This window comes from Aureimonas sp. AU20 (assembly GCF_001442755.1).
Taxonomy (GTDB): Bacteria; Pseudomonadota; Alphaproteobacteria; order Rhizobiales; family Rhizobiaceae; genus Aureimonas.
In genome coordinates, this window is the sequence record NZ_CP006367.1 from 342,961 (window position 1) to 570,417 (window position 227,457).

At 68.1% G+C, this 227,457-nt stretch carries 193 protein-coding genes, 2 tRNA genes and 3 pseudogenes (2 of these 198 cut by a window edge); 107 read left to right on the forward strand and 91 right to left on the reverse strand.

The annotated features are described in order from the left end of the window. The 6 genes from M673_RS01570 to M673_RS01595 all read left to right on the forward strand — a co-directional run. Positions 1-214, forward strand: partial view of an extracellular solute-binding protein gene (locus M673_RS01570; RefSeq protein WP_061973063.1) — the 3' portion only. The gene continues 1,121 nt to the left of window position 1, outside the view; 214 of the gene's 1,335 nt are visible here — the last part of the coding sequence; the start codon falls outside the window, past its left edge; the stop codon is at positions 212-214. Then, positions 214-1,140 carry a carbohydrate ABC transporter permease gene (locus M673_RS01575; RefSeq protein ID WP_061973065.1) on the forward strand — a complete coding sequence of 309 codons (927 nt, stop codon included), beginning with the start codon at positions 214-216 and terminating at the stop codon, positions 1,138-1,140. The genes M673_RS01570 and M673_RS01575 overlap by 1 nt, the downstream gene beginning before the upstream one ends. An 8-nt stretch (positions 1,141-1,148) precedes the next feature. After that, positions 1,149-1,967 (forward strand): carbohydrate ABC transporter permease, encoded by an 819-nt coding sequence (locus tag M673_RS01580; RefSeq protein WP_061973067.1) that lies wholly within the window; start codon positions 1,149-1,151, stop codon positions 1,965-1,967. 21 nt (positions 1,968-1,988) lie between these two features. After that, a complete protein-coding gene (locus M673_RS01585; protein ID WP_061973068.1) occupies positions 1,989-3,065 on the forward strand; it encodes an ABC transporter ATP-binding protein in 1,077 nt (358 codons plus the stop codon). A 589-nt stretch (positions 3,066-3,654) separates the two neighbouring features. Then, a tRNA-Ser gene (locus tag M673_RS01590) sits at positions 3,655-3,744 on the forward strand. 660 nt (positions 3,745-4,404) lie between these two features. Then, positions 4,405-5,511 (forward strand): acyltransferase family protein, encoded by a 1,107-nt coding sequence (locus M673_RS01595; protein ID WP_187301286.1) that lies wholly within the window; start codon positions 4,405-4,407, stop codon positions 5,509-5,511. A gap of 116 nt (positions 5,512-5,627) precedes the next feature. On the opposite strand, the gene M673_RS01600 is transcribed toward M673_RS01595, so the two are convergent. Then, entirely contained in the window at positions 5,628-7,637 is a 2,010-nt protein-coding gene (locus M673_RS01600) for a HAMP domain-containing methyl-accepting chemotaxis protein (RefSeq protein ID WP_244493186.1), read from the reverse strand. Positions 7,638-8,138: 501 nt separating this feature from the next. Here M673_RS01600 and M673_RS01605 point away from each other — a divergent pair. The 7 genes from M673_RS01605 to M673_RS01635 all read left to right on the forward strand — a co-directional run bounded on the left by M673_RS01605 (position 8,139) and on the right by M673_RS01635 (position 18,599). After that, a complete protein-coding gene (locus tag M673_RS01605) occupies positions 8,139-9,515 on the forward strand; it encodes an alpha-glucosidase/alpha-galactosidase (protein ID WP_061973073.1) in 1,377 nt (458 codons plus the stop codon). Between the two features lie 21 nt (positions 9,516-9,536). Further along, the gene (locus tag M673_RS01610; protein WP_061977556.1) at positions 9,537-10,445 is read left to right on the forward strand and encodes an AraC family transcriptional regulator; all 909 of its coding nucleotides are present in this window, start codon (positions 9,537-9,539) and stop codon (positions 10,443-10,445) included. Between the two features lie 530 nt (positions 10,446-10,975). Next, positions 10,976-12,463 (forward strand): alpha-glucosidase/alpha-galactosidase, encoded by a 1,488-nt coding sequence (locus M673_RS01615; RefSeq protein WP_061973075.1) that lies wholly within the window; start codon positions 10,976-10,978, stop codon positions 12,461-12,463. A 121-nt stretch (positions 12,464-12,584) separates the two neighbouring features. Beyond that, positions 12,585-14,642 carry an ABC transporter substrate-binding protein gene (locus tag M673_RS01620; protein WP_061973076.1) on the forward strand — a complete coding sequence of 686 codons (2,058 nt, stop codon included), beginning with the start codon at positions 12,585-12,587 and terminating at the stop codon, positions 14,640-14,642. Positions 14,643-14,797: 155 nt separating this feature from the next. Further along, the gene (locus tag M673_RS01625) at positions 14,798-15,805 is read left to right on the forward strand and encodes an ABC transporter permease (RefSeq protein ID WP_061973078.1); all 1,008 of its coding nucleotides are present in this window, start codon (positions 14,798-14,800) and stop codon (positions 15,803-15,805) included. After that, the gene (locus tag M673_RS01630) at positions 15,802-16,986 is read left to right on the forward strand and encodes an ABC transporter permease (RefSeq protein ID WP_082639117.1); all 1,185 of its coding nucleotides are present in this window, start codon (positions 15,802-15,804) and stop codon (positions 16,984-16,986) included. Before M673_RS01625 ends, M673_RS01630 begins: the two co-directional genes overlap by 4 nt. A gap of 11 nt (positions 16,987-16,997) precedes the next feature. Further along, entirely contained in the window at positions 16,998-18,599 is a 1,602-nt protein-coding gene (locus tag M673_RS01635; protein WP_082639118.1) for an ABC transporter ATP-binding protein, read from the forward strand. 7 nt (positions 18,600-18,606) lie between these two features. Here M673_RS01635 and M673_RS01640 read toward each other — a convergent pair whose 3' ends face one another. After that, positions 18,607-20,415, reverse strand: coding sequence for a hypothetical protein (locus M673_RS01640; RefSeq protein WP_061973080.1), 1,809 nt, complete (start codon positions 20,413-20,415; stop codon positions 18,607-18,609). Between the two features lie 150 nt (positions 20,416-20,565). On the opposite strand from M673_RS01640, the gene M673_RS01645 reads away from it, so the two are divergent. The 5 genes from M673_RS01645 (at position 20,566) to M673_RS01665 (ending at position 25,727) form a co-directional block, all read left to right on the forward strand. Then, positions 20,566-21,555, forward strand: coding sequence for a glycosyltransferase (locus M673_RS01645; protein ID WP_061973081.1), 990 nt, complete (start codon positions 20,566-20,568; stop codon positions 21,553-21,555). Then, positions 21,552-21,926 carry a GtrA family protein gene (locus M673_RS01650; protein WP_061973083.1) on the forward strand — a complete coding sequence of 125 codons (375 nt, stop codon included), beginning with the start codon at positions 21,552-21,554 and terminating at the stop codon, positions 21,924-21,926. Before M673_RS01645 ends, M673_RS01650 begins: the two co-directional genes overlap by 4 nt. Positions 21,927-21,997: 71 nt before the next feature. Continuing rightward, positions 21,998-22,630 (forward strand): glutathione S-transferase family protein, encoded by a 633-nt coding sequence (locus M673_RS01655; protein WP_061973084.1) that lies wholly within the window; start codon positions 21,998-22,000, stop codon positions 22,628-22,630. 107 nt (positions 22,631-22,737) lie between these two features. After that, positions 22,738-23,439 carry an SDR family oxidoreductase gene (locus tag M673_RS01660; RefSeq protein WP_061973086.1) on the forward strand — a complete coding sequence of 234 codons (702 nt, stop codon included), beginning with the start codon at positions 22,738-22,740 and terminating at the stop codon, positions 23,437-23,439. 182 nt (positions 23,440-23,621) lie between these two features. Beyond that, positions 23,622-25,727 (forward strand): HAMP domain-containing methyl-accepting chemotaxis protein, encoded by a 2,106-nt coding sequence (locus tag M673_RS01665; RefSeq protein WP_061973088.1) that lies wholly within the window; start codon positions 23,622-23,624, stop codon positions 25,725-25,727. Positions 25,728-26,005: 278 nt separating this feature from the next. On the opposite strand, the gene M673_RS01670 is transcribed toward M673_RS01665, so the two are convergent. From M673_RS01670 to M673_RS01685, 4 genes are all read right to left on the reverse strand, one after another. Beyond that, positions 26,006-27,013 (reverse strand): FecCD family ABC transporter permease, encoded by a 1,008-nt coding sequence (locus tag M673_RS01670; RefSeq protein WP_061973089.1) that lies wholly within the window; start codon positions 27,011-27,013, stop codon positions 26,006-26,008. Continuing rightward, positions 27,010-27,975, reverse strand: a complete 966-nt coding sequence (locus M673_RS01675) for an ABC transporter substrate-binding protein (RefSeq protein WP_061973091.1) — start codon at positions 27,973-27,975, stop codon at positions 27,010-27,012. Before M673_RS01675 ends, M673_RS01670 begins: the two co-directional genes overlap by 4 nt. After that, entirely contained in the window at positions 27,972-28,790 is an 819-nt protein-coding gene (locus M673_RS01680) for an ABC transporter ATP-binding protein (protein ID WP_061973093.1), read from the reverse strand. Before M673_RS01680 ends, M673_RS01675 begins: the two co-directional genes overlap by 4 nt. A 200-nt stretch (positions 28,791-28,990) precedes the next feature. Further along, entirely contained in the window at positions 28,991-30,808 is a 1,818-nt protein-coding gene (locus tag M673_RS01685; RefSeq protein ID WP_061973094.1) for a GGDEF domain-containing protein, read from the reverse strand. Between the two features lie 208 nt (positions 30,809-31,016). On the opposite strand from M673_RS01685, the gene htpG reads away from it, so the two are divergent. The 3 genes from htpG (at position 31,017) to M673_RS01700 (ending at position 36,537) form a co-directional block, all read left to right on the forward strand. Beyond that, positions 31,017-32,900 carry a molecular chaperone HtpG gene (gene htpG, locus M673_RS01690; RefSeq protein ID WP_061977560.1) on the forward strand — a complete coding sequence of 628 codons (1,884 nt, stop codon included), beginning with the start codon at positions 31,017-31,019 and terminating at the stop codon, positions 32,898-32,900. A gap of 311 nt (positions 32,901-33,211) precedes the next feature. Further along, positions 33,212-34,216, forward strand: coding sequence for a LacI family DNA-binding transcriptional regulator (locus tag M673_RS01695; protein ID WP_061973096.1), 1,005 nt, complete (start codon positions 33,212-33,214; stop codon positions 34,214-34,216). A gap of 113 nt (positions 34,217-34,329) precedes the next feature. Next, entirely contained in the window at positions 34,330-36,537 is a 2,208-nt protein-coding gene (locus M673_RS01700) for a TonB-dependent siderophore receptor (protein ID WP_244493185.1), read from the forward strand. A 79-nt stretch (positions 36,538-36,616) separates the two neighbouring features. Here the strand turns inward: M673_RS01700 and M673_RS01705 are convergent, their stop codons facing one another. The 5 genes from M673_RS01705 to M673_RS01725 are packed head-to-tail and all read right to left on the reverse strand — an operon-like array spanning position 36,617 to position 41,785. Next, entirely contained in the window at positions 36,617-37,882 is a 1,266-nt protein-coding gene (locus M673_RS01705; protein ID WP_061973098.1) for an ABC transporter substrate-binding protein, read from the reverse strand. Positions 37,883-37,931: 49 nt separating this feature from the next. Further along, a complete protein-coding gene (locus M673_RS01710; protein WP_061973099.1) occupies positions 37,932-38,768 on the reverse strand; it encodes a carbohydrate ABC transporter permease in 837 nt (278 codons plus the stop codon). Then, positions 38,768-39,703, reverse strand: coding sequence for a carbohydrate ABC transporter permease (locus M673_RS01715; RefSeq protein ID WP_061973101.1), 936 nt, complete (start codon positions 39,701-39,703; stop codon positions 38,768-38,770). The genes M673_RS01710 and M673_RS01715 overlap by 1 nt, the downstream gene beginning before the upstream one ends. Then, positions 39,696-40,850: an ABC transporter ATP-binding protein gene (locus tag M673_RS01720; protein ID WP_061977564.1), complete on the reverse strand. Its 1,155-nt coding sequence runs from the start codon at positions 40,848-40,850 to the stop codon at positions 39,696-39,698. Before M673_RS01720 ends, M673_RS01715 begins: the two co-directional genes overlap by 8 nt. Positions 40,851-40,879: 29 nt before the next feature. Next, entirely contained in the window at positions 40,880-41,785 is a 906-nt protein-coding gene (locus tag M673_RS01725) for a metallophosphoesterase family protein (protein WP_061973103.1), read from the reverse strand. 298 nt (positions 41,786-42,083) lie between these two features. Between M673_RS01725 and M673_RS01730 the strand changes: the two genes are divergently transcribed. Beyond that, entirely contained in the window at positions 42,084-42,284 is a 201-nt protein-coding gene (locus M673_RS01730; protein ID WP_061973104.1) for a hypothetical protein, read from the forward strand. Positions 42,285-42,391: 107 nt separating this feature from the next. Here M673_RS01730 and ilvD read toward each other — a convergent pair whose 3' ends face one another. Continuing rightward, a complete protein-coding gene (ilvD, locus tag M673_RS01735; RefSeq protein ID WP_061973106.1) occupies positions 42,392-44,239 on the reverse strand; it encodes a dihydroxy-acid dehydratase in 1,848 nt (615 codons plus the stop codon). 330 nt (positions 44,240-44,569) lie between these two features. On the opposite strand from ilvD, the gene M673_RS01740 reads away from it, so the two are divergent. Together M673_RS01740 and M673_RS01745 are read left to right on the forward strand one after the other, a co-directional pair. Beyond that, positions 44,570-45,550, forward strand: coding sequence for an ABC transporter substrate-binding protein (locus M673_RS01740; protein ID WP_374755560.1), 981 nt, complete (start codon positions 44,570-44,572; stop codon positions 45,548-45,550). Between the two features lie 903 nt (positions 45,551-46,453). Continuing rightward, complete coding sequence (locus M673_RS01745) at positions 46,454-48,142, forward strand: ABC transporter permease (protein WP_061973109.1); 1,689 nt, start codon at positions 46,454-46,456, stop codon at positions 48,140-48,142. A gap of 26 nt (positions 48,143-48,168) precedes the next feature. Here M673_RS01745 and M673_RS01750 read toward each other — a convergent pair whose 3' ends face one another. Next, positions 48,169-49,290, reverse strand: a complete 1,122-nt coding sequence (locus tag M673_RS01750; RefSeq protein WP_061973110.1) for an ABC transporter ATP-binding protein — start codon at positions 49,288-49,290, stop codon at positions 48,169-48,171. A gap of 238 nt (positions 49,291-49,528) precedes the next feature. Here M673_RS01750 and M673_RS01755 point away from each other — a divergent pair, with 238 nt between their 5' ends. Then, entirely contained in the window at positions 49,529-49,918 is a 390-nt protein-coding gene (locus tag M673_RS01755) for a hypothetical protein (RefSeq protein ID WP_061973112.1), read from the forward strand. 456 nt (positions 49,919-50,374) lie between these two features. Here the strand turns inward: M673_RS01755 and M673_RS01760 are convergent, their stop codons facing one another. The 3 genes from M673_RS01760 to M673_RS01770 form a co-directional block, all read right to left on the reverse strand. After that, on the reverse strand, positions 50,375-52,384 hold the full coding sequence (locus M673_RS01760; RefSeq protein WP_187301287.1) for a HAMP domain-containing methyl-accepting chemotaxis protein: 2,010 nt from the start codon (positions 52,382-52,384) through the stop codon (positions 50,375-50,377). 812 nt (positions 52,385-53,196) lie between these two features. Then, positions 53,197-53,272 (reverse strand) — tRNA-Ala (locus M673_RS01765). A 439-nt stretch (positions 53,273-53,711) separates the two neighbouring features. After that, positions 53,712-54,134, reverse strand: a complete 423-nt coding sequence (locus tag M673_RS01770) for a TIGR02300 family protein (protein ID WP_061973115.1) — start codon at positions 54,132-54,134, stop codon at positions 53,712-53,714. Positions 54,135-54,640: 506 nt separating this feature from the next. On the opposite strand from M673_RS01770, the gene aroA reads away from it, so the two are divergent. The 9 genes and pseudogenes from aroA to M673_RS01815 all read left to right on the forward strand — a co-directional run bounded on the left by aroA (position 54,641) and on the right by M673_RS01815 (position 64,014). Then, positions 54,641-55,996 (forward strand): 3-phosphoshikimate 1-carboxyvinyltransferase, encoded by a 1,356-nt coding sequence (gene aroA / locus M673_RS01775; protein ID WP_061973116.1) that lies wholly within the window; start codon positions 54,641-54,643, stop codon positions 55,994-55,996. 607 nt (positions 55,997-56,603) lie between these two features. Beyond that, a complete protein-coding gene (gene cmk, locus M673_RS01780) occupies positions 56,604-57,233 on the forward strand; it encodes a (d)CMP kinase (protein WP_061977566.1) in 630 nt (209 codons plus the stop codon). Between the two features lie 244 nt (positions 57,234-57,477). Then, the gene (rpsA, locus tag M673_RS01785; RefSeq protein WP_061973118.1) at positions 57,478-59,175 is read left to right on the forward strand and encodes a 30S ribosomal protein S1; all 1,698 of its coding nucleotides are present in this window, start codon (positions 57,478-57,480) and stop codon (positions 59,173-59,175) included. 376 nt (positions 59,176-59,551) lie between these two features. Further along, positions 59,552-60,700: a helix-turn-helix transcriptional regulator gene (locus M673_RS01790; protein ID WP_061973119.1), complete on the forward strand. Its 1,149-nt coding sequence runs from the start codon at positions 59,552-59,554 to the stop codon at positions 60,698-60,700. A gap of 208 nt (positions 60,701-60,908) precedes the next feature. Next, positions 60,909-61,151, forward strand: coding sequence for a helix-turn-helix transcriptional regulator (locus M673_RS01795; RefSeq protein ID WP_061973121.1), 243 nt, complete (start codon positions 60,909-60,911; stop codon positions 61,149-61,151). 247 nt (positions 61,152-61,398) lie between these two features. Next, positions 61,399-61,707 (forward strand): hypothetical protein, encoded by a 309-nt coding sequence (locus M673_RS01800; RefSeq protein ID WP_148639946.1) that lies wholly within the window; start codon positions 61,399-61,401, stop codon positions 61,705-61,707. Between the two features lie 94 nt (positions 61,708-61,801). Further along, positions 61,802-62,389: a GNAT family N-acetyltransferase gene (locus M673_RS01805; protein ID WP_061973124.1), complete on the forward strand. Its 588-nt coding sequence runs from the start codon at positions 61,802-61,804 to the stop codon at positions 62,387-62,389. Between the two features lie 27 nt (positions 62,390-62,416). Continuing rightward, positions 62,417-63,169: pseudogene (locus M673_RS01810) on the forward strand (DMT family transporter); the annotation flags it as partial. A 182-nt stretch (positions 63,170-63,351) separates the two neighbouring features. Continuing rightward, positions 63,352-64,014, forward strand: coding sequence for an OmpA family protein (locus tag M673_RS01815; RefSeq protein ID WP_148639947.1), 663 nt, complete (start codon positions 63,352-63,354; stop codon positions 64,012-64,014). A gap of 75 nt (positions 64,015-64,089) precedes the next feature. Here M673_RS01815 and M673_RS01820 read toward each other — a convergent pair whose 3' ends face one another. Together M673_RS01820 and M673_RS01825 are read right to left on the reverse strand one after the other, a co-directional pair. Then, positions 64,090-64,494 carry a gamma-glutamylcyclotransferase family protein gene (locus M673_RS01820; protein WP_061973128.1) on the reverse strand — a complete coding sequence of 135 codons (405 nt, stop codon included), beginning with the start codon at positions 64,492-64,494 and terminating at the stop codon, positions 64,090-64,092. A gap of 130 nt (positions 64,495-64,624) precedes the next feature. After that, positions 64,625-65,845, reverse strand: coding sequence for an MFS transporter (locus M673_RS01825; RefSeq protein WP_082639121.1), 1,221 nt, complete (start codon positions 65,843-65,845; stop codon positions 64,625-64,627). Between the two features lie 346 nt (positions 65,846-66,191). Here M673_RS01825 and M673_RS01830 point away from each other — a divergent pair, with 346 nt between their 5' ends. Next, the gene (locus M673_RS01830) at positions 66,192-67,847 is read left to right on the forward strand and encodes an acyl-CoA dehydrogenase family protein (protein ID WP_061973130.1); all 1,656 of its coding nucleotides are present in this window, start codon (positions 66,192-66,194) and stop codon (positions 67,845-67,847) included. A 115-nt stretch (positions 67,848-67,962) separates the two neighbouring features. Here M673_RS01830 and M673_RS01835 read toward each other — a convergent pair whose 3' ends face one another. From M673_RS01835 to M673_RS01870, 8 genes are all read right to left on the reverse strand, one after another. Next, positions 67,963-68,991: a trans-3-hydroxy-L-proline dehydratase gene (locus tag M673_RS01835; protein ID WP_061973132.1), complete on the reverse strand. Its 1,029-nt coding sequence runs from the start codon at positions 68,989-68,991 to the stop codon at positions 67,963-67,965. 15 nt (positions 68,992-69,006) lie between these two features. Continuing rightward, positions 69,007-70,707 (reverse strand): cis-3-hydroxy-L-proline dehydratase, encoded by a 1,701-nt coding sequence (gene lhpI, locus M673_RS01840; protein WP_061973134.1) that lies wholly within the window; start codon positions 70,705-70,707, stop codon positions 69,007-69,009. Further along, positions 70,704-71,705, reverse strand: a complete 1,002-nt coding sequence (locus tag M673_RS01845; protein ID WP_061973136.1) for a 4-hydroxyproline epimerase — start codon at positions 71,703-71,705, stop codon at positions 70,704-70,706. The genes lhpI and M673_RS01845 overlap by 4 nt, the downstream gene beginning before the upstream one ends. Before the next feature lie 62 nt (positions 71,706-71,767). Continuing rightward, positions 71,768-73,021: an NAD(P)/FAD-dependent oxidoreductase gene (locus M673_RS01850; protein ID WP_061973138.1), complete on the reverse strand. Its 1,254-nt coding sequence runs from the start codon at positions 73,019-73,021 to the stop codon at positions 71,768-71,770. A 1-nt stretch (position 73,022) separates the two neighbouring features. After that, on the reverse strand, positions 73,023-73,745 hold the full coding sequence (locus tag M673_RS01855; protein ID WP_061973139.1) for an amino acid ABC transporter ATP-binding protein: 723 nt from the start codon (positions 73,743-73,745) through the stop codon (positions 73,023-73,025). Beyond that, positions 73,738-74,391 (reverse strand): amino acid ABC transporter permease, encoded by a 654-nt coding sequence (locus M673_RS01860; RefSeq protein ID WP_061973141.1) that lies wholly within the window; start codon positions 74,389-74,391, stop codon positions 73,738-73,740. Before M673_RS01860 ends, M673_RS01855 begins: the two co-directional genes overlap by 8 nt. 11 nt (positions 74,392-74,402) lie before the next feature. Further along, complete coding sequence (locus tag M673_RS01865; protein ID WP_061973142.1) at positions 74,403-75,068, reverse strand: amino acid ABC transporter permease; 666 nt, start codon at positions 75,066-75,068, stop codon at positions 74,403-74,405. 77 nt (positions 75,069-75,145) lie between these two features. Then, a complete protein-coding gene (locus M673_RS01870) occupies positions 75,146-75,952 on the reverse strand; it encodes an ABC transporter substrate-binding protein (protein ID WP_061973144.1) in 807 nt (268 codons plus the stop codon). Between the two features lie 242 nt (positions 75,953-76,194). Between M673_RS01870 and M673_RS01875 the strand changes: the two genes are divergently transcribed. Continuing rightward, positions 76,195-77,238: an Ldh family oxidoreductase gene (locus M673_RS01875; protein WP_061973145.1), complete on the forward strand. Its 1,044-nt coding sequence runs from the start codon at positions 76,195-76,197 to the stop codon at positions 77,236-77,238. An 81-nt stretch (positions 77,239-77,319) separates the two neighbouring features. On the opposite strand, the gene M673_RS01880 is transcribed toward M673_RS01875, so the two are convergent. The 4 genes from M673_RS01880 to M673_RS01895 form a co-directional block, all read right to left on the reverse strand. Continuing rightward, positions 77,320-78,270, reverse strand: coding sequence for a dihydrodipicolinate synthase family protein (locus tag M673_RS01880; protein ID WP_061973147.1), 951 nt, complete (start codon positions 78,268-78,270; stop codon positions 77,320-77,322). 196 nt (positions 78,271-78,466) lie between these two features. Then, positions 78,467-79,171 carry a GntR family transcriptional regulator gene (locus tag M673_RS01885; protein ID WP_061973149.1) on the reverse strand — a complete coding sequence of 235 codons (705 nt, stop codon included), beginning with the start codon at positions 79,169-79,171 and terminating at the stop codon, positions 78,467-78,469. Positions 79,172-79,312: 141 nt separating this feature from the next. Continuing rightward, entirely contained in the window at positions 79,313-79,621 is a 309-nt protein-coding gene (locus M673_RS01890; protein WP_061973150.1) for a Dabb family protein, read from the reverse strand. A 106-nt stretch (positions 79,622-79,727) separates the two neighbouring features. Beyond that, a complete protein-coding gene (locus tag M673_RS01895) occupies positions 79,728-81,398 on the reverse strand; it encodes an AMP-binding protein (RefSeq protein WP_061973152.1) in 1,671 nt (556 codons plus the stop codon). A 201-nt stretch (positions 81,399-81,599) separates the two neighbouring features. Between M673_RS01895 and M673_RS01900 the strand changes: the two genes are divergently transcribed. Together M673_RS01900 and M673_RS01905 are read left to right on the forward strand one after the other, a co-directional pair. Continuing rightward, positions 81,600-82,790, forward strand: a complete 1,191-nt coding sequence (locus M673_RS01900) for a M20 metallopeptidase family protein (protein WP_061973154.1) — start codon at positions 81,600-81,602, stop codon at positions 82,788-82,790. Positions 82,791-83,587: 797 nt separating this feature from the next. Then, positions 83,588-84,115 carry a gamma carbonic anhydrase family protein gene (locus tag M673_RS01905; protein WP_061973156.1) on the forward strand — a complete coding sequence of 176 codons (528 nt, stop codon included), beginning with the start codon at positions 83,588-83,590 and terminating at the stop codon, positions 84,113-84,115. A 60-nt stretch (positions 84,116-84,175) separates the two neighbouring features. Here M673_RS01905 and M673_RS01910 read toward each other — a convergent pair whose 3' ends face one another. Further along, positions 84,176-84,376, reverse strand: coding sequence for a heavy-metal-associated domain-containing protein (locus tag M673_RS01910; protein ID WP_061973157.1), 201 nt, complete (start codon positions 84,374-84,376; stop codon positions 84,176-84,178). A gap of 322 nt (positions 84,377-84,698) precedes the next feature. Here M673_RS01910 and M673_RS01915 point away from each other — a divergent pair, with 322 nt between their 5' ends. Then, the gene (locus tag M673_RS01915; RefSeq protein WP_061973159.1) at positions 84,699-87,176 is read left to right on the forward strand and encodes a heavy metal translocating P-type ATPase; all 2,478 of its coding nucleotides are present in this window, start codon (positions 84,699-84,701) and stop codon (positions 87,174-87,176) included. A gap of 24 nt (positions 87,177-87,200) precedes the next feature. Here the strand turns inward: M673_RS01915 and M673_RS01920 are convergent, their stop codons facing one another. After that, positions 87,201-88,019 (reverse strand): potassium channel family protein, encoded by an 819-nt coding sequence (locus tag M673_RS01920; RefSeq protein WP_061973161.1) that lies wholly within the window; start codon positions 88,017-88,019, stop codon positions 87,201-87,203. A gap of 286 nt (positions 88,020-88,305) precedes the next feature. Between M673_RS01920 and M673_RS01925 the strand changes: the two genes are divergently transcribed. After that, on the forward strand, positions 88,306-88,986 hold the full coding sequence (locus M673_RS01925) for an HAD family hydrolase (protein WP_061973162.1): 681 nt from the start codon (positions 88,306-88,308) through the stop codon (positions 88,984-88,986). Between the two features lie 164 nt (positions 88,987-89,150). Here M673_RS01925 and M673_RS01930 read toward each other — a convergent pair whose 3' ends face one another. Together M673_RS01930 and M673_RS01935 are read right to left on the reverse strand one after the other, a co-directional pair. Further along, positions 89,151-89,870: an SDR family NAD(P)-dependent oxidoreductase gene (locus M673_RS01930; RefSeq protein WP_061973164.1), complete on the reverse strand. Its 720-nt coding sequence runs from the start codon at positions 89,868-89,870 to the stop codon at positions 89,151-89,153. 202 nt (positions 89,871-90,072) lie between these two features. Continuing rightward, a complete protein-coding gene (locus M673_RS01935) occupies positions 90,073-91,104 on the reverse strand; it encodes an aldo/keto reductase (RefSeq protein WP_061973165.1) in 1,032 nt (343 codons plus the stop codon). A gap of 574 nt (positions 91,105-91,678) precedes the next feature. On the opposite strand from M673_RS01935, the gene M673_RS01940 reads away from it, so the two are divergent. After that, on the forward strand, positions 91,679-92,020 hold the full coding sequence (locus M673_RS01940; RefSeq protein ID WP_061973167.1) for a hypothetical protein: 342 nt from the start codon (positions 91,679-91,681) through the stop codon (positions 92,018-92,020). 55 nt (positions 92,021-92,075) lie between these two features. Further along, the gene (locus tag M673_RS01945; RefSeq protein WP_061973168.1) at positions 92,076-92,435 is read left to right on the forward strand and encodes a hypothetical protein; all 360 of its coding nucleotides are present in this window, start codon (positions 92,076-92,078) and stop codon (positions 92,433-92,435) included. A 147-nt stretch (positions 92,436-92,582) separates the two neighbouring features. On the opposite strand, the gene hslV is transcribed toward M673_RS01945, so the two are convergent. Next, positions 92,583-93,143 (reverse strand): ATP-dependent protease subunit HslV, encoded by a 561-nt coding sequence (hslV, locus tag M673_RS01950; protein ID WP_061977570.1) that lies wholly within the window; start codon positions 93,141-93,143, stop codon positions 92,583-92,585. Between the two features lie 356 nt (positions 93,144-93,499). Between hslV and hisB the strand changes: the two genes are divergently transcribed. Genes hisB through hisA form a run of 4 tightly spaced genes read left to right on the forward strand, consistent with a single transcriptional unit; the run spans position 93,500 to position 96,000 of the window. After that, positions 93,500-94,108: an imidazoleglycerol-phosphate dehydratase HisB gene (gene hisB / locus M673_RS01955; RefSeq protein WP_061973170.1), complete on the forward strand. Its 609-nt coding sequence runs from the start codon at positions 93,500-93,502 to the stop codon at positions 94,106-94,108. Between the two features lie 25 nt (positions 94,109-94,133). Further along, positions 94,134-94,613 carry a DUF2628 domain-containing protein gene (locus M673_RS01960; RefSeq protein ID WP_061973172.1) on the forward strand — a complete coding sequence of 160 codons (480 nt, stop codon included), beginning with the start codon at positions 94,134-94,136 and terminating at the stop codon, positions 94,611-94,613. After that, positions 94,613-95,266: an imidazole glycerol phosphate synthase subunit HisH gene (hisH, locus tag M673_RS01965; protein WP_061973174.1), complete on the forward strand. Its 654-nt coding sequence runs from the start codon at positions 94,613-94,615 to the stop codon at positions 95,264-95,266. Before M673_RS01960 ends, hisH begins: the two co-directional genes overlap by 1 nt. Continuing rightward, complete coding sequence (gene hisA, locus M673_RS01970) at positions 95,266-96,000, forward strand: 1-(5-phosphoribosyl)-5-[(5-phosphoribosylamino)methylideneamino]imidazole-4-carboxamide isomerase (protein WP_061973176.1); 735 nt, start codon at positions 95,266-95,268, stop codon at positions 95,998-96,000. The genes hisH and hisA overlap by 1 nt, the downstream gene beginning before the upstream one ends. Positions 96,001-96,067: 67 nt before the next feature. On the opposite strand, the gene M673_RS01975 is transcribed toward hisA, so the two are convergent. Next, on the reverse strand, positions 96,068-96,610 hold the full coding sequence (locus M673_RS01975; protein ID WP_061973178.1) for a DUF4142 domain-containing protein: 543 nt from the start codon (positions 96,608-96,610) through the stop codon (positions 96,068-96,070). A 446-nt stretch (positions 96,611-97,056) separates the two neighbouring features. On the opposite strand from M673_RS01975, the gene hisF reads away from it, so the two are divergent. From hisF to M673_RS01995, 4 genes and pseudogenes are all read left to right on the forward strand, one after another. Then, the gene (gene hisF / locus M673_RS01980; RefSeq protein WP_061973180.1) at positions 97,057-97,860 is read left to right on the forward strand and encodes an imidazole glycerol phosphate synthase subunit HisF; all 804 of its coding nucleotides are present in this window, start codon (positions 97,057-97,059) and stop codon (positions 97,858-97,860) included. A gap of 81 nt (positions 97,861-97,941) precedes the next feature. Then, positions 97,942-98,256 (forward strand): annotated as a pseudogene (locus M673_RS01985) (phosphoribosyl-ATP diphosphatase); the annotation flags it as partial. Between the two features lie 77 nt (positions 98,257-98,333). Then, entirely contained in the window at positions 98,334-99,293 is a 960-nt protein-coding gene (gene coaA / locus M673_RS01990; RefSeq protein WP_061973183.1) for a type I pantothenate kinase, read from the forward strand. A 114-nt stretch (positions 99,294-99,407) separates the two neighbouring features. Next, a complete protein-coding gene (locus M673_RS01995; RefSeq protein WP_061973185.1) occupies positions 99,408-99,731 on the forward strand; it encodes a PilZ domain-containing protein in 324 nt (107 codons plus the stop codon). Between the two features lie 33 nt (positions 99,732-99,764). Here the strand turns inward: M673_RS01995 and M673_RS02000 are convergent, their stop codons facing one another. Then, positions 99,765-100,904, reverse strand: coding sequence for an epoxide hydrolase family protein (locus M673_RS02000; RefSeq protein ID WP_148639948.1), 1,140 nt, complete (start codon positions 100,902-100,904; stop codon positions 99,765-99,767). Between the two features lie 260 nt (positions 100,905-101,164). On the opposite strand from M673_RS02000, the gene M673_RS02005 reads away from it, so the two are divergent. The 3 genes from M673_RS02005 (at position 101,165) to M673_RS02015 (ending at position 104,795) form a co-directional block, all read left to right on the forward strand. Then, positions 101,165-102,724: a glucan biosynthesis protein gene (locus M673_RS02005; protein WP_061973189.1), complete on the forward strand. Its 1,560-nt coding sequence runs from the start codon at positions 101,165-101,167 to the stop codon at positions 102,722-102,724. Between the two features lie 325 nt (positions 102,725-103,049). Continuing rightward, complete coding sequence (locus M673_RS02010) at positions 103,050-103,967, forward strand: sensor domain-containing diguanylate cyclase (protein ID WP_244493184.1); 918 nt, start codon at positions 103,050-103,052, stop codon at positions 103,965-103,967. 150 nt (positions 103,968-104,117) lie between these two features. Then, positions 104,118-104,795 (forward strand): hypothetical protein, encoded by a 678-nt coding sequence (locus tag M673_RS02015; RefSeq protein ID WP_061973190.1) that lies wholly within the window; start codon positions 104,118-104,120, stop codon positions 104,793-104,795. Here the strand turns inward: M673_RS02015 and M673_RS02020 are convergent. Together M673_RS02020 and M673_RS02025 are read right to left on the reverse strand one after the other, a co-directional pair. After that, positions 104,767-105,375 carry an alpha-ketoglutarate-dependent dioxygenase AlkB family protein gene (locus M673_RS02020; RefSeq protein ID WP_061973192.1) on the reverse strand — a complete coding sequence of 203 codons (609 nt, stop codon included), beginning with the start codon at positions 105,373-105,375 and terminating at the stop codon, positions 104,767-104,769. The genes M673_RS02015 and M673_RS02020 overlap by 29 nt on opposite strands. A 4-nt stretch (positions 105,376-105,379) precedes the next feature. Beyond that, positions 105,380-106,099 carry a helix-turn-helix transcriptional regulator gene (locus M673_RS02025; RefSeq protein ID WP_061973194.1) on the reverse strand — a complete coding sequence of 240 codons (720 nt, stop codon included), beginning with the start codon at positions 106,097-106,099 and terminating at the stop codon, positions 105,380-105,382. Between the two features lie 498 nt (positions 106,100-106,597). On the opposite strand from M673_RS02025, the gene hslU reads away from it, so the two are divergent. After that, a complete protein-coding gene (gene hslU / locus M673_RS02030) occupies positions 106,598-107,908 on the forward strand; it encodes an ATP-dependent protease ATPase subunit HslU (RefSeq protein WP_061973196.1) in 1,311 nt (436 codons plus the stop codon). A gap of 353 nt (positions 107,909-108,261) precedes the next feature. Further along, positions 108,262-109,572, forward strand: coding sequence for an MFS transporter (locus tag M673_RS02035; protein ID WP_061973198.1), 1,311 nt, complete (start codon positions 108,262-108,264; stop codon positions 109,570-109,572). 19 nt (positions 109,573-109,591) lie between these two features. On the opposite strand, the gene M673_RS02040 is transcribed toward M673_RS02035, so the two are convergent. After that, entirely contained in the window at positions 109,592-110,395 is an 804-nt protein-coding gene (locus tag M673_RS02040) for a class II glutamine amidotransferase (RefSeq protein ID WP_061973200.1), read from the reverse strand. A 120-nt stretch (positions 110,396-110,515) separates the two neighbouring features. Next, on the reverse strand, positions 110,516-111,268 hold the full coding sequence (locus tag M673_RS02045) for an aspartate/glutamate racemase family protein (RefSeq protein WP_061973202.1): 753 nt from the start codon (positions 111,266-111,268) through the stop codon (positions 110,516-110,518). Between the two features lie 164 nt (positions 111,269-111,432). Between M673_RS02045 and M673_RS02050 the strand changes: the two genes are divergently transcribed. Together M673_RS02050 and M673_RS02055 are read left to right on the forward strand one after the other, a co-directional pair. After that, positions 111,433-111,894 (forward strand): Lrp/AsnC family transcriptional regulator, encoded by a 462-nt coding sequence (locus M673_RS02050; RefSeq protein WP_061977575.1) that lies wholly within the window; start codon positions 111,433-111,435, stop codon positions 111,892-111,894. Between the two features lie 167 nt (positions 111,895-112,061). Next, positions 112,062-113,030, forward strand: coding sequence for a DUF1402 family protein (locus tag M673_RS02055; RefSeq protein WP_061973204.1), 969 nt, complete (start codon positions 112,062-112,064; stop codon positions 113,028-113,030). A 107-nt stretch (positions 113,031-113,137) separates the two neighbouring features. Here the strand turns inward: M673_RS02055 and M673_RS02060 are convergent, their stop codons facing one another. The 7 genes from M673_RS02060 to M673_RS02090 all read right to left on the reverse strand — a co-directional run bounded on the left by M673_RS02060 (position 113,138) and on the right by M673_RS02090 (position 122,003). After that, the gene (locus tag M673_RS02060; protein WP_061973206.1) at positions 113,138-113,902 is read right to left on the reverse strand and encodes a glycosyltransferase family 29 protein; all 765 of its coding nucleotides are present in this window, start codon (positions 113,900-113,902) and stop codon (positions 113,138-113,140) included. A 70-nt stretch (positions 113,903-113,972) separates the two neighbouring features. Beyond that, positions 113,973-117,176 carry an efflux RND transporter permease subunit gene (locus M673_RS02065; protein WP_061973208.1) on the reverse strand — a complete coding sequence of 1,068 codons (3,204 nt, stop codon included), beginning with the start codon at positions 117,174-117,176 and terminating at the stop codon, positions 113,973-113,975. Then, the gene (locus M673_RS02070) at positions 117,173-118,948 is read right to left on the reverse strand and encodes an efflux RND transporter periplasmic adaptor subunit (RefSeq protein WP_061973209.1); all 1,776 of its coding nucleotides are present in this window, start codon (positions 118,946-118,948) and stop codon (positions 117,173-117,175) included. The genes M673_RS02065 and M673_RS02070 overlap by 4 nt, the downstream gene beginning before the upstream one ends. A gap of 225 nt (positions 118,949-119,173) precedes the next feature. After that, positions 119,174-119,572, reverse strand: coding sequence for a helix-turn-helix domain-containing protein (locus M673_RS02075; RefSeq protein WP_061973211.1), 399 nt, complete (start codon positions 119,570-119,572; stop codon positions 119,174-119,176). Then, a complete protein-coding gene (locus tag M673_RS02080; RefSeq protein WP_061973213.1) occupies positions 119,569-120,174 on the reverse strand; it encodes a Smr/MutS family protein in 606 nt (201 codons plus the stop codon). The genes M673_RS02075 and M673_RS02080 overlap by 4 nt, the downstream gene beginning before the upstream one ends. Beyond that, the gene (mltA, locus tag M673_RS02085) at positions 120,171-121,265 is read right to left on the reverse strand and encodes a murein transglycosylase A (protein ID WP_082639586.1); all 1,095 of its coding nucleotides are present in this window, start codon (positions 121,263-121,265) and stop codon (positions 120,171-120,173) included. Before mltA ends, M673_RS02080 begins: the two co-directional genes overlap by 4 nt. A 42-nt stretch (positions 121,266-121,307) precedes the next feature. Continuing rightward, complete coding sequence (locus M673_RS02090; protein WP_061973215.1) at positions 121,308-122,003, reverse strand: Tim44/TimA family putative adaptor protein; 696 nt, start codon at positions 122,001-122,003, stop codon at positions 121,308-121,310. Positions 122,004-122,179: 176 nt separating this feature from the next. On the opposite strand from M673_RS02090, the gene M673_RS02095 reads away from it, so the two are divergent. Both M673_RS02095 and secB read left to right on the forward strand, forming a co-directional pair. Next, on the forward strand, positions 122,180-122,719 hold the full coding sequence (locus M673_RS02095; protein ID WP_082639123.1) for an FxsA family protein: 540 nt from the start codon (positions 122,180-122,182) through the stop codon (positions 122,717-122,719). A gap of 135 nt (positions 122,720-122,854) precedes the next feature. Next, on the forward strand, positions 122,855-123,352 hold the full coding sequence (secB, locus tag M673_RS02100) for a protein-export chaperone SecB (RefSeq protein ID WP_061973216.1): 498 nt from the start codon (positions 122,855-122,857) through the stop codon (positions 123,350-123,352). A gap of 79 nt (positions 123,353-123,431) precedes the next feature. Here the strand turns inward: secB and M673_RS24820 are convergent, their stop codons facing one another. The 7 genes from M673_RS24820 to M673_RS02130 all read right to left on the reverse strand — a co-directional run bounded on the left by M673_RS24820 (position 123,432) and on the right by M673_RS02130 (position 127,307). After that, positions 123,432-123,566, reverse strand: a complete 135-nt coding sequence (locus M673_RS24820; protein ID WP_148639949.1) for a GNAT family N-acetyltransferase — start codon at positions 123,564-123,566, stop codon at positions 123,432-123,434. Next, on the reverse strand, positions 123,563-123,874 hold the full coding sequence (locus M673_RS02105; RefSeq protein ID WP_061973218.1) for a GNAT family N-acetyltransferase: 312 nt from the start codon (positions 123,872-123,874) through the stop codon (positions 123,563-123,565). The genes M673_RS24820 and M673_RS02105 overlap by 4 nt, the downstream gene beginning before the upstream one ends. 7 nt (positions 123,875-123,881) lie before the next feature. After that, a complete protein-coding gene (dnaQ, locus tag M673_RS02110) occupies positions 123,882-124,592 on the reverse strand; it encodes a DNA polymerase III subunit epsilon (protein WP_061973220.1) in 711 nt (236 codons plus the stop codon). Between the two features lie 75 nt (positions 124,593-124,667). Then, positions 124,668-125,258 (reverse strand): dephospho-CoA kinase, encoded by a 591-nt coding sequence (gene coaE, locus M673_RS02115; protein WP_061973222.1) that lies wholly within the window; start codon positions 125,256-125,258, stop codon positions 124,668-124,670. Between the two features lie 7 nt (positions 125,259-125,265). Continuing rightward, a complete protein-coding gene (locus M673_RS02120) occupies positions 125,266-125,754 on the reverse strand; it encodes a nuclear transport factor 2 family protein (protein WP_244493183.1) in 489 nt (162 codons plus the stop codon). A gap of 118 nt (positions 125,755-125,872) precedes the next feature. Further along, the gene (locus M673_RS02125) at positions 125,873-126,715 is read right to left on the reverse strand and encodes a shikimate dehydrogenase (protein ID WP_082639125.1); all 843 of its coding nucleotides are present in this window, start codon (positions 126,713-126,715) and stop codon (positions 125,873-125,875) included. Continuing rightward, positions 126,708-127,307, reverse strand: a complete 600-nt coding sequence (locus tag M673_RS02130) for a Maf-like protein (protein ID WP_061973225.1) — start codon at positions 127,305-127,307, stop codon at positions 126,708-126,710. Before M673_RS02130 ends, M673_RS02125 begins: the two co-directional genes overlap by 8 nt. A gap of 1,075 nt (positions 127,308-128,382) precedes the next feature. Between M673_RS02130 and hemE the strand changes: the two genes are divergently transcribed. Further along, positions 128,383-129,405 (forward strand): uroporphyrinogen decarboxylase, encoded by a 1,023-nt coding sequence (gene hemE / locus M673_RS02135; protein ID WP_061977581.1) that lies wholly within the window; start codon positions 128,383-128,385, stop codon positions 129,403-129,405. Here hemE and M673_RS02140 read toward each other — a convergent pair. Beyond that, positions 129,402-129,953: an AAA family ATPase gene (locus tag M673_RS02140; RefSeq protein WP_061973227.1), complete on the reverse strand. Its 552-nt coding sequence runs from the start codon at positions 129,951-129,953 to the stop codon at positions 129,402-129,404. The two genes, hemE and M673_RS02140, sit on opposite strands and share 4 nt — an antisense overlap. Positions 129,954-130,139: 186 nt before the next feature. Between M673_RS02140 and hemJ the strand changes: the two genes are divergently transcribed. The 5 genes from hemJ to M673_RS02165 all read left to right on the forward strand — a co-directional run bounded on the left by hemJ (position 130,140) and on the right by M673_RS02165 (position 134,562). Beyond that, positions 130,140-130,661 (forward strand): protoporphyrinogen oxidase HemJ, encoded by a 522-nt coding sequence (gene hemJ / locus M673_RS02145; protein WP_061973228.1) that lies wholly within the window; start codon positions 130,140-130,142, stop codon positions 130,659-130,661. Positions 130,662-131,006: 345 nt separating this feature from the next. Then, the gene (locus tag M673_RS02150; protein WP_306302818.1) at positions 131,007-131,555 is read left to right on the forward strand and encodes a gluconokinase; all 549 of its coding nucleotides are present in this window, start codon (positions 131,007-131,009) and stop codon (positions 131,553-131,555) included. Between the two features lie 327 nt (positions 131,556-131,882). Further along, positions 131,883-133,148, forward strand: coding sequence for a transcription termination factor Rho (gene rho / locus M673_RS02155; protein ID WP_061973232.1), 1,266 nt, complete (start codon positions 131,883-131,885; stop codon positions 133,146-133,148). A gap of 194 nt (positions 133,149-133,342) precedes the next feature. Continuing rightward, complete coding sequence (locus M673_RS02160; protein WP_061973233.1) at positions 133,343-133,843, forward strand: YbaK/EbsC family protein; 501 nt, start codon at positions 133,343-133,345, stop codon at positions 133,841-133,843. A gap of 152 nt (positions 133,844-133,995) precedes the next feature. Next, on the forward strand, positions 133,996-134,562 hold the full coding sequence (locus tag M673_RS02165) for a GNAT family N-acetyltransferase (protein WP_061973235.1): 567 nt from the start codon (positions 133,996-133,998) through the stop codon (positions 134,560-134,562). Between the two features lie 457 nt (positions 134,563-135,019). On the opposite strand, the gene M673_RS02170 is transcribed toward M673_RS02165, so the two are convergent. Further along, positions 135,020-137,077: a thioredoxin domain-containing protein gene (locus M673_RS02170; protein WP_061973236.1), complete on the reverse strand. Its 2,058-nt coding sequence runs from the start codon at positions 137,075-137,077 to the stop codon at positions 135,020-135,022. A 121-nt stretch (positions 137,078-137,198) separates the two neighbouring features. Between M673_RS02170 and M673_RS02175 the strand changes: the two genes are divergently transcribed. Then, positions 137,199-137,570: a hypothetical protein gene (locus M673_RS02175; RefSeq protein ID WP_061973237.1), complete on the forward strand. Its 372-nt coding sequence runs from the start codon at positions 137,199-137,201 to the stop codon at positions 137,568-137,570. Positions 137,571-138,028: 458 nt separating this feature from the next. On the opposite strand, the gene M673_RS02180 is transcribed toward M673_RS02175, so the two are convergent. Then, entirely contained in the window at positions 138,029-138,718 is a 690-nt protein-coding gene (locus M673_RS02180) for a PadR family transcriptional regulator (RefSeq protein ID WP_244493182.1), read from the reverse strand. A gap of 249 nt (positions 138,719-138,967) precedes the next feature. Between M673_RS02180 and mnmE the strand changes: the two genes are divergently transcribed. Together mnmE and M673_RS02190 are read left to right on the forward strand one after the other, a co-directional pair. Beyond that, entirely contained in the window at positions 138,968-140,290 is a 1,323-nt protein-coding gene (gene mnmE / locus M673_RS02185) for a tRNA uridine-5-carboxymethylaminomethyl(34) synthesis GTPase MnmE (protein WP_082639126.1), read from the forward strand. 2 nt (positions 140,291-140,292) lie between these two features. Continuing rightward, a complete protein-coding gene (locus M673_RS02190; RefSeq protein ID WP_061973239.1) occupies positions 140,293-140,805 on the forward strand; it encodes a GNAT family N-acetyltransferase in 513 nt (170 codons plus the stop codon). Here the strand turns inward: M673_RS02190 and M673_RS02195 are convergent. Beyond that, positions 140,802-141,365, reverse strand: coding sequence for a Uma2 family endonuclease (locus M673_RS02195; protein ID WP_061973240.1), 564 nt, complete (start codon positions 141,363-141,365; stop codon positions 140,802-140,804). The two genes, M673_RS02190 and M673_RS02195, sit on opposite strands and share 4 nt — an antisense overlap. Positions 141,366-141,492: 127 nt before the next feature. Here M673_RS02195 and mnmG point away from each other — a divergent pair, with 127 nt between their 5' ends. The 4 genes from mnmG (at position 141,493) to M673_RS02215 (ending at position 146,055) form a co-directional block, all read left to right on the forward strand. After that, a complete protein-coding gene (gene mnmG, locus M673_RS02200) occupies positions 141,493-143,376 on the forward strand; it encodes a tRNA uridine-5-carboxymethylaminomethyl(34) synthesis enzyme MnmG (RefSeq protein WP_061973241.1) in 1,884 nt (627 codons plus the stop codon). After that, the gene (gene rsmG, locus M673_RS02205) at positions 143,360-144,097 is read left to right on the forward strand and encodes a 16S rRNA (guanine(527)-N(7))-methyltransferase RsmG (protein WP_061973242.1); all 738 of its coding nucleotides are present in this window, start codon (positions 143,360-143,362) and stop codon (positions 144,095-144,097) included. The genes mnmG and rsmG overlap by 17 nt, the downstream gene beginning before the upstream one ends. Positions 144,098-144,170: 73 nt before the next feature. Beyond that, the gene (locus M673_RS02210) at positions 144,171-144,983 is read left to right on the forward strand and encodes a ParA family protein (protein WP_061973243.1); all 813 of its coding nucleotides are present in this window, start codon (positions 144,171-144,173) and stop codon (positions 144,981-144,983) included. An 88-nt stretch (positions 144,984-145,071) separates the two neighbouring features. Beyond that, positions 145,072-146,055 (forward strand): ParB/RepB/Spo0J family partition protein, encoded by a 984-nt coding sequence (locus tag M673_RS02215; RefSeq protein ID WP_061973245.1) that lies wholly within the window; start codon positions 145,072-145,074, stop codon positions 146,053-146,055. A 201-nt stretch (positions 146,056-146,256) separates the two neighbouring features. Here the strand turns inward: M673_RS02215 and M673_RS02220 are convergent, their stop codons facing one another. The 5 genes from M673_RS02220 to leuS form a co-directional block, all read right to left on the reverse strand. After that, positions 146,257-147,168: a LysR family transcriptional regulator gene (locus tag M673_RS02220; protein WP_061973246.1), complete on the reverse strand. Its 912-nt coding sequence runs from the start codon at positions 147,166-147,168 to the stop codon at positions 146,257-146,259. Between the two features lie 24 nt (positions 147,169-147,192). Continuing rightward, complete coding sequence (locus tag M673_RS02225) at positions 147,193-147,633, reverse strand: lysozyme inhibitor LprI family protein (RefSeq protein ID WP_148639950.1); 441 nt, start codon at positions 147,631-147,633, stop codon at positions 147,193-147,195. A gap of 233 nt (positions 147,634-147,866) precedes the next feature. Continuing rightward, complete coding sequence (holA, locus tag M673_RS02230; RefSeq protein WP_061973248.1) at positions 147,867-148,913, reverse strand: DNA polymerase III subunit delta; 1,047 nt, start codon at positions 148,911-148,913, stop codon at positions 147,867-147,869. A 28-nt stretch (positions 148,914-148,941) separates the two neighbouring features. After that, entirely contained in the window at positions 148,942-149,511 is a 570-nt protein-coding gene (locus M673_RS02235) for a hypothetical protein (RefSeq protein WP_061973250.1), read from the reverse strand. Next, entirely contained in the window at positions 149,498-152,131 is a 2,634-nt protein-coding gene (leuS, locus tag M673_RS02240; RefSeq protein ID WP_061973251.1) for a leucine--tRNA ligase, read from the reverse strand. Before leuS ends, M673_RS02235 begins: the two co-directional genes overlap by 14 nt. Positions 152,132-152,547: 416 nt before the next feature. Here leuS and M673_RS02245 point away from each other — a divergent pair, with 416 nt between their 5' ends. Then, positions 152,548-153,216 carry a YggS family pyridoxal phosphate-dependent enzyme gene (locus tag M673_RS02245; protein WP_061973253.1) on the forward strand — a complete coding sequence of 223 codons (669 nt, stop codon included), beginning with the start codon at positions 152,548-152,550 and terminating at the stop codon, positions 153,214-153,216. Between the two features lie 28 nt (positions 153,217-153,244). On the opposite strand, the gene M673_RS02250 is transcribed toward M673_RS02245, so the two are convergent. Next, on the reverse strand, positions 153,245-153,865 hold the full coding sequence (locus tag M673_RS02250) for a DedA family protein (protein WP_061973255.1): 621 nt from the start codon (positions 153,863-153,865) through the stop codon (positions 153,245-153,247). Positions 153,866-154,093: 228 nt separating this feature from the next. Here M673_RS02250 and M673_RS02255 point away from each other — a divergent pair, with 228 nt between their 5' ends. From M673_RS02255 to M673_RS02290, 6 genes are all read left to right on the forward strand, one after another. Next, positions 154,094-155,176 (forward strand): AI-2E family transporter, encoded by a 1,083-nt coding sequence (locus M673_RS02255; protein ID WP_061973256.1) that lies wholly within the window; start codon positions 154,094-154,096, stop codon positions 155,174-155,176. Positions 155,177-155,283: 107 nt separating this feature from the next. Beyond that, the gene (gene acs, locus M673_RS02260) at positions 155,284-157,242 is read left to right on the forward strand and encodes an acetate--CoA ligase (RefSeq protein ID WP_061973258.1); all 1,959 of its coding nucleotides are present in this window, start codon (positions 155,284-155,286) and stop codon (positions 157,240-157,242) included. A 307-nt stretch (positions 157,243-157,549) separates the two neighbouring features. After that, positions 157,550-158,992 (forward strand): PTS galactitol transporter subunit IIC, encoded by a 1,443-nt coding sequence (locus M673_RS02265; RefSeq protein ID WP_061973259.1) that lies wholly within the window; start codon positions 157,550-157,552, stop codon positions 158,990-158,992. 25 nt (positions 158,993-159,017) lie between these two features. Further along, positions 159,018-159,470, forward strand: a complete 453-nt coding sequence (locus M673_RS02270; protein WP_061973261.1) for a PTS sugar transporter subunit IIA — start codon at positions 159,018-159,020, stop codon at positions 159,468-159,470. A gap of 29 nt (positions 159,471-159,499) precedes the next feature. Next, positions 159,500-159,784, forward strand: coding sequence for a PTS sugar transporter subunit IIB (locus tag M673_RS02275; RefSeq protein WP_061973263.1), 285 nt, complete (start codon positions 159,500-159,502; stop codon positions 159,782-159,784). Between the two features lie 964 nt (positions 159,785-160,748). Beyond that, the gene (locus tag M673_RS02290; RefSeq protein WP_061973265.1) at positions 160,749-161,267 is read left to right on the forward strand and encodes a DUF1003 domain-containing protein; all 519 of its coding nucleotides are present in this window, start codon (positions 160,749-160,751) and stop codon (positions 161,265-161,267) included. 63 nt (positions 161,268-161,330) lie between these two features. Here M673_RS02290 and M673_RS02295 read toward each other — a convergent pair whose 3' ends face one another. From M673_RS02295 to M673_RS02320, 6 genes are all read right to left on the reverse strand, one after another. Further along, entirely contained in the window at positions 161,331-162,923 is a 1,593-nt protein-coding gene (locus tag M673_RS02295; protein ID WP_061973267.1) for a DHA2 family efflux MFS transporter permease subunit, read from the reverse strand. Between the two features lie 4 nt (positions 162,924-162,927). Continuing rightward, positions 162,928-164,169, reverse strand: coding sequence for an HlyD family secretion protein (locus M673_RS02300; RefSeq protein WP_061973268.1), 1,242 nt, complete (start codon positions 164,167-164,169; stop codon positions 162,928-162,930). A gap of 136 nt (positions 164,170-164,305) precedes the next feature. Continuing rightward, a complete protein-coding gene (locus M673_RS02305) occupies positions 164,306-165,604 on the reverse strand; it encodes an SAM-dependent methyltransferase (protein WP_061973270.1) in 1,299 nt (432 codons plus the stop codon). A 70-nt stretch (positions 165,605-165,674) separates the two neighbouring features. Continuing rightward, positions 165,675-165,995: a DMT family transporter gene (locus tag M673_RS02310; protein ID WP_061973272.1), complete on the reverse strand. Its 321-nt coding sequence runs from the start codon at positions 165,993-165,995 to the stop codon at positions 165,675-165,677. 1,100 nt (positions 165,996-167,095) lie between these two features. Beyond that, the gene (locus M673_RS02315; protein ID WP_061973273.1) at positions 167,096-167,575 is read right to left on the reverse strand and encodes a thermonuclease family protein; all 480 of its coding nucleotides are present in this window, start codon (positions 167,573-167,575) and stop codon (positions 167,096-167,098) included. Positions 167,576-168,199: 624 nt separating this feature from the next. Further along, positions 168,200-168,406, reverse strand: coding sequence for a DUF1674 domain-containing protein (locus M673_RS02320; RefSeq protein ID WP_061973275.1), 207 nt, complete (start codon positions 168,404-168,406; stop codon positions 168,200-168,202). Positions 168,407-168,576: 170 nt separating this feature from the next. Here M673_RS02320 and htpX point away from each other — a divergent pair, with 170 nt between their 5' ends. Then, the gene (gene htpX, locus M673_RS02325) at positions 168,577-169,554 is read left to right on the forward strand and encodes a zinc metalloprotease HtpX (protein ID WP_061973276.1); all 978 of its coding nucleotides are present in this window, start codon (positions 168,577-168,579) and stop codon (positions 169,552-169,554) included. Between the two features lie 9 nt (positions 169,555-169,563). Here the strand turns inward: htpX and nhaA are convergent, their stop codons facing one another. The 3 genes from nhaA to M673_RS02340 all read right to left on the reverse strand — a co-directional run bounded on the left by nhaA (position 169,564) and on the right by M673_RS02340 (position 171,952). Next, positions 169,564-170,778 carry a Na+/H+ antiporter NhaA gene (nhaA, locus tag M673_RS02330; protein WP_082639127.1) on the reverse strand — a complete coding sequence of 405 codons (1,215 nt, stop codon included), beginning with the start codon at positions 170,776-170,778 and terminating at the stop codon, positions 169,564-169,566. Between the two features lie 158 nt (positions 170,779-170,936). After that, the gene (locus tag M673_RS02335; protein WP_082639128.1) at positions 170,937-171,419 is read right to left on the reverse strand and encodes a DinB family protein; all 483 of its coding nucleotides are present in this window, start codon (positions 171,417-171,419) and stop codon (positions 170,937-170,939) included. Between the two features lie 23 nt (positions 171,420-171,442). Beyond that, positions 171,443-171,952, reverse strand: coding sequence for an ankyrin repeat domain-containing protein (locus M673_RS02340; RefSeq protein WP_061973281.1), 510 nt, complete (start codon positions 171,950-171,952; stop codon positions 171,443-171,445). Between the two features lie 538 nt (positions 171,953-172,490). On the opposite strand from M673_RS02340, the gene M673_RS02345 reads away from it, so the two are divergent. The 3 genes from M673_RS02345 to M673_RS24475 all read left to right on the forward strand — a co-directional run bounded on the left by M673_RS02345 (position 172,491) and on the right by M673_RS24475 (position 177,121). Continuing rightward, a complete protein-coding gene (locus M673_RS02345; RefSeq protein WP_061977587.1) occupies positions 172,491-173,915 on the forward strand; it encodes an RsmB/NOP family class I SAM-dependent RNA methyltransferase in 1,425 nt (474 codons plus the stop codon). A gap of 1,030 nt (positions 173,916-174,945) precedes the next feature. After that, entirely contained in the window at positions 174,946-176,631 is a 1,686-nt protein-coding gene (locus tag M673_RS02350; protein WP_061973283.1) for a heparinase II/III family protein, read from the forward strand. Between the two features lie 316 nt (positions 176,632-176,947). Then, entirely contained in the window at positions 176,948-177,121 is a 174-nt protein-coding gene (locus M673_RS24475) for a hypothetical protein (protein ID WP_156421143.1), read from the forward strand. A gap of 482 nt (positions 177,122-177,603) precedes the next feature. On the opposite strand, the gene M673_RS02355 is transcribed toward M673_RS24475, so the two are convergent. Further along, the gene (locus M673_RS02355) at positions 177,604-177,999 is read right to left on the reverse strand and encodes an NUDIX domain-containing protein (RefSeq protein WP_061973285.1); all 396 of its coding nucleotides are present in this window, start codon (positions 177,997-177,999) and stop codon (positions 177,604-177,606) included. A 377-nt stretch (positions 178,000-178,376) separates the two neighbouring features. Between M673_RS02355 and purH the strand changes: the two genes are divergently transcribed. Then, positions 178,377-179,990 (forward strand): bifunctional phosphoribosylaminoimidazolecarboxamide formyltransferase/IMP cyclohydrolase, encoded by a 1,614-nt coding sequence (purH, locus tag M673_RS02360; RefSeq protein WP_061973287.1) that lies wholly within the window; start codon positions 178,377-178,379, stop codon positions 179,988-179,990. Positions 179,991-180,074: 84 nt separating this feature from the next. On the opposite strand, the gene M673_RS02365 is transcribed toward purH, so the two are convergent. Continuing rightward, positions 180,075-181,622: an MFS transporter gene (locus tag M673_RS02365; RefSeq protein WP_082639129.1), complete on the reverse strand. Its 1,548-nt coding sequence runs from the start codon at positions 181,620-181,622 to the stop codon at positions 180,075-180,077. A 403-nt stretch (positions 181,623-182,025) separates the two neighbouring features. Between M673_RS02365 and M673_RS25075 the strand changes: the two genes are divergently transcribed. After that, entirely contained in the window at positions 182,026-182,157 is a 132-nt protein-coding gene (locus M673_RS25075; protein ID WP_274534671.1) for a hypothetical protein, read from the forward strand. 103 nt (positions 182,158-182,260) lie between these two features. Here the strand turns inward: M673_RS25075 and M673_RS02370 are convergent, their stop codons facing one another. The 5 genes from M673_RS02370 to M673_RS02390 all read right to left on the reverse strand — a co-directional run bounded on the left by M673_RS02370 (position 182,261) and on the right by M673_RS02390 (position 191,084). Beyond that, a complete protein-coding gene (locus M673_RS02370) occupies positions 182,261-183,340 on the reverse strand; it encodes an acyltransferase family protein (protein ID WP_061973289.1) in 1,080 nt (359 codons plus the stop codon). A gap of 475 nt (positions 183,341-183,815) precedes the next feature. Further along, a complete protein-coding gene (locus M673_RS02375; protein WP_061973291.1) occupies positions 183,816-188,693 on the reverse strand; it encodes an NAD-glutamate dehydrogenase in 4,878 nt (1,625 codons plus the stop codon). A gap of 192 nt (positions 188,694-188,885) precedes the next feature. Next, positions 188,886-189,518, reverse strand: coding sequence for a TPM domain-containing protein (locus M673_RS02380; protein WP_061973293.1), 633 nt, complete (start codon positions 189,516-189,518; stop codon positions 188,886-188,888). A gap of 8 nt (positions 189,519-189,526) precedes the next feature. After that, positions 189,527-190,441 (reverse strand): TPM domain-containing protein, encoded by a 915-nt coding sequence (locus M673_RS02385; RefSeq protein WP_061973295.1) that lies wholly within the window; start codon positions 190,439-190,441, stop codon positions 189,527-189,529. A gap of 13 nt (positions 190,442-190,454) precedes the next feature. After that, complete coding sequence (locus M673_RS02390; RefSeq protein WP_061973297.1) at positions 190,455-191,084, reverse strand: LemA family protein; 630 nt, start codon at positions 191,082-191,084, stop codon at positions 190,455-190,457. Positions 191,085-191,243: 159 nt separating this feature from the next. Here M673_RS02390 and M673_RS02395 point away from each other — a divergent pair, with 159 nt between their 5' ends. The 3 genes from M673_RS02395 to M673_RS02405 all read left to right on the forward strand — a co-directional run bounded on the left by M673_RS02395 (position 191,244) and on the right by M673_RS02405 (position 193,423). Continuing rightward, the gene (locus M673_RS02395) at positions 191,244-191,501 is read left to right on the forward strand and encodes a hypothetical protein (RefSeq protein WP_061977591.1); all 258 of its coding nucleotides are present in this window, start codon (positions 191,244-191,246) and stop codon (positions 191,499-191,501) included. Between the two features lie 11 nt (positions 191,502-191,512). Continuing rightward, positions 191,513-192,412, forward strand: a complete 900-nt coding sequence (gene pdxY / locus M673_RS02400; RefSeq protein ID WP_061973299.1) for a pyridoxal kinase PdxY — start codon at positions 191,513-191,515, stop codon at positions 192,410-192,412. A 240-nt stretch (positions 192,413-192,652) separates the two neighbouring features. Further along, positions 192,653-193,423: a DUF429 domain-containing protein gene (locus tag M673_RS02405; RefSeq protein ID WP_061973300.1), complete on the forward strand. Its 771-nt coding sequence runs from the start codon at positions 192,653-192,655 to the stop codon at positions 193,421-193,423. Positions 193,424-193,621: 198 nt separating this feature from the next. On the opposite strand, the gene M673_RS24480 is transcribed toward M673_RS02405, so the two are convergent. Beyond that, on the reverse strand, positions 193,622-193,768 hold the full coding sequence (locus M673_RS24480; protein ID WP_156421142.1) for a hypothetical protein: 147 nt from the start codon (positions 193,766-193,768) through the stop codon (positions 193,622-193,624). 204 nt (positions 193,769-193,972) lie between these two features. On the opposite strand from M673_RS24480, the pseudogene M673_RS02410 reads away from it, so the two are divergent. From M673_RS02410 to M673_RS02460, 11 genes and pseudogenes are all read left to right on the forward strand, one after another. Further along, positions 193,973-194,614, forward strand: a pseudogene (locus M673_RS02410) (carbonic anhydrase); the annotation flags it as partial. A 425-nt stretch (positions 194,615-195,039) separates the two neighbouring features. Continuing rightward, positions 195,040-195,597 carry a protease inhibitor Inh/omp19 family protein gene (locus tag M673_RS02415; RefSeq protein ID WP_061977595.1) on the forward strand — a complete coding sequence of 186 codons (558 nt, stop codon included), beginning with the start codon at positions 195,040-195,042 and terminating at the stop codon, positions 195,595-195,597. Positions 195,598-195,838: 241 nt separating this feature from the next. Then, positions 195,839-197,011 (forward strand): cell division protein ZapE, encoded by a 1,173-nt coding sequence (gene zapE, locus M673_RS02420; RefSeq protein WP_274534672.1) that lies wholly within the window; start codon positions 195,839-195,841, stop codon positions 197,009-197,011. Between the two features lie 572 nt (positions 197,012-197,583). Next, positions 197,584-198,774, forward strand: coding sequence for an ADP-forming succinate--CoA ligase subunit beta (gene sucC, locus M673_RS02425; protein ID WP_061973302.1), 1,191 nt, complete (start codon positions 197,584-197,586; stop codon positions 198,772-198,774). 238 nt (positions 198,775-199,012) lie between these two features. Continuing rightward, the gene (gene sucD, locus M673_RS02430; protein WP_061973304.1) at positions 199,013-199,915 is read left to right on the forward strand and encodes a succinate--CoA ligase subunit alpha; all 903 of its coding nucleotides are present in this window, start codon (positions 199,013-199,015) and stop codon (positions 199,913-199,915) included. Between the two features lie 287 nt (positions 199,916-200,202). Next, on the forward strand, positions 200,203-203,217 hold the full coding sequence (locus M673_RS02435; protein WP_061973305.1) for a 2-oxoglutarate dehydrogenase E1 component: 3,015 nt from the start codon (positions 200,203-200,205) through the stop codon (positions 203,215-203,217). A gap of 55 nt (positions 203,218-203,272) precedes the next feature. Further along, positions 203,273-204,562 (forward strand): 2-oxoglutarate dehydrogenase complex dihydrolipoyllysine-residue succinyltransferase, encoded by a 1,290-nt coding sequence (gene odhB, locus M673_RS02440; protein ID WP_061973307.1) that lies wholly within the window; start codon positions 203,273-203,275, stop codon positions 204,560-204,562. A gap of 75 nt (positions 204,563-204,637) precedes the next feature. After that, positions 204,638-205,216, forward strand: coding sequence for a hypothetical protein (locus tag M673_RS02445; RefSeq protein WP_148639952.1), 579 nt, complete (start codon positions 204,638-204,640; stop codon positions 205,214-205,216). Between the two features lie 148 nt (positions 205,217-205,364). Beyond that, positions 205,365-205,766 (forward strand): MAPEG family protein, encoded by a 402-nt coding sequence (locus M673_RS02450; protein ID WP_061973310.1) that lies wholly within the window; start codon positions 205,365-205,367, stop codon positions 205,764-205,766. 20 nt (positions 205,767-205,786) lie between these two features. Beyond that, positions 205,787-207,205 carry a dihydrolipoyl dehydrogenase gene (lpdA, locus tag M673_RS02455; protein WP_061973311.1) on the forward strand — a complete coding sequence of 473 codons (1,419 nt, stop codon included), beginning with the start codon at positions 205,787-205,789 and terminating at the stop codon, positions 207,203-207,205. Positions 207,206-207,662: 457 nt separating this feature from the next. Further along, positions 207,663-209,048 (forward strand): GGDEF domain-containing protein, encoded by a 1,386-nt coding sequence (locus tag M673_RS02460; RefSeq protein WP_061973313.1) that lies wholly within the window; start codon positions 207,663-207,665, stop codon positions 209,046-209,048. A gap of 300 nt (positions 209,049-209,348) precedes the next feature. Here the strand turns inward: M673_RS02460 and M673_RS02465 are convergent, their stop codons facing one another. The 3 genes from M673_RS02465 to M673_RS02475 all read right to left on the reverse strand — a co-directional run bounded on the left by M673_RS02465 (position 209,349) and on the right by M673_RS02475 (position 212,444). Further along, entirely contained in the window at positions 209,349-209,606 is a 258-nt protein-coding gene (locus M673_RS02465) for a hypothetical protein (protein WP_061973314.1), read from the reverse strand. A gap of 261 nt (positions 209,607-209,867) precedes the next feature. After that, the gene (locus M673_RS02470; protein WP_061973315.1) at positions 209,868-210,917 is read right to left on the reverse strand and encodes a TraB/GumN family protein; all 1,050 of its coding nucleotides are present in this window, start codon (positions 210,915-210,917) and stop codon (positions 209,868-209,870) included. Between the two features lie 570 nt (positions 210,918-211,487). Then, positions 211,488-212,444 (reverse strand): tyrosine recombinase XerC, encoded by a 957-nt coding sequence (locus tag M673_RS02475; protein WP_061973316.1) that lies wholly within the window; start codon positions 212,442-212,444, stop codon positions 211,488-211,490. 318 nt (positions 212,445-212,762) lie between these two features. Between M673_RS02475 and M673_RS02480 the strand changes: the two genes are divergently transcribed. After that, a complete protein-coding gene (locus M673_RS02480; RefSeq protein ID WP_061977598.1) occupies positions 212,763-213,200 on the forward strand; it encodes an OsmC family protein in 438 nt (145 codons plus the stop codon). A 211-nt stretch (positions 213,201-213,411) separates the two neighbouring features. Here M673_RS02480 and M673_RS02485 read toward each other — a convergent pair whose 3' ends face one another. Next, positions 213,412-213,837, reverse strand: a complete 426-nt coding sequence (locus tag M673_RS02485; protein WP_061973317.1) for a Fur family transcriptional regulator — start codon at positions 213,835-213,837, stop codon at positions 213,412-213,414. Between the two features lie 241 nt (positions 213,838-214,078). Between M673_RS02485 and M673_RS02490 the strand changes: the two genes are divergently transcribed. Next, positions 214,079-215,461 (forward strand): Nramp family divalent metal transporter, encoded by a 1,383-nt coding sequence (locus M673_RS02490; RefSeq protein WP_061973318.1) that lies wholly within the window; start codon positions 214,079-214,081, stop codon positions 215,459-215,461. Positions 215,462-215,541: 80 nt separating this feature from the next. Here the strand turns inward: M673_RS02490 and M673_RS02495 are convergent, their stop codons facing one another. Continuing rightward, positions 215,542-216,576, reverse strand: a complete 1,035-nt coding sequence (locus M673_RS02495) for an aspartate-semialdehyde dehydrogenase (protein ID WP_061973319.1) — start codon at positions 216,574-216,576, stop codon at positions 215,542-215,544. Positions 216,577-216,806: 230 nt separating this feature from the next. On the opposite strand from M673_RS02495, the gene M673_RS02500 reads away from it, so the two are divergent. Further along, positions 216,807-218,039, forward strand: coding sequence for a GTP-binding protein (locus M673_RS02500; RefSeq protein WP_061973320.1), 1,233 nt, complete (start codon positions 216,807-216,809; stop codon positions 218,037-218,039). A gap of 142 nt (positions 218,040-218,181) precedes the next feature. Here the strand turns inward: M673_RS02500 and M673_RS24485 are convergent, their stop codons facing one another. Further along, positions 218,182-218,358: a hypothetical protein gene (locus tag M673_RS24485; RefSeq protein ID WP_156421141.1), complete on the reverse strand. Its 177-nt coding sequence runs from the start codon at positions 218,356-218,358 to the stop codon at positions 218,182-218,184. 190 nt (positions 218,359-218,548) lie between these two features. On the opposite strand from M673_RS24485, the gene M673_RS02505 reads away from it, so the two are divergent. Then, complete coding sequence (locus tag M673_RS02505) at positions 218,549-220,204, forward strand: MFS transporter (RefSeq protein ID WP_061973321.1); 1,656 nt, start codon at positions 218,549-218,551, stop codon at positions 220,202-220,204. A gap of 88 nt (positions 220,205-220,292) precedes the next feature. Here the strand turns inward: M673_RS02505 and leuB are convergent, their stop codons facing one another. Continuing rightward, positions 220,293-221,408, reverse strand: a complete 1,116-nt coding sequence (gene leuB, locus M673_RS02510; RefSeq protein WP_061977602.1) for a 3-isopropylmalate dehydrogenase — start codon at positions 221,406-221,408, stop codon at positions 220,293-220,295. A 456-nt stretch (positions 221,409-221,864) separates the two neighbouring features. Between leuB and M673_RS02515 the strand changes: the two genes are divergently transcribed. Next, complete coding sequence (locus M673_RS02515; protein ID WP_061973322.1) at positions 221,865-224,141, forward strand: HAMP domain-containing methyl-accepting chemotaxis protein; 2,277 nt, start codon at positions 221,865-221,867, stop codon at positions 224,139-224,141. Between the two features lie 449 nt (positions 224,142-224,590). Here M673_RS02515 and M673_RS02520 read toward each other — a convergent pair whose 3' ends face one another. Further along, complete coding sequence (locus tag M673_RS02520) at positions 224,591-224,983, reverse strand: RidA family protein (RefSeq protein WP_061973323.1); 393 nt, start codon at positions 224,981-224,983, stop codon at positions 224,591-224,593. After that, the gene (gene leuD / locus M673_RS02525; RefSeq protein WP_061977604.1) at positions 224,980-225,585 is read right to left on the reverse strand and encodes a 3-isopropylmalate dehydratase small subunit; all 606 of its coding nucleotides are present in this window, start codon (positions 225,583-225,585) and stop codon (positions 224,980-224,982) included. Before leuD ends, M673_RS02520 begins: the two co-directional genes overlap by 4 nt. A gap of 198 nt (positions 225,586-225,783) precedes the next feature. On the opposite strand from leuD, the gene M673_RS02530 reads away from it, so the two are divergent. The 3 genes from M673_RS02530 to M673_RS02540 form a co-directional block, all read left to right on the forward strand. Then, positions 225,784-226,248 carry a MarR family winged helix-turn-helix transcriptional regulator gene (locus M673_RS02530; protein WP_061973325.1) on the forward strand — a complete coding sequence of 155 codons (465 nt, stop codon included), beginning with the start codon at positions 225,784-225,786 and terminating at the stop codon, positions 226,246-226,248. Between the two features lie 168 nt (positions 226,249-226,416). Further along, positions 226,417-226,845 (forward strand): organic hydroperoxide resistance protein, encoded by a 429-nt coding sequence (locus tag M673_RS02535; protein ID WP_061973327.1) that lies wholly within the window; start codon positions 226,417-226,419, stop codon positions 226,843-226,845. 123 nt (positions 226,846-226,968) lie between these two features. Continuing rightward, positions 226,969-227,457: the 5' portion of an HpcH/HpaI aldolase/citrate lyase family protein gene (locus M673_RS02540; protein ID WP_082639593.1), read on the forward strand. 396 nt of this gene lie beyond the right edge of the window; the window shows 489 of its 885 coding nt (coding positions 1-489); its start codon is at positions 226,969-226,971; the stop codon falls past the right edge of the window.

Genomic DNA, 227,457 nt, shown 5'->3' on the forward strand with positions numbered 1-227,457 from the left:
CAAGGGCGTCACCATGCCGGCCGAGTGGGCCGATGCGGTGGCTGGCTCGGCCAAGGTCAGCCAGATCGCCCTGCCCGTGGTCATCCCGATCACCGAGTTCCGTGACGTCTACGGCGTGGCGCTCACCAATCTCCTGGGCGGCGCCGATCCGGCGGCCGAGCTGAAGAAGGCCTCCGAGCAGTTCAAGCCGATCCTGGAGCGGAGCGAGGCCTGATGAGCGCACTGGTCTCCGAGGCCGGCGACAGCGGGGCGGCACCGGCCGCCTCGCGCAAGCGCGCGCGCCTGCGCCCGCACTACTGGCCCTTCGTCATCCCCGCGCTCGCCGTCACCGTGGCGGTGATCGTCTTTCCTTGGGTCTTCACGCTCTGGATGAGCGCCCATGCCTGGCGGCTCGGCGGCGAGACCAGCTTCGTCGGCTGGGAGAACTACGCAAGGCTCGCGACCGATGCCCGCTTCTGGGAATCGATGGGCCACACGCTGTTCTACACCCTGCTCTCGGTGGTCGCGCCGCTCGTGCTCGGCACGCTGGCGGCCGTCCTGTTCGATTCCAAGATGCCGCTGCGCGGCGTGCTGCGCGCCATCTTCGTCATGCCGATGATGGCGACGCCCGTCGCCATCGCCCTGGTCTGGACCATGATGTTCAACCCCTCGCTCGGCGTCCTCAACTATCTCCTGTCAGTGGTCGGCCTGCCCGAGCAGTCCTGGATCTACGACCAGGCGACCGTTATCCCCTCGCTGGTGCTTGTGGAAACCTGGCAATGGACGCCGCTCGTCATGCTGATCGTGCTGGGCGGCCTCGCCTCGCTGCCGCGCGAGCCCTACGAGGGCGCCGAAATCGACGGGGCGAGCGGCTGGCAGAAATTCCGCTACATCACCCTGCCCCTGATCGCGCCCTTCATGATGGTGGCCGTCATCATCCGCTCCATCGACGCACTGAAGAGCTTCGACATCATCTACGCGATGACGCAGGGCGGCCCGGGCACGGCCTCGGAGACGATCAACATCTATCTCTACAACGTCGCCTTCTCCTATTACGACATCGGCTATGGCTCGGCGATCGCCGTGATCTTCTTCGTCATCATCGTCGCCATGTCGCTCGTCATGCTGCACCTGAAGCAGCGGGCGAAGTGGAACGATTGAGGTTCGCCATGAAGCTCCGCCGTCTCTTCAACCGTCTCGCGCTGCTCTTCTGCGGCCTCGTCATCGTCTCGCCGGCCGTGTTCTTCTTCGTCTGGATGCTGTCGCTCTCCTTGAAGTTCGAGATCGACAACGGTGCCTATCCGCCCATCCTGATCCCGGAGCGCCTCGCTTGGGGCAACTACACCCGCATCTTCGCCGAGAACGACTTCCTCCTTTATTTCTGGAACTCGGTTCTGGTGACGGGCACGGCGACGCTGCTCGCCCTTCTCGTCGGCGTTCCCGCCGGCTACGGCATCGCCCGGCTGCGCGCCAACAAGGCCGCGATCGTCATCATGATCGCGCGCATGACGCCGGGCCTCTCCTTCCTCATTCCGCTCTTCCTCCTGTTCCAGAATGTCGGCCTGCTCGGCACGCTTTGGCCGCAGATCATCATCCATCTCGTGGTCACCGTGCCGATCGTCATCTGGGTGATGATCGGCTATTTCGAGACGACGCCGATGGAGCTGGAGGAGGCCGCGCGCATCGACGGCGCCACGAGCTGGCAGGTCTTCGCCCGCGTCGCCCTGCCGATCGCCCGGCCCGGCATCGTCGTATCGCTGATTCTCGCCGTCATCTTCTCCTGGAACAATTTCGTCTTCGGCATCGTGCTCGCCAGCCGCGAAACGCGCACCCTGCCGGTCGCCGTCTACAACATGCTCTCCTTCGAGCAGGTGAGCTGGGGGCCGCTCGCCGCCGCCGCCCTGGTCGTCACCCTGCCCGTCCTCGTGCTCACTCTCGTTGCCCAGCGCCAGATCGTCGCCGGCCTGACGGCGGGCGCGGTGAAATAGCGCTGAAGAAAGGACCCACCCATGGCCTCCGTCACCATTCGGAACGTGAAGAAGAGCTTCGGCAGCGTCGCCACCATCCACGGCGTGTCGATCGACATCGCGGATGGCGAGTTCGTCGTTCTGGTCGGCCCGTCCGGCTGCGGCAAGTCCACCCTGCTGCGCATGCTGGCAGGCCTGGAGGAGATCTCCGGCGGCGAGATCCTGATCGGCAGCCGCGTCGTCAACGACCTGCCCGCCAAGGAACGGGACATCGCCATGGTGTTCCAGAACTACGCGCTCTATCCCCACATGTCGGTGGCCGAGAACATGGGCTTCGCCCTGAAGCTCAAGAACGTCGCCAAGGCCGAGATCGAGAAGCGCGTGCGCCCGGCGGCCGACATCCTCGGCCTGTCGACCCTCCTCGACCGCTTCCCGCGCCAGCTTTCGGGCGGCCAGCGCCAGCGCGTCGCCATGGGCCGCGCCATCGTGCGCGATCCGCAGGTTTTCCTGTTCGACGAGCCGCTGTCCAACCTCGACGCCAAGCTGCGCGTGTCCATGCGCGCCGAGATCAAGAACCTGCACGGCCGGCTCGGCACCACCACGGTCTATGTCACGCACGACCAGATCGAGGCCATGACCATGGCCGACAAGATCGTCGTGATGCGAGACGGACGGGTGGAGCAGGTCGGCGCGCCGCTCGATCTCTACGACCGCCCGGCCAACACCTTCGTCGCCGGCTTCATCGGCTCGCCCGCCATGAACTTCGTGCAAGGCCGCGTCGAAGCGGACGGTTTCGTCACCGGCGACGGCCACCGCCTCCCCCTACCCACGAGCCTCGGTCCCGTGCGCCCGGGCGAGGCGACCTACGGCGTGCGCCCCGAACATATCCGGATCGGCGAAGGCGGCGTTCCCATCCGCATCGACGTGGTGGAGCCGACCGGCTCCGAGGTCATGGTGGCGGGCCGGCTCGGCGACCAACCCATCTCCTGCCTCTTCCGCGAGCGCCTCTCCTTGCGCCCCGGCGAAACCGTCCCCATCCACATCGAGCCCCGCTCCAGCCATCTCTTCGACCAAGCCGACGGACGGCGCATCGGCGCGGACGCGGCGGCGCGGCACTGAGGCGCTTCGACCGCTCGGCGGAGTGGATGTCGTCGGGCGGCGATATTGCACTGTGCAGGGACATCGCAACGTAGCTGCCTTTCCGCCGATCGCGCTCGCCTCGGACGCTGTTTGACGCGATCCAGGCAGGATGGCTGGGCGGGCGGAGCCCAGTCCTCCTGCCGCCGAGCGCACCGCAGTTGGGTTAAAGTTGCTCCTCCTGCGAGAAAGTTTTGCCAGGGTGCCAGGGTGCCAGGGTGCCAGGGTGCCAGGGTGCCAGGGTGCCAGGGTGCCAGGAGCAGGCCCAACGCCGGCCAATCGACAAGCCCTCTTCGTTGTATGTTGATGGGTGCGCCAACTCGGCCACCCATTCGTCCATCGTCAGCCGGCAGGCGTCGCCTCTTCTTCACCTCCAAGGCTTCACTCCAGCCTCGAACCAGCCTCGGACACCGCATTTCCCCATGGCTCCGCCGAAGATCGCAGATTTGCGACAAGCGCCCAAATTGGCCCTTGTCACGCCGCCGAGAGTTGGTTAAGCACCCTCCCAGCGCCACCGGCGCCGACCACACCAAGCGCATGCGCTAGCGGCTCCTCGGAGCCGACCTCAAACGGAGAGGTGGCAGAGTGGTTGAATGCACCGCACTCGAAATGCGGCATGCCTGCAAGGGCATCGGGGGTTCAAATCCCTCCCTCTCCGCCATTTGACCGAGTAGATAGGTGTAATTGAGAAGAAATCCGTTCGATTGGTTTCGCTCGAACCCTTTTCGATTTCCGTCGCTATGCGGCGGACCGTATTCTCATCCATTCGCCAGAGACAGACAGAGCGGAAGGCTTGGGCTGAAAAATGAGTTGTTATGAGACTCATCTATCAAGCGGCTGAGAGGAATGGGGATTCGGGCCTGTGATGTCTATTTTCCCAAGATGAATACTACGCCCTCGTTCGATTAGCTCCTGCTCCGTTCTTGGGAAACGGTCGGCGGGATCGGCAAAACCTCTGGCCCGTCAGGAAACACCCAAAGCGTGCGGCGCACGCATGCCGATCGAGCGACCAAAAGCGCGGTCGGAACCGAACCGTTGATGGCGTCCCTCGCTCGCGCGATAGCCGTTACTGAATCTCGCCTCTTCTGAAATGAGCAGAGTTCGAGGCAAAAAGGATACACTTGATTTGTCAAAACCGAACCTTGCGTAAGCCGAACGGGTTCGCTCGAATTTCGTCTTTCCATTAGGCGGCTTGCTGATACACGCGCTTGCGCGACGATCTCTCGATGGCAGAGCATTTCGGGCGCCTGTCTCATGCCACCGAGGTTCGATGATGCTTCCCGTATCTGGCCAGGCGCCATCCGAGTTGCAGCCCCCGCCTGTGGAGCGGGCCATGGAGCTCGATGGATTGCGGGGTTGGGCTGCCTTATCGGTCACCGTTTATCACGGTTTCTACATGGCGTTCGCAGATGCGATCCCGGGCCTGAAGAACATCGTTACGGCATCCTTGTTCAACGGCGCGCTCGCCGTCATGATCTTTTTCGTCCTGTCAGGAGACGCACTCACGATTTCGGTTTGGCGCAGCCGCAGCTATCTCGCCATCCAGCGGTCCGCGGTGAAACGCTATCCTCGGCTGACGCTTCCCATTTTGGCGACGACGGCTCTGACCATGATGGTCGTCAACGCGGGGTGGAACAACGTCACGGCCGCGTCCGACATCATGAACACCCGCTTTCTCCGCCCGGCCCCTAGCGAGGCAATCTCGCTGGGCGACTGGTTGTCCTACGCGTTGGCGACCGTCTATGTCCGCCCGTCGAGCGGCGAGTTCGCGACGTTCCTTTGGACGATGAAGTCGGAAATGATGGGATCGTTTCTGCTCTTCGCCTTACTATCGGCGACGCTCAAGCTTCGGTTCACGAAAACGGCCCTCGCATTGGCCTTTCTGGGTTTGTTTGTGGTCAACGCGTTGGTCTGCTGCTTCTTCGCCGGAGCGCTGATCGGCCACGTCCGACACGAAGGGGGTTGGGCAAGGCTCGGTCGGACCTTCAGCTTCGATCTCGGCCTGCCGCTTCTGGCGGCGGCCATCTTTGCTGGCGGCACTCTTGCGTTGACCGATCCGTCCAACAGGCAATCGATGATCCTGCTCGCGATCGCCGTCGTCGTGGGCGTCAATCTATCGGGCGCCGCAAAGTCGTTCCTGTCAAACCGACTTTCCCAGTTTCTGGGCCGGATCTCGTTCCTGATGTATCTCACGCATTACAGCGTGATAGTCTCGCTCACCTGTGGTCTTGCCGTTCTGGCCGCGAAGACTGGTTTGGATACGCCGCTCGCCTTCGCGATCATCGGCACCGTGTCCGTTGGGGTCTCCGTTCTTCTAGCTTGGGCGATCATGCCCATCGAGACTCTGACGATCTCGGTTTGCGACCGACTATGGGCCGCCGTGAAGCCCCGCCTTTCGGCCTCGACGGCAGTTCCCTTCTCCCCCTGAAAGGGATGACGGGACAACGAACAGCAAGGCGGCTTCCACCCCGCGCCACCTCTCATCCCAGCGCGGCAAGCGCTCTCGCCCCTGATGGGAGCGAGAGCCGCGGGTCGATGCTTTACTCAGGCGCTCATTCGGTCGAAGACATCGTCGTTCGGCGCGGGGAGATCGAGCACGATGCCGCTTTTCGAGCTGGACGACGGGGCCTTGGCCCGTGCGGCGGGCCGTTTGGGAGCGGGCGCGCTGGCGGGCTCGGGCATGGCGCGCCCGGCGTCGGGCGCGATCTTGAAGAACCGCGCGGCTTCCTGCAGGCGCTGCGCCTCGGCCGAAAGCTGGCCGGCCGTCGCCGACATCTCGTTGGCCGCGCCGGCATTGGCCTGCGTGACCTGATCGAGCTGCTGGATCGCCTGGTTGATCTGATCGACACCGATCGACTGCTCGCGGCAGGCGGCCGAGATTTCAGACACGAGGTCCGAGGTCTTCTGGATGTCCGGCACCAGCGCGTCCAGCATCTGGCCCGCCTCTTCCGAGGTCAGGAGCGACTGCGTCGACAGGACGCCGATCTCGGCGGCTGCCGCCTGGGACCGCTCGGCCAGCTTGCGAACTTCCGAGGCGACCACGGCGAAGCCCTTGCCGTGCTGCCCGGCGCGGGCGGCTTCGATCGCCGCGTTGAGGGCGAGAAGGTCGGTCTGACGGGCGATTTCCTGCACGACGGAGATCTTCTCCGCGATCGTGCGCATGGCGGCGACGGAGGCATTGACGGCCTCGCCCGTCTTCTGCGCGCTCACGGAGGCCTGAACGGCGATCCGCTCGGTGGTGGAGGCGTTCTCGGCGTTCTGCCGGATGTTGGCGCTCATCTCCTCGATGGCGGCGGAGGCCTCTTCCGAGGCGGCGGCCTGCTCCGAGGAACCGGACGAAAGCTGTTCGGCCGTCGTCGCCGAATGCATCGAACCGGTCGCCACATGCCCGGCCGAACCCGTCATGTCGGAGGCGATCCGCGACAGGTTCTGGCTCATGCGGTTCATCGCGCTCAAGAGATCGCTGATCTCGTCGGAGCCCTTCACGTCGATGCGCTGGGACAGGTCTCCCGATCCGATCTTGTCGGCGACCTTGGTCGCGAAGCCCAATCGGCGCGCGATCGAGAACGACATCCAGGCCGCCGCCGCCCCGCCGAGCACGATGGCGCCGGCGATCAGGGCGAGCAGGCTGAGGCGCGTGACGGAATAATCCGCATTGGCGTCCTTCAGGAACGTCTGCGCGGTCTCGGTCGCGGCGTCGGAAAGCTCGTTGAGCCGCTGCGCGGCGGCGATGGCCAGCGGGCTCTGCTTGGTGTCGGACAGTTCCTTGGCCCGGGTCAGCCAATTCTTGACGCCGTAGTCCGTCGCCTCCCGAAGAGGCTGGAACAAGGTCGTCCAGGCGCCCTGCAAGGCCTGCATGTCCGCTGCCGGAACGATGCCGGAGGCGGAGAGCGAGGAGAGAGAGCCGCGGATTTCGGCATCCAAGACGTTCAGCCGCTCGCTCGCCTTGCCGATGGCCGCGTCGTCGGACAAGGAAAGCGACCGGGCCATTTGGAGCTGCGCTTCGAGAACGTCCGAGATCAGGGACTGGATCGTCTCGCGCGCGGCCAGCGCCGCCATGTCGGTGGGCGCCACCGCGCCTTGAACGGCCGCCAGCTTGGCTATCAGGGCCGTCAGCGGATCGTCCGTCTTGAGGAAGGCGTTCATGGCGGCGGAGGAATCGGCGGCCTGTCCGGCCGTGAAGGTCTCGTCCGAGATGGCCTTCAACTCGGCCATCATGGGCGCGACGTCCTTGAAGCGCTCGCGCCACTCCGGCGTCATCGTCCGCATGACGTCGCTGAGCTTCGTGTCGATCGACTGCCAGTTCTGATCGTATTCAGCGACCGTCGGCTTCAGGAGCTCGGCATCGGCCGTGAAGAAGGAGGTCAGAATATTGCGCCGAACGACTTCCAGGGAGGTCTGCATGTCGTTGACTTCGTCGACCTGACGGAACGGCCGATCGACGAACTTCTGCAACATGGCATTGGTGCTGCCCAGAGACGTGACGCCGAGATAGCCGACGCCACCCATCAACGCGAGGATCGCGCCGAAGCTCGCACCGAGTTTCAGTTTCATGTTCAGACGCATCGGATGACCCAAGGTAAGAAATAACGTTCTGTTCGGATGTTCTCTCTTCCATAAGGTTCTCACGACTTGGTTATGTCTTTGCTAAACGAGAATCGAATCTCGTCGCACCGACCCCACGTTTCAGTCAAAAAAATTCTCAAGGTGGCATGAGAAATATATATTCTCGAAAAATAGAAATGATTACTTACGATATGCTGGCCCTCGGGCGCCTGCCCTCGAAAGAGCCTGGAGAGACCGCCGCCGAGGTCCGATGCGGCCAAGACCCGGCCGGCTTCGCCTTTCTCCGTCGCGCCTCTGCCTGTCCGCCGCGAGGGACGGCAATCGGACGGTTCAGGACGGGGAAGCATTCGAGCATGATATTACCCGTTCTGGCATAATATCCCCGCTAGGTTAGCGATGGAGCCATCGGCTAGGGTCCCGGTCGGAAACACAAAAACGCCGATCGGCAAGCAAACCCCTTCGGCGACCGGATCAAGGGAGCGTCCGCTCATGTCCAAGCCCAGGCTGACCTTCATCGGTGCCGGCTCCACCACCTTCATGAAGAACATCGTCGGCGACATCCTGCAGCGGCCCGCCCTCGGCGGCATCGATATCCGCCTGATGGACATCGACCGCCAGCGGCTGGACGAGAGCGAGATTGTCGCCCGCAAGCTGATCGCGACGCTGGGGGTGAAGGCCAGCGTCGCGACGTTTACCGACCGGCGCGCGGCGCTGGAGGGGGCGAACTTCGTGGTGGTCGCCTTCCAGATCGGCGGCTACGAGCCGGCGACCGTCACCGATTTCGAGGTGCCCAAGCGCTACGGCCTGCGCCAGACCATCGCCGACACGCTGGGGGTCGGCGGCATCATGCGCGGCCTGCGCACCGTGCCCCATCTCTGGGCGATCTGCGCGGACATGACCGAGGTCTGCCCGGACGCGATCCTCCTGCAATACGTCAACCCGATGGCGATCAACACCTGGGCCATCGCGGAGAAATACCCGCACATCCGACAGGTCGGCCTCTGCCATTCCGTGCAGGGCACGGCCTTCGAACTGGCGCGCGACCTCGACATTCCGCTCGGGGAAATTCGCTACCGGGCGGCCGGCATCAACCACATGGCCTTCTATCTCGAGTTCGAACATCGGCAGAAGGACGGGTCCTATATCGATCTCTACCCCGCGCTTCTGGAAGGCTACCGAGCGGGCCGCATCCCTAAGCCCTCGCACTGGAATCCGCGCTGCCCCAACAAGGTGCGCTACGAGATGCTGACGCGGCTCGGCTATTTCGTGACGGAAAGCTCGGAGCATTTCGCCGAATACACGCCCTATTTCATCAAGGAAGGGCGAGAGGATCTGATCGAACGCTACGGCATCCCGCTCGACGAATATCCCAAGCGCTGCGTCGAACAGATCGAGCGCTGGAAAAGCCAGGTCCAGACCTATCGCGCCGCCGAGCGGATCGAGGTGAAGGCCTCGCACGAATACGCCTCCTCGATCGTGAACTCGGTCTGGACCGGCGAGCCCTCGGTGATCTACGGGAACCTGCGCAACAATGGCTGCATCTCCTCGTTGCCGGATGCGGCGGCGGTCGAGGTTCCCTGCCTCGTGGATTCCAGCGGCATCCAGCCGACCCGCATCGGCCGCCTGCCGCCGCAGCTCGCCGCCCTCATGCGCACCAACATCAACGTGCAGGAACTGACGGTCGCTGCGCTGGTGGAGGAAAAGCCGGAACACATCTATCATGCGGCCATGATGGACCCGCACACCGCAGCCGAGCTCGACCTCGACCAGATCTGGCGACTGACCGAGGATTTGCTGCGCGCCCACGGGACCTTCATTCCCGAATGGGCGCGTCCGAAGCCGGACGGCCGCCGCGACGCCGCCTGACGGGTGGCGGCGGAGGCCAACATGGACGAGGCGCTTTTGCGTCGCTTCCGGGCGCAGGGCTCGGCCATGCGCATCGTGACGCTGGCGCGCAGCCGCCACCGCCTGCACACGATGCCGACCTCCACCGGCTACGATCACCTCAGTGACGACGCCGGCTATCGGTGGGACGGGCAGAAGCGCGGCAGCGCGCCCTTCACCGTGCTCCAGCACACGATCTCGGGCGCGGGGCAACTCGTGTTCGAGCGCCGCAGCTTCGAGGTCGGCCCCGGCCAGACCATGCTGGTGCTCATCCCCTCGAACCACGTCTACACCGTGCCCAAGGGCGGGCACTGGGAGTTCTTCTGGATCTCCATGTACGGGGGCGAGGCGCTGCGCGTTCACCGCGCGGTGCAGGAGCATGCCGGGCCGGTCTTCCGGCTGGCGAAGGCGACGGTGGACGCCATTGCCGGAGAATGCCTGAAGCTCACCGAGGGCGGGGGGACGACGCCTGGCGCGGCCTCCGCCCATGCCTATGCCGCGCAGATGGCGCTCTACGACGACATTCTCGGCCCTGGCCGCCCGGCGGCCGACGACGGTGCGGGCACGCGTTGCGCCATGGAGCTCGTCAAGGCGCATGTGCGCGACCATCTGACGGCGCGCCTGTCGGTAGACGATCTCGCCCATCTCGCCGGTTTCAGCCGCGCGCATTTCACCCGCCTCTTCACGGCGGCCGAGGGCATCTCGCCGGGCGAGTTCGTCCTGAACGAGCGCATGCGCCGCGCCGCGCGGCTGCTGGCCAGTGGCGAGCAGCCGGTCAAGGCCATCGCGATCGACTGCGGTTTCGACGATCCCAACTATTTCGCCAAGGCCTTTCGGCGCGCCTACGGCACCAGCCCGAGCGATTTCCGCACCAGCGGCATGTACGCGGTGAACGCGGCGTCAGCCGGCTAAGAGTCTGTTTGGAAATTCGGCGGCGGAGGCCCGGCGAGGGATTTTTGGGTGTCGCGAGGCGCCAAACTTGAGTGATGCGAGGGCGCATCGGCGAGGATTGGCGACGGTCCATGCGGACGGGCGAGACCTCTGCTGCGCTTGCGCAGCACTGCTGCGCTTGCGCAGCATGTCTCGCCCTGGGGTGACAGCGAAAAAGCACCGTCGAACCGACCCGACCGAGTTTCCAAACAGGCTCTAAGACGCCGCGCTGCTGGCGGCCGCGACGGGCAGCACGATTTTACCCGTCATCGAACATTTTGCTTCTTTCGCGGCTTCGGAGCCTGGCGATAACCTCCCCTCGAGACGAATGGGCCGATCCGTTTCGCCCCGTCGCGACAGGAGCCGAGGCCTGGAGCCTGCCCGGCCAAGGCGCGATCGCCAAGGCCTGAGGCAGGGCGAGGGGTCGGAAGACGGGAGCCGGTCCGGTGATCCGATTTTCACCGGGCGGGCCTTGGCCGGCTCAAGAGAGAAGACGCAAGGGAGGCGCAGCGATGTCCGTGACGATCGCCATCATCGGAGCCGGTTCGATCGGCTTCACCAAGAAGCTGGTATCCGACATCCTGTGCGTGCCGGAGCTCCGGGACGCGCGGATCGCGCTCACCGACATCAACCCGCGCAACCTCGCCATGGCCGAGGAGATCGTGCGCCGCATCGTCGAGGCCAACGGCCTGCCGACCACGGTCGTGGCCGAGGGCGACCGGCGCCGGGCGCTGGAGGGCGCGCGCTACGTCATCAACTGCACGCGCATCGGCGGGCTCGAAGCCTATGCCAGCGACATCCAGATCCCGCTGAAATACGGCGTCGACCAATGCGTCGGCGACACGATCTGCGCCGGCGGCATTCTCTACGGCCAGCGCAACGTGCCGGCGATCCTCGATTTCTGCCGCGACATCCGCGAGGTGGCGGAGCCGGGCGCGCGGCTCCTGAACTACGCCAACCCGATGGCCATCAACACCTGGGCGGCGATCGACCATGGCGGCGTCGACACGATCGGCCTGTGCCACGGCGTGCAGAACGGCTGGCGCCAGATCGCCAGCGCCTTGGGCGTCCCGCGCGAGGAGCTCGACTATATCTGCACCGGCATCAACCACCAGACCTGGTACGTCGATCTGCGCCACAACGGGCGGCGCATCGAAAAGGACGAGCTCGTCGCCGCCTTCGAGCGCCATCCCGTCTTCTCGCAACAGGAAAAGGTGCGCATCGACGTTCTGAAGCGCTTCGGCTTCTACTCCACCGAGTCCAACGGGCATCTGTCGGAATACCTGCCCTGGTATCGCAAGCGGCCCGACGAGATCGGCCGCTGGATCGACATGTCGGACTGGATTCACGGCGAGACCGGCGGATACCTGCGCTACTCCACCGAAAGCCGGAACTGGTTCGAGACGGATTTCCCCGCCTTCCTGGAGGAGGCCGGTCAGCGGCTCGACCCGGCGCGCCGCACCGACGAGCACGCCAGCCACATCATTGAGGCGCTGGAAACCGGGCGCACCTATCGCGGGCATTTCAACGTCAAGAACCGGGGCATCATCACCAATCTGCCGGCCGACTGCATCGTGGAATCCACCGGCTTCGTGGACCGGTTCGGCCTCAACATGGTGTCGGACCTGACGCTGCCGCTCGGCTGCGCGGCCACCTGCCAGGCCTCGGTGGACGTTCAGCGCATGGCGGTCCGGGCGGCCGTGACGGGCGATGTCGATCTCCTCAAGCTCTCCGTGCTGCACGACCCGCTGGTGGGCGCGATCTGCTCGCCCGAGGAGGTCTGGCAGATGGTGGACGAGATGCTGGTGGCCCAGGCCGCCTGGCTTCCGCAATATGCCGACGCCATTCCCGCCGCGCGCGAGCGCCTGTCGCGCGGCACCGTGCCGACGCGCCAATGGGCCGGCGCGGCGCGGCGCGAGGTGCGCTCCGTGGAGGAGGTGCGCGAGGCGACGGCGGCCCGGCGCACGATGGGCGCGCTCGGCCAGCGCCCCGGCGCCTGAACCGAACGGCCAGCGGCGCGTGACCGAATAGCCAGCGGCGGCTGAGCGAACAGACTGCGAAAAGGGCGGCAGGACCGGGCGTCAGATCCGGCCTGCGGCTCGAATTGGGAGGAACGGACGCATGACGAAGTGGTTTGCGGGCACCGCGCTGGCGGCCCTCTCGGTGGCGATGCTCGTGGACGGAGCCTCGGCGCAGGCGCTGAAGGGCCCCGAGCCGGCCCCGGTCGGGCAGAGCCTGCAGAAGGGCGAGGGCGTGCGCATCGCGCGCGACAAGCTGATGCGGGTCGAGGCGCTGGAGCGCTACGGCGAGCCCGGCTGGGTCGCCGATCTCGTCGCCGAGGGCAAGCTTCCGCCCGTCAAGGACCGCCTGCCCGAGCGGCCCATCGTGGTCGACACGTCGAGCGTCGAGGGACCGGGCGTCTATGGCGGCGTGCTGCGCCACGTATCGGGCTCGCGCCCCCAGGGCTGGAACTGGGCGGCGGGCAACGTGCTCGCCTGGGGCGGCGTCGAGGAGATCATCAGCCAGTGTCTGGTGCGCAACGCGCCGGCCTGGATGCTGACGGCCGAGAACACCGAGCCCCTGCCCCAGCTCGCCACCAGCTGGGAATGGTCGACGGACGGCCACGCCCTGACCATGCATCTCCTGAAGGGCGCCAAATGGTCGGACGGCCAGCCCTTCACGGCCGACGACGTCGTCTTCCATTGGGAAGACAACATGAACGATCCCAATGTCGCCGCCTGGGGCCGCCCGGCCGCCTATGGCGAGGGCACCAAGCTGGAGAAGGTGGACGACGCGACCATCCGCTGGGTCTTCACAGAGGCCTTCCCGGTCACGACGCTTTACCAGATGGGCTACCAGAAGATGTGCCCCGGCCCCGCGCACATCCTCAAACCCCTGCATCCCAAGTACAACAAGGACGCGACCTACGGCAGCTACGCCACCGCGCTCTCGCCCGACAAGACGCCCTGGGTGACGATGGGTCCCTGGACGGTGACGGAGTACCGGCCGAACCAGATCATGGTGATGCGCCGCAATCCGTATTTCTACGAGGTGGACGATAAGGGCAACCAGCTCCCCTATCTCGACGAGGTGCAGTACAAGCTCTCGACCTGGGAAGACCGCACGATCCAGACGGTGGCGGGCTCGGCGGACTACGCCAATCTCGAGGACCCCAGCCTTTATCTCGAATCCATGCGCCAGGCGCAGAAGCCGGACTTTCCGACCCAGGTCATCTGGGGGCCGCGCTCGATCGACTGGAGCGTGCTGCCGAACTACTCCACCGTCTGCGGCGTCGCCTCCGACCGCGACCGGGCGATCCGCGAGCTGAACCGCAACGGCGAGTTCCGCCGCATCGTCTCGCAGGGCATCGACCGGCAGGCGCTCGGCCAGTCCCTGGTGCGCGGGCCGTTCATCATTCCCTTTGCCGGCGGCCTTCATCCCGAGAGCGACTTCGGCTCGCCTGACATGACGGTCTTCTACCCCTACGACCTGCCCGGCGCCAAAGCCGCGCTCGCCAAGATGGGCTTCACCGACACGGACGGCGACGGCATCGTCAACTGGCCGGCCGACAAGGGCCCGCTCGCGGGGCGCAATCTCGACATCAACCTCGCCTATTCCACCCTCTACCCCACCGACACAAGCATCGCGCAGTCGCTCGCCACCATGCTGCGCGAACTCGGCATCAACGCCGTTCTCCAGCCCAACAACACCGAGCTGGTCAATCTGATCGACGGCTGCGCCTGGGACTGGGTGGTGCGGCGCGGCGACCGCTACGCGCAGGCGCCGATCATGAATCTCGACTATCTCGCCCCGGTGGCCGCCAACCGGCCCGAGTGGCATCGCGGAACGCCCGAGAAGCCGCAGGAGCTCCTGCCCTTCGAGACCGAGCTGGTCGCGCTCGTGCGGCGCATCCAGAGCGAGCCCGACGCCGGCCGGCGCAACGCGCTGCTGCGCGACTTCAACCGACTGCAGACCGAGAACGTCTACCAGATCGGCCTCGTCTCCGTTCCCGCCGCGCTCCTGATCGGCAAGCGGCTGCACAACGTGCCTGCCGGAACCCCAGTGCTCGCCTATGGCTGGGGCGAGGACGGAGCGATGCGCGAGCGGCTCTTCGTGCCCACCTCCCTACAGGGCACCGTTCCCGAGCTGGCGCCGCGTACCCTCCCGGGCGTGCGCTAGCGGGAACCCCGCCGCCGGAGCCGCGCGCTCCGGCGGTGCCTTGGCGCTTCGCCGGTCAGCTGGGCGAAGCAGCCCGCTTTTGCGGAGCGCCCCGGTTTCGCGAAGCAGCCCGCTTCGCCCTCGCCTTTCTTCCCAGAGCCGCAAGGGAGCCTTCCATGCTCGGCTTCGTCCTCCGCCGCTTCGTTTCCGCGCTGGGCCTCGTCTTCGCGGTGAGTCTGGTGTCCTTTGCCCTGATCCAGGCGCCGCCCGGCGACTACGGCGATACGATCAAGGCCACGGCCATGAGCCGGGGCGGCATGGGCGAAGCGGATGCCGAGCGGCTGGCGCAGCAGACGCGCGAAAGCCTCGGCCTCAACGACCCCCTGCCCGTCCAATACGCCAAGTGGATCGGCGGCATTGTCACGCGCGGCGACTTCGGCCCCTCCTTCCTGCAGAACCGGCCGGCGATCGCGGTGATCGGCGAGCGCATCTGGTGGACACTCGGCATCGCCGTGGTCTGCCACCTCCTGGCGACCTTGATCGGATGTGGCCTCGGCATCTTCGCCGCCGTCCACCAGCACCGCTGGGGCGACCGGGCGGCGACCGTGATCGCCTTTCTCGGCATGACCATCCCGCGCTTCTTCATGGCGCTGGTGATCCTCTATCTCCTGGCCTTCGTCTGGCGCTCGCCGACGATCGGCTCGCTCTTCTCGGCGCCCTACGTGCTGGCCCCCTGGAGCGTGGCGAAGTTCCTCGACCTCGTCGCCCATGTCTGGCCGCTGGTCCTGATCGCGGCCTTCGGCGGGCTCGCCTACAATCTGCGCGTCATGCGCGGCAACCTGCTCGACGTGTTGCGCCAGCCCTATGTGGAGGCGGCGCGCGCCAAGGGCCTGCCCGAGCGCAAGGTGGTGATGAAGCACGCCGTGCCGAACGCCATCCACCCGCTCATCATGAACCAGGGCCTCATCATGCCCTACATGGTCTCGGGCGAGCTGGAGGCCGCGATCATCCTCGCCATCCCCACCATCGGGCCGCTGATGCTCCAGTCGCTTCTCGTCGAGGACATCTACGTGACGGCCTCGATCTTCATGATCCTCGCGGTGATCCTCGTGATCGGCAACTTCCTGGCCGACATCGCGCTCGCCGCGCTCGACCCGCGCGTGCGGCAGGGGGCCTTCCGATGACGCTTCTGGACGCCAAAACCGCGCTGGACGAGGAGCGCCGCCTTCAGCACCCCGAAGACGCCGCCCGCGAGGAAGGGCTCCTCGCCGACGCCAAGGCGCCCGCCGACGTCAAGTCGCGCTCCTACCGCGCCTCGGTCTGGCGCCGCTTCCGGCGCAATCCGCTGGGCATGATCGGCCTCGCGCTCGTCACCCTCGTCGCGCTCGCCGCCGTCTTCGCCGACTTCCTGGCGCCCTACGATCCCAACGCGCGCAACGCGGAAGCCATCTACCAGCCGCCGCAGCGGCTGCATTTCATGGCGGAGGACGGGTTCCATCTCGTGCCCTTCACCCACCCGATGAGCTTCGAGCTGGACCCCGCGACCTTCCTGCTCGTGCCGACGATCGACACGCAAACGCGCTGCCAGCCGACCTTCCTCGGCCGTGGCTGGTCCTACCGGATGCTCGGCTTCACCTTCGACCGGCATCTTCTGGCCGCCCCGCAGGGCTGCGCCTTCAACGTCATCGGCACCGACCGCGACGGGCGCGATATGCTCTCACGCCTTCTGGTCGGCTCGCGGCTGACGCTGCTGATGGCCGGCCTCGTGGTGGCGATCTCGGTCACGGTCGGCACGCTGGTCGGCATCCTGTCGGGCTATCTCGGCGGGCGCGGCGACGAGTGGATCCAGCGCCTCGTGGAGTTCGTCCTGGCGCTTCCCGAACTGCCCCTCTACTTCGCGCTCGTGGTCGTGATCCCGCGCAACACCGATGCCTTCCTGGTCTTCATCGGACTGGCGCTGATCCTTTCGGCGCTGCGCTGGGCGCAGCTGGCGCGCGAGGTGCGCGGCAAGACGCTGCTCGTCAGCCGGCTCGACTATATCGGCGCGGCCGAGGCGATCGGGGCGAGCACCCCGCGCATCCTCCTCAAGCACATCCTGCCGAACGTGCTCGGCCATGTGATCGTCGCGACCACGCTGATGATCCCGACCATCGTGCTTCTGGAAAGCTTCCTGTCGTTCCTGGGCATCGGCGTGCGCCCGCCGCTGGTCAGCTGGGGCATGCTGCTGAACGCGGCAAGCGATCTCCAGACGCTCGGCTCCTATCCTTGGGTGCTCTCGCCCATCGGCGCGATCCTCGTCACCGTGCTCGGCTTCAACATGCTCGGCGACGCCCTGCGCGACGCGATCGACCCGACCTCGAAATAGGAGCCACGCCCATGACCCATCTCCTCGAAGTCGAGAACCTGTCCGTCACCTTCCGCCACGAGGACGGGGCGGTCGAGGCGGTGCGCAACGGCGCCTTTCATGTCGACCGGGGGGAAACGCTGGCGATCGTGGGCGAATCGGGCTCGGGCAAGTCCGTGACCTCGCGCGCGGTGATGCGGCTTCTCGCCGGCAACGCGGCCCTCTCCAAGGACAGCCGCGTCCGCTTCCTCGGCCAGGACCTGATGAAGCTCACCGACCGGCAGATGCGGGCCGTGCGCGGCGGGCGCATCGCCATGATCTTCCAGGAGCCGATGAGTTCGCTCAATCCGATCTACCGGATCGGCGACCAGATCGCCGAGGCGATCACCACGCACCGGCCCATGCCCCGCAAGGCCGCGCTCGCCGAGGCGCTGGACCTCCTGCGCCAGGTGCGAATTCCCGAGCCGGAAATGCGCCTGTCGCAATATCCCCACCAGCTTTCCGGCGGCCAGCGCCAGCGCGTCATGATCGCGATGGCGATCGCCAACGGGCCCGATCTCCTGATCGCCGACGAGCCCACCACCGCGCTCGACGTCACCGTCCAGGCCGAGATTCTCGATCTCCTCGACGCGCTGAAGCGCGAGCGCGACATGGGGCTGATCCTCATCACCCACGATCTCGGCATCGTGCGCCGCCGGTCGGACCGGGTCTGCGTCATGCGCAAGGGCGAGATCGTGGAGCGGGGCGAAACGGCGGCGGTGTTCGACGCGCCCGCCCATCCCTACACCCGAAAGCTCCTCGCCTCCGAGCCGCGCGGCCTGCCCGATCCGATCCCGGACGGCGCGCCGGTGGTCATGGAGGCGCGCAATCTCGACGTCTTCTTCGACATTCGCTGGGGCGGGCTCCTGCGCTCCAAGACCCATGCCCTGCGCGCGATCGACGACGTCACCCTGTCGATCCGGCGCGGCGAAACGCTCGGCATCGTGGGCGAATCGGGCTCGGGCAAGTCGACCCTCGGCAAGGCGATGCTGCGCCTTCTCAACGTGCGCGGCGGCGAGATCCTGTGGCGCGGCGAGCATCTGGAAGGGCGAGACAAGGCTGAGATGCGCCCCTTGCGCACGCAGCTGCAGGTCGTCTTCCAGGACCCCTTCGCCTCGCTCAACCCGCGCATGTCGGTGCGCGACCTCGTGGAGGAAGGGCTCGTCGTCAACAAGATCGGCGCATCGGGGGCCGAGCGCGAAGCGCTGGTGCGTCAAGCGCTGCGCGATGTCGATCTCGACCCCAACTGCCTCAATCGCTTCCCGCACGAGTTCTCCGGCGGCCAGCGCCAGCGCATCGCCATCGCGCGGGCCATCGTGCTTCGCCCCGAATTCGTGCTCCTCGACGAGCCGACCTCGGCGCTCGACCTCTCCGTCCAGGCACAGATCATCGAGCTTCTGCGCGGCCTTCAGCGCAGCCACGGCCTGACCTATCTCTTTATCAGCCACGACCTGAAGGTGGTGCAGGCGCTCTGCCACAATGTCGTCGTCATGAAGAGCGGCCAGATCTGCGAGCGGGGCGCGACCGCCGAGGTTCTGGCGAACCCGACCCATCCCTACACACGCCGCCTGATCGCCTCTGCCTTCCAGCCTTAGCGGTTTTTCAGCTCGCAGGCCTGACGCGGTAGAGCCGCAGCCCGTCCGCGAAGGGGAGCGGTTCGAGATAAGGGGGCACGTCGCCGGCCGCGAGCCGGGCGAAGAGGCCGTTCTCGTAGGGGCCTTTGAAGGCGCCGCGCGGCCCGTCGGCCTCGCAAAGGGCGATCACGCCGACATCGGCCTTTCGCAGCAGCGCTTCGGCCTCGGCCGGCGGTGCCAGGGCGATCCGCAGTTCGGCCAGCATGCCGGCTTGGTTGCGATGATAGGGCGCGGCGAGCACGCGGTGCGGCGTGAACCGCAGGATCCAGGTTCCGGCGTCGACATCGGCGGCGACCGTTGTCGGCTCAAGAGCCGCGAGCGGGGCCATAGCCGCCGCGCCGTAGCAGTTCGGGCTTGCCTGATCGGCAGCGTTCTCCTGGCGCGAGTCCACCGCCGCCTCCAGCTTCGCCGGCTTCTTGAGCAAGACATAGCCCGCCACCGCCCAGGGCGCCGAAGGCGCGCAGAGCGCGGCGAGCCCGAAGGCGAGCGCCGGCGCGAGCCGGCCTTTCGCCGCGAGATGGCGCGCCCGCAGATCCGCCAGAAGCAGGGAGAGCGGCACGATCGCCAGGAGATTGGAGAACATCGCCCCGCGCACCTGCACGATGGCGACGCCCAGCGAGACCAGAAGCAGAACCGCCAGCACCGCATGAGCCCGGACGCGCTCCCCCCGCCACAGGGCGAAGGCGCAGGCCGCCAAAGCGAACAGGCCGGGCGCGTAGAGACTACCGAGGAGATTGGGCTCCGTGCGCGCGAGGGCTGCGATGGAGCGCGCCTCGCTCACCTTGTCGAGCCAGAGCGTGACCAGCATCGGGTCGAGCCCCGCCAGCGGGTTGCCGAGGCAGTCCGGCGCGATCCGCACCGCCAGCGCGCCGGTCAGCGCGCCGATCGCGGCAAGGCAGGCGAACCTCGCCACCCGCCCCCGCCCGCTGGCGAGAAGGCCGGCGAGGCCGAGAAACCCGCCGCCGGCCACAGCCAGGGCATAGAAGCCGAAGGACAGCGCGTCGCAGGTCACCACCCAATAGCGGGCGGGCGGGATCGTGGCGAAAAACAAGGCCGTGACGCCGAGCGCCAGCCCCAGCGAGAAGGCGACGCAGCGACCCTGGAACGCCCGCCCTTCCAGAGCCCAGGTCACTGCGACGAGGCCGCAGACCGCAGCCACCAGAGGCGTCGTCTCCGCGCCGACGGCGAGCGCTGCCCCTGCCGCCGCCCCGGCCAGCGCATAACCCCGCCAGCCCGGCCGGGTGACGAGAACCGCCGTCATCACCGCCACCAGCGCCAGCTGCACATTGTGATGGTCGATCGCGCCCGGCAGGAAGCGGTTGGAGGTCGCGAGATAGATCGAGGACAGGATCAGCGCGACGTGGCTCGCCACCCGCCCGCCCAGCGCCTGCCCGGCAGAACCGAAGGCGGCCAGCACCGGCAGCGTCAGCGACAGGGGCCAGGCGGCGAGGGCGAGCGCCTCCGCCCGTTCGCGGTCGAAGAGCGTGGCGAAAGCGCGGATCAGCGCGGCGATCGGCGCATCCACCAGACGCGACCAGTGCATGAGGACGCCCGGCGGCAGGCCAAGGCGATATTGCATGAGATCGAACCAGCCCTGCCCGGCCAGGAAGTCGCGAACCTCCACCAGCCGCATGGCGTCGTCATTGTCGGCGCCGACATAGTCGCGCGCCTGGGGCAGGGTGATGAGGCAGATGAAGATAATGGTCGCGGCTCCGTAGAGCGCCACGCGACGGGCCTGCCGGCCGGGGGAAGCGCTGGAGCCTGTCTCGCGGGCCATCGATCCTCATGGCCGATCGGCCATTTCCTCAGGTTTCAGGGCGGGCGAAACCTAGTCTTAACCGGCCCAATAAAAGGTAAAGCCGGCCCGCCCCCTCGGACGCGGCCTTGCGGGCGCGCCTGTTCGCCTATCGCTTGGTGAATAAGAGACATGGGCCAGATCTTCGGACGCCGGATCGCCGTCCTTCTTCCCTGCTACAACGAGGCGGCGACGATCGCCGAAGTGGTGCGCGGGTTTCGCGAGGCGCTGCCCGAAGCCACCATCCACGTCTACGACAACAATTCCACCGACGGCACCGCGCTTCAGGCCATGCTGGCCGGGGCTGAGGTCGAGCGGGAGCGGCGGCAGGGCAAGGGCCACGTGGTGCGCCGCATGTTCGCCGACATCGAGGCGGACATCTACGTCATGGCCGATGGCGACGGGACCTATGCGCCGGCCGACGCCGAGCACCTGATCCGCGCGCTCCTGTCCGAGCGGGCTGACATGGTGGTGGGCACGCGGCGCGGCGTGCGGGAGGATGCGGGCCGGCAGGGCCATGCCTTGGGCAACCGGGTCTTCAACCGGCTCTACGCCTCGCTCTTCGGCCAGGGCTTTACCGACATCTTCTCCGGCTACCGCGCCTTTTCCCGACGCTTCGTCAAAAGCTTTCCCGCCATGTCGGGCGGCTTCGAGATCGAGGCGGAGATGTCGGTCCATGCCGCGCGGCTGAAACTGCCCATCGCGGAGATGGAGCTGCCCTACGGACGGCGACCGGAAGGGTCGGTCTCCAAGCTCTCGACCTTTCGCGACGGCGCCAAGATTCTCTGGATGCTCGCCGTTCTGGCCAAGGAAACCCGGCCCTTCGCGGTGTTCGGCGCCTTTTCGGCGCTCTCGCTTCTGGCGAGCCTCGCCTTCATGACGCCGGTGCTTCTGGAATATTTCACTACGGGCCTCGTCAGCCGGCTGCCGACCTGGATCTTCTCCATGGCGCTCATGATGATGGGCCTGCTTCTGCTGACGGCGGGCCTGATCCTCGATTCGCTGGCGCATGCCAGGGTCGAGCAGTTGCGCCTCCACTATATGAGCGTGCCGCAGACCGGCGTGAGCGAGGCCCCGGCGGTCCCCGTCTATCGCAAGCCCCGAGCGGCGGATGCGGCATGAAGCGGCTGATGCGCTTCGGCCTGGTCGGCTTTCTCGGCTTCCTCGTGGATTTCGGCACGCTGGCACTCCTCCTCCACCAGACTTCTCTTGGCCCGCTCGCGGCGCGCGTCATCGCCATCGCGCTGGCCCTCCTCGTCACCTGGCAGTGCAACCGGCTCTTCACATTCGGCGCGTCGAGCCGAACGGTGCTGGCGGAAGGCGTTCGATACGGGTCGGTCGGCCTTGTCTCGTCCTGCATCAACTATGCCGTCTACTCCGCGCTGATCCTCACCCTGCCAGCCGTCAATCCGCTGATCGCGCTAATCTTCGCCTCCGCCGCCGCCCTCGCCTTCAGCTTTCTCGGCTATTCCCGCTTCGTATTCCGCAACTGACGCCGGGGCTTGGGTAGGTCGCCTTTGGCAACCCTCCTCGCCGCTCGCTTGGCCTGCCCTAGAACCGGGGCATGATCAAACTCGTCCATCTCGACCGCTCCCGTTCCGAACGCGTGCTTTGGCTCCTGGAGGAGCTCGGCCTGCCCTACGAGGTCGAGGCCTTCGAGCGGCAGCCGGATCTGTTCGCGCCGGACGCGATGCGCAAGACGCACACGCTCGGCCGCGCGCCGGTGATCTACGATGGTGATGTCGTTCTGGCGGAGTCGGGCGCGATCGTCGAATATATCCTGGCGCTCTATGGTGGGGGCCGGCTGGCGGTGGCGCCGGGCGCGCCGAACTTCGCCCGCTATCTCTACTGGCTGCACTACGCGGAGGGCTCGCTGATGCTGCAGCTCCTTCGCGAATGGTCGCTCGACCGCATGCTGCCGGACGCCGACGCCCATCCCGGCATGGCGCGGGTGCGGGCGGGAACCCTGACGCATCTGCGGATGATCGAGGAAGAGCTGACGCGCTCACCCTATCTGGCGGGCGAGGCCTTCACGGCGGCCGATATCATGATGGCCTATCCGTTCACGACCTTCCGCCGCCATGTCCGCCCGCTGGATCTCGGCCCCTATCCCGCCATCTCCGCCTATGCCGCGCGCCTCGAAAGCCGCCCCGCCTTCCAGAAGGCGGTGCGGCCGGTCGGCCCGCCCGCCGCCTGACAGGGCGGGGTGGCGAGGGGACTTCGCGAAACCCGCCCCGCGAGCCATGATGGCGGCACGAGGCCGGGCTTCGCGAGCCCAAAGCCGCACAGCGGAAAGGAACCGACATGACCGAGAAGACTGCCATCGTCACCGCGGGGGGAAGCGGCATGGGCGCGGCGGCGGCGCGGCGCCTCGCGGCGGACGGCTACAAGGTCGCGATCCTGTCCTCCTCCGGCAAGGGCGAGGCGCTGGCCGGCGCGCTGGGCGGCTTCGGCGTGACGGGGTCGAACCAGTCGAACGAGGATCTGAGGCGGCTCGTGGACGGGACCATGGAGCGCTGGGGCCGGATCGACGTCCTCGTCAACAGCGCCGGCCACGGGCCGCGCGCGCCGATCGTCGAGATCACCGACGAAGACTGGCATGCCGGGCTCGACACCTATCTGCTCAACGTCATCCGCCCGACCCGCCTCGTCACGCCGATCATGCAGGCGCAGGGAAGCGGCGCGATCGTCAACGTCTCCACCGCCTGGACCTTCGAGCCGAGCGCCCTGTTTCCGACATCGGCCGTGTTTCGCGCGGGTCTCGCCGCCTACACCAAGATCTATGCCGACGGCTTTGCTGCCAGCGGCATCCGCATGAACAACGTCCTGCCCGGCTGGATCGACAGCCTGCCGGGAACCGACGAGAGGCGCGCCAGCGTGCCGATGGGCCGCTATGGCCGCATGGACGAAGTCGCCGCCACGATCGCCTTTCTGGCCTCCGAGGGGGCCGGCTACATCACCGGACAGAACATCCGCGTCGACGGCGGCGTGACCCGCTCGGTGTGAGGCGACCCGCCGGTTCGGGTTCGGCACGGAATCTGGAACGCGAGACAATCTTGTCGCAGTCAGCTTCGCGACAGGAAACGGGAAACTGGGTTAAATTCAAATCAACACTTCCGTGTGAAACCTGAGGGTACGAAAGCATCCCTTAACCATCACTGCGCGGCCAGTGCCGGAGACGAGCTCCCATGCGTCTGAACATCAAGCTCAAACTCGGCGCGAGTTTCGGGGCGACCCTCCTCTTGACGGGTGCGGTCGGTTACTTCGGTGTCTCCTCGCTGGCGAGCACGAACGCCATGCTGCAGGACTTCGCGCAAGGGCCGTTCCGGCAGGTGGACGGCACCAAGGGGATCGCGACCTCGCTGGAAGTCGTGCGCCGGGACATCCTGACTTCCTTCTTCACGTCCGATCCGGAAAAGCTCAAAGGGACTGCCGCCGAGTATCAGGAGAACTGGCAGTCGATCGAGACCACGCTGGCCGACATCCTGCGCACCATGCCCGCCGAGGACCGCAAGGCCTATGCCGATGTCGAGCCGATGATCGCCGAACTGAAGGCGGCGTCGGACGCCGCCTTCGAGGCGGGCGATAAGGCCGATGTCTCGGCCTCTCAAACCGCCTTCCTGACCACGGACCAGCCCGTGGCCGGCATGACCAGCGGTCTGAAGGCGCTGCAGAACGGATTGTCGACCACGAGCGTCGATGCGCTGACGGCGCGCGAGGCGCTTCAGGGCATCGCGACGGCGGTTCTCGATGCACGCGTCCAGATGGGACGCGCGCTCGCGCTTTCGGACGACGCCGAGATCGCGCGCTCCAGCGAACGGCTGAACGCGCTGGACGAACAGATCCGCGCGAGCCTCGCCGCGCTGGCCACGCGCCATCCCAAGCTCGCCTCCAGCGTGCCGGGCCTACGGGACGCCTGGGCCGAGAGCTTCAAGCTGATGCGCGCGGCCACCGATGTCGGCGTCGCGAACTGGCTCGCCAAGGCACAGACGCTCGCCGACACCAAGCAGGGTCCGATGGCGGTGGCGGCGGCCCAGCGGCTGGAAGAGCTGGCGGCCGGGGCCTCGAAGTCGGCCGAAGCCTATCTCGCGCGTTCCGCCAGCGCCTATGAGTCCATGCGTCTGATGCTGCTCGGCCTCGTCGCCGGCGCGGTGGTTCTGGGCGCCGGGGCTGCGGCCTGGATCGCCCTGTCCATCTCGCGGCGCCTGAGCAAGGCGGTTCGCCTTGCCAACGCCATCGGCGAAGGCGACGTGTCGCAGCGCGTCGCGGCAGGAAAGGCCGACGAGCTGGACGACCTTCTCGGCGCCATGAACGCCATGAGCGTCAAGCTGTCGGACTATGCCACCGTGGTGGCCGCCTCGTCCGACCAGGTGGCGTCGGGCTCCAGCCAGTCGGCCACGACGGCCGAGCAGCTTTCGGCGGGCTCCAGCGAACAGGCCGCCGCCTCGGAAGAGGCTTCGGCCGCGATCGAGGAAATGAGCGCCAACGTGCGCCAGAACGCCGACAACGCCTCGACCACCGAGAAGATCGCCGTTCAAGCCGCCGCCAGCGCCGAACGCTCGGGCAAGGCCGTGACGGCCTCGGTGGAGGCGATGCGCGTGATCGCCGACAAGATCCGCGTCGTTCAGGAAATCGCCCGCCAGACCGATCTTCTCGCTCTCAACGCCGCGATCGAGGCGGCGCGCGCGGGCTCGCACGGCAAGGGCTTCGCGGTGGTGGCGTCCGAAGTGCGCAAGCTCGCCGAGCGCTCGCAGTCGGCGGCGGCCGAGATCGGCACGCTATCGACGCAGTCGCTTCTGACCTCCGAGGAAGCCGGGCAGATGCTGAATGCGCTTCTGCCCGACATCCAGAAGACGGCCGAACTCGTGTCGGAAATCTCGGCCGCCTGCCGCGAGCAGTCGATCGGCATCGACCAGATCAACCAGGCGATCGGCCAGCTCGACCAAGTGACGCAGACCAATGCCGGCGCGGCCAACGAAATGTCCGCGACCGCCGAACAGCTTTCGGCCGAAGCGCGCCGTCTGCAGGAGAGCGCCCGCTTCTTCAAGCTCGCCCCCGGCGCGGACGTGCCGTCAGCTCCCGTCCAGGCGGCGGCCCCGGCCGCCCCCGCGGCTTCGCCGGCTGCCCCGCGCGTGGAGACCGTCCACGCGCTTCAGGCCAAGGCGCAGAACTTCGCCGAGACGCAGGCCCCCAAGCGCGCCGCCGCCCCCGCCAAGAGCGCCCCGCCCGTCGCGGCCAATGGCTTCGCGATGGATTTGGACGGCGATGGTGATTTCGAGAAGATGAGCGCTTGAGAGCCAATTGTCCCGGCGTTTTTGAGCGGGTCATGGTTCAGCGGCGGTGGCGTCCTCGATCGCCGAACGCGGGGAACTCTGACTTCGCCCAGCGCGACAATCAGGAACGCCCTCTCCTGTTTCACGTGAAACAGAATTGGAGCGAATTTTCTTCGCGCAGACGACGAACTACAAAGCGCTGAACGCAGACCGCTGAACGCAGACCAAAGACCCATAGTCAATCGGGGTAAGCATCGCCGCAAGGCTACCGCGTCTGCCCACTAGCGCCGGCCGCGCCCTCAGCGGCGCAGGACCAACGTCAGCACGAAGGCGGCGCCAAGCGCCGAGGTGACGATGCCGACCGGCAGTTCCTGCGGCGCGAGCACGACTCGGCTGGCGAGATCGCTGATGAGGAGAAGGATCGCGCCGATCAGCGCCGAGGCCGCGACGAGTGGCCCATGGCGCACGCCGACCAGCGCCCGCGCCAGATGCGGCACCATCAGCCCGACGAAGCCGATGACGCCCGACAGGGCCACCAGCGCGGCGGTGGCAAGCGCCGAGAGCGCGAAGACGGAGAGCCGCAGCCGGGCCACGTCGATGCCGAGCGAATGGGCGGTTTCCTCGCCGCCGAGCAGCGCGTCGAGCCCGTGCCGGAAGACGATGCCCGTGCCGATCGCCAGCCCCGCGCCGAACAGCGCGAGTGGCAAGTTGCTCCAGCCCGCAAGCCCGAGGCCGCCCGCCGTCCAGAACAGGACGGAATAGGCTGCGCGCTGGTCCCCCGCGAAGACCAGCCACGTGGTCAGCGCTCCGAACAGGAAGGACACCGCGAGGCCCGCGATCACCAGCCGCTCGGGTGCCTTGCCGCCCTCGCGCGACAGGAGCACGAGAACCGCCAGCGCCGAGAGCAGCGCGCCGGCGAAGGCGGCGGCCGGTAGGGTCCACACGCCGAGCCGGTCTCCGAACAGGGTGATGACCGACACCGCGCCGGCCGCTGCCCCGGAGGACAGGCCGAACAGGAACGGATCGGCGAGATCGTTGCGCGTCGTGGTCTGGAGCAGCGCACCGACCACGGCGAGACCGGCGCCGACCGACATGGCAAGCACGGTGCGCGGAAGGCGCAGGTCGAGGACGATGCGCGCCGCCGGGCCGGACAGACCCTCTCCCGCGTCCAGACCCGCCGCCCCGGCCAGCGTGCGCAGAATGGCGCCGAGCGGCAGCGGCGTCGATCCATAGGCGATGCCGGCCAGCGCCAGCGCCAGGAGAAGCGCCGCCCCCGCGCCCGACAGGGCCCATGCGCGGGCCGTCATTTCGCAGCTGGGCCGGCGGCCGGATGCAGCGCCTTGGCCAGGGCCTCCACGGCGTCGATATTGGCGGGGCCGGGTGTGATCTGCTCGTAGCGCAGCGGCAGAAAGCGCTCGTTCTTCACCGCGTCGGTCTCGCGCATGGCGGGGTGGTTCTTGAGGAAGTCCAGGAGCTTGCGGTAGCCCGCGCCGTCCTGGTAGTCGAGCAGCACGAGGAATTGCGGGTTCTTCAACGCCACGTCCTCCCAAGAGGTCGTGCCCCAGCTCATGTCGAGATCGCCGAGCACGTTGGTGCCGCCGGCGGCCTCGATCAGGGCGGTGGGCATAGCGAACTTGCCGGCGGTGAAGGGCTTGTCCTCGCCCGAATCGTAGAGGAAGACCGAGACCGGCGCCTCGCCTTTCACCGTATCGGCGACCTTGGCGATCCGACCCTTCCAGCCCTCCACCAGCGCCTCGGCTTCAGTGCGCTTGCCGAAGATCGTGCCGAGCGCCAGCTCGTCGGTATAGAGCAGGTCCATCGAGGCGCGCGGGCGCGCCTTGTCCACCTGGGCGCAGCTTTCGGTGAGGACATAGGTCTCGATGCCCTTGGCCTTCAGAGTGTCGGGCGTCACCTCGCCGCCGGGCTTCATGCCGTAATACCAGCCGGCGAAGAAGAAGTCGGCCTCGGCGGCGAGCAGCGTTTCCATGGTCGGATATTTCGGCGCGAGCTCGGGGAGCGCGCCCTTGGCGGCGTCGAAGGCCGGGGTCGTCTTGTACCAGCCCGAAACGCCCGTGACGCCCGCCATGTTCGGCTGAAGACCGAGCGCGAAGGCCATCTCGCTCATGTTGAGATCGTGCACCACGGCGCGGCGCGGCGCCTTGTCGAAGGTGAGCGTGCGCCCGCAATTCTCGACACTGACGGGAAAGGCCAGGGCCGGGGCGGCGCTGAGCGTTGCCGCGAAAAGAGCCAGGGGGAAAAGGGTCTTCATGGGAGAATCCTCTGGTCGCAATCAGCATGGGCCGGCGTGTCGAAGACGAGGAGCGGACGCCCCGTGGCCGGGTTGATGAAGGGGAAGCAGTCCATCGCGAAAACCTCGCGCACGATGGGGGCCGAGAGCGCCTCGGCTGGCGCCCCCCGCGCGACGACGCGGCCGCCCTGGAGCACGGCGACCCGGTCCGCGAAGGGCGTGACCAGGGCGAGATCGTGCAGCACGGCGACCACGGTGATGCCGAGCTCGCGCGCCAGCGCCAGCATGTCGGCGCGCGCACGGGGGTCGAGATGGTTGGTCGGCTCGTCCAGAACGAGAACCGCCGGCTGCTGCGCCACGGCGCGGGCGATCGCCGCGCGCTGGCGCTCGCCGCCCGACAGGCTGTCCAGCCGCCGCGCCGCGAGCGCGGACAGGCCGACGCGCGCGCAGGCGCCCGCCACCGCCGCGCGGTCCGCCTCGGGCGATGTGTGGCCGCGATGCGGGATGCGCCCGAGGGAGACATAGTCCCAAACCGTCAGGCGCCCGTCCGGCAGGTCGCTCTGGCCGACCACCGCGACGAGCCGTGCCCGCTCGATCGGGGCGATGGCCGAAAGATCGCGGCCGTCGATGCGGATGCGCCCTGCCGTGGGGCGGAGCCGGGCGAAAAGGAGGCGCAGAAGCGAGGTCTTGCCGGCCCCGTTCGGCCCGACCACCGCCAGCCGCTCGCCCGCCGCGACGCAAAGGTCGATGCCTCGAAGAATGGCCTGCCCGTCGCTTGTCGCGAAATCGACGCCGGCAAGTTCGATGCGGCCGGGCGCGGGCGGGGATGAAGGCATGGACAGGCGGTCTCGAACGCAAAGGCAACGGGAAGGCCCTTAGCGTGTTATACTATAACATTGCAAGCCTGACGTTTTCCGCACGGACGCTCGCTCTGCAGCGGCATGGGGTCAAGCTCCGTCTTGCCCTGCTTGAGGTGCACGCGGGCCAACATAAGCCGCGCGGCTCGGCCGATCGCGATGGTGCGCCTGCGGTCGGTTCAGGCCGCCGGAGGGAGCCGCCGGCGCGATGGCGTGGACGGCGCAGGCTCCGCGCCCGCCCGCCCATCGCCCGGCAGATTGTCCCGCTCCGCGGCGTTGCGCTCCTGAAACGCCGCCTCCATGCCGTCCGCATAGACGCAAAACCGATTCCGGCCCGTGGCCTTGGCCTGATAAAGCGCGATGTCGGCCTGCCGGCACAGCGTCTCGAAGGTGACGCCCTCGTCCCGCAGGACGGCGATGCCGATGCTGCTGCCGATCCGCAGCCTGCGCCCTTCGATCTCGAAGGGCTCCGACAGCACGGCCAGGATCGCCTCGGCCACGGTGCGCTGCACGGCTTCATCGAGATCGATGCAGAGGACTGCGAACTCGTCGCCGCCCAACCGCGCCAGGACGATCTGCCCCGCCACCAGCGCTTCCAAACGGCGCGCGACCTCCACCAGAACCTCGTCGCCGGCATGATGGCCGAACGTGTCGTTGACCCGCTTGAACAGGTCGAGATCGAAGTAGAGCAGGCCCATCTGCCCGGCGCGCGCGCTCTTCATCGCCTGCGTCGCCAGGGCCTCGAAGCGGCGTCGGTTGGCGAGGCCCGTCAGGCGATCCGTCTCGGCCTGCGCGCGGAACTGCTCGAGAAGGCGGCGACGCTCGCTGGTCTGCTGTGCGAGAACGGCGATGGCGGAGAACAGGGTGCGCAACTCGTTGATCGGAACCTGGCTTCCCAGGCTCCGCGCCGGACGATTGTCCGCCAGCGAGACCACCATGTCGCGCGCCGCCATGAGCGGAATGAGGATCGTGGTGCGCACCGAATAAAGAAACCGGAAGGCTAGCGCGAGAAACAGCGCCGAGCAGACCAACGTGAGGAGAAGCCGCGTCAGCGCCTCGCGGCTCTGCGCCTTGAACGTCTCGATCATATGCGACAGGGCGAAGACGCGCAGATCCTCCAGGGGTTTCAGCGTCGGCACGTAGACCGACATGATCACGGCCGGATCGGCGCCGTAGCGCCCGCCTTCCCGTCCCTTAGCGACCAGACGCCTCAGAAAGTTCAGTCCGTCCCCGAAGAAGCGTTGACGAATGTCCTGGGCAAGGCGCCGCGCCGTCTCGTCGTCCTCGAACAGCGTCTGCGTCCGCAGGAGACGCTCGATTTCCAGAAGGCGCCCTTCGGTCCGAACGAAGCGGTCGAGTTCATCGGCGCTCAGCTTCTCGCCCAGCGAAACGGCGGGGATCAAGCCGGAGGCGATCCGTCCGCCGAACTCGCGCAGGTCGCTGGCGCTTTGAGCGATCAGCGTCGCGCCGATCAGAGACGGGTCCTGATGCGCCAGCACCCGAGCGCTGATGTCCAGCACCGACTGGTAGCTGTCCGCCACCGCGATCATGCCGTCGATGGCCTGCCGTGTGTCGGCGGACTGGCGCATGGCGATCGGCAGGGCGGCGACCTCGTCCACCGCGAGGCGCGCCGTCTGAAGCAGGCGTCGCGCCTCGCCGATCCGCTCGCCCAGCGTCAGAAGCACGCTCTGGTCGGTCCAGGTGCGGGGAAGGGCGAGGATCTGTTCGAGCGAGCGGTCCGTCGCCGTGCGGAACGCGGCAAGGCGCGCGGCGGCCGCCTCGTCGGAGCCCGGCTGGATCGACATCATGACGTTGGAGGGGCCGCGCTCGGCCGAGATCCGGTTCGCCGCCGTCAGAAGCTCGCCATAGGCCTCTACGCTGCGCATGTTGCGCTCGGCACGCAAATAGTCGCCGACCAGCGGCCAGACGGCAAGGCCCAGCGCCACAAGCAGGCTGCCGGCGAATCCCGCGAAGGATACCTGCAGCCATCGCTTCAAGGAAACGGTCCTTGCGGGCGAGCCCAACCCCATCGAATTTTCCCGGCGCGCTTTTTCAGCCCGCATGCCTATACGTAAACTCTAAAGATTTCCCCCTTCGCAGCCGCCCCGCGCCGGCACCGCACGGCTTGAAAAACGGCGTGGGCGCCGCCATCTGGCGGCTCGAACCCACCCTCCAACTCCACAGGCAAGCCGTTTGGACGCGACCATGACCCTTGAACCCGCTGCGCCCGAGACCCGTCCCTTCGAGGCCGACGTCGCCAAGCTCCTGCACCTGATGGTGCACTCGGTCTATTCCGACAAGGACGTCTTCTTTCGCGAACTGATCTCCAACGCGGCGGACGCCTGCGAGAAGCTGCGCTTCGAGGCCCTGAGCGACGCCGCGCTGTCGGGCGGCGACCAGCCCTTTCGCATCGAGGTGGTGCTCGACGCCGAGGCCAAGCGACTGGTGATTGAGGACAACGGCATCGGCATGAGCGCTGCCGAACTGTCCGAGGCGCTGGGCACGATCGCCCGCTCGGGGACCAAGGCCTTCATGGAGCGCGTCGCGGGCACGAAGGAGGCCGAGGGCAGCCATTTCATCGGCCAGTTCGGCGTCGGATTCTATTCCGCCTTCATGGTGGCGGACGAGGTCGAGGTCGTCTCGCGCCGCGCCGGCTCGGAGGAGGCGACGCGCTGGCGCTCCGACGGGCTCGGCACCTATTCGATCGAGCCGGCGGAACTTGCCGAGGCGCCGGCTCGAGGCACGCGCGTCACGCTGCACCTCAAGGAAGACGCCGCGCGCTACGCCGACCCGTACACGGCGGAGTCCACCATCAAGGCGCAGTCCGGCCACGTGCCGGTGCCGATCTCGCTGCGCGAGACGCCGGAGGCCGAGCCGCGCGAGATCACCGACGGCGCCGCGCTTTGGCTGCGCCCCAAGGCCGAGCTGAAGCCGGAGGACTACACCGACTTCTACCGCTCCTTCGCCGGCCAGTACGACGAGCCGGCGCTGACGCTGCACTACCGCGCCGAAGGGTTGCACGAATATTCCGTGCTGGCCTTCGTGCCGGAGAGCAAGCCGTTCGACCTGTTCGACCCCGACCGCGCCGGGCGCATGAAGCTCTATGTCCGCCGCGTCTTCATCACCGACGAGGCGGAGATCCTGCCGCGCTATCTCCGCTTCGTGCGGGGCCTCGTGGATTCGGCCGACCTGCCGCTCAACGTCTCGCGCGAGATGATCCAGGAAAGCCCGGCGCTCGCCGCCATCAAGAAGGGCGTCACCAACCGCGTCCTGTCGGAGCTGGAGAAGATCGCGGACAAGGAGCCCGAGCGCTACCTCAAGATCTGGGAAACCTTCGGCGCCGTTCTGAAGGAGGGCATCTACGAGGATTACGGCCGGCGCGCAGCGCTGCTCTCGCTCGCCCGCTTCAAGACCACCGGCTCGGGCGAGGCCTGGCGCTCGCTGAAGGCCTATGCCGAGGCGATGAAGGAGGGACAGGACGCCATCTACTACGCCGTGGGCACCGACGCCGAGCGCCTCGGCGCCTCGCCCCAGCTCGAAGGTTTTCGCGCGCGGGGCGTCGAGGTGCTGCTTCTGCCCGACCATGTCGACAGCTTCTGGGTGACCGGCGGCGTCGAGTTCGACGGCAAGCCCTTCAAATCGGTGACGCAGGGTCTGGCGGACTTGAGCAAGATCGCCCTGCCCGAGGGTGAGGCGGACGGGGCCGAGATGTCCGACGAGGTGGGCGGCTTCATCGCCTATGTGAAGACGGCGCTGGGCGACACGGTGTCGGATGTGCGCGCCTCCGAGCGGCTGCGCGAAAGCGCGGTCTGCCTCGTGGCGCCCGACAACGCCATGGACCGCCAGTTGGAGCGGCTTCTGGCCAGCGCCGGCCGCGCCCCGGCCGCCGCCAAGCCGGTTCTGGAGATCAACCCGCGCCACGTGCTGGTGGAGCGGCTGAGCCGGCTCAGCGAGGCCGAGGCCGACCTGCGCGCGGACGCCGCCCATCTCCTGTTCGACGAGGCGCGGATCGCCGATGGCGAGGTGCCGCTCGACCCGCGCGGCTTCTCAGCGCGCCTCGCCCGCGTGCTGACGCGCGCGGCGGGCTGACCTGCCTCTCGCGCCCCGCCGGACTTGCGGTCCGGCGGGGCGCGTTCCGCAGCGGCGCGGCGAACGGCGTCTGAGTCGTTCCCCCGCTTCGCTGCGAGACGGCCGATATCCACCGACGGAACCCGTCCGGGTTGATGCCTTGGCCAGCTCGCGCGCGTTTCACACGCCTCGCTTGCGTCTAGCACCAGCGGGGGCGGCGCGGACTCGACAAAGCGGATCGGCCCCGCCAAAGCTCCCCTGAGGATGCCCTTCGGGGCATCGGCAGGGGTCGCTCTGATGATGCGGACACGGCGGCAAGACCAGACGATCGCATGGTGAGCTATCGCGAGATCGCCCGCGTCGCCGGCTGTTCGGCGGCGACAGTGAGCCGGGCCTTCAATACGCCGGGCCGCGTCGCGCCACCGCTCCTGCGCGCCATTCGCGAGGCGGAAACGCGGCTGCGCTCGGGCGCGCCGCCGGTGGACCCAACGCCCGCGCGCCAGGGGCGCCTCGTCGGCGTGCTCATTCCCAGCATGGGAAACCCGGTCTTCGCCACCATCCTCTCCGCGCTGCAGCGGCGGCTGCGGCTCGGTGGCTACGGGGTGCTGATCGCCCAGTCCAACTACGAGGCGGAGGAGGAGGGCGAAGCGGTGGAGACGCTGCTGGCCGAGCGGCCGGCCGGGCTGATCCTGACCCTTTGCGACGCCGCGCGGCCGCCGCCCAGCCTCGTCGCCTCGCACCCTCCTTGCGTCTTCCTCCATCAGCCACCGGCCGTTTCCGGCGCTTCGGCCGCCGTGACGCTGGACAACCGCGCTTGCGCCCGCCAACTCACCGATCTGGTGCTGGCGGCGGGCCATCGGCGGCTTCTCTTCCTGTCTGGCAACTTCACCGCCTCGGACCGCGCCCGCGCCCGCTACGAGGGCTTCTGCGACAGCTTGCGGGCCGCCGGCCTGCCGGTTCTGCCGGCGAGCGAGGTGTCCTTCGTCGACGACTACGCCCATGTCGATCTCACCGAAACCATGGAGCGGCATCGGCCCACCGCCATCGTCGCCTCCAACGACCTTCTGGCGCTGGGCGCCATGGGCGCGCTTCGGCGGCTGGGTCTCGCCATTCCCGAGGACGTTTCGGTGGTCGGCTTCGACGGGATCGAACTCGGCCGCCTTGCCATGCCGACGCTCGCCACGATGGAACTGCCGAACCAGGCCATGGGCGCCTGCGCGGCGTCTCTGCTGCTCGACATGGTGGAGCGCGGCGCGCCGTCGCACGGGCTCGACCTGCCCTTCGGCTACCGTCCCGGCGGCTCGCTCGGCCCGCCGCCGCCGGAAACTTCGGCGTAGCATATTTGCATCACACAGGGTCGCGCGCGAGAGATCGCGGCCGGAAGGCGCTTTTCCTAAGGCGATAATATGACTAACACGGTCATATTATCGCCTTACGTGAGTGGCTTTCCATGCGCGCTTCCCCCTCCATTCCCCCCGCCGTCCGGTCGCTTCGCCTCGCCGCCCTTATGGGCTCGACGGCCCTTCTGGCCCTCGGCACGGCGGTGCTGGCGCCAGGCGCGGCGATGGCGCAGGACACGGTGGTTCTCGACACGGTGACGGTGGAGGGCAACGGCGAAGCCGGCAACGGGCGCACCGGCCCCGGCGGCGTCAACGAGCAGGAAGGCTTCGTCGCCAAACGTAGCGCCGGTGCCACCAAGACCAACACGCCGCTGATCGAGACGCCGCAATCCATCTCGGTGGTGACCAGCGACCAGATCGAGCGGCAGGAGCAGCGCTCGATCCGCGCCACGACGCGCTATACCGCGGGCGTGACGCCGGAGATCACCGGCGGCTCCGATACGCGCTTCGGCGGCTTCAACATTCGCGGCTTCGACGCCACGGCCAATTCCAGCTTCATCGACGGGCTGCGCCTGCCCTCGACCTCGATCATCAACTTCCTCGGCCTCGATCCCTATGGTGCCGAGCGCATCGAGATCCTGAAGGGCCCCTCCTCGCCGCTCTACGGCCAGAACGGGCCGGGTGGCCTCGTGAACTACGTCACCAAGAAGCCGACGGAGACGCAGCTTCGCGAGGTGCAGGTGCTCGGCGGCTCGTTCGGCCTTCTGGAAGGGCGCTTCGACCTGTCCGGCCCGATCGCGGACGGCAGCCCCTGGAGCTATCGCCTGACGGGCGTCGCCCGCACGGCCGAGAACCAGGTGGACACGGTGGACGACGACCGGCTCTTCATCGCCCCGGTTCTCCAGTGGCAGCCCGACGCCGACACCACGCTGACGCTCACCGGCAACTACCAGCGCGACCGCGCCGGCTGGGGCCTCCAGTTCATGCCCTATTCCGGCACGGTGACCGACAATCTCGGCCGGCGCATTCCGCGCAGCCGATTCCTCGGCGAGCCCGACTTCGACAATTACGACACGGACATGGGCTCGGTCGGCTGGCAGTTCGACACCAAGCTGAACGAGGACCTGACCTTCCGCCAGAACGCGCGCTATTCCCGCCTGTCGCATTCGGAGCGCAGCGTCTATGGCGGCGGCTATCTGGACGAGGCGGCCGGCATCCTCAACCGCAATGCCGGCTCGGGCGAAGCGGATATCGACACGGTCTCGGTCGACAACCAGCTTCAGGCCGAGTTCGAGACGGGCGTTCTCCAGCACACGCTGCTCGGTGGGCTCGACTATCGCTATACCGGCTACGACGATCTCATCGACATCTACGGCGCCTCGACGCTCAACGTCTTCGCGCCGCGCTACGGCAACCCGGTCGACTACCTCTATACCTACACCGACCGGCATGTTCGGCAGAACCAGACCGGCGTCTATATCCAGGATCAGATCAAGCTCGACCGGCTGTCGCTGACCCTTTCGGGGCGGCAGGACTTTGCCGAGACGCAATCCAACAACCGCCTGACCGATGACGAAAACTCCAGGCGGAGCAACGCCTTCACCGGCCGCGCCGGGCTGATCTACAATTTCGACAATGGCCTCGCACCCTTCGTCAGCTATTCCGAATCCTTCCTGCCGCCGCTCGACACGACCGCCACTGGCGCCCTGTTCGAGCCCGAGACCGGGCGCCAGTGGGAAGGCGGCGTGAAGTACCAGCCGCCGGGCTGGAACGGCTTCGTCACCGCCACGGTGTTCGACATCGTGCGCGACAACGCCATTCGCTACGACGCGGTGGGCGGCACGTTCGAGGCGCGCCAGACCGGGCAGATCACCTCGCGCGGCGTTGAGCTGGAAGGCACGGCGAGCCTCACCGACAATCTCGACCTGCGCCTCGCCTACACCTATCTCGACGTCGAGATCACAAGCGACCCCGATGGCGGCAACGAGGGGCGCATGCCCACCACCATTCCGCACAACACGGTCTCGGCCTGGGCGGACTACACGATCCGCAACGGTTCGATGTTCGACGGGCTCGGCGCGGGGCTCGGCATCCGCTATGTCGGCTCCAGCTTCGGCGACGACGCCAACACGTTCAAGGTGCCGGGCGCGACCGTGGTGGACGCCGCGCTCAGCTACGAGCGGGACCAGTTCAAGCTCTCGGTCAACGCCAGCAACCTCTTCGACAAAGACTATGTCGCCTCCTGCGGCAACCGCGACTTCTACTGCTTCTATGGCGAGGGACGCCGCGTCACGGGCAAGCTGACAGTCGAGTGGTAGGCGCAAAGCGCCTCACCACCGGACATGAAAAAGGGGGAGCGGCCGGGCCGCTCCCCCTTTTTGCATCGATGCGAGGCGTTCAGCGGCGCGGCAGGAGGCGCTGCACTTCGCTCGCGGCGTCCTTGAGCGCGTCTTCCGGGGTGGCCTTCTGCTCCACCACTCGCGACTCGTTGTCCACGATCGCCTGGGTGATGCGCACGCCGTTGGAGCCGGGGAAGGCGAACCAGGGCACCATGATGTCCTTTTGGCGGAGAGCCGCCTGGAAGAGCGGGTTCTTGGCGTAGAAGTCGCCGAGATATTCGGGCGAGGTCGCGGCGAGCTCGTTGGTCGGCACGTAGCCGGTGCCGGGCACGACGGTGGCCGAGCCGAAGGGGCCGGTGGCGAACTTCACGAAGCGCCAGGCGGCGGCCTGCTTCTCGGCGTCGCGCGTCAGGATGACGGCGGCGTTGCCGCCGGTCGGCAGGCGGCCCTTCTCAGCGTCCACCAGCGGCAGGCGCGCGGTGCGAAGCTCGAAGCTCTCGCCGACATTCTTGATCGTGTTGCGCAGCGCGCCCGTGGTCTGGAACGCCATGCCGATCTTGCCGGCGACGAAGGCCTGCTCGCCGGCCTGCTTGGTGAGAACGGGCAGCCCGCCTTCCTTCACCATGCGCGACAGGATGGAGAAGGCCTTTTGCCCTTCCGGCCCGTCGAAGGCGACCGTCTTCATGTCCGGCGTCAGCATGTGCCCGCCGCCGCCGAAGAGCAGCGCGGAGAACATCCAGTCGTCGCTCTGCCAGCGGAAGTCGATGCCCGAGATGCCGTCGCCCAGCGCCTGAATCTTGGCGCCGAGTTGGATCACCTCGTCCCAGGTCTTGGGCGGCTGGTCCGGGTCGCCGCCGGCCCGGCGCACCAGATCGGCGTTGTAGTATAGGATCGGCGTCGAGGCGGCGAAGGCGAGGCCGACCTGCTTGCCGTCGACCTGCGCGAGCTTCAAGAGCGTCTCGGAATAGCCGAGCTTGGCCGGGTCGCCTTCCTTGGCCATGAGGGGCCCGAGATCCACCGGCACGTCGCGCTCGGTCACCATGCGCAGGCGGTTCAGCGCGATGAAGGTGATGTCGGGCGCCTCGGCCGTGCCGACTTGGCGCATGATCGTCTGCACGCCCTGCTCGTAGTTCTCGGACGGGCTGGCGAACTGGATCTTGATGTCCGGATTCTCGGCCATGAACTTCTTCGAGATCGTGTCCATCACGTCTTTGAAGAAGCCGGGCATGGGATAGTGCACGGTGAGCGTGGTCTCGGCCGAGGCCGGCACGACAAAGCTCGCCGCGAGCGCGAGAGCCGCGACCGCTGACTTGAGAGAGATCATGGGTTGAGTTCCTTGGGAGAAAGGGGAATGCGGAGTGGCTGACCGGATCTCAGCCCTTGAGGCCGGTCATGGTGATGCCCTCGACGAAGTGCTTCTGAGCCAGCAGAAACCCTGCGACGAGGGGAAGGGTGACAATGAGCGTCGCCGCCATCAGCGCGCCGTAGTCGTCGCCCGCTTCCGCCGCGCGGAAGAACAGGAGGCCGAGCGGCGGCGTGGCGTATTGCGTGTCGGAGACGACGATCAGCGGCCAGAACAGATCGTTCCAGTGGGCCACCACCGAGAAGATCGAGAAGGCGGTGACCGCCGGCCAGGCATTGGGCAGGACGACGCGCAGCAGCAGCGAGACTTCGCCCATCCCGTCCAGCCGCCCGGCATCGAGGAGATCGTCCGGCAGGCCCTTGAAGAACTGCAGGAACAGGAAGATGCCGAAGACCGAGATGGAGAAGGGCGCGACCATCGCGGTGTAGCTGTTGAGGAGCGCCGCCTTGTCGAAGGCGACATAGAGCGGCAGGGCCGTGGCGTGGATCGGCACCAGAAGGCCGAGCATGACCATGCCCATCAGGAGCTTGGCGCCCGGCAGCGGCAGCTTGGCCATGGCATAGGCGCACGGGATGGCGACCGCGACCTGGATCAGGAGGATCAGCCCGCAGACGATGACGCCGTTCAGCAGCAGCCAGCCCATGGGAACGCGAGTGAAGGCCTTGGTAAGGTTCTCAAGGAGGTGGAACTCGCTCGGCCAGAGCGAGAGCGTGGCCGAGAAGACCTCCGCCTGCCCCTTGGCCGCGACCGAGAGCATCCAGAGATAGGGTGCCAGCATGACGAAGGCGCCGAGCACGAGCAGCGAAAGGCGCAGAACCCGCGCGGGAGAGAGCGAAGCGGCGCGCATCAGTAATGGACCTTCCGGTCGAGCGCCCGATGCTGGAGCAGCATGAGGACGACGAGAACGAGGAGGAAGACCACCGTCATGGCCGAGGCGTAGCCGACGCGCAGATAGACGAAGCCTTCCTGATAGATGGAGAAGAGCAGGACCTCGCTCGCCCGGTTCGGGCCGCCTTCGGTCAGCGTCTTCACGGTCTCGAACACCTTCACCGCGTTGACGGTGGAGATGATGGCGACGAAGAGCGTGGTCGGCCCCAGCATCGGCCAGGTGACGAGGCGGAAGCGCTGCCAAGCCGAGGCCGCGCCGTCCACCTCGGCGGCCGCGTAGAGATCGCGCGGAATGCCCTGGAGGCCGGCCAGGAACAGGACCATGTTGAAGCCGACCGACTGCCAGACGCCGATCAGCGCCAGGCTCGGCAGGACCCAGGCCGAGGAGCCCAGCCAGTTCGGCCCGGCGATGCCGACGAGGCCGAGCAGCGCGTTGACCGGGCCGATCGAGGGATGGAGCAGATATTGCCAGACCGTCGCCATGGCCACCACCAGCGAGGCGACGGGCAGGAAGAACACGGTGCGGAAGAAGGCGCGGCCCCGCGTTTCCGCCTCGATCAGGAGCGCTGCGGCCAGCCCCAGCGCCACCGAGGCGGGCGTGACGATCGCGGCATAGAGCGCGGTGTTGGCGACCGAGCCGCGAAAGGCCGGGTCGCTCCAGAGATCGCGGTAATTGTCGAAGCCGACCCAGCGGAAACCGCTATAGCCGAGCTCGTAATCGGTGAAGCCGAGCACGAGAACCGCGATCGTCGGCGCGATCACGAAGAGAAGAAACAGGACCAGGGCCGGGGTGGCGAGGCCGAGGGCCGCGAGGCGCGCCCGCGCGCGGCGGGGCCTGGGACCGGCCGACGCACCGTCGCCGGCCATCGCGGGCAAGGAAAGCGCCTCAGACATGGCGCCCTCCCCCCGGTGCGCGCAGGCGCGCGCCTTCGCCGTCGAAGAACAGGAAATGGGCGGGGTCGGCGGCGAGCCGCAGCACCGCGCCAGGGGCGAGGCCGGCGGCGACGGAAGGCTCGACCTGCGCCACCACAGGCTCACCGTCGAGGCTCGCCTCGCAGTCGCAATAGACGAGAACGTCGGAGCCGAGGAATTCGAGGCGCCGCACGCGCGCCGGCAGGCCCGTGCCCTCGGTCGGGCGCAGCCGCTCGGGGCGCACGGCCACCGTGACCTCGCGCCCCGCCGGCAGGGCGAGAGCCATCGGCACGGGCAGCGGCGTGCCGTCCCGCGCCAGGACCGTCCCATCGCCTTCGACCCGCGCGGCCAGGAGGTTGATGCGCGGGCTTCCGATGAAGCGGGCGACGGTGAGATGGGCGGGATCGTCGTAGATCTCGGCGGGCGGGGCGATCTGCATAAGCCGGCCGCCCTGAAGCACGGCGACGCGATCGGCCATGGACAGGGCCTCGGCCTGATCATGCGTGACATAGAGCGTCGGCACGCCGGCCTCGCGGTGAAGGTCCACGATCTCGCCCCGCGCGTGAACGCGCAGATTGGCGTCGAGATTGCTGAGCGGTTCGTCCATCAGGAACAGCGCGGGCCGGCGCACCAGGGCGCGGGCCAGTGCCACGCGCTGGCGCTGGCCGCCCGACATGGCCGCCGGCTTGCGGTCGAGAAGATGGTCGATCTGCAGCGAGCGGGCGACGCGGCGCACCCGCTCGCCGATCTCGCGTCGCTGCGCCGACGTGCCCGGCATGAAACCGCCGACGAAGGGCAGTCGCTGCGGCCGGGACAGCTCGCGCATCATCAGCGGCACGGCGATGTTCTCGCCGGCCGTCAGATGCGGATAGAGCGCGTAGGACTGGAACACCATGGCGACGTTGCGCGCGGCGGGCGGCGCCTGCGTCACATCCGCGCCGCCGAGCCGGATGGCGCCGGCATCGGGCGTCTCCAGCCCGGCCGCGATGCGCAGAAGCGTGGACTTGCCGCAGCCGGACGGGCCGACCAGCGCTACGAACTCGCCGGGCCGGGCGGTGAAGCCGACATCGCGCAGGATCGGCTGGCCGTTGAAGCTCTTGGCGATGCCCTCGATGCTGAAGGGGGCGATGCTGAAAGGGGCGATGCTGAAGGGCGCGCTCATGCCGCGTTCTCCTTCGGCCTGTCGGCTTCACCGAGCGGGCCGGCGTCGACGCCGCCGACATCGGCCGGATAGATCTCGGCCCCGATGCGGGAGAAGTCGTATTCCTCGAGCCCGGGCACGGCGAGAAGCCGGCTATCGACAGTGCCGTCCGGCGTCAGCTCGTGCAGGACGAGGCCGAGCGAGCGCCCGCTCGCCCCTAGCCGTTCGCCCTCGCCCAGCACGAAGGCGGTCGAGGGCGCCCAGGTGATGGCGAGCCCCGCGTGCTGGCCGATCCAGGGCGAGTGGAGATGGCCGCTGGCATGGAGGCGCACGTCATGAGCCTCGCAAAGCGCCATGAAGCGCGCCCGCTCGGCCGGGCGCAGGCCCCAATAGCCGGTTTCGCCCTCGTCTATCCGCTCCACGAAAACCGGCTTGTGCGAGAAGATCGCGACCGGACGCCCGTCCCGCCCGTCCAGCGCCGCTTCCAGGAACAACCATTGCGCGGCTTCCGCTGCGCAGGCCGCCTCCTCGCCGCCGAGCGCGGCCTGGCCGAACAGAAGCGCGTTGAGGCCGACGAGCCGCCAGCCGCCCCGGTCGACGCAGAACCGGTCCGGCCCGACGAGGCGTGTCCACCGCTCCAGCCGCTCGGCGTTGACGGGCTGCGCCATGCCGGGGAAATGGCCGACATCGTGATTGCCCGGCAGGATCAGCGCGTTGTCGCCCAAGCCCGCCATGGCCGCCGCCCCATGGGCAAGCTCGGCCTCGCCGCGCGCCTCGTCCGCCCCGTCGAGCGCGAGGTCGCCGGTGTGGATCACGAGATCGGGCTGCAACTCCTTGAGAAAAGCGAGCGCTGCCTGCCAGTTGGCGTCGAAGCGCGGCTCGCGAGGCGAGAGATGGGTATCGGAAATCTGGACGATGCGCATGGCGGCCTTCGCAAGGATCGGCGGCCGCGCTCGGTCGGGCGGCCTGCTCTCATGCGAAGGTCAGTAGCCTTGCGGCGCGACGGTTTGGTGAAGGCGTCTGTTTCACTGTTTCAAAGATGCGCGCATCGAAACAGCGAAGGACGGTTCCGCGACACGGAGCCGCAAGCCGCGCCCGCAACCCCTGCGCGACGGGCTTTCTCGCCCTTCGGGTGGGCGCTCTGCGGTTTCGGAAGGGAAACGAAGCTCCTCTTTCTCGTTTCAAGCGATGAACTGGCGTATCTGTAGGAGTCTTCGAACCATGTCGTCACGAACACTTCGCATTCTTCATCGCCCGCCCAGCGTCTGGGAACTCGACCAGGACGCCGAAGGGCATCGGGCGCACCGGATTTCGGCCTATCGCGAAGTCCTGCGCGTCTTCGTCCATCCCCGCCGCGCCAAGCTCGAGGCGCCGGAGGCGATGCGGCGCGAGGGACAGGGCGAGCCGGCCGTCATGGCCTGACGCTTGGCCCCCGAGGCGCGAAGCACAAAGGCAAAAGGGCCGGTCCGCCCCGTGGCGAACCGGCCCTTTTGCTTGTTTGCGACCTAGCCCCGAACGGGGCGGGGCGGCTAGTCGAGCTGGCGCACGGCGCCCTTGGCGGCGCTGGTGGTCATGGCGGCATAGGCGCGCAGCGCCGTCGTCACCTTGCGCTTCCGGATCTCCGCCGGCTTCCAGGCGTCGCGGCCCTTGGCCTCCATCTCGGCCCGGCGGCGCGCGAGTTCCGCGTCGTCCACCGCCAGATGGATCGAGCGGTTCGGGATATCGATCTCGATCCGGTCGCCTTCGGCGGCGAGCGCGATCAAGCCGCCTTCCGCCGCTTCCGGCGAGACGTGGCCGATCGACAGGCCGGAGGAGCCGCCGGAGAAGCGCCCGTCGGTGACGAGGGCGCAGGCCTTGCCCAGGCCCTTCGACTTCAGATAGCTCGTGGGATAGAGCATTTCCTGCATGCCCGGCCCGCCGCGCGGCCCCTCGTAGCGGATCAGGACGACGTCGCCCGGCTCGATCTGGCCGGAAAGAATGGCCTTGACCGAGGCGTCCTGGCTCTCGAACACCCGCGCGCGGCCGGTGAACTTGAGGATCGACTCGTCCACGCCCGCCGTCTTCACGATGCAGCCGTCTTCGGCGAGATTGCCGTAGAGAACGGCGAGGCCCCCGTCGAGCGAGAAGGCGTGGTCGAGCGAGCGGATGACGCCGCTCTCACGGTCGTCGTCCACCGTGTCGAAGCGCCGGTCCTGGCTGAAGGCGACCTGCGTCGGCACGCCGCCGGGCGCGGCGCGGAAGAAGTCGCGCACCGTCTGGCTTTCCGTGCGCTTGATGTCCCAGCGGTCGAGCGCTGCGCCGAGATTTTCGGCATGGACCGAGCCGACCGAGGTGTCGAGCAGGCCGGCGCGGTCGAGCTCGCCCAGGATGCCCATGATGCCGCCGGCCCGGTGGACGTCCTCCATGTGGACGTTGGCGATCGAGGGCGCGACCTTGCAAAGCACGGGAACCCGGCGCGACAGGCGGTCGATGTCGGCCATGGTGAAGTCCACCTCGGCCTCGTGCGCGGCGGCGAGGAGATGCAGCACCGTGTTGGTCGAGCCGCCCATGGCGATGTCGAGCGTCATGGCGTTCTCGAAGGCCGCGAAGCTGGCGATCGAGCGCGGCAGGACGCCCGCGTCCTCCTGCTCGTAATAGCGGCGGGCGAGATCCACGATGAGATGGCCGGCCTCGACGAAGAGGCGCTTGCGCTCGGCATGGGTGGCCAGCGTCGAGCCGTTACCGGGCAGCGACAGGCCGAGCGCCTCGGTCAGGCAGTTCATGGAATTGGCGGTGAACATGCCCGAGCAGGAGCCGCAGGTCGGGCAGGCCGAGCGCTCGATGATCTTCACGTCCTCGTCCGATACGCGGTCGTCGGCGGCGGCGATCATGGCGTCGACGAGGTCGAGCTTCTTCTCGGCGCGCGCGTCCGGCCAGACGACCTTGCCCGCTTCCATCGGCCCGCCCGAGACGAAGACGGCGGGGATGTTGAGGCGCATGGCGGCCATCAGCATGCCGGGCGTGATCTTGTCGCAGTTGGAAATGCAGACCATGGCGTCGGCGCAGTGCGCGTTGACCATGTACTCGACGCTGTCGGCGATCAGCTCGCGCGAGGGCAGCGAGTAGAGCATGCCGTCATGGCCCATCGCGATGCCGTCGTCGACGGCGATCGTGTTGAACTCCTTGGCGACGCCGCCCGCCGCCTCGATCTCGCGCGCCACGAGCTGGCCGAGATCCTTGAGGTGCACATGGCCCGGCACGAACTGCGTGAAGGAGTTCACGACGGCGATGATCGGCTTGCCGAAGTCGGAATCCTTCATTCCCGTGGCGCGCCAAAGGCCACGGGCGCCGGCCATGTTGCGGCCATGGGTGGTCGTGCGGGAACGATATGCGGGCATGAAAACCTCCTCTGCCCGGGTGGGCGTACCCGCCATTACACCTAATCGCAAATCATTCCAACCACCTGCCGGGAGGAGTTTTGTCACGCCGGCCCGAACGAAGGTCTTCGCGGCCCGCCGGTCTTGGGCAGGGCACCGGTGAAACGGGAAGGTCGGGCGAGGCGAAGTCGAAGGCCGGCGCACTCAGGCATCCGACAAGCGCCAGCTCCCCTTCTCACGGTGGCGTGAAGGTCATGGCACTGTCATGATGGCTGCTTAAGCCCCGGCGTCAGGGGACTATCTCGCCTGAGCCTTCGCCCAGGCGCCCGACCTGTTGGGGAATTGCTCATGCTGCGCTCGTTCGGCCTTGCCGCTAGCCTGTCTCTCGCCGCTCTCGCGCTGCCTGCCAGCGCCCACGCGGAGGGCAAGATCACGCTCTATACGAGCCAGCCGAACGAGGACGCGCAGGCGACCGTCGACGCCTTCAAGGCCGCCCATCCCGGCACCGAGGTCGAGTGGGTGCGCGAGGGCACCACCAAGATCATGGCCAAGCTCCAGGCCGAGTTCACCGCCGGTAGCCCGCAGCCCGACGTGCTTCTGATCGCCGACAGCGTGACCATGGAGGGGCTGAAGCGCGACGACCGGCTTCTTTCCTTCCCCGAGGCCGACACGAAGGGCTTCGACGCCGCGCTGATCGATCGCGACCACACCTATTTCTCCACCAAGCTCATCACCACCGGCCTCATGGGCAACACGCAGGCCGGCGCCGCGCCGCGCGCCTGGAAGGACCTGCTGGCCCCCGACATGGCGGCCAAGACCACCATGCCGAGCCCGCTGACCTCGGGCGCCGCCCTGGTGCATGTGGCGACGCTCGCGCAGAACCCCGACTTCGGCTGGGCCTATTGGGAGGCGCTGGCCAAGGGCGGCACCACGGCGAGCGGCGGCAACGGCGCGGTGATGAAGGCGGTCGCCGGCGGCGAAAAGGCCTATGGCGTGATCGTCGACTATCTGCCGATCCGCGAGGCCGCCAAGGGCTCGCCGGTGAGCTTCAGCTTTCCCACCGAGGGCGTCTCGGCCGTGACCGAGCCGGTCGCGATCCTCAAGACCACCAAGAACCCGGACGGCGCCAAGCTTTTCGTCGACTTCCTCCTGAGCGAACAGGGCCAGGCGCTCGCCGCACGCCAGGGCTATCTGCCGGCGCGCAACGGCGTCGCCGGCCCGGCGGGCTTCCCCAAGCGCGAAGAGATCAAGCTTCTGCCCTTCGACGCGGCCAAGGCGCTGGCGGACGAAGCGGAGAACAAGAAGCGCTTCTCCGAACTGTTCGGCGGCTGAGCGCCAGCGCCTTGGCGCCGCCGCGTCGGGGCGAGACGCGCCGGAGCATTTTCAGGCAAGACCGACCCGTCTTTCCGTCGGATCATGCCGAATAAAAGCATCAGGCAGGCCCGGCGGATTGGGATTCAAAAGGCATGCTGGCGCGGCGAAGCTGCGCGAACGCCGCAGATCGTTCGCCCGTCCGCAGGGCCTTTGCCGATCCTCGCCGATACGCTCTCGCACCGGCGGCGTTCGGTGCTTCGCGAACGTCGAGGAACCGCGCGCCGTGTCTCCCTGCCGTTCTACCAACACGCACCGAGTGCGCCTCGGAAAACCTCCTGGATTGGCCGCCCCGGTCTTTTCGCCCGGGCCTCCATCGTGCAGGGTCGGGTCTCAGATCGCCTGACAAAACCTCCGGGCGGAGGATGGTCGAGGGTTTTTCGTCGGGAGCAAGGAGCGAAGCTTAAGTGATGCCGGCGGCAGGCCAAGCATTCGCGACAAACTCTACGGCGGAAAGACCCGATGAGCCGACCCCCACGAGGTTTTGTTAGGCACTCTAGGAGGCTGTTTGGAAACTCGGCGGCGAAGGGTCGGCGAGGGATTTTTCGACGTTCGCGAGGCGCCGAATGCAATCGATGTCGGCGGCATCGGCGGGAATTGGCAACGGTCCATGCGGACGGGTGAACATCTGCAGCGCTCGCGCAGCTTTGCCGTGTTTGCGCGGCAGATGTCTCGCCCTGGGAGCGGCGGGAAAGCGCCGACGAGCCGACCCGGCCGGGTTGTCGAACGGTCTCCAAGCCCTCCATCCGTCCAAGCTTCGCCCTCGTATCCGAACCCCATTCCCTCGCCTCGTCCTCCGTTCGGATGTTTGCGAGACACATTCGAAAGGCCGTCTCATGAGGGCATGTCCGTGAAGGCTCCAGCGTGAAGGCGCCTCCGGCGGAACGCGCCGCGATCGCGGCGCTGGCGTTGATCGTTGCGCTCTTCGGCATCCTGCCCATCGCGCGGCTGGCGCTGGAGGCCGTGCTGCCCGGCGGGCGGCCCGACCTCGCGCCGGCCCTCTCGGTCCTTTCGGCGCGCTCCACCTGGATCGCCACCGGCCACACGCTGGCGACCGCCTCTGTCGGCACGCTGGTCGCCGTGGCGATCGGCCTGCCGCTGGCACTGCTCGTCGGGCTCACCGACCTTCGCGGCAAGACGGCGCTCGTCTTCGCCGCGCTCCTGCCCGCCATGATCCCGCCGCAGGTGACGGCGCTGGCCTGGGCGCAGCTCTTCGGTCCGTCCAGCCCGCTTCTGGGCGCGCTGGGCTTGGCGCCGCCGATCGGCACGCGCAATCCCCTCTACAGCGCCGGCGGCATTATGCTCCTTCTCGGCGTGCAGCACGCGCCGCTCGTGTTCCTCGCGGTGCGCGCGGGCCTGCGCGCCCTGCCGCGCGATCTGGTGGAGGCGGCGCGCGCCTGCGGGGCGAGCCGGGGCCGAGTGCTTCGCACCGTCATCCTGCCGGTCATGACGCCGCCGCTGGTGGCGGGGGCGGCGATCGCCTTCGTGTCGGCGGTGGGCAATTTCGGCATTCCGGCCCTGCTCGGTATTCCCGCCGGCTACACGACGCTGCCGACCCTGATCTACCAGCGCCTTGCCGGCTTCGGCCCGGCGATCATCGGCGAAACGGCGGTTCTCTCGGTTCTGGTCGGCCTCGTTGCCTTCGCCGGCTTCGGGTGCCAAGCCCTCCTGCTGCGCGCGCGGGACTATCGCCTGAGCGGCTCGGGCGCGGCGCTTCAACCCTTCGCGCTCGGGCGCTGGCGCTTGGGGGCCGAGGCGCTGGTGGCGCTTCTCATGCTGGTGATGGTGGCCGCGCCCCTTGCGGGCCTTCTCGCCACCTCGCTCGTCTCGGCCTATGGCGTGCCGCTCGGCCCCGGCACGGCGACGCTCGGCAATTATGCCGAGGTCCTGTTCCGGCAGGACGTGACGATCCGCGCCTTTCGCAACTCCGCCGCACTCTCGTTCGGGGCCGCGATCGTGCTGGCCTTCGTCGCCGTGCCGCTCGGCGTTCTCCTGGTCTGGCGCGGGAGCCGGCTTTTGCGCGCGGTCTCGGCGGCGGCCGACATTCCCTACGCCCTGCCCGGCATCGTGCTCGGCATCGCCTCGATCCTCCTGTTCCTCAAGCCGCTGCCGGTCCTCGGCTTCAGCCTCTACAACACGATCTGGATCATCTTCCTCGCCTATCTCGCGCGCTTTCTGGTTCTGGAACTGCGCCCGGTCGTGGCGGGGCTGCGCCAGTTGGACCCGGCTCTGGACGAGGCGGCTCGCATGACAGGAGCCGGCTTCGGGCTGCGGCTGCGCAGCGTCGTCCTGCCGCTCGTGGCGCCCATGGCGGCGGCGGGCGCCATCCTCGTCTTCATGACCGCCTTCAACGAGCTTACCGTTTCCGCGCTGCTCTGGTCGGCGGGCAACGAGACGCTGGGCGTCGCCGTGTTCAATCTCGACGATGCCGGCCGCGCGCCGCTCGCCTCGGCGCTCGCCATGGTAACGGTGGTGGTGATCCTCGCCCTGATGGCGCTGGGCTCGCTGCTCCAGCCGCTCCTGCCCAAGGGCGCCCTGCCCTGGACACGGTGAGACGCAGCGCCCTCGGGGTTTAAAGCTCAGACAGCTTCCACCGCCAAGCTCTTGCGCGGCGCCGGCTGCGCGTCGCCCACCGTGTCGGGCAGGAGCCAGCCGTCGCGAATGCCGATCCGAACGCTTTCGCCCTCCGCCCGCCCGGAGGGCGCGTGCAGCGAAAGGCGCGTGCCGGGCGCGGCCAGGGGCTCCACCACGAGGCGCGAATGCGAGCCCTTGAAGGTCGAGGACAGGACGCGCGCGGCAAAGCCGTCGGCGCGATCGATCTCCAGATCCTCCGCCCGAAGGCACACGCGCCCCCGGCGGCCGGAGGGCAGGCGCAGGCCCGCAGGGCAGCGGATGTCCGCCTCCACGCCGAACAGGCGGACGCGCGCCCGACCGTCGCCGGGCGAAAGGAGAAGGTCCGCGTCCGCCACATGGCCGTGGCCGACGAAGCGCGCCACGGCCTCGCTCGCCGGCTCGGCATAGAGAGTTTCGGGCGTGGAGAGTTGCAGGATGCGCCCGCGCTCCATCACGGCGATCCGGTCCGCCAGCGCCATGGCCTCGGCTTGGTCGTGCGTGACATAGACCAGCGTCGCGCCGGTGCGCCGGTGGAAAGCGCGGAACGTCTCCTCCATCGAGGCGCGAAGATGCACGTCGAGATTGGCGAGCGGCTCGTCGAGAAGCACGATGCCCGGCTCCATGGCAAGGCAACGGGCGAGCGCCACGCGCTGCCGCTGGCCGCCGGATAGATCGGCGGGGCGCCGGTTCTCGAAGCCCGACAGATCCACCGCCGCCAGCGCCTCGGCCACCTTCTGAGCCTGCGCCGAGCCGCGCACGCCCTTCACGCGAAGGGGATAGCCGACATTCTCCCCCACACTCATATGCGGCCAGAGGGCATAGGACTGGAAGACGATCGCGACATTGCGCGCCTCGGGCTGCACGAAAGCGCTCTCGCTGGCGACGATCCGGTCCCCGAAGGCAAGGCTTCCCGCGCTCGGCGCCTCGAAGCCGGCGATGAGGCGAAGCAGCGTCGTCTTGCCGCAGCCAGACGGTCCGAGCAGGGCCAGAAACTCGCCGGGGCGGATGTCGAGCGACACCTCGTCCAGCGCCGCCGGCCCCCGGTCGAAGCGCCGGGTGAGCTTGCGAAGGTGGATCGATACGGCCATGCCTTACCTCAAGCGCTTGTCTTGCCTCGACTTTCGCTCCGCTTGCCACAACCGGGTGACACGGGGATGACGCCGTTCGGTGCGCTGGCCTGGCGGCCAAGCACGGCCGCTCATAGCATCGGAAATTCCTTTGCGAGAGACCAAGTGGCGATGGAACATTTCGCCGGCTGAACGCTTCTCATCTCGAAGATTGTGTCGGTGCAATGACACCGATGCCTCAAGAACGGATGGAAGCCCCATGAAGACCTTCGCAATCGCTTTTACGGCCCTGGCTCTGATGGGCGGCGTCGCCTCGGCCCAGCCGGCTCCTGCCGCCGGCACGCCGGAGTCCACCAGCAAGGTGCCGGTTCCCGGCAACTCGTCCGGCATCGACAGCACCATGCCGGCCGACGCGGCATCGACCATCACCACGACGCGCGACGCGCCGTCCGTGACCGATCCGACCAGCACGAGCTCGGTCCCGGTCCCGGGCAATTCGTCGGGCATCGACAGCACCATGCCGGCGGACGCCGCTTCGCGGGTCGTTGTGCCGCGTGACGCGGTGAAGACCGACACGATGCAGTCCGGCTCCTCCGTGCCGGTTCCGGGCAACAGCTCGGGCATCGACTCGACCGCTCCGACCCGCTGAACCCGATCAGTTCATAGGTCTTAGGCTTGGAAAGGGATGTGCCTGCGAAGGCCCATCCCTTTTTCGTTTGGGAATATCGCGCTTGGTTCTGCGCTGAACGACGCTGTGTGACTCATCTCAATCGAGAGCCATCCACGACCTCGCCCGGATGCTTGCTGGTCATGACGAGGCAGTAGAGACCTGCGGGCCAAGGGCGGGCGAGGGATTTTGACGGGTTCATAAGGCGCGAAGCTCAAGTGACGTGACCGCGCTTGGCCAAGCATTCGTGACGAAAGGATCGGACAAAAGACCCAGCCGGCCCACCCCGGCAGGGTCGTCTGTCTTGGGTTCCAAATCCGATCGGGTCGGCATCGCACGGCCAAGGCGTAGAACGCGAAAGACCCGGCCGCCACCGAAGGCCGCGACCGGGTCTTTCGCGTATGGGATCGCGCGAGCCCTTTCGCGCGGGGCGGGCGCTCAGGCCGCTTCGGCCAAGGCAGCGGTTTGGGCCTTCGCCTTGGGGCTGCTCGGCGTCTCATTATGCCGTTCGGCAAAATCCAGCGCGAGCGCCTGAAGCCTTTGGATGTCGTACCCGCTCTCGATCCCGGCCGAGACGATCTCGGCTTCGCCGGGGTTGAGATGGAACGTCGCCATTCCCTCCTGCAACCGGCCCGCCTCGGTGGACAGCTGATCGGCGGTCGCCGCCATCTCGTTGGCCGCCCCGGCGTTCGACTGCGTCACCTGATCCAGCTGGCCGATCGCCTGGTTGATCTGCTCGATGCCGATCGACTGCTCCCGGCATGCCGCCGAAATCTCCGACACCAGCTCCGCCGTCTTGCGGATGTCCGGAACCAAGCGCTCCAGACGCGCCCCGGCATCCTCCGCCACCACCAGCGTGCGGGAGGACAAGTCGCCGATCTCGGCGGCGGCTGCCTGAGAGCGTTCGGCGAGCTTGCGCACTTCCGAGGCGACCACCGCAAACCCCTTGCCGTGCTGGCCGGCGCGGGCCGCCTCGATCGCGGCGTTGAGCGCCAAGAGGTCGGTCTGGCGGGCGATCTCCTGCACCACGGCGATCTTCTCGGCGATGGCGCGCATGGCCTCGGTGGACTGCGCCACCGCCGCGCCCGTGGTGTCGGCATGCTCGGCGGCCTGGGCGGCGATCTTCTCGGTGGTGGAGGCATTGTCGGCGTTCTGACGGATGTTGGCGGTCATCTCCTCGATCGCGGCGGACGCCTGCTCGGAGGCGGCGGCCTGTTCGGTGGAGCCGGAAGAGAGCCGGGCGGACGTGCCGGCGGAGCGCTGGGCGCCGCTGAACACTTTCGAAGACGCGGTCTGGACGGCGAAGACCGTGCCCGAAAGACGAAGGCGGGTTTGGCAAAGGCGGGTCAGAAGGTCGCCCACCTCGTCATGGCGCGAATGGACGATCCGGTGTGACAGGTCGCCGGCGGCGATGCGATCGACATTCTCCTCCATCAGGCGCAGACCGCGCAGCAGCGACAGGCCCATCCAGGACGCAAGCCCCGCGCCCAGCGCGACGGCGAGGACGATGGCCGCCGTCAGCCACATCCTCAACGCGCCATAGCCCGAGCGTGCCTGCTCCACCAGCGCCTTGGCCTGGTCCTCGGCGTGCCGAACCAGGAGGTCGATCCGCTCGCCCATGGCGATGGCGGCGGGGCGCTGCTGTTCGTTGAGGAAGGCGAGCGCCTGGTTGAGCGTGTTGCCCTCGCCGATCCGCTGGGCTTCCTGCAATTTCTCGAAGGCCTTGCCCCAGGCAGCGCTGAGATCCGACACGGGCGCGCTGGCCGCCGCCGGGAGGCCGGCGCCGAGCTGGCGCAGAAGCGTGTCGACCTCCGGCCCGGCCTTGGCAAGTCGCTCCTTGGCGGCGGCGATCACGTCCGCTTCGCTATGGCTGAGATTCTCGCCGAGATCGAGGCGCGCGCGGTAGTAGGCGCGTTCGATCGTGTCGAGGACACGGATCGAATCCGTTTGGCTCTGGGCCGTCTCGAGCGGCGTGCGCACGGCTGCGAGCGCGACCTCGAACGCCTTGTCGCTCGCTTCGACCAGTTCGAGACCCGTCTCGTTCGCACGCACGTCGGCGGAGGAGGAAAGGTCGTAAGCCTGCTGCGACACAGCCTTCAGACGCGCCATCGCGGCGGGGAGATCGGCGATATCCTGGCGTCCCTCCGGCGTCTGCACGGCCCGGTCGAAGGTGGAGAGGGCAGCCTCGATCTCCTGCCAGGTCTTGGCATAGTCGGCCTTCATCGCCGCGTGCTCGGCGGCGGTGCTGATGATGGCGGTGCGCTGAAGACGGCGAATCTTCTCCAGATTCGACGACAGGATTTCGAGCGCCTCGATTTGCTGGAACGGGCGCCCGGCGAACTCCTCGAAGCGATCGACGCTGGAGGACAGGGCGTTCAGCCCCATGACGCCGATGCCGCCCGTCAGAAGCAGGACGGCCCCGAAACTAAGGGCAAGGCGAGTTCTCATCGAAAAACGCATGGCGAAACGGTCTGCCCTTGAGCGAGGAACCAACGCCCCGAAAATGATCGCGTCGAATTAAGTTTTTCTGCCGGAAGGCCAGCCGCCAGAAGCACGGCTCAAAACTTGGTTTTCGAACCGTGAACAGATGTCAAAAGAATCTGTCTTTACACAATTCATGATTGGGCCGGCTCACAAAATTCGCCGGGATACGCCAGACCGGGTAAGCAAGCCGATCCCTTGTTTCGAAACCGACTTCCTCTGCCACCGCCAAGGGAACACGATGGCAAACGCCTTCGCAGCCAATCCCAGCGCTACCGCACTCATTCCCACAGGTTCTGCCCACTCGAAGACTCGAAGAATGCCCCATTTTTCCAGCGCTGCCGCAGACCTGACGGTTGATCGAATCTATTACCGCCACTGCGATTGCCGCGCGAGAGTAACGCTGCGGCTCGCGGGGAAAGGACAAAGAGGCAGCCATCTTCTGCCGGACAAAACTCCCTGGAGCGCAGGCACCCCGCGTTGAGCCTCTATAGGCCCATTCCAGTCGATCTCCCGCGACAGACGTTTAAGCTGCGCGAGCCTCGCGCGCCGCCGGCTGCGCTAGCCGAACAGCGCCGTGATGCAAGAAGCAAAGCCTGCTCAACCTATCGACCGCAAGGCGGAGGAGACACTCGGGATCATTCAGCGAAAGCGCAAGCGAGCGTCGGCTCGGGACGTCCGCGCATTCATACGCATCGCCGCAACGGCATAGCGCAGAAGCCAATCACAGGATCGAACATATCGATCGAGTCTGGGCAATTTTTATTTTTAAGGAAAGATGGTGGAGCCAATCGGGATCGAACCGACGACCTCTTGAATGCCATTCAAGCGCTCTCCCAGCTGAGCTATGGCCCCAGTGCCACCGAAGTGGCAACCTCGTCAGGGCCGTTGGGCCGGCCCCGCATCTGGTGTGGCCGCTTATTAGGCGAGCCCTGGGGGGAACGCAAGCGAAAAAGCGGACGGGGTGACACGAAAATGAAGCCGGTCCGTCAAACCCCTGTCATGCAACGGTTTTCGACGCCGGAGCGGCAAGGCGGCCCGGTGGCCGGAGTGGCGACCTCGAGCCTCGGCGCGGCTCGAACCTCCGCTCCCAAGGGCGCGAGCGGCCGAATCGTCCCTGCCTTCGATTCGTCTCGCCGGGTGGATCGCTCGGGCGGCGCGGTTCGGGCGGCGCGGAACCTCGGTGAGCGAGACCGGAACACGAAAAAGGGGAGAGGACCGTCCGGTCCCCTCCCCTCGCAATCTCTCGACCTCGCACCGGGCGCAGACGCGCGCCCAGCGCTCGGTGCGGTGCTTAGACGTCGTCGTCGTCGTCGCGGCCGCCGCCGATGATGTCGGTCATGTCCTCGTCCTCGTCCTCGTCGTCGGCGAGGAACGTGTCGTCGTCGTCCGCGTCGTCGTCCACGACATCGTCGTCTTCGTCGCCGTCGACATTGGGCAGGTCGGCCTTGGCCGCCGCCGGGCCCGCCTCATCCTCTTCGACGTCGTTGATCGAGACCGTCTCCTCGTCGGTCTCGGCGACCTCGGTCACCTCGACCTCTTCCGTCTCTTCCTCTTCCACGACGCGCGAGACGCGCGAGGCCTTCACTGTCTCGAAGAAGGAGAGCGGATAGGACTTGCCCGTGTAGGGCGAAACGATCGGGTCCTTGTTGAGGTCGTAGAACTTGCGGCCCGTTTCCGGGTCGACGCGTTTGGTGCCGAGTTCAGTTTTCGCCATGGGTTCGCCTTTCGAAAGGGAGCGGGTCGCCTGCGCGGAGGCGGGCACAGACCGGGCCGGTTCATCCAATTATCGCCGCAAAGCCGGCCGGTCGAGGGGCGGGAAAAAGCGGAAGGTCCCTTACGGCGTCGCCGGACCCTTGTCAAAGCGCATCTGCCCGGCCCCCGCCGACACCCCTCGCCCGATCCGCCCGATATATCCGTTGGGGGGCCGGGAAACGCGCGCCGCGCCTCATGTGCTCTTCCCACGCGCTCCGCTCCAATGCTAGGCGAACGGCGAACCTTATGTTTGCGACAAGAGGACGAGCGGGCCGCAAGGACCCTGCCGCGCCTCTTCCGGCAAGGGGGTCGAGGACGTTTCGTCCGGCGACGGAAAGCAGGGCGCGGCCGGAGGCAAGGCGGCGCCCGGCCGGTCTGCTCGGCGGCGGGGGCACCTCGGTCCAGCCCCTGCCCGGAAGAGCCGCGCAGGCAGAACCTGGAGCCCGGCTTCGCGAGAAGGACGACGCCATGACGGGCCATTCCGCCGCCCCCCGCCCCCTCCAGAGCCGCCGCGCCGGCGCCCTCGCCGGCCGGGTGCGCGTGCCCGGCGACAAGTCCATCTCGCATCGCGCCTTCCTGTTCGGGGGTCTCGCCTCCGGGCGCACCCGCGTTACCGGCCTTCTGGAGGGCGAGGACGTGATCGCCACCGGTCGCGCCATGCGCCAGATGGGCGCGCGGATCGAACGCGAGGGCGAGGCCTGGATCATCGACGGCGTCGGCAACGGCGCGCTCTTGGAACCCGAGGGCGTTCTCGACTTCGGCAATGCCGGCACGGGCTCGCGCCTCACCATGGGCCTCGTCGGCCCCTACGACTTCACGACCACCTTCGTGGGCGACGCTTCGCTGTCGCGCCGGCCGATGGGCCGGGTGCTCGATCCCCTGCGCCAGATGGGCGTGCAGGTGCTGGCGCGCTCCAAAGACCGCCTGCCCCTGTCGCTGCACGGGCCGCGTGTCAGCGCGCCCATCGAATACCGCGTGCCCATGGCCTCGGCGCAGGTGAAGTCCGCCGTGCTGCTCGCCGGGCTGAACACGCCGGGCGTCACCACGGTGATCGAGCCGATCATGACGCGCGACCACACCGAACGCATGCTGGAAGGCTTCGGCGCCGAGGTTTCGGTCGACACCGACGCCTCGGGCGTGCGCACCATCCGGCTCACCGGCCAGGGCGAGCTCAAGGGCGTGCCCGACTTCGTGGTGCCGGGCGACCCGTCCTCGGCGGCTTTCCTCGTGGTCGCGGCGCTTCTCGTGCCGGGCTCCGACATCGTGGTCGAGAACGCGCTGATGAACCCGACCCGCACCGGCCTGATCGAGACGCTGCGCGAGATGGGCGCCTCGATCGAGGCGGTGAACCCGCGCCTGTCCGGCGGCGAGGACGTGGCCGATCTGCACGTGAAGCACTCGGTGCTGCGCGGCGTCACCGTTCCCCCTGAGCGCGCGCCCTCGATGATCGACGAATATCCCGTGCTGGCCGTCGCCGCCGCCTTTGCCGAAGGCGACACGCTGATGCAGGGGCTGGAGGAGCTGCGCGTCAAGGAGTCCGACCGCCTCGCCGCCGTCGCCGCCGGCCTTGCCGCCAACGGCGTCCAGCACGAGGAGGGCGAGGACTGGCTGCGCGTCACCGGCCGCCCGGACGGCTCGGGCCTCGGCGGCGGGCGGGTCGAGACCCATCTCGACCATCGCATCGCCATGAGCTTCCTCGTCATGGGCCTTGCCAGCGAGAAGCCGGTTCGCGTGGACGACGCCACGATGATCGCGACCAGCTTTCCCGAGTTCGAAGGGCTGGTCGAAACGCTCGGCGGCAAGCTGGAGGCGGCGAACCGCTGACCGCGATGGGTGGCGGCGGGACGATCGCAACGGCCGCAATCGTCGGCAGGGGTCGGACACGCTCCGGGACCCGCGCCGCGATTGATGCTGCCTTGCACCGCCCCAGCACGAGCAAAGACGGCGCAGCCCTGTCGGGCGCCATGGGGCCGCGATCGGTCGGCGCGGTATGAGCACCCCGCTCGCCGCCCTTCTGGCGCTCGTCTTCTTCGCACCCCTGTCCTTCGTCTATGGGCGCAACCTCGCGGGGCGGCTGCACCGCGAGGCGCTTCGGCGCGGCGTCGGGGTCTGGCGGGTCGGCGCGCCCAAGCTCGTCCTGCCCGCGCTGATCCTACCGGCCATGCTCTACCGCTTGTCGGGCGGCGAGGCGCCGGGCGAAACCGGCAGCGGCACGCTGGACGCCGCCCTTTCCGCCGCCTGGGCGCTGGGCTCGCTGGCCGCCATCCTGTTCTTTCTGGCGATTCCCTTCGCGCTCGGGCGATTGTTGGCCGTCTTCGCAGCCGGGCTTGGATATTTCGCGGCGATCGGCCGGGAGCCGTTGAGCTCGGGCGGCGTTGGCGGCAAGAACGGGACACCGCCCGCAAGAGGCGGCCAGACAGCAGGAGAGACCATGGCGCTCGTGATCGCGATCGACGGACCGGCCGCCGCCGGCAAGGGCACGCTCGCCAAGCGCCTGGCGGCCCATTACGGCCTGCCCCATCTCGACACCGGGCTTCTCTACCGCGCCGTCGGGCGCCTCGCGCAGGAGCGCGGCGTCGATCTGGACGACCCGGAGGCGGCGGGCGCGGTGGCGCGCGAGCTTGTGCCCTCGCATCTCGACGACGGGTCCTTGCGCGGCCACGAGGCGGGGGAGCTGGCCTCGCGCGTCGCCGCTCACCCCCCCGTGCGACAGGCGCTGGACGCCTTTCAGCGCGCTTTCGCGGCCCAGCCCGAAGGCGCGGTGCTGGACGGGCGCGACATCGGCACGGTGATCTGCCCCGATGCCCCGGTGAAGCTTTTCGTCACCGCCTCGCCGGAAGTGCGCGCCCGTCGGCGCACCGACGAGCTGACCGCCAAGGGCCGCCATGTCGCCTACGAGACCATCCTCGCCGAGGTGCGCGAGCGCGACCGGCGCGACGCGGGCCGCAGCGTCGCACCCCTCAAGGCCGCCGAAGACGCCCGCTTGCTGGACACGAGCGAAATGGATATAGAAGAAGCGTTCCGGGCGGCTTGCGCGATCGTCGACGCAGCGCCTATGTAAAGGAACGCCGAAGCCGACGTGCCGCCGCTTTCAGCCCCAAGGGGTTTGAAAACGCGCGGCTCTCGTCGTATTCGGACCGTACGAAACCAAGCCGAAGGCCGGTCCACCGCGCCGAAACGGGCTTTGCCCGTCAGCTTCGATGCCTTTCCCAGAGCGGGTCGGCACCGGGGCGGGACCGCCGGACGCATCCGAAACGCGAACCCCGGCGCCGCTCCTCCCGAAGGAGGAGCCTCAAGGAGAACGAATGTCCAACGCAGCAGTCTCGCGCGACGATTTCGCCGCGCTTCTCGAAGCCTCGTTCCATGATCACGACGTCGCCGAAGGCGCGGTGGTCCGTGGAACGGTCGTCGCGATCGAGAAGGACATGGCCGTCATCGATGCCGGCCTGAAGGTCGAGGGCCGCGTCGCCCTCAAGGAATTCGGCGGCAAGAACGGCCCCGAGCTCAAGGTCGGCGATACGGTCGAAGTCTATGTCGAGCGCATCGAGAACGCGCTGGGCGAAGCCGTCCTGTCGCGCGACAAGGCTCGCCGCGAGGAGAGCTGGGTCAAGCTCGAGCTCAAGTTCAACGCCGGCGAGAAGGTCGAAGGCCAGATCTTCAACCAGGTCAAGGGCGGCTTCACGGTCGACCTCGACGGCGCCGTGGCCTTCCTGCCGCGCTCCCAGGTCGACATCCGTCCGATCCGCGACGTCGGCCCGCTGATGAACACGCCGCAGCCGTTCCAGATCCTCAAGATGGACAAGCGCCGCGGCAACATCGTCGTTTCGCGCCGCACGGTCCTCGAAGAGTCCCGCGCCGAGCAGCGCTCCGAGATCGTCCAGAACCTCGAAGAGGGTCAGGTCGTCGAGGGTGTGGTCAAGAACATCACCGACTACGGTGCGTTCGTTGACCTCGGCGGCATCGATGGTCTGCTCCATGTCACCGACATGGCGTGGCGCCGCGTGAACCACCCGACCGAAATCCTGCAGATCGGCCAGACCGTCAAGGTCCAGATCATCCGCATCAACCAGGAAACCCACCGCATCTCGCTCGGCATGAAGCAGCTCGAGGCGGATCCTTGGGAAGGCATCGGCGTCAAGTACCCGATGGGCGTGAAGGTCTCCGGTCGCGTCACCAACATCACCGACTACGGCGCCTTCGTCGAACTGGAGCCGGGCATCGAAGGCCTGATCCACGTTTCCGAAATGTCGTGGACCAAGAAGAACGTCCATCCCGGCAAGATCCTCTCGACCTCGCAGGAAGTCGAAGTGGTCGTGCTCGAGGTGGATCCGGTCAAGCGCCGCATCTCGCTCGGCCTCAAGCAGACGCTCCAGAACCCCTGGGAAGCGTTCCGCGACCAGTTCCCGGTCGGCACCGTGGTCGAGGGCGAGGTCAAGAACAAGACCGAGTTCGGTCTGTTCATCGGTCTCGACGGCGACGTCGACGGCATGGTTCACCTGTCCGACCTCGACTGGTCGCGTCCGGGCGAGCAGGTCATCGACGAGTACAACAAGGGTGACATGGTCAAGGCGCAGGTTCTCGACGTCGACGTCGAGAAGGAGCGTATCTCGCTCGGCATCAAGCAGGTGGGTGGCGACACCTTCGCTGCCGCCGCCGACAGCGGCGAGATGCGTCGCGGCTCGATCGTCACCTGCGAAGTGACGGCCGTGAACGAAGGCGGCATCGAGGTTCAGATCTCCGAGACCGACCTTACGGCCTTCATCCGCCGCAACGACCTCGGCCGCGATCGCGACGACCAGCGCCCCGAGAAGTTCTCGGTCGGCCAGAAGATCGACGCGCGCATCACCCAGTTCGACAAAAAGGCGCGTCGCGTCGGTCTGTCGATCAAGGCGCTGCAGATCGCCGAGGAGAAGGAAGCCGTGGCTCAGTACGGCTCCAACGACTCGGGTGCCTCGCTCGGCGACATTCTCGCCGCCGCGATGAAGAACCGCGAAGAGCAGTAAGACCAAAGAGCCGGGGCGGCCTTCGGGCCGCTTCGACCCTTTTCAGACAGAGCCCGTGCCGAGCGATCGGCGCGGGCTTTTTCGTTGTCCGCGGCTGTTCTCACCCCGCGCATGGCAAGGGCGCGGCGTTTCTCAGCCCATTCCAAAAAGCATCCTTCCCTAAATGGGTTATGTTCGCGGGGCGAGAAACGCCCTATTCTTCCGGTTGTAGATTCTTCGCCTTCGCTGAAGGCGGACAAGAAAACCGGAGAAACCGGCCGCAAGGGGAGGAGACCGATATCGCTCGGACAAGAGCAGAGCCCCCGCCTGTCCTTAGGGAAGGGTTGGCCGCCTCGTGCGCGTGCCGGGGACGCGAGAGGAGAGAGGTGATCGCGCCTTGAGCGACGATCGGCGGGAGGACGACCTCCACGATCTCATCGTCGAGGCGACGGACCGGGCGGAGCTTTGGAGCGACGTCCTGACCGCGCTCCTGAACCTGTCGAACTCGATCGCCGGCGGTCTCTATGTCCAAATGGAGTCGCCGCCTGGAGCTTCGCCTGGCACCTTGATCCAGGCGACCCCTTTTCAGGGGTATGGAGCAGGCATGCTCGACCTCTATCAAGAGCATTACCAAACGCTCAATCCGTCTCATATCTATCGCGAGCGCCTAGGCATGGGTCGCGTCATCACCGAGCGCGAATTAGACGCGATTTTGCCGGTCGATCTACACAGCACCGAGTTTTATGCTGATTGGTGCCGTCCTCAGAACTTCGAGCACACGATGGGCGAACACCTTCTGAACGGAGAAGCGCCCCTTAGCCTCTGGCTCAACCGCAGCGCGGAGGCCGGGCCTTACCATAAGCTGGAGCAGCAGCGCTTCCACCGGCTCGCCCGCAGCGTCCGGCAGGCCGTGCGCACGAGCGAGCGCCTCGGCCAGGCGCATCAGGAACTCGACGCCCTCCGGCAGGCGCTGGGCGCGCAGGGCCTTGCCGTTCTGGCGCTTGACCGGACCCTCAAGCTCCGCAGTCTGAACTCGCTGGCCGAGGAGGTCCTGCGGCGCCAGGATGGGCTGCGGCTTCGCGACGGGCGGGTGGAGACGGTCGATCCGCGCGACGCGCCGGCTCTGGAAAAAGCCGTGAGCGAGGTGAGCGCGCCGATTCTAGGCCTTGCCTCGCCCGAAGCGGAACTCGCCATTCGCCGGGCCGGCGCGCGAGAGCCCCTTAAGGTCTCGGTGACCTCGACCCGGGGGCGCATCGCCGCTCCCGCCTCGTTCGACGCTTCGGTCGCGATCGTCCTTCTGTTTCGCTACGAGACGGCGAGTCGCAGGAACGGGCTGGCGGCGCTCGGCGCGCATTTCGGACTCACCCCGGCCGAACTGCGGCTGACGGCGGGGATCGCCAACGGCACACCCTTGCGCGAGGCTGCGCTGCGCCTCGGAATTTCTTACGAAACGGCACGTAGCCAGCTCAAGGCTGTCTTCAGCAAGACGCAAACAAGGCGACAGGTCGAATTGGTCAGCCTACTCGCCATGTGGCAGAACCTGTGATCCCAATACCTTTCGATCCTCTGTTGTTTTAAGGACATCTCACCCGATTGGGTGACGACGTCTTTACGCTCAGCATGCGAACGATGGTTGGAAGAATTAAACCCCATAATGGGAGTTGAGGGGAGGTTTCATGGATCTTCATGCGCTCGAGGGACAGTCAGTTCCCTCATCCCGAAGAATGGCTAAAAACAGCCGCGCATTCGAAACATTGGACATCGACCTTCAGACCGCGCGCACGCTTCAGGCGTTCGGCGAACACTATAAGCTTACGATGGCGGAGCTTCGGTTGGCGATCGTGCTGCGAGAAGGCAAGGGGCTGAAGGCGGCCGCGCGGCGGATCGGCGTCGGCTACGAGACCGTTCGCACCCAGATGAAGTCCGTCTTCGCGAAGACCGGCGCCAAGCGGCAGGCCGAGGTCATCTCGATCCTATCCGCCTTCAAGGAAGGTTGATCGAACCGCGCGTCTCCATTCGGGCATCCGCCCGAACGCGTTCGCGCCCTGGGACGCTTCGGTCTTTCCCTGCACGGCGGAAAAGTTTTCGTTTTCCTTGTCGGCACTTTCGGCAGGCTTTTAAATTGTAACCTGAGGCTGTGCCTTCATTCAGCAAGCTTTGCTTACCAGTTTGCGCGACACTTCGTCCGGAATGGCTTAGCATCAACTCTCAACCACGGGCTTGCCGCCCGCTCAGGAACGTCGCATGTTTCCTCACATGGAAGAAAGCCGATCCCCGGCGGGAGGATCGTCCCACTCCGCCCATGGCGCTTCCGGCAAGAGCCGGGATCAGTCGGACGCTCGCCTCCCTGATCCGCTGGCGCAAAAGCCACTGCCGCCGCGCTCGCCCTGGCATGTCAGCCTCTTCCTCCGCCGCTTCCTGATCGCCGTCGCGGTGGGCATTCCCGTCATCCTCCTGATCTCCAAAAGTTGGGGCGAAGCCTTCATCTGGAGCGCCGTTCTCGTGGTCGCGCTACAGGTGATCTATCTCGTGCTGGCGCTGATCTTCGGCTGAACTCTTATGGGCCAGCGCGCGGCAGGCGCGCCGGCCCTTGCCCTTCCGCATCGGCCATGCCAATCCGCCCTTCGATCAAAGAAGGAAGAGGCGGATGGAGCGGTTTCACGAGATCGGGCGAGGCAAGATCGCAGCCATCGCGACCTCGCTCGAAATGCGCGAGCGCCCGGCCCCAAGGCCCGCGCCGTCCGATCTCCCCGGACAGGTCGTCCCCTGGCCGAAGCCGGATGCGCCGACCTATCTCGCGCTTTACCGCAAGGTCGGCGCTGCCCATCTCTGGTTCTCGCGCCTCTACATGAGCCCGGCCGAACTGGAGGCTGCGCTCGCGAGCCCGGCCACGATGATCTTCTCCTGGCGCGTGGACGGCGAGGACGAAGGGCTCCTGGAGCTCGACTTCGCCGGAGGCGAGGATTGCGAGATCAAGTATTTCGGCGTGACGGAACGCCTTCAAGGGACAGGCGCGGCGCGCGCGCTGATGAACCACGCGATCGAGACCGGCTTCGCGCGCCCGATCCGCCGCCTGTGGCTGCACACGAACACGATCGACCATCCCCGCGCCCTCGGCTTCTATCGCCGCACCGGCTTCGAGCCCATCGGCCAGAGCCTCGAAATCGCCGACGATCCACGCCTCAACGGGGCCCTGCCGCGCGACGCCGCGCCCCACATTCCCATCTTCGATTAAGAGCACCTAACAAAAATCTCGTGGGGGCGGCTCGCCGTGCCGGCGCGGCGCGACCAACCCTTCGTGCTCCTCCAGGCGCTGTGCCTGTTCTCGTGCAACTTCCTCTGCTTCTACAAGGCAGCCGCTTTCATCCCTTCCGAGCTGATCTCGGTGATCTTCTCGCTGGCGAGGATCCTGAACGCGGTGAACGCCCGGCTCTTCTTCGGCGATCCGATCTCGCGCCGCGCCCTTGTGGCCGCGCTGCTCGGCGCCTCCGGCCTAGGGCTTCTGTTCGGGACAGACGTCGCCCATGGGCTCGATGGGAGTACGCTAACCGGCATCGGGCTCGCCGCGCTCGGCACCTTGTTCTTCTCCTTCGGCAACATGGTGTCGCGGCGCAACAGTGCGGCGGGTCTGGCGCCGGTCGTCGCCAGTGGCTGGGGCATGGCCTATGGCGCGCTCGTGCTTCTCGCCCTGATCGCGCTGACGGGAACGCCGATCGTGGCCCCGCCCGGCGGGCGCTATGTCGCGGCGCTCGTCTATCTCGCCGCCATCGGCTCCGTGGTCGGCTTCACGACCTATCTCATGCTGGTGGCGCGCATCGGCTCGGCACGCGCGGCCTATGCCACGGTGCTGTTTCCGATCGTCGCGCTCACGCTTTCCAGCCTGTTCGAGTCCTACCAGTGGACCGCGACGGGGCTTCTCGGCCTCCTGCTGACGCTCGCCGGCAACGCGGTGATGTTCACCGGGCCGAAGGCGCCGGCGCGCCCGCTCGCTCCCGCCGCGCGCGCATCGGTTTGAAACTCGGGGGCCTGACGCCGGGGCGCCGAAAGGCCTTCTTGACCCTGTTGCTCCCGTGCAACGTTTGGGGAAAACCCCTGCGTCAGCCCCAATCCAGCCCAGACTGTTTTCTAGCCCGTTCCCGAACGATCCTGAAAGGGGCCCCCGCGCGAAGGGCTCCGAACATCGGAAGGCTGGATTTGATGAAGAAGCTTCTTCTCGTGCTCGCCGCCGGCGCCATGCTGGCCGGCTGCACCACCGATCCCTATACCGGCGAGCAGAAGCTCTCCAACACGGCGGGGGGCCTTGGCATCGGCGCGGGCGCCGGGGCGCTCGGCGGCTATCTCGTCGGCCGCGCCACGGGCACCGATCCCGGCCGCGCGGCGCTGATCGGCGCGGGCATCGGCGCCATCGGCGGCGGCGGCATCGGCGCCTATATGGACCGCCAGGAGGCGGACCTGCGCGCCCAGCTTCAGGGCACGGGCGTCTCGGTCACCCGCAACGGCGACCAGATCATCCTCAACATGCCTTCCAACATCACCTTCGACACCAATGTCGATCAGGTGCGCTCGCAGTTCTATCCGACGCTGCAGTCGGTCGCGATCGTGCTCAACAAGTACGACCAGTCGATCGTCGATGTGTCCGGCAACACCGACAATGTCGGCGGCGAGGGTTACAATCTCGCCCTGTCGCAGCGCCGCGCCGCTTCGGTCGGCCAGTTCCTGCAGAGCCAGGGCGTCAATCCGCGCCGCCTGAACATCCAGGGCTACGGCATGTCGCGCCCCGTCGCCTCCAATGCGAACGAAGCGGGCCGCGCGCAGAACCGCCGCGTCGAAATCTCCATCTCGCCGCTGCGCGCCGGCTGATCGACCACGGTCCGAACGAAAAAGGGGGAAGGCCGCTCGCGGCCCTCCCCCAAACTCGACTGTTTTTCGTGAGCGTCAGCGCTCCCAGGGCGGAATAAAGCGCCGGTCCTGATAGTCCGAGAGATAGCCGGTGTGGACGGGGTCCAGCCAGCTCTGGCTCTTCATGTAGCCGATGGCCTCGACCTGGCCGCTGCCCTCGCCCGCTACCAGGATCTGCGTGCGGAAGCTGCCGGGGCTGCCGACATCCTCCAACTCGTCCAGCTTGGGCAGGCGGCCGGGATCAACCCGGTAGAGCTCGCCGCGCACGCGCAGGCCCTCGCCGGGCCGGTCGAGCATCATCGGGCCGAAGAACGAGCCCGCGATCAGGAGGGGATAGGGCTCCAGCGTCTCCACCGCGCCCAGAAAGAACGCGCCGTCGAGGCCGAGCGGATGGAACGGGAAACCCCGCTTGAGCGTGCCGTATACGAAGATGTCGATCATGGCCGAGCAAGCCGCATTGGCCGCCCGGCGTTCCCCGCCTCTCACACGATCGTCATGCGCATTTGGCCGCAGGCGCCCGAAGCGGGAGGGCACCTGCGGCGGCGCCCTCCCTGTCAGGCGGCGCCCCCTGTCAGATCGCAGAGGAGTCCTCGCGGTCCTGCCGGTGGCTGTAGAGAGCAAGAAGGCAGGCGAGCCCGGCCAGAATCGCCGAGGCGACCGGCAGCATGGAGTAGGACGCGCCGGAGGCGATCAGCATGGCCCCGATCCAGGCGCCCATCGCGTTGCCGAGGTTGAAGGCGCTCTGGTTCACCGTGGAGGCGAGGTTGCGCGCGCCCTTGGCGGTGGCCACGATCCGCATCTGGATCGGCGAGGCGAGGCCGAAGACCAGCGCCCCCCAGATCAGAAGCAGCGTCAGCATGGGCACGGTGTCGGCGGCGAAGAGATAGATGCCGACGAGAACCGCGGTCATGGCGGCGAACATGCCGATGATCGCGGGCATGAGCTTCCAGTCGCCCAGCCGCGCGCCCACCACGTTGCCGATCGTCATGCCGACGCCGAAGATCAGGAGGAGATAGGGCACGCGCTCGGGCGCGATGCCGGTCACCTCGGAGAGAAGCGGCGCGATATAGGTGTAGAGCGTGAACAGGGCGCTGGAGGCCAGGACGCTGAGGCCCATGGCCATGAGCACGGGCGGGCGGCCGAGCGCGTGCAGTTCGTCGCGAAAGCGCACGCCGGCGCGCGGGTGGCTCTGCGGCGCGAAGAGCGCCAGCGCCAGCGTGGTGAGCAGGGCCAGCGCGGTGACGATGAAGAAGGGCGCCCGCCAGCCATAGGCCTGGCCGATGAAGGTGCCGATCGGCACGCCGAAGACGTTGGCGAGCGTCATGCCGACGAACATCATGGCGATCGCGCCCGCCTCGCGCCCCGGCCGGGCGATCTCGGTGGCGAGCACCGCGCCGATGCCGAAGAACGTGCCGTGCGCCAGCGCGGTGAAGATGCGCGCGGCCATGAGCAGGCCATAGGTCGGGCTGAGGGCGCAGGCGAGATTGCCGATCACGAAGACCAGCGACAGAAGGATCAGCGCCCGGCGCCGCTCCCAGCGCGAGGTGAGAACGGCCAGCACCGGCGCGCCGAACACGACGCCGAGCGCATAGCCCGTGACCAGAAGGCCGGCCTGCGGAATGCTGACGCCGAGATCGTCCGCCATGCCGGGCAGGAGGCCCATGATGCCGAACTCGCCGCAGCCGATCATGAAGGAGCCGAGCGACAGCGCCGCCAGCGTCAACCCGGCGCGCGGCGCGGGCGCGACGGCCGAGCCGCCGTCCCGCGCGGGAATGGGAACGGAAAGGTCCATGGAATGCCGCCTGGAAGTGTTCTGATCTCCCAGCGACATCACGGGTCCTGCCCCCAGGCCACCCTCAAATTCGCATGCCTGCCTTGCGATAATGGGAGGCTGAGCGGAGACGAAGGAGACGAGCCTGTCTATGGACTGACAGAGAGCGCGGCCGACACGCCGGAGGGCGGCCGGGCGGGCCGGGATAGAGGGCGAAGGGTCCGCTTGGCGACAAGCGCGCGGACGAGGGACCATCGCCTCTCGGCGGCGCGCGTTCCTCCCCATTTGCGAGGGTCCACGATCCTGAGCTAGTCTCGCCCATCCAAGTCTGTCGCAGGTCGTTCAGCTCTCACAGGCAGGGTCGCCCATGCCCCGTTTCGCGCCCACGAGCGTCCTCGAGACGCATGAGGTCACCAACCAGCCGCCGGAGTTCGGCGGGCGAAATCTCTATCTGGACGATCGGGTGCTGCGCGAGGCCGTGCTGCGCGAGGCCGGTCCGTGGCTGGACGCGCGCATGGTCGCCCTTGGCGAGGAACTCGGACAGGAAAGCGTGCTCGCGGCGGGGGATCTCGCCAACCGCCATCCGCCCGAGCTCGTCGCCTTCGACCGCTACGGGCAGCGGCTCGACGAGGCGAGGTTTCATCCCGCCTATCACGAGCTGATGGCGCTCGCGATGAAGCATCGTATCCACGACCTGCCCTGGACGGTGGGAGAGCGCGGCGCCCATGTCGGCCATCTCGCGCTCGCCGCCCTGTTCAGCCAGGTCGAGCAGGGCACGATCTGTCCGATCAACATGACCTACGCCGCGGTGCCCGCGCTGCGCCTCGCCCCCGACATCACCCGCGCCTGGACCAACAAGCTGATCGGCGGGCGCTACGATGCGCCGCTGCGCCCCATCGCGCAGAAGGCCGGCATCACGCTCGGCATGGCGATGACGGAGAAACAGGGCGGCAGCGACGTACGCGCGAACACGACGCGCGCCGAGCCGATCGACCAAGCCACGCGTCTCTACCGCCTGACCGGGCACAAATGGTTCTGCTCGGCGCCGATGAGCGACGGCTTCCTGACGCTGGCGCAGGCCCCGAACGGATTGAGTTGCTTCCTCGTGCCACGGATTACCGAAGAGGGCCGGCGCAACGCGATCCACCTGATGCGGCTGAAGGACAAGCTGGGCAACCGATCCAACGCCTCTAGCGAGATCGAATATCACGGTGCCGACGCCTGGTTGCTCGGCGAAGAGGGAACGGGCGTGAAGACCATCCTGGAGATGGTGCATCTCACGCGGCTCGGCACCGTGGCGGGGTCGCTCGGCATCATGCGCATGGCGCTCGCCCAGGCGATCCATCACGTGTCGCACAGGCGCGCGTTCCAGCGCCGGCTGATCGACCAGCCGGCCATGCGCCTGGTGATCGCGGATCTGGCACTGGAATACGAGGCGGCGGTCGTGCTGGCGGCCCGGATGGCGCACTCGATCGACGACACCGATCCGCAAGGTCGCGCCTTCGCCCGCCTTTACGTGGCCTTGTCCAAATACTGGCTGACCCAGCGCGTGCCCGGCTTCGTGTTCGGGTGCATGGAATGCCTTGGCGGGGCCGGCTATGTCGAGGAATCCCCGATGCCTCGGCTCTACCGCGAAGCTCCGCTCAACGCGATCTGGGAGGGATCGGGCAATGTCATCGCGCTCGATGTCCTGCGCACGCTCGTGCGCGAGCCGCTGGCCCTCGCCAGCTATCGGGCCGAGGTGGAAGAGGGCCTTCGCGGCGGCGATCCTTCGTTGGCCGCCATGGCAACCGGGCTGTTCGATGAACTGGCGCGCGGCGCAATCGGCGAGCAGCGCGCCCGGCCGGTCGCCGAGCGGATGGCGCTCCTGCTGCAGGCAGCCTTGCTTCGGCAGCACGCGCCGGGCGCCGTGGCCGAGGCGTTTTCCCTGTCGCGCCTGTCCGAGGCCCGCGCCTTTTCCTACGGCGCGCTGCCGAGCGGCGTCGATGTGCAGGCCATTCTCGATCGGCAAGCGTTCGATTGAGCGAGACCCATCAGTCGCGTCTTGTCATCGATCGCTGGGATAGCCCGAGCCCTGAGAGGCCGTTGCGAAGGGCCGGCGAAATGGGCGAGAAACGCCCCGCCCATTTCGCCTTTTCCTACCGCGCGCCCCAGGTGTCACTGAGGCGGTAGCCTTCGGGCCAGGGGTCGGCGGGGTCGAGCATGTGCTGGTGGATGCCGGTGATCCAGCCTCGGCCGGAGATTTCCGGGCGGATAGCGGGGCGGGTGCCCACCTTCGCCGGGCCGAGAATGCGGCCGGTGAAGGTCGAGCCGATCAGCGAGACCGCCGTCAGACTGTCCTGTTCCGTCATCTCGCCCCGCGCATGGAGCACGGCCATGCGGGCCGAGAGCGCGGTGCCGGTGGGCGAGCGGTCGACCTTGCCCGGCCGGATGGCGACCGCCGCTCCGGCGCGAAGGCCTGTCTCGCCGCGCGTCACGCGCCCGGCGAAGAGGCAGAAGGAGAAATGGCGCCAGTCCGGGTTCTCCGGGTGGTGGAAGCCGAGCTGCTCGTCGGCCGCTTTCGTGATGCGCACGCCGAGCCGGGCGATCTCGTGCGCCTCCTCGGGCACCAGCTTGAAGCCGAGGCTTTCGGCGTCCACGATCACGAAACTGTCGCCGCCATAGGCGGTGTCGACGGTGAGCGTGCCGAGGCCCGGCACGTCCAGCGAGGCGCCGAGCTTGTCGGCGAAGCTCGGCAGGTTCTCCACGAAGATGCGCTGGGCCTTGCCGTCCCGGCATTCGGCGCGCACCGGCACGAGACCGCCCGGCGCCTCTAGGAGAAGATGCGTCTCGGGCTCTTGCATGGGCAGGATGCCGCCGTCGAGAAGCACGGTCGCCACGCAGATCGAGTTGGAGCCCGACATGGGCGGCGTGTCCTCCGGCTCCATGATGATGAAGGCCGCGTCGGCGCGCGGGTCCTTCGGCGGCACCAGGAGGTTCACGTGGCGGAAAACGCCGCCGCGCGGCTCGTTGAGCACGAAGTTGCGCAAGACATTGTCGCTGGCGATGAAGCGGCTCTGCGCCCAGAGCGTGTCGCCCGGCGGCGGCGCGACGCCGCCGACGATGACATCGCCGACCTCGCCTTCCGCATGGGCCGAGATGACGTGGATGGTCTTCACGCTGCGCATTCGTCTGTTCCCTCTTCAGCCGAGCCAGGGCGGCAGGCGCGCGGGCGCGCGGCCGGTGAGCGCGGCCTCCACGCAATCCGACAACGTGCCGAGGCGCACCGCGCAGCCCGACAGGCCCGGCCCGTAATGGGCGTATTTGCCCGAATTGGTGAGCACGGTGCGCGCCTCGGTCGGGAAGACCGGCCGCGAGATCGAGCACCAGCAGAGATCGGGGAAGACCGTGACGCCGCTCGCCATGAGCCGGGCCAGCGTGCCCTCGGCCCACGCCTCGGCGATCACATCCCGCCCGGCGGTGACGATGACGGACACGCCTTGCGCGCAGCGCCGGCCATCGAGGGCCACGGCCAGGGCGCGGCATTCGGCGAGCGAGGCGTGCGGGCTGCCGAGGGCGACGAGTTCCACCGCCTCCGGCCCGGCATTCAGCCGCGCCCAGGCGCCGGCGAGATCGGCTAACGTGATCGCGACCCGGTCGGCCTCCGGCAGCGCGGCCCCGCGCGCCTCGGGCGTCACGCCCTCGACATGCAGCATGGGGGCGGCGGAGGTCGTGCCGAAGGCCGCGCAGAGCGCCTTCAGATCGTCCGGCGTGGGCTTCAACCGATCCAGGCCGGTAAGCAGCGGGACGCGGTCCGGCGAGGCGAGCCCGGCGAGATAGCCGGCCAGCGGCCAGAACCCGTCACCGATCCCAGCGTCCCGAAGGTTCGTCGGGGTTTCGAAGTCGAGGATGCGCGCAGCCCGGCGCGGCGCGTCGAGATAGGGGCCGGCCAGCGGCGCGCGGCCGGTCAGCGCGATGCAGAGGTCGAGAAAGTCGGGATGCTTCGCGGTGCGCGCGCCGAGCACGGAATTGGCATAGATCACGGCGTTGGATTCCGACCAGCCGATCGCCTCGCCCGCGTCCGGCGCATCGGCGAGGAGATAGGGCGCGCAGGTGAAGCTCGGCCGGGCGCCCATGCGCACATAGCTGTCGGCGAGCCTTGCGGCCGGGCCACCGAAGCCGGGCTCGACGCCCTGCCGCTCCCAGTTCTCGCGGTCCACCGAAATGGCGTTCATCGTGGTCGGGATCGCGACCTTCGCGCCGAGCCGCTCCATCGTCTCGGCGAAGATGAGATTGGCGGGGCTGGCATAGATGCAGCCGTCGATATGGGCGCGCGTGACGTCGATCAGCCGCTCCGCGCCCTGCTGGCGCGCCAGCACGGTGAGGATGCGCATGGCCTGTCGCGCCGCCTCCCCCCGTTCGCCGGCCAGACACGCGCGGTCGCCCTCCGACAGGGCCAGGTCCACGCCGGACAGCGGCTCCACGGGAAGCGCCAGCCCCTCCGCCTCGATGCCGTCCGGCCCGAGCCGCGCGTGCCCGGCCTTGGCCAGCGCGGCATAGGCCGGCTCCGCCACACGGAACACCGGCAGGGCGTGCCCGAAGAGTTCGGCCGCGACCACCGCGCCGAGGGTGAGCACATCCTCCGGCCCGGCGAAGACCAGCGCCGCCGGGGCGCGACCTCCCAGCACGAGGTCGAGCAGCACGCCCGAGCCGGTGCAGGAGCCCCGGCTCGTCGGCATCATCAGCACCGTGCCGGAAACGGTGGCGCCGTGCGCGGGATGGTGCACGTCGATGATCCGCCCCGTCGCCGGATCGACGCCGCCCCAGAAGCTCAGGGGCTCGGAGAGAGCGAGAACCGGGCCCTCGGCCCGGCCTTCCAGGACGGCGAGGGCCGGACCGCTCATTTCACGACGAAGCCATGCGCGAACGGGTCGCGATCGTCGATGAAGATCGTGTTGATGCCGGTCTGGCGCGCCCAGCCGGCGATCGAGGGAATGATCGCGGCGCGGTTGGCGACGGTGGTCGCCGCCTCGACCCGGCCCTTGAACAGCGAGCCGATGATGGATTCGTGGACGAACTCGTCGCCGACGGACAGCTTGCCCTTGGCGGCGAGCTGCGCCATGCGCGCCGAGGTACCGGTGCCGCAAGGCGAGCGGTCGATCGCCTTCTCGCCGTAGAACACGGCATTACGGGCATGTGCGCCCTCCACGGTCGGCGCGCCGGTCCACTGGATATGGCTGAGCCCCTGGATTTCGGGATGCTCGGGATGGACGAACTCGTACTTGGCGTTCAGCGCGGCGCGCAGCTTGGGCGAGAAGCCGACGAGCTCGCCGGCCGTGAAGTCCGCCATGTCGCGGAAGTTCTTCTGCGGCTCGACGATGGCGTAGAAATTGCCGCCATAGGCGACGTCCACCACGATCTCGCCCAGGCCCTCGACCTCGGCGCTCAGGCCCTCGGCATAAAGGAAGCCCGGCACGTTGGTGAGGCGAACCTCCTCCACGAAGCGGCCTTCCTGGCGATAGGTGATGTCCACCTTGCCGGCGGGCGCGTCGATCGACAGACGGCCCGGCTCGCGCGGCTGGATCAGCCCGTTCTCGATCGCCATGGTGATCGTGCCGATCGTGCCGTGGCCGCACATGGGCAGGCAGCCGGAGGTCTCGATGAAGAGCACGGCGACGTCGCAGTCGGGCCGCGTCGGCGGATAGAGGATCGAGCCCGACATCATGTCGTGGCCGCGCGGCTCGAACATCAGGCCGGTGCGGATCCAGTCGTATTCGGCGAGGAAATGGGCGCGCTTTTCCAGCATGGTCTCGCCCTTGAGGATCGGGCCGCCGCCCGAAACGAGGCGGACCGGATTGCCGCAGGTGTGGCCGTCGAGACAGGAGAAGGTGTGGTTGGCCATGGGCCGGACCTCTATCGATGGGTTGGGTTCGCAGCGCCGCGCCAGGGCCGCGCCGCGCGCGTTCAGAACCGATGCGGCGAGAAGGGTGTCAGATCGATGGCGGGCGCGGCGCCGGTGACGAGATCGGCGACGATCCGCGCCGTGCCGGCCGACTGGGTCAGGCCGAGATGGCCGTGGCCGAAGGCGTAGGTGACGCGGGCGCTGGCGCGCGAGCGGCCGATCGCCGGTAGCGAGTCGGGCAGCGAGGGGCGAAAGCCCATCCACTGCTGGCCGCCCTCGGCGTTCAGGCCCGGCAGGAAGCTCCGCGCCTTTGTCAGCATCGCCTCCGACCGGGCGAAATTGGGCGGCAGGGCGAGGCCGCCGAGCTCCACCGCGCCGCCGACGCGGATGCCGCTGGTGAGCCGCGTCACCACGAAGCCGTGGCCGCCGAAGGTGACCTGCGTGCGCAGGTCGAAGGCGCCCGCCGGAAGCGTCGTGTTGTAGCCGCGCTCGGTTTCCAGCGGAATGCGCTCGCCCAGCGTGCGGGCGAGATGGTGCGAAAAGGCGCCGGCCGCGAGCACGACGCTGGCAGCCCGGCGCGGCCCGGCCGAAGTCTCGATCGCGACGCCCTCGCCCTCCGGCCGCAGAGCCGTGACGCCGGCCCGCTCGATCCGCCCGCCGCCTTGAACGAAGCGCTCGGCCAGCGCCAGCACGTAATCCTTTGGGTCGACGATGGAGAACCAGCCGGGCGTGAACGTGCCATGGGTGAAGCGGGGCGACAGGCCGGGCTGGATCGCCGCCATCTCGGCGGCGTCCATGTGATGGAATTCGATGCCGTGCGCCTCCCTCGCCTGCCAGCCCGGCAGCGAGGCGTCGACTTCGGACTGGCTCTCGTAGACCTGGAGATTGCCTTCCTTGCGCAGCATGGCGAGCGTGCCGGTGGCCGCGAGGAAGGGCTCCAGCTCGACCTTGGAGAGGTCCATCAGCGCGGTCTGCGCGGTTGTCGCAGCTTCAACCCGCGCCGGCTGGCAGGCGCGCCAGAACAGCCACATCCAGGGCGCGATGCGGGCGGCATAGCGCGGCGGCACGCTGAGCGGCCCCAGCGGGTCGAGCAGCCAGCGCGGCGCCTTTTTGAGGATGCCGGGCGAGGCGAGCGGCAGGATGTCGGTAAAGGCGAAGGCGCCGGCATTGCCCGCCGAGGCGCCGGCCGCCGGCCCTTCGCGGTCGAGCACGGTGACGGCGAGCCCGCGCGCCTGCAGCGCCAACGCGGCGGACAGGCCGACGACGCCCGCGCCGATCACGACCGTGCCGGGCTCATGGGAAGAAGATGCCGTCATGTCAGTGCGTCGCCGCCAGGAAGGTTCGGGTTTCCGGGTGCTGGGGCGCATCGAAGAGCTCAGTGGGCGGGGCGATCTCGGCCATGACGCCCTGGTGGAAGAAGGCGACGCGGTCCGACACTTCGCGCGCGAACTTCATCTCGTGCGTGACGCAGATCATGGTCATGCCCTCGGAGGCGAGCATGCGCAGCGTGTCCAGCACCTCGCCCACCAGCATCGGGTCGAGCGCCGAGGTCACTTCGTCGAACAGCATGTATTCCGGCGCCATGGCGAGTGCGCGGGCGATCGCCATGCGCTGCTGCTGCCCGCCCGAAAGGCGGGCGGGATAGACGTTCAGCTTTTCGCCGAGGCCGACATGGCCGAGCTGCTTCACCGCGATCGCCTCGGCCTCGGGCTTGGACAGGCCCAGCACCTTGCGCGGCGCCAGCATGACGTTTTCGAGCACGGTGAGATGCGGGAAGGCGTTCCACTGCTGGAACACGATGCCGACCTTGCGGCGCAGCTTGTCGAGATTGGTGCCCTTGGCGTGAACCTCGGTGCCGTCGAGCAGGATGGAGCCCGAATCGATCGGCTCCAGCCCGTTGATGCAGGTGAGCAGCGTCGACTTGCCCGAGCCCGAGCCGCCGATGATGGTGAGCACCTCGCCCTTGGCCACCGTGAGGTCGATGCCCTTCAGGACCTCCAGCGGCCCGAAGGATTTGCGCACGTTGCGGATCTCAATCATGGGGGGACCAGCGCCTTTCGAGATAGGACCCGAGCCGTGCGACGGGAAAGCTCAGGAGGAAGTAGATGAGGCCGCAGATCATCAGGATGAAGAGCGGCTCCTGCAGCCGTGTGACGAGGATCTGCGAGGCGCGCAGGAGCTCGATCAGGCCGAGCCAAAGCACCAGGGCCGAATCCTTCATCACGCCCAGCGTCAGCCCGATCCAGGACGGCAGGGCGATGCGGGTGGCCAGCGGCGCCACGATATAGCGGATGTCCTGGCCCCAGGTGAGGCCGAGCGAGCGACCGGCGCGCCGCGTGGTGGCCGGCACCGAGCCCATGGCGCCGCGCACGATCTCGGTGCAGTAGGCCGCCGTGTAGAGCGAGAGCACGACGCAGGACGTGGTGAAGGGCGCCCAGCCGAGCTTGGCGATGGACTGGAAGGCGTTGCCGAGCACCAGCTGGATGAGGAGCGGCACCGAGCGGAAGATGTCGAGCAGGAAGGTGAGCGGCGCCGACCAGAGCGCGCCGAACTGAAAGCGCACGACGCCGAACAGGATGCCGAGCAGCGTGCCGACCGTGACGGCGACCCCTGTCACCGCCAGCGTCATGCCCGCGCCTTTGGCGAGAAAGAGAAGATCGTTGACCGTGAGGGCCGTGGTGAACATGGCTTGAACCCTCAGGACCGGAACAGGCGCCAGGCGAGCGCCCGGGCGGCCAGCGTCACCACCTTGGCGATGACGTAGTAGATGACGGCGGCGATCGCGAAGAACTCGAAGGTGCGGAAGGACTTGGCGTTCAGCGCCTGGGTGACGCCGGCCAGATCCGTGTTCATGCCCACCGTGACGCCGAGCGAGGTCATGAGGATCGCCCAGACCATCTGGTTGGTGGCCGGCAGGAAGGCGATGCGCAGCATCTGCGGCAGGAGGATGTAGCGGAAGGCCTGGAGCGACGTGAGGCCGAGCGAGCGACCGGCGCGGGCCTGCGTGTCGGGAATGGCTTTCAGCGCGCCGCGGAAGTTCTCCGAGAGATAGCCGGCATTGTTGAAGGCGATGCCGGCGAGCAGCGAGGTGAAGGGGCTGAGATGGACGCCGAAGGCGCCGAGGCCGAAATGCGCCATGTAGATCTGGAACAGGGCCGGCGTGTTGCGCGCCACCTCCACCCAGGTCGCGGCGAAGCCCTTCAGGATGCGGCTGTCGGAACGCCGGAAGAGGGTGAGCGCGACGGCGCAGACCAGGCCGATCGCCATGGACAGGAGCGCGATCTCAAGCGTCACCAGGGCGCCGTTCAGCATCTGCGGCAGGGCCTGCAGCGCCTGGTTCCAGCGGAATGTGTAGTTGAACATGGCCGTCGCGCGCCCTTGGAAAAAACGGATCGGCGCGCGGGAAGGAGCCCCGCGCGCCGCCGACCGTCAGACGTGGCTCAGCGATAGACGCCGGGCACCGTGAGGTTCGGGGCCTCGCCGCCGACCCACTTGGCGTAGAGTTCCTTGTAGCGGCCGGTGCGGACCTGCTGGTTGATGAACAGGTTGAGATAGTTGATCAGGCCATACTCTTCGCGGTTGGTGAAGAGCGAGACATAGTCGATGTCGAAGGGCGCCTTGCCGACCACGGCGATGCCGGGGAAGTTGCCGGTCTTCACATTGGCCTGCGCCACGGTGGATGTGGAGACGGTGGCGTCGATCTGGCCCTGGCTCAGCGCCAGGAAGACGTCGGCCTGCGTCTGGTAGGGGCGGAACTCGCCCGAGCCCCAGGTCTTGACCTGCGCTTCCAGAGCGATCGCCTCGTAGGTGCCGGCGGTGGCGCCCACCGTCTTGCCCTTCATGTCCTCGAAGGACTTGACGCCGGACTTCTCGTTCGCCGTCACCGCCATCTCGAAGGCGAAATAGGGAATGGTCATGCCGACCGTCTTGGCGCGCTCCAGCGTGTCGGAGGTGGAGGCGACGCCGACATCGACGCGGCCCGACATCAGGGCCGGGATGCGCTCGGGAAAGGGCGTCTCGACGATCTCGGCGGTGACGCCGAGGACCTTGGCGAGATCGTTGCAATAATCGACGTCGAAGCCGACCGGGTTGTTCGCGGCATCGCGCGAGCCCATGGGCGGGAAGTCGAGAACGACGGCGCAGCGCAGCGTACCCGACGCGATGATGTCGTCCAGCTTGTCGGCCTTGGCCGGTGCGACGATTGCGGCGGCCGCCATCAGGCTGAGCGCGAGTGCCTTGATTGTCATGGACAGTCCCCTTGCTGGTTCCCCCGAAGCAGCCCGGTTCGGCGCGTCGGCTGGGCGGCATCAAACAGAAAATACAACAAGTGTGCAAGGCCCTATCGCTGCCGCAAATTCTTGCAGTTGCGAACAAGACGGGCACGCACAATCGCAGTGCACCCGCCACAATCGGCCAAGCTTGAGGGGGATGTATGCTAAGTGTATGCAGGCATTCTCATTCCGGCCTCCATCCCGCCAAAGGACGCACCATGACAAGCGATCCCGCCTCCCTGCCGATCGACGCGCTGTTCGCCCGCGTGGAGGCGATCTTCCGGCGCGGCGGGCTGAACGCCGTCCAGAGCGGCGCGCTGGCGCGGGTCATCGTGGCGGGCGAGCGGGACGCCTGCAAGTCGCACGGCATCTACCGGATCGAAGGCGCGCTGCGCACGGTGAAAGCCGGCAAGGTGAACGCCGAGGCCATGCCGGAACTGGCGCCCGACGACGGCTCGGCGATTATTCGGGTCAACGCGCGCGGCGGTTTCGCCAACCCCGCCTTCGAGCTCGGCCTGCCGCATCTGGCTGAGCGCGCCCAGCGGCTCGGGATGGCCGCGCTCGTCATCAACGACTGCACGCATTTCTCGGCGCTGTGGCCGGAGGTCGAGGCGGTGACCGCCCATGGGCTGGCCGCGCTCGCGCTCTGCCCGAGCTATGCCACGGTGGCGCCGGCGGGCGGCACCAAGCCGCTGCTGGGCACCAATCCCTTCGCCTTCGGCTGGCCGCGCTCCGGCAGCGATCCTTACGTGTTCGATTTCGCCACCTCGGTCGCCGCGCGCGGCGAGATCGAGCTGAAGCGCCGGGCGGGCGAGAAGCTGCCGGAGGGCTGGGCGGTGGACGCGGATGGCCGGTCGACGCGCGACCCGGAAGCCGCGCTCGCCGGCGCCATGCTGACCTTCGGCGGCCACAAGGGTTCGGCGATCTCCACCATGATCGAGCTTCTGGCCGGTATCATGATCGGCGATCTCACGAGTCTGGAGTCCCTGCGCCAGCTCGGCTCCACCAATCTTTCGCCGAGCCATGGCGAGTTGATCCTCGCCTTCTCGCCGGAGCGCTTCGCGGCCGGGCGGGAGGGCGAACCCTTCGCGCGGGCCGAAACGCTGTTCGAGGCGATCCTCGGCCAGGGCGCCCGCCTGCCCTCGCAGCGCCGCTTCGCCGCCCGCGCCAGGGCCGAGGCAGAGGGCATCGCCTTGAGCGAGGCGGAACGGACGCAGCTCGACCGGCTGGCCGCCGAGGGGCTGGACGCGATCACGCTCTGAACACCCGAAGGGCCTGAACGCCAAAAGGGCGGGCCTCCCGCGAGGCCCGCCCTTCCGTTCGATGTTCCGAAAAAGAAGAAATCAGGCCGCGAGGCCTTCGCGCTTCGACCAGTCGGCATACCAGGTGTCGAAGAGCGTCAGCTGCGCTTCGACATAGCCGCGCTGGCTTTCGCTGAGCGCGTCGCTCTCGTTGAAGTGCAGCGTGTATTCCGCAAAGCCCTTCAGCACCATCATGTGCTTGAAGAAGAGAACGAGGTCCGGCCCTTCGTCGAAGGAGGACAGGACGGCCAGCGCTTCTTCCAGCTCCTTGGCCTGCCGACGGGCCAGCGCATCGCCCTTGGCGGCCTTCTGCGCCAGGGTGCAGAGCTGGATCACTTCGCGCGGCAGAACGTTGCCGATGCCGGTGATGGCGCCCGTCGCGCCGCAATTGACGAAGCCGTGCACCACGGCCGTGTCGACGCCGATCATCAGCGTGACCTCGTCGGCGCGGCTGGTGATCGTTTCGGCGGCGTAGCGCAGGTCGTCCGGCCCGCCGAACTCCTTGAAGCCGACGAGATTGGGATGCTCGGCGCGCAGCGCGAAGAAGAGATCGGCGCGCGTGGCGAAGCCGTAATAGGGGCTGTTGTAGATCACGGCGGGAAGCTCGGGCGCGGCGGCGAGGATCGCCTTGAAATGGGCGCGCTGGGCCGCGATCACCGAGCCGCGCGACAGGACGCGCGGAATGACCATGAGGCCCTTGGCGCCGGCCTTCTGGGCGTGCGCGGCGTGGGCGACGGCGGTCGCCGTGTTCACCGCGCCGGTGCCGACGATCACGGGAATGCCGGCCGCCGCCAGACGCGCGACGCCTTCCATGCGCTGCTCGTCGGTCAGCAGAGGCCAGTCGCCCATCGAGCCGCAATAGACCACGGCCGACATGCCGGCGGCGATCAGCTCCTGGCCCTTCTTGACCAGCGCGTCGTAGTCCGGCGTCCGGTCGGCCTTGCAGGGCGTCATCAGGGCGGGAATGACACCGGAAAAGATGGATGCGGTCATCGCGATACTCCTTGTGAGCCATCAGCGCTTGGCCGAATGCGGTGGCTCCGCCGCCTCGTGCCGTTGCCCCAGATATCGCGCATTGCATTTTATTTGTCGACAGGAATTCGACAGAGAATTTTTCGGCGGTTCGACCCGCCGCTCGCTGGGTCACTATCCCCGTTTGGAACGGGCAAATTCCAGAATCGAGACGTGATCAGAGAGCGACGTCGAGCTTGCCGCCACGCGAGAAGAAGCGCTGCACCTGCTCCACGATCTGCTCGGCATGGATGCGGGCGAGATGCTCGGCACCAGCCAGATCGCGCGCGGCGATCTTGAGGATCATCTCCTCGTGCTCGTCCACGAACTGGCGCGGCAGGCGGTCCTCGTAGGACTCGTAATAGATGCGCAGGATGCGCCGCCCTTCGTCCAGCAGCCGGTTGAACAGCGCGAAGAAATACGGATTGCGCCCCGCTTCCGCGATCGCGGCGTGGAAGGCGGCGTTGGTGGCGATCATGGCGAGCGCGTCCTGCGCGGCCACGGCCTTCGCGAACGCGGCCTGCTCGGCGCGGATCGTCTCGAGATCCGCCGGCTTGTGGTGCTCGGCGGCAAGGCGCGTCGTCACCCGGTACATCAGCACCAGCGCGTCGAAAAAGGCGTGCAGGTTCAGGAAGTCGATGTTGGACACCATGGCCGAGCGGTTAGGCAGCGTCGTCACCAGCCCCTCGCCCGACAGGCGCACCAGCGCCTCGCGGATCGGCGTGCGCGACATGCCGAAGCGCTCGGCCAGTTGCACCTCGTCGATCGGGCTGCCCGGCGGCAGGACGAGGTCGAGGATCTCGTCGCGCAGGAGGTCGTAGACCATCTTGACGCCGGAGCCGCGCTTGCGTTCGGGAAGGGGCGGCTCGGCGGCGTCGGACATGGACGATCCCCAATAGTTCAAAGAGTGGCTGGTTCGAAGGGCGGTTCGGACGCGGGCATCGGCCCGGCGCGGGTTTCTCGCCAGCGTCAGGCGGTCGAAAAACTCTTGTACACAAAGCTTATCCACATCGGGAATGGAGTCTCACGTCGCCAGATCGAAAACGAGCAGGCCCGAGACCCCGCCCTCGGCCGCAGTGACGATGCGCTTTCCCACCGCGACATGATCGGGATGTACGAGATAGCGGTCGCGCGCGTCCGCGTTCTCGAAGGTGACGACGAAGCCGTCGAGAAAGCCGCCCTGCAGCCCTTCCGGCGAGACGTTGGGGCCGCAAGACACCGAGACCATGCCGGGGATCACGTCCCGCAGCGCCGCGAGCGCCGCGTAGATCGCCGCGCGCTCCTCCGGCCGAAGCGTCGCCTTGAAGCGAATCCACACGCAATGCAGGATCATCGAGCCCTCCCCCGGCTTCCGTCTCTCCCGGCCTTCGTCTCCCGTCGAGACCGCCCGCGCCCGCTCGGCGCGAGCGACGACCGGGCCGGGCCGCCGGCCATGCCCGTCAGTCCCGCAGCGCGCGGCGCAGCACCTTGCCGACGCCGCTTTTGGGCAATTCGTCGCGGAACTCGATCTCGCGCGGGCGCTTGTAGCCGGTCAGGTTGTCGCGGCAATATTGCTTCACCGCGTCCTTGCTGAGGCTGGAGTCGGAGCGCACGAGGAAGAGCTTCACCGCCTCGCCGGAATTCTCGTCCGGCACGCCGATCGCCGCGGCCTCAGCCACCCCCGGCATGCGCGTCACCACGTCCTCGATCTCGTTGGGATAGACGTTGAAGCCGGACACGTTGATCATGTCCTTCTTGCGATCCACGATGCGGATCGCGCCCGTTTCGTCCATCACGCCGACATCGCCCGTCTTGAACCAGCCGTCCGGCGTGAAGGCGCGGCGCGTGTCTTCCGGCCGGTTCCAGTAGCCGGCCATGACCTGCGGCCCGCGAATGCCGATCTCGCCGGTCTGGCCGAGCGGCAGCTCGGTCTCGTCGTCGCCCAGGATGGCGAACTCGGTGGACGGCAGCGGATAGCCGATCGTGCCGGTGTAGTCCTTGCTGGTGACGATGTTGCAGGCTGCCGAGGGCGAGGTTTCCGACAGGCCGTAGCCCTCGCAGATGCTCGATCCCGTGAGCTTCAGCCACTGGTCGGCCGTGGCCCGCTGCACCGCCATGCCGCCGCCGACCGAAAGCACCAGCCGGCTCCAGTCGACGCTGCCGGCGTCCTTATGGCGGGCGATGGCGCCGAACAGCGTGTTGACGGCGGGAAAGAGATGGAAGGGCCCGCTGTTCAGCGCCTTGATGACGGCGGGGATGTCGCGCGGATTGGGGATCAGGAGGTTGCAGCCGCCCTGGCGCAGCGACAGCATCATGTTCACGGTGAAGCCGAAGATATGGTAGATCGGCAGGGCGCAGACCGTCACCACCGGCTCGCCCGCCGGCACCAGCCGCGTCGCCGGGGAGTTCCAAAGTTCGGACTGCAGCACGTTGGAGACGATGTTGCTGTTGGTCAGCGTCGCGCCCTTGGCGAGGCCCGTCGTGCCGCCGGTATATTGCAGCACCGCCGGCTCCTCGGGCGTGCGGCGCACCGGCTTGAAGTGCCCGGCCCGCCCCTGCTTCAGCGCGTCCCGCCAGCGCACCGCGCCGGGCAAGCTGTAGCGCGGCACCGCGCGCTTCACGTGGCGCAGCACGAAATTGACGAGATGCCCCTTGAGGCCCGGCAGCATGTCGCCGACTCCCGTCACCACGATATGCTCGACGCTCTTCACCTGAGGCCGGCACTGTTCCAGCGTATGGGCCATGTTCTCCAGCACCACCACCGCCCGCGCGCCGGAATCGTTCAGCTGGTGCTCGAGTTCGCGCGGCGTGTAGAGCGGGTTGGTGTTGACCACTACGAGCCCCGCCCGCACCGCGCCGGCCACCGCCACCGGATATTGGAAGACGTTCGGCATCATCAGCGCGATGCGATCGCCGGGCTTGAGGCCGAGGCCCTGGAGATAGGCGGCGAACTGGGCCGAGGCGCGGTCGAGCTGGGCATAGGTGAGGTCCACGCCCATCAGCCGGAAGGCCGGCCGCGTGGCGAAGCGCTCGAAGGCCTCGTTCAGAAGATCGGCCAGAGAGGCATAGGGGACCGGCCCCAGCTCTGCCGGCATGCCTTCGGGATAATGCGCCAGCCACGGCTTGTTCATGTCCGCTCCTCCCTGCCTCGTTGTCGAGGTCTCCCTCTATGACGTAGCGCAAGGCGCGCCGGAACAGAATACTCTTCCGTAAACGTCAATGTCATTTGTTCGCGCGCCTCGCCCTCGGGCTGGAAAACCGGGGCGAAACGCGGGACAAGACGGCTCGCGTGCGCCCGCGCCAAACCCGGGCGAAAGAGATGGGGCGATCGCATGAGCAGCAATCACATCGGGGCGCGGATCGAGGCCATCGCCGGCGAGATCGAGCCGGCGCTCGTCGCCATCCGGCGCGACCTTCACGCCCATCCCGAGCTCGCGCACGAAGAGGTGCGCACCAGCGGCGTGGTGGCGCGCGAGCTCGCCCGGCTCGGCGTGTCCCATCGCACCGAGGTCGGCGGCACCGGCGTCATGGGCACGATCGACACCGGCCGCCCCGGCCCGACCGTGCTCCTGCGCGCCGACATGGACGCCCTGCCGATCCAAGAACAGACCGGCCTTCCCTTCGCCTCCACCATCCCCGGCAAGATGCATGCCTGCGGCCACGACCTGCACACCGCCACGCTGATCGGCGTCGCCGAGGTGCTCCAGCGCATCGCCCCGCTTCTGTCGGGCCGCATCGAGCTGATGTTCCAGCCGGCGGAGGAAGTGTCCGACAGCGGCGCGGCCAGGATGATGGCCGACGGCGCGCTGGAGGGCGTCGACCTCGCGCTCGGCTTCCACAACTATCCCGGCGAGCCGGTCGGCAGCTTCTCCTTCGTGCCGGGCGTGGCCGGCGGCTCGTCGGACGAGTTCACGATTACGGTGAAGGGCCGCTCGGGTCATGCCGCGCGGCCCCATCTCGCCGCCGATCCGATCGTCGCGGCGGCGACGCTCGTCCTGCAGCTGCAGACCATCGTCTCGCGCGAGATGGACCCGATGCGCCCCATCGTGCTGACGCTCGGCGTCATCGAGGGGGGGCTGGCACCCAATATCATTCCCGATGCGGTGCGCCTTCGCGGCACGGTGCGCACCCATCTGGAAAGCGACCGGACGGCGATGGAGGAGGCGATCCGCCGCCACTGCGCCGGCGTGTCCGCCTCGCTGCGCGTCGACTGCGCGCTGGAATGGGAGCGCGGCACGCCGCCGCTGGTCAGCAATGAGGGCGTGATGCGGGCGACGCTGCGCGCGGTGGAGAGCCATTTCGGCAAGGACGCCCTCCTCCAGGCCCGCCCTTCGCTCGGCGCGGAGGATTTCGCGCTGATCGGCGAGAAGGTGCCTGCTTTCCAGCTCGGCATCGGCGCGATGACGCCGGGGCGGCGGGACGAGTTGCACAATTCGGACTACCAGCCGGACGAGCGCGCCATCCGCAACGGCGTCGTCGCCCTCTCCCTCGCCGCCTGCGAACTGCTCAGCCCCAGCGTCTGAGAGCGTTTGACGAGCCGGTCGCCTCGGTCCGCCGGCGATTTCCCGCTGTGCTGCTGGGCGAGCCCGGCCGCACGGAGAACCTTTGCCGATCTTCGCAGATGCGCCCTCGCATCCCTCCGGCTGGGCGGCCCGCCGCCGCGTTGTCGAACAGTCTCCGGGCTGATGCCGGCTTATCAGGCGAGGCGCAACTCGCTACCGGGCGGCCGTCTCGACTTGCGTTGGGTTGGACGGTCAAAGACTTGCAGCGCGAGCAGGAGCGCCGACCTCGCCTGAGGCCGTCGGCCCTCATCGAACCGAAGCGCGACTTGTCGTCGGCTCGCATCCGTCACGAAAAGCGCGAGCGGCGAAAGCGGTGAAAAGTCCTGCGGTCGACCGGCAGGCTCCTGCCCATACTTTCCGACGCGCCATCGCATCATGGAGGTTCGGCGCCGCGCGAGTGTCGGAACATCATTCGGCAGCTCGCCGTCGCGTTGTCGAACCGTCTCCGAGCGGACGCCGGCTTATCGGAGGAGGCGCGGATGCTAAGCGGCACGAACTCATTTGGGGTAGTTTGGCGAGCGAAGACTTGCCACACGAGCGGAAGAGCCGGCTTTGCTTGAGACCGTCGACCCCTCGGTGAACCGAAGCCAGACTCGTCGTCGGCTCGCATCCGCCGCGAAAGCACAAGCGGTGAAGGCGAGGACTATTCCAACCATCAGTCCGCAGGCCTCTTGCCCGGCACGCCGGGTTTCACCGAGGCGCGTCCCGGATGTAAGCTGACCGGCGCCCCGCCCATCCACCCCTGCCGAGAAGACCCGATGCCCGTCTATGCGCTCGACGACCTCACCCCCCGCCTGCCGCCGGAGAACCGCCTTTATCTCGCGCCCGACGCCCATGTGATCGGGGACGTGTCGCTCGGCGAGGATGTCGGCATCTGGTTCGGCGCGGTGCTGCGGGGCGATCGGGCCTCGATCACCGTCGGCCCGCGCAGCAACATCCAGGAAGGGGCCATGCTGCATGTCGACCCCGGCTTTCCGCTGACGATCGGCACCGGTTGCACGATCGGCCACCATGCCGTCGTCCATGGCTGCACGATCGGCGACAACACGCTGATCGGCATGGGCGCGACGGTTCTGAACGGCGCGCGCATCGGCGCCAACTGCCTGGTCGGCGCCGGCGCGCTGGTGACCGAGGGCAAGGAGTTCCCGGACGGCTCGCTCATCGTCGGCGTTCCCGCCAAGCTCGTGCGCCCGCTGGACGAAGCGGCGCTGGCCGGTCTCAAGCGCTCGGCCGCGACCTATGTCGAGAACGCCGAACGGTTTCGAAACGGGCTGCGGCGGCTGTAGGCTGAGCCCGCCCAAGGTGGCGGGGTCCGTGGCCCTACGCCCCCAAGCCGAAGACAGGGATCAGCGCGACAGGATCTGCGAGGGATAGCCGGCCTGCGCCAGCGCGGCGAGCAGCGCCTCGCCGCTTGCTGCCGTCGTCACCTCCGCCGTGCCGCCGGGCCGGTCCACCACCACTTCGGCTCCCGGGTCGACCCGCTGGATGGCCCGCGTCACCGAGCGCGCGCAGCCCTCGCAGCTCATGTCCTCGATGCTGAGTTTCATGTCCGTCCTCTCCGTTTCGAGTCGAAACATGGGGGGCGATGCCCCCGCTCGGCAAGGCCTGGAAAGCCTCACACCGGCGCCCCTTGACCTTCCCGCGCGGGAGGCTTCCATCTGAAGGGGGCGGCCCCAACGGGCCTGCGGTTCACGAGTGACCGACAGCCCTCCGGGGTGGAGGGTGGTCGAGGACTTTCGCTGAGGGTGGGACGCGCGGCTTGCGGGAACGCAAGCCTTCGAGCGATCCCGATGCCCACGGCGAAACGATCCGGCCAGCCGCCCCGGAGGGTCCGTCGGGCGCTCCATCCCATCCGCCGGAACAGCTGCCATGACCCAGACGCTCCCCACCCGCTCTCCCGCCGACTCGCTCGTCTTGCCCGTCGAAGGCATGAGCTGCGCCTCCTGCACGGGCCGGGTGGAGCGCGCGCTCGCGGCCGTGCCGGGCGTCTCGCAGGCTTCGGTCAATCTCGCGACCGGCGAGGCGACGGTTCGCTTTGCCGGCAAAGCTGATGCCGGGGTCGCCATCCGCGCGGTGGAGGAGGCCGGCTACGACGTGCCCCCGCGCCGCCTCGCCTTCACGGTCGAGGGCATGAGCTGCGCGTCCTGCACTGGGCGCGTGGAGCGCGCGCTCAACGCCGTGCTTGGCGTCTCGGAGGCGTCGGTCAATCTCGCGACGGGCGAGGCCCATGTCGCGGCCTCGCCGGCCGTCGGCCCGGACGATCTCGTCGCCGCGATCGAGGCGGCAGGCTACGACGCGCGCCTGCGGGACGACACGCCGCCCACCGCGCGGCGGGACGAGGCGCGGGCGCGCAGCGAGGCCGAAACCCGCGCCCTCAAGCATCGCGCGCTTCTGGCGCTGGCGCTCGCCGCCCCGCTCTTCGTCCTGGAAATGGGCGGCCATCTCGTGCCCGCGCTTCATCATGCCGTCGCCGCCGGCATCGGGACGCAAACCAGCTGGCTCCTGCAATTCGGGCTTGCCAGCGTCATCCTCTTCGGCCCGGGTCTTCGCTTCTATCGAATCGGTCTGCCGCTCCTGTTCAAGGGCGCACCGGACATGAACTCTCTGGTCGCGATCGGCACGCTCGCCGCCTATTCCTATTCCGCCCTCGCAACCTTCGCCCCCACGCTTCTGCCGCCCGATGCCCGCCATGTCTATTTCGAGGCGGCGGCGGTGATCGTGGCGCTGGTGCTGCTCGGCCGCTGGATGGAGGCGCGCGCCAGGGGGCGCACGGGCGAGGCGATCCGCGCCCTCGCCCGTCTCCAGCCCACTGAAGCCGAGCGGATCGGGCCGGATGGAGCGCGCACGCGCGTTCCCGTTTTGCAGCTGCGCGCGGGAGATCGGGTCGCAATCCGCCCCGGCGAGCGGGTGCCGGCCGATGGCGCTGTGGAGGAAGGCGAAAGCTTCGTCGACGAGTCCATGCTGACCGGCGAGCCCGCGCCCGTCGCCAAGACGCCCGGCGCGCCGCTCACCGGCGGCACGGTGAACGGCGCCGGCGCCCTGACCCTGCGGGTCGAGAAGACCGGCGCGGACACGGTTCTGTCGGGCATCCTGCGCATGGTGGAAGAGGCGCAGGGCGGCAAGCTGCCGATCCAGGCGCTGGTGGATCGGGTGACGCTGCGCTTCGTGCCGGCGGTGATCGCCGTCTCGCTTCTGACCTTCGCGCTGTGGATGATCTTCGGCCCCGCCCCCGCCCTGCCCCAGGCGCTCAGCGCGGCGGTGGCGGTTCTCATCATCGCCTGCCCCTGCGCCATGGGTCTGGCGACGCCGACCTCGATCCTGGTCGGAACAGGTCGCTCGGCGGCGCGCGGCATCCTGTTCCGGCGCGGCGAGGCGCTTCAGGCGCTGGCCGAGGTCCGGCTCGTCGCCTTCGACAAGACCGGCACGCTGACGCTCGGCCATCCCACGCTGGAGCGGATCGTCCCCGCCCCGGGCGTCAGCGAGAAGGACGCGCTGCGCTTTGCAGCCTCCGCCGAAGCGCGCTCGGAGCACCCGGTCGCCCACGCCCTGACGCAGGTCGCCACCGCTCAAGGTCTGGCGCTGGCGCCCGCCACCGCCGTCTCGGCCCTGCCGGGCCTTGGCCTTCGTGCCGAGGTCGAGGGGCGACGCGTCGAGATCGGCGCGGCGCGCTTCATGGCGACGCTCGGCCTTTCCACCTCCCGCTTCGACGCCGAGGCCGAGGCGCTGGCGGCCAGCGGCGCGACGCCCGTCTTTCTCGCGCTGGACGGCGTTCTGGCGGCACTCTTCTGCGTCAGCGATCCGCTGCGCGAGGACGCGGCGGAGGCCGTCTCCGCCCTTCACCGTGCCGGGGTGAAGACCGCTCTTGTCAGCGGCGACGATCGGCGCACGGCGTCGAGCGTCGCGCGCCGGCTGGGAATCGACATCGTGGTCGCCGAGGTGCTGCCGGAGGGCAAGGTCGAGGCGGTGAAGCAGCTTCGGCGCGAGCACGGCCGCGTTCTCTTCGTCGGAGACGGCATCAACGACGCGCCGGCTCTGGCCGTCGCCGATGTCGGCATGGCGATCGGTTCGGGAACGGATGTCGCGATCGAGGCGGCGGACGTGGTGCTCGTCGCGCCCTCGCCCGGCAACGTGCCCCGCGCGCTGGCCCTCTCGCGCTCCACCCTGCGCAACATCCGCCAGAATCTCGGCTGGGCCTTCGGCTACAACGTCATCCTCATTCCGCTCGCCGCCGGCGCGCTCACCCCCGCTTTCGGCCTGTCGCTCTCGCCGGTCTGGGCAGCGGGCGCCATGGGCCTGTCGAGCACGCTGGTTCTTCTCAACGGCCTGCGCGCCGGGCGCGGGGCGTGAGGTTTCACGTGAAACAGCGCCCGGTCAGTCCGCGCCCTCGTCGGGAATGGCGAGGATGTGGCCGCAGGCCTTGCAGTGCACGGCATCCGGCTCGTGCCGCTGCAGGGCACATTTCGGACAAGGGAAGAAGACCTTGTAGGGTTTGAACAGCGCCTGGGCGAGCCGCACGAAGAGCGAGATGCCGACGATCATGGTGACGATCGCCGTCAGCTTGCCCGCCGTGCCGGGCAGCGTGATGTCGCCGAAACCCGTGGTCGTCACGGTCGCGACCGTGAAGTAGAGCGCGTCGACATAGCCCTCCAGGCCCGAGCCGTCCTCGGCGAAGAACGTGTAGATGAAACCGGTGATGAGGAAGAGGCAGGTCAGGAGGTTGATCGAGGCGCGCCCGACATCCTCCCATTCCCGGTAGCCCCGCCGGCGCAGCGAGCGCCAGAACAGATCGTTCTTCGACAGGGTCCAGAGCCGCAGAATGCGCAGGAAGCCGAGATTGGCGAAGGTCAGCGGCGCCAGCAGCGTGGCGAGCACGACGAAGTCGACCCAGACCGTCGGCCGCAGGATCCAGGCTCGGAACGAGCGCGCCGCCAGCGCCCGCGCCGAAAGATCCACCGCCAGAAGCACGGCGATGGAATAGTCGATCCACAGAAAGCTCGGCCGCCCTTCCAGAACGGGCGCGAAGATGAAGAACACGATGATCGCGAGATCGACCGTGCCCACCGCCCACTGAAACCGCTCCGCCCTCGGCTCGTCGCCGACATAGAGCGCCCGCAGCGTCTCGCGCCATTTCGCATGGCGGACGGACGGTTGCGGGCGGGCGGAAGGGCGTCGGGAAAGCGGCTTGTCCATGATGGGCGATGTAGCACTCCAAGAGCGCTTACGCAGGGCCGGCCGCGTCTTTGATCGGGCGGCCTTTCAAAGGGCGCGCCGACCTTGGTCGAGGCATCTACGAACCTTCTCGCCCAGGCCTCATTTTCACCGAAGCGTCACGGCCGTGACATCGGAACCCGTTAGCCGCTTTTCAAAACCCGCCGAGCCGTCTCGCCAAGGCGTTGCGACCGACTTCGATCTGTCTTCGCGCCAATGGTCCAAGGGCAATCGGTCGCGCAAGGCCAAGAGCGAAGGCACGAGGCGAATGACCCTATCCAGCCCCAAGACCTTCGATCTGGTGATCTTCGATTGCGACGGCGTGCTGATCGACAGCCAGGCCATCCAGAACCGAGTGGACGCCGCCGAACTGAGCCGGTTAGGTTTCGAGGCAACGGCCGACGATCTGGCCCACCGGTTCCTCGGCATGACGACCAAGGACGTTCAGGCTTATGTCGAAAGGGCTTTGGGGCGTCCCCTGCCGGAGGATTTCGAAGCTGCGCGAGACCGTTTGGTGGAAGCGGCCTATCGCACCGAATTGCGGGCCATGGCCGGCATTGCCGACTTGCTGGCGGAGTTCGAACTGCCGTTCTGCGTGGCATCCAACGCGCGCCTCGCCCCGCTGCAGCAGGTCTTGAACTTGACGGGCCTCTTGTCGTTCTTCGAACCGCATGTCTTCGGTGTCGATCTCGTGGCCCGTCCCAAACCGGCCCCCGACCTCTTTCTCCATGCAGCGGCCCAAATGGGCGTCGACCCCTCGCGATGTCTCGTCATTGAGGACAGCGAGACGGGCGTTCGGGCCGCGAAGGCCGCGGGGATGCCGGTCCTCGGTTTCCATGGCGGCGGCCATTGCTACCCCGGATACGAAGCGCGTCTGACCGAAGCGGGCGCATTCGCGACGTTCAAGCGCATGACCGAGTTGCCGACGTTTCTTCGCCTCTCGGCCTGAGCATCGGTCCGGGGGAACCGGACGCGAACGGCAAAGGGGCCTGGCTTCCTAAAAGCCGCTCGGGCGAAAAACATGCCGATCGGATTCAGCGATCGCGGTCAGCCGATCGCCTGCGCGGATGATCGGTCGAACTCGGAACGGGTTGAAAGCTCCGCCCACCTCCCTCAAGGCACGATCCGCTGCCCGTCCCAGGCGAAGCAGCCGCCGCTGTCTTCCGGGGTGAGGCCGGCGAGGACGCGCAGGAGATGGCCGGCCGCCGTTGACGGCGAAACCGTGGGGGCGTTGCGGGCGAAGGGGGCGCTGAGGCCGGTTTCCACGGTGCCGGGATGCAGCGCGACGCAGAAGGCCTCCGGGTGCGTGCGTTTGAGTTCCAGGCTCAGCGTCTGGACGACCATGTTCAGCGCCGCCTTGGAGGCGCGGTAGCCGACCCAGCCGCCGAGCCGATTGTCGCCGATCGACCCGACGCGGGCCGACAGCGCGGCGAAGGCCGCGCGCCCCTCGCGCGGCAGAAGCGGCAGCATGTGCTTGGCGACCAGCGCCGGGCCGGTGGCGTTCACCGCGAAGAGCCGCGCCAGCGCCTGGGGGTCGATCTGCCGCCAAGTCTTTTCCGGCTGGACGCCCTCGCCATGCAGAAGCCCGGTCGCGACCAGCACGAGATCGGGCGCCCCCGCCTCGGCAAGGCTCCGCGCCGCAGTGGCGATCGAGGCCTCGTCCAAGAGGTCGATCCGCCCGGCGCGGATCGCGGGATGCGCGGGCGCGGCGCCTGAGCGCGAAAAGGCCGAGACATCCGCCCCGCCCTCCGCAAGCGCCAGCGCCAGCGCGCCGCCGACCCCGCCCGAAGCGCCGATCACGACGGCGCGGCGAAAAGGCGAGACGGCGCTCACCCGCCGCGCCCTCGCCTTGCGGCCCGTTGCGGACGGCTGGCACGCCGGCATCCAGCGTAGCGACTGACGCTCGCTCCGGCCCGCCGCGCCAAGCCTTGCCGACCGGCCGCACCGCGCCGGTCGCCCGAGGCCGGCCGCCTCTGCGAAGCCGGTGCCGGGCCGAACGGTTGCACCCGACTGAGCGAAAGGCGCCCCAGCGCCGTCACCAGCGCGTCGGCTTCGGGTTGCGCTCGTCGAAATCCTTCTGGTGCCAGTAGGGATAGACCGGCTCGCGATGCGAAGCCTTGTCGAGGCGCTTCACCTGATCGGCCGAGAGGCTCCAGCCGACCGCGCCGAGATTCTGCTTGAGCTGTTCCTCGTTGCGCGCGCCGACAACGATGTTGCAGACGCCAGGGCGCTGGAGAAGCCAGTTCAGCGCCACCTGCGCGACGCTCTTGCCCGTCTCGGCCGCCACCGCGTCTAGCGCGTCCACCACGTCGTAGACGGCCTCGTCCGACACGGGCGGGCCGCCCACCGCGCCGCCCGAGGCGATGCGCCCGTCCTTGCTCTGCTGGCCGCGACGGATCTTTCCGGTGAGCCGGCCCCAGCCGAGCGGGCTCCAGACCATGAGCCCGACGCCCTGGTCGAGCCCGAGCGGCATGAGCTCCCACTCGTAGTCGCGCCCGATCAGCGAATAGTAGCCCTGATAGGCGACATAGCGGGCGAGCCCATATTTCTCGGAGGTCGCGAGCGACTTCATCAGGTGCCAGCCCGAGAAGTTGGAGGCGCCGATATAGGAGATCTTGCCGGCGGTGATAAGATCGTCCAGCGCCCGCAGCGTCTCGTCCACCGGCGTCGACGCGTCGAACCCGTGCATGAAATAGACGTCGATATGGTCCGTCTCCAGCCGCTTGAGGCTGGCCTCGCAGGCGCGCACGAGATGGTGGCGCGACGAGCCGACTTCGTTCGGCCCCTCGCCGCTGCGGAAGGTCGCCTTGGTCGAGATCAGGACGCGCTCGCGCTTGCCCTTGAGCGCCTGGCCCAGCACCTCTTCCGAAACGCCGGCGGAATAAACGTCGGCCGTGTCGAAGAAGTTGACGCCGTGGTCGAGGCAGAGATCCACCATGCGGGACGCATCCGCCACGTCCGTGGCGCCCCAGCGCTGGAAGAACTCGTTCGACCCGCCGAAGGTGGCCGTGCCGAGGCTGAGAACGGGCACTTTCAGGCCGGATTGGCCGAACCGCCGATACTCCATGGGATGGGCTCCTTGTCAGCGGCTTAAGCCGGGCCTCGCCCGCCGCCATCCGCTCTATTAGAAGGCCGACTTAGCGCCTGGCGGGGTGCGGGGAAGGGCGGGCGCGGGTTAGAAACGCGGCTTGGCGGAGATGAGGACGAAGCCGCCTCGGGAGGAAATCTGCCGCATAGTTTGGCCCGGTGTCTCGTCGTCGGAAGCAGAGCTTCCGGCTCCTGAGCGACGTTCCCCATCAAGCGATCACCTTGAATGATGCTAAGGCCTGAGAACAGGTAAACCCTCCGCTGGCGGGGCAACCTTTTCGTCCGCTCGGCAACTGTCACACGCCTGAATTGTTCGCCGATGTTTCTGTTTGTGATCGCAAATGTCGCGCTTCCACTCCGTAGCCTGAGGCGCAGGCCTTGACTTCACGCACGTTCTCACACACCCCTGACGCGAAATTTCGTCCGATCCACTGACCAGCGACACTGAGCTTTCGAGAGTTGCCTTCGGCGTGGCGAACACGGCGGCGCGGCTTCGCAGGCTCGTGTGCGAGAGCGCGCCGAGACCGATGACCCCACACAATCCGACGACGGGAATGAAGAGCTTCAAAGCGGCCTTGGCGGTGAGCGGCCTCATGCTTCTTGGCGGCTGCGTAAGCGCCACGCAATATGCCGCGACCTCGGAGGCCTTGAAGGGCAGCCCGGCTCTTCGGCGCGACGGGGTCGAGAGCTGCATCAAGCGCAATCGCGTCACGCCCGCGCAGAAGGATCTCATGCGCAAGCTGATGAATCTCGCGCCGGGCAGCAATGTCGACCGGGTCGCCTGCGAGCGGCTGATCGGCGGCATAGCGTCGGGCAGGCTCACCCATGAGGACTACCGGAACACGGTAACGGGCCACGTGACCCCGCAGGTCATCCGCGTTCTTCAGGCCCGGTAGACTCCGGCCAGGGCATTCCGATGCCGACCGACCGCGAAAGAATAGGACGAGAACGATGAGCCTTCCGCGACCCCTCCTGCCGACCATGGCGGTGGGATGCCTCATGCTGCTCGGCGGCTGCACGACCTCCACGGACTACGCGGCCGCCTCGGAAGCGATGCGCAACAGCCCCGCGCTTCTGGCCGACCGGATCGACGCCTGCACCAAGTCCTATCGTGCCTCGCCGGCCGAAACGAACAGCCTGCGCCAGGAAATGAAGCTTCCCGTCGGAACGAGCGAGGCGACCGTCGCCTCGACGGCCTGCTGGCGGGGCCTCACCGCCATCGCGCAAGGCCGCATGACCTATGACGACTTCATGACGCTGTTCACGGAAATGCCCAGGCCGATCGTCTACCGCGTCATACAAGGTCGCTGAGGGCGCGGCACATCCATCAAGACGTTTTCGCCACGTGGCGGGGACGGCCACCTTGCCCTCCCCGCCGCTTGAAAACCTGCAAGGTCAGGGGAAGGGCTCCGTGAAACAGACGGGGCCGCCGCCACGCCGCAGCCCTCCGCTTCAACCTCACACCTCGGATTCGAGGCTTTCCAGCACCACGTTGTCGTTGGTGTAGATGCAGATCTCGCCCGCGATCTTCATCGCCCGGCGCGCGATCTCCTCGGCGCCGAAATCTGTCTCGGCCAGGGCGCGCGCCGCCGCAAGGGCGTAGTTGCCGCCCGAGCCGATCGCCATCACGCCGTTCTCGGGCTCCAAGACGTCGCCATTGCCGGTCAGCGTCAGCGTCACCTGCCGGTCCGCCACGATCATCATCGCCTCCAGCCGCCGGAGATAGCGATCCGTGCGCCAGTCCTTGGCCAGTTCCACACAGGCGCGCGTCAGCTGGTCGGGATATTGCTCGAGCTTCGCCTCCAGCCGCTCCAGAAGCGTGAACGCGTCCGCCGTCGCGCCCGCGAAGCCCGCGATCACCTGCCCGTTCTTGCCGAGCCGGCGCACCTTCTTCGCGTTGCCCTTCATCACCGTGTTGCCCAGCGACACCTGCCCGTCGCCCGCCACCACCACCACGCCGTTCTTGCGAACGGTCACGATCGTCGTGGAATACATCTGCGCGGGATCGTGGCGTTCCATCATCTCTCATGCCCTTTCAACCAAACTCCGGCCCCATATGGGTGGCCAGGGGCACCCGCGCCAAGGGGGCGGGCGTGGGTCGTGGGCAAGGCGGGGCTGCCGCCCCGAACCCCGCCCGGGGCCTGACGCCCCGGAGCCCCCGCTTTCCTTTGGGACTCTTTTCCGAAGTTCGGGAGGGCCTGCGGTCCTCCCGAACTTCGGACACAAGCTCGAAAGGAAACGGGGTCCAGGGGCCTCGGCCCCTGGCAGGGGTGCAGGGGACGGCCGTCCCCTGCCTTCCCCCACGCCCGCGCCCCCTTGGCGCGCGGCCCTCGGCCCCTGTATGAAGCCAGAAGGACGGATACGAGGATCAGGGCATGAGCGGCACGGCGGGTCGGCGCGACGGGGCGGTGGAGCGGGCGACGAAGGAAACGCAGATCCGCGTGGCGGTGGATCTCGACGGGCAGGGCCGGGCGAGCGTGGCGACGGGCGTCGGCTTCTTCGACCATATGCTGGACCATCTGGCGCGCCATTCCTTGATGGACATCCGGGTCGAGGCCAAGGGCGATCTCCATGTGGACGATCACCACACGGTGGAGGATGTCGGCATCGCGCTGGGTCAGGCGATCCGCCAGGCGATGGGCGAGCGGCGGGGCATCCGGCGCTATGCCTCGCTGGATCTGGCGATGGACGAGACGCTGACGCGCGCGGCGGTGGACGTGTCGGGCCGGCCCTTCCTTGTGTTCCGCACGCGCTTTCCGACCGAGAAGATCGGCACGTTCGACACGCAGCTGGTGCGCGAGTTCTTCCAGGCCTTCGCGATGAACGCCGGGCTGACGCTGCATATCGAGACGCTCTACGGCGAGAACTCGCACCACATCGCCGAGACCTGCTTCAAGGCGGTGGCGCGGGTCTTGGGCGACGCGTTGCAGATCGACGCGCGGCAGGCCGATCTCGTACCCTCCACCAAGGGCGTTCTGGCATGAGGAGCCGGATGAAAGGCGGGGGCGCATGAAGCGGTTTCGCGTCTTCGAGCCGGCGAGCGCGGCGGGCGCCAGCGACGAGGCGCGCTTCGTGCGGGACGGGTTCTCGTTCTGGGCCTTTCTCGTTCCCGCGCTCTGGCTTCTGTGGAACCGCCTGTTTCTGGCGGCCATCGCCGTCTTCGCGCTGCAGGTGCTGATCGGCTGGCAGGGGCGCGCGGAGGGCTTCCTCGTGGCCGAGTTCGCGCTGTCGCTGCTCTTGGGGCTGCTCGTCGCGCTGGAGGGCCCGAGCCTTCGCGCCTGGAAGCTCAGGCGCCAGGGCTGGCGCGAGACGGCGGCGCTGCTGGCGAGTGACCCGGCGGAAGCGGAGCTGCGCTACTACGCGGCGATGGAACGGGACGGAGCGGGCGAGACGCGAACGCTCTCGGCCACCGACGTCGCCTCCCTCGCCAATCTTGCTGCCGAGCGCGCCTTGATCCAACAGGCGCGCGCTTCTTCGGACCCGACCTGATGCCGACACTTGCGATCATCGACTACGGATCGGGCAATCTCCGCTCCGCCACCAAGGCCTTCGAGCGCGCGGCGCGCGAGGCCGAACTCGACATGGACATCCGGCTGACGGACGATCCGAGGATCGTGCGCGAGGCCGACCGCGTCGTGCTGCCCGGCGTCGGCGCCTATGCCGATTGCCGCGCGGGGCTGCGCGCGGTGGAGGGCATGGAGGAGGCGCTGCTCCATGCCGTGGAGCGCCAGGGGCGGCCGTTCCTCGGCATCTGCGTCGGCATGCAGCTCATGGCCGAGCGCGGGCTGGAAAAGACGATCACGCCGGGCTTCGGCTGGATCAGCGGCGACGTGGAGCCGATCGTGCCGAGCGACCCGAAGCTGAAGGTTCCGCAGATCGGCTGGAACACGATCGAAGTGCGCCACGACCACGCCTTGCTCGCCGGCATCCCGACGGGGGACGCGGGCCTGCACGCCTATTTCGTGCATTCCTACCATCTCGTGCCGCGCGAGGAGGCGCAGGTCATCGCCACGGTCGACTACGGCGGCCCGGTCACCGCCATCGTGGCGAACGGCAACAAGCTCGGCACCCAGTTCCACCCCGAAAAGAGCCAGACCCTCGGTCTGGCGCTTCTCGCCAACTTCCTGAAGTGGAAGCCCTGATGCCCATTCTCTTTCCCGCCATCGATCTGAAGGATGGCGAATGCGTGCGCCTGAAGCTCGGGCTGATGGAGGAGGCGACGGTCTACAACGCCGATCCGGCGGCGCAGGCGCTGAGCTTCAAGCACCAGGGCTTCACGCATCTGCACGTGGTCGATCTCAATGGCGCCTTCGAAGGGCGGGCGGTGAACGCTGAGGCGGTGGACGCGATCCTCGCCAGCGTCGGCGGCGACATGAAGGTGCAGCTCGGCGGCGGCATCCGGCGCATGGAGGATATCGAGCGCTGGCTGGACAAGGGCCTGTCGCGCGTCATTCTCGGCACCGTGGCGGTGCGCGATCCCGATCTGGTGCGCGAGGCGGCCCGGCGCTTTCCCGGCAAGATCGCCGTCGGCATCGACGCCAAGGGCGGCTATGTCGCGGTGGAGGGCTGGGCGGAATCCTCGACGCTGACCGCGATCGATCTCGCCCGCCGCTTCGAGGACGCCGGCGTTTCCGCCGTGATCTACACCGATATCGACCGCGACGGCATTCTGGCCGGCATCAACTGGGCGTCCACCATCGAGCTGGCCCAGGCCGTCGGCATTCCGGTGATCGCCTCCGGGGGCCTTGCCTCCATGGCGGATATCGACACGCTGGCGAGCCCGGAGGCGACGATCCTGGAAGGCGCCATCACCGGCCGCGCGCTCTATGACGGGCGCATCGACCCGGCCGAAGCGCTGGGCCGGCTGACGCTCTAATGCCAAAAAAGGGCAGGCGCCTCGCGGCCCCTGCCCTTGTCTGATCGAGACGAAGCCGTGTCGCGCGTTACGCGGCGCGGACCTTGCCCAGCATCTCACGATGCATTTCCAGCGTCGGCAGCGTCTGCGCGGCGAAGGTCTTCACCGGGCCGGTCTCGCCGTTCTGCGAATAGCCCTGGAACAGCCCGATCGTCTCGTCATGCGCGGCAAGCTGCTGCTGGAGATAGAGCGCGCTGAACTGCGCGCCGGAGGCGGCGCGGAGCTGCTCCAGCATCTGCTCGTGCTTGGGGTCGAGCCGGCTCGGCAGATCGCTCTTCGGGCCAGCGGCGAGTGCGGCCTTCAGATCGGCGCCGGCTTTGGTGTGGTCGTCGATCATGTGCTGGGCAAAGCGCTTGACCTCCGCGCTGCTCGACTTTTCCAGCGCGAGCTTGCTGGACTCGATCTCGAACATGTTGGACGAAACGGCCATGCGAACGAAGTCGTCCTGCCCGGTCGCGGCCTTGATGTTGGTCGGCGAGCCGGCGGCGGGAGTGACGGCCTGCTGGGCCTGCGCGGCGATCGGCATGGCGAGCATGGTCGACAGGGCGGCGAGAGCGATGATCTTTTTCATGGGGTTTCCTCGAATGTGCGGCGCCAGCGCCTGAGGCTGGCTGTCGGGGTTTCAACGGCGCATTCGAGGGCTCGTTCCGTCGCGCACTAAGCAATTGTTAAGTCTTACACATTGTTTCACGTGAGACACGGGCAGGCGGTTCCCGCTGCGGCCGCCTGGAAAATCGGCTCGGCTGGGCATGAGAGGACGATGCAGCCTCCGCCCCACGACACCTATCCGACAGTTCGGTCTACGACTTCGCAGAAGCGTGGTTCATCGGCTCGGCATCGGACGATCGACGCACCGCCAGCCGGGCCGGAACGGGCCAAGGGCGGTTTCAAAACCCTCGGGCGCTTGCGCCGCGCCGCCGGCCCGGCGATAAGCACTCGCGAAAACGCGCCCGTGCGCACAAGCTTTCCGTTCTCCCGGCCCGGCCCGTCCGCGCCGGCCCGACCAAGGTTCGCCCGATGACGCTGAAGGCCCGCATCATCCCCTGTCTCGACGTCAAGGACGGCCGCGTGGTCAAGGGCGTGAACTTCGAGGGCCTTGTGGACGCAGGCGACCCGGTGGAGGCTGCGCGTCGCTACGACGCCGCCGGGGCGGACGAGCTCTGCTTTCTCGACATCACCGCCTCCTCCGACAATCGCGAGACGATCTTCGACGTCGTCGCCCGCACGGCGGAAGCCTGCTTCATGCCGGTGACGGTGGGGGGCGGGGTGCGCGAGGTCGCCGACATCCGCAAGCTGCTGCTCGCCGGGGCCGACAAGGTCTCGATTAACACGGCGGCGGTGAAGCGGCCCGAATTCGTGGCCGAGGCGGCCGACAAGTTCGGCAACCAGTGCATCGTCGTGGCGATCGACGCCAAGCGCGTCGCGAGCCCTGAAAACGCGCCGCGCTGGGAAATCTTCACCCATGGCGGGCGCACCGCGACCGGGATCGACGCGGTGGAGTTCGCCCGGCGCGTGGTCGCGCTCGGCGCGGGCGAGATCCTTCTGACCTCGATGGACCGCGACGGCACCAAGGCCGGCTTCGACATCGGCCTCACCCGCGCCGTGGCGGACGCGGTGAGCGTGCCGGTGATCGCCTCGGGCGGCGTCGGCTCGCTGGAGCATCTCAGCGCCGGCGTCCTGCAAGGGGGCGCGGCGGCCGTGCTGGCGGCCTCGATTTTTCATTTCGGCACCTATACGATCGCCGAGGCCAAGCACCATATGGCCGGGGCAGGCATTCCCATGCGCCTCGACGCGGCCCCGGCCGCGCCGCGCGCCGCCTGACCTTGCCGACGATCCGCCTGCCGACCACGCATGCCGCCCGGCCCCGCTGACCCGGACCCTCCTGCCCCGGAATCCTCGACGATGTTCACGCTGTCCGATCTCGAAACCGTCGTCGCCGCGCGTGCGCGTTCGGACGATCCCACCTCCTACACCGCCAAGCTCGCGGCGCGGGGCCTTTCCAAGGCCGCGCAGAAGCTGGGGGAAGAGGGCGTCGAGACGGTGATCGCGGCGCTGACCGAAGACGACGCGGCGCTGACCGGCGAGGCCGCCGACCTCCTCTACCATCTTCTCGTGGTGCTCCATCTGCGCGGCCTGCCGCTTGCCAGCGTGATGGAGGAGCTGCAACGCCGCACGGCGCAGACCGGCCTTCAGGAAAAGGCCTCGCGCTCGCAAGGCGCACAGCCGAGCGCGCAGGAAGCACAGTCGGACGCGCAAGGGACGCGCCCGGGCTCGCAAGGGGCGCGCCCGGCGTGATGGACATGCGGCTGCCCAACCCCGCGCATTCGCCCTACCGCTTCTTCACGGCGGCGGAATGGGCGACCTTTCGCGGCCGCGAGGCCCTGACGCTGGCCGAGGACGAGGTGCGGCGCCTGCGGTCGCTGGGAGACCGGATCGATCTCGGCGAGGTCGAGCGCATCTATCTCGCCATGTCGCGCTTGCTCTATGCGCATGTGGAATCCTCGCAGACCCTGTTTCGCCAGCGTCGGCGCTTCCTGCGCGGCTCGGACCAGACCAAGACCCCCTTCGTGATCGGCATTGCCGGCTCGGTGGCGGCGGGCAAGAGCACCACGGCCCGCATCCTGAAGGAGCTTCTGGCGCGCTGGCCGGGAACACCCAAGGTCGATCTCGTCACCACCGACGGCTTCCTGTTCCCGAACGCGGTGCTGGAGGCCGAAGGGCTGATGCAGCGCAAGGGCTTTCCCGAGAGCTACGATGTCGGCGCGATCCTGCGCTTTCTCTCAGACCTCAAGGCCGGCGCGCGCGATGTCACCGCCCCGGTCTATTCGCATTTCGTCTACGATGTCGTGCCGGGCGAACTCATCACGGTGGACCAGCCGGACATCCTGATCTTCGAGGGACTGAACGTCCTTCAGGTGCGCGACATGCCCAAGGACGGCAAGTTCGTGCCCTTCGTCTCGGACTTCTTCGACTATTCCATCTATATCGACGCAGAGATCGAGGACCTGCACCGCTGGTATGTCGCGCGCTTCATGCGCCTGCGCGAAACGGCGTTCCGCGAGGAATCCTCCTTCTTCCATCGCTATTCCAAGATCTCGGAAGAGGACGCGCTGGAGGTCGCCAACCGGCTTTGGACCACGATCAACGCCAAGAATCTCTACGAGAACATTCTGCCGACGCGACCGCGCGCCGACCTGATCCTGCGCAAGGGCGGCGATCATCTCGTGGAAGAGGTGGCGCTGCGCAACATCTGATTTGCCTGACGGATTAACCCTTACGAAATGTTTAGGTTGCCAGTCAGGCGTTAAGACCTTCATTCTCAAGTTGTGAAGACTCACGATTCGATCAGGCGGTGAAGCGGAGAGCCCATGCTGGAGCGCAGGCAAAAGACACGGCGGCGGGTGTGCTGGCAGGGCTCGGTCACGGCTGGCCTCACGGACCCGATCCTGTCCGTTCACATCCGCGACATGTCCGAGACGGGCGCGAAGATCCGCCTTCCGAAGGGCGTCCTGCCGGGGCGCGAGATCGCCTTTCGCGTCGAGCGCACGGGCGACATCCGTCAGGCCGAAGTGATCTGGCGCTCCATGGAGCATTACGGACTGCGCTTCCATCCCGCCTACGAGGCCACGGGCGAGGACGAGACGCCGGGCGAGCCGCTCGGTGACTGGCTGGCGGACCGCCCGTTTTCCTAGTCTAAAGCCCCTGCCCCCTTACCCCCGCGCCGTTCAGGCCGGGCTTCGGGCCCAGTCCCGAAGATCCTCCACCAAAAGCTCCGGCGCTTCCAGCGCGGCGAAATGGCCTCCCTGGGGCATCTGCGTCCAGCGCGACACGGCAAAGGCCCGCTCGGCATAGGAGCGCGGCGGCCAGGGGTGCAGGGGGTCGCCGGGGAAGCAGGCGAAGGCGGTCGGTACCTCGACCCGCTCGCCCGGCTTCAACTGCCGCAGCCCCTTCTTCATCGCCTCGCTGTAGTAGCGGATCGACGTGTGGAAGGCGCCGGTCGCGTGGTAGATCATCGCCGTGTCGATCAGCTCGTCCAGCGTGAAGACCTCCTCGAAGGACCGCTCGCGCCGGTCCGACCAGTCGTGGTAGCGCTCCACGATCCAACTGGCCTGGCGCATCGGGTCGTTCCCCACCAGCCAGGACAGGCTCTGCGGCTTGGAGCCTTGCAGGTGGCGATAGGCGCCGAGTTCCTTCTCGATCCCCTCCATCCGCTTCGCCCATTCCGTCTCCGCCTCGCCCTGCGGCCCGCCGGCGGGCTGGGGGAAGATCATGGTGAGATGGATGCTCTCCAGGCTTTCGGAATGGCGCAGCGCCAGGAGCGAGGTGACGAGCGCGCCCCAGTCGCCGCCATGGGCGCGATAGGTCCTGTAGCCCAGCACCTCGCGCATCAACTTGTCGAACAGGTCGGCCGTGCGCGCTTGGTCCACGGTCTCGGACGGATGGTCGGAAAAGCCGAAATTGGGAAGGCTGGGAATGACGAGGTCGAACGCATCCTCCGCGCGGCCTCCGAAGCGCGAGGGATAGGCCAGCGGCTCGGCGACGCGCCAGAACTCGCGAAACGAGCCCGGCCAGCCATGCGTCATCAGAAGCGGCCGCCGCCCGCCGCTTTCGCCCAGGAGATGCACGAAATGCAGCCCGACCCCGTCCACCACGGCGCGAAACTGCGAGAAGCGGTTGAGCCGCTCCAGCGCCTCCGAACGGTCGTAGCGGTTCAGCCAATACTCCTGCAGCCGGCGCAGGAAGGCGGGGTCGGAGCCGGTCGTCCACCCATCGCCGTCAGGAGCGGGCGCGAACTCATAGGCGGCGACGCGCGCCCGCACGGTGTCGAACAGGTCGGGCGTCCAGCTCACTTCGAATGGCTTCATCACTCGGGGTCCCTTCGCTAGGCTCGCTGACAGAACAGGGCGGGCGTGCCGCCAGAAGGGGAAAGACGGCCAAGGGTGGCTTCGGGTTGCATCGCGCCGGCAAGGGCTCCTGAGCGTGCAGACTATGACACCCTATGGCCGCGCCTTCACCATCGTCCCGCCAAGCCCATCTTGCAGAGCGGTAAAACGGGGCTTCGAGTTGACAGGAGCGCTCCAACGCTCCTACTGCCGCCCGACCTGGCGAAAGGGACTGACCGCGCATGACGATCGACCTCAACCGACGTGACCTGATGATGGGGCTCGCCGCGCTCGGCCTGGCCAGCCAGACGCGGCTGGCGCTGGCGCAGGAATCGGGCCTCGCCTTCGACGCGCCCAAGCCCTTCTCCTTCGACCAGCTGGTGGAGCAGGCGCGCCAGCTGGCCGCCCAGCCCTATGTGCCCGAAGTGCCGCGCGCGGCCGACACGCTGGAGCGGATCGACTTCGACCAGCATTGGCGCATCAAGTTCAAGCCGGAGAACACGCTCCAGCTCAACGACGGCAAGGCGCCGATCCGCTTCTTCCATCTCGGCCGCTACTTCAAGCTGCCGGTCGGCATCCATGTCGTGGAGAACGGGCAGGCGCGCACGCTGCGCTACGATCCCAAGCTCTTCTCCATTCCCGACGACAGCCCGGCCAAGGAACTGCCCTCCGACATCGGCTTCGCCGGCTTCCGCGTTCTGGAGCCCAATTCCGATGCGGACTGGCTGGCCTTCCTGGGCGCGGCCTATTTTCGCACGTCCGGCGAGGACAACCAGTTCGGCATGTCGGCGCGCGCGCTGGCCATCGACGTGGCGACGCCGACGCCCGAGGAGTTCCCGCGCTTCACCGACTTCTATCTGGAGCCCTCGGTCGACGGGCGCCTCGTCATCACCTGCGCGCTCAACTCGCCCCGCGTCGCCGGCGTCCTGCGCATGGACGTGAAGAAGGGCGGGCCGATCGTCATGGACATCCAGGCGCGCTACTTCGCGCGCGAGGACATCGGCCGCTTCGGCATCGCGGCGCTGACCTCGATGTACTGGTATTCCGAGACCGACAAGCTGCGCCGGGTCGACTGGCGGCCGGAGGTCCACGATTCCGACGGCTTGGCGCTGTGGACGGGCACGGGCGAGCGCATCTGGCGCCCGCTGAACAACCCCAACAACGTCATGACCTCGACCTTCACCTCGGACGCGCCCAAGGGCTTCGGCCTCCTGCAGCGCGACCGCAACTTCGAGAACTACGAGGACGACGGCGTGTTCTACGAGCGCCGCGCCAGCGTCTGGGTCGAGCCCAAGGGCGATTGGGGTCCGGGCGCGGTGCAGCTCGTGGAAATCCCGACCGACGACGAGATCCACGACAACATCGCCGCCTACTGGCTCTCCGCCAAGCCCGTGAAGAAGGGTGACGCGGTGAGCGTCGACTACGTCCTGCACTGGGCCAATGGGGAGCCCTATCCCGGCGATGTCGGCAAGGTCGTCTCGACGCGCCTCGGGCGTGGAGGCGTGGCGGGACAGGCGCGCCCGGCGGGCGTCACCAAGGTCGTGGTGGATTTCGACGGCGGGCTCGTGGCCGGGCTCGACCGGTTCGAAAAGGGCGTGAAGCCCGTGGTTTCCGCCTCGCGCGGCACGCTCAGCAATATCGACGCCTATTCGGTCAAGGTCGGAACGGCCTGGCGCGTCACGTTCGACGTCGCGGCGGAGGGCGCGGAGCCGGTGGAACTGCGCCTCTTCCTGCGCGAGGGCGACAAGATCCTGACGGAAACCTGGGCCTACCAGTTCCTCCCCGTGGCGGCGAGAAGCTGACAGGCTCCGTATCCCCCGACAAACCAGCACCGGCCCGCTAGGCCGGTGCCTCCGTCTCGCGACGGACAATTCCTTGACGGGCCGGGCCACGCCCGTTCGGCCCGAAGGCAGCAGCACGCGCCTTTTCTAGCGATGGCCCCTGCTGGGTATCCAGCGCTCGTTTCGCGACGGCCCAGCCGTGCGCCTCGCCCTTTTGCAACCGGCCTGCCATGAAAGTCCGAACGTATAATCTCAGGTTATTTGATCATAGCGTGCCTTGATTTTAGCCAGCTATTAGAACCTTGGATTTAGAAGCCGGCCGGGCGGGCTTCGCACAGGATCTTTCATGCTCGATATGAGCGATCGACTCATGGCTCTGGCGGGCCAGACAGACGCGCTGGTCGGGATCTACGATCCCGTCGGCCGCCTCGTCTATGCCAATGCCGCCTATCGACGAACCTATTTCGTCGAGCCGGACGAGACGCCGCTCTGGACCGATCTGATGCGGCGCAACTACCACGCCAAGCGCGGCTCCTGCGTGTCGCATCCCGATTTCGAGCACTGGCTCTCCTCCTGCCTGTCGCGTCGCGGCACGAAGCCGAGCATGATCATCGAGTCCGATCTCATGGACGGGCGCTGGCTGGCGATCACCGAATCCACCCTGCCGGACGGCTGGATGCTGTTCGTCGCCTGCGACGTCACCCACCAGCACTCCTCGGGCCGTCAGGTTCGGCAGGAGCGCGACATCGCCTGGAAGTTCGCGCACACGGACGAGTTGACCGGCATATCGAACCGGCGCTACGTCATGTCGGCCCTCGCCGCGCTTTTGGAGCGCGGGTGCCCCGCCGACGCCCCGATGGGCTGCCTCAGCCTTCTGGACATCGACCATTTCAAGCAGATCAACGACCGGTTTGGCCATTCCACCGGCGACGCCGTGCTGGTGGAGATCGCGCGTCGCATCCCGGCCGTTCTGCGCACCTGCGATGCGTTCGGGCGGCTGGGCGGCGAGGAGTTCATGCTGATCCTGCCGCATGTGACGCTGGAGGAGGGCCAAGCGACGCTGACCCATGTACTGGCGGCGATCAGCCGGCCGAACCTTTTGGCGGAGGATCCCGCCCATATCGTCACCTGCTCGGCGGGCCTGACGCCGATCCGCCCCGGCGACCAGCTGGCGGACCTCTACTCGCGGGCCGATCAGGCGCTCTACAGCGCCAAGCGCACCGGCCGAAACCGCACGGTGGTCTCCGCCGCTTGCGAGGCCTGACGACCCGTTCCATCATCAGCTTTGCCGGCTTACCGGCGTCTTTGTCGCAGCTGACGTCCGTCGCCCGGCCCTATCTCGCTGGGGGAGCCAGGCGGCAGGAGACAATATGCGGATCGGCCATCGGATTGACGATCAAACGGGCGGGCGCTGATGGCGACACTGGTTATGGTTCTGCGCGGCGGCGGCCGCTACACGCCCCTCTGGGTGGAGCGGCTTTGGGCAGGCGCCCGCCGGCATGCGCCGGGTTTCTCGCGCTGCCTCTGCCTTTCCGACATGGCGTTTTCGATCGAGGGCGTCGAGCGCGTGCCGCTTAGCCAGGACTGGCCGGTTTGGTGGTCCAAGATGGAGGCGCTGCGCCCCGGCCTCGTGCAAGGAACGGCGGTTCTGTGCGATCTCGACACGGTGATCTCGGGCGACGCCGCCGCGCTCACCGAGCCCGGCCTCTGCGCCATGGAGGACCATTTCCACAAAGGGCGCGTGTCGAGCGCGCTCCTACGCTGGGAGGGCGATGCGCTGGGCTTCGTTCACGAGCGGTTTTGCGCCGATCCGCAGCGCTGGATGCAGCCGGGCTCCTGCGGCCCGGTGCCCAACGCCGTGCATGGCGACCAGGTGGTGATCGACCATCTCCTGCGCGAGCGCGCCATCGTGCCGGACTTCTTCCAGAAGCGGCATCCCGGTCTTCTCGACTTCTACGACCCCGATCAGCGCGAGCCCGGCCCGGTGCTCGTGTTCATCGGCGACGCCAAGCCCGACCTCGCCACCGAGCCCGTCGCCTCGCTCTGGCGCGGGGCGCGCGCGGTCAGTGCGGGCGAACCCGCCGCAGCGTGAGATTGATCCGTCCGCCCTTCGGCAGAAGGGTCGAGCTGCCCGGCAGGATGCGGTCCACGCCGTGGAAGCACAGGCGCCCCGCCCCGCCGAGCACGAGAACGTCGCCCGAGCGAAGCCGTAGCGAGCGCGTCGGGTCCCCCCGCTCCAGCCCGCCCAGCCGGAACACCGCCTCGTCGCCCAGCGACACGGACAGGACGGGGGCCAGCAGGTCCTCCTCGTCCCGGTCCTGATGCAGGCCGAGCCGCGCCGTCTCGTCGTAGAAGTTGACGAGGCAGGCGTCGGGCGGAACCGGCCAGTCGGCCACCTCCTCCCAGAGCCGGAGGAGACGGGCCGGGATCGGCGGCCAGGGCGCGCCGGTCCCCGGATGGGTCGGCTGGTAGCGATAGCCCTTGCGGTCCGACACCCAGCCGAGCGGGCCGCCATTGGTCATGCGCACGGAAAAGGGCCGGCCGGTGCCGGGCATTTCGGGGCGCAGGAGCGGCGCGGCCGCGACCATGGCCCGAACCTCGCCCAGCAGTTCCTCCTGCGCCGGCCGCGCCAGATGGGCGGGAAACAGGTGCACGCCGGGGCGAAGCTCCATTCTTTTAGGAGAGGTAGCCGAGCTGGGCCGCGAGGGCCACGGCGTGGGTGCGGTTGGAGGCGTCGAGCTTGCGCGTGGCGGAGGTGAGATATTGCGAGATCGTGTGCTCGGAGAGCTTCAGGATCGTGCCGATCTCCGACGAGGTCTTGCCCAGCATGGCGAGCTTCAGACAGTCCCGCTCGCGCCCGGTCAACGGGTTGTTGCGCCGGTTCTCCTCGAAGCGGATGCAGCTCATCATGCCGAAGGCGGCGAAGGCGACCAGATGCAGCGCATCGGCCTTCGCCTCGTCGATGGGCGGGCCGGGGCCAAAGAAGCAGAGAACCCCGTTGAACCCCGTCAGCCCGTGAACGGGGCAGTAGACGCCCGACAGCGTTCCGCTGGCACCGAGAAAGCGCGCCTGCGGCTCCATGTCGGGATCGTCGGGATCGTAGCCGTAGAGCGTTTCGGCATCCCAGACGAGCGGCAGGACGCCGCCCCGCAGGGCGCGCAGAACGGGGGAGTAGCGGTTCAGCCCATGCCGCTCGAAGCCGCGCCGGAACTCCTCGTTCCAGTTGGACAGGACGAGCCGCATCTCGGCCCCCGCCTCGTCGGTCGAGGGAATGGACAGAAGAGCGAAATGGGAAAATCCGGAGGCCGCCGCCACCATCGCCAGGCTGGCTGACAGACCTTCCGTCGTCCACGGTCGCGGGGTGAGCTGAATGATCGAGCCGAGCGCCACCGTCATTGCGCCCGTGCGTCTCCCTGGAGACGACCGGAAAGCGAGACTGTGAAGCGCATGGCGATCCCTTCCGCAGAAAACCGCGCGGTGGCGGGACGCACCGCGCACCCCCCAACTCTTCGGCTTACTTAATCGCAAATTTGACACGGTTCGACCCCCGCCGAGCCACAAAATTTCTCACGATCACGTCGGTTGGTTAGAATTGCTTTAATGACACAGACGGCAAAGCATGGTCGCTCTGCCTCCGCGCGAGCGCCCTGCGAGGCCCCTATGAGGAGGACTCTCGTCCCTTCGTAAGGAGCGAGGCGCGGCATTCCCGTAGAGATCGGCGGGAAAGGATCGAAGCCCCGGCGCCCGAAGGATTTGCCAAGGCGCCGCCCTTCGTGATGCGGCCCGCGGCGGAGATGAAACGCCGCCTCTGGCGTTCGGGCGATCTCCTCCCCATCTTTGCGCTGCGTTTCCCCGCTGATCCGATCGGCGACGAGCACGAGATTGCTGACCAGAATGACCGACTTTTCCCCCCGCGAGATCGTTTCCGAACTCGATCGCCACATCATCGGGCAGCGCGAAGCCAAGCGCGCGGTGGCCGTGGCCCTGCGCAACCGCTGGCGCCGCCAGCAGCTTCAAGGCTCGCTCCGCGAAGAGGTGAGCCCCAAGAACATCCTGATGATCGGGCCGACGGGCGTCGGCAAGACCGAGATCTCGCGCCGCCTCGCCAAGCTGGCCGGCGCGCCCTTCCTGAAGGTCGAGGCGACGAAGTTCACCGAGGTCGGCTATGTCGGCCGCGACGTCGAGCAGATCGTGCGCGATCTCGTGGAGATCGGCATCGGGCTGGTGCGCGAGAAGAAGCGCGCCGAGGTGCGGGCCAAGGCCCATGCAGGCGCCGAGGAGCGCGTGCTCGAAGCCCTCGTCGGCAAGACCGCCTCCCCCGCCACGCGCGACAGTTTCCGCAAGCGCCTGCGCGCCGGCGAGCTGGACGAGAAGGAAATCGACATCGAGGTGGCCGACACGTCCAACCCGCTCGGCGGCATGGACATTCCCGGCATGCCCGGCGCCAATATCGGCGTTCTCAACCTGTCCGAGATGTTCGGAAAGGCGATGGGCGGGCGCACCAAGACGCGCCGCACAACGGTCAAGGAAAGCTACGATCTCCTGATCGGCGAGGAGTCCGACAAGCTTCTCGACAACGAGGCTCTGATCGCCGACGCCATCGCGGCGGTGGAGAACAACGGCATCGTGTTCCTGGACGAGATCGACAAGATCGCCAACAAGGACGGGATGGGCGGCGGCGCCGGCGTCAGCCGCGAGGGCGTGCAGCGCGATCTCCTGCCGCTGGTGGAAGGCACGACGGTTGCCACCAAGCACGGGCCGGTGAAGACCGACCACATCCTCTTCATCGCGTCCGGCGCCTTCCATGTCGCCAAGCCGTCCGACCTCCTGCCGGAGTTGCAGGGCCGCCTGCCGATCCGGGTCGAGCTGCGCGCGCTGACGAAGGACGATTTCCGTCGCATCCTGACCGAGACGGAAGCCTCGCTCATCAAGCAGTATATCGCCCTGATGAAGACGGAGAACGTCGATCTCGAGATCACCGACGACGCGATCGACGCGATCGCCGATCTCGCCGTGTCGCTGAACGGCACGGTGGAGAATATCGGTGCCCGCCGGCTCCAGACGGTGATGGAGCGCGTGCTGGACGACATTTCCTTCGAGGCGCCCGACAAGGGCGGCGAGAGCTACCGCGTCGACGCTGCCTATGTTCGCAAGGCGCTGGACGGCATCGCCGGGAACGTGGACCTGTCGCGCTTCATTCTCTGACGCCGCCTCGATCCCTGTCCGCATGAGGAGCCGCGTCCGAAAGGGCGCGGCTTTTTCTGTTTTGAGGGACCGATCTAGCGGCCGCGTTCTTTGCCGGACGGGGCGGGTTCGCGCCTTGCGGGAGGCACCGCCGACATCCCCGTCATTGCTTCAAGCGCCAGGAAACGCGGCGGGTGCGGCCTCGGTCGATCGGGATTGAACGAAGCTTCAAGCCGGCCCCGCCGAGGCCGATCTCCCGGCTGCGGCGTGTGGTCGGCTCGGCTTATCGCGCTGCGGTCCCTTGACGCAGCCGCGAAGGGCGAACCAAATCAGCGCCCTGTCCCGCGCCGCGCGCGCCTTCCTGGTCCGAGCCCATGCCCAGAGCCCTCTCTTTCGAAACCGCGCTGGAGGCCGTCGGCACCGGCCGCTTCCAGACGCGCCTGCTCCTCACCTTCGCCCTGGTCTGGGCGGCTGATGCCATGCAGGTGCTCGCCATCGGCTTCACCGCCCCCTCCATCGCGGCGAGTTTCGGGATTTCCGTGCCAGAGGCACTGCAGACGGGAACGCTGTTCTTTCTCGGCATGCTGGTCGGCGCCTTCGCCTTCGGGCGGCTGGCGGACCGGATCGGGCGTCGGCGCGTCCTGATCATCACAATCCTCATCGACGCCGTCTTCGGCATCGCCTCGGCCTTCGCGCCCGACTTCACCTGGCTTCTGGCCTTGCGCTTCCTCACCGGGCTCGGCGTCGGCGGCACGCTGCCGGTGGACTACGCCATGATGGCGGAGTTCCTGCCCGCCGCCCGGCGCGGGCGCTGGCTGGTCATGCTGGAAGGCGCCTGGGCGCCCGGCACGGTGCTGGTGGCCCTCGCCGCGCTGGCCGTCCAGTCGAGCGGGGCGGCCGAGCCCTGGCGCGTCCTGTTCCTCCTCACCGGCCTGCCGGCGATCATTGGCCTCTTCATCCGCTTCTGGGTGCCGGAGTCGCCGATGTATCTCCTGCGCCAGGGGCGGCAGGGGGAGGCGCGCGCCATCCTTCAGACCATGGCCGAGGCCAACGGCACCACGCTGCCCGAGGGCGAGCTGACGCTTCCCGTCCAGCGCCCGGGCGGCTCGATCTTCTCGGCCGCGCTGCGCGGCGTCACCGTGCCGATCCTCGCGGTCTGGCTGCTCGTGTCGATGAGCTATTACGGCGTCTTCGTCTGGCTGCCCGTCCAGCTCGCCGGCCAGGGCTTCGGCTTCGTGCGCGGGCACCTGTTCCTGGTGCTGGTCGCCCTGGCGCAGATCCCCGGCTATGCGCTGGCGGCCTATGGCGTGGAGCGCTGGGGCCGCAAGCCGACGCTGATCGGCTTTCTCGTGCTAAGCGCCCTCGGCTGCGGCCTCTACGGGCTGGGGCTCAGCCCCGCCGTAGTGACGGGCGCGACGCTTCTCATGAGCTTCGCACTGCTGGGCACCTGGGGCGCGCTCTATGTCATCACGCCCGAACTCTACCCGACCGAGCTTCGCGCCACGGGCATGGGCAGCGCCGGCGCCATGGCACGCCTCGGCGGTCTGGCCGCGCCCTCGCTGCTCGCCCCGGTCATGGCGGCAAGCTTTGCCGGCGCGCTCGGCCTCTACGCCGCGCTGCTTCTGATCGCGGCCGTGGCGGTGACGCGCATCGGCGTCGAGACGCGCAACCGCGCGCTGGCCTAACCGCTCGCGAAGGGCCGCCTCAAGCGGCCCGCACTGCGCCGCTGGAGGGCGCGGCGTCCACCGCGAAGGGGCGCAGGAAGACGCGGCCCGACCGGTCGGCCTCCAGCACGCTGCCGGGCGGGATGGCCTGCCAGCCCTGCGGATTGTTGCCGCAGGGCTCGGAAGCGACGAGAACGCTGTCGCCCTCGACCCGCGCATAAAGCGAGGGCGGCCGGTCGTCGCTCGCCCAGCGGAAGGCGAAGAGCCGCTCGCCGTCGGAATGCACGGCGGCAAAGCGCACGGGCTCCTCGCTCGCAAACCCGCGCAACGCCTCGATCTCGCTCAGCGTCTGGCGAAAGGCGGCGACCGGGTCGCTCTCCAGCCCGCGGCTCAGCGCGGCCAGAAAGATCGCTTCGGAATCGCAGGTGCCCTTGCGCGAGGGATAGAGCGCGTCCGAAATCATCGCCTCCACGCGGCGGCGCAGGCCGGCATAGCCGCCGATCTGGCCATTGTGCATGAAGAGCTGCTGGCCGTGCGCGAAGGGATGGCAATTGGAGGTGGACACGCCGCCGCTCGTCGCCGCCCGCACATGGGCGAGAAACAGGCCGGAGCGGATCTGCCGGCAGAGCGAGGTGAGATTGGCGTCCGACCAGGCCGGCAGGATGCCGCGATAAAGCCCGGGCTCGGGCCGCTCGCCATACCAGCCGAGGCCGCAGCCGTCGCCGTTCACCACCGTGCGCGCCTCGCGCGCCGCCATGGATTGCGACACAAGCGAGCCTTCCGGGCGGATCAGAAGATCTTCCAGAAAAAGCGGCGTCCCGGAATAGGCGAGCAGGCGGCACATGGGCGGGCGATCCAAGGCGAATGCGGCATGGGCACCGGCCGACGCTTATCGCGCGGCCGGATGGAGCGGGACGCCGTCGGACGAAAGCCCTACGCCCCGCTTCGAAGGCGTGCGCCGATCCTATGCTGCAACGCGTTCGCGAAGCTGGGCTTCCGCCGGGCGGGTGACGGTTTGGTGACGCTCCTCCAGTGCGAAGCGCACGGCGGCGGCGGCATGGATCTCGGTGGAGCAGAAGCCCGGCAGGGACAAAGCGTCCGGGCGCACGAGAAGCCCGATCTCGGTGCAGCCGAGAATGACGCTGTCGGCGCCGGCCGCGCGGCCACGCTCCACCACGGCCTCGAAGGCGACGCGCGAGGCGGGGTCGACATGGCCGGCGCACAGTTCCTCGAAGATCACGCGATGAACCAGAGCGCGGTCCGCCTCGTCCGGCACGAGCGGCCGGAAGCCGGTCTCGGCCTCCATTCGCTCGGCATAGAAGCCGTGCTCCATCGTGTAGCGCGTGGCGAGCAGAAGCGGACGGCTATGGCCGGCGGCTTTGATCGTCGCGCCGGTCTCGCGGATGATGTCGATCAGCGGGATCGCGACGGCGGCCTGCACCTCGGCCGAGACGAGATGCATCGTGTTGGTGCAGATCAGGACGCAGTCGGCGCCCGCGCGCTCCAGCCGCTGGGCGCTTGTGGCCAGCAGTTCGGCGGCGAGGTCCCAGCGCCCGGCCTTCTGCAACGCGACGACGGCGGAGAAGTCCAGCGAATGCAGGAGCACCTCGGCGGAGGCGAGCGCGCCGCGCGCGCCGCGCACCGCCTCGTTGAGCAGGCGATAATAGGTCGCCGTGGATTCCCAGCTCATGCCGCCGATCAGCCCGATGCACTTCATCTCAAGTCTCCCGTCAAATCACCCCTCCAGCATGACGCCGGAGCTCCGAATGCGGGATGCGTTTTTCCCCGCTCCCTTCGCCCTCCGTCGCACGATTTCGGCGCCATCCTCGCCCTTCGCGCCGACTTGTTGCGCGAGACCCAAAACCCGTGCATCACGGCTTCATGCTCGACGATCGCGACCACCAGCTTCTGACGCTCCTGCAGGACGATGCCGACCGCTCGGTCGCCGACCTTGCCGAACGGCTCGCCCTGTCCCCCTCGGCCTGCTCGCGCCGCATCCAGCGGCTGAAGGACGAGGGCTATATTGCCCGCCGCGTCGCGCTGGTGGATCGGCGTCGCATCAACCTGCCCACCACGATCTTCGTTCTGGTGAAGACGGCGCGGCACGAAAAGGGCTGGCTGGAGGAGTTTCACCAGGCGGTGAACGCGATCCCCGAGATCGTGGAGGTGCATCGGCTGACGGGCAATGTCGACTACATCCTCAAGATCGTTCTCCCGAATGTCGAGCATTACGACACGATCTACAAGCGCCTCGTCTCCAAGGTGAGTCTGGCCGACATGTCGGCCTTCATCTCCATGGAGACGGTGAAGTCGCTGACGGCGGTGCCCACGCGCTACGCCTGAACAGCGTGCTGCGTCGGAGGGAAGTGTTTCACGTGTGACACGCTTGGCTCAAAAGCCGCCCGGCGTCGTGGTCCTGCGCGCGGACATGCGTTAAGACGGCCGCGATCGCCTCACGCTGACCGCAATTGCCGGCCTATGCGGGGGCCTTCCCGTTCGAAGGTCGTTCCATGTCCCGTTTTCTCGCCGCTGTTCTGGCGGGCTTTCTCTTGGTCCACCCCGCCCAGGCGCAGTCAGTCGTCACCGTGCCGCCCGGCAATCGGAACGCGACGCAGCCAGCCATTCCGAGCTTTTCCTACACGCGCACGGCCGCGACGGGCGGCAATTTCGACGCCAAATACAAGAAGATCCGCGAGCTTCTGGCGACCAATCGCGATCTCCAGACCAAGATCCGCTCGGCGGCGAGGCTCTACGGCATCGATCCCATCCACATCGCGGGCGCCCTGGTCGGCGAGCACACGTTCAATGTCGACGCGCTGGACCGGCTGCAGACCTACTACGTCAAAGCCATGTCGTACCTGAACTCCGGCATCGACTTCTCCTACAAGGGCGAGTCGGTCGAGAGCTTCGTGGCTCGGCCGGAATTCGAGCGCTGCAAGAGCGCGCGCGGCGACGAGGCGCTCTGGAGCTGCCGCGAGCAGGTCTTCGAACAGAGCTTCCGGGGCAAGACGGTGGACGGGCGCTCCTACCCCGACAATCGCTTCGGCGCGGTGTTCTTCCAGCCCTATTATGCCGGCCAGACCTTCGGCCTCGGCCAGATCAACCCGATGACGGCGCTCGCCGTGTCCGACATCGTGCATCGCGTGTCGGGCTATCCCGACATCGACATGGGTCAGGCGGGCGAGGTCTACGCCGCCATCATGGACCCCGACAAGTCGCTTCACTACATGGCGGCGGTGATCCGCTCCTCGATCGACAAATATCGCGACATCGCCGGCTTCGACATTTCCAAGAACCCCGGCGTCACCGCGACGCTCTACAATGTCGGCGACCCCATCACCCGCGCGCGCCGCCTGAAGGCCGAGAACATCCGCCGGAAGAGCAACGGTCAGGCCCCCCGGATGCCGGAAGAGAATTACTACGGCTGGCTGGTGAACGAGAAGCTCGACGATCTGCGCAAGATTTTTCCTGCGCCCTGACGGCTAGCGGCGCGGATGCGGCAGCGGAGCGGCCGCACGCTTAGCGGCCATCTCTCATACCAACTTCTCCTTGCGAGGAAGGATGGTGGTCGCCGCCCAAGCGCCCGTCAGTTCGGCGGCAGCGGATGAAGCCGCAGCAGCCCTCGCCGCGCCTGCCCCTCGGCCCAGCATCGCTCCGCGTCCCAGCCATGGCCTTCCCAGCCGGCGAAGCCGAACCCGTGGACATGGACGGGCACCCGCCGCCCACCGAGATGGCGCGTCAGCCAGAACAGGGCGAGAAAGCCCGTGCTCGGCACGGCCTCGCGCGCCGCGCCGTGGCGGCGCAGCGCGTCTCCGGCCGCGTGGAAGAGCGGGTCGTTCAGGAGCCAGGCGGGGCGCCGATGCAGCCCCAGACGCTGGGCGAGCTCAGGCGTCCAATCCTGCTCGCCACCCTGCCATTTCGCCCGCGTCGGCGTCGGCTGGCGGCGCTCGTCCCGGCCGGGGTCGATGGGGAGGACGAAGCCTTGCGCGCGCGCGACGGCGGGCCGGCGGTGAAAGCCCTCCTCCGCCAGCCATTCCCGCGTCTGCCCGCCGAAATTCATCAGGAAGAGATGCGTCACGCGCTGGCCCGTCGCGGCGCCGAAGCCTTGCGCGTTGTTGAAGCGCAGCACCCAGTCCGCCCGGTCCACCAAGGGGCCGATCCGCCCCGCCTCCGGGGCGTTGCCGACCACGGCGATGCTGCGGGGGCTCGCCGGCGCCGGGCGGTGCGGCCCGTGGCGGGGCGCCGGCTTGGGCGCGCCGTGCCCCAGTGGCGAAACCCAGTCGCGAAGCTGGCGCTGCGCCAAGGTCGCGGCCGAGCGCTTGTGCGGCAGAAGCGAGGCGCGCTCCCTCATGCGCGCGCCCTTCGACGGGCTTGGTTCCTGCGGCCTTGGCTCATGCGGCTTTCGTTCGTCCGGCTTTGGTTCATTCGGCGGGGGCGGCGGCGGTCGCGTCCGGCTTTTCACCGAAATGCCAGGGCAGGCGCTCCTGCGGGTCGCGCCGGTTCTTCGTGCGGTTCTTCTCTCGGCCCCAGAACTTGCCGCCGCGCCCCTCGCCCAGCCGCTCGAACAGGGCGAAGAGCGCCGGCACGATGAAGATGCCGATGAAGGTCGCCGCCAGCATGCCGCCGATGGCGGCGATGCCGATGGAGTTGCGCGCCGCCGCGCCCGCCCCGCTCGCCACCACGAGCGGCACGAGGCCGAGGATGAAGGCGAGCGCGGTCATCAGCACGGCGCGGAAGCGCTGGCGCGCGCCCATGATCGCGGCCTCGGTGATCTCCATCCCGTCCAGCTCACGCCGCTCCTTGGCGAATTCCACGATCAGGATGGCGTTCTTGGCGGCAAGGCCGATCAGCATCACCATGCCGATCTGCGAATAGATGTTGGAGGTCTGCCCGAACAGCGCCAGGGCGCCCGCCGCGCCCGCCGCCGCAATGGCGATGGAGAGCATGACGGTGAGCGGCTGGAGCCAGCTTTCGTACTGCGCCACCAGGAAGAGATAGGCGAAGACGAAGGCGAGGCCGAAGGCGACGAAGGTGACCGAACCCGCCTGCCGCTCCTGATAGGACGTGCCGGAGAACTGGTAGCTGTAGCCCGGCGGCAGCGTGTCGCGGGCCACCTCCTCCAGCGCTGTCAGCGCGGCGCCGGAGGAATAGCCAGCCGCCGGCTGGCCTGTGATCTGCGGCGCGGTGAAGAGGTTGAAGCGCGGCACGGAATAGGGGCCGAAGGTCGTGTCGACGGTCACCACCGAGCGCAGCGGCACCATCTCGCCGCTCGCGTTCTTGGCGTAGAGATTGCCGATATCGGCCGTCTTGGCCCGCGCGTCGGCCTCCGCCTGAAGGCGCACCTGGAAGATCTGCCCTTCGTATATGAACTGGTTCACATAGGTCTCGCCCATCGCACCGCCGACCGCGGCGTAGATGTCGGAGACGGAGAGGCCCAGCGTCTCGGCCCGGTCGCGGTCGATCTTGAGGTAAAGGCGCGGCACGTCGGCCGAGAAGGTGGTGCGCGCGGTTCCGATCTCCGGCCGCTCGTTGGCCGCCGCGACGAAGGCGCTCGCCACCTGCGCCACCTCGCCGGGGTCCTGTCCGCCCTGCGCCAGAAGCTCGAAGGTGAAGCCGCCGACCGAGCCGAGGCCGGGGATCGGCGGCGGCGGAAAGGCGGCGACCTGCACGCCCGGAATGGCGGCGAAGCGCCCGGTCAGTTCGCCGAGGATCTCGAACAGATCGCGCCGCTCGCCCCAGGGGGTGAGCGTAACGATGCCGAGACCTCCGGAGGCGCGCTGCGAGGACTGGAGCAGCGAATAGCCGGCGTTCAGCACATAGGCCTTCACGCCCTCCGTCTCCTGAAGGATGTCGCCGATCTCCAGCATCGCCTCCGTGGTGCGCTGGAGCGAGGCGCCATCGGGGAGCGACACGTCGAAGAGGATCGCGCCCTGGTCCTCGTCCGGCAGCAGCGTGGAGGGCAGGTTGACGAAGGAGACGAAGGCGACCGCAAAGCCGAGCGCCAGGACGCCGAGCGCCAGAAGCACGCGGCGCACGAGAAAGCCGACCGAGCGGGCATAGGCGTTGCGGGTCTTGTCGAGCCCCGCGTTGAACCAGCGCAGCGGCCCCCAGGCGGCGGTGGGCGGGCGCAGCATGGCGGCGGTGAGCGCGGGCGTCAGCGTCAGCGCGACGATGGAGGACAGCACCATCGAAACCGACAGCGCGATGCCGAACTGGCGATAGAGCTGGCCCGACAGGCCGGGCAGAAAGGTCGTGGGCAGGAACACGGCGAGCAGCACCAGCGTCGTCGAGACAATCGGCCCGGTGATCTCGCGCATGGCGATGCGCGTCGCCTCGACGCGCTCGATCTTGCGCTCTGTCATGACGCGCTGGACGTTTTCCACCACGAGAATGGCGTCGTCCACCACGAGGCCGATGGCCAGGATCAGCGCCAGAAGCGTGATGACGTTGATGGTGAAGCCGATCATGAGCAACACCGCGAAGGTGCCGACCAGCGAGACGGGAATGGCGAGCGCGGGGATCAGCGTCGAGCGCCAATCCTGAAGGAAGACGAAGACCACGATCACGATGATCGCGGCGGTGATGGCGAGCGTCAGCACGATCTCGTGGATCGTGGCGTCCACGAACTGCGTGGAATCGTAGATGATCTCGTACTGCATCCCTTGCGGGAACGTGCCCTGAAGCCGCTCCAGCTCGGCGCGGATGGCGGTGACGGTCTGCAGCGCGTTGGCGCCCGGCGCCTGGTTGATCTGGATCGTCTTGCCGGGATTGTCGCGGACATAGGTGTTGACGGCGTAGCTCTCCGAGCCGAGCTCGACGCGCGCCACGTCCTTCAACCGCACGATGGCGCCCGAGGATTCGGCCCGCACCACGATGTTCTGGAACTGCTCGGCCGTGTTCAGCTGGCCTTGCGAGGTGATGGTGTAGACCAGCGCTTGGCCGTCCGGCGCGGGCGCGCCGCCGATCTGGCCGGTGGAGGCCGGCAGGTTCTCGGCCGCGATCGCCGCCGTGATGTCGGCGGGCGAGATGGAAAGCGCCGCCATGCGGGCGGGGTCGGTCCAGACGCGCATGGAATAGTCGGAATTGCCGATGACGTTGGCGTCGCCAACGCCCTCCACGCGCTGCAGAGCCGACACCACGTCGGAGGAGAGGAAGGCGCCGATGTCGATCGTGGACAGCTGGCCGCCTTCGGAGAAGAAGGACACCGCCATCAGGAAGTTCGGCGAGCGCGAGCGCACGGTCACGCCCTGGCGCGTCACCGCCTCGGGCAGCTGGGCGGTGGCGAGCTGGACGCGGTTCGACACGTTGACCTGCGCGATGTCGGGGTCGGTGCCGATGGCGAAGGTGATGGAGAGCGAATAGGTGCCCGAATCCGTCGAGGTCGAGGACATATAGGTCATGTTCTCGACGCCGTTGATGGCGCGCTCCAGCGGATCGCCCACCGCCTGGGCGAGAACGGTGGAATCGGCGCCGGGATAGTTGGCCGAGACGCTGACCGTCGGCGGCGTGATCTCGGGATATTGCGAGATCGGCAGGACGAGGATGGCGAGCAGCCCCGCCAGCACCACGACGATGGAGATGACCCCGGCCAGGCGCGGGCGGCGGATGAAGATGTCGGAGATCATCGCGCGGACGAGCCCGAGCCGGAATTCTGGCCGGCGGCCGTGCCGGAGCCGCCATCCTGGCTGCCCGCGCCGCCCTGGCCTTCACCGCCCTGCGCCTTGCTCCCCTGCCCCTTGCCGCCTTGGTCCTTGCCGCCCTGGCCCTCGCTGCCCTGGCCTTCCGCGCCGCCCTGCGGCCGGTTCTGGCGGCGCGTCTTGGCTTCCGCCTCGGCCTGTTCCTGCGTCACGGGGCGCACGCTCGTGCCCTGTTTGACGCTGGCCGCGCCGCGCAGCACCAACGTTTCGCCGCCTTCGAGACCCTTGGTGACGGCGCTCGCATTGTCGATCGTGCGGCCGATCTCGATCGGGCGGCGCTCGACGGTGTTGTCGGGCTTGACCAGAAGCACCGCGCGCCCCTCGCGCGAAAACTGGATCGCCGCCTGCGGCACCACGGGCAGAATCGGCGGATTGCGCTCGCTGGCGGTCAGCGTCACGTTCTGGTTGGCGAGCAGGAAGTCGCCGGTATTGGGAAAGCGGATGCGCGCTTCCACCGTGCCGGTGGTGGCGTTCACGGTGTTGCCGACGAAGTCGAAGCGGCCGGGCGGCTCGTAGAGCGCGCCGTTGGGCAGGCGCAGCTGCAGGCGATAGGCGCTGGCGAGCCCGTTGTCGGAGGCGTTGGCGGCAGCGTCCACGTTTTGCGCGCCTTGCGGCAAGGGCGGCGCGCCGGCCGCGCCGGTGCCGCTGGCGGAGGCGATCGGCGCGTCGCCGCTGTTCTCAGTAGAGGACGTCATCTCGCTGGAGGCCACCATCTCGCCGCCGCCGGCATCGCCCTGCGCCTCGGCTCCGCCGCCGCCGGCCTGCCCGTTCGGGCGGTTCTCGGCCATCGGCGCGTCGTCGGCCTGCTGCGGGCCGACGCGCTGCCAGGTGACGAGCTGGCCCTCGCCGATCGGAAACACGCCCCAGATCGGGTTCATCTGCGTCAGCGTCGCCAGATCCCCTGTGGTGGAGGAGACGTAGTTGCCGCGCGTGATGAGCGGGGCCGACATCTCGCCGTCGATTGCCGCCGTGATGCGGGTGTAGGAGAGGTCGAGCCGGGCCTGCGTCACCGCCGCATCGGCCTGGAGATACTGCGCCTGCGCGTTTTCGAGGCTCGCGGTCGCGTCCTCAAGCGTCGCCCGGGCGGTGACGCCGGAGCGCACCAGTTCGTTCTGACGGTCGTAGTTGCGCTGGGCCTGGTTGCGCGTCGCCTCGGCTCCGGAAAGCTGCGCCTCGGCCGCGCGCAGCGCCGCCTCGTATTGCGCGGGCTCGATCTGGAACAGGAGATCGCCCTGCTTCACGCTCTGCCCGCCGGCAAAGGCGACGTCCTGGATATAGCCCTCGACGCGGGCGCGCACGCCGACCTTCTCGATCGGCTGGATCGTGCCGATGAATTCGAACGTGTCGCCGACCGCGCGCGTCTCGACCGTCTGGACGATCACGGCGGGCGGCTCGCCGCTCTGGCCGCCCTGCTTGCCGGCCTGCTGCGCACCGCCGGAATCCTTCTCCTCCTTGCCGAACCAGCCCGCCATGAAGCCGGGCAGGCCGACACGGCCGATCAGCGGCAGGTCGAAGCCGGGGCCCTTCTCGTCGGAACCGGCCTGCGCCTCGCCGCTCTGCCCCCCGCTTTGGCCGCCCCCTTGGCCACCCGCCTGACCCTGGGCCAGCGCCGGCCCGGCCAGAACCAGCGCACCGAGAAGAAGCGCGGTTCGCAAACGGGCGCGCCGGCCAGCGCGAGGAATGACGCCGTGAGGATCCATGAGTGATGTCCCGCCCAGGTCCGGCACGCGTCATGCGGCGCGGAAAACGATGCAGCGGGCTAACGAGAGATGGACGCGGCGGTTGCATCACGCGTACGGGATGCGGCTTCATGTCTCGTTGCGGCGCAGGCGTTTGAGACGAGGGTGGAGGCTGGTCAGCTAGCCCTCGCCCCGAGGCGAAACACGAGGGCGGGGCCGGCTTGCTCGCAAGCCCGTTGCGAGGCCTCAGCGCCGCTGGCGCTTGGCCCGGCGCAGCGCCTCGGCGCGGGCGGCGGCTTCTTCCAGCTGGGCGAGCAGTGCCGAAATGTCCTCCGGCGCGAGGATGGCGACCGTTTCGGACAGGCGGTTGGCGAGCGCCGTCGCCTCGGGGCTGAGGCCGCCGGTGTCGACCGAGACCTTGGGATGCGACAGGGCCGCGAGGCGCTGAAGCTCCTCGGCATCGTCCCAGATCACGTTGAGATAGGTAATGACGCGCTGGAGGAAATCCCAGCTCGGGCGTCCGCGCCGGCCGTGCTCCAGCGCCGAGAGATAGGCGGAGGACACGCGCAGCGCCGCCGCCATCTGGCCTTGGGTCACCCCTCGCTCGCGCCTGAGCTCACGCAGTTTTTCGCCGAAAGGGGTCATGGCCGGCGCACCCGGACATAGAAGGCGCCCTCGCCGCCATGGCCGCGCTCCGCCGGCTCGTAGCCCGCGACCAGCGAGCGGAACTCGCCGGTCGAGAACCAGTGCGGCATGGCGCGCTTCAACGTGCCGGTGGAGCCGTAGGAGGCACCGCGTCCGGTGATGACGAGAACGTGACGAAACCCGCGCGCCTGCGCCTGCCGCAGGAAGAACAGAAGCACGCCATGCGCCGCCGCCTCGGTCTGCCCGTGCAGGTCGATCCGGTCGTCCAGCGCGATGCGACCCTTGCCGATCTTGCGCCGCGTCGGGCGCTCGATCGGGTGCAGCGGCGGCAGGCGCGTGGCGGGCGAGGGCGGGTTGCCAACGGGGCTATAGGGCGGCGCGCTCCAGGCGGCGGGAAGGCCGGTGTCCTGGCGCGGCGGCGGGGAGAAGCTCGCAGGCGGGAAGCTCGCGGACGGAAAGCTCGGCTGGGCCTGAGCGGGGGCGGGCTCCTCCGGCGGCAGCGCGGGCGCGCTCTTGCCCTTGAGCGGCGTTGCGGTGCGCGCGATCGAGACCCAGAGCCGGGTTTCCTCGGTGGAAAGCGAGCGGGAGCGGCGCTTCTTCATCGCCCAGCCTCCTCGCCCGCCGGGCGCAGCACGGTCCAGCGCGCGGGATGGCGGATCGTGCCGGCCAGAGCCCCGGCGGCCTCGCCCGACCCGGTGAAGAGATCGCCGCGCTCGGGGCCGGTGATGGCCGAGCCGGTGTCCTGCGCCACCACGAGCCGGTGAAAGGGCGCGCCCTCCACTGGAAGCGTCGGCGCGTCTACCAGAATCGGCGTGCCGTAGGGGGTCAGCACGGCGTCCACCGCGAGCGAAGCGAGCGGCGTCAGCGCAACGCCCTGCGCCCCGATCGGCCCGGCCTCGGCCTCCGCGCCCTCGATCTCGCGAAAGAAGATGAAGGAGCGGTTGCGCCGCATCAGCCCCGCCGCGCGTTCGGGATGGGCGGCGAGCCAGCGGCGAATGCCCGCCATGTCGGCGCCCTCCAGCGGCAGTTCGCCTTCATTCACCAGAACGCGGCCGATGGCAGTGAAGCGATGGCCGTTCTTGGCGGCATAGCCCACGCGCATCGTTTCGCCGTCCGGCAGCCGCAGCCGGGCCGAGCCCTGGACATGGACGAAGAAGGCCTCGACGGGGTCGGCGAGGAACACGAGTTCCAGCCCCCGGCCCTCCAGAAACCCGGCCTCGATGGCCGCCCGGTCGGGATAGGGCGAAAGGCGGCCGGTGTCGGTGTCCACCCGCGCGAAGCCCTGCGCCTCCTTCAGCCCGTCCGGCAGCGGCGCGTCGGGCGAAAGGCGCAGGAGATCGGCCGGGGCGCGGTAGAGCGGAGCGGAAAAGGCGGCGGAGCGCGTGCGCGAGGCGGGAAGCTCCGGCTCGTAATAGCCGGTGAGAAAACCGGTCTGAGCCCCTTCCCGCCGCCAGGGACGGAAGAAGCGCTCGAAGAAGCGCCGCGCCTCCGCCCCGTCCTTTGCCGGTGCGCGCAGCGCGGCCTCCGCGGCCGGGCGCAAGGGCGCGGCGGCGGAGGCCGCGTCCGGCTTCACGAGCGCCGGGGCGGAGCGTGCAAACGCCAGAAAGGCCGGTGTCGGATCGACAACCGGCCATTCGGCAAGAGCGGAGAAGGAGAGCGGTCGCCAGGGCGGCGAAGGGGCGGTCACGGACATGTCGAGGGACATCTCAACGCCGGCCTGCAAGGCCGGCCGGGCTCATTCCTCGGACTCGGTTTCCACCAGTTTCCAGTTCGGATCGCGCGAGCGCGTGTCTCGGGCGAAGGTCCAGACGTCGCGCACCTCGGCCACGGTCTCGGGATCGCCGTCCACCACCTCGCCATTGCTCTTCAGCGTGGCGGAGATGAGCTGCGACACGATGCGCAGCGTGACGAAGGCATCGCGCCCCTTCAGCTCGGCGGCGACGACGGTGGCGTTGTCGATCCCCACGAAGGAGGACTGCATCCGCTCGCCCCGCGCCTCGCGCTCGATGATCGAGCTCTCGAAGCCCTGGTAGACCTCGGGCGAAAGCAGGTTCTTCAGGAGCTTTCGATCGCCGTCGGCAAAGCCCGTCACCACCATCTCGTAGGCGGCGCGGGCACCGTTCAGGAACTGGTCGAGATCGAAGCTCGGATCGGCCTCCTGGATGCGCCGAAGGCCGGCATTGGCGGGCGAGCCCACGGGCGCGGCCTTGTCGATCGCCTCGAAACGGCCCGGCGCCTCCTCGGCCGGAACCCGGCGCGAGGGCAGAGTCACGACATTGCCCTGCTCGCGCGGCGGGGTCGGATTGTCGTTGGTGCGGGAATAAGGGTCATAGGGCGGGCGTTCATGGCCCGTGCGACGGCCGAGCACACTGCGGAGCTGATACAGCACCACGGCCGCCACTACGATGAAGAAGATCGTCCCGAAACCCATGAACGCGGATCTGCCCTGCAAGAAGTCTTGATCGAAGCTTCATATAGAGGCACCCGGTCCCGCATTCAAATTCACGAAGACGCGTCCTATGTGATGATCGTTCGTTTCCTGTGCCCGTGGGTCCCATTGCGGAGCCGCACAGGGCGATTTTTCGAAGAAGGAGAGTTTCCACCGCCATGCCGCTGATCCTCGTTCCGGTCATCCTACTGGCCCTGCCGCTTCTGGAGATCGGCGCCTTCATCTGGGTCGGCGGCCATATCGGCATCGGCTGGACCCTTCTCCTGGTGATCCTGTCGGCCGTGGTGGGCGCGAGCCTCCTCAAGCGCCAGACGCTTTCCACCTTGCGCGCCGCGCAGGCCGAGGCGCGGGCCGGCCGTCTGCCCGAGCGTGAGATCGTGCATGGCGCGATGATCGCGCTGGCGGGCATCCTGCTCATCATCCCCGGCTTCCTGTCGGACATCGTGGGCCTCGCCCTGTTCCTGCCGCCGGTCCGCGATCTCATCTGGCGCGCGCTGCGCCGTCGCATCGTCGTGGTGGGAACGCCCGGCTTCAACGAGCGCCCGCCGGTGCGGCCCAACGTGGTGGATCTCACGGACGACGAGTTCGCGCGCCGCGCCGACGGCAGCCCCTGGGTGCGGCTGGAGCGCGACGAGCCCTTCCGCCGCGACGGCAAGGGCGGCGCCGGCGAAGGCGACGGCAAGCCGACGCTGCACTGAGACCGCCAAGGTCTGCGAAAGGGGCGCTCTTGCGCCCCTTCTTGTTTTCGCCCCCGGCGCCGTGTTAGCGCAGCCGTGATCCCCGGCGCCGGAGCGAACGGCGTTTCCTTCTCCAGCCAACTCCGCGAGGACCCCATGTCCGAGACCAACCACACGGGCGTCAACGGCGCTTCCGAGGCCGAGGCTCCGAGCCTCAACATCCTGGCCCAGTACATCAAGGACCTGTCCTTCGAGAGCCCGAAGGCGCCCGGCGTCCTGCGCGCCCAGCCGCGCGCGCCCGGCATCAACATCGGCGTCAATGTCGGCGCGGTGCCGGTGCAGGACGGCGACAACGAGTACGACGTCAAGCTCTCGCTGAACGCCCAGGCCGGCGAAGGCGCCGAGACCCTGTTTCACGTGGAACTTCAGTATGGGGGCGTCTTCCGCCTGACGGGCTTCCCGCAGGAGCACATGCTGCCGGTTCTCTTCATCGAGTGCCCGCGCCTCCTCTTCCCCTTCGCGCGCCAGATCATCGCGGACGTCACCCGCAACGCCGGCTTCCCGCCGCTGATGATCGACCCGATCGATTTTGCCGCCCTGTTCACGCAGCGCATGGCCGAAGAGCGCACCCGCGCGCAGGTCCAGACCGTCTAATCCATCGGCTTCGGTTGAAGACACGAGAGGCGCCCCGGCGACGAGCCGGCGGCGCCTTTTTCATGGCGGATGTTTGCGGTCAGCCAAGACTGGCGACGAGACGAACCGAGCCGCCGGGTGGGCTCGTTCCCGGTTTCTCCAGCGCGAAGCCGAGCGCCTCGTAGAAGCCGACGGCCTCCGGCGCGGATGCGACGGTGACGGACGCGACGCTCATTCCCGCAGGCGCTGCAATGCCGCCGCGATCATGCGCCGGCCATGGCCCTGCGCGCGATGGCTCCGCTCGATCGCCACCCGCCGGATCGCGGCGCGCCGGTCCGCCAAGCGATCGAGGCGCAGGACGCCGATCGCTTGGCCGTCCACGCGGTAGAGAAGCGGCGTGTTGGCGGGATGGCGATCGTCGGGATGGGCGAGGTCGTAGGCCTCCCCGCGCCCGCGCTCTTGGAATAGGGCGGCGCGGCGAATGGTGTGGAAGGCCTGCCAGTCCGCCTCCGTTTCCAGCGGCAGCAGCGTCGCCCCGCTCAAGGCCGGCTCAGTTCTCCGCGACGGGCGGGAGGTGGCTGTTCCACAGGGCACCGTCGCCGAGCCCGGCGATGAAGCGGCGATGGGCTTCGTCTTCAGTGGGCGAGAGGCGCGAGGGCAGCGGCACGGGTCGCTGGGCGGCGCGGTGGACGAGTTCGACGCCTCGGTCGCTCAACCCGTCATTGTCCATGTCGAGCCGCAGCGCCGACTGGCGGCCGCCGATCAGCTCGATATAGACCTGCGCCAGAAGCTCGGAGTCGACGAGAGCGCCATGCTTGTCGCGCTTCGACGTGTCGATCGAGAAGCGCGAGCAGAGCGCGTCCAGCGTCGCCGGTGCCATCGGAAACTTGCGCCGCGCCATGGGCAGCGTGTCGATCACGAGGCCCGGCGGAATGGCGGGGCGGCCGAGCCGCGCCAGCTCGGCATTGAGAAAGCGGACGTCGAAGGCGGCGTTGTGCGCGATCAGCGCGGCGTCGTCGAAAAAGGCGGCGAACTCCTCCACGATCTCGCCGAAGACCGGCTTGTCCTTCAGGAAGTCGTCGGCAATGCCGTGGATGTCGAAGGCGGCGGGATCGACCTTGCGCCCGTCCGGGCGGATGAAACAGTGATACTCGCGGCCCGTGGGAATGTGGTTCCACAGCTCGATGCCGCCGATTTCGATCACGCGGTCCTGCTCGAAGTCGAGGCCGGTGGTTTCCGTGTCGAAGACGATCTCGCGCACTGGGGTCCCGCTCCTGTCCTGTCACTTGGCCTGTCCCCCGTCATGTCGGCCGAACCGCGCGGGGGCGCAAGGGGATCAGCGCGCTTGCGCCACGAGTTGGTGCCAGATCGCCTCGACCCGGCGCCGGGTCTCCTCCAGCGGCCCACCCGTTTCCACCACGAAATCGGCCCGCCGGCGCTTCTCGGCGTCCGGCATCTGCTTGGCGAGGATCGCCTCGAAGCGCTCCGGCGTCATGCCCGCTCTAGCCAGCACGCGGGCGCGCTGCGTCTCGGGCGGGGCGCTGACCACGAGCGTGCGATCCACCCGAGCTTCGCCGCCCGTTTCGAACAGGAGCGGGATGTCGAGCACCGCCAGCTTGGCGCCCGAAGCGCGGGCCTCGGCCAGGAACCGCGCCTCCTCCTCGCGCACCAGGGGGTGGACGATGCGCTCCAGGTCCTTGAGCGCCGCCGCATCGTTCAAGACGGCGGCCGACAGAGCCGCGCGGTCCACTACGCCGCCCGGCGCCGTGCCGGGAAAGCGCGCCTCCACCAGGGGGGCGGCACGCCCGGCGTAAAGGCGGTGGACGCTTTCGTCGGCGGAATGGACGGGGCAGCCGAGCGCGGCGAACATCGCCGCTGCGGTGCTCTTGCCCATGCCGATCGAGCCGGTGAGGCCGAGCGTGATCAAGCCGGGCTCAATCGTTGACGGCGAGCGCGATGCGCCAGCCCTTGCCCGCCTCGTCGCGCACCAGGGCGTAGCGGCAGCGGAACTCCAGCGCCGCGTCGCCGTCGTCGCGCTCCTGGCGCCAGTCGAGCACGGCGAAGGCGGCGCCGTCGTCGCCTGCCGCCTCGATGATCTCGAAACGGGACTGGACGATCTCCTCGCGCTCGAACACGGCGAGCAGCGCCTCGACATTCTCGGCCAGTTCCTCCTCGTCGTCGAAGACATTGCCCCGGCCGGACTGCCAGATCGTCACCGGAAACTGGAAGCAGGCGATGATGGAATCGACGTCGAAATCGTCGAAGCCGGCCGCATAGGCCTCGAACAGGCTCTCGATCGCGGCTTCGGCTTCCGAAACCTCGGTCTCGAAGCCTTTCGGGACCTCGGCCACGAAACTCTTCGGGACCTCGGGCGTGACGTCGCTTGCGCCGTTTCCGGCAAAGGCGGATCTGCGGTCGTCCATGGTCTGGACCCTCCCCAACGCGCTTGAACGTGTCAGCATCGTCCCGAAAGATGGACGCAGGCTTTCCAAAGCGTCGCGAGCGATGGAAAATCGGCGTCCGGCCTTTCGGGCCAGAAGTTCAGCCGCCGGCTTCGATATCGGCGAGAAGCGCCTGACGCAGGTCCTCCCGCACGCTCGGCCGCCGGCCGAACCACCGCTCGAACCCCGGAACCGCCTGATGGAGCAGCATGCCGAGCCCGTCCGCCGTCTGGAGCCCGCGCAGCCGCGCCGCCCTGAGGATCGGGGTCTCGAGCGGCACATAGACGATGTCGGTCACCAAGGCGGCTTCGGCAAGGGCCGAGAGGTCCGGCGGCGCCTCGCCGGGCACCGGCGCGCGCGTGTTGACCACGAGATCGGCCGAGCCGAGCCGAGCCGCCGTCTCGCGCTCCCCCGCGCCGGTGATGTCGAGGCCGGGCCGCGCGAAACTTTGGGCCAGGGCCTCGGCCCGCTCGGGCGTGCGGTTCAGGATGCGGATGCGCCGGACGCCCGCCTCGGCTAGCGCATGGACCACGGCGCGCGCCGCGCCCCCCGCGCCCAGCACCAAAGCCTCCTCCGCGTTTCGCCAGCCGGAGAGGCGCTCGTCCAGATTGGCGGAAAAGCCGTAGGCGTCGGTGTTGCCGCCGACCAGCCGGCCGTCCTCGAACCAGAGCGTGTTCACCGCGCCGATCGCCTCGGCCGCCCCATCGCGCCGGGCGACGGCGGCAAAGGCCGCCTCCTTGTGCGGGATCGTGACATTGCCGCCGGAAAAGCCCGCCGCCGCCAGGCCAGCCAGAAAGGCGGGAAAGGCGTCCGGTTCGACGGCGACGCGCTCGTAGGAGCCGGCAAGGCCCATCTCGCGCAGCCAGGTTCCGTGGATCAGCGGCGAGCGGGAATGGTGGATCGGCCAGCCGGTGACGAAGGCCTTGGGCGGTGTCTCATTCATCAACCAGCCCCCGGCGGCGCAGCTCGGCCAGGAGCGGCAGGACGGGCAGGCCGATGATGGTGAAGAAGTCGCCCTCGATCCGCTCCATGAGCTGGATGCCCTGGCGCTCCACCTGATAGGAGCCGACGCTCGTGAGCGCGGCGTCGCCGACCTCGGCGAGATAGCGGCCGATCGTCGTGGGCGACAGCGCGCGCAGGGTGATGCGGGCCTGGTCGACATGGCGCCACACGGTCTCGCCATCCACCACCAGCGCCACCGCGCTGGACAGAACATGCGTGCGGCCGGAAAGCTGGAGCAGCGCGCGGCGCGCCCCTTCCATGTCCGCAGGCTTGTGGAAGCGCTCGTCGCCCAGAGACAGCGTCTGGTCGGCGCCGATCACAAGGGCGCCGGGATGGCGGGCGGAAACGTCGATCGCCTTGGCCTCGGCCAGGATGGCGGCGACGTCGTCGGGCGCTGTCTCGCTTTCCGTAAGCGGCGCCTCCATGGCGCGCTCGTCCAACGTCGAGGGATCGACGGTGAAGGCGATCCCGGCGTTCTGCAGAAGCTCCCGGCGGTGGACGCTGCCCGACGCCAGGACGATCGGCTTCCTCATGCGGCTCGTTCCCTCTTCCTGTTGCCTTCTTCCTAGAGCCTGCGACGGCGCGGCAGCAAGCCGTCCAGGGCGAGAAGCTCATGAGCCTGTTTGGAAACTCGGTCGGGTCGGTCCGACGGTTCTTTTTCGTCGTCGCCCCAGGGCGAGACATGCTGCGCAAGCGCAGCAGAGGTCTCGCCCGTCCGCATGGACCGTTGCCAATCCTCGCCGATGCCGCCGGCATCGACTGCGTTTGGCGCCTCGCGACACCCAAAAATCCCTCGCCGGCCCTCCGCCGCCGAATTTCCAAACAGACTCTAAGGCAGGCGTTCGGGATTTTATGGTTAAGAATCGCTCGCCGGGAACGGACGGACTCCGATCGGGGTTTGGAACAAGTCTTCGACCCGGATACGCCCGGGATTCTTGGGGTCCTGTGAGCAACCCGGGAGAAGCTGGGGCAAGTTCGGCGGGGGGTTCGGCCCTCCCGGGAAAACCCCCGATTCCTCCACAGATCGAGACATGACCCGGGGTGTGGACGGGAACTTGTGAAAAACGGGGGAATCCTCGCAGCGCCCGCGCCGGTCGCTTTGGAATCCTTGGGCGAATCCTCCGTCAACCGGCAGCTTGGTGGGGGCGGGAAAGCTAAGCGCCGCGCGGCGCCTGTGAATCCCCTCAATCCACCGACTCATAGAATTAGAATCCAGATTCAATAGAATTTCTTTGAGGGAAGAGCGGGCTGGGGATCTGACGATCCCGCCCGGTTTTCTCTGGCAGAGGTCCCCTCCCCTTGCCGGGGACAAGAGGGGCCGAGAGATCGCAGCCTAAGGGCTGGACGAAGCGCCCATTCCCCGCCATGTCCCGGGGAAGACATCCGATCCAACCGGCGCGAGGCGCCGGGACGGTCCGAGGAACGCGTGGGAGAGCGGAAGGGTCGAGGGGTTTCGCCGGAGGGACGAGACGGCAAGCCATGGGGTGCGAGGCGCATCGCCCGAGGCTTGGCGACGAAGGTCCCGGCGAAGAGCCCGAGCCTTCCCTCCTGCCAGCGTTCCGCGGGCCGCTCCCGCCGCCGTTTCGCGACGAGCCGAGAAAGCCCTTCATGGAACAGCGAAAGCTTCTGCGCGTCCTCGCCGGCGAGACCGTCTCCCCGCCTCCGGTCTGGCTGATGCGCCAGGCCGGGCGCTACCTGCCGGAATATCGCGAGGTCCGCGCCAAGGCCGGCGGCTTTCTCGATCTCTGCTACGACCCCGCGCTCGCCACCGAGGTCACGCTCCAGCCGATCCGCCGCTTCGGCTTCGACGCGGCGATCCTGTTTTCTGACATCCTGGTGATCCCCGACGCGCTGAAGCGCAACGTGCGCTTTCTCCAGGGCGAGGGGCCGGTGATGGACCCGATCTCGGCGCACGAGATATCCGGGCTCGACCCCAGCCATGCCGACACGCATCTGGCCCCCGTGATCGCCACCGTGGCGCGTCTGCGCGCCGCCCTGCCCGAAGAGACTGCGCTGATCGGCTTCTGCGGCGCGCCCTGGACGGTCGCGACCTACATGATCGCCGGCCACGGCACGCCGGCCCAGGCGCCGGCGCGCCTCTTCGGCTACGAGCACCCGGAGGCGATGGACGAGCTTCTCCTGCTGCTCGCCGAGATGAGCGCCGACTATCTCGCCCGCCAGCTCCAAGCCGGGGCGGACTGCGTGCAGATCTTCGACTCGTGGTCGGGCGTTCTCGACGAAGCCAGCTTCGAGCGCTTCGCGGTGCGGCCCGTGCGCCATCTCGTCGCCCGCCTGCGCGCCATGGTGCCGGACGCCAAGGTGATCGGCTTTCCCAAGGGCGCTGGCGCGCTGCTCGACACCTACCGCGAGAAGACCGGGGTCGATGCGCTCGGCCTCGACTGGGGCGTGCCTTTCGCGCAGGCCCGCCGCCTCCAAACTGCGGGCGCCGTGCAGGGCAATCTCGACCCGCTGCGCCTGATCGCCGGCGGGCGGGCGCTGGAAGAGGGCGTGCGTGCCATTCTGGACCAGCTGGGCGACGGGCCGCTCGTGTTCAATCTCGGGCACGGCATCACGCCCGAGGCGCCGATCGCGCATGTGGAAGCGCTTTTGCGCCTGGTGCGCGGCGGCTAGACGCCGAGGCTCTGCCGCAGGAAGCGGACGCGCTCGGCCACCGGAGCGAGCGGCAGGTCGATCACCTCGTAGCCGAGCCCCTCATAGGTTCGGCGCATGACATGGGCGGTCTCGGCCGTCTCCGCCGCGTCCTGCCGCCGCTCGGCGTCGCCGGAAAAGATCGCGGGCCAGAAGGGTGCGAGAAAGACCGGGCTGCGGTAGCGGCAACGGCGGACGGCCCGGAGCAGAGCCTGCGGCTCGGGCAGGCCGCAGAGGCTGAGATAGCCCAGCGTGTCGGGCAGGCCCCGGTCGAAGATCACCACGCCCTCGCCCTCCAGCGCCGCGCGGTAGGCCGCTTCGTCCCGTTCCGCCATGCGGGCGGCGAAGGCGGCGCGGTCGCCCCAGGGCAGCGCCGTGCCGCCCCGGGCCTCTTCGGCGCGGATCACCGCTCGGCCCGCTTCGCCGACCGTGCGAAAGCCTCGGGCCGCCAGCGCCTCCACCAGCGTGGTCTTGCCCCCGCCGGGGCCGCCGGTCAGCACCACGAGCCGGCGGATGCCGGAAAATTGCATGCGGATCTCCTTTCGAAAGCCAAGCCGAAGACTGGGATGGCGAAGAGTGGGATGACGAAGACTGGGGATGGCGGGGATAAGCAGGGCGCGGGAAAAGGGCGCGGGCCTGGCCGCTTGCCGTTTGGAGCGGTTCTCGACTAGACCCGGGGAAAGCCGCCGCGTGCGGCGCGATCAGGAAGACGCATCATGAGCAGCATCGCGCCCGCCAAGGACCGATCGGTTATCGTCTCGCTGGGGATCGGCGCGCTTCTGGCGCTTGCCCTCTTCGCGCTCGTGCCGGTGGACGCCATGCTCTGGGTCAAGGCGCTGCACGTTCTGGCGGTCATCTCGTGGATGGTCGGCATGTTCTACCTGCCGCGCCTTTTCGTCTACCACACCGAGGCCGGTGTCGGCAGCCCCCAGGCCGAGACCTTCAAGGTCATGGAGCGCCGCCTGATGCAGGCCATCGTCAACCCCGCCATGGTGGTGACCTGGGTGTCCGGCCTCTGGCTGGCGATCGAGGTCTACCGCTTCCAGGGCGGCTGGCTGCACGCCAAGTTCGCCCTCGTCATCGTGATGAGCGGGTTGCACGGCTATTTCTCCGCCTCCCGCAAGCGGCTGGCGCGCGACGAGATGACCAAGTCGAGCCGCCATTGGCGCATGATGAACGAGGTCCCGACGATCCTCCTCGTCGCCATCGTGATCCTGGTGATCGTCAAGCCGTTCTAAGAGACTGTTTGCCGACCCGACGGGGTCGGCCCGCCGGCGCTTTTCCGCCCTCTCCCCAGGGCGAGACATGCCGCGCAAGCGCAGCAGATGTCTCGCCCGTCCACATGGACCGTTGCCAATCCTCACCGATGCGCCCTCGCATCGACTGCGGTTGGCGCCTTGCGAGCGACAAAAAATCACGCGGCGGTCCTCCGCCACCGAGTTGGCAAACAGTCTCTCGGCAGGCCGGCGGAAAGACCGCCTTCTCACACGCGGCGCTTGCCTTTCCCCCTCCCGATGCGATCTACGAGTTTGTAGGCCGGACCCTGTCCGGCCTTCGCGTGTTTCGCCCGTCCGGAGATCGCCGTGCCCCCGACTGCATCCAAGCTGCCCGTCTGCCTCGTCGTGATGGGCCCCTCCGGCACCGGCAAGACCACCACCGCCAAGCTCCTGTCGCAGCGGCTCGGCTGGAAATTCGCCGAGGCCGACGAGTTTCACCCAAAAAGCAATATCGCCAAGATGTCCGCCGGCATCGCGCTGGACGACGAGGACCGCGCCCCGTGGCTGGCCTCGATCCGCGATTGGATCTCCGACGAGGCGGGCATGGGCGAGAGCACGGTGATCACCTGCTCGGCGCTGAAGCGCCGCTACCGCGACGTGCTGCGCGGCGCCGAGGCGCGGGTGCGCTTCGTGGAGCTCAGCGCCCCGCAGGGCGTGATCGGCGACCGGCTCGCCCAGCGCAAGGGCCACTACATGCCGCCCTCGCTCCTCACCTCGCAATATGCCGATTTCGAACCCTTGAGCGAGGACGAGGACGGCGTGCGCGTGTCTGTCGAACAGACGCCCGAAGGCGTGGTGACGGACGCGCTGCGCCAGCTCGACCTTCTGCGCCCCGAACTGTTTCGCGCGCTCTGAGCGCGGCGGGGCCAGCGCTCGCGGGGGCCGAGAGACGGGCGCACGCCGGGCTTGCCCTGAGCCCGGCGCTCTCCTGCCGCGCGGCATGCGGCGTTTGGGCGGCCCGTTTCGCGCCCTCCAGCCTCGCGCCATCTTGCGCCGCTGCGGCGAAATGACTATAAGGGACGCCGTATCCCGCCTCCGGTGCGGAGCGGCCGTTGCGCCGTGCCCCGCCCATTCGTCGCCGAACCATACGCATTCGTATCAGACCGGCCCGAGTATCCTCCCCCGATGACTGTCCCCACCGCGTGCGGCTCCCGGCCTTGCGCCGATGGGGTGGAGCCCGCCATGCCTGAGATCAAACTCCAGGACCTCAAAGACAAGACGCCCGCCGAACTCGTCGCCTTCGCCGAGGAGAATGAGGTCGAAAGCGCGTCCACGCTGCGCAAGCAGGAACTGCTCTTCGCCATTCTCAAGCGCCTCGCCGCGCAGGAGATCGAGATCATCGGCGAAGGCGTCGTGGAAGTGCTGCAGGACGGTTTCGGCTTCCTGCGCTCGCCCGACGCGAACTACCTGCCCGGCCCGGACGACATCTACATTTCCCCCTCGCAGCTGCGCCGCTTCTCGCTGAAGACCGGCGACACGGTGGAGGGCACGATCCGCGGACCCAAGGACGGCGAGCGCTATTTCGCGCTGCTCAAGGTCACGACGATCAATTTCGACGATCCCGAAAAGATCAAACACAAGAGCCATTTCGACAATCTGACGCCGCTCTACCCCAACGAGCGGTTCAAGATGGAAAATCCAGACCCGACCAAGAAGGACATCTCGGCCCGGGTCATCGATCTCGTCGCCCCGCTCGGCAAGGGCCAGCGCGCGCTGATCGTCGCCCCGCCGCGCACGGGTAAGACCGTTCTTCTCCAGAACATCGCCCATTCCATCACGGCCAACCATCCCGAGTGCTACCTCATCGTGCTGCTCATCGACGAGCGGCCGGAGGAAGTCACCGACATGCAGCGCTCGGTGAAGGGCGAAGTCGTTTCCTCCACCTTCGACGAGCCGGCGAGCCGCCACGTGCAGGTCGCCGAAATGGTGATCGAGAAGGCCAAGCGTCTGGTCGAGCATGGCCGCGACGTGGTGATCCTTCTCGACTCCATCACCCGCCTCGGCCGCGCCTACAACACGGTGGTCCCGTCGTCGGGCAAGGTGCTGACGGGCGGCGTCGACGCCAACGCCCTGCAGCGGCCCAAGCGCTTCTTCGGCGCGGCGCGCAACATCGAGGAAGGCGGCTCGCTGACCATCATCGCGACGGCCCTGATCGACACGGGCTCGCGCATGGACGAGGTCATCTTCGAAGAGTTCAAGGGCACCGGCAACTCGGAAATCGTGCTCGACCGCAAGGTGGCGGACAAGCGCATCTTCCCGGCCATGGACATTCTCAAGTCCGGCACGCGCAAGGAAGACCTCCTCGTGCCCCGCCAGGACCTGCAGAAGATCTTCGTGCTTCGCCGCATCCTCTCGCCCATGGGCACGACGGACGCGATGGAATTCCTCATCGACAAGCTCAAGCAGACCAAGAGCAATGCCGACTTCTTCGAGTCGATGAACACGTAACGGGCAAGCCGCCCCGATCGATCGAAAGGCCGCCGGTGCACACCACCGGCGGCCTTTTTCATGGGCGCGCCCGCCTTGCCGCCTCGGCTTCGCGGCCTCTATGAAGAAGGGCCAGACGCCGTAGAGACTGTTTGACAACCCGGCGGCGGACCGATCCGGCCGGGTTGTCAGACAGTCTCCGAGGGAGAGCCGAGATGAGTGACGCTGCTGCCGACCTGCCCGATGCCGTGCGCCGCGTCGAGATCGCCGCGCTCGCCAAGGCGCTGCCGTTCCGGGTGGTGCGGACCGAGCTGATCGCGCGCACGGCCGAGGAGGCGGCGAAGGCCGTCTCGGCCGAGGTCGGGCAGATCGTCAAAAGCCTCGTGTTTCGCGGCGCCGAAAGCGGGCGGGCCTATCTTCTGCTGGTGTCGGGCGCCAACCGGGTGGACCAGGCGCTGGTGGCCGGCGCGATCGGCGAGGCGCTGGAGCGGCCGGATGCCGACTTCGTGCGCGAGCACACGGGCTTTGCCATCGGCGGCGTCGCGCCGCTCGGCGCGAGTTCCCCCCTGCCCGTCTTCATGGACGAGGATCTCTTCGGTTTCGACGCCGTCTGGGCCGCCGCCGGCACGCCCTATCACGTGTTCGAAACGACGCCGCGCGATCTCGGCGCGGCGACGGACGCGGTGATGATCCGCGTTCGGGCCGCTGGCGCCTGAGGCCGGCTCGCGAGGGCGGCGGTTCGCCACGGGCTTGTCCCGATGGCTTGGGCCTGCGCCTTCGAACCCTTCCCTTGGCTCCATGAAACCTTATGCCCTATCCCTCCCACTGAGATCGTGCGGGACAATTCGAAACGGCCGGAGCGCTCCGCATGACGCCCCCTTTCTCCCTTCGCCCCGCCACGCCCGACGATGCCGAGGCAATCGCCGCGCTGCATGTCGCCAGTTGGCGCGAGACCTATGACGGGCTTCTGCCCGAGGCCATGTTGGCCGAGCTCTCGGTGGAGAGCCGGGTGGAGCTTTGGCGGCGCATCCTGGCGCCGGCCCATGCCGCGTTCGGGGCGGCGGTCTGGCTGGCGGAGGAGGAGGGACAGGGAAGGCTCGCGGGCTTCGGCGCCTGCGGGGCGCAGCGCGACGCCGAGCTGCGTCGGGCCGGCTTCGATGGCGAGATCGGCGCGCTCTATGTCCTCCGCGCGTTTCAAAGCCAAGGCCTGGGCCGGCGCCTCATGGGGGCGCTGGCCGGCCATCTCGGCGGGAGCAGGCGAAGCGGAGCGGCGCTTCTGGTGCTGAGAGACAACGCGCCGGCCCGGCGCTTCTACGAGGCGCTGGGTGGACGAACGGTCGGCGAGCGAAGCGAGCCCGGCCCCGAAGGTGAGATCGTCGAGATCGCCTATGGCTGGGCGGATCTGCAGGCTCTGGTCGAAGCGGCGTCGAAATAGACGGCGCGTCTCAGCAGAGCCACGGCGCGGCGTGGGTCAGCCGTCCGAGGCCAGCGTTTTGGTCGGGACGCCTGCCCCATCCTCTTGGGGGAAACGCATAAGCGGGTAGTCCGGCAACGCCAGTACTTCCTGTGAAGGCGGGCGAGCCGCGTGCCTCGCTCCATCGCCGCCATGGGCCTGTTGACGAGAACGGGACGGACGAGCACTGCGCCCGAAAGTGACAGGTCGCGAAATCGACACAGGTCGCGCCGTTTTCCCGCAGGATAGCGCACAACCGCTGCCCATCGGCGCAGGAAGCTCCAGCCGCTGTTCGCGCGGAGGGGGAACCTTGACGGACTCGATTGCCTCGGGCGCCTCCTCCCATTGCAGGATCAGCGCCAGAACATCGCGCAACGTACCGCAGACGGGGTCGCGAACGATCGTTACGGGCATTCGAGCTTGTTGGGTCAGGGCATTTTCAGGAGGCCGCCGTTCCACCCTCCAAAAGGGAGCGCAGCGCCTCCGGCTCGAACACGGGCGGATGGCAGGTCTGGTTCCGGCAGAGCGTCACAGCGGGATAGCGCTCGGGGCGCAGCGCGCTGAGGGCGAGCGTTTCGGGCAGGCGGTCGGGGTCGTTCAACACGAGATCGACGCGGTTGAGATCGACATGGCCGCGCACCATCGCCTCCACGGCGCCATAGCCGGGATTGGAGCGAAAGCCGAACAGCGCCAGTTCCGAGCCGCGTTGAAGGCGATCGAAACCCGCGAGAAGGCCGGGATAGGCCATGCCGCCCGCGCCGATGCGCCCCTGTGCGAGCGCTGCCGCGCGCTCGGCCCGCGTGCGGATCGCTTGTCTGCCGCCGACCTGCGCCAAAAGCGCCAGGCCTTCCACCACCAGCGCGGTGGAGCCCGGCACCGCCTCGTCCGGGTCGCTGCGCGGGCGAAGCAGCATGTCGTCTGCATCCGAGGCCGTCATGAAATGCCCGCCCTCGCCATCCCCGTGCCAGCGCTCCAGCGCCTCGGCCAGCGCATGGGCCGTATGGAGGAATTGCGGGTCGAGCGTCGCGGCAAAGAGCGCGGCACCGGCGGCGATCATCGCGCCATAGTCGCCGCTGAGGGCGGGGCCGGACAGGCGCCCGTCGCGGGCGGCATGGTGGAGGCGACCCTCCCGCATCATCTGCGTGGTGACGAAGTGGAAGACTTCGCGCGCCAGGAGCAGCGCATCCGGATGGTGAAACGCGGCGCCGACTTCGGCCAGCGCCCGGATGGCCAGGCCGTTCCAATCCGCCAGGATCTTCTCGTCCCGCCCCGGCCGGGGCCGCGCGGCGCGCGCCTGAAACAGGCGGATGCGCGCTTCGCCGAAGGCCTCCGGCGCCGCCTCGCCCGAGCCGCCGAGCCGCTCCAGGATCGTCTTGCCCTCCCAGTTTCCACGGGGCGTGACGTTGTAGCAGCGCTTGAACGTCTCGATCTCGGGCAGGCCGGCGAGCGCTGCGTCGATCTCGCCTTCCGTCCAGACATAGAAGGCGCCCTCTTCCATGGGAGCGCCACTCGCGGGGCCATGGGCGGCGGCGCTGTCGGCGTCGAGCGAAGCGGCCAGGCCCCCGCCGGGCATTTGAAGCTCGCGGCGCAGAAACGCGACGGTCTCGAAGGCGCGCTGGCGAAACAGCGGCTCGCCCGTCGCGCGCCAGCCGATCGTGAGATGGCGCAGAAGCTGCGCTTGGTCGTAGAGCATCTTCTCGAAATGCGGCACCAGCCAGCGCGCGTCCGTGGCATAGCGGTGGAGCCCGCCGCCGACATGGTCGAAGATGCCGCCCTCGCACAAGCCGCGCAGCGTCACGAGAAAGCCCGCCCGATGCGCCTCCGGCCCACCCGGAAAGCCGGATCGGGCGAGGAGTTCGAGATAGGGGGCGTTGGGGAATTTCGGCGCGCCCTTGATGCCGCCGAGCTCGAGGTCGATCATCCCGCCGATGCGCCCGGCGGCTTCCTCCAAGGCGCCCTCCGGCAGGTCCGCCGGCGCGCCGGAGGCGGAGAGGAAGCCTCGCAGATGCGTTCGCATCTCTCCGGCCGAGCGCAGCAGGCCTTCGCGCTTGGTGTCCCAGGCATTGCGCACGGCCTCCAGAAGCTGCGCGAAGCCGGGGCGGCCTTGGGCGGCCTCGGGCGGGTAGTAGGTGCCGCCATAGAAGGGCTCGCCCTCCGGCGTCAGGAACATCGTCATCGGCCAGCCGCCTTGCTCGCCCATGGCCTGCAAGGCGGTCATGTAGAGATGGTCGATGTCGGGCCGCTCCTCGCGGTCCACTTTGATGTTGACGAAGTCGCGGTTCATGATCGCCGCGACGCCCGCGTTCTCGAAGCTCTCATGCGCCATGACATGGCACCAATGGCAGGCGGCGTAGCCGACCGAGAGGAGGATCGGCTTGTCCTCGCGCCGGGCTTCCGCCATCGCCTCGGCTGACCATTCCCGCCAGTGGACCGGATTGTCGCGGTGCTGCTGGAGATAGGGGCTGATCGCCTCGCCCAACCGATTGCCTTGCGTCACGACCCGCCCTCCGCTCGCCAGTTCCAGCTGGAGTTAGGGCGCGAGCCGGCTTCCGCGACCGAGGGGCGGCGTGATAGACAGCGAGCCGCCAAACGATCAGCGCTCCGGCAAGGACTCAGCCATGCGAACCATCGTCGCGTTCCCTCTCCTCGTCTCTCTCTGCGTCGCGGCCGGTCCCGGCCTTTCCGCCGCTCTCCACACCGACGTCGCGACGGTCGGCAAAGGTCCGACGCTCGCGGGCGGGGCCTCGCTCGTTCTCGCCGGGAACGACGCCAATGGCGGGGCCGGGGGCGCTGGGGGTAGCGGCGGCGCAGGTGGGCGCGGCGGCGCGGGCGGGCAGCCGGGCAAGGGCGGCAAGCCTGGGATGCCGGGCTGCGACGGCGGCACGAGACCGGCGGCGGACGGCAAGTTCTATCGGCCCGGCACCCATCAGGAATGCAATCCGAGCGACACGGATCGCAAGCGGTTCAAACCCCTGCCGCAGGCGCTTTAGCAGCGGGGGCGAGATATGGCGACGTCGGAGGCCCGGTTCTATCGCGCCATGAAGAGAACCTGACAACAATCTCGTGTGGTCGGCTGGACGGGTCTTTCCGTCGAGGGCGTCGTCGCGGATGCTTGGCCCTGCCGGCGGAATCGACTGCGCTTCGCTTCTCAGCGCCGGACGAAAATCCCTCGGCCATCCTCCGCCCTAAGATTTTGTTAGGCGCTCTAAGTCGTCGCGAAGGCTGACGCTCTGCCGCTGGCCTTGTTCGAGCTTTGCCGGTCGTGAACCGGCGGAGGTCGCTCGCGCATCCTCAAAGGCGGGTCTTGTCGGAACTCCCGGCGCTTGAGATCGAAAGCGCGGCCCCAATCGCGCCCGCGCCGAGCGATCCGGCGCTCCTACAGCCGAGAGGCCGGGCCGACCCTCGCGGGATCGGCCCGAACCCAAATCCTCGCGATGGCCGGATCGCGTCAGGCGTCGCTTGAGCCGCCCTGCCCCCGGTCGAGATCGTCGGCTGCCTGCAACAGCAACCGGATGATCTCGCCCGAGCGCTTCTCGTCGGCCGCCAGCGCGCGGGCGGCCACGTCCCGCAGGTTCAGCATCGCGGCCTCGACGCCGCGCGGCAGGCTCGGCTTGCTCTCCTCGCCGCGATGACCGTGGCGCTCGCGCCGCTCCTTCAGGCGCTCGGACACCTGCGCCAGACGCCCGAGACTGGCGTCGGCCAGGGTCCGGTTGCCGTCGAGATAGGCGCGCCCCTCGTCCGTGATGGCATAGCGCTTCTTGTTGCCGTCGCTTTCGGCCAGGATGTAGCCGGCTTCTTCGAGATAGCTCAGCGTCGGGTAGATCACGCCCGGCGAGGGCGCGTAGAAGCCTTCGGTCATCTCTTCGATATGCTTGATGATCTCGTAGCCGTGGCGCGGCTCCTTCTCGATCAGCGCGAGCACGAGAAGGCGGAGATCGCCCTGCAGCAGGAAGCGTCCGATCCGGCCGTCCCCTCCCTCGCCGCCCAGCCCGTCGCCGCCCATGTCGCCATGGCCGCCATGCCGGTGGCCACGTCCCGGACCGCGTCCGAACGGGCCGCGCCCCATGGCGAAGAGCCCGACCAGCCCATGCGAGCAAGACCGGCCGTGCCGGCCACGTGTTTCGAATTCCTGTCTCATTCCGATCACTCCATTTGAGTCTAAGATATATCTTAGATACGAGATGGCTGGATGCTCCGCAAGAGGAAAAGATACATCGAAACATATCTAAGATGGGACGATCAAAGAGATGGATTTTCGAGGCGCGGGGGAAACCCTCTTCCGTAGCGAGGCGGCTTGGCGCGTTTTGTCCCTTGACGCCCGTCCCGCCGGATGTGCGAACCAGAGGCGAACCGATCCGCCTTGCGACCGCCTGATGTCAGGGACGTCATGACCGCCTCGATGCTCGACGACACGATCCTCGCTCTTTCCTCCGGCCCGCTCCCGGCGGGCGTCGCCGTGGTGCGCGTCAGCGGCCCGCTGGCGTCGGAGGCTTTGGCGGCGCTGGCGGGGGGCGTGCCGGAGCCGCGCCGCGCCAGCCTGCGGCGGCTTCGGGCGGCCGATGGTGCCGAGATCGACCGGGCGCTGGTGCTCTTCTTTCCCGGTCCCAACACGGCGACCGGAGAGGACCTGGCGGAGTTTCACCTGCATGGCGGGCGGGCGGTGGTCGCGGCGCTGACGGCTGCCCTTCTGGAGCGGCCGGGATTTAGGCTGGCGGAGGCCGGCGAGTTCACCCGCCGCGCCTTCGCCAACGGACGGATCGACCTGACCGAGGCGGAGGGGCTGGCCGATCTCCTGGCGGCCGAAACGGAGGGGCAGCGCCGGCAGGCCCTGGCGCAGGCGGGCGGCGCGGCGCGGGCGCTCTATGAAGGCTGGATGCGCCAGCTTTCGCGCATTCGCGCGCTGCTGGAAGCCTCGTTCGACTTTTCCGACGAGGGCGACGTGTCGGAGGATGTGTCCAGCGGCACGGCGCAGGCCGTGGGGCGGCTGCAGGGCGAGATCGCGGCGCATCTTGCCGGCGCGCACCGGGCCGAAATCTGGCGCGATGGATTTCGCGTGGCCATCGCCGGGGCGCCGAATGCCGGAAAGTCCAGCCTTCTCAACGCGCTCGCCGCGCGCGAGGTCGCCATCGTCTCCGCCATTCCCGGTACGACGCGCGACGTGATCGAGATCCGGCTCGACATCGAAGGCATGCCGGTTCTCCTGTCGGACACCGCGGGCCTGCGCGAGACGGCGGACGAGGTCGAGGCGATCGGCGTGTCGCGCGCCCGCGAGCGCATCGGCGCGGCCGACCTCGTTCTGTCCCTGGTCGATCCCGGAGCGCTGGCGGAGGAACCGCTCATCGCGGCCGGCGAGACGCCGGTCCTGCGGATCGCCACCAAGAGTGATCTCTACCCCGCTTTGCCGGCTAAGTTCGATGTGGCGCTCTCGGCGCGGACAGGCGCGGGGCTCGACGCGCTGACGCGGCTGATCGGCGCCCGAGCTCGCGAGGCGGCGGGCGATCCGTCCGATCTCCTGCCGGCCCGAACCCGCCACCGCGACCTCCTGCGCCAATGCCTAGCGCTGCTGGCCGGCTACGACCCAGCTCTGCCGCCCGAGCTTTCGGCTGAAACGCTGCGGCAGGTGTCGGACCGGCTCGGCGCGCTGACCGGCCGCGTCGGCGTGGAAGAGCTTCTCGGCCTGATCTTCTCCGAATTCTGCATCGGGAAATGACGATGGATCTCACCATACGGGCGGCCGAACCGCGCGACCTCGCCGCCTTGACCCTGCTGATGAATCTGCCGGACTATCGCTACGGCACGCTGCGTCTGCCTTTCGAGAGCGAGGAGAGCGTGCGCAAACGCCTGTTCGAAGGTGGTGCCAACATGGTTCTCCTCGTGGCCCTCTTGGAGGACGAGCTGGTCGGCACGGCGAGCCTTCATCGCATGACGGGGCGGCGCGCGCATGTCGGCGCCATCGGCATGGGCGTCCACGATGCCTATGCCGGGCGAGGCATCGGCCGCCGGCTCTTGGAGTCCGTTCTGGACATGGCCGACAATTGGCTCGGCCTCAGGCGGCTGGAACTCTCGGTGAATGTCGATAACGCCCCGGCCCTGCACCTCTACCAAAGCTGCGGCTTTGAGATCGAAGGGCGCGAGCGCCAATCCATCCTGCGCGATGGGCTACTGATCGACGCCTTCACGATGAGCCGCCTGCGCGAGCCGCCCCGCCCGGCCGTTGCGGATTAGGCGAGGACGCGATCGTAGACTTCGCGCAGCGGCAGTTCGACGTTGATGGCCGGCAGCAGAACCGTCTCGTCCAGCCCCTCGATCCGCCGCTCGTCCCAATGTGAGCCGGCAAGGCGCGACCAGAGCAGCGCGACGGGCTGGTCTTGTTCGAAGAGCACGATATGGCGCAGGAAGGGCATGGCCTTGTACTCGCCGATTTTGCGCAGCCGGTCGAAATCGCGGGTCGAAGGGGATAGAACCTCGAACACTACGGTGGGCTCGCTGGCCAGGAAGGCGTTTGGGTCGATCGGGCCGCAATCCACCCCGACATCCGGGCGGCGAATTTGCCCCGGCCGCGTTTCCACCGCGCCGTCGGCCGTGAAGGGAACGCAGGGCTTGCCACGAAGGCGGTTCCGTAATTCCCCAAGAATGTTCATGACGACCATATCGTGCCGACGAGAGGCGCCGGTCATCATCTTCAGCGGGAAACCGTCGACCAACTCATAGCGATCGTCCACCGTCTGCTGCCACTCGAAGAAGTCTTGCAGCGTCCATAGCTTGATGGCCGTCGTCGCGCTCATGGTCTGTCCAGGTCGAAATATGCGTTCGCGTATATTCTAGGATCGAAATCGGTCTGAACATAGGTTTTCTCTTACGGGCTCCTTCCCTCCGTTGACAGCGACCCCAGCTCGGGGCTTAACCCCTCCTATGACCCAGAATTCTTGCGACCTTTCGGTCGACGTCGTGGTGATCGGCGGCGGCCATGCGGGCGTCGAGGCGGCCTGCGCCTCCGCGCGCACCGGCGCGCGCACGGTGCTTCTGACCCACAGTTTCGACACGGTCGGCGCGATGAGCTGCAACCCGGCCATCGGCGGCATCGGCAAGGGCCATCTCGTGCGCGAGATCGATGCGCTCGGCGGCGTCATGGGCGAGGCGGCCGATCGCGGGGGTATCCAGTTCCGCCTGCTCAACCGGCGCAAGGGCCCGGCCGTGCGCGGCCCCCGAACCCAGGCCGACCGCAAGCTCTACAAGGCGGCCGTGCAGGACATGGTGCGCGCGCAAGGCGGGCTCGAAATCGTCGAGGGCGATGCCTTCGACCTCGCTTTCGGCGAAGGCAACCGCATCGAGGCGGTGATCCTGGAAGATGGCCGGCGCATCGCCTGCGGCGCGGCGGTCATCACCACCGGCACTTTCCTGAACGGCCTGATCCATATCGGTGCGGTGAAGATCCCGGCGGGCCGCGTGGGCGAGAAGCCCTCGCTCGGCCTGTCCGCCACCCTGGCGCGGCTCGGCCTGCGGCTCGGTCGCCTGAAGACCGGCACGCCGGCGCGGCTCGATGGGCGCACGATCGACTGGGCGAGCCTGGACAAGCAAGGGCCGGACGAGACCCCTTACGCGTTTTCCTATCTCACCACGCGGATCGAGAACCGGCAGATCGACTGCGGCATCACCCGCACGACGGACGAGACGCATCGCATCATCCGCGACAATCTCCATCGCTCGGCGCTCTATGGCGGCGAGATCGAAGGCGTCGGCCCGCGCTACTGCCCCTCGATCGAGGACAAGATCGTCAAGTTCGGCGACCGCGATGGGCATCAGGTCTTCCTGGAGCCGGAAGGGCTGGACGACGACACGGTCTATCCCAACGGGCTTTCCACCTCGCTGCCGGAGGACGTGCAGCAGGCCTTCCTGCGCTCGCTGCCGGGCCTGGAACAGGTTGATATCCTGAAGCCCGGCTATGCCATCGAGTACGACCATGTCGATCCGCGCGAGCTGACGCGGGGCCTCGAAGTCTCGAAGGCGCCGGGCCTGTTTCTCGCCGGGCAGATCAACGGCACGACGGGCTACGAGGAGGCCGCCGCCCAAGGCCTGCTGGCCGGGCTCAACGCCGCGCGCCGGGCGTCCGGTGCCGAGCCGGCGGTGGTCGGACGGGGCGAGGCCTATCTCGGCGTCATGGTGGACGATCTCAGCCGCACCGGCGTCACCGAGCCCTATCGCATGTTCACCAGCCGGGCGGAGTTCCGCCTGTCGCTGCGCGCCGACAATGCCGATCGGCGCCTCACCCCGCTCGGCCTCGAATGGGGTCTGGTGGACGCGCGTCGCGCAGCCGTCTTCGCGCGCAGCGAGGCGGCCTTGAGCGAAGCGCGCGCGCTGCTGGAGCGCTCCACCATCACCACGGCGGAAGCCGCGCGCCAGGGGCTCGCGGTCAATCAGGACGGGCGCACCCGCTCGGCCTGGACGCTTCTGTCCAACGCCGACACGACGCTTGAAATGCTCCTGCCGGTCTGGCCGGAGCTGGCCTCCATCACCGGCGAGGTGCGCGAGCGGATCGAGATCGAGGCGGCCTACGACGTTTATCTCGAACGCCAGCGGCGCGACCAGATCCGCCTCAAGCGCGAGGAGGAGCGGGCCATTCCCGCCGATCTCGACTTCGACGCCTTGAAGGGCCTGTCCAACGAAATTCGCCACAAGTTGCGCGAGCGCCGCCCGGCTAGTGTCGCCGAAGCGGAGCGGATCGACGGCATGACCCCCGCCGCGCTTGCCATCATCCTCGTGGCCATCAGAAAGACCGACCGTGCGCAAGCAGCCTGAACGTTCCGTCCGACCTTTCGCCCGCACGGCCGTCGCGCGCCCGGCCACGCGCCCCCGCATGGGCAAGGCGGCGACCGATGCCAAGCTCGCGGAAGAGCGCAGCCTCGTCCTGTCGCGCCATGGTGTTTCACGTGAAACAGTGGAAAAGCTCGACGCCTATGTCGAACTCCTGCGCACGTGGCAAAGCCGCATCAACCTGATTTCGCCCTCGACGATCCCCGAGATCTGGACGCGCCATCTGGAGGACGGGCTCTGGCTCTCCCATCTCGCGCGCGCCTCCACCCGCTGGGTGGACCTCGGCTCCGGCGCGGGCTTTCCCGGCTTGGTTCTGGCCATCGCGCTGCACGGGCGCGAGGGTGCCGAGGTGCATCTGGTGGAAAGCAACACCAAGAAGGCGGCCTTCCTGCGCGCGGTGATCCGCGAATTGTCGCTGCCCGCCGAGGTGCATGCCGAGCGGATCGAAGACTGCGGCGAAGCGCTGGCGGGCGCGCAGGCCGTGAGCGCCCGGGCGCTGGCTTCCCTCAACGATCTCTTCGGCCTCGTAGCCCCGCATATCGGACCAGAAACGGCGCTGTGGTTTCCCAAGGGGCGAAACCACGAGGAGGAAATCGCGGAAGCTTCTGCCCATTGGCGCTTCGACATGGTAAAGCATTCCTCACAGATCGAGGATGGCTCGGTGGTGCTGGAAATCCGGCGGCTGACGGCTCTGGCGGGAGCCTAAGCCTCGCTTTTCGAAGTGTCGGATGCGTTGCCCTCCAGGCGACGCCGGTTCCCGGGCTGAGGAACGAGACGGTATGGATACGCTCCCGGTTTCGCGCATGCGCGTCATCACCATCGCCAACCAGAAGGGCGGCGTGGGCAAGACCACGACGGCCATCAACCTGGCCACGGCGCTCGCCGCGATCGGCAAGCGCACGCTGCTGATCGATCTCGACCCGCAGGGCAACGCCTCGACCGGGCTCGGCGTCGAGCGGGACGACCGCGCGGTGTCCTCCTACGACGTCCTGGTGGAAAGCGCGACGATCACCGAGGCGGCGATGCCGACGGCGGTGCCTGACCTTTCCATCATTCCCTCGACGCTCGATCTTCTCGGCGTCGAGATGGAGATTTCGGGCTCCTCCAGCCGCGCCTACCGGCTGCGCGATGCGCTGCACTTCCACAACGAGGACGCCCCGCTTTTCGACTTCGTGCTGGTGGACTGCCCGCCCTCGCTGAACCTCCTGACCGTCAACGCCATGGCGGCGGCGGACGCGATCCTCGTGCCGCTGCAATGCGAGTTCTTCGCACTGGAAGGCCTCAGCCAGCTTCTGGAGACGGTGGAGCAGGTGCGCGACACGCTGAACCCCTCGCTGTCCCTCCACGGCATCGTGCTGACCATGTATGACGGGCGCAACAACCTCGCCTCCCAAGTGGTGCGTGACGTGCGCTCCTTCATGGGCGACCATGTCTACGAGACGATCATTCCGCGCAACGTGCGCATTTCGGAAGCGCCGAGCTTCGGCAAGCCGGCGATCCTCTACGACGTGAAATGCTCGGGGAGTCAGGCCTATATTCGGCTGGCCTCCGAGGTGATCCAGCGCGAGCGGCAACTGGCGGCGGCGGCCTGACGCCGCCTCGTTCCGAACCCGAAACGAACAGGATGCGGCTGCGAGCCGCCAAGGATAGAAGCGGAGCCATCCGCAAGGAGCCAAGAGAATGAGCGAAGACAAGGGACGCCAGCGTCTGGGCCGGGGCCTCGCCTCGTTGATCGGCGGCTCGGCCTCCTCCGCCGTTCCCTCCCGCGCCGCGACCCCCTTCCCGCTGCCGGGCGCGGCGCGTGTGGAAGAGCCGGGCGAGCGCAAGATCGCCGTGGGCGAACTCGTCGCCAACCCGCGCAATCCGCGCCGCCGCTTCGACGAGACGGACCTGTCGGAACTCACCGCCTCGATCCGCCAGCATGGCGTGGTGCAGCCGATCCTCGCCCGCAAGCTGGCGAGCGGCCGCTTCGAGATCGTGGCCGGCGAGCGGCGCTGGCGCGCCGCGCAGGAAGCGGGCCTTTCGCAGGTGCCCGTCGTCGTGCGCGAGATCAGCGACCGCGAGTCGCTGGAAATCGCCATCATCGAAAACGTCCAGCGCGCCGATCTCGACCCGATCGAAGAGGCGATGGGCTACCAGATGCTGATCGACGAGCATGGCTACACGCAGGCCGACCTCGCGGACATCCTGGGCAAGAGCCGCAGCCACGTCGCCAACACACTGCGCCTTCTGAAACTGCCCGACAGCGTCAAGGACATGGTGGCGAAGGGCGAGCTTTCCGCCGGCGCCGCCCGCACCGCCGTCTCGCAGGACGACCCGGAAGCCTTTGCCCGCCAGATCGTGGACGGCGGCCTCAGCGTGCGCGAGGCCGAGACGCTGGCGCGCGGCGAGCCGCTGGCGCCCCCTGCCCCGCCGCGCGGCGGCGCACCCAAGCGCCGCGCCTCCACGCCTCAGCCCTCGCTGGCCGACGTGCGCGACAGCGACACGCAGGCGCTGGAGAAGCTCCTCTCTGACACGCTTGGCCTGCCGGTCTCGATCGAACTGCGCGCCGAGGGCGGCACGATGCGCCTCGACTTCCGTCATCTCGACCAGCTCGACCATCTCTGCCGCCTGCTCCAGACGCGGGTCGGCAGCGAGTCCGAGCCGCGCGTTCGCAGCCTGTAAGGGCGCGGGGGCGAGCCAGGGCGGCGAGCTATCCCTCGCCCGTTCCGGCGTTGTGGCCGGTCTTGGCTGGCGCCCGATCCGATCGGGTTCGACCCTCTCCGGCGTCGAGCCGACAGAACGACGGGACGGTCATCTGTGCGATAGGCGCAGGTGATCGGAAACCGAAGCGTGCAGCGGCTCGGGTGCAGCCGCTCGAACCGTTCAGCCGATGACCCGCGCCAGAGGCTCGGCTGCCGCGATCTCCTCCAGGCGGCGCAGGAAGAGGCGCAGGCCCCGGTCGCGGATCTTCGAGGCGCGGAGCGTCAGGCCGAGTTCGCGGCAGAGCGGCGGGTCGAGAGGGCGGCAGATCGTGCCGGGGATGGGGTCGGCTAGCGCCAGACCGGGCAGGATCGAGGTGCCGAGCCCGCCTGCCACTATGCGCTTGATCGTCTCCACGCTGCCGAGTTCCATGATCGGGCGGGCAACAAGCCCGGCCTCGGCGAACCAGCGATCGAGCCCGCCCCGCGTGTGACCACCGGACTCGTAGAGGATCAGCGGCTCGGCCGCCATGGCACTTGGGGTCACGTGATCGGGCACGGCGGCACCGGCCGGAAATAGGGCCAAAAGCGGCTCGCGCATCAGAAGCGTCGTCTCCAGTGCCCGGCTAGACGGCGCGGGCAAGGTGACGAGACCGACATCGAGTTCCCCCGCCTCGACGCGCGGCAGGATGTCCACCGTGTTGCCGATGGCGACGGTGATGTCCAAGCCCGGCATGTCGTGCTTGAGAGCGGAGAGAACCGGCGGCAGGAGGAAGGTGCAGGCCGTGGCGCCCGTGCCGATGCGCAGCCGCCCGGCCTCCTCGCTGCCGAAGCGCGACACGGCCTCCACCGCGTCTTCCATCGCGGCGAGCGCCCGGCGTGCTGGCTCTAGCAGCGCCTCGCCCGCCGGGGTCGGCTGCGCCCGGCCCGCCGCGCGGTCGAGAACGCGCACGTCGAGCAGGCGCTCCAGCTCCTGCAATTGCTGGGAAACGGCGGGCTGGGTCAGGTGGAGACGCTTTGCGGCCAGTGACAGCGTGCCGGTTTCCACCACGGCCAAAAAGGTGCGCAGCTGCGACAGGCTCGGCCACTTCGCCATGAAGGAAGCCTCTTGGTAAGCCGGCTAATTCGCTTGCGAGGCGGCGGCCGGGACGGGGCAGCTGAGGTCCCCTTCCTCGCAGTTCGCGTAGCTTTCCAAGTGCTCGATCCGCTGCTCCGTCTCGGTCCTCAGGCAGTCTGCATGCACCATGGACTGGACGCTGCCGCCTTCGGTGGCGGAGGCGACGAAGTCGCATTCGGCGTCGCGAAAGGCGATCCAAGCACGCTGGGCGGAGACCAGCCTTGCCAGCCTGTCGTGGTCGCCGGCAAGCCGGTCCTTCAGCGTGCGATAAAGATCGTTCAGCTTGTGATCGACCTCGCTATAGGCGCGTCCCGCGCAAAAGTTGAGACTCGCCTGATCCTGCGCAGCCTCGCAGTCGAGCGCCCGGGCGGGCGCGGCGGTGAGCGTCAGCCCCAGCGTCAGGAGCAGGATGCTGGCGGGTCCCAGCGATGCGAAAGGGGGCATGGCTTCGTCTCCTCGTCTGTTGGCGATCTCTCGGGGTGGTCAAGAGGATAAGGTCCGGCGCGCGCACGGGTCGATGGGGATGCGGGCCACGTTCACCGCTCAGTTGAGCCGCACTTTGGGCAGTTCGCGTCTCCACTACATTCGGTGAATTCGGCTTCTGGGAACGGACTCCATGTTTCCCGATCTTTCGCATTGTCCGGCGGCGAAGCCTGTCCGATTTGCCGGGATAGGCTCTAGCGTCGTCCGCGCGTGCGCAGCTTGGCCGCTTCCACGCTGATGTCGGTCAGCGTCCGGCGCATCACCGTGACAGCCAGCGCGCTTTCGCGGCGCGAGAGGAGAATGTCGGCCTCGATGCGCTGGAGTGTGCTGGCAATGGCCTCGCCGGTCCAGGCCCCGAGCGCGGCTTCGAAGGCGGGCTTGCGGCGGAAATGCGGGCGGCGGCGCTCCACGGCGGCCGAGACGGTCGCGCCCCCCTCCTCCACCTCGGCGCGCATCAGCTGCAGCCCGTGGAAATGGCGCAAGAGCGCAGAATGAAGCTGGAAGGTCGAGGTGCCCGACGCCAGGAGGCGCTCGATCAGTTCGGGCAGCTTCTTCACCTCGCCCGAGGCGGCGGCGTCGATCGTCTCGTCCACCGTATCGGCCGACACATCGCCGACAATGGTCTCGACATCCTCCTCGGCGATCTGCCCCTTGCCGAGCGCGTAGAGGCAGAGCTTCTGCACCTCGCCGCGCGACGCCAAGCGATTGGCGCCCAGCCGGTCGCGCAGCGCCTCGCGCGCGGGACGGTCGATCGTCAGGTTGGCGGCGGCCAGTTCCTCGTCGATCATCCGGTCGAGCGCGCGCGCCTCGTCCTGGTAGCAGGGCAGCGCCATGGCGGCGCGCCCGCGCTCGATCTGCTGGCGCAGGGCGGCGGTCTTCTTCAGGTCCCCCGCCTCGATCACGATCGTCGCCCCGGCAGGCGGATCGGCGGCAAGGTCGGCCACGGCGTCGGCGAGGTTCTTGCCCGCGCCCGCGCCGCGCACGCGGATCAGCCGGCGCCCGCCGAAGAGCGACATCGTGCGCGCTTCGTCGAACAGTCGGCCGATGTCACGCTCGAGATCGTCGGCGTTCAGCACCACGGTGCTGAAGGGATCGGCGAGATCGGCCCCGCTGAGCTTGGCGACGGTCGCCGCGCGCTCCGACACCAGCCCCGGATCGGGGCCGTAGAGCAGCACCACGGGAAAGGACGTGTCGGGGCGCGACAGGAACGCCTCGACTTCGCCGGCCTTTTTCTGGGCCATGTGCCCTGCCCTCGCCTCGCCCGCGCGCCTACTTGGTCACGACCGGCGCGCTGGTGGCGTCGCGCTGGAGCACGGGCGCCACCACGGCGAGAATGCGCTCGGCCACAGCCTTGCCGGCCTGCTCGCGCGCGTCGACCACCGCGCGCTCGGCGGCATAAAGCTGCTGCGTGCGGTCATAGGGCACCATGGCGAAGCGCTGGCCCTTGGTGAGCGAGACGCCGTCGCGAAGGCGCACGAGATCGTAGTCCACCGTCATGCGGTAGAGGCTGGCGGCGGGCGCGCCGGTGCCCGCTTCCAGCGAGGTGATCTGGTCGGACGCGGTGACGACGGGGCGCAGCTCATAGAGCGGCTCGCGCACCGGATCGGCGCCGTTCAACGCATAGAGCATGGCGTTGCGGAAGACCTGGGCGGTGCGCGTTTGCGCCGGGGTGATGGAGATGCGCCCCTTCAGCCCGACCAGCGCGTTGGCGCGCGCGCCCGTGGCGGGGTCGAGATGCGTCGTGCCGTAGAGCGGACCGGCGGTGCAGCCGGCCAGGAGCCAGGCGGCTGCCACCAGCGGCAGGACTTTCAGCGAGCGGCGGACGCTAGACGACGACATTGACGATCCTCCCGGGCACCACGACGATCCGCTTGGGCGCGGCGCCGGCGAGCGCATCTTGCACGAAATCGAGCGCCAGGGTGGCCGCTTCGATCTCGCCCTTCTCGGCTTTCGCGGGAACGGTGATGTCGCCCCGCTTCTTGCCGTTGATCTGCACGGGCAGCACGATCTCGTCGTCGACGAGCAGCGCGGCGTCGATCGCCGGCCAGCCTTGCGCGGCACAGAGGCCGGGCTCGCCCAGCACCTGCCAGCATTCCTCCGCCAGATGCGGCATCATCGGCGCGACGAGGCGCACGAGGATGGAGAGGGATTCACGCGCGGCGACCCGCAGGCTGCTGTCGGCGGCCAGCGCCTCCGGCGTGAAGGCGGCGGACAGCGCGTTCACCAGCTCGTAGAGCCGCGCCACACCCTTGTTGAAGGCGAGCCGCTCGATATCGTCTCCGACGCCCGCCGCCGTGCGGTGCGCCGCCCGGCGGACGAGCTTGGCGGCGTCGCTCGGGGCGGCGTCCGTGTCCGCGCCGGCGGGCCCGAGATGCTCCGCCGTTTCGGCTACGAGGCGCCAGACGCGCTGGACGAAGCGATGCGCGCCCTCGGCGCCCGCCTCGGTCCAGATCACGTCGCGCTCAGGCGGCGAGTCGGACAGCATGAACCAGCGCGCCGTGTCGGCGCCGAGCGAGGCGATGATGTCGTCGGGGTCCACGACGTTCTTCTTGGACTTCGACATCTTCTCGATCGAGCCGATCTCGATCTCGGCCCCGGTGGACAGGCGCCTGGCGCGGCGCACCCCGTCCACTTCCTCAATCACCACGTCGGAAGGCGGCACCCACTCACGGGCTCCGTCCCCCAGGGCGCGATAGGTCTCGTGCACCACCATCCCCTGCGTGAACAGGCCCTTGAACGGCTCGTCCAGATCGACATGGCCGGTGGCGCGCATCGCCCGCGTGAAGAAGCGGGAATAGAGAAGATGCAGGATCGCGTGCTCGATGCCGCCGATATACTGGTCCACCGGCAGCCAGGCATTGGCGATCTGCGGATCGGTCGGCTCGTTCGCGTGCGGGGCGGTGAAGCGCGCGAAGTACCAGGACGAGTCGACGAACGTGTCCATCGTGTCGGTTTCGCGCAGGGCCGGGCCGCCGCATTGCGGGCAGCTTGTCTGGCGCCAGGTCGGATGGCGGTCGAGCGGGTTGCCCGGCTTGTCGAAGTCGATGTCGTCGGGCAGGCGCACGGGCAGGTTTTCGCGCGCCTCGGGCACCACGCCGCAAGCCTCGCAATGGAGAACCGGTATCGGGCAGCCCCAGTAGCGCTGGCGCGACACGCCCCAGTCGCGCAGGCGGAAATTCACCTTGCGCTCCGCCTGCGGACGGCCGTTCAGCACCGCGCCCTCGAGGCGCCGGGCGACCTCGGCAAAGCCCTCTGCCGGCGTCATTCCGTCGAGGAAGCGCGAGTGGAACAGGCGGCCTTCGCCGTCATACGCCGTGTTTTCGACCGTGAAGGCATCCGCGTCCGCGCCCTCGGGCAGGACGACGGGGGTGACGGGCAGGTCGTATTTGCGGGCGAAGTCGAGATCGCGCTGGTCGTGCGCGGGGCAGCCGAAGATCGCGCCCGTGCCGTATTCCATCAAAACGAAATTTGCGACATAGACCGGCAGCGTCCAGCCGGCGTCGAAAGGGTGCGCGACGGTGAGGCCCGTGTCGAAACCGCGCTTTTCCGCCGTTTCGATCTCGGCCGCCGAGGTGCCGCCGCGCTTCACGTCCTCGATGAAGGCGGCGAGCTCGGGATTGCTCGCGGCCGCCCGCTTCGCCAGCGGATGGTCGGCGGCGACCGCCAGGAAGCTCGCGCCGAACAGCGTATCGGGCCGCGTGGTGAAGACCTCGACTTCGGTCATGTCGGCGCTTGCCGAGCCCTCGGCCAGCGCCCAGCGGACCAAGAGACCTTCCGACTTGCCGATCCAGTTGCGCTGCATGGTGCGCACCTTTTCCGGCCAGCCGGGCAGGTGGTCCAGCGCGGCGAGCAGGTCGTCGGCATAGTCGGTGATGCGGAAGAACCACTGCGTCAGCTCGCGCTGCTCGACCAGGGCGCCCGAGCGCCAGCCGCGCCCGTCGATCACCTGTTCGTTGGCAAGCACGGTGTTGTCGACCGGGTCCCAGTTGACCTTGGACTTGCGGCGGTAGGCGAGGCCCTTCTCGAGCAGGTCGAGAAACAGCATCTGCTGGCGGTGGTAGTAGTCGACGTCGCAGGTCGCGAACTCGCGCGACCAGTCGAGCGACAGGCCCATGCTTTTCAACTGCCCGCGCATGGTCGCGATGTTCTCGTAGGTCCACTTGGCCGGGTGGACCTTGTTCTGCATCGCGGCGTTCTCGGCGGGCATGCCGAACGCGTCCCACCCCATCGGGTGCAGGACGTTGAAGCCCTTGGCGCGCTTGTAGCGGGCGACCACGTCGCCCATCGCGTAGTTTCTGACATGGCCCATGTGGATGCGCCCCGAGGGATAGGGGAACATTTCCAGCACGTAGTATTTCTCGCCCGGCGCGTCGCTCCGCGTCTCGAACAGCGTCTCGGAAGCCCAGCGCTCCTGCCAACGGGGTTCTGCGGCGCGGGGATTGTATCGTTCGATGGCCATTGCGGAAGACGTCTCGTGCGGATGATGCGGGCGGGCGGGGGCGCCGAAGCGTGGCGCGGGGTGCGTCAGTCAATATTGCCTAAACCCGCCCGCGACAAGCCGCGCGCGCTCTTCACAAGGTGCCGCACAGGCCGCATAAAGCGCGGCGAAGGAGGCAGAAGCAGACGCGCGACGCCAGCCCGCGCCGCTGCGGAGGATGAGCCCCCGCAGCCGTGGCATCGGCTTTGTCTTCTTTGGGAGTGATGAGCGATGTGGCTGATACCGCTGAGCATCACGCTTGAGATGAAACGGACCCGGAGAGGCTGGCAAGCTATCCTCCGGATCCGCATACTCATCTAGGCGATGGGTGTCGGAGTTCCTGCTCCGGCACCCACTCCTCAACATAGAGAAAAACCGCCTTTTCTTCAAGGAATGTCATGAGCGAGACCGCCGTCGACCGCCTTCACGAAATCCGCGCCCGCATCCGCGAGGCGGAAGCTGAGGCCCGGCGCCCGGCGGGCAGCGTCCAACTCGTCGCCGTGTCGAAGACCTTCGAGGCCGAGGAGATCCGCCCCGTGCTGGAGGCCGGGCAGCGCGTCTTCGGCGAGAACCGGGTGCAGGAAGCGCAGGGCAAGTGGCCGGCGCTGCGCGAGACCTTTCCCGATCTGGAACTCCACCTCATCGGCCCGCTCCAGTCCAACAAGACGGCCGAGGCTGTGGCGCTGTTCGACGTGATCGAGACGGTGGACCGCGAGAAGATCGCCGCCGAGATCGCCAAGGAAATGCAGAAGCAGGGCAGGGCGCTTCGCCTCTATGTCCAGGTCAATATCGGCGAGGAAGCGCAGAAGGCCGGCATTCCGCCGCGCGAGGCGGTGGGTTTCGTCAAGCATTGCCGCGAGGCGCACGGCCTCGCGATCGAAGGGCTCATGTGCATTCCGCCCGCCGAGGAGCATCCCGGTCCCTACTTCGCGTTGCTCGAGAAGATCGCGGGCGAGGCGGGAGTGGAGAAGCTGTCCATGGGCATGTCCGGCGATTTCGAGCGCGCCATCCCCTTCGGCGCCACCAGCGTGCGCGTCGGCTCGGCGATCTTCGGCTCACGCTCGTAGGCGGGAGCTTCGCGCGATTAGACGACGCTCAGGCGCGGCTGCGGCCCCGGCTGCGCCAGAACCAGACGGCGCCGACGATGACGGCGAGGATCACCAGCGCGTCGGCCACGTGGAAGGCGGTCTTGACCCAGGGCGTGTCGTTCCAGTGCTCGCCGAGGCGCGCGCCGAGCCAGGCGAGGGCGTAGCACCAGAGAAACGAGCCGGTGAACGTGTAGAGGTGGAAGCGCCAGAGATTCATCCGCGCGATGCCGGCGGGCAGCGACAGGAAGGTGCGCACCACGGGCAGGAGGCGGCCGATGAAGATGGCGAGCGAGCCGTAGCGGGCGAAGAACCGGTCCGACAGCGCCAGCTCCTTGGTGCCCCAGTGCGCCCGGCGGATCAGCCGCTCCACGAAGGGCCGCCCGCCCCGCGCGCCGATCTCGTAGGCGAGATGCGAGCCGATATTGCAGCCGATCGCCCCGGCCAACGCTGCCGCCAGAAGGCTGAACTGCCCGGTCGAGGCGAGATAGCCGGCAAAGGGCATGATGATCTCGGAGGGCAGCGGCAGGCAGGCCGACTCCAGCCCCATCAATACGGCGACGCCCACCAACCCGCCGGCTGACATGACAGCGACAAGGCTGGCGACGAGGGGAGCAAGCACGGCTTCCATGGAACGGCGATCCTTCACTGTCTCGCCCTGCCCGTAACAGAAATGTGAGCCGCTGTAACGACCGGCTTCTCGACGGGTGAGAGGTGCGCGCATCGCGCGTCGCCTCGCTGCCGCCCGGCCCGAACGGCCCACTCTCGATTTCGCCGATGCGAGAGCAATATTGGTCGCACTGCCGGCGCGTTTCCGGCCGCGTCGTTCGGGCGCGTGTTTTGTCAGGAGTGCGGCCGCGTGCAGAATCCCTTTTCCAGCTCCTCGTCCGGCCCCGCGCCCACGCCGGCCGCGACGCCGCGCCCGGTGGCCTATCGCACGGTGTCGATCGCGGCGATCGTGCTCGGGATGATCCTGGCCGTGGTGGTGTTCTCTTACGCCGCCACGGGCTTCTTCCTGATCTTCGCCTCGCTGCTGCTGGCGGCCATCTTCTGCGGCGTCGCGCGCCTGTTCCAGCGCCTCGGCCTGCCGCGCTGGGCCTCGCTGCTTCTGGTCTATCTCCTGACCTTCGCCATGATCCTCGCCCCCGTAGCCTGGGGCGGCATCGCGCTGGTGCAGGAGTTCAACAATCTTCTGGCCGGCGTGCGCGAGCAGGCCGACAAGCTCCTGCATTCGCTGCAGCAGATGGGCCTGCCGGTGGACCCCGGCTCCGGCTCGAAATCCTTCGAGGATCTCCTGCCCTCGGGCCTCGCCTCCTCGGCGGGGCAGGCACTGTTCGGCGCGCTGGGCGCGGTGGGCAATTTCTTCGTGGTGCTGTTCCTCGCTATCTTCGTGTCCTGGCAGCCGGGCGTCTACCGAGACGGGGTCGTCTCGCTGTTTCCCAAGGAGAAGCGCGCGCGCGTCTCGGCGGTTTTGAAGAAGGCCGCCCATTCGCTGATCCTCTGGGTGGCGGGCGACGCCATCTCCATGGCGCTGATCTTCACCGTCTCCTGGGCGGGCCTGCTTCTGATCGGCGTCAACAACGCCTTTCTCCTGGCGCTCCAGGCCGGCCTTCTCGCCTTCGTGCCGACCGTGGGCGCCTTCGTGGCGGGGGCGATCATCGTCCTGGCCGCGCTTGCGCAGGGCGTCGACATGGCGCTCTGGGCGCTCGGCCTCTACCTTCTTATTCAGGGCGTGGAAAGCAATGTCGCCCAGCCCATCGCCCAGCGCTACACGACCTCGCTGCCGCCGGCGCTCACGCTCGGCGCGCAGGTGATCTTCGGGCTCCTGTTCGGGCTTCTCGGCTTCGTTCTCGCCGTGCCCGTGGTCGCCGTGGTGCGCACGCTCGTGCGTGAGTTCTATATCGACGACGTGCTCGGAGGCCCGGTGAAGCGGGAAGACTGATCGGGTCGCGGCACAAGGTTTCCTCGCCGCTTGAAGCGCTCTAGACTTTGCGGAAGGCTGAGTCGCGCGCCAACGCGCGCCGCCGATGTCTGGGAGGAAACGAGACGATGACGACGCTGCCCGTCAAGGACGAATGGAAGGCCGGCGCGCTTTTGACGCAAGCCGACTACGCCAGCTGGTACGAGAAGAGCGTCGGCGATCCCGATGGCTTCTGGCGCGAGCACGGGCAGCGGCTGGACTGGATCAAGCCCTATGCCAAGGTGAAGAACACCTCCTTCGCGCCGGGCAACGTCTCGATCAAATGGTTCGAGGACGGCACGCTCAACCTCTCAGTCAACTGTCTCGACCGGCATCTCGACAAGCGCGGCGACCAGACCGCCATTCTCTGGGAAGGGGACGATCCGTCCGAGTCCCGCGCCATCTCCTACCGGGAGCTGCACGGCGAAGTCTCCCGCATGGCCAATGTTCTGAAGGACATGGGCGCCCGGCGCGGCGACCGGGTGTCGATCTACATGCCGATGATTCCCGAGGCGGCGGTCGCCATGCTCGCCTGCGCGCGCATCGGCGCGGTGCATTCGGTGGTGTTCGGCGGCTTCTCGCCCGATGCGCTGGGCGGGCGCATGGAGGGCTCGGGCTCCAGGATCCTCGTCACCGCCGACGAGGGCCTGCGCGCCGGGCGCAAGGTGCCCTTGAAGAGCAATGCCGACAAGGCGATCGAGATCGCCGCCAAGAGCGGGCACACGGTCGAGAAGGTGCTGGTGGTCCGGCGCACCGGCGCCGAGGTGCCCGTCACGCCGGGGCGTGACGTCTGGTGGCACGAGGCGCGCGAGCAAGTCTCCGCCGACTGCCCGCCGGAGGAGATGGGGGCCGAGGACCCGCTCTTCATCCTCTACACGTCGGGCTCCACCGGCAAGCCCAAGGGCGTCCTGCACACGACGGGCGGCTATCTCGTCTGGGCCTCGATGACGCATCAATACGTCTTCGACTATCGCGAGGGCGAGGTCTTCTGGTGCACGGCCGATGTCGGCTGGGTCACGGGCCACAGCTACACCGTCTATGGCCCGCTCGCCAACGGCGGCACGACCCTGATGTTCGAGGGCGTGCCGAACTATCCCGACGCCGGGCGCATGTGGCAGGTGGTCGACAAGCACGGCGTCAACATCTTCTACACCGCGCCGACCGCCATCCGCGCCCTGATGGGGGCGGGCGACGAGTTCGTCGCCAAGTCCTCGCGCAAGTCCATCCGCGTTCTCGGCTCGGTCGGCGAGCCGATCAACCCGGAAGCCTGGAACTGGTACTACCGCGTGGTGGGCGAGGAGCGCTGCCCGATCGTCGACACCTGGTGGCAGACCGAAACGGGCGGCATCCTCATCACGCCGCTGCCCGGCGCCACCGATCTCAAGCCAGGCTCGGCGACGCGCCCCTTCTTCGGCGTCCAGCCGCAGCTGGTGGACGGTGAGGGCAAGGTGCTGGAGGGTGCGACCGAGGGCAATCTCTGCATCACAGACTCTTGGCCCGGCCAGATGCGCACCGTGTTCGGCGATCACGAGCGCTTCGAGCAGACCTATTTCTCGACCTATCCCGGCAAGTATTTCACCGGCGACGGCGCGCGGCGGGACGAGGACGGCTACTGGTGGATCACCGGCCGGGTGGACGACGTCATCAACGTGTCGGGCCACCGCATGGGCACGGCCGAGGTGGAGTCGGCTCTGGTCTCGCATCCCAAGGTCTCGGAAGCGGCGGTGGTCGGCTATCCCCACGACGTGAAGGGGCAGGGGATCTACTGCTACGTCACGCTGATGGAAGGCGAGGCGCCCTCGGAGGAGCTGAAGAAAGAGCTCGTCGCCCATGTGCGAAACGAGATCGGCCCCATCGCCTCGCCCGACAAGATCCAGTTCGCGCCCGGCCTGCCCAAGACGCGCTCCGGCAAGATCATGCGCCGCATCCTGCGCAAGATCGCGGAGGACGATTTCGGCGCGCTGGGAGACACCTCGACGCTCGCCGACCCCGCCGTGGTGGACGATCTCGTCGGCAACCGGCAGAACCGCAAGACCACTGCTGCCTGACCCGGACCGAATCCAAGCACTAAACAGGAAGGGGGGCTTTGGCCCCCTTTTTCATGGACGCTCGGCCTCTGAGGAAAGGGCCGGCTTGCCGCCGCCGGGCGAGCGGGGCCCTTTGACCGATATCCCCGGCCGACCAGCCCATCAGGCGACTGAGCCGAAGGCGAGACGCGCAAGGGAAAAGCGGGGACTCGTCTGTTTGAACAACTTGATAACCGTCAAGACAAGTGTTCCACTTCCTCGGGGGAGGAAAGACGGAAAGCTTGAAGCCGCGCCGCCCCGGCAAGCCTTTGTGCTTCGGGAGGACACGATGAACGACATGCTCGGCCTGTTGAAGGGGGTCGTGGACGCGCTCGGCGCGACCGTCCTTCTTCCCATTCTCATCTTCGCGATTGCTCTCGTGCTCGGCGCCAAGCCGGGCCGGGCCTTTCGCGCCGGCCTCACCATCGGTGTCGCCTTCGTCGGCATCAATCTCGTGCTCGGTCTGATGCTGACGACGCTGGGGCAGGTGGCCCAGGCCATCGTCACCAACACCGGGATGCAGCGCGACATCGTGGATGTCGGCTGGCCATCGGCCGCCGCGATCGCCTTCGGCTCCTCGGTCGGGCTCTGGGTCATTCCCATCGGCATTCTCGTCAACGTGGCGCTGCTCTTTTCCGGGCTGACGCGCACGCTGAACGTCGATGTCTGGAACTTCTGGCACTTCGCTTTCGTCGGCTCGCTGGTGACGGCGGCGACGGGAAGCCTCGGCTACGGACTCCTCGCCGCCGCCCTCATGGCCGCCCTGTCGCTGGTGCTGGCGGACTGGACCGCCAAGGGCGTGCAGCGCTTCTACGGCGTTCCGGGCGTCTCCGTGCCGCATCTCGCCTCCGCGCAGATCGTGCCGGTCGCCATCGGGCTGAACTGGCTGATGGACCGCATTCCCGGCATCCGCGACATCCGCATCGACACCGAGACCGTGCAGCGCCGGCTCGGCGTGTTCGGCGAGCCGATCGTCATGGGCCTCGTCATCGGCCTGGTGCTCGGCCTCGTCGCCTATGCCGGCAGCGCGGATGCCGGCACCGTCATCACCAAGGCGTTGCAGACGGGCGTCAATCTTGCCGCCGTCATGCTGCTTCTGCCGCGCATGGTGAAGATCCTGATGGAAGGGCTGATCCCGGTCTCGGAGGCGGCGCGCTCCTTCGTGCAGAAGCGGGCGGGGGACCGCGAGATCCATGTCGGGCTCGACTCCGCGATCCTGATCGGCCACCCGGCGGCGATCGCGAGCTCGCTGATCCTCGTGCCGATCGCCATTCTCCTGTCGCTGATCCTGCCGGGCAACCGCATCATCCTCTTCGCCGATCTCGCCGTGATCCCCTTCGTGGTCGCCATGGCCGCGCCCATCGTCAACGGAAACGTCTTCCGCATGGTGGTCATCGGAACGGTGACTCTGACGCTCGGCTTCTATGTCGGCATGGCGCTCTCGCCGCTGATGACGGCGACGGCAGCGGGATCGGGCTTCGCCATTCCCCCGCAGGCCAGCGCCATCACCAGCGTCGTGGACGGGTTCCTCTACCTCCCCTATCTCGTGATCCGGGCGGCCGAGGAATGGGGGCTGATGGGTCTCGGCCTCGTGCTGGTGGCGATCCTCGCGCTCCTGTTCGGCTACCGCGCCGCGCCCCGCGCCTTCGACAGGCTGGCGGGCGGCGAGGAGCCGGCGGAAACCGCGCCGCTCTCGCGCGGCCCCGGTGCGCCCGCCGTCACGCCGCGCTGATCCACCGACCCGCCGAGGAGACAACATGCTGCGAACTCATCTCGACCCGTCGCTGATCCTCCTGGGGGCCGAGGCGCGCTCGGCGGAGGAAGCCATCACGCTTCTGGCGGAGCGGCTGGAGGCGGCGGGGCGGGTGCGGCCGAGCTATGGCCCGGCCGTGATCGAGCGCGAGCGCACCATGCCGACCGGCCTGCCGCTCGGCGCGATCAACGCCGCGATCCCGCACACGGACCGGGAGCATGTGATCGCCCCCGCCGTGGCGCTGGCGGTGCTGCGCGAGCCCGTCCGCTTCGCCAGCATGGACGATCCCGACGAGGCGCTGCCCGTGCGCATCGTCTTCGCCCTCGCGATCTCGGACAAGAACGGCCAGATCGCCCTTCTCCAGGCGATCATGGGCTTCCTGCAGGACCAGGGGGCGCTGGAGCGCATCCTCACCGCTCAGACGCCCGACGAGGTTCTCTCCCTCGTCGCCGCCTGACCTCTTCCCTTTCAAGATTGGACGACCCCATGCGCAAGAAGACCATTCTGATCGCCTGCGGCACCGCCGTCGCCACCTCCACCGTCGTCGCCGTGGCGATCGAGGAGGCCATGCAGGAACGCGGCATTCCGGTCGAGATTCGGCAATGCAAGGCGACGGAGGTGCGCAGCTTGGCCGAGGACGCCGACCTCGTGGTCGCCACCACTCCGGTGCCCGACGACATCGGAAAGCCGGTCTTCAAGGGCTTGCCCTTCCTGACGGGTATCGGCCGCGACGCGCTGATCGAGGAGATCGCGGCGGCGCTGAAGGCGTGAGCGGGAAAGGTACCCCGCTTCCGGGCGGCGCTACCGGCCGCAGGCGGACGTCTCGTTCACTTCGGCCCGGTGGGGCAGACCTTGGAAGGGGCCGTGGAACCTTTGCCGATCGCCGGCATCTTCGAGCTCGCGACCCTTGCCGAGGCGTTGGCCTTCTACCGATCGTCCAAGTAGGCACCGATCAAGATCGAGCGCGGCGAAGCGCAGGAAGCGCGCATGTTCATCGTGGATGTGGGCTTAGGACGCCCGTCATTCTCATGAACCTCGGAAGACGCGGGACGGGTGGTTTGGGTCCAAATCCGCCTCCCGATCGCAGTTCCCACACCGATGCCGCGATGAACGCAAAGAGCTCCACTCGCATGCGCAACCTCGCCTCAGCACCTCGCGAAACGCCGGCCAAAAGAGGCGGGGCGCGATGACGCACCATTGGCCCTTGCGCATCCCTTCGCATCACCCCATTCTCTGTCTCGTGTTCAACGAAGCGAAAGGAGGTGATCCAATGTCGAGTGATTTCCAAATGCCGGTTGGGTCTTTGTATCTCACGGGTTTGCAGGAGCAGCCTCTTTCGAACGCGTAAATGATATGTCGATCCGACAGCGGTCCGACGACCCCCGGCATGACTGATATCACGGAGGCCGCTTCCCGAAAGGGGAGCGGCCTTTTCGTTGGGCGCTCGCCCGGCCGGTCAGCCGAGGCTGCTCGGCGACGCCCTTTCTAAATTTTCGGACAGCTTGGCGCGAGGCCGCAGGACGGGCTTGACCCGGCCCGCGTTCGGATTCATTTCCCCCCTTGCGCCGCAAGCCTTCGTGCCCGGCGCTCCCCATTACCAACCGGTCCCCAAGGATCATGCCCAGCAACAACGATCCCAGTCGATCGCGTCTGCCGCAGAGCCTGTCGCTGAGCTGATCTTCTTGGCTCACTTCGCGACCGGTGCTGCGGCCCGTCGCGACATGTGAGGTGAGCCATGAACACGGCAATCCGTTTCGTCGCCTATCAGCTCCGCCGTGCCTCCCGCATGCGCGATCCCAACGAGATGTTCAACGACGGCATGACCTTCGGCGAGCGTCTGGCGGACCGGGTCGCCGTGATCGGCGGCTCCTGGAGCTTCATCATCGGCTTCACCGTCTTTCTGGTCGGCTGGGCCGTCCTGAATACGGTGGTGCTCGCCGCCAACGCCTTCGATCCGTTCCCCTTCATCTTCCTGAACCTCGTGCTCTCCATGGTCGCGGCGCTGCAGGCGCCCGTCATCATGATGAGCCAGAACCGGCAGGCGGCGAAGGACCGGTTCGAGGCCCGTCTCGACTACGAGACCAACCTGCGCGCGGAAGCCCAGATCACCCAGCTAGGCGAGGAACTGGCCCTGCTGCGCGAGGAGATCCGCTTCCTCGTCAGCGCCGAAACCCGGCGCAGCGGCGCGGAGCTCGGCTTCTTGGACGAGGGCGATGCGGCCGAGGCGTCCCGCGCCCGTCCCATCCACGCCTGACCCTGGTCTCTCCGGTCTACGCTGAAAGAAGCCCCGCTCCGGCGGGGCTTTCAAGTTTCCCGCTCAGTGCCCACCCGCCGGAGCGCCGCCGCCGAGCTTGACGTTGCGCAGGATCAGGGCCAGCGGAACGGCGGCGGCCGAGATCAGCATGAGCACGTGGAAGACGTCGATATAGGCCAGCGTGCCGACCTGTCGTTGCAGGGTCTGGCCGATCACGGCGATAGCGCCGGACTGCGCGTCTGCCGCCGACAGGCCTTGCGAGCGCAGGTAGGAGGTCAGCGTCTGCATCGTCTGCTGATAGGCCGGCTCGCTCGGCACGATATGCTCCACCAGCCGGCTCTGGTGGAACTGCTCGCGGAAGGCCAGCGTGTTCTGCGCGATCGAGACGCCGATCGAGCCGCCGACATTGCGAGCCACGTTGATGAGCGCCGAGGCCTGGTCGGTCTTGTCGGGCGGAATGCCGTCGTAGGACGCCGTGGTTATCGGAATGAAGATCAGCGGCAGGCCGAGGCCGACATAGATGCGCGACCAGACGAAGAAGCCGAAGTTGAGATCGGGGAACAGGCGCGTCAGGTCCCACATGGCGCCGGCGACGATCGCGGCGCCCAGCGCGATCAGATATTTCGGCTGCACCACGCTGGTGAGGCGCCCGACCACGAACATCATGGTCATGGTGACGACGCCGCCCGGCGAGAGCGCAAGGCCCGCCCAGGTCGCGGTGTAGCCGTAGAAAGTCTGCAAAAGCTCCGGCAGGAACTGCGTGGTGGCGATCAGGATCGCGCCCGTCGCCATCATCACGAGGAAGCAGGAGCCGAACTGCCGGCTCCAGATCATGCGGATGTCCACCACAGGATTTTGATGCTTCAGCTCCCACGGGACCATGAACAGGAAGGCGAGGACGCAGACCGCGGTGGAGACGATGATGAAGGTCGAGCCGTACCAGTCCTCCGTCTGGCCGCGGTCGAGGATCAGCTCCAGCGCGCCGAGGAAGGTCGCGACCGAAAGGAAGCCGACGAGATCGAAGGGCACGCCCCGGCGCTTCAGCTCCGCCCGCTCGCGCCGCGTCTCGTCCGACTCCGTCACCAGCTGCCAGACGAGCGCGAAGGCGAGGATGCCGATCGGGCCGTTGATGAGGAAGCACCAGTGCCAGGAATAATTGTCCGACAGCCAGCCGCCGAGCGTCGGGCCGATCACGGGCGCGACCACGACCGCGACGCCGAACAGGGCGAAGGCCTGCCCCCGCTTTTCCGGCGGAAAGCTGTCGGCGAGGATGGACTGCGAGATCGGCACCATGCCGCCGCCGGCAAAACCCTGAAGCACGCGGAAGAAAAGCAGCGACTCGATGTTCCAGGCAAGGCCGCACAGGACGGAGGAGACCGTGAAGAGCGCGAGGCACGCGAGATAGAAGCGCTTGCGCCCATAGCGCTTGGCGATGAAGCTGGAAGCGGTGAGCACGATGGCATTGGACACGAGATAGGTCGTGACCACCCAGGAGGCCTCGTCCGAGGACACGCCGAGCCCGCCCGAGATGTAGCGCAGCGCCACGTTGGCGATGGTCGTGTCGAGAACCTCCATGAAGGTCGCGATCGACACGACCACGGCGATCAGCCACGGATTGCTCGGCCGCCCGGCCGAGGCGCCTGCCGCTGCGGCCATCGGATCAGTCCCTCGGGCGCACGGTGACGGTGGGCACCACCGACATGCCGGGGCCGATCGACACGTCGGTCGGCCAATTCTCGGCGACGATCTTCACCGGCACGCGCTGCACGACCTTCACGTAGTTGCCGGTCGCGTTCTCGGCCGGCAGGAGCGAGAAGGCGGTGCCGGACCCCGGCTGCACGGAATCCACATGGCCCCGGATTTCGTGGTCGGGATAGGCGTCGATGCGGATATCCACGGGCTGGCCGGGGCGCATGTCGGTGATCTGTGTTTCCTTGAAATTCGCGGTTACCCAGATCTCGTCGGGCACGAACATGGCAAGGCTCTGCCCGGCCTGGACATATTGGCCGACGGCGCCGGTCAGGCGCACGAGGCGGCCGGGCTGCGCGGCCTGGACGGTGACATAGGTGAGGTTCAACTCGGCCTGCATCTGCTGCGCCTCGGCCTCGCGCAGGTCCGCGAGCGAGGTCGCCTTCTGCGCCTGGAGAGAGCCGACCTGCTTCTGCGCGGAGACGACGCCGGCGCGGGCGCGGGTTAGCGCCGCTTCCTGCTGTTGCAGGTTGGAGGTCTGCTGCTGCGCCGTCTGCACCGTGCCGGCGCCTGAGCGAACGAGTTCCTGCGCGCGGGCGGCTTCCTGCTTGGCGAATTCGAGGCTCGCCTGCGCCTGCTCGACCTGCGAGCGGGTTTCCTCGACCTGCGCCTGCTGGGCGGCGATCTGCGCGTCCGCACCGTTGACGGCGGCCTGCGCGGCGGCGACGCGCGCCTTGGCCTCCGCCAGAGCGGCCTCATAGTCGCGCGGGTCGATGCGGAACAGCGTGTCGCCGACATTCACATGCTGGTTGTCCTCCACCGGAACCTCGACGATGGCCCCGGGGATCTTCGGCGAGACGGCGAACTGGCGCGAATCGACGAAGGCGTCGTCGGTGGTCTCGAAAGGATGGGAATAGACCAGCCAGTACCAATAGCCCCCGGCGCAGGCGAGCGCGACGAGGAGGACGGCGAGGAGAATGCGGAACGGATGGCGCCTCAGGAGGGACGGGCGCTTGGCTTTAGTTTCTGCATCAGCGTCGGACTTGGACGCGTCGCTTTCCCCGGCGCCCTCGCTCCGGCCTGGCTTGGGCGCGGGATCACGCCGAGGCGGGGCGTCGCCGGTGCGGGACTCGAGATTGCCCTCGTTCCAGGGATAGCGCTCGCCTTCACCGTTCGACCTTGGCGCGGCTCCCGGCCTTTCCTCGTCCAACATGCCAACCCTCCGGCTCGCCTCGCGCGCTTCGCGCTCACGCCGGGATCAACTCTTCGGGAGCCTTCCTGTTCCCGCAGCGCAGTGATGCGAAGGGCCGACGAAACCCCTCAGGCCAGAAAGGCGGAAGGGTGGGGCGTCAGCGGTAGAGATCGGCGCGGGTCGGCGGCAGGCCGGAGGGGCCCTTGTCGCGCTTGGAGGCGAGGGTCTGGTTGATCATCACCGTGCCGCGCTCGAAGGCCAGGGCGCAGCCGGCGAGATAGAGCAGCCAGAGCCGCGCCTGCGGCTCGCCGACCTCGGCCACCGCTTCGTCCATTCGCGCCTGGAGGCGCTGCGCCCAGAGCCGGCAGGTGCGCCCGTAATGCTCGCGCCAGTTCTCGACGTCGTGCACCTCGAACCGGTTCGCCTCCAGTTTCTGGAGCGAATGGCCGATCCAGTCGAGCTCGCCGCCGGGGAAGATGTAGCGGGTGAGCGCGCGGTATTCGCGCGAGCCCTTGGTGAAGGTCTTGAAATCCTTCTTCGCGGGCCGGGCGATCGTGTGGTGGAGATAAAGGCCGCGCGGGCGCAGCAGCCGCTTCACCGCGCCGAAATAGGCGTCGTGGTTGGCAAAGCCGACATGCTCGAACATGCCGATGGAGGAGATCTTGTCGAAGGTCCCCGTCAGCTCCTGAAACGGTTTCAGCTCGATCGTGATCCGATCCTCTAGGCCGGCGGCTCGCACGCGCTCCGAGGCGAGGTCGAACTGCGCCTGGCTGAGCGTCACGCCATGGCCGGTAACGCCATAGGTCTGGGCCGCGTGAATCAGCAGCGCGCCCCAGCCGCAGCCGATGTCGAGCATCCGCTCGCCCGGCTGGAGCCGCAGCTTGCGGCAGATCATGTCGAGCTTGTCGCGCTGGGCGCGGTCGATATCGTCGTGCCACTCGGTGAAATAGGCGCAGGAATAGACCATGCGCTCGTCCAGAAAGAGGCCGTAGAAGCGGTTCGACACGTCGTAGTGAAACTGGATCGCCGCCTTGGTGGAGCCGCTGGCCCCGGCATCGGCGCCGACCTTCGCCTCGTCCGCCTCGGCCTTGGCGAGCTTGCGCAAGGAAAGAAGCGCCGGCAGCGCCTTGGCGAGGCGCCACTTGTCGAGCCGCTTGAGCACGCCCCGCGAGCTCGTTCCCGAGCGCGCCTCGGCGATGTCGAAGATCGTGCCGTCCTCGATGTCGAGGCTCTTGTCCATCCACAGCGCCACCAGCGTGTCGATCCGTGGGCGGAAGGCGAGGCGGGCGAGGGTGGTGGCGCTGCGGATGGTCAGAACCGGGCCGCTGGCCGGCCCGATGCGCTCGCCCGTCCACAGGCGGACGGCAAAGCCCGGCGCAAGCGCCTCGACGGCCTGTCGAACCACGTCCGCCAGCTTGGCTTCGGCAATGTGCGTGCGGGAGGAGGAAGACGTCATGCGGGTCCCCGGTGTTTCACGTGAAACCTTCTAGCCCTGCTCGTGCGATGGAACCAGCCGTTCTCACGCATCATGCGGGCGTCCAGACCTTCATCAAGACGAGACCGCCGAGAATGAGTAGGGCAGCCAGAAGCCGCATCGGATTGGCGCTTTCGCCAAGCACGAGAATGCCGACCAGAAAGGCGCCGAGCGCGCCGATGCCGGTCCAGATCGCATAGGCCGTGCCGAGCGGCAGGCTGCGCATGGCCAGCGACAGGAGCGCGAAGCTTGCCGCCATGAGCGCGAAGGTCAGGAGCGTCGGCCCGAGGCGCGAGAACCCGTCCGACTGTTTCATGGAGAAAGCCCAGCCGACTTCCAGAAGGCCGGCGACGAGAAGAAGGAGATAGGCCATGGGAGGACCCTTTCTGAAAAGGCCGGGTCGTCCCGAGCGGATCAGCCGTCCCGGCCGAGGCCGGGCGGGAAGGGGCGTCCCTTCGTGGCCAAGAGGTAGCGATCGGGGCGGGGGAGGCAAGGGCGGGGAGGGAGGGAAGGGGCAGGGTCTGGTCCCCCCGATAGAACGGTGCGTCTTCCAACGAGAGCGATGCCGCCATTCACGGGACGGCGTTTCGCAAGGTGCGCCTCAGCGTCTACGTGATGCCTGGCGTGTCTCGGCGAAGATGTGCCTTTGGTCGGGACGCGTTGGTAGGGGTCCGCACGGAGCTATGGTCCATCACTGCCTCTACGTCTTCGCTAGGGGGCAAGACGTGTCGCGCAGGCGGATCAGACCTGCGTAGACGCATCCGAAGTTTCGCTTTTCCGCTTGGATGGTTGCCGATCCTTGCCGCTGCGCCCTCTCATCCCGAAGCGACGCGCCTCGTAACATCCCACATCTCGCGCCCGCTCTTCGCTCGCTAATTCTCAAAGAGGTTCCAGAGCAGTCAGGCGAGATGTTCGGCGTTGGTTGGAAGAGAAGGCGGCAAGTGCGCGGCAACCCTTGCCCGTCGGCATTCTGCGGCAGGTAGGCTAACCGCTTTTTCGACCCCTTCCTTTGGGACCCAGCTTCGAGCGAGGGGCGAATAGCGAAGCGTGGTGGCTTCGAAAGCCGATCCTCACGCCCGACTCCGCTGGCAGCTTCTCCACCGCAAGGCGAACGTGAGCGGCGAGGCCGGGAAGCGGCGCGATCGCCTCGCACCTAGCGAAGCGCCCTCTTTGCCGGCGACTTTCCAAACAGGTTCTGGGGGCGTTAGGCGAGGTGTTTGTCTTGGGCAGGAGAGGGCGGCGGCATGCGCGCGGCAAGTTCCTCGCGCGGCAGCAGTCTACGGCAGGCAGGCTAACCGCTCTTTTGGCCCCTCCCTCTCGGACCCAGCGTCGAGCGAGGGGCGTATAGCGAAGCGTGGCGGTTTCGAAAGCCGATCCTCGCATTCGATTCCTCTAGCAGTTTTCCGCTGCATGCTGGACGTGAGCGGCAAGAGCCGAGAGCGGCCCGATCGTCTCACACCCAGCGAGGCGCCCTCAGCCCCTGGTCGGCAGCGCCTGTTTCAAGGCGCCGACCGTCGCGCACCAGTTGCGGCGCCGTCCGCCGTCATAGGCGTCCACCAGCCCTTCGCGCAGGAGCCGCGTGGCGATGTCGGGCTCGGTCGGGCTTGAGAGATCGGCCAGGACCCGGCCGAAATACTTGTCGCCGGAAATGCGGCGGAGCTGTACCGGGCCATCGCCGACAAGGGCGGCGAGACGCTCGCGCGCCTGCCAGGCGCTGGTCCGTTCCGCCTCGCATTGGCCCCGGAGCTCGGGCGCGTCGACATTGCGCAGGCGCACCGCGACGGTCACGCTTTGGAGCGGCCAGATATAGGCCTCGACCTCCACCGTGTCCCCGTCGCGAACCTTGATTACCCGCGCCGTGACCGGCCCCGCGATCTCGCGCGGCGGCGTTTCCTCGTCGGCGGCGAGGGCGGGCGTGAGACCGAGAAAGAGAACGAGGCAGACCAATCGCATGGAAGCGCTCCTAAGCCCCAAAGATTAAATTCCTATTCTCAAACGTTTAAGGTCGGGTTCGTCTTCCTCAATAGGCTTCGAAAGAGAGCACATAGAGGTCGAAGGGGTTTGCGCCATCTGCCACATTGGGTGGCCGCGCAAACCATCGCACCTGATAGCCGTAAGCCAGCCCGGAAGTGGTTTGACCGGCGTCGGCTCCTCGTGAGTGCAGGCCTCGCGCCCATGGCTAAGACGCCTGCCCCATTCACCGATCTCTCCCGGCCCGCTGGAGCCGTCCCGCCCCATTACAAAGCGCCAATCAGCAAGCGCTCGGCCGGCGTCCCTATCGCAGATGCTCTTACGATCGACGCTCCGGGAAATTGCATCACCCTGGGACATCGCCGGCTTTCCCGGACGAGCTATGAGCAGCGAGGCGGACGCCACCTCTGCTACGGCGCCCGCTTGAAATTCAATCTGTCCCTTGGGGGCTTTCGTCGCTCATATCCCTGCCCTTGAAGTCATCGCAGTCAGGCGCGAACGCCTGTCGTCTCCTCGTCGCCCAACTCTGAACGCTCTCTCAGGAAACCGCCCTACCGAGGGGAAGGCCGCGTCCGCTCCCCGGCAACCCGTGCGACTAGCCGCCGATCAAAAGTCCGAGATAATGCCGTTCTTTTCCCAGTCGCCGTAGCGGGCCGGCTCGGCGCCGCCGCGCCCGCCTTGTTCGGGCGGCCGCTCGCTGCTGTTCAGCTTTTCCGCCTCGCCGCGCGCCCGGCGCGCCTCGGCCTCCGCCAGCGCCCGCTGCGCGGCGGGGGAAAGAACGCGCTCCTGCGTTCGGTCGGCTTCGTTGGTCATCGCAGGGGCTCCTCGTGGGCGGGAAGGCTGGCCTCCTCGGCCGGCGCGCTTCGTTGACGGGCCGGCAGGTCGGCCCCACATCCTATGCCGTGGCAGATCGGTCGAAACGGCGCCGACCGCAAGCCCCCAATGGATTTCACGGCGCGCCGGGGCGAGGAACGATCCGACCCATGAACCAGATCAAGACGGCCATGCTGCTTGCCGGGATGACCGCCCTTTTCATGGGCGTCGGCTTCCTGCTCGGCGGGCGCGGCGGCATGATGATCGCCTTCCTGTTCGCGCTCGCCACCAATCTCTTTTCTTACTGGAACGCCGACAAGCTGGTGCTGCGCATGTACGACGCGCACGAGGTGGACGAGCGCACCGCGCCCGATCTTTACCGCATGGTGGCGGTCCTGTCCGAGCGTGCCGGCCTGCCCATGCCCCGCGTCTATCTCATCGAGAACGACCAGCCCAACGCCTTCGCCACCGGCCGCAATCCGCAAAACGCGGCGGTGGCCGCGACGACCGGTCTTCTGGCTCGCCTGACGCCGGACGAGGTGGCCGGGGTCATGGCGCACGAGCTCGCCCATGTGCAGAACCGCGACACGCTGACCATGACCGTCACCGCGACACTGGCCGGCGCGATCTCCATGCTCGGGAATTTCGCCTTCTTCTTCGGCGGCCACCGCGAGAACAACAATCCGCTGGGCCTGATCGGCATCCTGGTGGCGACGCTGGTCGCGCCCTTCGCGGCGATGATCGTGCAGATGGCGATCTCGCGCACGCGCGAATATTCCGCCGACCGGCGCGGCGCGGAAATCTGCGGCAACCCTCGCGCGCTCGCCTCGGCCCTGGCCAAGATCGCCGGCTCGGCGGGGCACAGCGTCAACATAGAGGCCGAGCGCAATCCCGCGACCGCGCATATGTTCATCGTCAACCCGCTGAACGGGCAGCGCATGGACAGTCTCTTCTCCACCCATCCGGACACGCAGAACCGGATCGACGCGCTTCTGACGATGGAAGGCGAGGGCGGCTTTTCCGGTGGCTTCATCCCGCCCGCCGCCGCCGCGCCCCGGCGCGTGGCCCGTTCGGGACCCTGGGGCCGGGGCTCCGTGCCGCCGCACGGCGGCTCGAGCGGCGCTGGCGGGCCGGGGCCTTGGGGCTGAGAAGGTGCCTTAAGCTGCCCGCAGGCGCGTCGGCACTAGCCGCAGCACCAGCGCGCCGAGGCACCCCGAGGTGAGCGATCCGAGAAGCACGCCGAGCTTCACCTCGTCCTGCAGCGTGGGCGAGGTGGGAAAGGCGAGAAGGCCGATGAAAAGGCTCATGGTGAAGCCGATGCCGCAGAGGAGCGCCACGCCATAGACTTGCGCCCAGGTGGCGCGCTCGGGCACGCTGGCCCAGCCCGCGGAGACGGCAAGGCGCACCATGGCGAAGACGCCGATCTGCTTGCCGAGAAACAGCCCCGCCGCGATGCCGAGGGGAACGGGGTCGAGCAGCGCGGCCGGGGAGAAGCCGGCAAAGGACACGCCCGCATTGGCGAAGCCGAAGAGCGGCACGATCAGGAAGGCGACCGTGGGCTGGATCGCGTGTTCCAGCCGGAGAAGCGGCGGGGCCTCGCGCTGCAGGCCGGGTGCCGCCACCCTGAGTGGAATGGCGAGCGCCAGCAAGACGCCCGCCAGCGTCGCGTGGACGCCCGACAGGAAGACCAGCGCCCAGAGAACCGCGCCGAGCGCGAGATAGGGCGCGAGATGCGTGACGCCGCGCCGGTTGAGAAGCGCGAGCAGCACGACCACGCCGCCCGCGCCGGCCAGCGCGAGAAGGTCGAGTTCGGCGGTGTAGAAGAGCGCGATGATGAGAACCGCGCCGAGATCGTCGAGGATCGCTAGTGCCGCCAGGAAGACCTTCAGCGACGGCGGCACGCGCGAGCCGATGAGCGACAGGACGCCGAGCGCGAAGGCGATGTCGGTTGCCGCCGGAATGGCCCATCCGCCCCGGCTCTCCGGCGAGGCGGCGTTGAAAGCGAGATAGATCAGCGCCGGCATTGCCATGCCGCCGAGCGCGGCCAGCCCCGGCAGAACGCGCGCCTGCCAGCTGGCAAGCTGCCCGCCCAGCACCTCCCGCTTGATCTCCAGCCCGACCAGCAGGAAGAACAGCGCCATCAAGGCGTCGTTGATCCAATGAAGCAGCGACAGCCCGCCGAGATCAGCATGGAGCGCCGCGAAATAAACCGGCGCCAGCGGCGAGTTGGCCACCACCAGCGCCAGCGCCGCCGCCGCCATCAGCACCAAGCCCGCCGCGCTTTCGCTTGCCAGGAAGCGCGAGAGCGCACCGGCGGGGTGCGGCGCGGCTGGGGGCGGCATACGTGGTTGAGACGGATCGCGCGAGGACATGGCTTCGCCTTCCCTAAGGACGGAATGAATCAAGTCTCCGTCGGTTTAGGGAAGCCCAAGGCGCACGCAGCACACGCCCTTGGGATGACACATAGGAAGACCGGCCGGCCATGGCCAGACTGATCGAGTCCGATCGTCGCGCCGGCTCGCCCGCGCCCTCAGGTGCTGGCCAACTCGCGGCCTTCCATCCGGCGTCGGGCGGGTTCGGCGTGGTGCAGATGGACCGCCAGCGTGTCCCACGGCAACGGGACGCCGATCTGGCCGAGGATGCGGGCGACCTCGCCACGATGCACCGCGCCATGGAGCAGGACATGGGCCAGCATTTCCTCGCGCGTCATGCAGCCCTTGTCGCCATCCGAGAAGGTGAAGCAGACCGGCTCCCTCAGCCTGTCGCGGTCCACGCCTGCCACATAGGCGAGATACCATTGGTGCTTCCGCTCCGTGGCCTCGCTGAGGGCACTGAGCGCCGGCACCGGGTCCGACCGATCCCGCTGGATGCCGGATCGCCCTCGCGCTGAGCCTGGGTCAGAGGGCGATGCCGCTCCATGCCATGCTCCCCGTGGTCCCCTCTGTTTCCTGTTGGCCCGCGCGCCGGCGTCTCGACCAATCTCCGTTCGGCGACCGCTTCCCCGCCGTCGCATTCGCCACGGCGGGGCGCGTACTCTCAGCCCTCGCGCGGTTCTTCCAAGAGAGCGGGCGTGTCGGCGGCGCCCATGGCGCGGGCGGCAGCGAGCGCGGTGAGGCCTTCGGGCGTCTGGCGCGAGGGGTCGGCGCCATGCTCGAGGAAAAGGCGCACGAGCGCGACGCGGTTGAACATGGCGGCCATCATCAGCGGCGTGCGCCCGTCCGGCCCCGCCGCGTCGACCGCCGCGCCGCCCTCTAGGAGGGCCTGCGCGGTGGCCGCGTCGCCCTTGAAGGCGGTGCCGGCCAGCGGCGTCTGGCCCCGGTCGTTGGCGCGGTCCGGGTCGGCGCCGTGGCGCAGGAGCAGCGCGGCGAGTTCGGTGTGGCCGTGATAGCTCGCCAGCATCAGGAGCGTGTCGCCCTTGTCGTTGCAGAGATCGGCCGGCAGGCCATGCGCCAGCGCCCCTTCCAGCGTCGCGGCGTCGCCCTCCCGCGCAGCCTGGAACAGCCGGCCGGCCAGGGCCAGCGTCTCGTCGTCAAAGTCCGGTTCCATGCCCTGTCCCTTCCCGGTTTTTCGCAAGCAGTCCTCATTATGGAGCGGGCCGCGCCGTCCGCCCGCCCAAACCGCGCTTCGCGCGCTTTGGCAAGGGGGCGTTGAAAGGCGAGTGTGCATGCGTCGATCAGCGCCGTGTCTGAAACGCGGCCGCGAGACGCGCCATTGGACCTTCGAGACTGTTTGACAACCCGGGCGGGTCGGTCCGCAGACGCATTTCCGCCGTCGCCCCAGGGCGAGACATGCCGCGCAGGCGCGGCAGTGCTGCGCAAGCGCATCAGATGTCTCGTCCGTCCGCATGGACCGTTGCCAATCCTCGCCGATGCGCCCTTACATCACTCAAGTTTGGCGGCTCTCGAACATCAAAAAATCACTTGGCGGGCCTCCGCCGTCGGGTCGTCAAACAGTCTCTCAGGGCATGACGCTCGGGCAGAGGATCGCCGACAACTCTCCCGGCCGGCCGCGAGGGCAGGGCGGTGCGGCCTTCCGTCCTGCCGCGCTCTTGCTCCCGGCCGCGCTCTTGCCCATAGACTGGCCGATGGAAACTCCCCGCACCTCCGCCCGCTCCGCCTCGTCCTCGGGCCGCCGCCCGTCCGGCCGAGGGGGGCGCCCGCCGTCCAACGAGAGCGGCGGCGAGCGCCCGGGCCTCGCCACGCGCCGCACGGCGGCCCGCCTGCTCGCCGCCGTGGTGGACGCCAAGACCTCCGCCGACGGGCTCACCGATCGCCGCCACGGCCATCCCGACATTCTCAAGCTCGACGCGCGCGACCAGGGCCTGGTGCGCGCCATCCTGCTGACCGCGCTGCGCCGGCGCGGCACGATCGAGGCGATCCTCTCCGACTGCCTCGACCGGCCGCTGCCGGGCCGGGCCGATCAGCTGCGCCATCTTCTTCACGTCGGCGCGGCGCAGATCCTGTTTCTCGACGTGCCGGATTCGGCGGCGGTGGATCTCGCCGTCGCCCACGCCTTGGCCGATCCGCGCTCGGAGCGCTTCTCGGGCCTCGTCAACGCCGTGCTGCGGCGCGTGGCGCGCGAAAAGGACGAGTTCCTCGCGCGCTTTTCCGATCCGCGCCTCGACTGCCCGGACTGGCTGTGGACGCGCCTTGCCGCCGCCTATGGCGAGGAGGGTGCGCGCGCCATCGTCGCCATGCACCAGCTGCCGGCGCCGCTCGACCTCACCGCGCGGGGCGATCCGGCGGGCGTGGCGCAAGCGCTCGGCGGCGAGGTGCTGCCCTTCGGCACGGTGCGCCGCCCGCCGGGCGACGAGTCCGTCAGCGACCTGCCGGGCTACGAGGCGGGGGACTGGTGGGTGCAGGACGCCGCCGCCAGCCTGCCGGTGCGCCTCATGGGCGAGGTGACGGGGCTGAGGGTGGCCGATCTCTGCGCCGCGCCGGGTGGCAAGACGGCGCAGCTCGCCGCGCGCGGCGCCAAGGTTACGGCGGTGGAAATCTCGCCCTCGCGCCTGCGCCGATTGAAGGAGAACTTCGCCCGGCTTGGCTTGGAGGCGGAGTTCGTCGGCAGCGATCTCATGCGCTTCGAGACGGACGAGCGCTTCGACGCCGTGCTGCTCGACGCGCCCTGTTCCTCCACCGGAACGATCCGCCGCCATCCCGATGTCGCCTACACCAAGGACGCCGAGGAGGTGCGCAAGCTCGCCGAGGTGCAGGCGCGGCTTCTGGCGCGCGCGGCCGATCTCGTGGCCCCCGGCGGGATGCTTCTTTTCTCCAACTGCTCGCTCGACCCGTTGGAAGGCGAGGAGACGGTCTCGGCCTTTCTCGCCTCGCGCTCGGACTACAGCGTCGAGCCGGTGCGGCCCGACGAGGTGCCGGGCATTAGTGACGCCGTGTCGAAGGAAGGGTATCTGCGCACCACGCCGGCTATGCTGGCGCGCGACACGCCGGCCCTGTCCGGCCTCGACGGCTTCTTCGCCGCGCGTCTGCGGCGCAGCGAGCGGAGCGCCTGAGGGGGCGTTCCGAGGCTGTAAGGGCAGACCAGAAGGGTCGGTCTCGCCGTCGGTTGCGCTAGGGGCGAGACCGGGGACGGGCTCAGGTGGACGGGCGGGGTAGCTGCGCGCTGTCGTGCGTCACCAGCCCGCCCGGGCCGACACGAGACCTACCCATGAAGCATAACCGCTTCGGCGCGTTCGCACGGCTTCGGGGCGATCGGAAAGCAGTCGGCGGGCGTCTTCACTGAGGTTGCGGGGAGGAGCGCAATCCCATCCACTAGACCTCCATGGGGGAAGCCATGCGGCCGGTCTGATCTTGGAGGTATGGGAACCCTTATCCAGGCGCGCCTTCCCTCGCAAGGTCAGTAGGCGAGTCCGATCCGAGCGTGTTGCTTTCTGGAGCATCGCTGGAAACCGGGGCGGGTCGATCCTGCGGCTCCTTTGCACCTCCGCCCGGAGCGAGCCACGCGGTCCGCCTGCGCGCGGGGAAAGTTGCTGACCCTCTCCGATGCTGCCGGGACTCGCTGCGGTCGGCGCGTCCCGAACGGTGAAAAACCGATCGCCAACTCTGCGCCGCCGAATGTCTCAGACGGGCTCTCGCTGGACCGGTGGAAGGACGCGTATCCAAACTGTCGCGCAGTGCCGGTGGGAGCGCGTCCGCCTTTCGCAGCCTTAGCCCACGCCAAAGCCTCCCAAACATTCGACATGTCGCAAGCGATGCAGCCGTCCTTGCGACATGTGCGAAGGGGCTGGACGCGGGCTCGGCACGATCCGTCTCTGAGGTCTCGCAGCCTCAAAAGCCGGCCTCGCCCGACCGGCCCCAAACCCACCCGTTCGCGATCCAGCCTCAGGCCAGCGCAAACGCCCGATTTCACGTTTTCGCGTTCGCGCCGGCCCGCTTTGCTGTCCTGTCATCGATTCGTATTAGGGGCGTATTAACCCTGTTTGCCGAAAATCCGGAGCAACACGACGCGCTTGCCGCACCTCCACCCTGCGGCGCAGGCAGGATCGGGGCACAAGGCCGTTCGTGACGGTCGGGAGAGTTGCGATGACGACGGGATTTGTCGATGAGCCACGCCTCGCGGGACTGATGGTCCGCGAGACGCTGCGCCGCCTGCGCGGCGTCGCGCCGGCCATGGTCGCGCTCTCGCCGCTGGCCGGGCGGCGCGCGGGAAGTCTGGCGGCCGTGCCGGCCGACTTACGCCGCGCCGAGCCGGGCCTCGTGGAAAGCTTCTATTCCGGCCATGTCAGGCTCGCCGGCCATGACGTGGAGTTCGGCAGCCGCTCGCCCTTCGCGCTGCGCCAGGCGCCGCGAAGCTGGATGGCGGAGCTGCACGGTTTTGGCTGGCTGCGCCATTTCACCGAGGCCGGCGACGCGCTCGCGGCCGAGCAGGCGCGCGTGCTGGTGGGCGATTGGCTCGGCTTCGAGCGCCGCGCCCTGCCGCGCCTCGCCTTCGACCACGAAGTCTCCGCCCGCCGCCTCGTCAGCCTCCTGTCCCATTCGCCGATCGTTCTGGCGCAGGCGGACGAGATGTTCGCGCGGCGCTTCGAGGCCGGTCTGGCGCGCCAGACGCGCCATCTCGCCCGCGCCGCCGGCTCGGCGCCGGACGGCATGCCGCGCCTTCTCGCCCGCATCGCGCTCGCCACGGCCGCGCTCTGCCAGCCCGCCCGGCGTTGCGCCGTGCGCGGCGCGGCCAAGCTGCTGGCCGAAGAACTCGACCGGCAGATCCATCCCGACGGGGGCCACGTCTCGCGCAATCCGGCCGCGATCCCCACGCTTCTGGCCGATCTTCTGCCGCTGCGCCAGCTCTTCGCCCATCGCAACCAGGCGATGCCGCGGGCCCTGTTCAGCGCCATCGACCGGATGCTGCCGGCGCTGCGCTTCTTTCAGCATGGCGACGGCGCCCTGGCCCTGTTCAACGGCGCGGGGCTCGCCGACCGCGCGCTGCTGCACCAGCTCCTGCGCTATGACGAGACCTTGGGCGAGCCGGTTTCGGCGCTGCGCCAGTCCGGCTACCAGCGTCTGGCCGCCGGCGGCACCGTGCTTCTGGCCGACACCGGCCTGCCGCCGGCGCCCGCCGTCGCGGGCGAGGCCCATGCCGGCACGCTGGCCTTCGAGTTCTCCTCCGGCCGTCGCCGCATGGTGGTCAATTGCGGCGCGACCGTTCGCGCCGAGGATGCCGGCCGGCGCCTGGCGCGCAACACGGCGGCGCATTCGACCCTGGTGCTGGGCGACCATTCCTCCTCACGCTTCGCCAAGTCGCCCGCGCTGGACCGCTATCTCGGCGTGCCGCTCCTGCCGGGGCCGACCCGCGTTCCCGTCTCGCGCGAGGACACGGGCGAGGGCCAGCTTCTCACCGCCGCCCATGACGGTTACCGCGTCCCCTTCGGCTTCGTCCACGAGCGCGAGATCCATCTGTCGCGCGACGGGCGGCGCATCGAGGGCATCGACCGCTTGTTCCAGGCGAACGGCCGCGCCCATCGCCCGGCCTCGGACGAGCCGCTGGGCATGCTGCGTTTCCATCTCCACCCCGACGTGACCGCCGACGAGACGCCGAGCGGCATCCGCCTCAGCCATGGCGAAGAGGTCTGGTGGTTCCGCAGCGAGGTCGCGGCGCGGCTGGAAGATTCCATCCTCTTCGCCGACCGGAGCGGCGCGCGGCCGACCCTGCAGATCGGCATCGTGTTCGACCCGATGGAGCGCACCGAACTCGCCTGGTGCTTCGAACGCTGAGAGGCGGTTCGATAAAGCGGTCGGGTCGGTCCGCCGGCGCTTGTCCGCCGTCCCCTAGGGCGAGACATCTGCCGCGTGAGCGGCGCACGGGTGAGCCATCTGCGGTGCTCGCGCCAATCCGACGCGCTGGCACTGCCGTCCCGCCGTGCCCGGTCAGCGAAGAATCGCTGTCGGACCGACCCGACCGAGTTTCCAAACAGGCTTCGAGACCGGGCGCATCGTTCGCTTCTGCCGCCCCTGCTTGCGGCGAAGACGCCATGGGGCTGAAAGCCGCCGCCGCCGGCTCTATGTCAGGGTGCGAACCCGGGAGCCCGCCATGCCTCGCCTGTCTCTTCTTCTCGCGCTGCTCTGTGCCGGTCTCGCCGGATGCGGGGGGATGAACCGCGCGGTCGGCGTCCTGCCCAACACTTTGGACGACCTCGCCCGTCGCACCGAGCCGATGCGCCCCGGCCAGCAGCCGGGCGACGAAGCGCTGGCGGCGACCCGCTGAGGCTAGACGTTCAGTTACCCCGCCATCGGCTGCGCCCGGCTGCATTTCGCGGTCAAAAAGCACCTAGCGAACATCTCGTGGGGACAGCTAGTCGGGTCCATTTCGCCGTGGACTTCGTCTCAAATGCTTGGCCCTGCGTGCTCGCACGATTGCGTCTCGCTCCACGACGATAAACAGAAATCCCTCCGGCCATCCTCCGCCCGGAGGTTCTGTCAGACGCTCCAAGGCACTGACCGCAGCTGCCGCGTCCCGACCTGCAACCCGAGCTATGTCAGCCGGCTTGGTTCAATGCTTGAAACGAGATGGAGCCGGCTAAGATCGGGCCGAAGTTCCGGGTGAAGGACGGCTGAGGATTGGGTCCGCTGGAGAGGGCGAGTGCCGTCGATATTGGCGGCACAGCTTGAGTCTTTGCGGCGAAGCGCGCAGGCGAAAGACCCTGGCCCGCCGAGCTGGCAAGTCCTGAAAAGCCCCCGGCGTCCGATCTACCTCGCCAGCACCTGTGCGGCCATGCGCACGGCTTCCGACAAGGGCTCCGGCAGCGCGTCCAGCGCGAACCAGCCGAGCCCGCCATGCTTCTCCGGCTCCAAAAGGCGCGGCTCGCCCTCGAACTCGGTGGCGAGAAAGACCGGCGAGACCCAGTGCGTGCCGCCCGCCCGGTCGATCAGGTCCACCAGGCAGAGCAGTTGCAGCGGCCCGACCGCGATGCCGAGTTCTTCCGCCGTCTCGCGCGCGGCCGCCGCATCGGACGTCTCGAACAGATCGACCTTGCCGCCGGGAAAGCTCCAGCAGCCCGCCTCCGGCGCCCGCAGCCGCTGGACCAGAAGAAGCTGGTTGTCCCGCAGGATCGCGATCCCGCAGCCGACGCCGGGTGAATTCATGGTCCGTCTCCTTTACCAAGGCACCCTGAATAGGGATCGCCCGGCCGGCGTCAACCGGCCTCCGCCGGGCGCTCCGACGGTTGGCGCGCTCGACTGGGCTTCGCCACCATCGGCTTCCGCCCACGAGGGCTGCGGCCCCGACCCGCGCGACAAATTTCCGGTGCCGATCTTCGGCCCCGCCCTGTCGGCACACGCCGCGAGGCGAGGGGACGGCGTCGGACAGCGCGCCTGCCGCGCGCTCCAAGCTTCCGCTGCATGGCCAAATGGCCGAAGACCGTTGTTCCCCGCCCTTTTGCGCTTTATGGGGAGGACAATCTGTCCGGGGCTTCTCGGGCTTTGCTGACCCTGACCGCCCCTTCCAGCCTGGAGTGCCGCCCATGGCCGTCGCCGCCAATCTCTACCCCGCCCCTGATCGCCATCCCGTACGCCGCGCGCTTCTCTCCGTCTTCGACAAGACCGGCCTCGTGGATCTCGCCCGGGGCCTTGCCGCGCGCGGCGTCGAGCTGGTGTCCACCGGCGGCACGCGCGCCGCGATCGAGGCCGCCGGCCTGCCGGTGCGCGACGTCAGCGAACTGACCGGCTTTCCCGAGATCATGGACGGACGGGTGAAGACGCTGCATCCCGGCGTCCACGGCGGTCTGCTCGGCATGCGCGCCGACCCCGCGCATCAGGCGGCGATGGACGAGCACGGCATTTCCGGCCTCGACCTTCTCGTGGTCAATCTCTACCCCTTCGCCCAGACCGTGGCGTCCGGCGCCGACAAGGCGGCGATCATCGAGAATATCGACATCGGCGGCCCGGCCATGATCCGCGCCGGCGCCAAGAACCACGCCTATGTCAGCGTTCTGACCGACCCCGCCGACTACGACGGCTTCCTCGCCGCACTGGAAGAGGGCAAGGGCGAGGTCGAGCTCGACCTGCGCCGCCGCCTCGCCGGCAAGGCCTATGGGCTGACGGCGGCCTATGACGCGGCGGTCTCGACATGGTTCGCCGGCGTCACGCAGGACGTCTCGCCCGCCCGCCGCGCCTTTGCCGGCACGCTGGCCTCCTCGCTGCGCTATGGCGAGAACCCGCACCAGAGCGCTGCCTTCTATCTCGACGGCTCCAACCGCGCGGGCGTCGCCACCGCCCGGCAGGTGCAGGGCAAGGAACTCTCCTACAACAACATCAACGACACGGACGCCGCCTTCGAGCTGGTGGCCGAGTTCGACCCCGCCCGCACGGCCGCCGTCGCCATCATCAAGCACGCCAACCCCTGCGGCGTGGCCGAGGGCGGCAGCCTGATCGAGGCCTATGGCAAGGCGCTGGCCTGCGACCCCGTTTCGGCCTTCGGCGGCATCGTGGCGCTGAACCGCCGGCTCGATGCGGCGTCGGCGGCGGAGATCGTCAAGGTCTTCACCGAGGTCATCATCGCGCCCGAGGCGGACGAGGAGGCGATCGCGCTGGTGGCCGCCAAGAAGAACCTGCGCCTGCTTCTGACCGGCGGCCTGCCGGACCCGCGCACGCCGGGGCTCCTCGTCAAGTCCGTGGCCGGCGGCCTGCTCGTCCAGAGCCGGGATGCCGGAACGGTGGACGCGCTGGATCTGAAGGTCGTCACCAAGCGCGCGCCGAGCGAGCGCGAAATGGCGGACCTGCGCTTCGCCTTCCGCGTCGCCAAGCATGTGAAGTCCAACGCCATCGTCTATGTCCGCGATCTCGCGACGGTGGGCATCGGCGCCGGCCAGATGAGCCGGGTGGATTCGGCCCGCATCGCCGCCCGCAAGGCCGAGGATGCGGCACAGGCAGCCGGCGGCGAGGTGCTGACGCGCGGCTCGGCCGTGGCGTCGGACGCCTTCTTCCCCTTTGCCGACGGGCTGCTGTCGGCGGTCGCGGCCGGCGCGACGGCGGTGATCCAGCCCGGCGGCTCGATGCGCGATCAGGAAGTGATCGACGCCGCCGACGAGCACGGCATCGCCATGGTCTTCACCGGGATGCGCCATTTCCGCCATTAAAGCACTTCCAGGCAAAGCGGACACGCGTTGCTTGGAATAATGCTGTCAAAACAAAGAGCTAAAGCCCTGTCGGTGAATCCGAATTCACCGGAAAGGTTTTAGAGGCGGATCGCCCCCTCCAGCCGCCCCCGGCGCGATGTGCCGGGGCAGCAGCAGGAGACCCGAGACGAAGAACAGGCCGATCACCGCCATGCCGATGCGCGTGGCGGTGGTGGGCTCGGTCCAGAGGCTGGCGAGCGCCGTCGCGCCCGCCACCATGAGCGGCGCCCGGAAACCCGTGGCCCGGCCCGCCAGCGCATAGAGCCCGAACCAGCGCGCGGCGTCCGCCACCGGGACGGCCATGGCCAGCGCCGAGCGCGAAGACGCCTGCACCGGGCCGAAGGCGATGCCGATCATCAGGCCATAGAGCAGGAACGCCTTCTCGGCCGGCTGGCCGAAGAGCCCCGCCGCGCCCTCGCGGGCCGCGAAGGAGACGAGGCCGAACAGGGTCGAACTGGGCCCGGTGGACACGATGCCGAGCGTCGCCAGCGTCAGCAGCGCCAGCCCGGCGAGGAGAACCGGGCGCGGGCCGAAGCGCCGGTCCAGAAACGCCGCGCCGAGGCAGCCGAAGGTCGCGGCGATGGCGAGAAGCAGGCCGAAGACGCCGCTTTCGGTCGTGGTCCAGCCGAAGGTCGCCGCCGCGAAGGCGCCGCCCAGCACGAGAAGCGCGTTGATCCCGTCCTGATAGAGCATGCGCGCGCCGATGAAGCGGGCAAGGCGGGGATGGGCGAGGAGGTCGCCGCGCAGCGTGCGCCAGAAGGGTGCGGGCGTGTCCGTCTCAAGCCGCTCCACCGGCGCCCGGCGCGGCCGATCCGGCACGAACAGGAACATCGGCCAGACGAAGGCGAGATACCAGAGCGCGGCGAGCGGGCCGCTGGCGCGCGCGCCCTCGAAGCTTGCGGGGTCGAGACCGAAAAGCGGGGCGAGGCCGAGCAGCGTCCGCCCCGTGTCGGGCTCGGCGGCGAGCAGGCCCAGCGTCACGATCAAGGCCAGGATGCCGCCGACATAGCCCGTGCCCCAGGCGATGTTGGACACGAGGCCGAGCGAGGCGCGGGGCACGAGGCTCGGCAGCAGCGTGTCGTTGAGCACGACCGATAGTTCTGCCGCGACGCCGGCCAGCACCACGGAGATCGCGATCGGCAGCAGCGCCGAACCGGGCGCGGCCGTCCAGAGGGCGAAGCAGGCGACGACCTGCACCAGTGCGAGCAGGAGGAGGAGGGGCTTCACCGGCCCCAACCGGTCGGCCCGCTGGCCGAGAAGCGGCGAGGCGATGGCGACCAGAAGGCCCGTCGCCCCCGCCGCCAGCGCCCAGGCCGACTGGCCCCGGGCGGGGTCTTCCGCCAGATGCGCCACGAAATAAGGGCCGAACACGAAGGTCAGAACCACGGTGAAGAAGGGCTGCGCAGCGAAGTCGAAGCCGATCCAGCTCCAGACCGCGAGGCGCCGAAGCGGCTTGGCCGGAGGCTCGGGGCCATCCGGCGCGTCGGGCTCGGCACCGATGTCGTGGCGCGGGCCGCCGGCCAGGCGCTCGGCCGCCGGGTGGCCGGTGCGCGGGGGCGCGCCAAGGGCGTGTTCGGGCAAGGGCTCTGTCATGCTCGGCTCCCGTCGATGGTCCGCGCGCCCCTCCCGGTTCGGGCGGGGTGGCCGGCATAGGCTCTAGAGCGTGTTTGGCGCCATGGACAGGTTCTTGTGTCGGACCGGGCATCCTTGCCGATCCCTGCCGCGCCGGTGCGGCGGCGCCCTGGCCACCCCGCCTCTGGGTTGCACTCCGGCGACCCGCGGCGGATGGCGCAGAACCGGTCTCGGAAGACTTGGCAGGCCGGGCCCGGCAGCGCGGTTCGACGGAAACGGTCAAGGCAAGGCAGCGCCTTGCCAAGACTTCATGCGCAGCCCCCGCAAGGCCTCTTGTGGCCCCGCGAAAAACAGCCCACAAAACCGCTTCGACCACGGGTTCAGTCCTGGAATTCCCGGACGCGTCGGTCAACGGGAGGACATCATGGCCAAGGGTCAGATGCGCAGCAACAAGGAAACGCGCAAGCCGAAGGCGGACAAGACCAAGAAGGTCGAGCCGACCGCGATTGGCGTCCCCGGCAAGTTCGCGACACCCCAGAAGGACACCAAGAAGTAAGATGCCTTTCGCCGCGACCGGCGGCGCATGTCGCCGGTCGCTAGGAAGGATGGGGTGAGTTCAGCCTCCGCCGTGCTCGATGCTGGTCTCTTGGGACAATCCATCACGAACCGAGCGGTGCGGGGATCGGCGCTCCGGGGTCGATGTCGGTGGCGCTCGGGCGCCCTGTCCTCCGGCCGCGAACGAAGGCTCGGAGCGGCGTCTCGACGAAGCGATAGAGCAGCCAGCCCGCTCCGATCGACACCAGGATCGCCGCAATCACCACGGCCCCTTCGGCCAGGGGCGACGCGGCGGCGAGGCCGAGACGCCGGCCCACCTGGCGGAACGCGGTCAGGACGAAGGGGTGGGCAAGATAGAGCGAGTAGGACGCATCCCCCAACTCGCGCAGCCAGGGCGCCTCGAAAAGCTGCCCCTGCCGCTCCCGGCACAGGCCGGCGAAGACGATCAGCGTGGCGCCCGACCCGAACCAGGCGACCCGCGAGAACCCGTCGCCGCTCTGCCGCTCCGCGCCAAGTCCCATCAGCAGCATGCCGACGAGCACGCAGCCGAAGAGAACCACGCCGGGCAAGGCGGGAAAGCGCTCGGACCGCAGCGCGTAGCCCAGCACGGCGCCGGCCAGGAACTCCAGAAGAAACGGGTGTGTGTAGGTCTGCAGCACCGGGCTTTGCGGCGTCAGCAGGGCGCCGAGGGCGACGAGGCCCGTAATCGTGGCGAGGAGCGCCAGCATCCGTGGCCCCTTGCGCGGGATCAGCAGCATGATGGCGAAGAGGGCATAGAAGTACACTTCGTAGACCAGCGTCCAGCCGATCTTCAGAACCGGCGCGTCGTCATGCGCGATCAGCAAGAGCGACAGGACGGCATGGGAGAGCGTCGCCGACCCGTCGATAAAGGCGGAAGGCAGGACGACGTAGAGCCCCAGGCTCGTGAGCGTCAGCAGCCAATAGAGGGGATAGACGCGTTCGAAGCGCCGCCGAAGAAACGCGACCGGCCGCATCGGCCGGCCAAGCGTGGTGTGCATCATGATGAAGCCGCTGATGCAGAAGAAGAGATCCACGCCGGAATAGCCGAACTTGCGCGGCAGGCCCCAGGCATAATCGGCGAGATAGACCTTGGTGTGGAAGTAGACGACCAGGACCGCCGCCACGCCGCGCAGGTATTGGATCGATAAAAAAGTGCGAGGCATAGGCCGGATCTGGATGGGAGAAATTCCGGAACTCTATTGATCTGCTGATGGTTCGGAAAGGATACGACTTATCCTGTTCTTATAAATCTAAAATCTATATTTTAAAAGACGGGTGAGTTCCGCTTTCCCGTTGCGACCCTTCCATCCGTCCCTGCGCTGTGGCGCGGTCATAGGTGAAGCGGCCGTTATCCCGCGAGGGCAGTCCACCGATGGTCCGCCCTATGCGCCCGGTTGGTTGCCAGGCGGCCGACCGGCAAACCTCCCCCACGCCATAGGGTCGGCAGAGAGGTCGCAACTTGCGCGGAGGCTAGCCCTTTCGGTCCATCCCGGGCTTGTTGTCAGGCCGCCAAGGCTCCTTTTTGAAGCATCATGAGCATGGCCCTGCGGTTGCCGCGCTGATGCTCCAACCATCTTCGGTGACGGGGCCGGCGCCGCATGGCGCGCCGGCCCCGTCGATGCCTTCCCTCGGCCCCGTCTAGTGCCCCAGATCCTGCAAGAGGCCAGCGGCGAGCGTCAGGCGGGAGACGGAGGTTTCGCCGGTGCCGGCGAGGCGCGCCATCTGCTCGCTGGCATCGCGCAGGGCGTCGCCCTGGCTGGCGAGCCAGTCGGCCACGGGGTTTTCGCCCTCGCCCTTCTGAAGCGCGAGGGTCGTCAGGCGGCGGCGCTCGCGGGCGATCTGGCTCGCGGCGCGCTCGAGCGCCAGTGTCTCGTAATAGTCGGTCGGGCGCAGAGTGCCGAGCGCGGCTTCCAACTGACCAATGCGCAGGGCATGGGACAGTTCGAACGTGGCGCGCACTGTGGCTTCGATCGGCTGCGATGTTTCACGTGAAACGGCGTCCATGTCCGGCACTAAGGCCAGCAGCGGCAGGAGGGCGAGGTCGGCGGCTAGATCCTGCGGCACGCCGCGTTGGACGAACTCGGCCTCCGCCGCTTCCACGCCCTGCCGGGCGCGCTCGCTGGCCAAACTCGCCAGTTGGGGCTTCAAGCGTCGCACCCGCTCCTGAAGCGCCGCGACGGCCGGGCCGAGATCCACCGTGCCAGCCCGCACCAGGCCGACCGTCACCCGCTGGAGGAAGGCGGACACGGCGGCATAGAGCTCGTTCTGCGTGTCGCCGGGCAGGGCGGCGTCGAGCGCGTCGATCCGGGCCAGGAGATCGGCCATCTCGAACCCGTCCGCCGCCAGGACGAAGCCTTGGCAGACCGCGCTGGCGTTGCGGCCCGTTGCGTCGCGCAGCACCACGGCGAAGCTCGGGCCCAAGCGGTTGACGAGGTCGTTGGCCAGACCCGTCGCGACGATCTCGCGGCGCAGCCGGTGCCCGTCGATCTCGGCGGCGAAGCGCTGGCGCATGGCCGGCGGGAAGTAGGAGACGAGCCGCTCGTGCAGATAGTGATCGTCCGGCAGCGGGCCGGAGACGATGCCGTTGAACAGGTCGATCTTGGCATAGGCGAGGAGCACGGCGAGTTCGGGCCGGGTCAGGCTCTGGCCCTTGGCGCGAAGATCGGCGATCGCCGCGTCGGTGGGCAGCGTCTCCACCGCGCGGTCGAGCGCGCCGGTCTCCTCCAAGACGCTCATCAGACGGGCCTGGAGCGACAGGCGGGCCGCGCCCGCGCGCTGTTCCAGCGAGAGCGCCAGGGTCTGCTCGTAATTGTTGCGCAGAACCAGCCGCGCCACGTCGTCGGTCATGGAGGCGAGCAGCGTATCGCGGTCGGGGCGGAGCAGGCGCCCGCCGGCGACCGCCGCGCGCAGCGCGATCTTGATGTTCACCTCGACGTCCGACGTGTTGACGCCCGCCGAATTGTCAATCGCGTCCGTGTTCAGCCGCACGCCGGCGCGGGCCGCCTCGATGCGGGCCTGCTGGGTGAGCGCGAGATTGGCGCCTTCGCCGACCACCTTGGCGCGGATGTCGCGACCCGTGATGCGCACGGCGTCGTTGGCGCGGTCGCCCACATCCAGATTGCTCTCCGCGCGGGCGCGCACATAGGTGCCGATGCCGCCGAACCAGAGCAGGTCCACCGGCGCGCGCAGGATGGCGGTGATGACCTCCTGCGGCGTGCCGGTTCGCTTGTCCCAGCCGATCGCCTCGGCGGCCTCGGCCGAGAGGGTGATGCGCTTTTCGCGGCGCGAGAAGACGCCGCCGCCTGCGGAGATTTTCGAGCGGTCGTAGTCGTTCCAGGAGGAGCGCGGGAGGTCGAACAGGCGGCGCCGCTCGGCATAGGACGAGGCCGGGTCCGGCTGCGGGTCGATGAAGATGTCGCGATGGTCGAAGGCGGCGACGAGGCGCGTCTGGGTCGAGAGCAGCATGCCGTTGCCGAACACGTCGCCCGACATGTCGCCGCAGCCGGCTGCGGTGAAGGGCTCGGACTGGATGTCCCAAGCCTTGTCGCTGGCGCCCATCTCGCGGAAATGGCGCTTCACCGCCTCCCAGGTGCCGCGCGCCGTGATGCCCATGGCCTTGTGGTCGTAGCCCGCCGAGCCTCCGCTAGCGAAGGCGTCGCCCAGCCAGAAGCCGCGCGCCTCGGCCACGGCATTGGCCGTGTCGGAGAAGGTGGCCGTGCCCTTGTCGGCCGCCACCACGAAATAGGGATCGAGATCATCGTACCGCACGACGCCGTCGGGCGTCACCGTCTCGCCCGCCCCATCGATATTGTCTGTGACCGACAGGAGCGAGGCGATGAAGACGATATAGGCCGAGCGGCCGGCCTCGAACCAGACGTCCCGCTGCGCGGGGTCGGGCAGGCGCTTGGGGTAGAAGCCGCCCTTGGAGCCGACCGGCACGATCACCGCGTTCTTGACCTGCTGCGCCTTCACGAGGCCGAGCACCTCGGTCCGGTAGTCCTGGGAGCGGTCGGACCAGCGCAGGCCGCCGCGCGCCACCGGGCCGAAGCGCAGATGCACGCCCTCGACGCGCGCGTCGAACACGAAGATCTCGCGGTAGGGCACGGGCGCGGGAACGCCCTCCAGAAGATGCGGGTCGAACTTGAAGGCGAGCGCCGGCTCGACCTGCGTCGGCCGCGAGTTGGGATCGGCCGAAACATGGGGCACGGCGTAGAAATTGGTGCGCAGCGTGGCGAGCACGGCGGAGAGGAGGCGGCGGGCGACGCGGTCCTCGTCCAGCGTTTCCAAGGCGTCGAGCGAGGCGCGAAGGCGCAGGAGAACCGGCAGCGCGCCGCGCCGGGCGGCGCGCTCGGCCTCGCCGTCGCCCTTCAGCTCATCGGGGAGATCATCCGCCTGGTCGGCGCGCGCGGGGTCGAAGCTGGCAGTAAAAAGCAGGGCGAGATCGCGCGCGATACCCGGCTGGCGCTCCAATACCTGCGCGATGAAGGCGTCGGTATAGGCAAAGCCGGTCTGCCTGACATAGCGGGCATAGGCGCGCAGCAGATTGGCGGTGCGCCAGTCCAGCCCGGCGGCGAAGACCAGCGCGTTGAACCCGTCGTTCTCGATGCGCCCGTCCGTGACGGCGGCAAAGGTCGCCTCCAGCGCGGCGCCGCCATCGGGCAGGGCGATCTCGCCGCCCGAGCGCAGCGTCAGTTCCATGTCGTGCAGCCACACGGTCGTCTCATCCGGCCGGCGCATTTCGAAGGAGCGCTCGGCCACCGCCGAGAAGCCCATATTCTCCAGGATCGGCACGCGGCGCGAAAGCGACAGCGGCTGGGCGAGATTGTAGAGGCGAAGCCGCAGAACCTCGGCACTGTCGTTCGGCCGGCGATAGAAATCGGCGGCGAGGCGCTGCGTGTCGGACAGCGCCAGCATGTGGAGCGCGTCGCCCACCGCTTCGTCCGGCGGCACGAGGTCGCGGTAGCCGTCCGGCAGGCCGGGCGCCATGGCCATCAGCTCGCCATGCTTGCCGGCGAGCGCGCTTGCCCGCTCGAAGCCGAGCATCCAGTCGCGGGCGAGATCGGTGATCGCGGCTTCCAGCTCGGCCGGGTCGGGCTGCGGGGTCGGGCCGCCGCGACGGCCGATGATGAAGTGTATCGAGGCGAGCGACCCTTCGGGGAAGGCGGGATACCAGGCCGAGACATGGCCGTCGTAGCGCTCGGCCAGGAGCAGCCCAATCTCGTCGCGCAGCCGCGCGTCGTAGCGGTCGCGCGGCACGAAGACGAGGACGGAGGCGAAGCGGTCGAACCGGTCGATGCGCGGCAGGACGCGGATGCGCGGGCGCTCGCCCAGCTCCGTCACGACGCCGATGAAGTCGGCGAGGAGATCGGTGTCGATCTGGAACATCTCGTCGCGCGAATAGGTGTCGAGCGCGACGCGCAGGGCCTTGGCCGAATGCGAACGGGGCGAGAAGGCGAAGCGCTCGATCACCGCCTCGGCCTTGCGGCGCAGAAGCGGGATGGAGAGAACCGAACTCGCATAGGCGTTGGAGGCGAAGAGGCCAACGAGCCGGGTTTCCCCGACGAGCCGCCCTTCCGCGTCGCGCCGTTTGATGCCGACATAATCCATGTAGACGCGGCGATGAACGCGCGAGCGGGCGTTCGCCTTGGCGACGATGAGCGGCGCGGGGTCCTCCAGAAAGGCGCGGACCTCGGCGCTGGTGGCCGAGCCCGGCGCCTCGCGGCGCAGGACGCGCACCTCCGGGTCGGTCAGGATGCCGAGTTCGGAGCCCTCGACGCGGCGCAGCGCCTCACCCTCGGGGAAGTAGCTGAAGTCGCGAAGGCCGAGGAAGATGAAGTTCTCGTCGCAGAGCCAGCGCAGGAGCGCGGCGCCTTCGCGCTCGGCATCGGCGCGGGCGGGGTCGCCCTCACTTGCGGCGCGCGCTTCGATCTCGCCGGCGGCGGCCTCGACGCGGGCGCGCATGGCCTGATGGTCGCGATTGACGACGCCGACTTCGCTGAGGATCGCTTCCAGATCGCGGGCCAGCGCTTCTTCCGCGCGCGGCTCGGCGGTGGGCTCGATCGCCACCTGGATCAGGCTGACGCGCTCCGTTCCGCCTTCGCGGCCGGCGGCGCGGAACGCGGCCGGCGCGCCGGAGGCATCGCGCGACACGTCGAGCACGGGATGGGACACGGCGTGGATGGCCGGGGCGCGGGAGGCGATGGCGGCCGTCACGCTGTCGAACAGGAAAGGCATATCGTCATGGACGAGCGTGACCAGCGTCACGGGTTCGCCGAGGCGCGCCGCCTCGCTGAAGCGCTCGACGCGGACCTTGGACCCGCCGGGGCGATGGGCGGCGAGAAGATCGGCGGCGCGCTCGGCCATGCCGGCGAGAAAGGCGGGGTCGAAGGGCGCGAGATCCTCGGCCGGCGGGCGCGCGAAGAGAAGAGGCGCGAGCCGTGCCGCCATGCCGCCGTCCGGCAGGCGCGACAGGGCCGCTTGGAGGATGGCGCGCTTCTCGCCGGTGGAATCGGGCATGGTGCTTCCTCGCTTGGAACCGCAGGGCTGTTCTCGCCCCGTTCGGTCGGGGAGGGACCCTGGCAAGACCGGCTGGCGCGGGGCTTTCCGCCGCCTCGGGCGTGCCGGTCCTTCTCTAATCGGCGTTCGCGACGGGCCGATGGCAGGCCCGCTCTCCGTTTGGGTGTCGCCACCAAGGATGGGACGGCGCGCTCAGATTTCCACCAGCCGGTCCGGAATGGCGTTGCGCCCGGCCGGGTCCGGCGGAAAGCGGGCGGCGAGCAGCGCGCCGCTGCGGCCCACCGCCGCCTCGAAGCCTTCGACCAGCCGGTCGCCCTTGGCGGCCTCCACCAAGCCGGCGACGATCCCGTCCCATTCGGCCTGAGGCACCTCGGCCGCGATGCCCTCGTCGGCGATCACCTCGGCATAACGTTCCGCCTCCGAAACGAAAAGGAGGACGCCGGTGCGCTCGGGCGTGCGGTGGAGATTGTGGGCGAGGAACTGCGCCCGCGCCATGCGCGCGGCACGCGCCCGGGCGAGGGCCGGGGGCACGAAGAGCATGGTGAGATGCGAGGAGCGCAGGAGAAGAAAGAGGATCGCAGCGCCTGCCAGCTGCGCGGTTTCCACCAGAAGGGCGGGAAGGGCGAGGCCCGACAGAGCGGCGACGAGCGCCGCCACCCAGCCGAAGAGGAGCGAGAGCGCCAGCGCCAGCGTGGCGGCGACGAAGCGATAATCGTCGCTCGCGCGGGCGAAGACGGCATAGATCTCGCCGCCGGTCTCCCGCTCCGCCGCCGCGATGGCCCCGGCGATGCGGGCATGGTCCTCTGGGGTGAAACGAAGCGCCATCCTGTCTCCTACCAGCTTCCCGACGAGCCGCCGCCGCCAAAGGACCCGCCGCCGCCCGAGAAGCCGCCGCCGGACGAAGAACCGCCGCCGCCCCAGCCCGAGCCGCCTCCGAACCCACCGCCCCAGCCGGGGCTGATGGGAATGGCGCGTCGGCGCCGGCGGGCGGGCATGGCCGAGCCGCCGTCCGGCCCGCTTCCGGGGCCTCCGCGCCCGCCGCCGAAAAGGCGCGACAGGAGGGCGGCCAGAAGCGGGCCGACGGCGACGAAGAGAATGAAGAGGATGACCGCAAGGCTCAGCCAGCCATCCGAGCCCTGTCCCTGTCCCTGCCCCTGGCCCTGCCAGCCTGCGTTACGCTCGGCGCGGGCCTGGACCTCGGCGGCGTCGCCGCCCAGGATCTGCAGGATGGCGTCGGTTCCGGCGCGGATGCCGCCGGGATAGTCGTTGGCGCGAAAGCGCGGCAGGATGTCGTTCTCGATCACGAGCCGCGACAGCGCGTCGGTCAGCGTGCCCTCCAGCCCATAGCCGACCTCGATGCGCACGCGCCGGTCGTTCTTTGAAACGAGAAGGATGACGCCGTTGTTCTCACCCTCCCGCCCGATGCCCCAGGCGCGGCCTAGCCGGTAGCCGTAGTCGGCGATCTCGTACCCTTGCAGATCGGGCACGGTGGCGACCACGACCTGATCGCTGGAGCGCTGCTCGAAGGCCTCGAGCTTTTGCGTCAGCTCCGCCTTCGTGGCCGTGTCCAGAAGGCCCGCGCTGTCCACCACCCGGCCGGAAAGCGGCGGGAAGGTCTGCGCCAGGGCTGGCCCCGCAAGGGCAAACCCCACGAAAAGCGGGAGCGTCAGAAGGGCCAGCAGCCAGAGCGCGGCGAGCGCCGAGGCGCGAACCGGCCGCTTTGTCTGACGGGCAGGATGGGCGCGCATGGCCGCCCTCGCCTCAGCGGTTGAACGAGACGGGCGGCGGCGTCGCGGCGCCGGTGTTGGCTTCGAAGACCTGCATGGGCTTGGAGTCGGGGTAGAGGACACCGGCGATCCAGCGGCCCGGAATGGTGCGAAGCTCGGTGTTGTAGGCCTGCACCGCCTCGATATAGTCGCGCCGCGCCACGGCGATGCGGTTTTCGGTGCCTTCCAGCTGGCTCTGCAGAGCCAGGAAATTGGCGTTGGACTTGAGGTCGGGATAGCGCTCCACGGTGACGAGCAGGCGGGACAGGGCGCCGCCCAACTCCTCCTGCGCGGTCTGGAAGCGCTGCACGGCGGCGGGGTCGGTCAGCTGGTCGGCGGTGATCGTGGTCTGCGTCGCCTTGGCGCGCGCTTCCGTCACCGCCACCAAGACGTCGCGCTCCTGCGCGGCATAGCCTTTCACGGTTTCCACCAGATTGGGGATCAGATCGGCGCGGCGCTGGTACTGGTTCTGCACCTCGCCCCAGCTCGCCTTGGCGCGCTCTTCCAGCGTCGGCACGTTGTTGACGCCGCAGGCCGACAGAAGCGGGGCGAGAACCAGGAGCGCGAGGGCGAGGCGCCACCTTGCGAAGCGGGAAACGCCCGAGGGGGCGAGCGACAGGGACACGGGGGCAGTCCTCCGGGATGCGGGCACGTTCGCGCCATATAGGGCAAGATGTCGCGGCGGGCAGGGCCCGCGCCCCGACCCTCGGCAGGGGGGCGAATTCGTGTGCGACAAGCGGGCGCCGACTTGCCCGAAGCCCGCTTTTCCGGCAGGTTCGCCGCCATGACAGGACGATCCGACGACCGGGAGCGCCGCGACGAGGCCGAGGCCATCCTGCGCCGCGTGCGCCAGGAGACCGAGCCGCAGACCGGGGTCGCGGCCGAGCGGATGGTGCTCGGCGCGCGGCGGCATTTCTGGGCGGGCGATGCCGACCCGGCCGATCGGATCGAGGTCTGGGGCACGCGCATCGGCCGGCTGGCGGGGCTGGCGGCCTTTCTCGTGCTCGCCGTGCTACTCGTCATCCAGCTTTTGGCGGAGTGAACCAAGCGTCCATGTCCCAGGTCCCTCCCGCGTCGGGCGAAAAGCCGGCGGTCATTTCGATCTCGTCCCATGTGGCGCGCGGCACGGTGGGCAACCGGGCCGTGGTCTTCGCGCTGGAAACGCTGGGCTATCCCGTCTGGTCGGTGCCGACCGTGACGCTGCCCTGGCATCCCGGCCATGGCCCCTCGACCCGCATCGTGCCCGACCCCGAAACCTTCGCCGCCTTCATCGCCGATCTCGCCCGCGCGCCCTGGCTGGGCGAAGTGGGCGCGGTGATCTCCGGCTATTTCGGCGGCCCGGAGCAGGTGGAGGCGGTGGCCTCGCTGGTGGACGCGGTGAAGGCCGGCAATCCCCGCGCGCTCTATCTCTGCGATCCCGTGCTTGGCGATGGTGGGGCGGACGGCGCGGGCCGGCTCTACCAGCCGCGCCCGGTTCTCGACGCCATTCGCGACAAGCTGATCCCGCGCGCCGACATCGCCGTGCCCAACCGGTTCGAGCTCGAATTCCTCACCGGCCTCGAATTCTCCGCCAATTCGCATCTGGTGGAGGCGGCGAGCGCGCTCGGGCCGCGCTCGGTCGTCGTCACTTCCGCCTATCCCTTGCTGCGCGGGGGCATCGGCAATCTCCTGGTGGAGGATGACGCGGCGATCCTCGCGGAGCATCGCTGCATCGAGGGCGTGCCGAACGGCTTGGGCGATCTGACGGGCGCGGTGTTCCTGGCGCGCAAGCTCGCCGGCCTTTCCGGCGAGAAGGCGCTGCAATCCACCACCGCCGCAGTGTTCGAGATCCTGGCCCGCACCACCAAGCGCGGCAAGGACGAGCTGACGCTGGAAACCGACGCCGACAGCCTGAAGACGCCGATGGCCATGGTGCAGATCCGCCGCCTTGCCACGGGTGGCCGGCGGGCGTGAGCGGCGCGGCCTCCTCGTGAGGGACGCGACTTTGCCGGCAAAGCGAAGTGATTGCTCATGTGCTCGGCAGAATGAAGTGAGCAGCGCCGTCTTCGTTGCCGGCGCTTTCAGCGCGGGGCCGAAGGGCTTTCTTCCTCTCTGCCGGGCTCTCGCGGCAAGGCTTTCTCCGTTGCCGGCGCAAGGCGACGGAAACGCGACGTCGGCCCGGCCTGAACGGAGTCCCGAACAGTCTCGACCCTCATGAGCGGCACCCGCGCCCTTGCGGGCGTCGATGGTTGTCGGGGTGGCTGGATCGCGGCGCTGGAACGGCCGGGCGAGGCGTGCGCGCTCCTCGTCGCGCCGCGCTTCGCCGATCTTCTCGCCGCCCTTCCGGCGGATGCGATCCTCGCGGTGGACATGCCGATCGGCCTGCCGGAGCGGATCGACGGGGCGGGGCGCGCCGCCGAGATCGCCGCCCGCCCGCTCCTGACGCCCGGCCGCCGCTCCAGCCTCTTTTCCATTCCCGCCCGCGCAGCGGTGGAAGCGGGGGCGGGGCCGTTCGCCGATGCGGCCGCGAGGGCGGACGCCTATCGGAGGGTTTGCGCGCGGGCTCGCGAGGCCTCCGAGCCGCCGCGCGCGGTCTCGATCCAGGGCTTCGGCCTGTTTCCGCGCATTCTGGAACTCGACGCGCTCCTGCGCGCCGAGCCCGCGCTGGCGAGGCGCGTCTTCGAAAGCCATCCCGAAATCGCCTTCGCCCGGCTGAACGGCGGCGAGGCCATGCGCCATTCCAAGAAGCGGGGCGGGCGGGTCCATGAGGAGGGGGCGGCCGAGCGCCGCCGACTGCTCATGGCAAAGGGCCTGCCGCCGGAGCTCCTGAGCGCCGCGCTTCCCAGAGGCGCCGGGGAGGACGACCGGCTCGACGCCTGCGTCCTTCTTCTCGTGGCGCGGCGGCTGGCGCGGGGGGAGGCGACCTCCTTGCCCGACCCGCCGGAGCGCGACGGCTTCGGCCTTCCGGTGGCGATCTGGGCCTGACCATTGGAGACGCTGGGGTGATGGCGTCTGACAAAATCTTGCGGGGTCGGCTGATCTGGTTCTTTCGCCATAGACTTCGCCGCGAAGGCTCGGTCCTGAGCCCTCGTCTCACATGAGCTTCGCTTCTCGCCCCGAACGAAAATCGTTCAGCCATCCTCTGCCTGAGGTTTCATCAGGCACTCTCAGTCCCGCGGTGGCTCAGTGAAGATCGGCCGCCTGCGTGGAGTGCCGGTCAGGTGACGGCGCGCTAGAGGTCTCGCCCGTCCGCAGGACGGGAGGCAGGATCGGCGGAGACTGGCCGATCGGGGCGACGATGCGAATGACGCCGCTCGTGCGATCCTTCAAGCCACCCCCTTCGAGCAGTTACGGGGCGGCGGCTGCGCTGCTCTCTCCACCAGCCCCTGACTCCTGCCCGGCGGATCGGGGCGGGGCCTGTCCATGCCCCATAGGAGTCTCTATGTGAGCACGTGCAAAAAAGGTTAGAGACGTTTCAAACCCAAGGCCTCGTGCTCCAAGGCGCGATGGCCCCCACCCCGCATGGAGCGCCCGATGTCCCTTCTGCCGACGCCTCTTCTCCAGGGTTACCGGTCCTTCGTGGAAGGCCGCTATCTCCAGGAAACGCAGCGCTACCGGACACTGGCGCGCGACGGGCAGACGCCCGAGACCATGGTGGTGGCCTGCTGCGACTCCCGCGCCGCGCCCGAGACGATCTTCGGCGCCGGGGCGGGCGAACTCTTCGTGGTGCGCAACGTCGCCAATCTCGTGCCGCCCTACAATCCCGACGGGGATTTCCACGGCACCTCGGCGGCGCTGGAATTCGCCGTGCAGGCCTTGAAGGTCAAGCACATCGTCGTGATGGGCCATGGGCGCTGCGGTGGCATCAAGGCGGCGCTGGCGCCCGAGGCCGAGCCGCTGTCGGCGGGCGACTTCATCGGCAAGTGGATGAGCATCCTGGAGCCGGTGGCCGCCGCCGTCTCGGCCAACGAGCTCCTGACCTCGGGCGAGAGGCAGACCGCGCTGGAGCGCATCTCGATCCGCACCTCGATCGCGAACCTGCGCTCCTTCCCCTATATCGTCGAGCGAGAGGCAGCCGGCGACTTGTCGCTGCACGGGGCTTGGTTCGACATTTCCACCGCCGAACTCTGGGTCATGGACCCCGAAACCGGCGATTTCCAACGCCCGCTGGTCGATCTCGACCCCGAGCCGGCGGAAAGTATCGCGACCGGCGATCCCATGCACAGGGCCGAGGGCCAGGGCGAAACGCTGGGCGGCGAGGGGCCGGGCGAGGACGCGCTGTCGGAAGGCGCCAACTGAGAGCTTGGGACGCCAAGCCGGCGGGGAGCGGGCAACGATCTGGTTCGCCTCAGCTCCCCGCGATGGCTCGATCAAGGCGCCCTCGTGGACTGGGAATGACCCGAGCGTTCGACCCGGCCGGCTACATCCCGCCTTCTAAACCGTGCCGCGCCCTTGCGTGGCGGCACCGCCACAATTTACCGTGCAATTTAACGATTGGGCCGGCCTTGGCTTGCGAAACCGCGAGCCGGCCCCTTTTAACGATTGGAAACGGCGCGCGTCGCGAACGGCGTCGATGGCGGATGGACGAGGATCGGGCTGACATGACCCATTGGACCAAGACCGGTGCGGCGCTGGCCGCGCTTCTGACCGTGGCCGGCTGCAACTCGGTCGCCCCCGGCATGGGTGGCCCGAGCATGGCCGGCAATTCCGGCATCGCGCCCTTGCGCGCGGCGCCGACCGGCCAGGTCTACGCCAACCAGCTTCCGCCGCCGCCCCCGCCGCCGGTCGCCCCCGCTTCGCAGACCCCGCCCCCGGGCCAGACGCCGCCCGGCGCTGCACCTACCCAGGCCACCCCGCCGACGCAGACCGCCTCCGCCGCGCCCGTTACGCGCGAAGGGCTGGTGGGCGCCTGGCGCGTGTCCTCGGGCGGCGGCAACTGCCAGATCTTCATGGCGCTGACGCAGTGGACCGGCGGCTACCGCGCCGCGTCGCGCGGCTGCCCCGGCCAGGTGGCCGACGTCTCGGCCTGGGACGTGTCGGGCAATCAGGTCGTCCTGAAGGATTCGGGCGGCTCGACGGTCGCCACGCTCTCCAACGCCGGCGGCACGCGCTACGAAGGCACCACAAGCGGCGGCCAGTCCGTCAGCCTCTACCGCTAAAGAGGTCTCGCGCGGCCGATCGAGTCGCGCTTGGGGCTTGCCGCGCCGCCGCGTCTCCCGCTTTCGGCGGATGAGGCGCGGCGGCGTTTTGCCGTGCGGCATCGCGGATGCTAACAAGCGGGCCGAATAGAATGCCGGCTCAGGCGACGGGCCGGCAGGACGGTCCGGCCGCGCCCCGCATGGGCGCCCGCCACGCCGCCCGATCCAGGGGCGCGGGGCAGTTTCTTGAGGTTCATCCGACATGGCTGATGCGAAGCATTACGGCAAGCCGGGTTCCGAGCGCGGCCCGGTGCGCACCGAGCTGGAGCGGCGCGTGCGGGCCGGCGAGATGCAGCCCGATCCCACCCAGGCCGATCTCGCGGACAAGCTGGATCGGCTCGGCGCCGAGCTGAAGCTTCAGGCCCTGCCGTCGAAATCCAGCGCGCTGAGCTGGCTGTTCGGCAAGAAGGAAAAGCCGCAGGCGCCGCGCGGGCTCTACATCCACGGCTCGGTCGGGCGCGGCAAGTCCATGATGATGGACCTGTTCTTCAAGCTCTGCCCCGAGCCGCGCAAGCGCCGGCTGCATTTTCACGAGTTCATGCGCGAGGCCCATGCGCGGATCAACGCGCACCGCGCCGCCGTGAAGGCCGGCGAGGCCAAGGGCGACGATCCGATCCCGCCGGTGGCCGAGGCGATCGCGGCCGAGGCGCGGCTTCTGTGCTTCGACGAGTTCACGGTGACCGACATCGCGGACGCCATGATCCTGTCGCGCCTGTTCGACGCGCTGTTCGCTCGAGGCGTCGTGCTTGTCGCCACTAGCAATGTCGCGCCCGACGATCTCTATCGCGACGGGCTGAACCGGCCGCTCTTCCTGCCCTTCGTGGAAACGCTGAAACAGCACGCCGAGATCTATTTCCTCGACGCGCCGACCGACTACCGGATGGAGACGGTGGAGGGCGAGAGCCTCTATGTCACGCCGCTCGGGCCGGAGGCGGACCGGCGCATGGACGCGCTCTGGCGCTCGATCCTTGCCGGCGGAGGGGAGGCGCCGGACGGGTTCGAGGTGGCGGGGCGGCGGGTCGCCGTGCCCCGCGCGGGCAACGGCGCGGCGCGCTTCGCCTTCGCCGACCTGCTGCAGCGCCCGCTCGGCGCCAACGACTACCTCGCTCTGGCGGCGCGCTATGATACGCTGATGCTGGAGGGGATTCCCGTTCTGAGGCAGGACCAGCGCAACGAAGCCAAGCGCTTCATCCTCCTCGTGGACACGCTCTATGATGCCGGGCGGCGGATCGTCGTCTCGGCCGCAGCGCCCGCGCACGAGCTCTACCGGGCCAGCTCCGGCACGGAGCTCTTCGAGTTCGACCGCACCATCTCGCGCCTTACCGAAATGCGCTCCGGCGACTATCTCGCGCGCGCCCAACTCAAGGCCGCCTGAGTCGCTGAGATGCCCGGCCGCTTCTCCGCCCGCGTGGCTGTCCCCGCCGGCGCGGGGCAAGGGGAGGGCGGTGCCGAGGCTGGGCCGGTTTGGGTGAAAGAGGCGCTGGATGGGCCGTTCGCACGTGCAAATGCGAAAAAATTTCATTTGCTCCGCGTGGTCTCGGCTTTCCCGTTGTTAGCGCGGCGGTTTACCAATGACTTTTACGTAAGCCCCACTTGGTCTAACCGGTTGAAACTGCTCACCCCCGAAAAGCAGTGATTGCGCTTTGGGGAGAGGGACGGTAACTCAGCCGCCGACAACGGTCGCGAGGGAGCGCGATGCCGAACCGGGACGGGCGCGCGCCGCCTGCCGCTTTGGCCGAGCCGATCCCGCCGCACCGTGGATGCGAAACGAGGCGTCATGGCGCGACTGCGCACGAACTGGATCGAGACCCGCCGCGCGGCCCGTGCCGCCGGTTCGTCGCGCTCCGCGCCCGGCTCTCTCCCAGCCCACCCGCAGCACCCGGCCTCCGGGCGGTCCCTCCTCCGGGCCGCAGACTGCACCGATCCCGCTCCCAACGAGATGATCCCATGAACATTCACGAATATCAGGCCAAGCAGGTTCTCAAGGGCTTTGGCGCCCCGGTCGCCGGCGGCGTCGCCATTACGAGCGCCAGCGAAGCGGAAGCCGCCGCCAAGCAGCTGCCCGGCCCGCTCTATGTCGTGAAGTCGCAGATCCATGCCGGCGGTCGCGGCAAGGGCAAGTTCAAGGAACTCGGCCCCGATGCCAAGGGCGGCGTGCGCCTCGCCAAGTCGATCGAAGAGGTCGTCTCCCACGCCAAGGACATGCTCGGCAACACGCTCGTCACCGCCCAGACGGGCGAGGCCGGCAAGCAGGTGAACCGCCTCTATATCGAGGACGGCGCCGACATCGCCCGCGAACTCTATCTCTCGCTGCTGGTGGATCGCTCCGTCGGCCGCGTGGCCTTCGTGGTCTCCACCGAAGGCGGCATGGACATCGAGGCCGTGGCGCACGACACGCCCGAGAAGATCCATACGATCGCCATCGACCCGGCGACGGGCGTCACCGAGGCGGATGTCGCCACGATTTCCGAGGCCTACGGCCTGGAAGGCGCGGGCCGCGAGGACGCCAAGTCGCTCTTCCCCGCGCTCTACAAGGCCTTCACCGAGAAGGACATGGCGCTTCTGGAAGTGAACCCGCTGATCGTCATGACCGACGGCCACCTGCGCGTTCTCGACGCCAAGGTCTCGTTCGACGGCAACGCGCTGTTCCGCCATGACGACATGCGCGAGCTGCGCGACGAGACCGAAGAGGACGCCAAGGAGATCGAGGCCTCCAAGTGGGACCTCGCCTATGTCGCGCTCGACGGCAATATTGGCTGCATGGTCAACGGCGCGGGCCTTGCCATGGCGACGATGGACATCATCAAGCTCTACGGCAAGGAGCCGGCGAACTTCTGCGACGTCGGCGGCGGCGCCGGCAAGGAGAAGGTGGCCGCAGCCTTCAAGATCATCACGGCCGACCCGAAGGTCGAGGGCATCCTCGTCAACATCTTCGGCGGCATCATGAAGTGCGACGTCATCGCGGAAGGCGTGATTGCCGCCGTGAAGGAAGTCGGCCTCAAGGTTCCGCTCGTGGTGCGCCTGGAAGGCACCAACGTGGAACTCGGCAAGAAGCTTCTGAACGAGTCGGGCCTCGCCATCACGGCGGCGGACGATCTCGACGACGCCGCGCAGAAGATCGTCGCGGCGATCAAGTAACGAGCCTCGTCGGAGCCAGCGTCGCGCCTGCGGCGTTGGCTCCGACTGGTGTCTGGTTCGGGTGGCAGGCGAAGGAGGAAGGGTGACAGGGGTTCGAAGCGACGGGCAGTCCCGCTGCGCTCACCCCAGGCAGACCCCCTTTCTCCCTTCGCGGCCGCTGGCATTTTCATCATTTTTGGCGCGACGATCGCGGTATCGTCGATGCGTCAACGCCGAAAGAAGAGATCGGAAACGTTGAATGTCCATTCTCGTTGACAAGACCACCAAGATCATCGTGCAGGGCCTGACCGGCAAGACCGGCACGTTCCACACCGAGCAGGCGCTGGCCTATCACGGCACGCAGATGGTCGCCGGCATCCACCCCAAGAAGGGCGGAGAGACCTGGACCGGCTCGAAGGGCGAGAGCCTGCCGATCTACGCCACGGTCGCCGAGGCGCGTGACGCCACGGGCGCCAACGCCTCCGTGATCTATGTGCCGCCCGCCGGCGCGGCCGACGCCATCATCGAGGCGATCGAGGCCGAGATCCCGTTCATCACCTGCATCACCGAGGGCATTCCGGTGCTCGACATGGTGCGCGTCAAGGCTCGCCTGGAGAAGTCGAAGTCGCGCCTTCTCGGCCCCAACTGCCCCGGCATCATGACGCCGGACGAGTGCAAGATCGGCATCATGCCCGGCTCGATCTTCAAGAAGGGCAATGTCGGCATCGTCTCGCGCTCCGGCACGTTGACCTACGAGGCGGTGTTCCAGACCACCAACGAGGGCCTCGGCCAGACCACGGCGGTCGGCATCGGCGGCGACCCGGTCAAGGGCACCGAGTTCATCGACGTGCTGGAGATGTTCCTGGCCGACGACGAGACCAAGTCGATCATCATGATCGGCGAGATCGGCGGCGCGGCCGAGGAAGACGCGGCGCAGTTCCTGATCGACGAGGCCAAGCGCGGCCGCAAGAAGCCGATGGCCGGATTCATCGCGGGCCGCACGGCGCCCAAGGGCCGCACGATGGGCCATGCCGGCGCCGTCGTCTCCGGCGGCAAGGGCGACGCGGAATCCAAGATCGCAGCCCTGGAAGCGGCTGGCATCCGCGTCTCGCCTTCGCCGGCGCGCCTCGGCAAGACGCTGGTGGAAGTTCTCAAGGGCTGACGCCATATCCGATCCGGCCAAAGCGCGGTTTCGCCGCGTTTCGGCCGGATTGGTCCGACAAGACGAAGCCGCGCGGCTGACCTGGCCCGCGCGGCCTTCGCGCAAGGTAAAGCCGGGTAAGAGTCCGGCTGGAAGTTCGGTGACGGAAAAGCCCCGCAAGGCCGACCCGACCGAGATTCCGAGCGGGCTCTTAGAGCGTTCGAGTGAACGGCGAAGCGACGGACCTTCGCCCTTTTTCCATTCCAAGGAGACGGCGCCCGAAAAAGCGGGAGCCGCGTTTTCAAATCATGGCACGCAACCCGGCGAACGAATCCTTCGCGCAGACCTCGTTCCTCTACGGCGGAAACGCCGATTATATCGAGGAACTGGCGGCTGCCTTCGAGCGCGATCCTTCCTCCGTGTCGGAGGAATGGCGCTCCTTCTTCGGCGCGATGGCGGACGACAAGGCGACCGTCGTGAAGAACGCCGAGGGTCCGTCCTGGCAGCGCGCCAACTGGCCGATCGCGGCCAATGGCGAACTCGTCTCCGCGCTCGACAGCAACTGGGGCCAGACCGAGGCCAAGGTCGAGAAGAAGCTGCGCGACAAGGCCGCCGTGGAGGCGCCCAAAGCCGGCGCCGCCGCCCCGTCCGAGGCCAGCATTCTGCAGGCGACGCGCGATTCTGTGCGCGCCCTCATGCTGATCCGCGCCTACCGGGTGCGCGGCCACCTCCACGCCAAGCTCGACCCGCTGGGTCTTGCCAAGCCGGAAGACGACTACAACGAGCTCTCCCCTGAGAACTACGGCTTCACCGCCGCCGATCTCGACCGCAAGATTTTCATCGACAATGTGCTCGGCATGGAGTTCGCCACGATCCGCGAGATCGTGGACATTCTGGAGCGCACCTACTGCTCGACCATCGGCGTCGAGTTCATGCACATTTCCAATCCGCTGGAGAAGCAGTGGATTCAGGAGCGCATGGAAGGGCCGGACAAGGGCGTCGCCTTCACGCCCGAGGGCAAGCGCGCCATCCTCAACAAGCTGATCGAGGCCGAGGGCTTCGAGAAGTTCATCGACGTCAAGTACAAGGGCACGAAGCGCTTCGGCCTGGACGGCGGCGAGTCGCTGATTCCCGCGCTCGAGCAGATCATCAAGCGCGGCGGCCAGCTGGGCATGAAGGAGATCGTGTTCGGCATGGCCCATCGCGGCCGCCTGAACGTGCTCGCCCAGGTCATGGGCAAGCCGCGCCGCGCCATCTTCCACGAGTTCAAGGGCGGCTCCTACAAGCCCGAGGACGTCGAGGGTTCGGGCGACGTGAAGTACCATCTGGGCGCTTCGTCGGACCGCGAGTTCGACCAGAACAAGGTTCACCTGTCGCTGACGGCGAACCCTTCGCATCTGGAAATCGTCAATCCGGTGGTGATGGGCAAAGCGCGCGCCAAGCAGGACCAGCTGGGCGGCGGTCGCACCCGCACCGAGTCGGTTCCCGCCGAGGTTCGCGCCGAGGTCCTGCCGCTCCTGATCCATGGCGACGCGGCCTTCGCGGGCCAGGGCGTCGTGGCGGAATGCTTCGGCCTGTCGGGCCTGAAGGGCCACCGCGTCGGCGGCTCGCTGCACGTCATCATCAACAACCAGATCGGCTTCACCACCAATCCGCGCTTCTCGCGCTCCTCGCCCTACCCGTCGGATGTGGCGAAGATGGTCGAGGCGCCGATCTTCCACGTCAACGGCGACGATCCGGAGGCGGTGACCTACGCCGCCAAGATCGCGATCGAGTTCCGCCAGACCTTCGGCAAGCCGGTCGTCATCGACATGTTCTGCTATCGCCGCTTCGGCCACAACGAGGGCGACGAGCCGGGCTTCACCCAGCCGATCATGTACCGCAAGATCCGCGAGCAGAAGACGACGCTCGAGATCTACGCCGCCAAGCTCGTGTCGGAAGGCGTGCTGAGCCAGGACGACGTCGACGCCCGCCGCGCGGAATGGCGCGCCGATCTCGAGGCCGAGTACGAAGCCGGCCAGAGCTACCAGCCCAACAAGGCCGACTGGCTCGACGGCGCCTGGTCGGGCCTCAAGCGGGCCGACGACGAGGACGAGCAGCGTCGGGGCATCACCGGCGTTCCCGTCAAGTCGCTGAAGGAACTCGGCCGCAAGCTGACCGAGGTCCCCGCCGACTTCGAGGTCCACAAGACGATCGGCCGCTTCCTCGAAAACCGCGCTAAGCAGATCGAATCGGGCGAGAATCTCGACTGGGCGACGGGCGAGGCGCTGGCCTTCGCCTCGCTGCTCACCGAGGGCACGCCGATCCGCCTGTCAGGCCAGGATTCCGAGCGCGGCACCTTCTCCCAGCGCCACTCGGTCCTCTACGATCAGCGCAACGAGAACCGCTACATCCCGCTGTCCAACCTCGCCAAGGGCCAGGCGAACTACGAGGTCATCAACTCGATGCTCTCGGAAGAGGCGGTGCTCGGCTTCGAGTACGGCTATTCGCTGGCCGAGCCCAACGCGCTGACGCTCTGGGAAGCCCAGTTCGGCGACTTCGTGAACGGCGCGCAGGTGGTGATCGACCAGTTCATCTCGTCGGGCGAAGCCAAGTGGCTGCGCATGTCGGGCCTCGTCATGCTCTTGCCGCACGGCTATGAAGGCCAGGGCCCCGAGCACTCCTCGGCGCGCCTGGAGCGCTTCCTGCAGGCCTGCGCGCAGGACAACATGCAGGTCGCCAACTGCACGACGCCAGCCAACTACTTCCACATCCTGCGCCGGCAGATGAAGCGCGACTTCCGCAAGCCGCTGATCCTGATGACGCCGAAGTCCCTGCTGCGCCACAAGCGCGCCGTGTCGGACCTCGCCGAGTTCGGCGGCGACACCTCGTTCCACCGTCTCCTGTGGGACGATGCCGAGATGAAGCCGAACTCGCTGAACGTGAAGCTCAAGAAGGACAAGGACATCCGCCGCGTCGTCCTGTGCACCGGCAAGGTCTATTACGACCTTCTGGAGGAGCGCGAAAAGCGGGGCGTCGACGACATCTACCTCCTGCGCGTCGAACAGCTCTACCCGTTCCCGGTCAAGGCGCTGGTCAACGAGCTGTCGCGCTTCAAGGATGCGGAGATCGTCTGGTGCCAGGAGGAGCCCAAGAACATGGGCGCCTGGAGCTTCATCGAGCCCTATTTGGAATGGGTGCTGGATCGCATCGGCGGCACCAAGCGCCGCGCCCGCTACGCCGGGCGCCAGGCCGCGGCCTCGCCGGCGGTCGGCACCATGTCGAAGCATATCGCGCAGCTGGAAGCCTTCCTCGAGGAAGCTCTCGGCGACGCGGCGGCCTGACGCCGCCGCTTCCCCTTAAACATACGCCCTTTTGCGATAGACGAACGAGCAAGCGATGAGCACCGAAGTCAAAGTCCCGACGCTGGGTGAATCCGTCACCGAGGCCACGATCGGCCAGTGGTTCAAGAAGACCGGCGACCGGGTCGAGCAGGACGAGATCATCGCCGAGCTCGAGACCGACAAGGTGACGGTCGAGGTGCCCGCGCCTGCCGCCGGCACGCTGGCCGAGATCATCGTCAAGGAAGGCGAGACGGTCGGCGTCGGCGCGGTGCTGGCGGTGATCGGCGAAGGCGGCGCGGCCGGGGCCTCGGCCCCCGCCGCCAAGCCCGCTGCCGCCGCTTCGGCCACCACGCCGGCGACGCCCACTGCGGACGCCAAGGAAGGCTACGGCAACGCCGCGCCCGCGCCGAGCGGCTCCGACACGACGTTGCCGAACCCCTCGTCCTCCTCCACCATGCCGGCGGCGCCGTCGGCGCAGAAGCTCATGGCCGAGAAGGGCCTCCAGGGCTCCGACGTCGAGGGTTCGGGCAAGCGCGGCCAGGTGCTGAAGGGCGACGTGCTCGACGCCATCGCCAAGGGCACGACGGCGCCTGCCGCCGCCTCCGCCCCGGCCGCGCCGCGCCCGGCTTCCGCTGCGGACGACGCCTCGCGCGAAGAGCGCGTGCGCATGACCAAGCTGCGCCAGACCATCGCGCGCCGCCTGAAGGACGCGCAGAACACGGCCGCCATGCTCACCACCTTTAACGAGGTGGACATGACGGCGGTGATGGAACTGCGCGCCCGCTACAAGGACCTGTTCGAGAAGAAGCACGGCGTGAAGCTCGGCTTCATGGGCTTCTTCACCAAGGCGATCACGCACGCCCTGAAGGAGATCCCGGCGGTGAACGCCGAGATCGACGGCACCGACCTCATCTACAAGAACTACTGCCATGTCGGCATGGCGGTCGGCACCGACAAGGGCCTTGTCGTGCCCGTGGTGCGCAATGCCGACCAGCTCTCCATCGCCGGCATCGAGAAGGAGCTCGGCCGCCTCGCCAAGGCGGCCCGCGACGGCTCGCTGACGATGAGCGACATGCAGGGCGGCACGTTCACCATCACCAATGGCGGCGTCTACGGCTCGCTCATGTCGACGCCGATCCTGAACGCGCCGCAGTCCGGCATCTTGGGCATGCACAAGATCCAGGAGCGCCCGATGGTGGTCGGCGGCAAGATCGAGATTCGCCCGATGATGTATCTGGCGCTCTCCTACGACCACCGCATCGTGGACGGCAAGGAAGCCGTGACCTTCCTCGTACGCGTCAAGGATTCGCTGGAAGATCCCGAGCGTCTGGTGCTCGACCTCTAAGACGAAAGCCAGAGGTGGGCCGGCTCTCATGCCGGCCCACCATTCAGCCAAACCCGAGGGACGCGAAGACACGAGATGGGCCGGCCTCAACGCATGATCGGGACGCGCAAGGTCGCGGCCGGTGCCCCCGGCGCGCCGGTTTCGCGCGGCGTGGCGCGGGGCGCGCTCGCGCTTTGCGCGCTTCTCGCCATCAGTCCCGCCGTCCCCGCCGGGGCGCAGACCCCGCCGGACTATCGCGACGATCGCTCGACGCCCGAGGCGGTGATCGAGAGCCTCTACAACGCGATCAACCGGCGCGAATTCCTGCGCGCCTGGAGCTATTTCCGCGACGAGCCGGACCGGCCGGAGTTCGAGAGCTTCGCCAAGGGTTATGCCGACACGAGCCGCGTGCGCCTGAAACTCGGCATGGCCGAGGCCGAGGGCGCGGCGGGCTCGACCTATTACCGCGTACCGGCGGTGGTAGAGGCGACGCGCGGCGGCACGGCCGCGGTGTTCTCGGGCTGCTACGAGCTGCGCCTTCTCCAGCCCGGCGCCCAGGCCGAGCCGCCTTTCCAGCCCATGGGCATCGTGCGCGGCAATCTGCGCCAGTCCAAGGCGAGCTTCGAGGAAGGGCAGGGCGACTGCTCCGTCCCCAACGCGCCGGCCAAGCCGTGACGCGAGGGGCTGGCCGACCGGGCAGGGCCGCGCCGACCATTGGCGATCGGCCCGCGCGGGCGCGCCGCGCCATGCCCTTGCGCGCTGGGCGCCCTAGCTCAGGGACAAAGCGGCGCATGATGCGTCTCGCTGCGGAGCTTGTCCTCTCATGAACACATCCTTGCCGCTCGAACTGGTTCTCCTCGGCTGGTCGGTCGTCGTCCTCCTCGTCCATATCGGCCTGCAGGGGCAGCTTGCCACGCGCGAGCGCGGCACAGACTGGAACGCAGGCCCGCGCGATGGCGAGGCCAAGCCTCTCGGCCTCTATGCCGGGCGGGCCGAGCGGGCGCTGCGCAATTTTCTCGAGACCTATCCCGCCTTCGTGGCGCTGGCCCTGGCGCTCGCCGTTTCGGGCCGCACGGGTGGCATCGGCGCGGTGGGCGCAGCCCTGTGGTTCGCCGCCCGGCTCGCCTACATTCCGCTCTATCTCTTCGGGGTGCCCTATATCCGCAGCCTCGCCTGGCTCGTTTCGCTGCTTGGGCTCCTCCTCATGCTCATCCGCTTCCTCTGACACTTTGAAAAGACGGCCCCATGTCCGACACTTCTGACAGCTTCGATCTCATCGTCATCGGTTCCGGCCCCGGCGGCTATGTCTGCGCCGTGAAGGCCGCCCAGCTCGGATTGAAGGTCGCCGTGGTCGAAAAGCGCGCGACCTATGGCGGAACCTGCCTGAACATCGGCTGCATCCCGTCCAAGGCGCTGCTCCACACCTCCGAGATGTTCGCCGAGGCTTCGCACTCCTTCGCCGATCTCGGCATCAAGGTGGCGCCCGAACTCGATCTCGGCACGATGCTGGCGCACAAGGACAAGACCGTGCGCGCCAACACGGACGGCGTTGCCTTCCTGTTCAAGAAGAACAAGATCACGGGCGTCATCGGCACGGGCCGCATCGTCAAGGCCGGCGAGGTCGAGGTGACGGCCGAGGACGGCGCCAAGCGCACGCTGAAGACCAAGTCGATCTGCATCGCCACCGGTTCGGCGGTCGCCGGCATTCCGGGCCTCGACGTCGCCTTCGACCGCGATACGATCGTGTCGTCCGACGACGCGATCGCGCTCCAGAAGGTGCCGGCCACGATGGTGGTCGTCGGCGGCGGCGTGATCGGCCTGGAGCTCGGCTCCGTCTGGTCGCGCCTCGGCGCGCGGGTTACGGTTGTCGAATATCTCGACAAGATCCTGGGCCCGATGGACGCAGACGTGTCGAGCCAGTTCCAGAAGCTCCTCGTCAAGCAGGGCTTCCACTTCAAGCTCGGCGCCAAGGTCACGGCCGTGACCAAGAGCGCGTCCGGCGCCAGCGTCACCTTCGAGCCGGCCAAGGGCGGCGCGGCCGAGACCGTGGAAGCCGAGGTCGTCCTGATCGCCACCGGCCGCAAGCCCTTCACCGCGGGCCTAGGCCTGGAAGAGGCGGGCGTGGCCATGGACAAGGCGGGCCGGGTCGAGATCGACGCGCATTACCGCACCAATGTCGAGGGCATCTACGCCATCGGCGACGTGGTGAAGGGGCCGATGCTGGCGCACAAGGCGGAGGACGAGGGCATCGCGCTCGCCGAAATCCTGGCCGGCCAGCGCGGCCACGTGAACTATGCCGTCATCCCGTCCGTGGTCTACACCTCGCCGGAAGTGGCGTCGGTCGGCCAGACCGAGGAAGAGCTGAAGGCGAACGGCACGGCCTATAAGGTCGGCAAGTTCCCCTTCTCCGCCAATGGCCGCGCGCGCGCCATGCTGCACACCGATGGTTTCGTGAAGATCCTGACGGATGCTGCGACCGACCGGGTGCTCGGCGCCCATATCCTTGGCTTCGGCGCCGGCGACATGATCGCGGAAGCGGCGGTTCTGATGGAGTTCGGCGGCTCGGCGGAAGACCTCGCCCGCACCTGCCACGCCCATCCCACCCTTTCGGAAGCGGTGCGCGAAGCGGCCTTCGCCGCCTTCGCCAAGCCGATTCATATGTAATACCGATGGACGTCGCGCCTGGATCAGGCGCGACGGTTCGACAAATCGATGGGGAAGGGCGGCTATGTCGCCCTTCCCCTTTTTGCTCCGTAAGGAAGGGCGCGTCCTCGTTCAGGCGATTTCGTTTGGGAAGGGTCTGTCTAAAAACGGCTCTGGATTTCGATGCAACCGGAGGTGTAATTTTTTCAAGCGATTCAGTTGGCTCTCGTGAGTGTCCTTCAAGTTCACACACTTGCAACATCGCGATGCCCCGCCTCGCCGCCGCCATACAACAAGAGGGTCAAAACCCCGGTCGTCCGGACGTTTCGACACTTGGTGCAGTGACTTCCAGCAAGCTGATCAAGCGCATCTCAAAAGGTTAAGATCGTCGTCACCATGTTTCACGTGAAACACGCAGGGCGCCAAACCTTTAGAACTCGGAAAGATTTCGCGGGTCAAAGTCCCAACACGAGGTTGCATGGATGCAAGCCTCGACCGGATCGTTTCCATGAGTCTTGCAGCCGTCTATCTCCTTGGTGCCCAGCGGGCGCCGGGCTCGCAGGGGCCGGAATGCGATCCGCGCGTCGATGAATCGACGCTGGGCGATCCGCTGGAAGCGGTTCAACGCGAACTCGCGCACACCGAAGTCTCCGCTGCGCCGTTCCAAGGCGAATTGGAAGTCCTCTATCAAACCGAGCGCAAAGCGCGCCGGCCGGCCTTTCTCAAGTCGTGGCTGAAACTCTGGAGCCTTGGCCAGTCCGCTGTCGCGTCCGGCCTGCTGCTCGCCGTTCAGGGTTCCGATCTCCCGTTCGGCGCGGCACCGGCCGTCCTTTGCCTGAGCCTCGGCGTTCTGGCGCTGCCGCTGTCCTGGATGGGTCAGCCCTCGCTGCTGCTTGGCGGCACGATGGTTCTCGTCGCCGCCGCCACGCTTTTGCAATTGGCGATGCTCTTCCTCGTGGCCTGGGCGGACCAGACCGCGCCGCTTGCGATGATCGTCGCCCCGCTCGTGACGTTGGCGCTGCTCTGCGGCAGCCCGCTGCCGACACGATGGAGCCGGATCGGTGCGAGCAGTCTGGCGCTCGCCACGATCCTGGCCGATTTCGCGGCGCTGTCCGGCCGCGATGCGTTGGTCGCCGGTGCCGGGGCGCTGACCTTGCGCCTCGTAGTGAGCCATGTGAGCGGGCGCCTGTCGCAGCTCAACCGCGAATCGTTCCTGCTGCGCCGTCAAGCCGAGCTCCAGCTGGAGCAGGGCCAGATCGAGCGCGGGGCGATGGAGCGGCTGGCGAAGATGGACGCGCTGACCGGCATCAGCAATCGCCGCGCCTTTGACGGCTGCTTGATCGAGCATCTCACGCGCGCGCGCCCAAACAGCCCGGTCTGCGTCGCGCTTCTCGACATCGACTATTTCAAGGCCCTCAACGATTCCGCCGGCCATCTGTCGGGCGACGAATGCTTGCGACGGGTCGCGGTGGAGCTGCGAAAGGCGGCGGGACCGGCGTTTGTTGCGAGGTATGGCGGCGAGGAGTTCGCGATTCTGTTCGAGCTTGCCGAGGGGGACGACCCATTGGAGCGGCTGGAGCGTCTGCGCGAAGCCGTGCTTGGCCTCGATATCGCCCATCCCGGGCGGCCGGGTGAACTCGTGACGATCAGCATCGGCGGGACGATGGCGGTGGAGGCCGAGAACAGCCGCGTCGTGCTCGACCGCGCGGACACGGCGCTCTACCGGGCCAAGACGCAAGGGCGAAACCGAGTCGAGATGGAAACGAAGCTGCCGCGCGTCGCCGACACGGCCAGCCTCAAGCGCCTGCTCGACGTCGCCAACCACGGACGAAACATCGCGTGGACCCAACGCGACAGCGCTTAGATTTTGGCAAAGCCTGCTGGGTCGGCGTCGCGCCTTCGGGTTCCCATCCGTATCGCTATGACGGCTTGTGTTGTGCCAAGCGTAAGGTCTGCACGCCCGTTCTACGCGACGAGGAAAACGCGGGGCATGTTCATGCCGATTATTTCACATCCGTAACATTCTCGGATGTTATTAATATTCGTGGGCTGAAGTCCGAACCGACGTCACGCCGACAAATTCTGGATGGGCTGAAGTTTGAGCGAAATCGCCCCGCTAGCTGGATCGCCCTGCCTAGGGCGCCAGACGGGCCTTCCGCTCAGTTCAAACGCCCGCTGCGGCAGCGTGCATAGGCGCGCCGACGGAATCCTCGGCCTGCTGCCGGGTGAGCAGCCGGGCGCCGAGCGAATCTTCGCTGTCGATCTGATTTTCATAGGTATTGCGCGCCGTCTGGTCCGCGTAGTTTTCGCAGCCGGGGCGCACGGGCGGGCGATAGGAGGCCGGCGCGAGGCCGATCTCGGGCGCGGCGGACACGCAGCCGGCCATGGGCAGCGCGAGAAGCAGCAAAAGCACGCGGCGCATGGAAGCCTCCCCATCTGCCACTGAATGAAAGGACAAGCGGAGTCGCCGCAAATGGTTCCGACAGAGGAGGGCGCTGGGAAAGCCCCGCTTCCTCATCGTCAGGCTTGAAGCACCTGACAAGACTGCAAGGCGTTAGCTGATCGGGTGTTTTTTACTCTCTTTCCCTGAAGGCTCGGCCTTTCGCCCTCCATCACTTTCGCTTCGCCTTCAGCCTCCAAAACCTTTCCAGCCTTCCTCCGCAGACAGGTCTGCCCGGCGCCTTTAATCGGCGCGCGTCACCTGCCAGCCGGCGCGGCGCAGGCTTTCCACGAGGCCGGTCTCGCCGGGCAGATGCAGCGCGCCCACCGCGACGAAGAGCCCGCCGCGTGCCAGCAGAGGCTGAAGCCGCTCGCTCATCACCGCATTGCGGCGATGCACCACCGCCTCGTCGAAGCGTTGCGTCACCTCCAACGAGCGCGCCTCGTCGGTGCCGGAGGGGGCGAGCGCCGTGGTCGCGGGCTCGATCAGGGCGATGCGATCCGAAAGATAAAGCTCGGTCATGGTCTCGAAGAGATCGGGCAGCGTGTCGATGAGATCGAGCGTCGCCACGAGATTGTCGACCTGCAGATCGAGCGGCATGGTGGCGAGCGCCTCCAGCTGCTCGGTCGCGCTTTCCAGACCTTGGACGGGCTTGCCGCTCTCCTTGGCACGGCTCGCCAAGGCGATGTCCAGCACCTTCGCTCCGCCCTTCATCCGCTCCGCCTCGCAGGGCGCGACGAGAAGCTGCGTCGCCACGAACCAGGGCTGCAACGTGCGAATGGCGGCGAGCGGCATGGCGCGCTGTTCGAACTGCGGCGCGAGGCGCGTCATCTCCTGCGCCGGCACGATCGTCTCCAGGGTCTGGCCCGCCGGAAGGGTCGTGAGGTCCGGGCGCGACAGGAGCGCCGTCGCCATGACAGCGGGGTCGAGCGCGTCCGTGGTCTCGATCACGAGGCCGGAAGCCTTTGTGAAGGCGGCGTCGGCCGAGGGCGGAAGGGTGAGAACGCGCGGGTCCGAGAGATGCATCGTACCGTAGACGAAGGAGGGCGCGACGCCCTCGCGCTCGATCCGAAACAGGCGCCCTTCGCCATTGGGAACGAGAGCCGCCTCGCGCTCGGCTTCCGCCAGTTTGCCGCTCACGGCGAGCGCGGGAAGCGCGCTCGTGCCGGCCCGGCAGGCCGTCGGCGCGGGTGCTTCGGCCAAGGCCGGCGCGGCGAGCAGCGCCAGGGCGAGACCGGGGAGAAGCAGGCGCCGCGAGGCGCGGGCGAGGTGGGATGACAGGCGAACGGGCATGAGGGTCCAGGCAGATAAGAGGGTCGGAGGATCAGAAGCGGTCGGAACGTCGGCGAAACGAGGGGCAGGGCGAAGGCGAGCGGGATGGGGCCGCAGTCTCATGGCCATCCGAAGGCGCGCCGGGCCGCGATGGCGAGGAGTGGGCCGGCGGCGCCTGCCTTTCCCTCTTGGCGCCTCGCGCCTTGGAGCCCGTCCGAAAGGTTTGCTGTGTCGGCTCAACGGGTCCTTTCGCCTCCGACTTCGTTGCCAATCCTCGCCGATGCGCCCTCGCATCGACTGCGTTTGGCGCCTCGTGGAACGACAAAATCCCTCGTTGATCCTCTGCAGGGGACTTTCCGGACGCGCTCTTTGGAGCGGCTGACGAAACCTCTGCGCCGGGCATGGTTAGGGGATCTCGGGTGCAGACGAGCCCCTCGACTCTCGGAATGCCGGGGGGCGGTGCAAGGCCTTCGCACCGACATCCTCGCCCAAAAGAACCGGCCCGCCGACCTCGCGAGGGTCTTTCCGGCGCTCTCGGGCCTGCCGCTCGGGCGCGCTTTCTGGCGCCGCCCGCCCTCGTGCTGCGGCTCGTCACGCCGCGCCGCGCCGGGCGCGGGGATGGGCGTCGTCGTAGATCTGTAGAAGGCGGTTGCCTTCGATCGCGGTATAGACCTGCGTCGAGGAAAGCGAGGCGTGGCCCAGGAGATCCTGGATCGCACGAAGGTCCCCGCCCTTCGCCAGGAGATGGGTGGCGAAGGAATGGCGCAGCGCATGGGGCGTCGCGGAATCGGGCAGGCCGAGAAGCCCGCGCAGCCGCTGCATCTCGCGCTGGATGATGCCTGGCCCGAGCGGGCCGCCCCGCGCGCCGCGAAACAGCGGCTTGTCCGCCGAGAGCGCGTAGGGGCAGAGGCGGCGATAGGTGCTGGCGGCCTCCAGAACGGCGGGCAGGAGCGGCACGAGCCGCTGCTTGTTGCCCTTGCCGGTGATGATCATAGAGCGGGCCTTGGGGTCGGCCAGCGCTTCTCCCGGCAGGTTCAGCGCCTCGGAAATGCGCAGGCCGCAGCCATAGAGCAGCACCATCACCGCCGTGTTGCGCGCCGCGATCCAGGGCTCGGCCGCCATGGCGCCGACCTCTTCGGTCACGGCCAGCGCGTCGGGCACGCTCAAGGGGCGCGGCAGGGATTTCGGCCGCTTGGGCGCGCGCATCGACGCCGCGCCCGCCCCCGAGGCCAGCCCCTCGCGCTCAAGATACCGCACGAAGGAGCGCACGCCCGACAGATGCCGCCCGAGCGAGCGAGCACACGCGCCCTCGCGGCGGCGATCGGCCAGAAAGGCGCGAAACTCCGCCGGCTTGAGATCGGCGAGGTCGGGGGGCGCAACCGGGCGCCCCTGGTAGCCGGCGAAGAATTGAAGAAACTGCCGGAGGTCCCGCTCATAGGCCTCCACCGTCTGCGGCGAGGCGCGGCGCTCCACCTCCAGCCGGCGCAACCATTCGGCCTTCAGGGCCAGAAGCGGGGAGGTCGCCGAAATCAGAAGCGGGGCGTTCATGATGAGCTTTCTCTTCCAAGTCGACGGCGAGCGGGTCGGGCGGGCCGTTTTATAGCCGGGCGGCGCGGGTCTTCGGCGGGGCGCGAGGCGGCGCCGCGCCGCGTCAGACCCGCCCTTTGGCGGCCCTACGCCATCCTCCACTCTCACAGGTCTTTCGTAAATGAAGCGTTGCGGCGCTGGAAACCGCGACGCCGCGCCCCAAAACCCTGCCGGGATGTCCTGCGCGCGACCCGACGGGACGCGGCGCGGGGCCGAACAGGGGCATGGACCCCCGGGACGGCGGGCCGCGCCGTCCCGACCCATTCGAAGGAGACAATGATGAAGCGTCATGCAACCGCCATCTGGAACGGAGCGCTGGCAACCGGCAAGGGAAGTCTGACGACCCAGTCCGGCGCGCTCGACAACCACGGCTATTCCTTCAAGGCCCGGTTCGAGGACGAGACCGGCAAGTCCGGCACCAACCCCGAAGAGCTTCTGGCCGCCGCCCATTCCGGCTGCTTCGCCATGCAGCTCTCGCATTTCCTGGCCGAGAACGGCACGCCCGCCGACGAGCTGAAGGCGCGCGCCGTGGTCAGCGTCGAGCAGGCCGCCGCCGGCGGCTTCGAGGTGCGCTCCAGCGCCATCACGCTGGAAGCCAAGGTGCCCGGCATCGACGACGCCACGTTCCAGCAGCTCGCCACCAAGGCCAAGGAAGGCTGCCCGATCTCCAAGGCGCTCGGCGCCATCGAGGTCTCGCTCGACGCCAAGCTGGTCTGAGCGATTTTTCGAGGGGAAGCCCGCCGCGTGGCGGGCTTTCCTGTCTCTACGGTTTCGAAGCCTATTGGGGAAATTCCGCCGGGTTGGTCCGACCGGGCGGTTTCCACCGTTGCCTATCCGCGCAGGGGGCGCTGGTGTCGCTTAAGTTCAGCGCCCCATGGTGCCCGGAAAATCCGCGCCGCACCTCCGCTGACGATGCCTCGACAGACGCTCAGCCGCCGCTCTTGCGCCCATAGAGTTCGAGCCGGTGGAAGACGATTTCGTACCCCAGCTCGCGAGCAATCTCGTCCTGCAAGGCTTCGATCCGCTCGGAGCGAAATTCGATTACCGCACCCGTGTCCATGTCGATCAGGTGATCGTGATGGGCGCTGTCGGCCTGCTCGAAGCGCGAGGGGCCGTTGGCAAAGGCATGGCGGTGGATCGCCCCCTTTTCCTCCAGAAGGCGCATGGTGCGATAGACCGTCGACAGCGAGATCGAGGGGTCGATCGCCGAGGCGCGGCGAAAGATTTCGAGCGCGTCGGGATGGTCGCCCCCTTCGCTCAGGATGCGCAGGATCGTCTTTCGAGGCCGGGTGATCCGAACACCCGCCTCGCGCAACAGGGACTCGTAATCGAGCGCTTTGTTCGCCGTGGTCATTCCTGCTCTCTACAAGCAAACGCGGCGCGGCGCGAGACGCTTTGGCCAGACGTGGATCGACCTTTTGCCCGGCCCAAACACCTCCGATCGCCTCCCTTCGCCGAGCCGCGCCGACACCCGTCTTGCCCTAATTCTACAACCCTTCCACCTTTTCTTGCAAATCATTCGCATTTGCATTGACGCCCAGCGGCTTTCTCCCTAGCTTCCCCGCTGCCCAGCCCCGCATGAGGACCGTTTCCGCATGGCACGCGTCGATGTCGAGACCAGCAATTCCACGCCCATTCCTCCGCCTCGCACCGACGGGTTCGCCCGCGCGCGGGCGGAGGGCTCGCTGCAGCAGTCCTATCGCAGCGTCGGGGTGGGGGAGGGCGGGACGATGCTGCGCCGCTTCCTCGCGTTTCTCGGCCCTGGCTATCTCGTGGCCGTCGGCTACATGGACCCCGGCAACTGGGCGACCTCGCTCGCCGGCGGGTCCGAGTTCGGCTATACGCTGCTCTTTGCGGTGCTCCTCTCCTCGCTGATGGCGATCGTCCTCCAGGCGCTCTGCGCGCGCCTTGCCATTGCGACGGGCCGCGACCTCGCCCAGGCCTGCCGCGACGCCTATCCCAGGCCCGTCTCCTTCGGCCTCTGGATTCTGGCGGAACTGGCCATCGTCGCGACCGACCTCGCCGAAGTCATCGGCACGGCGATCGCGCTGAAGCTCCTGTTCGGCCTGCCGCTGGAATGGGGCGTGCTCGTCACCGCGCTCGACGTGTTCGTGATCCTCTGGCTCCAGTCGCGCGGCTTTCGCTATGTGGAGGCCTTCGTCGCGACCATGATCCTGGTGATCGCGATCTGTTTCGTAGGCCAGCTGCTGCTCGCCCAGCCCTCGATCGCGGCGGTGGCCAGTGGCTTCCTGCCAGCCAGCTCGATCGTCACGGACGAGCGGCAGCTTTATCTCGCGCTCGGCATTCTCGGCGCCACCGTCATGCCGCACAATCTCTACCTCCACACCGGCATCGTGCAGACCCGCGCCTATCGCCAGGACGAGGCGGGCAAGCGCGAGGCGATCCGCTTCGCCACCGCCGACTCCACCCTCGCTCTCGGCTTCGCGCTGCTGGTCAACGCCTCGATCCTGATCCTGGCGGCGGCCGCCTTCCATGCCACCGGCCAGGGCACGGTGGGCGATCTGGAAGAGGCCCATTCGTTGCTGGCGCCGCTTCTCGGCGCGGCGCTGGCCCCGATCCTCTTCGCAGTCGCGCTTCTCGCCTCGGGCCTGTCCTCCACGGTCACCGCGACGCTGGCCGGGCAGATCGTCATGGAAGGCTTCCTGCGCCTTCGCATCTCGCCGGTCCTGCGGCGCCTCATCACGCGCGGCCTCGCCATCCTGCCGGCGGCCGGCATCATCATCGCCTATGGCGAGGCGAGCGCCGGCGAGCTTCTGGTTTTCAGCCAGGTCATCCTGTCGATGCAGCTTCCCTTCGCCGTGGTGCCGCTCGTCATGATGTCGCGCGACCGCGCCAAGATGGGAGCATTTCGCGCCCCTGCCTGGCTGCTCGGCATCGCCATCCTGATCGCGGGCCTAATCGTGGCGCTCAATCTCAAGCTTGTCTTCGACTTTGCCCGAGTCGGCGCGGGCGGCTGATCCCTTCCGATACACCTGCGGCCAAACGAAAACGGCGCCCCATGGGGCGCCGCTCGGTCGTCTGTAGAAGCGGACGGGTCTCAGGCGGCCTTGCGCTTGGCGCCCAGCAGCTTGCGGTTGATCAGGAGTTCCGCGATCTGGATGGCGTTGAGCGCGGCGCCCTTGCGCAGGTTGTCGGCGACGACCCAGAGGTTGAGGCCGTTCTCCAGCGTCTGATCCTCGCGGATGCGCGAGATATAGGTCGCGTCCTCGCCCGCCGTGTCGAGCGGCGTGACGTAGCCGCCGTCCTCGTGCTTGTCGATCACCAGGCAGCCCGGCGCCTCGCGCAGTATGGCGCGCGCCTCGTCGGCGGTGATCGGGTTCTCGAACTCGATGTTCACGGACTCTGAATGGCCGATGAAGACGGGAACGCGCACGGCGGTGCAGGTCACCTTGATCTTCGGGTCGAGCATCTTCTTGGTCTCGACCATGACCTTCCACTCTTCCTTGGTCGAGCCGTCTTCCATGAAGACGTCGATATGGGGAATGACGTTGAAGGCAATGCGCTTGGTGAACTTCTTGGCGCTGACGGGATCGGCCACGAACACCGCGCGGCTCTGCTGGAACAGCTCGTCCATGCCTTCCTTGCCGGCGCCCGAAACGGACTGGTAGGTCGAGACCACGACGCGCTTGATCGTCGCCTTGTCGTGCAGCGGCTTGAGGGCCACGACGAGCTGGGCGGTGGAGCAGTTCGGATTGGCGATGATGTAGCGCTGCGTGAAGCCGGAAATGGCGTCGGCGTTCACTTCCGGAACGATCAGCGGCACGTCGGCATCGTAGCGGAAGGCCGAGGAATTATCGATCACGACGCAGCCCTGCGCGCCGATCTTGGGCGCCCATTCCTTGGCGACCGAACCGCCGGCGGACATGAGGCAGATGTCGACGTCGGAGAAGTCGAAGAGCTCGAGCGCCTTGACCTTCAGGGTCTTGTCGCCGAACGAGACCTCGGTGCCCTGGCTGCGGCGCGAGGCGACCGCCACCACTTCGTCGGCGGGGAAGCCGCGCTCGTCGAGAATGTTGAGCATTTCGCGGCCGACATTGCCCGTCGCGCCGACCACTGCAACCTTGTAACCCATGGGTCTGACCTGTTCCTCGCCCCCCTCAAGAACTCGTCATGCGCTTCTAGCCCCGTTCCGGGGGCGAGCGGAACGAGGGTCAGGGCGTAATCGTGGTTTTGGTCGGAAGCGCGGACATGACGCCCCCTATGCTCTCGTTGCCCGTCCCTGTCAATCGCGCCGCTCCCGGCTTGCATCCTCGATCCCAAGTCGATTATGTTATGATATAACATTACGAAATGGAGATCCCGATGGGCCGCTATCGCTGCGAGGAAACACCGAACGACACGCGCCTTCCCGTCACCGTCCTGTCCGGCTTTCTGGGCGCGGGCAAGACCACGCTACTGAACCACGTTCTCAACAACCGCGAGGGTCGGCGCGTCGCGGTGATCGTCAACGACATGAGCGAGGTGAACATCGACGCCGACCTCGTGCGCGAAGGCGGGGCCGACCTGTCGCGCACCGACGAGACGCTGGTGGAGATGACCAATGGCTGCATCTGCTGCACGCTGCGCGGGGATCTCATGGAAGAGGTCAAGCGCCTGACCGAAAAGGGGCGCTACGACTATCTCCTGATCGAGGGCACCGGCATCGCCGAGCCGCTGCCGATCGCGGCCACCTTCTCGTTTCGGGACGAGAAGGGCGAGAGCCTGTCGGACCGCACGCGGCTCGACACGATGGTGACGGTGGTGGACGCCGCCAGCCTTCTTCGCGACTACGGCTCGCACGTGCTCCTGGCCGAGCGCGGCGAGACGGCCGGGGAGAGCGACGAGCGGACGCTGGTGGATCTCCTTGTGGAGCAGATCGAGTTCGCCGACGTGGTGGTCATCAACAAGGCGTCCGAGGTGGACGCGCAGACCCTTGACGCAGTGCGGGCCGTGGTGACGGGGCTGAACCCGACGGCGCAGCTGGTCGAGACCGATTTCGGCCGCGTGCCGCTCGGGGCCGTGCTCGACACCGGCCTGTTCCACGAGGAAACCGCGCAGACCCATCCGCTCTGGTACAAGGCGCTCTACGAGCCGGAAACGCACACGCCCGAAACGCTGGAATACGGCGTGTCGAGTTTCGTCTACCGGGCGCGCCGGCCCTTCGACCCCGTGCGCTTCGACACGTTCGTGAAGGCGGTCTGGCCGGGCCTCATCCGCGCCAAGGGGCATTTCTGGCTGGCGACGCGGCCGGATTGGGTGGGCGAGTTCTCGCTCGCGGGCGCGGTGGCGCGCGTGTCCGGCCTCGGGCGCTGGTGGGCGGCGGTGCCGCGCGAGCGCTGGCCGGACGTGCCGGAATGGCGCGAACTGCTTCAGCGCCACTGGACTGCCCCCTGGGGTGACCGGCGGCAGGAACTGGTCTTCATCGGCGCTGGCATGGACGAGGCGGCAATTCGAGAAGCGCTGGACGACTGCCTCGTCGGCCCGGCGGATGTGTTCGAGGCGAGCCGGTTCGGTGCCTTGGCCGATCCGTTCCCCCGTTGGGGTGAGGCGGCTTGAAGGACGGGACGGCTTCCGAATGAGAAAGGCCGGCGTCGCGGGGGGTGCGACGCCGGCCCAAGGGGAGGGGGAGAGAGGGGAGGCTTTGTCTCGTCAGTCTCGTCGTCGGTCGCGCCTCATGGGCATCGACCGCAAGCGGACTTTAAGCGCGGCGATCGGGATACGGCGCGCCTGCGGGCTGCGGGGTGGCGGAGCGGCGCGCGCTGCGTTCCGCGATCTTCTTCGTGACCCAGCCGACGAAAAGCGCCTTGAGAATGCTGCGAATCATGTTGGTCGTCCCACGTTGTTCCGTTGGCTCTGAAATGTCGAATGCCGCCAAAGGGTTCCCCATCACGAAAACGCGACCACGCTGTCAATTGTGACCAAAGGGTGAAGAGCGACTTCCCTTTTCGTCAACTTTCGGTAGCCTTCCCTACAGCGCTGGGAGGTGCCGCCGCTTCACGCGGCCAGGGAGGGAACACGTGACAAGCTACCCAACGAACGCCGCTGCGGCGTCCGGACGACAGCCCATGACCAAGCGGGAGCGGAAGGTGATCATTGCCTCCTCGCTCGGCACGGTCTTCGAATGGTACGACTTCTATCTCTATGGAACGCTCGCCGCGATCATCGGGCGGCAGTTCTTCTCGCAGTTTCCGCCGGCCACGCAGGCCATCTTCGCGCTTCTGACCTTCGCCGCCGGCTTTCTCGTGCGCCCCTTCGGCGCGCTGGTCTTCGGGCGGCTGGGCGATCTGGTCGGGCGCAAATACACGTTCCTTCTGACGATCCTCATCATGGGCCTGTCGACCTTCGCGGTCGGCCTCCTGCCGAGCTACGACCAGATCGGCGTCGCCGCGCCCATCATCCTGGTCGCGCTTCGCATGGCGCAGGGCTTGGCGCTCGGCGGCGAGTATGGCGGCGCGGTGGTCTATGTCGCGGAGCATTCGCCGCGCACCCGGCGCGGCTTCTACACCGCCTGGATCCAGACCACGGCGACGATGGGCCTGCTTCTGTCGCTCTTCGTCATCGTGACGCTGCGCCTAAATCTGGGTGAGGACGCGTTCCAGACCTCGCAGCCGCTCTTCCTCGGGCTCACAGGCGGCTGGCGCATCCCCTTCCTTCTGTCGATCGTGCTTCTGATCGTCTCGATCTACATCCGCCTGCAGATGCATGAATCGCCGATCTTCCAGAAGATGAAGGAAGAGGGCACCCAGTCCAAGGCGCCGCTCTCCGAGGCCTTCGGCAACTGGCGCAACGGCAAGATCGTCCTGATCGCGCTGTTCGGCCTCGTGATCGGCCAGGCCGTGGTCTGGTACACCGGCCAGTTCTACGCGCTGTTCTTCCTGCAGACGGTGCTGAAGGTCGATCTCTTGACGGCCAACGTCCTGATCGCCTGGGCGCTGATCATCGCGACGCCCTTCTTCCTCGTGTTCGGCTCCCTGTCGGACCGCATCGGCCGCAAGCCGGTGATCCTGGCGGGCTGCCTGCTCGCGGCGGCGACCTATTTCCCGCTGTTCCAGGCGCTGACGGCGGCCGCCAACCCGACCTACAGCAACGCCATCGCCACGGTGCGGGCCGAGGTCGTGGCCGATCCCGCCACCTGCGGCTCGCTGTTCGACCCGGTCGGCATCCGAACCTTCACCAGCCCCTGCGACGTGATGCGCCGCACCCTGTCGCAGCAGGCCTTCCGCTACACGCAGGTCTCCGCCCCGGCGGGAAGCCCGACGCAGCTCGTGGTGAACGGCGGCACGCCGATCCCCTTCACCGACGCCAAGACCTTCACCGCCGCGCTCGGCCCGGCCATGGTCGCGGCGGGCTATCCGGCGGCCGACGACGCGGCGAAGGTCAAGGTCGACGGGTTCTTCTCCGCGCTCGGCTCTGCCCAGGCACTGAAGGTCATCGCGATCCTGACCGTGATGGTCATCTACGTCACCATCGTCTACGGGCCGATCGCCGCCGCGCTGGTGGAGTTCTTCCCCACGCGCATCCGCTACACCGCGATGTCGCTGCCCTATCATATCGGCAACGGCTGGTTCGGCGGGCTCCTGCCGGCGACCTCCTTCGCGATCGTCGCCTCGACGGGCGATATCTTCGCCGGGCTCTGGTATCCCGTCTTCTTCGCGCTGCTGACGGTGGTGATCGGCCTTCTCTTCGTTCGCGAAAAGAAGGGCGTCGATCTGGCGGACTGATCCGCTCTGTCGGCCTTCAAGCCTGAAAACGAAAACCGCCGCCCCGGGAGACCGGGGCGGCGGTTTTGTTTCCGAGAGGTGGATGGGCTCAGGCCGCGAGCTTGCGGCGGAAGGCGGCCGCGACCGCGTCGCCCATCTCGGTCGTGCCGACTTCGCGGCAGCCCGGCGCCATGATGTCGCCGGTGCGGGTGCCCGATTCCAGCACTTCGGCGATGGCGGCCTCCAGCTTGTCGGCCTCCTCCACCAGGGCGAAGGAGTAGCGCAGCATCATCGCGAAGGAGGCGATCATGGCGATCGGGTTGGCGATGCCACGGCCCGCGATGTCGGGCGCCGAGCCGTGGACCGGCTCGTACATGGCGCGGCGCTGGCCGCTCGCCTCGTCCGGGCTCCCGAGCGAGGCGGAGGGCAGCATGCCGAGCGAGCCGGTCAGCATGGCGGCGATGTCGGAGAGCATGTCGCCGAAGAGATTGTCGGTCACGATCACGTCGAACTGCTTGGGCGCGCGCACCAGCTGCATGCCGCCGGCATCGGCCAGCATGTGGTCGAGCGTTACATCAGTGAAGCCCTTGGCATGGGTCTCCGTCACGACCTGGTTCCACAGGACGCCGGACTTCATGACGTTGCGCTTTTCCATGGAGGTGACCTTGCCGCGCCGCGTGCGGGCCAGCTCGAAGGCGACCTTCGCGATGCGCTCGATCTCGTAGGTGTCGTAGACCTGCGTGTCGATGCCGCGCTTCTGGCCGTTGCCGAGATCCACGATCTCCTTCGGCTCGCCGAAATAGACGCCGCCCGTCAGCTCGCGCACGATCAGGATGTCGAGCCCGTCCACCAGCTCGCGCTTGAGCGAGGAGGCCTCGGCCAGCGCTGGATAGCAGATGGCGGGGCGCAGGTTGGCGAACAGCGCCATGTCCTTGCGCAGCCGCAGAAGGCCCGCCTCGGGGCGCTTCTCGTAAGGCACGCTGTCCCATTTCGGTCCGCCGACGGCGCCGAAGAGCACCGCGTCCGCCGCCATGGCCCGCGCCATGTCGCTGTCGGAGATCGCCTCGCCATGGGCGTCGTAGGCCGAACCGCCGACAAGGCCTCGCTCGATCTCGAAGCCGCCAGCGCGCTCGGCGTTGAGCAGGGCCACGAGCTTCTCGACCTCGGTCATGGCCTCCGGCCCGATGCCGTCGCCGGGAAGAAGAAGAAGCTTGCGCGTGGTCATGCGGATGTCCCCATTGCTCAAACGCGCCGACATCGCGGCGGATCAGCCGGGGTCGTAGCGGCAGCGCCCGCCGACCGCAAGCGCGGCGCGCCCCTCCCGCATCCCGGCCCGGCGAAACGGGGGGCTCGAGGTCCGCGATCCGCCGAGGGCGCCCGGTAGAACCTCCGGGGTCGGCTGGGCGGCTCTCATTGCCGGGGCGCCGCCGCGAAGGCTTGGCCCTGCGCTCCGCATCCAACGGGCTTCGCCTCTCGCGTCCGAACCTCGGTCTCCCGACGGCCGTCCGCCCGGAGGTTCTGTTCGGCGCTCTTAGGGTTTTCTTGACTTAGATCGCAAAGCCTTCCCCCGGAACCGGGCTCCGTCAACCTGTTTGCAACCCGCCGGGGCGAACCATCCCGTCCCATGGCATCGGACGGGCGACGCGGAAACGGCGCCTTCACGCGATCGGGGGGCAGTGCGTTGAAACTGAGCATCAAGACCAAGCTGGCGGCCGGTTTCGCGGCCGTTCTCGTCATGCTGGCCGCCACGGGCGCGATCGGGCTGCAGGAGCTCGGCCGGTCCAACCAGCAGACGGAGGCCTTCACGGACGGCCCGTTCCGGCAGGTGCAGCGCCTGGGCGAGCTCTACGCCCTGCAGGGCACCGCGCGAAGCGACTTCCAGGGCATGATCCTCAGCCAGAAGCCGGACGAGATCCAGGCGATCGGCGCGCGCTTCGACAGCAAGATCCAGTCGATGCAGACCGTTCTCACCGACTATATCGCCGCGCTGCCCGAAGCCAGCCGCCCGGCGGCGGCCGACATGGTGACGCTGCTGGACGAGCTGAAGGCGGCCTTCGTCGAGGCGCGGCCGCTCGCCTCCACCACCTTCCGCTACGACGCGATCAAGGCCATGGCGAAAGCCGACCCGGTCGGCGTCGAGATTTCCAACGTCCTTCTCCAGCTGCAGAGCGCCTTCCGTACTGGGCAGCAGACGCCGCTGATGACGATCTCGCAGAACACGCTGTCGGACATGCGCGCGCGCTTTCCCGAAATGCGCATGACGGCCAATCAGGTGCTGGTGGAAACCGACGACGCCAAGCTCAAGGCGCTGTCGCAGCTTCTCACCTCCCGCCAGGCGCAGTTCGGCGCCTTCATCAAGCAGCTGAAGTCGGCGGCGGACCCGTCCTACCAGGCGCGCCTGAACTCGCTCGACAAGCGCTGGGAGCAGTTCAAGGACGCGATGAACGGCTGGGTGGCCGGCGCCGTGGCCAACGACAACGGTCGCGCCCGCACGCTGCTCAACACCAAAATCATCCCGCTGGCCGAGAAGTTCGAGGGCCGGCTCGAAGCGCAGAAGAAGGTCGAGTCCGATATCGCCGCCGGCTTCGTGCAGCGCGCCGACACGGCTTTCACGGAAACGCGCCTGTTCCTGATCGCTCTGATCGGCGGCGCCGTCCTGATCGGCCTCGTCGTGGCGACCTGGCTTGGCCTGTCGATCTCGCGCGGCCTGAAGCGCTCGGTGGACCTCGCCCGGCAGATCGGCTCGGGTGACTTGACGCACACGATCCGGGCCAAGGGTTCGGACGAGATTGCCGAGTTGCAGCGCGCCATGGGCGACATGACCACCAAGCTCTCCGAGATCGTCTCGGGCGTGCGCGCCTCCTCCTCGCTGGTGGCCGCCGGCTCGGCCCGCTCGGCCGAAACCGCCGACCGCCTGTCGTCGGGCTCGACGGAACAGGCCGCCGCCTCCGAGCAAGCCTCGGCCGCGATCGAGGAGATGACCGCCAACATCCGCCAGAACGCCGACAACGCCTCCACCACCGAGAAGATCGCCGCCCAGGCCGCCGAGCATGCCGGCACCACGGGCGCGGCGGTGGCGCAGTCCACCGAGGCGATGCGCGCCATCGCCGAGAAGATCGCCGTGGTGCAGGAGATCGCCCGCCAGACCGACCTGCTGGCCCTCAACGCCGCGATCGAGGCCGCTCGTGCCGGCCAGCACGGCAAGGGGTTCGCGGTGGTGGCCTCGGAAGTGCGCAAGCTCGCCGAGCGCAGCCAAGCCGCAGCCGCCGAGATCGGCGACTTGTCCTCGCGCACGCTGGTGGTGGCGGAGGATGCCGGGGCGCGGCTGGAGCGCCTGGTTCCGGACATCCGCAAGACGGCGGAGCTGGTGTCGGAGATTTCGGCGGCGTGCCGGGAGCAGTCGATCGGCATCGAGCAGATCAACCAGGCGATCGGGCAGCTGGATCAGGTGACGCAGTCGAACGCCGGGGCGGCGAACGAGATGGCGGCGACCGCCGACCAGCTCTCCACCGAGGCGGGCCGTCTGGAGGAGCGGGCGGGCTACTTCCGCATGACCGACGCCGAGCGCGAGCGCCTGCTGCAGGACGAGGCGGTGGAGATCGAGGCAACCAACCGGCAGGCGGAGCGGCAGAAGACGCGCGGCGAGGGCGGCACGGCCAAGCCAGCCTCGACCTCGGCCACGGCCCCGGCGGCGGGCAAGGCGGCCGCGAAGTCCGCCCCGACGTCTGCCAAGTCAAACGCGCCCAAGACCACGCGGGTGCTGGGCAAGACCCCGGTGGCGGTGAGCGCGGAGACGGACCAGGACCTGTTCGAGACCGGCGCGGGCGAGAACCCCGTTCACAGCTTGCAGGCGCAGGCGGCGAGCGCGCTGGCGCGGCCGGCGCCAGCGGGCGCGGGCAAGGGCGGCTTCTCGCTGGATCTCGGCGGTGACGAGGGCTTCGAGCGCATGAGCCGCTGAGCCAAGCCTGCCTCAAATCAATCGACAGGAAAAAGCCCGGCGCGAGACATCTCTCGCGCCGGGCTTTTTCACAACTATAGCCCAACAGGCCGAGGCTCCGGCTGCTGGGGCGATGCTTCCCTACGAGGCTGTTTGGAAGCTCGGCGGCGGAGGGCCGGCGAGGGATTTTTGGGTGTCGTGAGGCGTCAAACGCAGTCGATGACAGCGGCATCGGCGAGGATTGGCAACGTTCCATGCAGACGGGCGAAACATCTGATGCGCTTGCGCAGCACTGCCGCGCTCGCGCGGCGTGTCTCGCCCTAGGGTGACGACGAAAAAGAACCGTCGGACGGCCCGGCCGAGTTTCCAAACAGGCTCTAAGCCCCCACAAACTAAAGCCCGGCCTGGAATGCGATCCCAGGCCGGGCTTTCGGTTTCAAGTATGGACTTACAAAACGGAAGGGCGGAGGTCAGCCGGCGCGCAGGGCGCTCGCCTCGATCTCCACCTTCATTTCCGGGCGGATCAGCCCGGCCACCATCATCGTGGCGGCGGGCCTGATCTCGCCGAACCAGCGGCCGGTGACCGCGAACACCGCGTCGGCATAGGCGGCATCGGTCACGATGTAGCGCACGCGAACCACGTCGCTCATCGCGAAGCCCGCGTCCTTCAACGCTTTCTCGATCGTCGCCAGCGCGTTTTCGGTCTGCGCGCCGACGTCTTCGGGCATGGTCATGCCGGCGTAGTCGTAGCCCGTGGTGCCCGACACTTCGCACACGGGGCCCTGCGCCACGGCGCGGCTGTAGCCGGCCTGCCGCTCGAAGGGCGAGCCGGTGGAAACGAGTTGGCGCGCCGCCGCGCTCATGCCCAGGGCCGCTCGGCGCCGACGCGCTGCTCGAAGCCGGTGATCGAGGCTTCGCGCTCCAGCGTCAGGCCGATATCGTCGAGCCCGTTGATGAGGCAGTGCTTGCGGAACGGGTCCATCTCGAAATGCACCGTGCCGCCGTCCGGGCGGCGGATTTCCTGCGCTTCGAGATCCACGCTGAGCGTGGCGTTGGAGCCCTTCTCGGCGTCCGACATCAGCGCGTCGAGTTCGGCCTGGGTGACGCGGATCGGCAGGATGCCGTTCTTGAAGCAGTTGTTGTAGAAAATGTCGGCAAAGGACGTGGCGATCACGCAGCGGATGCCGAAGTCCAAGAGCGCCCAAGGGGCGTGCTCGCGCGAGGAGCCGCAGCCGAAATTGTCTCCCGCCACCAGGATCTCGGCCTTGCGATAGGCCGGGCGGTTCAGGACGAAGCTCTCGTCCTCCGACCCGTCTTCCTTGTAGCGCAGGTTGGCGAAGAGGCCGACGCCCAGGCCCGTGCGCTTGATGGTCTTCAGATAGTCCTTGGGGATGATCATGTCGGTGTCGACATTGAGGATCGGAAGCGGCGCGGCGACGCCCGTCAACTGGTCGAACTTCTGCATGGCTTCGATCCTTTCCCGATCCGATGGCGCCCCCTCGCGGCGCCGCATGTCTGGTCTCGCGGCTTCGTTACACCCGCCACTGCCTCCGAACCAAGCCTTTTCGCAAAAGTGTGGCCGGCTTATAATATCCCGATAAAAAAACGCGTTGCATTGTTTATCGAGATAACATAAAAGCGAGGCAACGAAAGGAACGAGATCATGGCGCGTTTACGCCAGCCCCTGACCTTGGACGAAAAGCTCTGCTTCTCGCTCTACGGCGCCTCCATGGCCGTGGGGCGCACCTACAAGCCGATCCTCGATCGGTTGGGGCTCACATATCCGCAGTATCTCGTGCTCTCGGTTCTGTGGGAGCGGGACGGCATGGGCATCGGCGCCATCGCCGAACGGCTCGATCTGGAGCCGAGCACGGTGACGCCGCTGGTCAAGCGCTTGGAAGCCTCCGGCTTCGTCACGCGCCGCCGCAACCCGGCCGACGAGCGGCAGGTGACGGCGACGCTCACCGAGAGCGGCCGCGCCATGAGCGAGGAAAGCGCCTGTCTCGGCACGGCCCTCGTGTCCGGCTCGGGCCTGACGATGGACCAGTTGACCGCCCTGAACCGCGAGATCCGCGCCTTTCGCGCCGCCCTGGCGCAGTCCATGGCGGAGATGGCGCAGGACGGCTAGCCCGCCTCCGCCCTGAAGGCGGCTCGCTGGGCGCGCGCCTTCGCCTGCCCGGTCTTTGCCTCCTTGCTCTTCGCTTCTTCGTCCCTGCGAAGCCTTCCCTCGTTCCCTTCCTCCCGTCCCTCGGGCCGTCCCGGCCCGTTTCCTTCCCCCTTCCCAAGGAGATTTCCCATGCCTGTCGACGTGATCTACAAGACCAAGGCCACGGCCAATGGCGGCGGCCGCGATGGCGCCGCTCGCTCCGAGGACGGCTCGGTCGACGTCAAGCTCGTGGTTCCCAAGGAAATGGGCGGCCCCGGCGGCGACGGCGCCAACCCCGAGAAGCTTTTTGCCGCCGGCTATTCCGCCTGCTTCCTCGGCGCCATGCGCGCCATCTCGTCCAAGGTCGGCGTCAAGGTTCCGGCCGAGGCGACCGTGACGGCGGAAGTCGGCTTCGGCCCGCGCTCGGAAGGCGGCTACGGCATCACCGCCGATCTCACGATCGACCTGCCGGGCGTCGACCCCGCCGAGGGCGAGAAGCTGATCGCCGCCGCGCACGAGATCTGCCCCTATTCCAACGCCACGCGCGGCAATCTGGACGTGGGCCTGACCCTCGCCTGATCGCCCTTCGCGATCGGGCGCTCGCGCCTGCCGCCGGAATTGCAAGGCCGGGACGGTTCGCCGCCCCGGCCTTTTCGCGTGCCGCTGCTTGAACCCGTTCGCGCGATGGGGCAGACGTCGAGCATGACCGAACCCGAGCCGCTTCTGCGTTCCGTTCTGTTCGTGCCCGCGGCCAATGGCCGGGCGCTGGAAAAGTCACGGACCCTTGCCGCCGACGCTGTGATCTTCGATCTGGAGGATTCCGCGGCTGAAGCGGAGAAGCACGCGGCGCGCGAGCGTCTGCGCGCCCATCTTCTGGAGTGCCCGCCCGGTGGCGCCTTTCGCGTCGTGCGCATCAATCCGCTGGACACGCCCGAGGGCACGGAAGACCTTCTGATGGCGCGCGCCGCCAAGGTGGACGCCGTGCTCCTGCCCAAGGTCGAGACGCCGCGCCGGCTGAGCGAGGCCGACGACGCGCTGGCCGAGATGGACGCGCCCCCGACACTTCGCCTCTGGGCCATGGTGGAAACGCCCAAGGGCGTGCGCCACGCCGCCGACATTGCCGAGACACGCCTGCGCCACCGCCTCGGCGCGCTGGTGGTCGGCCCGAACGATCTGGTGGCCGCCGCCGAT

Excerpts from the sequence above, each read along its gene's own strand:
- M673_RS01575 (WP_061973065.1), top strand. The coding sequence starts at position 214 with ATGAGCGCACTGGTCTCCGAGGCCGGCGACAGCGGGGCGGCACCGGCC.
- M673_RS01580 (WP_061973067.1), top strand. The coding sequence starts at position 1,149 with ATGAAGCTCCGCCGTCTCTTCAACCGTCTCGCGCTGCTCTTCTGCGGC.
- M673_RS01585 (WP_061973068.1), top strand. The coding sequence starts at position 1,989 with ATGGCCTCCGTCACCATTCGGAACGTGAAGAAGAGCTTCGGCAGCGTC.
- M673_RS01600 (WP_244493186.1), bottom strand. The coding sequence starts at position 7,637 with ATGAAACTGAAACTCGGTGCGAGCTTCGGCGCGATCCTCGCGTTGATG.
- M673_RS01605 (WP_061973073.1), top strand. The coding sequence starts at position 8,139 with ATGTCCAAGCCCAGGCTGACCTTCATCGGTGCCGGCTCCACCACCTTC.
- M673_RS01610 (WP_061977556.1), top strand. The coding sequence starts at position 9,537 with ATGGACGAGGCGCTTTTGCGTCGCTTCCGGGCGCAGGGCTCGGCCATG.
- M673_RS01615 (WP_061973075.1), top strand. The coding sequence starts at position 10,976 with ATGTCCGTGACGATCGCCATCATCGGAGCCGGTTCGATCGGCTTCACC.
- M673_RS01620 (WP_061973076.1), top strand. The coding sequence starts at position 12,585 with ATGACGAAGTGGTTTGCGGGCACCGCGCTGGCGGCCCTCTCGGTGGCG.
- M673_RS01625 (WP_061973078.1), top strand. The coding sequence starts at position 14,798 with ATGCTCGGCTTCGTCCTCCGCCGCTTCGTTTCCGCGCTGGGCCTCGTC.
- M673_RS01630 (WP_082639117.1), top strand. The coding sequence starts at position 15,802 with ATGACGCTTCTGGACGCCAAAACCGCGCTGGACGAGGAGCGCCGCCTT.
- M673_RS01635 (WP_082639118.1), top strand. The coding sequence starts at position 16,998 with ATGACCCATCTCCTCGAAGTCGAGAACCTGTCCGTCACCTTCCGCCAC.
- M673_RS01640 (WP_061973080.1), bottom strand. The coding sequence starts at position 20,415 with ATGGCCCGCGAGACAGGCTCCAGCGCTTCCCCCGGCCGGCAGGCCCGT.
- M673_RS01645 (WP_061973081.1), top strand. The coding sequence starts at position 20,566 with ATGGGCCAGATCTTCGGACGCCGGATCGCCGTCCTTCTTCCCTGCTAC.
- M673_RS01650 (WP_061973083.1), top strand. The coding sequence starts at position 21,552 with ATGAAGCGGCTGATGCGCTTCGGCCTGGTCGGCTTTCTCGGCTTCCTC.
- M673_RS01655 (WP_061973084.1), top strand. The coding sequence starts at position 21,998 with ATGATCAAACTCGTCCATCTCGACCGCTCCCGTTCCGAACGCGTGCTT.
- M673_RS01660 (WP_061973086.1), top strand. The coding sequence starts at position 22,738 with ATGACCGAGAAGACTGCCATCGTCACCGCGGGGGGAAGCGGCATGGGC.
- M673_RS01665 (WP_061973088.1), top strand. The coding sequence starts at position 23,622 with ATGCGTCTGAACATCAAGCTCAAACTCGGCGCGAGTTTCGGGGCGACC.
- M673_RS01670 (WP_061973089.1), bottom strand. The coding sequence starts at position 27,013 with ATGACGGCCCGCGCATGGGCCCTGTCGGGCGCGGGGGCGGCGCTTCTC.
- M673_RS01675 (WP_061973091.1), bottom strand. The coding sequence starts at position 27,975 with ATGAAGACCCTTTTCCCCCTGGCTCTTTTCGCGGCAACGCTCAGCGCC.
- M673_RS01680 (WP_061973093.1), bottom strand. The coding sequence starts at position 28,790 with ATGCCTTCATCCCCGCCCGCGCCCGGCCGCATCGAACTTGCCGGCGTC.
- htpG (WP_061977560.1), top strand. The coding sequence starts at position 31,017 with ATGACCCTTGAACCCGCTGCGCCCGAGACCCGTCCCTTCGAGGCCGAC.
- M673_RS01695 (WP_061973096.1), top strand. The coding sequence starts at position 33,212 with ATGGTGAGCTATCGCGAGATCGCCCGCGTCGCCGGCTGTTCGGCGGCG.
- M673_RS01700 (WP_244493185.1), top strand. The coding sequence starts at position 34,330 with ATGCGCGCTTCCCCCTCCATTCCCCCCGCCGTCCGGTCGCTTCGCCTC.
- M673_RS01705 (WP_061973098.1), bottom strand. The coding sequence starts at position 37,882 with ATGATCTCTCTCAAGTCAGCGGTCGCGGCTCTCGCGCTCGCGGCGAGC.
- M673_RS01710 (WP_061973099.1), bottom strand. The coding sequence starts at position 38,768 with ATGCGCGCCGCTTCGCTCTCTCCCGCGCGGGTTCTGCGCCTTTCGCTG.
- M673_RS01715 (WP_061973101.1), bottom strand. The coding sequence starts at position 39,703 with ATGTCTGAGGCGCTTTCCTTGCCCGCGATGGCCGGCGACGGTGCGTCG.
- M673_RS01725 (WP_061973103.1), bottom strand. The coding sequence starts at position 41,785 with ATGCGCATCGTCCAGATTTCCGATACCCATCTCTCGCCTCGCGAGCCG.
- M673_RS01730 (WP_061973104.1), top strand. The coding sequence starts at position 42,084 with ATGTCGTCACGAACACTTCGCATTCTTCATCGCCCGCCCAGCGTCTGG.
- ilvD (WP_061973106.1), bottom strand. The coding sequence starts at position 44,239 with ATGCCCGCATATCGTTCCCGCACGACCACCCATGGCCGCAACATGGCC.
- M673_RS01750 (WP_061973110.1), bottom strand. The coding sequence starts at position 49,290 with ATGGCCGTATCGATCCACCTTCGCAAGCTCACCCGGCGCTTCGACCGG.
- M673_RS01755 (WP_061973112.1), top strand. The coding sequence starts at position 49,529 with ATGAAGACCTTCGCAATCGCTTTTACGGCCCTGGCTCTGATGGGCGGC.
- M673_RS01760 (WP_187301287.1), bottom strand. The coding sequence starts at position 52,384 with ATGAGAACTCGCCTTGCCCTTAGTTTCGGGGCCGTCCTGCTTCTGACG.
- M673_RS01770 (WP_061973115.1), bottom strand. The coding sequence starts at position 54,134 with ATGGCGAAAACTGAACTCGGCACCAAACGCGTCGACCCGGAAACGGGC.
- aroA (WP_061973116.1), top strand. The coding sequence starts at position 54,641 with ATGACGGGCCATTCCGCCGCCCCCCGCCCCCTCCAGAGCCGCCGCGCC.
- cmk (WP_061977566.1), top strand. The coding sequence starts at position 56,604 with ATGGCGCTCGTGATCGCGATCGACGGACCGGCCGCCGCCGGCAAGGGC.
- rpsA (WP_061973118.1), top strand. The coding sequence starts at position 57,478 with ATGTCCAACGCAGCAGTCTCGCGCGACGATTTCGCCGCGCTTCTCGAA.
- M673_RS01800 (WP_148639946.1), top strand. The coding sequence starts at position 61,399 with ATGTTTCCTCACATGGAAGAAAGCCGATCCCCGGCGGGAGGATCGTCC.
- M673_RS01805 (WP_061973124.1), top strand. The coding sequence starts at position 61,802 with ATGGAGCGGTTTCACGAGATCGGGCGAGGCAAGATCGCAGCCATCGCG.
- M673_RS01815 (WP_148639947.1), top strand. The coding sequence starts at position 63,352 with ATGAAGAAGCTTCTTCTCGTGCTCGCCGCCGGCGCCATGCTGGCCGGC.
- M673_RS01820 (WP_061973128.1), bottom strand. The coding sequence starts at position 64,494 with ATGATCGACATCTTCGTATACGGCACGCTCAAGCGGGGTTTCCCGTTC.
- M673_RS01825 (WP_082639121.1), bottom strand. The coding sequence starts at position 65,845 with ATGGACCTTTCCGTTCCCATTCCCGCGCGGGACGGCGGCTCGGCCGTC.
- M673_RS01830 (WP_061973130.1), top strand. The coding sequence starts at position 66,192 with ATGCCCCGTTTCGCGCCCACGAGCGTCCTCGAGACGCATGAGGTCACC.
- M673_RS01835 (WP_061973132.1), bottom strand. The coding sequence starts at position 68,991 with ATGCGCAGCGTGAAGACCATCCACGTCATCTCGGCCCATGCGGAAGGC.
- lhpI (WP_061973134.1), bottom strand. The coding sequence starts at position 70,707 with ATGAGCGGTCCGGCCCTCGCCGTCCTGGAAGGCCGGGCCGAGGGCCCG.
- M673_RS01845 (WP_061973136.1), bottom strand. The coding sequence starts at position 71,705 with ATGGCCAACCACACCTTCTCCTGTCTCGACGGCCACACCTGCGGCAAT.
- M673_RS01850 (WP_061973138.1), bottom strand. The coding sequence starts at position 73,021 with ATGACGGCATCTTCTTCCCATGAGCCCGGCACGGTCGTGATCGGCGCG.
- M673_RS01855 (WP_061973139.1), bottom strand. The coding sequence starts at position 73,745 with ATGATTGAGATCCGCAACGTGCGCAAATCCTTCGGGCCGCTGGAGGTC.
- M673_RS01860 (WP_061973141.1), bottom strand. The coding sequence starts at position 74,391 with ATGTTCACCACGGCCCTCACGGTCAACGATCTTCTCTTTCTCGCCAAA.
- M673_RS01865 (WP_061973142.1), bottom strand. The coding sequence starts at position 75,068 with ATGTTCAACTACACATTCCGCTGGAACCAGGCGCTGCAGGCCCTGCCG.
- M673_RS01870 (WP_061973144.1), bottom strand. The coding sequence starts at position 75,952 with ATGACAATCAAGGCACTCGCGCTCAGCCTGATGGCGGCCGCCGCAATC.
- M673_RS01875 (WP_061973145.1), top strand. The coding sequence starts at position 76,195 with ATGACAAGCGATCCCGCCTCCCTGCCGATCGACGCGCTGTTCGCCCGC.
- M673_RS01880 (WP_061973147.1), bottom strand. The coding sequence starts at position 78,270 with ATGACCGCATCCATCTTTTCCGGTGTCATTCCCGCCCTGATGACGCCC.
- M673_RS01885 (WP_061973149.1), bottom strand. The coding sequence starts at position 79,171 with ATGTCCGACGCCGCCGAGCCGCCCCTTCCCGAACGCAAGCGCGGCTCC.
- M673_RS01890 (WP_061973150.1), bottom strand. The coding sequence starts at position 79,621 with ATGATCCTGCATTGCGTGTGGATTCGCTTCAAGGCGACGCTTCGGCCG.
- M673_RS01895 (WP_061973152.1), bottom strand. The coding sequence starts at position 81,398 with ATGAACAAGCCGTGGCTGGCGCATTATCCCGAAGGCATGCCGGCAGAG.
- M673_RS01900 (WP_061973154.1), top strand. The coding sequence starts at position 81,600 with ATGAGCAGCAATCACATCGGGGCGCGGATCGAGGCCATCGCCGGCGAG.
- M673_RS01905 (WP_061973156.1), top strand. The coding sequence starts at position 83,588 with ATGCCCGTCTATGCGCTCGACGACCTCACCCCCCGCCTGCCGCCGGAG.
- M673_RS01910 (WP_061973157.1), bottom strand. The coding sequence starts at position 84,376 with ATGAAACTCAGCATCGAGGACATGAGCTGCGAGGGCTGCGCGCGCTCG.
- M673_RS01915 (WP_061973159.1), top strand. The coding sequence starts at position 84,699 with ATGACCCAGACGCTCCCCACCCGCTCTCCCGCCGACTCGCTCGTCTTG.
- M673_RS01920 (WP_061973161.1), bottom strand. The coding sequence starts at position 88,019 with ATGGACAAGCCGCTTTCCCGACGCCCTTCCGCCCGCCCGCAACCGTCC.
- M673_RS01925 (WP_061973162.1), top strand. The coding sequence starts at position 88,306 with ATGACCCTATCCAGCCCCAAGACCTTCGATCTGGTGATCTTCGATTGC.
- M673_RS01935 (WP_061973165.1), bottom strand. The coding sequence starts at position 91,104 with ATGGAGTATCGGCGGTTCGGCCAATCCGGCCTGAAAGTGCCCGTTCTC.
- M673_RS01940 (WP_061973167.1), top strand. The coding sequence starts at position 91,679 with ATGAAGAGCTTCAAAGCGGCCTTGGCGGTGAGCGGCCTCATGCTTCTT.
- M673_RS01945 (WP_061973168.1), top strand. The coding sequence starts at position 92,076 with ATGAGCCTTCCGCGACCCCTCCTGCCGACCATGGCGGTGGGATGCCTC.
- hslV (WP_061977570.1), bottom strand. The coding sequence starts at position 93,143 with ATGGAACGCCACGATCCCGCGCAGATGTATTCCACGACGATCGTGACC.
- hisB (WP_061973170.1), top strand. The coding sequence starts at position 93,500 with ATGAGCGGCACGGCGGGTCGGCGCGACGGGGCGGTGGAGCGGGCGACG.
- M673_RS01960 (WP_061973172.1), top strand. The coding sequence starts at position 94,134 with ATGAAGCGGTTTCGCGTCTTCGAGCCGGCGAGCGCGGCGGGCGCCAGC.
- hisH (WP_061973174.1), top strand. The coding sequence starts at position 94,613 with ATGCCGACACTTGCGATCATCGACTACGGATCGGGCAATCTCCGCTCC.
- hisA (WP_061973176.1), top strand. The coding sequence starts at position 95,266 with ATGCCCATTCTCTTTCCCGCCATCGATCTGAAGGATGGCGAATGCGTG.
- M673_RS01975 (WP_061973178.1), bottom strand. The coding sequence starts at position 96,610 with ATGAAAAAGATCATCGCTCTCGCCGCCCTGTCGACCATGCTCGCCATG.
- hisF (WP_061973180.1), top strand. The coding sequence starts at position 97,057 with ATGACGCTGAAGGCCCGCATCATCCCCTGTCTCGACGTCAAGGACGGC.
- coaA (WP_061973183.1), top strand. The coding sequence starts at position 98,334 with ATGGACATGCGGCTGCCCAACCCCGCGCATTCGCCCTACCGCTTCTTC.
- M673_RS01995 (WP_061973185.1), top strand. The coding sequence starts at position 99,408 with ATGCTGGAGCGCAGGCAAAAGACACGGCGGCGGGTGTGCTGGCAGGGC.
- M673_RS02000 (WP_148639948.1), bottom strand. The coding sequence starts at position 100,904 with ATGAAGCCATTCGAAGTGAGCTGGACGCCCGACCTGTTCGACACCGTG.
- M673_RS02005 (WP_061973189.1), top strand. The coding sequence starts at position 101,165 with ATGACGATCGACCTCAACCGACGTGACCTGATGATGGGGCTCGCCGCG.
- M673_RS02010 (WP_244493184.1), top strand. The coding sequence starts at position 103,050 with ATGCTCGATATGAGCGATCGACTCATGGCTCTGGCGGGCCAGACAGAC.
- M673_RS02015 (WP_061973190.1), top strand. The coding sequence starts at position 104,118 with ATGGCGACACTGGTTATGGTTCTGCGCGGCGGCGGCCGCTACACGCCC.
- M673_RS02020 (WP_061973192.1), bottom strand. The coding sequence starts at position 105,375 with ATGGAGCTTCGCCCCGGCGTGCACCTGTTTCCCGCCCATCTGGCGCGG.
- M673_RS02025 (WP_061973194.1), bottom strand. The coding sequence starts at position 106,099 with ATGACGGTGGCGCTCGGCTCGATCATTCAGCTCACCCCGCGACCGTGG.
- hslU (WP_061973196.1), top strand. The coding sequence starts at position 106,598 with ATGACCGACTTTTCCCCCCGCGAGATCGTTTCCGAACTCGATCGCCAC.
- M673_RS02035 (WP_061973198.1), top strand. The coding sequence starts at position 108,262 with ATGCCCAGAGCCCTCTCTTTCGAAACCGCGCTGGAGGCCGTCGGCACC.
- M673_RS02040 (WP_061973200.1), bottom strand. The coding sequence starts at position 110,395 with ATGTGCCGCCTGCTCGCCTATTCCGGGACGCCGCTTTTTCTGGAAGAT.
- M673_RS02045 (WP_061973202.1), bottom strand. The coding sequence starts at position 111,268 with ATGAAGTGCATCGGGCTGATCGGCGGCATGAGCTGGGAATCCACGGCG.
- M673_RS02050 (WP_061977575.1), top strand. The coding sequence starts at position 111,433 with ATGCTCGACGATCGCGACCACCAGCTTCTGACGCTCCTGCAGGACGAT.
- M673_RS02055 (WP_061973204.1), top strand. The coding sequence starts at position 112,062 with ATGTCCCGTTTTCTCGCCGCTGTTCTGGCGGGCTTTCTCTTGGTCCAC.
- M673_RS02060 (WP_061973206.1), bottom strand. The coding sequence starts at position 113,902 with ATGAGGGAGCGCGCCTCGCTTCTGCCGCACAAGCGCTCGGCCGCGACC.
- M673_RS02065 (WP_061973208.1), bottom strand. The coding sequence starts at position 117,176 with ATGATCTCCGACATCTTCATCCGCCGCCCGCGCCTGGCCGGGGTCATC.
- M673_RS02070 (WP_061973209.1), bottom strand. The coding sequence starts at position 118,948 with ATGGATCCTCACGGCGTCATTCCTCGCGCTGGCCGGCGCGCCCGTTTG.
- M673_RS02075 (WP_061973211.1), bottom strand. The coding sequence starts at position 119,572 with ATGACCCCTTTCGGCGAAAAACTGCGTGAGCTCAGGCGCGAGCGAGGG.
- M673_RS02080 (WP_061973213.1), bottom strand. The coding sequence starts at position 120,174 with ATGAAGAAGCGCCGCTCCCGCTCGCTTTCCACCGAGGAAACCCGGCTC.
- mltA (WP_082639586.1), bottom strand. The coding sequence starts at position 121,265 with ATGTCCGTGACCGCCCCTTCGCCGCCCTGGCGACCGCTCTCCTTCTCC.
- M673_RS02090 (WP_061973215.1), bottom strand. The coding sequence starts at position 122,003 with ATGGGTTTCGGGACGATCTTCTTCATCGTAGTGGCGGCCGTGGTGCTG.
- M673_RS02095 (WP_082639123.1), top strand. The coding sequence starts at position 122,180 with ATGCCGCTGATCCTCGTTCCGGTCATCCTACTGGCCCTGCCGCTTCTG.
- secB (WP_061973216.1), top strand. The coding sequence starts at position 122,855 with ATGTCCGAGACCAACCACACGGGCGTCAACGGCGCTTCCGAGGCCGAG.
- M673_RS24820 (WP_148639949.1), bottom strand. The coding sequence starts at position 123,566 with ATGAGCGTCGCGTCCGTCACCGTCGCATCCGCGCCGGAGGCCGTCGGC.
- M673_RS02120 (WP_244493183.1), bottom strand. The coding sequence starts at position 125,754 with ATGGACGACCGCAGATCCGCCTTTGCCGGAAACGGCGCAAGCGACGTC.
- M673_RS02125 (WP_082639125.1), bottom strand. The coding sequence starts at position 126,715 with ATGAATGAGACACCGCCCAAGGCCTTCGTCACCGGCTGGCCGATCCAC.
- M673_RS02130 (WP_061973225.1), bottom strand. The coding sequence starts at position 127,307 with ATGAGGAAGCCGATCGTCCTGGCGTCGGGCAGCGTCCACCGCCGGGAG.
- hemE (WP_061977581.1), top strand. The coding sequence starts at position 128,383 with ATGGAACAGCGAAAGCTTCTGCGCGTCCTCGCCGGCGAGACCGTCTCC.
- M673_RS02140 (WP_061973227.1), bottom strand. The coding sequence starts at position 129,953 with ATGCAATTTTCCGGCATCCGCCGGCTCGTGGTGCTGACCGGCGGCCCC.
- hemJ (WP_061973228.1), top strand. The coding sequence starts at position 130,140 with ATGAGCAGCATCGCGCCCGCCAAGGACCGATCGGTTATCGTCTCGCTG.
- rho (WP_061973232.1), top strand. The coding sequence starts at position 131,883 with ATGCCTGAGATCAAACTCCAGGACCTCAAAGACAAGACGCCCGCCGAA.
- M673_RS02160 (WP_061973233.1), top strand. The coding sequence starts at position 133,343 with ATGAGTGACGCTGCTGCCGACCTGCCCGATGCCGTGCGCCGCGTCGAG.
- M673_RS02165 (WP_061973235.1), top strand. The coding sequence starts at position 133,996 with ATGACGCCCCCTTTCTCCCTTCGCCCCGCCACGCCCGACGATGCCGAG.
- M673_RS02175 (WP_061973237.1), top strand. The coding sequence starts at position 137,199 with ATGCGAACCATCGTCGCGTTCCCTCTCCTCGTCTCTCTCTGCGTCGCG.
- M673_RS02180 (WP_244493182.1), bottom strand. The coding sequence starts at position 138,718 with ATGAGACAGGAATTCGAAACACGTGGCCGGCACGGCCGGTCTTGCTCG.
- mnmE (WP_082639126.1), top strand. The coding sequence starts at position 138,968 with ATGACCGCCTCGATGCTCGACGACACGATCCTCGCTCTTTCCTCCGGC.
- M673_RS02190 (WP_061973239.1), top strand. The coding sequence starts at position 140,293 with ATGGATCTCACCATACGGGCGGCCGAACCGCGCGACCTCGCCGCCTTG.
- M673_RS02195 (WP_061973240.1), bottom strand. The coding sequence starts at position 141,365 with ATGAGCGCGACGACGGCCATCAAGCTATGGACGCTGCAAGACTTCTTC.
- mnmG (WP_061973241.1), top strand. The coding sequence starts at position 141,493 with ATGACCCAGAATTCTTGCGACCTTTCGGTCGACGTCGTGGTGATCGGC.
- M673_RS02210 (WP_061973243.1), top strand. The coding sequence starts at position 144,171 with ATGGATACGCTCCCGGTTTCGCGCATGCGCGTCATCACCATCGCCAAC.
- M673_RS02215 (WP_061973245.1), top strand. The coding sequence starts at position 145,072 with ATGAGCGAAGACAAGGGACGCCAGCGTCTGGGCCGGGGCCTCGCCTCG.
- M673_RS02220 (WP_061973246.1), bottom strand. The coding sequence starts at position 147,168 with ATGGCGAAGTGGCCGAGCCTGTCGCAGCTGCGCACCTTTTTGGCCGTG.
- M673_RS02225 (WP_148639950.1), bottom strand. The coding sequence starts at position 147,633 with ATGCCCCCTTTCGCATCGCTGGGACCCGCCAGCATCCTGCTCCTGACG.
- holA (WP_061973248.1), bottom strand. The coding sequence starts at position 148,913 with ATGGCCCAGAAAAAGGCCGGCGAAGTCGAGGCGTTCCTGTCGCGCCCC.
- M673_RS02235 (WP_061973250.1), bottom strand. The coding sequence starts at position 149,511 with ATGTCGTCGTCTAGCGTCCGCCGCTCGCTGAAAGTCCTGCCGCTGGTG.
- leuS (WP_061973251.1), bottom strand. The coding sequence starts at position 152,131 with ATGGCCATCGAACGATACAATCCCCGCGCCGCAGAACCCCGTTGGCAG.
- M673_RS02245 (WP_061973253.1), top strand. The coding sequence starts at position 152,548 with ATGAGCGAGACCGCCGTCGACCGCCTTCACGAAATCCGCGCCCGCATC.
- M673_RS02250 (WP_061973255.1), bottom strand. The coding sequence starts at position 153,865 with ATGGAAGCCGTGCTTGCTCCCCTCGTCGCCAGCCTTGTCGCTGTCATG.
- acs (WP_061973258.1), top strand. The coding sequence starts at position 155,284 with ATGACGACGCTGCCCGTCAAGGACGAATGGAAGGCCGGCGCGCTTTTG.
- M673_RS02265 (WP_061973259.1), top strand. The coding sequence starts at position 157,550 with ATGAACGACATGCTCGGCCTGTTGAAGGGGGTCGTGGACGCGCTCGGC.
- M673_RS02270 (WP_061973261.1), top strand. The coding sequence starts at position 159,018 with ATGCTGCGAACTCATCTCGACCCGTCGCTGATCCTCCTGGGGGCCGAG.
- M673_RS02275 (WP_061973263.1), top strand. The coding sequence starts at position 159,500 with ATGCGCAAGAAGACCATTCTGATCGCCTGCGGCACCGCCGTCGCCACC.
- M673_RS02290 (WP_061973265.1), top strand. The coding sequence starts at position 160,749 with ATGAACACGGCAATCCGTTTCGTCGCCTATCAGCTCCGCCGTGCCTCC.
- M673_RS02295 (WP_061973267.1), bottom strand. The coding sequence starts at position 162,923 with ATGGCCGCAGCGGCAGGCGCCTCGGCCGGGCGGCCGAGCAATCCGTGG.
- M673_RS02300 (WP_061973268.1), bottom strand. The coding sequence starts at position 164,169 with ATGTTGGACGAGGAAAGGCCGGGAGCCGCGCCAAGGTCGAACGGTGAA.
- M673_RS02305 (WP_061973270.1), bottom strand. The coding sequence starts at position 165,604 with ATGACGTCTTCCTCCTCCCGCACGCACATTGCCGAAGCCAAGCTGGCG.
- M673_RS02310 (WP_061973272.1), bottom strand. The coding sequence starts at position 165,995 with ATGGCCTATCTCCTTCTTCTCGTCGCCGGCCTTCTGGAAGTCGGCTGG.
- M673_RS02315 (WP_061973273.1), bottom strand. The coding sequence starts at position 167,575 with ATGCGATTGGTCTGCCTCGTTCTCTTTCTCGGTCTCACGCCCGCCCTC.
- M673_RS02320 (WP_061973275.1), bottom strand. The coding sequence starts at position 168,406 with ATGACCAACGAAGCCGACCGAACGCAGGAGCGCGTTCTTTCCCCCGCC.
- htpX (WP_061973276.1), top strand. The coding sequence starts at position 168,577 with ATGAACCAGATCAAGACGGCCATGCTGCTTGCCGGGATGACCGCCCTT.
- nhaA (WP_082639127.1), bottom strand. The coding sequence starts at position 170,778 with ATGTCCTCGCGCGATCCGTCTCAACCACGTATGCCGCCCCCAGCCGCG.
- M673_RS02335 (WP_082639128.1), bottom strand. The coding sequence starts at position 171,419 with ATGCGACGGCGGGGAAGCGGTCGCCGAACGGAGATTGGTCGAGACGCC.
- M673_RS02340 (WP_061973281.1), bottom strand. The coding sequence starts at position 171,952 with ATGGAACCGGACTTTGACGACGAGACGCTGGCCCTGGCCGGCCGGCTG.
- M673_RS02345 (WP_061977587.1), top strand. The coding sequence starts at position 172,491 with ATGGAAACTCCCCGCACCTCCGCCCGCTCCGCCTCGTCCTCGGGCCGC.
- M673_RS02350 (WP_061973283.1), top strand. The coding sequence starts at position 174,946 with ATGACGACGGGATTTGTCGATGAGCCACGCCTCGCGGGACTGATGGTC.
- M673_RS24475 (WP_156421143.1), top strand. The coding sequence starts at position 176,948 with ATGCCTCGCCTGTCTCTTCTTCTCGCGCTGCTCTGTGCCGGTCTCGCC.
- M673_RS02355 (WP_061973285.1), bottom strand. The coding sequence starts at position 177,999 with ATGAATTCACCCGGCGTCGGCTGCGGGATCGCGATCCTGCGGGACAAC.
- purH (WP_061973287.1), top strand. The coding sequence starts at position 178,377 with ATGGCCGTCGCCGCCAATCTCTACCCCGCCCCTGATCGCCATCCCGTA.
- M673_RS02365 (WP_082639129.1), bottom strand. The coding sequence starts at position 181,622 with ATGACAGAGCCCTTGCCCGAACACGCCCTTGGCGCGCCCCCGCGCACC.
- M673_RS25075 (WP_274534671.1), top strand. The coding sequence starts at position 182,026 with ATGGCCAAGGGTCAGATGCGCAGCAACAAGGAAACGCGCAAGCCGAAG.
- M673_RS02370 (WP_061973289.1), bottom strand. The coding sequence starts at position 183,340 with ATGCCTCGCACTTTTTTATCGATCCAATACCTGCGCGGCGTGGCGGCG.
- M673_RS02375 (WP_061973291.1), bottom strand. The coding sequence starts at position 188,693 with ATGCCCGATTCCACCGGCGAGAAGCGCGCCATCCTCCAAGCGGCCCTG.
- M673_RS02380 (WP_061973293.1), bottom strand. The coding sequence starts at position 189,518 with ATGGCGCTTCGTTTCACCCCAGAGGACCATGCCCGCATCGCCGGGGCC.
- M673_RS02385 (WP_061973295.1), bottom strand. The coding sequence starts at position 190,441 with ATGCGCGCCCATCCTGCCCGTCAGACAAAGCGGCCGGTTCGCGCCTCG.
- M673_RS02395 (WP_061977591.1), top strand. The coding sequence starts at position 191,244 with ATGACAGGACGATCCGACGACCGGGAGCGCCGCGACGAGGCCGAGGCC.
- pdxY (WP_061973299.1), top strand. The coding sequence starts at position 191,513 with ATGTCCCAGGTCCCTCCCGCGTCGGGCGAAAAGCCGGCGGTCATTTCG.
- M673_RS02405 (WP_061973300.1), top strand. The coding sequence starts at position 192,653 with ATGAGCGGCACCCGCGCCCTTGCGGGCGTCGATGGTTGTCGGGGTGGC.
- M673_RS02415 (WP_061977595.1), top strand. The coding sequence starts at position 195,040 with ATGACCCATTGGACCAAGACCGGTGCGGCGCTGGCCGCGCTTCTGACC.
- zapE (WP_274534672.1), top strand. The coding sequence starts at position 195,839 with ATGGCTGATGCGAAGCATTACGGCAAGCCGGGTTCCGAGCGCGGCCCG.
- sucC (WP_061973302.1), top strand. The coding sequence starts at position 197,584 with ATGAACATTCACGAATATCAGGCCAAGCAGGTTCTCAAGGGCTTTGGC.
- sucD (WP_061973304.1), top strand. The coding sequence starts at position 199,013 with ATGTCCATTCTCGTTGACAAGACCACCAAGATCATCGTGCAGGGCCTG.
- M673_RS02435 (WP_061973305.1), top strand. The coding sequence starts at position 200,203 with ATGGCACGCAACCCGGCGAACGAATCCTTCGCGCAGACCTCGTTCCTC.
- odhB (WP_061973307.1), top strand. The coding sequence starts at position 203,273 with ATGAGCACCGAAGTCAAAGTCCCGACGCTGGGTGAATCCGTCACCGAG.
- M673_RS02445 (WP_148639952.1), top strand. The coding sequence starts at position 204,638 with ATGGGCCGGCCTCAACGCATGATCGGGACGCGCAAGGTCGCGGCCGGT.
- M673_RS02450 (WP_061973310.1), top strand. The coding sequence starts at position 205,365 with ATGAACACATCCTTGCCGCTCGAACTGGTTCTCCTCGGCTGGTCGGTC.
- lpdA (WP_061973311.1), top strand. The coding sequence starts at position 205,787 with ATGTCCGACACTTCTGACAGCTTCGATCTCATCGTCATCGGTTCCGGC.
- M673_RS02460 (WP_061973313.1), top strand. The coding sequence starts at position 207,663 with ATGGATGCAAGCCTCGACCGGATCGTTTCCATGAGTCTTGCAGCCGTC.
- M673_RS02465 (WP_061973314.1), bottom strand. The coding sequence starts at position 209,606 with ATGCGCCGCGTGCTTTTGCTGCTTCTCGCGCTGCCCATGGCCGGCTGC.
- M673_RS02470 (WP_061973315.1), bottom strand. The coding sequence starts at position 210,917 with ATGCCCGTTCGCCTGTCATCCCACCTCGCCCGCGCCTCGCGGCGCCTG.
- M673_RS02475 (WP_061973316.1), bottom strand. The coding sequence starts at position 212,444 with ATGAACGCCCCGCTTCTGATTTCGGCGACCTCCCCGCTTCTGGCCCTG.
- M673_RS02480 (WP_061977598.1), top strand. The coding sequence starts at position 212,763 with ATGAAGCGTCATGCAACCGCCATCTGGAACGGAGCGCTGGCAACCGGC.
- M673_RS02485 (WP_061973317.1), bottom strand. The coding sequence starts at position 213,837 with ATGACCACGGCGAACAAAGCGCTCGATTACGAGTCCCTGTTGCGCGAG.
- M673_RS02490 (WP_061973318.1), top strand. The coding sequence starts at position 214,079 with ATGGCACGCGTCGATGTCGAGACCAGCAATTCCACGCCCATTCCTCCG.
- M673_RS02495 (WP_061973319.1), bottom strand. The coding sequence starts at position 216,576 with ATGGGTTACAAGGTTGCAGTGGTCGGCGCGACGGGCAATGTCGGCCGC.
- M673_RS02500 (WP_061973320.1), top strand. The coding sequence starts at position 216,807 with ATGGGCCGCTATCGCTGCGAGGAAACACCGAACGACACGCGCCTTCCC.
- M673_RS02505 (WP_061973321.1), top strand. The coding sequence starts at position 218,549 with ATGACCAAGCGGGAGCGGAAGGTGATCATTGCCTCCTCGCTCGGCACG.
- leuB (WP_061977602.1), bottom strand. The coding sequence starts at position 221,408 with ATGACCACGCGCAAGCTTCTTCTTCTTCCCGGCGACGGCATCGGGCCG.
- M673_RS02520 (WP_061973323.1), bottom strand. The coding sequence starts at position 224,983 with ATGAGCGCGGCGGCGCGCCAACTCGTTTCCACCGGCTCGCCCTTCGAG.
- leuD (WP_061977604.1), bottom strand. The coding sequence starts at position 225,585 with ATGCAGAAGTTCGACCAGTTGACGGGCGTCGCCGCGCCGCTTCCGATC.
- M673_RS02530 (WP_061973325.1), top strand. The coding sequence starts at position 225,784 with ATGGCGCGTTTACGCCAGCCCCTGACCTTGGACGAAAAGCTCTGCTTC.
- M673_RS02535 (WP_061973327.1), top strand. The coding sequence starts at position 226,417 with ATGCCTGTCGACGTGATCTACAAGACCAAGGCCACGGCCAATGGCGGC.